The organism is Paenibacillus sp. J31P190, from assembly GCF_059692075.1.
Map to the genome: position 1 here is coordinate 1 of NZ_JCAUAS010000006.1, position 230,686 is coordinate 230,686.

General features: G+C 44.4%; 227 protein-coding genes and 1 riboswitch (1 of these 228 cut by a window edge). Of the genes, 20 read left to right on the forward strand and 207 right to left on the reverse strand.

Annotated features, from left to right (window positions below; all coding sequences use genetic code 11):
* Positions 1–524: 524 nt before the first annotated feature.
* Together AC58U0_RS13420 and AC58U0_RS13425 are read right to left on the reverse strand one after the other, a co-directional pair.
* Positions 525–2,096 carry an S-layer homology domain-containing protein gene (locus AC58U0_RS13420; protein WP_497379501.1) on the reverse strand — a complete coding sequence of 524 codons (1,572 nt, stop codon included), beginning with the start codon at positions 2,094–2,096 and terminating at the stop codon, positions 525–527.
* Positions 2,097–2,191: 95 nt separating this feature from the next.
* Entirely contained in the window at positions 2,192–3,691 is a 1,500-nt protein-coding gene (locus tag AC58U0_RS13425; RefSeq protein WP_497379502.1) for a DUF4153 domain-containing protein, read from the reverse strand.
* Positions 3,692–3,834: 143 nt separating this feature from the next.
* On the opposite strand from AC58U0_RS13425, the gene AC58U0_RS13430 reads away from it, so the two are divergent.
* Positions 3,835–5,634, forward strand: coding sequence for an ABC transporter substrate-binding protein (locus AC58U0_RS13430; protein WP_497379503.1), 1,800 nt, complete (start codon positions 3,835–3,837; stop codon positions 5,632–5,634).
* Between the two features lie 4 nt (positions 5,635–5,638).
* Here the strand turns inward: AC58U0_RS13430 and AC58U0_RS13435 are convergent, their stop codons facing one another.
* The 7 genes from AC58U0_RS13435 to AC58U0_RS13465 all read right to left on the reverse strand — a co-directional run bounded on the left by AC58U0_RS13435 (position 5,639) and on the right by AC58U0_RS13465 (position 12,409).
* Entirely contained in the window at positions 5,639–7,585 is a 1,947-nt protein-coding gene (locus AC58U0_RS13435) for an ATP-dependent DNA helicase (protein ID WP_497379504.1), read from the reverse strand.
* Positions 7,586–7,729: 144 nt separating this feature from the next.
* On the reverse strand, positions 7,730–8,608 hold the full coding sequence (locus AC58U0_RS13440; RefSeq protein ID WP_497379505.1) for a radical SAM/SPASM domain-containing protein: 879 nt from the start codon (positions 8,606–8,608) through the stop codon (positions 7,730–7,732).
* 83 nt (positions 8,609–8,691) lie between these two features.
* Positions 8,692–9,489 (reverse strand): lipid II flippase Amj family protein, encoded by a 798-nt coding sequence (locus AC58U0_RS13445; RefSeq protein ID WP_057301449.1) that lies wholly within the window; start codon positions 9,487–9,489, stop codon positions 8,692–8,694.
* The gene (locus AC58U0_RS13450) at positions 9,486–9,920 is read right to left on the reverse strand and encodes an SRPBCC domain-containing protein (protein WP_497379506.1); all 435 of its coding nucleotides are present in this window, start codon (positions 9,918–9,920) and stop codon (positions 9,486–9,488) included. Before AC58U0_RS13450 ends, AC58U0_RS13445 begins: the two co-directional genes overlap by 4 nt.
* A 37-nt stretch (positions 9,921–9,957) precedes the next feature.
* Positions 9,958–10,485 (reverse strand): DinB family protein, encoded by a 528-nt coding sequence (locus AC58U0_RS13455; RefSeq protein ID WP_497379507.1) that lies wholly within the window; start codon positions 10,483–10,485, stop codon positions 9,958–9,960.
* A gap of 457 nt (positions 10,486–10,942) precedes the next feature.
* Positions 10,943–11,614 (reverse strand): ribose-5-phosphate isomerase RpiA, encoded by a 672-nt coding sequence (rpiA, locus tag AC58U0_RS13460; RefSeq protein WP_497379707.1) that lies wholly within the window; start codon positions 11,612–11,614, stop codon positions 10,943–10,945.
* Between the two features lie 384 nt (positions 11,615–11,998).
* Positions 11,999–12,409, reverse strand: a complete 411-nt coding sequence (locus AC58U0_RS13465; protein WP_497379508.1) for a hypothetical protein — start codon at positions 12,407–12,409, stop codon at positions 11,999–12,001.
* A gap of 422 nt (positions 12,410–12,831) precedes the next feature.
* Here AC58U0_RS13465 and AC58U0_RS13470 point away from each other — a divergent pair, with 422 nt between their 5' ends.
* Complete coding sequence (locus tag AC58U0_RS13470) at positions 12,832–13,302, forward strand: hypothetical protein (RefSeq protein ID WP_497379509.1); 471 nt, start codon at positions 12,832–12,834, stop codon at positions 13,300–13,302.
* Positions 13,303–13,517: 215 nt separating this feature from the next.
* Here AC58U0_RS13470 and AC58U0_RS13475 read toward each other — a convergent pair whose 3' ends face one another.
* From AC58U0_RS13475 to AC58U0_RS13490, 4 genes are all read right to left on the reverse strand, one after another.
* Positions 13,518–15,365 carry an ABC transporter ATP-binding protein gene (locus AC58U0_RS13475; RefSeq protein WP_497379510.1) on the reverse strand — a complete coding sequence of 616 codons (1,848 nt, stop codon included), beginning with the start codon at positions 15,363–15,365 and terminating at the stop codon, positions 13,518–13,520.
* Entirely contained in the window at positions 15,362–17,128 is a 1,767-nt protein-coding gene (locus AC58U0_RS13480) for an ABC transporter ATP-binding protein (protein WP_497379511.1), read from the reverse strand. The genes AC58U0_RS13475 and AC58U0_RS13480 overlap by 4 nt, the downstream gene beginning before the upstream one ends.
* A gap of 46 nt (positions 17,129–17,174) precedes the next feature.
* Positions 17,175–18,125 (reverse strand): magnesium/cobalt transporter CorA, encoded by a 951-nt coding sequence (gene corA / locus AC58U0_RS13485; protein ID WP_497379512.1) that lies wholly within the window; start codon positions 18,123–18,125, stop codon positions 17,175–17,177.
* A 124-nt stretch (positions 18,126–18,249) separates the two neighbouring features.
* Entirely contained in the window at positions 18,250–19,692 is a 1,443-nt protein-coding gene (locus AC58U0_RS13490) for a CoA-acylating methylmalonate-semialdehyde dehydrogenase (protein WP_497379513.1), read from the reverse strand.
* A 122-nt stretch (positions 19,693–19,814) separates the two neighbouring features.
* Here AC58U0_RS13490 and AC58U0_RS13495 point away from each other — a divergent pair, with 122 nt between their 5' ends.
* Positions 19,815–21,428: a PucR family transcriptional regulator gene (locus AC58U0_RS13495; RefSeq protein WP_497379514.1), complete on the forward strand. Its 1,614-nt coding sequence runs from the start codon at positions 19,815–19,817 to the stop codon at positions 21,426–21,428.
* Here AC58U0_RS13495 and AC58U0_RS13500 read toward each other — a convergent pair.
* From AC58U0_RS13500 to AC58U0_RS13550, 11 genes are all read right to left on the reverse strand, one after another.
* On the reverse strand, positions 21,425–21,640 hold the full coding sequence (locus AC58U0_RS13500; protein WP_307545201.1) for a hypothetical protein: 216 nt from the start codon (positions 21,638–21,640) through the stop codon (positions 21,425–21,427). The genes AC58U0_RS13495 and AC58U0_RS13500 overlap by 4 nt on opposite strands.
* Positions 21,633–23,075, reverse strand: coding sequence for a dihydropyrimidinase (gene hydA / locus AC58U0_RS13505; RefSeq protein ID WP_497379515.1), 1,443 nt, complete (start codon positions 23,073–23,075; stop codon positions 21,633–21,635). The genes AC58U0_RS13500 and hydA overlap by 8 nt, the downstream gene beginning before the upstream one ends.
* 2 nt (positions 23,076–23,077) lie before the next feature.
* The gene (gene preA / locus AC58U0_RS13510) at positions 23,078–24,373 is read right to left on the reverse strand and encodes an NAD-dependent dihydropyrimidine dehydrogenase subunit PreA (RefSeq protein WP_497379516.1); all 1,296 of its coding nucleotides are present in this window, start codon (positions 24,371–24,373) and stop codon (positions 23,078–23,080) included.
* Positions 24,374–24,404: 31 nt separating this feature from the next.
* Positions 24,405–25,769 carry an NAD(P)-dependent oxidoreductase gene (locus AC58U0_RS13515; RefSeq protein WP_497379517.1) on the reverse strand — a complete coding sequence of 455 codons (1,365 nt, stop codon included), beginning with the start codon at positions 25,767–25,769 and terminating at the stop codon, positions 24,405–24,407.
* A gap of 20 nt (positions 25,770–25,789) precedes the next feature.
* Positions 25,790–26,671, reverse strand: a complete 882-nt coding sequence (locus tag AC58U0_RS13520) for a nitrilase-related carbon-nitrogen hydrolase (protein ID WP_497379518.1) — start codon at positions 26,669–26,671, stop codon at positions 25,790–25,792.
* Complete coding sequence (locus AC58U0_RS13525; protein ID WP_497379519.1) at positions 26,668–27,939, reverse strand: M20 family metallo-hydrolase; 1,272 nt, start codon at positions 27,937–27,939, stop codon at positions 26,668–26,670. The genes AC58U0_RS13520 and AC58U0_RS13525 overlap by 4 nt, the downstream gene beginning before the upstream one ends.
* Positions 27,940–27,945: 6 nt before the next feature.
* Positions 27,946–29,319 carry an aspartate aminotransferase family protein gene (locus AC58U0_RS13530; RefSeq protein ID WP_497379520.1) on the reverse strand — a complete coding sequence of 458 codons (1,374 nt, stop codon included), beginning with the start codon at positions 29,317–29,319 and terminating at the stop codon, positions 27,946–27,948.
* A gap of 80 nt (positions 29,320–29,399) precedes the next feature.
* Positions 29,400–30,473, reverse strand: coding sequence for an ABC transporter substrate-binding protein (locus tag AC58U0_RS13535; RefSeq protein ID WP_497379521.1), 1,074 nt, complete (start codon positions 30,471–30,473; stop codon positions 29,400–29,402).
* Positions 30,474–30,556: 83 nt separating this feature from the next.
* Positions 30,557–31,429: an ABC transporter permease gene (locus AC58U0_RS13540; RefSeq protein ID WP_497379522.1), complete on the reverse strand. Its 873-nt coding sequence runs from the start codon at positions 31,427–31,429 to the stop codon at positions 30,557–30,559.
* Positions 31,426–32,238: an ABC transporter permease gene (locus tag AC58U0_RS13545; RefSeq protein ID WP_497379709.1), complete on the reverse strand. Its 813-nt coding sequence runs from the start codon at positions 32,236–32,238 to the stop codon at positions 31,426–31,428. Before AC58U0_RS13545 ends, AC58U0_RS13540 begins: the two co-directional genes overlap by 4 nt.
* Positions 32,222–33,034 carry an ABC transporter ATP-binding protein gene (locus AC58U0_RS13550; protein WP_497379523.1) on the reverse strand — a complete coding sequence of 271 codons (813 nt, stop codon included), beginning with the start codon at positions 33,032–33,034 and terminating at the stop codon, positions 32,222–32,224. Before AC58U0_RS13550 ends, AC58U0_RS13545 begins: the two co-directional genes overlap by 17 nt.
* Positions 33,035–33,428: 394 nt before the next feature.
* Between AC58U0_RS13550 and AC58U0_RS13555 the strand changes: the two genes are divergently transcribed.
* A complete protein-coding gene (locus AC58U0_RS13555) occupies positions 33,429–34,055 on the forward strand; it encodes a C40 family peptidase (RefSeq protein WP_497379524.1) in 627 nt (208 codons plus the stop codon).
* Between the two features lie 62 nt (positions 34,056–34,117).
* Here the strand turns inward: AC58U0_RS13555 and AC58U0_RS13560 are convergent, their stop codons facing one another.
* From AC58U0_RS13560 to AC58U0_RS13575, 4 genes are all read right to left on the reverse strand, one after another.
* Complete coding sequence (locus AC58U0_RS13560) at positions 34,118–35,041, reverse strand: S66 peptidase family protein (RefSeq protein ID WP_497379525.1); 924 nt, start codon at positions 35,039–35,041, stop codon at positions 34,118–34,120.
* A gap of 105 nt (positions 35,042–35,146) precedes the next feature.
* A complete protein-coding gene (locus AC58U0_RS13565; protein WP_497379711.1) occupies positions 35,147–36,058 on the reverse strand; it encodes a tyrosine-type recombinase/integrase in 912 nt (303 codons plus the stop codon).
* A 149-nt stretch (positions 36,059–36,207) separates the two neighbouring features.
* On the reverse strand, positions 36,208–36,459 hold the full coding sequence (locus tag AC58U0_RS13570; RefSeq protein WP_057301470.1) for a YolD-like family protein: 252 nt from the start codon (positions 36,457–36,459) through the stop codon (positions 36,208–36,210).
* 24 nt (positions 36,460–36,483) lie between these two features.
* Entirely contained in the window at positions 36,484–36,687 is a 204-nt protein-coding gene (locus tag AC58U0_RS13575) for a YwbE family protein (protein WP_029195001.1), read from the reverse strand.
* 301 nt (positions 36,688–36,988) lie between these two features.
* Between AC58U0_RS13575 and AC58U0_RS13580 the strand changes: the two genes are divergently transcribed.
* The 3 genes from AC58U0_RS13580 to AC58U0_RS13590 all read left to right on the forward strand — a co-directional run bounded on the left by AC58U0_RS13580 (position 36,989) and on the right by AC58U0_RS13590 (position 38,799).
* Positions 36,989–37,408, forward strand: a complete 420-nt coding sequence (locus AC58U0_RS13580) for a DUF3995 domain-containing protein (protein WP_497379712.1) — start codon at positions 36,989–36,991, stop codon at positions 37,406–37,408.
* 113 nt (positions 37,409–37,521) lie between these two features.
* Complete coding sequence (locus tag AC58U0_RS13585; RefSeq protein WP_497379526.1) at positions 37,522–38,385, forward strand: helix-turn-helix transcriptional regulator; 864 nt, start codon at positions 37,522–37,524, stop codon at positions 38,383–38,385.
* A gap of 132 nt (positions 38,386–38,517) precedes the next feature.
* Positions 38,518–38,799, forward strand: coding sequence for a hypothetical protein (locus tag AC58U0_RS13590; protein ID WP_497379527.1), 282 nt, complete (start codon positions 38,518–38,520; stop codon positions 38,797–38,799).
* Positions 38,800–38,954: 155 nt separating this feature from the next.
* Here AC58U0_RS13590 and AC58U0_RS13595 read toward each other — a convergent pair whose 3' ends face one another.
* The 7 genes from AC58U0_RS13595 to sigV all read right to left on the reverse strand — a co-directional run bounded on the left by AC58U0_RS13595 (position 38,955) and on the right by sigV (position 44,406).
* On the reverse strand, positions 38,955–39,614 hold the full coding sequence (locus AC58U0_RS13595; protein WP_497379528.1) for a DUF3892 domain-containing protein: 660 nt from the start codon (positions 39,612–39,614) through the stop codon (positions 38,955–38,957).
* Between the two features lie 86 nt (positions 39,615–39,700).
* The gene (locus tag AC58U0_RS13600; protein ID WP_497379529.1) at positions 39,701–40,546 is read right to left on the reverse strand and encodes an ABC transporter permease; all 846 of its coding nucleotides are present in this window, start codon (positions 40,544–40,546) and stop codon (positions 39,701–39,703) included.
* Positions 40,530–41,333, reverse strand: a complete 804-nt coding sequence (locus AC58U0_RS13605; RefSeq protein ID WP_497379530.1) for an ABC transporter permease — start codon at positions 41,331–41,333, stop codon at positions 40,530–40,532. The genes AC58U0_RS13600 and AC58U0_RS13605 overlap by 17 nt, the downstream gene beginning before the upstream one ends.
* Complete coding sequence (locus AC58U0_RS13610) at positions 41,308–42,327, reverse strand: ABC transporter ATP-binding protein (RefSeq protein WP_497379531.1); 1,020 nt, start codon at positions 42,325–42,327, stop codon at positions 41,308–41,310. The genes AC58U0_RS13605 and AC58U0_RS13610 overlap by 26 nt, the downstream gene beginning before the upstream one ends.
* A 298-nt stretch (positions 42,328–42,625) precedes the next feature.
* Positions 42,626–42,961: a hypothetical protein gene (locus AC58U0_RS13615; RefSeq protein WP_497379532.1), complete on the reverse strand. Its 336-nt coding sequence runs from the start codon at positions 42,959–42,961 to the stop codon at positions 42,626–42,628.
* Positions 42,962–43,025: 64 nt separating this feature from the next.
* Complete coding sequence (gene rsiV, locus AC58U0_RS13620) at positions 43,026–43,901, reverse strand: anti-sigma-V factor RsiV (RefSeq protein WP_497379533.1); 876 nt, start codon at positions 43,899–43,901, stop codon at positions 43,026–43,028.
* 1 nt (position 43,902) lies between these two features.
* Positions 43,903–44,406 (reverse strand): RNA polymerase sigma factor SigV, encoded by a 504-nt coding sequence (gene sigV / locus AC58U0_RS13625; RefSeq protein WP_497379713.1) that lies wholly within the window; start codon positions 44,404–44,406, stop codon positions 43,903–43,905.
* Positions 44,407–44,611: 205 nt separating this feature from the next.
* On the opposite strand from sigV, the gene xerS reads away from it, so the two are divergent.
* Positions 44,612–45,694, forward strand: coding sequence for a tyrosine recombinase XerS (gene xerS, locus AC58U0_RS13630; RefSeq protein ID WP_497379534.1), 1,083 nt, complete (start codon positions 44,612–44,614; stop codon positions 45,692–45,694).
* 3 nt (positions 45,695–45,697) lie between these two features.
* On the opposite strand, the gene mgrA is transcribed toward xerS, so the two are convergent.
* The 9 genes from mgrA to AC58U0_RS13675 form a co-directional block, all read right to left on the reverse strand.
* Positions 45,698–46,687, reverse strand: a complete 990-nt coding sequence (mgrA, locus tag AC58U0_RS13635; RefSeq protein ID WP_497379535.1) for an L-glyceraldehyde 3-phosphate reductase — start codon at positions 46,685–46,687, stop codon at positions 45,698–45,700.
* A gap of 528 nt (positions 46,688–47,215) precedes the next feature.
* The gene (locus tag AC58U0_RS13640) at positions 47,216–48,244 is read right to left on the reverse strand and encodes a phosphotransferase (protein ID WP_497379536.1); all 1,029 of its coding nucleotides are present in this window, start codon (positions 48,242–48,244) and stop codon (positions 47,216–47,218) included.
* Between the two features lie 24 nt (positions 48,245–48,268).
* Positions 48,269–48,775 carry a hypothetical protein gene (locus AC58U0_RS13645; RefSeq protein ID WP_057301484.1) on the reverse strand — a complete coding sequence of 169 codons (507 nt, stop codon included), beginning with the start codon at positions 48,773–48,775 and terminating at the stop codon, positions 48,269–48,271.
* Between the two features lie 147 nt (positions 48,776–48,922).
* Complete coding sequence (locus AC58U0_RS13650; RefSeq protein ID WP_497379537.1) at positions 48,923–49,516, reverse strand: ribonuclease H-like YkuK family protein; 594 nt, start codon at positions 49,514–49,516, stop codon at positions 48,923–48,925.
* Positions 49,517–49,622: 106 nt separating this feature from the next.
* On the reverse strand, positions 49,623–50,576 hold the full coding sequence (locus AC58U0_RS13655; protein ID WP_497379538.1) for a C40 family peptidase: 954 nt from the start codon (positions 50,574–50,576) through the stop codon (positions 49,623–49,625).
* A gap of 165 nt (positions 50,577–50,741) precedes the next feature.
* Positions 50,742–50,829, reverse strand: a riboswitch (cyclic di-GMP riboswitch).
* 119 nt (positions 50,830–50,948) lie between these two features.
* Positions 50,949–51,242: a hypothetical protein gene (locus tag AC58U0_RS13660; RefSeq protein ID WP_497379539.1), complete on the reverse strand. Its 294-nt coding sequence runs from the start codon at positions 51,240–51,242 to the stop codon at positions 50,949–50,951.
* 70 nt (positions 51,243–51,312) lie between these two features.
* Entirely contained in the window at positions 51,313–53,616 is a 2,304-nt protein-coding gene (locus tag AC58U0_RS13665; RefSeq protein WP_497379540.1) for a thiamine pyrophosphate-dependent enzyme, read from the reverse strand.
* Between the two features lie 34 nt (positions 53,617–53,650).
* Positions 53,651–54,661, reverse strand: coding sequence for a 2-oxoacid:acceptor oxidoreductase family protein (locus tag AC58U0_RS13670; protein WP_029195292.1), 1,011 nt, complete (start codon positions 54,659–54,661; stop codon positions 53,651–53,653).
* A 113-nt stretch (positions 54,662–54,774) separates the two neighbouring features.
* Entirely contained in the window at positions 54,775–54,951 is a 177-nt protein-coding gene (locus tag AC58U0_RS13675) for a hypothetical protein (RefSeq protein WP_497379541.1), read from the reverse strand.
* A 214-nt stretch (positions 54,952–55,165) separates the two neighbouring features.
* Between AC58U0_RS13675 and AC58U0_RS13680 the strand changes: the two genes are divergently transcribed.
* Both AC58U0_RS13680 and AC58U0_RS13685 read left to right on the forward strand, forming a co-directional pair.
* A complete protein-coding gene (locus AC58U0_RS13680) occupies positions 55,166–56,413 on the forward strand; it encodes an ATP-binding protein (protein ID WP_497379542.1) in 1,248 nt (415 codons plus the stop codon).
* Between the two features lie 89 nt (positions 56,414–56,502).
* Positions 56,503–56,901, forward strand: a complete 399-nt coding sequence (locus AC58U0_RS13685; protein ID WP_057301490.1) for a hypothetical protein — start codon at positions 56,503–56,505, stop codon at positions 56,899–56,901.
* Positions 56,902–56,992: 91 nt separating this feature from the next.
* On the opposite strand, the gene AC58U0_RS13690 is transcribed toward AC58U0_RS13685, so the two are convergent.
* From AC58U0_RS13690 to AC58U0_RS14205, 104 genes are all read right to left on the reverse strand, one after another.
* Positions 56,993–57,475 (reverse strand): low molecular weight protein-tyrosine-phosphatase, encoded by a 483-nt coding sequence (locus AC58U0_RS13690; protein ID WP_497379543.1) that lies wholly within the window; start codon positions 57,473–57,475, stop codon positions 56,993–56,995.
* A complete protein-coding gene (locus AC58U0_RS13695; RefSeq protein ID WP_497379544.1) occupies positions 57,472–58,206 on the reverse strand; it encodes a phosphonate ABC transporter ATP-binding protein in 735 nt (244 codons plus the stop codon). The genes AC58U0_RS13690 and AC58U0_RS13695 overlap by 4 nt, the downstream gene beginning before the upstream one ends.
* Before the next feature lie 147 nt (positions 58,207–58,353).
* Positions 58,354–58,743: a YlbF/YmcA family competence regulator gene (locus AC58U0_RS13700; RefSeq protein ID WP_060645408.1), complete on the reverse strand. Its 390-nt coding sequence runs from the start codon at positions 58,741–58,743 to the stop codon at positions 58,354–58,356.
* A gap of 109 nt (positions 58,744–58,852) precedes the next feature.
* Positions 58,853–60,334 carry a tRNA (N6-isopentenyl adenosine(37)-C2)-methylthiotransferase MiaB gene (miaB, locus tag AC58U0_RS13705; protein WP_497379545.1) on the reverse strand — a complete coding sequence of 494 codons (1,482 nt, stop codon included), beginning with the start codon at positions 60,332–60,334 and terminating at the stop codon, positions 58,853–58,855.
* Positions 60,335–60,484: 150 nt separating this feature from the next.
* Positions 60,485–61,054, reverse strand: a complete 570-nt coding sequence (gene pduL / locus AC58U0_RS13710; RefSeq protein ID WP_497379546.1) for a phosphate propanoyltransferase — start codon at positions 61,052–61,054, stop codon at positions 60,485–60,487.
* 95 nt (positions 61,055–61,149) lie between these two features.
* Positions 61,150–62,016: a 2-oxoacid:ferredoxin oxidoreductase subunit beta gene (locus AC58U0_RS13715; protein WP_057301495.1), complete on the reverse strand. Its 867-nt coding sequence runs from the start codon at positions 62,014–62,016 to the stop codon at positions 61,150–61,152.
* A complete protein-coding gene (locus AC58U0_RS13720) occupies positions 62,004–63,752 on the reverse strand; it encodes a 2-oxoacid:acceptor oxidoreductase subunit alpha (RefSeq protein ID WP_497379547.1) in 1,749 nt (582 codons plus the stop codon). Before AC58U0_RS13720 ends, AC58U0_RS13715 begins: the two co-directional genes overlap by 13 nt.
* A 203-nt stretch (positions 63,753–63,955) precedes the next feature.
* On the reverse strand, positions 63,956–64,897 hold the full coding sequence (locus tag AC58U0_RS13725) for a dipeptidase (protein WP_497379548.1): 942 nt from the start codon (positions 64,895–64,897) through the stop codon (positions 63,956–63,958).
* Positions 64,898–65,021: 124 nt separating this feature from the next.
* The gene (locus AC58U0_RS13730) at positions 65,022–65,282 is read right to left on the reverse strand and encodes a stage V sporulation protein S (protein WP_028558349.1); all 261 of its coding nucleotides are present in this window, start codon (positions 65,280–65,282) and stop codon (positions 65,022–65,024) included.
* A 114-nt stretch (positions 65,283–65,396) separates the two neighbouring features.
* Positions 65,397–66,191: a TIGR00282 family metallophosphoesterase gene (locus AC58U0_RS13735; RefSeq protein WP_497379549.1), complete on the reverse strand. Its 795-nt coding sequence runs from the start codon at positions 66,189–66,191 to the stop codon at positions 65,397–65,399.
* A 117-nt stretch (positions 66,192–66,308) separates the two neighbouring features.
* Entirely contained in the window at positions 66,309–67,850 is a 1,542-nt protein-coding gene (gene rny / locus AC58U0_RS13740) for a ribonuclease Y (RefSeq protein WP_057301499.1), read from the reverse strand.
* 385 nt (positions 67,851–68,235) lie between these two features.
* On the reverse strand, positions 68,236–68,928 hold the full coding sequence (locus AC58U0_RS13745) for a regulatory protein RecX (protein ID WP_497379550.1): 693 nt from the start codon (positions 68,926–68,928) through the stop codon (positions 68,236–68,238).
* Between the two features lie 76 nt (positions 68,929–69,004).
* Entirely contained in the window at positions 69,005–70,048 is a 1,044-nt protein-coding gene (recA, locus tag AC58U0_RS13750; RefSeq protein ID WP_056832791.1) for a recombinase RecA, read from the reverse strand.
* A 175-nt stretch (positions 70,049–70,223) separates the two neighbouring features.
* Complete coding sequence (locus AC58U0_RS13755) at positions 70,224–71,474, reverse strand: competence/damage-inducible protein A (protein WP_497379551.1); 1,251 nt, start codon at positions 71,472–71,474, stop codon at positions 70,224–70,226.
* A gap of 164 nt (positions 71,475–71,638) precedes the next feature.
* Entirely contained in the window at positions 71,639–72,226 is a 588-nt protein-coding gene (pgsA, locus tag AC58U0_RS13760; protein ID WP_057301502.1) for a CDP-diacylglycerol--glycerol-3-phosphate 3-phosphatidyltransferase, read from the reverse strand.
* Positions 72,223–73,551, reverse strand: coding sequence for a 30S ribosomal protein S12 methylthiotransferase RimO (gene rimO / locus AC58U0_RS13765; protein WP_047672979.1), 1,329 nt, complete (start codon positions 73,549–73,551; stop codon positions 72,223–72,225). The genes pgsA and rimO overlap by 4 nt, the downstream gene beginning before the upstream one ends.
* 128 nt (positions 73,552–73,679) lie before the next feature.
* A complete protein-coding gene (locus AC58U0_RS13770; RefSeq protein WP_047672977.1) occupies positions 73,680–74,171 on the reverse strand; it encodes a YajQ family cyclic di-GMP-binding protein in 492 nt (163 codons plus the stop codon).
* 142 nt (positions 74,172–74,313) lie between these two features.
* Positions 74,314–75,195, reverse strand: coding sequence for a helix-turn-helix domain-containing protein (locus AC58U0_RS13775; protein ID WP_497379552.1), 882 nt, complete (start codon positions 75,193–75,195; stop codon positions 74,314–74,316).
* 48 nt (positions 75,196–75,243) lie between these two features.
* Positions 75,244–75,987 (reverse strand): DUF3388 domain-containing protein, encoded by a 744-nt coding sequence (locus tag AC58U0_RS13780; protein WP_373291262.1) that lies wholly within the window; start codon positions 75,985–75,987, stop codon positions 75,244–75,246.
* Positions 75,988–76,115: 128 nt separating this feature from the next.
* Positions 76,116–76,967, reverse strand: a complete 852-nt coding sequence (locus tag AC58U0_RS13785) for a hypothetical protein (protein WP_497379553.1) — start codon at positions 76,965–76,967, stop codon at positions 76,116–76,118.
* A 93-nt stretch (positions 76,968–77,060) separates the two neighbouring features.
* On the reverse strand, positions 77,061–77,312 hold the full coding sequence (locus AC58U0_RS13790) for a DUF3243 domain-containing protein (protein WP_047672971.1): 252 nt from the start codon (positions 77,310–77,312) through the stop codon (positions 77,061–77,063).
* Positions 77,313–77,408: 96 nt separating this feature from the next.
* Positions 77,409–78,164, reverse strand: a complete 756-nt coding sequence (ymfI, locus tag AC58U0_RS13795) for an elongation factor P 5-aminopentanone reductase (protein ID WP_497379554.1) — start codon at positions 78,162–78,164, stop codon at positions 77,409–77,411.
* On the reverse strand, positions 78,161–79,450 hold the full coding sequence (yfmH, locus tag AC58U0_RS13800) for an EF-P 5-aminopentanol modification-associated protein YfmH (RefSeq protein WP_497379555.1): 1,290 nt from the start codon (positions 79,448–79,450) through the stop codon (positions 78,161–78,163). Before yfmH ends, ymfI begins: the two co-directional genes overlap by 4 nt.
* 3 nt (positions 79,451–79,453) lie before the next feature.
* A complete protein-coding gene (yfmF, locus tag AC58U0_RS13805; protein WP_497379556.1) occupies positions 79,454–80,734 on the reverse strand; it encodes an EF-P 5-aminopentanol modification-associated protein YfmF in 1,281 nt (426 codons plus the stop codon).
* Between the two features lie 101 nt (positions 80,735–80,835).
* Positions 80,836–81,615 (reverse strand): spore cortex-lytic enzyme, encoded by a 780-nt coding sequence (gene sleB, locus AC58U0_RS13810; protein WP_497379557.1) that lies wholly within the window; start codon positions 81,613–81,615, stop codon positions 80,836–80,838.
* Positions 81,616–81,739: 124 nt separating this feature from the next.
* Positions 81,740–84,289 (reverse strand): DNA translocase FtsK, encoded by a 2,550-nt coding sequence (locus AC58U0_RS13815; protein ID WP_497379558.1) that lies wholly within the window; start codon positions 84,287–84,289, stop codon positions 81,740–81,742.
* A gap of 64 nt (positions 84,290–84,353) precedes the next feature.
* The gene (locus AC58U0_RS13820) at positions 84,354–84,593 is read right to left on the reverse strand and encodes a YlzJ-like family protein (protein ID WP_057301510.1); all 240 of its coding nucleotides are present in this window, start codon (positions 84,591–84,593) and stop codon (positions 84,354–84,356) included.
* Positions 84,590–85,285 carry a ClpP family protease gene (locus AC58U0_RS13825; RefSeq protein WP_497379715.1) on the reverse strand — a complete coding sequence of 232 codons (696 nt, stop codon included), beginning with the start codon at positions 85,283–85,285 and terminating at the stop codon, positions 84,590–84,592. Before AC58U0_RS13825 ends, AC58U0_RS13820 begins: the two co-directional genes overlap by 4 nt.
* A 257-nt stretch (positions 85,286–85,542) precedes the next feature.
* A complete protein-coding gene (locus AC58U0_RS13830; RefSeq protein ID WP_029195262.1) occupies positions 85,543–87,219 on the reverse strand; it encodes a ribonuclease J in 1,677 nt (558 codons plus the stop codon).
* A gap of 170 nt (positions 87,220–87,389) precedes the next feature.
* The gene (gene dapA / locus AC58U0_RS13835; RefSeq protein WP_497379560.1) at positions 87,390–88,253 is read right to left on the reverse strand and encodes a 4-hydroxy-tetrahydrodipicolinate synthase; all 864 of its coding nucleotides are present in this window, start codon (positions 88,251–88,253) and stop codon (positions 87,390–87,392) included.
* A 27-nt stretch (positions 88,254–88,280) separates the two neighbouring features.
* A complete protein-coding gene (dapG, locus tag AC58U0_RS13840) occupies positions 88,281–89,498 on the reverse strand; it encodes an aspartate kinase (RefSeq protein WP_497379562.1) in 1,218 nt (405 codons plus the stop codon).
* A 51-nt stretch (positions 89,499–89,549) separates the two neighbouring features.
* Positions 89,550–90,587, reverse strand: a complete 1,038-nt coding sequence (locus AC58U0_RS13845; protein WP_497379564.1) for an aspartate-semialdehyde dehydrogenase — start codon at positions 90,585–90,587, stop codon at positions 89,550–89,552.
* 36 nt (positions 90,588–90,623) lie between these two features.
* A complete protein-coding gene (locus AC58U0_RS13850; protein ID WP_057301515.1) occupies positions 90,624–91,217 on the reverse strand; it encodes a dipicolinate synthase subunit B in 594 nt (197 codons plus the stop codon).
* Complete coding sequence (gene dpsA, locus AC58U0_RS13855) at positions 91,214–92,113, reverse strand: dipicolinate synthase subunit DpsA (protein ID WP_497379566.1); 900 nt, start codon at positions 92,111–92,113, stop codon at positions 91,214–91,216. Before dpsA ends, AC58U0_RS13850 begins: the two co-directional genes overlap by 4 nt.
* 157 nt (positions 92,114–92,270) lie before the next feature.
* On the reverse strand, positions 92,271–92,726 hold the full coding sequence (gene dut, locus AC58U0_RS13860; RefSeq protein WP_497379567.1) for a dUTP diphosphatase: 456 nt from the start codon (positions 92,724–92,726) through the stop codon (positions 92,271–92,273).
* Positions 92,713–93,969: a M16 family metallopeptidase gene (locus tag AC58U0_RS13865; RefSeq protein ID WP_497379568.1), complete on the reverse strand. Its 1,257-nt coding sequence runs from the start codon at positions 93,967–93,969 to the stop codon at positions 92,713–92,715. The genes dut and AC58U0_RS13865 overlap by 14 nt, the downstream gene beginning before the upstream one ends.
* A 106-nt stretch (positions 93,970–94,075) precedes the next feature.
* The gene (locus AC58U0_RS13870) at positions 94,076–95,128 is read right to left on the reverse strand and encodes a polysaccharide deacetylase family protein (RefSeq protein ID WP_497379570.1); all 1,053 of its coding nucleotides are present in this window, start codon (positions 95,126–95,128) and stop codon (positions 94,076–94,078) included.
* A 153-nt stretch (positions 95,129–95,281) separates the two neighbouring features.
* Positions 95,282–97,384, reverse strand: a complete 2,103-nt coding sequence (locus AC58U0_RS13875; RefSeq protein WP_497379571.1) for a polyribonucleotide nucleotidyltransferase — start codon at positions 97,382–97,384, stop codon at positions 95,282–95,284.
* Between the two features lie 267 nt (positions 97,385–97,651).
* Positions 97,652–97,921, reverse strand: a complete 270-nt coding sequence (gene rpsO, locus AC58U0_RS13880) for a 30S ribosomal protein S15 (RefSeq protein WP_029195252.1) — start codon at positions 97,919–97,921, stop codon at positions 97,652–97,654.
* Between the two features lie 167 nt (positions 97,922–98,088).
* Positions 98,089–99,024: a bifunctional riboflavin kinase/FAD synthetase gene (locus AC58U0_RS13885; protein WP_497379572.1), complete on the reverse strand. Its 936-nt coding sequence runs from the start codon at positions 99,022–99,024 to the stop codon at positions 98,089–98,091.
* A gap of 46 nt (positions 99,025–99,070) precedes the next feature.
* Positions 99,071–99,985, reverse strand: coding sequence for a tRNA pseudouridine(55) synthase TruB (gene truB / locus AC58U0_RS13890; RefSeq protein WP_497379573.1), 915 nt, complete (start codon positions 99,983–99,985; stop codon positions 99,071–99,073).
* On the reverse strand, positions 99,982–100,983 hold the full coding sequence (locus AC58U0_RS13895; RefSeq protein ID WP_497379574.1) for a DHH family phosphoesterase: 1,002 nt from the start codon (positions 100,981–100,983) through the stop codon (positions 99,982–99,984). The genes truB and AC58U0_RS13895 overlap by 4 nt, the downstream gene beginning before the upstream one ends.
* Positions 100,980–101,339: a 30S ribosome-binding factor RbfA gene (gene rbfA / locus AC58U0_RS13900; protein ID WP_057301522.1), complete on the reverse strand. Its 360-nt coding sequence runs from the start codon at positions 101,337–101,339 to the stop codon at positions 100,980–100,982. The genes AC58U0_RS13895 and rbfA overlap by 4 nt, the downstream gene beginning before the upstream one ends.
* Positions 101,340–101,345: 6 nt before the next feature.
* A complete protein-coding gene (gene infB, locus AC58U0_RS13905) occupies positions 101,346–104,273 on the reverse strand; it encodes a translation initiation factor IF-2 (RefSeq protein WP_497379575.1) in 2,928 nt (975 codons plus the stop codon).
* On the reverse strand, positions 104,263–104,592 hold the full coding sequence (locus AC58U0_RS13910; protein ID WP_171648885.1) for a L7Ae/L30e/S12e/Gadd45 family ribosomal protein: 330 nt from the start codon (positions 104,590–104,592) through the stop codon (positions 104,263–104,265). The genes infB and AC58U0_RS13910 overlap by 11 nt, the downstream gene beginning before the upstream one ends.
* Entirely contained in the window at positions 104,582–104,896 is a 315-nt protein-coding gene (gene rnpM, locus AC58U0_RS13915; RefSeq protein WP_029195245.1) for an RNase P modulator RnpM, read from the reverse strand. Before rnpM ends, AC58U0_RS13910 begins: the two co-directional genes overlap by 11 nt.
* Before the next feature lie 29 nt (positions 104,897–104,925).
* Positions 104,926–106,023: a transcription termination factor NusA gene (gene nusA, locus AC58U0_RS13920; protein ID WP_047672911.1), complete on the reverse strand. Its 1,098-nt coding sequence runs from the start codon at positions 106,021–106,023 to the stop codon at positions 104,926–104,928.
* Positions 106,024–106,059: 36 nt separating this feature from the next.
* Entirely contained in the window at positions 106,060–106,524 is a 465-nt protein-coding gene (gene rimP / locus AC58U0_RS13925) for a ribosome maturation factor RimP (protein ID WP_497379576.1), read from the reverse strand.
* A 224-nt stretch (positions 106,525–106,748) separates the two neighbouring features.
* Positions 106,749–111,059 (reverse strand): PolC-type DNA polymerase III, encoded by a 4,311-nt coding sequence (locus AC58U0_RS13930; RefSeq protein ID WP_497379578.1) that lies wholly within the window; start codon positions 111,057–111,059, stop codon positions 106,749–106,751.
* Between the two features lie 66 nt (positions 111,060–111,125).
* Positions 111,126–112,574, reverse strand: a complete 1,449-nt coding sequence (gene proS, locus AC58U0_RS13935) for a proline--tRNA ligase (RefSeq protein ID WP_060645121.1) — start codon at positions 112,572–112,574, stop codon at positions 111,126–111,128.
* A gap of 22 nt (positions 112,575–112,596) precedes the next feature.
* Positions 112,597–113,856 (reverse strand): RIP metalloprotease RseP, encoded by a 1,260-nt coding sequence (gene rseP, locus AC58U0_RS13940; RefSeq protein ID WP_497379579.1) that lies wholly within the window; start codon positions 113,854–113,856, stop codon positions 112,597–112,599.
* Between the two features lie 268 nt (positions 113,857–114,124).
* On the reverse strand, positions 114,125–115,270 hold the full coding sequence (locus tag AC58U0_RS13945; RefSeq protein WP_497379717.1) for a 1-deoxy-D-xylulose-5-phosphate reductoisomerase: 1,146 nt from the start codon (positions 115,268–115,270) through the stop codon (positions 114,125–114,127).
* A 24-nt stretch (positions 115,271–115,294) separates the two neighbouring features.
* Positions 115,295–116,089: a phosphatidate cytidylyltransferase gene (locus AC58U0_RS13950; RefSeq protein WP_497379581.1), complete on the reverse strand. Its 795-nt coding sequence runs from the start codon at positions 116,087–116,089 to the stop codon at positions 115,295–115,297.
* A gap of 45 nt (positions 116,090–116,134) precedes the next feature.
* The gene (gene uppS / locus AC58U0_RS13955; protein WP_056832853.1) at positions 116,135–116,908 is read right to left on the reverse strand and encodes an undecaprenyl pyrophosphate synthase; all 774 of its coding nucleotides are present in this window, start codon (positions 116,906–116,908) and stop codon (positions 116,135–116,137) included.
* A gap of 64 nt (positions 116,909–116,972) precedes the next feature.
* The gene (gene frr, locus AC58U0_RS13960) at positions 116,973–117,527 is read right to left on the reverse strand and encodes a ribosome recycling factor (RefSeq protein WP_029195236.1); all 555 of its coding nucleotides are present in this window, start codon (positions 117,525–117,527) and stop codon (positions 116,973–116,975) included.
* 3 nt (positions 117,528–117,530) lie between these two features.
* A complete protein-coding gene (pyrH, locus tag AC58U0_RS13965) occupies positions 117,531–118,256 on the reverse strand; it encodes a UMP kinase (protein WP_057301530.1) in 726 nt (241 codons plus the stop codon).
* A gap of 90 nt (positions 118,257–118,346) precedes the next feature.
* Positions 118,347–118,997 carry a translation elongation factor Ts gene (tsf, locus tag AC58U0_RS13970; protein ID WP_497379582.1) on the reverse strand — a complete coding sequence of 217 codons (651 nt, stop codon included), beginning with the start codon at positions 118,995–118,997 and terminating at the stop codon, positions 118,347–118,349.
* 112 nt (positions 118,998–119,109) lie between these two features.
* A complete protein-coding gene (gene rpsB, locus AC58U0_RS13975) occupies positions 119,110–119,808 on the reverse strand; it encodes a 30S ribosomal protein S2 (RefSeq protein ID WP_029195233.1) in 699 nt (232 codons plus the stop codon).
* 251 nt (positions 119,809–120,059) lie between these two features.
* Positions 120,060–120,575, reverse strand: coding sequence for a hypothetical protein (locus tag AC58U0_RS13980; protein ID WP_497379583.1), 516 nt, complete (start codon positions 120,573–120,575; stop codon positions 120,060–120,062).
* Positions 120,568–121,191 (reverse strand): hypothetical protein, encoded by a 624-nt coding sequence (locus AC58U0_RS13985; RefSeq protein WP_497379584.1) that lies wholly within the window; start codon positions 121,189–121,191, stop codon positions 120,568–120,570. Before AC58U0_RS13985 ends, AC58U0_RS13980 begins: the two co-directional genes overlap by 8 nt.
* Positions 121,192–121,225: 34 nt before the next feature.
* On the reverse strand, positions 121,226–121,549 hold the full coding sequence (locus AC58U0_RS13990) for a hypothetical protein (RefSeq protein WP_497379585.1): 324 nt from the start codon (positions 121,547–121,549) through the stop codon (positions 121,226–121,228).
* A 19-nt stretch (positions 121,550–121,568) separates the two neighbouring features.
* A complete protein-coding gene (locus tag AC58U0_RS13995; RefSeq protein ID WP_497379586.1) occupies positions 121,569–122,978 on the reverse strand; it encodes a flagellar assembly protein A in 1,410 nt (469 codons plus the stop codon).
* A gap of 36 nt (positions 122,979–123,014) precedes the next feature.
* A complete protein-coding gene (locus AC58U0_RS14000) occupies positions 123,015–123,803 on the reverse strand; it encodes a FliA/WhiG family RNA polymerase sigma factor (protein WP_497379587.1) in 789 nt (262 codons plus the stop codon).
* Between the two features lie 19 nt (positions 123,804–123,822).
* Positions 123,823–124,260, reverse strand: a complete 438-nt coding sequence (locus tag AC58U0_RS14005; protein WP_497379588.1) for a hypothetical protein — start codon at positions 124,258–124,260, stop codon at positions 123,823–123,825.
* Positions 124,257–124,751, reverse strand: a complete 495-nt coding sequence (locus tag AC58U0_RS14010; protein WP_029195381.1) for a chemotaxis protein CheD — start codon at positions 124,749–124,751, stop codon at positions 124,257–124,259. Before AC58U0_RS14010 ends, AC58U0_RS14005 begins: the two co-directional genes overlap by 4 nt.
* The gene (locus AC58U0_RS14015; RefSeq protein ID WP_437180184.1) at positions 124,748–125,335 is read right to left on the reverse strand and encodes a chemotaxis protein CheC; all 588 of its coding nucleotides are present in this window, start codon (positions 125,333–125,335) and stop codon (positions 124,748–124,750) included. The genes AC58U0_RS14010 and AC58U0_RS14015 overlap by 4 nt, the downstream gene beginning before the upstream one ends.
* Before the next feature lie 36 nt (positions 125,336–125,371).
* Positions 125,372–125,833 carry a chemotaxis protein CheW gene (locus AC58U0_RS14020; protein ID WP_497379589.1) on the reverse strand — a complete coding sequence of 154 codons (462 nt, stop codon included), beginning with the start codon at positions 125,831–125,833 and terminating at the stop codon, positions 125,372–125,374.
* 27 nt (positions 125,834–125,860) lie between these two features.
* Complete coding sequence (locus tag AC58U0_RS14025; RefSeq protein WP_497379590.1) at positions 125,861–127,927, reverse strand: chemotaxis protein CheW; 2,067 nt, start codon at positions 127,925–127,927, stop codon at positions 125,861–125,863.
* 51 nt (positions 127,928–127,978) lie between these two features.
* Positions 127,979–129,082: a protein-glutamate methylesterase/protein-glutamine glutaminase gene (locus AC58U0_RS14030; protein WP_497379592.1), complete on the reverse strand. Its 1,104-nt coding sequence runs from the start codon at positions 129,080–129,082 to the stop codon at positions 127,979–127,981.
* A 49-nt stretch (positions 129,083–129,131) separates the two neighbouring features.
* Positions 129,132–130,001: a MinD/ParA family protein gene (locus tag AC58U0_RS14035; RefSeq protein ID WP_057301543.1), complete on the reverse strand. Its 870-nt coding sequence runs from the start codon at positions 129,999–130,001 to the stop codon at positions 129,132–129,134.
* Positions 129,998–131,296, reverse strand: a complete 1,299-nt coding sequence (gene flhF / locus AC58U0_RS14040; protein ID WP_497379593.1) for a flagellar biosynthesis GTPase FlhF — start codon at positions 131,294–131,296, stop codon at positions 129,998–130,000. The genes AC58U0_RS14035 and flhF overlap by 4 nt, the downstream gene beginning before the upstream one ends.
* Positions 131,293–133,326, reverse strand: a complete 2,034-nt coding sequence (gene flhA, locus AC58U0_RS14045; RefSeq protein WP_497379594.1) for a flagellar biosynthesis protein FlhA — start codon at positions 133,324–133,326, stop codon at positions 131,293–131,295. The genes flhF and flhA overlap by 4 nt, the downstream gene beginning before the upstream one ends.
* 21 nt (positions 133,327–133,347) lie before the next feature.
* Positions 133,348–134,442: a flagellar biosynthesis protein FlhB gene (gene flhB, locus AC58U0_RS14050; RefSeq protein ID WP_497379596.1), complete on the reverse strand. Its 1,095-nt coding sequence runs from the start codon at positions 134,440–134,442 to the stop codon at positions 133,348–133,350.
* A 10-nt stretch (positions 134,443–134,452) separates the two neighbouring features.
* Positions 134,453–135,253, reverse strand: coding sequence for a flagellar biosynthetic protein FliR (gene fliR, locus AC58U0_RS14055; RefSeq protein ID WP_057301547.1), 801 nt, complete (start codon positions 135,251–135,253; stop codon positions 134,453–134,455).
* A gap of 12 nt (positions 135,254–135,265) precedes the next feature.
* On the reverse strand, positions 135,266–135,535 hold the full coding sequence (gene fliQ / locus AC58U0_RS14060; protein ID WP_029195371.1) for a flagellar biosynthesis protein FliQ: 270 nt from the start codon (positions 135,533–135,535) through the stop codon (positions 135,266–135,268).
* A 25-nt stretch (positions 135,536–135,560) separates the two neighbouring features.
* Entirely contained in the window at positions 135,561–136,334 is a 774-nt protein-coding gene (gene fliP / locus AC58U0_RS14065; protein WP_057301548.1) for a flagellar type III secretion system pore protein FliP, read from the reverse strand.
* Positions 136,331–136,960, reverse strand: a complete 630-nt coding sequence (locus tag AC58U0_RS14070; RefSeq protein WP_497379598.1) for a flagellar biosynthetic protein FliO — start codon at positions 136,958–136,960, stop codon at positions 136,331–136,333. Before AC58U0_RS14070 ends, fliP begins: the two co-directional genes overlap by 4 nt.
* 48 nt (positions 136,961–137,008) lie before the next feature.
* Positions 137,009–137,371, reverse strand: coding sequence for a response regulator (locus AC58U0_RS14075; protein WP_029195368.1), 363 nt, complete (start codon positions 137,369–137,371; stop codon positions 137,009–137,011).
* A gap of 24 nt (positions 137,372–137,395) precedes the next feature.
* On the reverse strand, positions 137,396–138,676 hold the full coding sequence (fliY, locus tag AC58U0_RS14080; protein WP_497379599.1) for a flagellar motor switch phosphatase FliY: 1,281 nt from the start codon (positions 138,674–138,676) through the stop codon (positions 137,396–137,398).
* Complete coding sequence (gene fliM / locus AC58U0_RS14085) at positions 138,666–139,664, reverse strand: flagellar motor switch protein FliM (protein WP_171688257.1); 999 nt, start codon at positions 139,662–139,664, stop codon at positions 138,666–138,668. The genes fliY and fliM overlap by 11 nt, the downstream gene beginning before the upstream one ends.
* A gap of 35 nt (positions 139,665–139,699) precedes the next feature.
* Positions 139,700–140,185, reverse strand: coding sequence for a flagellar basal body-associated FliL family protein (locus tag AC58U0_RS14090; RefSeq protein WP_497379600.1), 486 nt, complete (start codon positions 140,183–140,185; stop codon positions 139,700–139,702).
* Positions 140,186–140,407 carry a flagellar FlbD family protein gene (locus tag AC58U0_RS14095; protein ID WP_029195364.1) on the reverse strand — a complete coding sequence of 74 codons (222 nt, stop codon included), beginning with the start codon at positions 140,405–140,407 and terminating at the stop codon, positions 140,186–140,188.
* Between the two features lie 61 nt (positions 140,408–140,468).
* A complete protein-coding gene (gene flgG, locus AC58U0_RS14100; RefSeq protein WP_497379601.1) occupies positions 140,469–141,290 on the reverse strand; it encodes a flagellar basal body rod protein FlgG in 822 nt (273 codons plus the stop codon).
* 88 nt (positions 141,291–141,378) lie between these two features.
* Complete coding sequence (locus AC58U0_RS14105; protein WP_029195362.1) at positions 141,379–141,765, reverse strand: TIGR02530 family flagellar biosynthesis protein; 387 nt, start codon at positions 141,763–141,765, stop codon at positions 141,379–141,381.
* Positions 141,762–142,205 carry a flagellar hook capping FlgD N-terminal domain-containing protein gene (locus AC58U0_RS14110; RefSeq protein ID WP_057301555.1) on the reverse strand — a complete coding sequence of 148 codons (444 nt, stop codon included), beginning with the start codon at positions 142,203–142,205 and terminating at the stop codon, positions 141,762–141,764. Before AC58U0_RS14110 ends, AC58U0_RS14105 begins: the two co-directional genes overlap by 4 nt.
* Before the next feature lie 36 nt (positions 142,206–142,241).
* Positions 142,242–143,684, reverse strand: a complete 1,443-nt coding sequence (locus AC58U0_RS14115; protein ID WP_497379602.1) for a flagellar hook-length control protein FliK — start codon at positions 143,682–143,684, stop codon at positions 142,242–142,244.
* Positions 143,685–143,716: 32 nt separating this feature from the next.
* Positions 143,717–144,625 carry a MotE family protein gene (locus tag AC58U0_RS14120; RefSeq protein ID WP_497379603.1) on the reverse strand — a complete coding sequence of 303 codons (909 nt, stop codon included), beginning with the start codon at positions 144,623–144,625 and terminating at the stop codon, positions 143,717–143,719.
* A 24-nt stretch (positions 144,626–144,649) separates the two neighbouring features.
* Positions 144,650–145,093 (reverse strand): flagellar export protein FliJ, encoded by a 444-nt coding sequence (fliJ, locus tag AC58U0_RS14125; protein ID WP_497379604.1) that lies wholly within the window; start codon positions 145,091–145,093, stop codon positions 144,650–144,652.
* 9 nt (positions 145,094–145,102) lie between these two features.
* The gene (gene fliI / locus AC58U0_RS14130) at positions 145,103–146,428 is read right to left on the reverse strand and encodes a flagellar protein export ATPase FliI (RefSeq protein ID WP_171688263.1); all 1,326 of its coding nucleotides are present in this window, start codon (positions 146,426–146,428) and stop codon (positions 145,103–145,105) included.
* Entirely contained in the window at positions 146,425–147,258 is an 834-nt protein-coding gene (locus tag AC58U0_RS14135) for a FliH/SctL family protein (RefSeq protein ID WP_497379605.1), read from the reverse strand. Before AC58U0_RS14135 ends, fliI begins: the two co-directional genes overlap by 4 nt.
* The gene (fliG, locus tag AC58U0_RS14140; protein WP_497379606.1) at positions 147,251–148,267 is read right to left on the reverse strand and encodes a flagellar motor switch protein FliG; all 1,017 of its coding nucleotides are present in this window, start codon (positions 148,265–148,267) and stop codon (positions 147,251–147,253) included. The genes AC58U0_RS14135 and fliG overlap by 8 nt, the downstream gene beginning before the upstream one ends.
* Before the next feature lie 12 nt (positions 148,268–148,279).
* On the reverse strand, positions 148,280–149,863 hold the full coding sequence (gene fliF, locus AC58U0_RS14145) for a flagellar basal-body MS-ring/collar protein FliF (RefSeq protein WP_497379607.1): 1,584 nt from the start codon (positions 149,861–149,863) through the stop codon (positions 148,280–148,282).
* Between the two features lie 43 nt (positions 149,864–149,906).
* Positions 149,907–150,179, reverse strand: a complete 273-nt coding sequence (gene fliE / locus AC58U0_RS14150) for a flagellar hook-basal body complex protein FliE (protein ID WP_497379719.1) — start codon at positions 150,177–150,179, stop codon at positions 149,907–149,909.
* Positions 150,180–150,235: 56 nt separating this feature from the next.
* Positions 150,236–150,685, reverse strand: coding sequence for a flagellar basal body rod protein FlgC (gene flgC / locus AC58U0_RS14155; protein ID WP_497379608.1), 450 nt, complete (start codon positions 150,683–150,685; stop codon positions 150,236–150,238).
* Positions 150,686–150,691: 6 nt separating this feature from the next.
* On the reverse strand, positions 150,692–151,099 hold the full coding sequence (gene flgB, locus AC58U0_RS14160; RefSeq protein ID WP_047672811.1) for a flagellar basal body rod protein FlgB: 408 nt from the start codon (positions 151,097–151,099) through the stop codon (positions 150,692–150,694).
* Between the two features lie 222 nt (positions 151,100–151,321).
* A complete protein-coding gene (gene codY, locus AC58U0_RS14165) occupies positions 151,322–152,107 on the reverse strand; it encodes a GTP-sensing pleiotropic transcriptional regulator CodY (RefSeq protein ID WP_497379609.1) in 786 nt (261 codons plus the stop codon).
* A gap of 41 nt (positions 152,108–152,148) precedes the next feature.
* Positions 152,149–153,546, reverse strand: coding sequence for an ATP-dependent protease ATPase subunit HslU (hslU, locus tag AC58U0_RS14170; RefSeq protein WP_497379610.1), 1,398 nt, complete (start codon positions 153,544–153,546; stop codon positions 152,149–152,151).
* Between the two features lie 107 nt (positions 153,547–153,653).
* The gene (gene hslV / locus AC58U0_RS14175) at positions 153,654–154,208 is read right to left on the reverse strand and encodes an ATP-dependent protease subunit HslV (RefSeq protein WP_047672807.1); all 555 of its coding nucleotides are present in this window, start codon (positions 154,206–154,208) and stop codon (positions 153,654–153,656) included.
* Between the two features lie 195 nt (positions 154,209–154,403).
* Positions 154,404–155,720, reverse strand: a complete 1,317-nt coding sequence (gene trmFO / locus AC58U0_RS14180) for an FADH(2)-oxidizing methylenetetrahydrofolate--tRNA-(uracil(54)-C(5))-methyltransferase TrmFO (protein ID WP_057301567.1) — start codon at positions 155,718–155,720, stop codon at positions 154,404–154,406.
* Positions 155,721–155,732: 12 nt separating this feature from the next.
* Complete coding sequence (topA, locus tag AC58U0_RS14185; RefSeq protein WP_497379611.1) at positions 155,733–157,835, reverse strand: type I DNA topoisomerase; 2,103 nt, start codon at positions 157,833–157,835, stop codon at positions 155,733–155,735.
* Positions 157,836–157,904: 69 nt separating this feature from the next.
* The gene (dprA, locus tag AC58U0_RS14190) at positions 157,905–158,996 is read right to left on the reverse strand and encodes a DNA-processing protein DprA (RefSeq protein WP_497379612.1); all 1,092 of its coding nucleotides are present in this window, start codon (positions 158,994–158,996) and stop codon (positions 157,905–157,907) included.
* A 115-nt stretch (positions 158,997–159,111) separates the two neighbouring features.
* Positions 159,112–160,044 (reverse strand): succinate--CoA ligase subunit alpha, encoded by a 933-nt coding sequence (gene sucD, locus AC58U0_RS14195; RefSeq protein WP_029195344.1) that lies wholly within the window; start codon positions 160,042–160,044, stop codon positions 159,112–159,114.
* Between the two features lie 51 nt (positions 160,045–160,095).
* Positions 160,096–161,256, reverse strand: coding sequence for an ADP-forming succinate--CoA ligase subunit beta (gene sucC, locus AC58U0_RS14200; protein ID WP_060645134.1), 1,161 nt, complete (start codon positions 161,254–161,256; stop codon positions 160,096–160,098).
* 284 nt (positions 161,257–161,540) lie between these two features.
* The gene (locus AC58U0_RS14205; RefSeq protein ID WP_497379613.1) at positions 161,541–161,798 is read right to left on the reverse strand and encodes a hypothetical protein; all 258 of its coding nucleotides are present in this window, start codon (positions 161,796–161,798) and stop codon (positions 161,541–161,543) included.
* Between the two features lie 200 nt (positions 161,799–161,998).
* On the opposite strand from AC58U0_RS14205, the gene AC58U0_RS14210 reads away from it, so the two are divergent.
* Positions 161,999–163,570: a YifB family Mg chelatase-like AAA ATPase gene (locus AC58U0_RS14210; protein ID WP_497379614.1), complete on the forward strand. Its 1,572-nt coding sequence runs from the start codon at positions 161,999–162,001 to the stop codon at positions 163,568–163,570.
* A gap of 89 nt (positions 163,571–163,659) precedes the next feature.
* On the opposite strand, the gene AC58U0_RS14215 is transcribed toward AC58U0_RS14210, so the two are convergent.
* The 26 genes from AC58U0_RS14215 to AC58U0_RS14340 all read right to left on the reverse strand — a co-directional run bounded on the left by AC58U0_RS14215 (position 163,660) and on the right by AC58U0_RS14340 (position 187,456).
* Entirely contained in the window at positions 163,660–164,037 is a 378-nt protein-coding gene (locus AC58U0_RS14215) for a YraN family protein (protein ID WP_497379615.1), read from the reverse strand.
* Positions 164,034–164,351 (reverse strand): EscU/YscU/HrcU family type III secretion system export apparatus switch protein, encoded by a 318-nt coding sequence (locus AC58U0_RS14220; RefSeq protein ID WP_060645137.1) that lies wholly within the window; start codon positions 164,349–164,351, stop codon positions 164,034–164,036. Before AC58U0_RS14220 ends, AC58U0_RS14215 begins: the two co-directional genes overlap by 4 nt.
* Entirely contained in the window at positions 164,348–166,192 is a 1,845-nt protein-coding gene (locus tag AC58U0_RS14225) for a TP0910 N-terminal domain-containing protein (protein ID WP_497379720.1), read from the reverse strand. Before AC58U0_RS14225 ends, AC58U0_RS14220 begins: the two co-directional genes overlap by 4 nt.
* Positions 166,193–166,267: 75 nt before the next feature.
* Positions 166,268–166,915 carry a ribonuclease HII gene (gene rnhB / locus AC58U0_RS14230; protein WP_497379616.1) on the reverse strand — a complete coding sequence of 216 codons (648 nt, stop codon included), beginning with the start codon at positions 166,913–166,915 and terminating at the stop codon, positions 166,268–166,270.
* Between the two features lie 164 nt (positions 166,916–167,079).
* Positions 167,080–167,952 carry a ribosome biogenesis GTPase YlqF gene (ylqF, locus tag AC58U0_RS14235; protein WP_497379618.1) on the reverse strand — a complete coding sequence of 291 codons (873 nt, stop codon included), beginning with the start codon at positions 167,950–167,952 and terminating at the stop codon, positions 167,080–167,082.
* Positions 167,953–167,963: 11 nt separating this feature from the next.
* A complete protein-coding gene (gene lepB / locus AC58U0_RS14240) occupies positions 167,964–168,575 on the reverse strand; it encodes a signal peptidase I (protein WP_497379619.1) in 612 nt (203 codons plus the stop codon).
* Between the two features lie 90 nt (positions 168,576–168,665).
* Positions 168,666–169,007, reverse strand: coding sequence for a 50S ribosomal protein L19 (gene rplS / locus AC58U0_RS14245; RefSeq protein WP_028558249.1), 342 nt, complete (start codon positions 169,005–169,007; stop codon positions 168,666–168,668).
* A gap of 165 nt (positions 169,008–169,172) precedes the next feature.
* Positions 169,173–169,931 (reverse strand): tRNA (guanosine(37)-N1)-methyltransferase TrmD, encoded by a 759-nt coding sequence (trmD, locus tag AC58U0_RS14250; RefSeq protein WP_497379620.1) that lies wholly within the window; start codon positions 169,929–169,931, stop codon positions 169,173–169,175.
* A complete protein-coding gene (rimM, locus tag AC58U0_RS14255; RefSeq protein ID WP_057301634.1) occupies positions 169,928–170,443 on the reverse strand; it encodes a ribosome maturation factor RimM in 516 nt (171 codons plus the stop codon). The genes trmD and rimM overlap by 4 nt, the downstream gene beginning before the upstream one ends.
* A gap of 82 nt (positions 170,444–170,525) precedes the next feature.
* Entirely contained in the window at positions 170,526–170,756 is a 231-nt protein-coding gene (locus AC58U0_RS14260; RefSeq protein ID WP_047672782.1) for a KH domain-containing protein, read from the reverse strand.
* A 26-nt stretch (positions 170,757–170,782) separates the two neighbouring features.
* A complete protein-coding gene (gene rpsP, locus AC58U0_RS14265) occupies positions 170,783–171,055 on the reverse strand; it encodes a 30S ribosomal protein S16 (protein ID WP_029195333.1) in 273 nt (90 codons plus the stop codon).
* Positions 171,056–171,090: 35 nt separating this feature from the next.
* Positions 171,091–172,449 (reverse strand): signal recognition particle protein, encoded by a 1,359-nt coding sequence (gene ffh, locus AC58U0_RS14270; protein WP_057301635.1) that lies wholly within the window; start codon positions 172,447–172,449, stop codon positions 171,091–171,093.
* A gap of 34 nt (positions 172,450–172,483) precedes the next feature.
* On the reverse strand, positions 172,484–172,834 hold the full coding sequence (locus AC58U0_RS14275) for a putative DNA-binding protein (protein WP_057301636.1): 351 nt from the start codon (positions 172,832–172,834) through the stop codon (positions 172,484–172,486).
* 168 nt (positions 172,835–173,002) lie between these two features.
* On the reverse strand, positions 173,003–173,995 hold the full coding sequence (gene ftsY / locus AC58U0_RS14280) for a signal recognition particle-docking protein FtsY (RefSeq protein ID WP_497379621.1): 993 nt from the start codon (positions 173,993–173,995) through the stop codon (positions 173,003–173,005).
* Positions 173,996–174,027: 32 nt separating this feature from the next.
* Positions 174,028–177,603 (reverse strand): chromosome segregation protein SMC, encoded by a 3,576-nt coding sequence (smc, locus tag AC58U0_RS14285; RefSeq protein WP_497379622.1) that lies wholly within the window; start codon positions 177,601–177,603, stop codon positions 174,028–174,030.
* Between the two features lie 94 nt (positions 177,604–177,697).
* The gene (gene rnc / locus AC58U0_RS14290) at positions 177,698–178,399 is read right to left on the reverse strand and encodes a ribonuclease III (protein ID WP_171688284.1); all 702 of its coding nucleotides are present in this window, start codon (positions 178,397–178,399) and stop codon (positions 177,698–177,700) included.
* A gap of 61 nt (positions 178,400–178,460) precedes the next feature.
* On the reverse strand, positions 178,461–179,696 hold the full coding sequence (gene fabF, locus AC58U0_RS14295) for a beta-ketoacyl-ACP synthase II (RefSeq protein WP_057301640.1): 1,236 nt from the start codon (positions 179,694–179,696) through the stop codon (positions 178,461–178,463).
* A gap of 94 nt (positions 179,697–179,790) precedes the next feature.
* Entirely contained in the window at positions 179,791–180,024 is a 234-nt protein-coding gene (acpP, locus tag AC58U0_RS14300; RefSeq protein WP_028558238.1) for an acyl carrier protein, read from the reverse strand.
* An 84-nt stretch (positions 180,025–180,108) separates the two neighbouring features.
* The gene (gene fabG / locus AC58U0_RS14305; protein ID WP_057301641.1) at positions 180,109–180,849 is read right to left on the reverse strand and encodes a 3-oxoacyl-[acyl-carrier-protein] reductase; all 741 of its coding nucleotides are present in this window, start codon (positions 180,847–180,849) and stop codon (positions 180,109–180,111) included.
* Complete coding sequence (gene fabD / locus AC58U0_RS14310) at positions 180,836–181,786, reverse strand: ACP S-malonyltransferase (protein ID WP_497379624.1); 951 nt, start codon at positions 181,784–181,786, stop codon at positions 180,836–180,838. Before fabD ends, fabG begins: the two co-directional genes overlap by 14 nt.
* Before the next feature lie 1,032 nt (positions 181,787–182,818).
* A complete protein-coding gene (locus AC58U0_RS14315) occupies positions 182,819–183,805 on the reverse strand; it encodes a beta-ketoacyl-ACP synthase III (protein ID WP_497379625.1) in 987 nt (328 codons plus the stop codon).
* Positions 183,802–184,806, reverse strand: coding sequence for a phosphate acyltransferase PlsX (plsX, locus tag AC58U0_RS14320; protein WP_057301645.1), 1,005 nt, complete (start codon positions 184,804–184,806; stop codon positions 183,802–183,804). The genes AC58U0_RS14315 and plsX overlap by 4 nt, the downstream gene beginning before the upstream one ends.
* On the reverse strand, positions 184,790–185,404 hold the full coding sequence (fapR, locus tag AC58U0_RS14325) for a transcription factor FapR (protein ID WP_047672754.1): 615 nt from the start codon (positions 185,402–185,404) through the stop codon (positions 184,790–184,792). The genes plsX and fapR overlap by 17 nt, the downstream gene beginning before the upstream one ends.
* A 119-nt stretch (positions 185,405–185,523) precedes the next feature.
* On the reverse strand, positions 185,524–185,697 hold the full coding sequence (rpmF, locus tag AC58U0_RS14330) for a 50S ribosomal protein L32 (protein WP_029195321.1): 174 nt from the start codon (positions 185,695–185,697) through the stop codon (positions 185,524–185,526).
* 37 nt (positions 185,698–185,734) lie between these two features.
* On the reverse strand, positions 185,735–186,241 hold the full coding sequence (locus tag AC58U0_RS14335) for a YceD family protein (RefSeq protein WP_497314213.1): 507 nt from the start codon (positions 186,239–186,241) through the stop codon (positions 185,735–185,737).
* Between the two features lie 90 nt (positions 186,242–186,331).
* Positions 186,332–187,456 (reverse strand): SepM family pheromone-processing serine protease, encoded by a 1,125-nt coding sequence (locus tag AC58U0_RS14340; RefSeq protein WP_497379627.1) that lies wholly within the window; start codon positions 187,454–187,456, stop codon positions 186,332–186,334.
* A 123-nt stretch (positions 187,457–187,579) separates the two neighbouring features.
* Between AC58U0_RS14340 and AC58U0_RS14345 the strand changes: the two genes are divergently transcribed.
* Positions 187,580–188,881: a nucleoside recognition domain-containing protein gene (locus AC58U0_RS14345; RefSeq protein WP_497379628.1), complete on the forward strand. Its 1,302-nt coding sequence runs from the start codon at positions 187,580–187,582 to the stop codon at positions 188,879–188,881.
* Between the two features lie 5 nt (positions 188,882–188,886).
* On the opposite strand, the gene coaD is transcribed toward AC58U0_RS14345, so the two are convergent.
* The 4 genes from coaD to AC58U0_RS14365 form a co-directional block, all read right to left on the reverse strand.
* Positions 188,887–189,390 carry a pantetheine-phosphate adenylyltransferase gene (coaD, locus tag AC58U0_RS14350; protein ID WP_029195317.1) on the reverse strand — a complete coding sequence of 168 codons (504 nt, stop codon included), beginning with the start codon at positions 189,388–189,390 and terminating at the stop codon, positions 188,887–188,889.
* Between the two features lie 31 nt (positions 189,391–189,421).
* The gene (gene rsmD, locus AC58U0_RS14355) at positions 189,422–189,979 is read right to left on the reverse strand and encodes a 16S rRNA (guanine(966)-N(2))-methyltransferase RsmD (RefSeq protein ID WP_497379629.1); all 558 of its coding nucleotides are present in this window, start codon (positions 189,977–189,979) and stop codon (positions 189,422–189,424) included.
* Between the two features lie 350 nt (positions 189,980–190,329).
* Entirely contained in the window at positions 190,330–192,066 is a 1,737-nt protein-coding gene (locus AC58U0_RS14360) for an AAA family ATPase (protein WP_497379630.1), read from the reverse strand.
* A gap of 78 nt (positions 192,067–192,144) precedes the next feature.
* On the reverse strand, positions 192,145–192,435 hold the full coding sequence (locus tag AC58U0_RS14365) for a hypothetical protein (RefSeq protein WP_497379631.1): 291 nt from the start codon (positions 192,433–192,435) through the stop codon (positions 192,145–192,147).
* Between the two features lie 713 nt (positions 192,436–193,148).
* Here AC58U0_RS14365 and AC58U0_RS14370 point away from each other — a divergent pair.
* Entirely contained in the window at positions 193,149–193,319 is a 171-nt protein-coding gene (locus AC58U0_RS14370) for a hypothetical protein (RefSeq protein WP_497379633.1), read from the forward strand.
* Between the two features lie 89 nt (positions 193,320–193,408).
* Here the strand turns inward: AC58U0_RS14370 and AC58U0_RS14375 are convergent, their stop codons facing one another.
* Positions 193,409–193,693 (reverse strand): hypothetical protein, encoded by a 285-nt coding sequence (locus AC58U0_RS14375; protein ID WP_047672726.1) that lies wholly within the window; start codon positions 193,691–193,693, stop codon positions 193,409–193,411.
* A 184-nt stretch (positions 193,694–193,877) separates the two neighbouring features.
* On the opposite strand from AC58U0_RS14375, the gene AC58U0_RS14380 reads away from it, so the two are divergent.
* Positions 193,878–194,372, forward strand: a complete 495-nt coding sequence (locus tag AC58U0_RS14380; RefSeq protein ID WP_497379634.1) for a GNAT family N-acetyltransferase — start codon at positions 193,878–193,880, stop codon at positions 194,370–194,372.
* A gap of 5 nt (positions 194,373–194,377) precedes the next feature.
* On the opposite strand, the gene AC58U0_RS14385 is transcribed toward AC58U0_RS14380, so the two are convergent.
* A complete protein-coding gene (locus AC58U0_RS14385; protein ID WP_497379635.1) occupies positions 194,378–195,412 on the reverse strand; it encodes a WD40/YVTN/BNR-like repeat-containing protein in 1,035 nt (344 codons plus the stop codon).
* A 215-nt stretch (positions 195,413–195,627) separates the two neighbouring features.
* Here AC58U0_RS14385 and AC58U0_RS14390 point away from each other — a divergent pair, with 215 nt between their 5' ends.
* Positions 195,628–196,662 (forward strand): polysaccharide deacetylase family protein, encoded by a 1,035-nt coding sequence (locus tag AC58U0_RS14390; protein ID WP_497379636.1) that lies wholly within the window; start codon positions 195,628–195,630, stop codon positions 196,660–196,662.
* Between the two features lie 52 nt (positions 196,663–196,714).
* Here AC58U0_RS14390 and abc-f read toward each other — a convergent pair whose 3' ends face one another.
* Positions 196,715–198,562 carry a ribosomal protection-like ABC-F family protein gene (gene abc-f / locus AC58U0_RS14395; RefSeq protein ID WP_497379637.1) on the reverse strand — a complete coding sequence of 616 codons (1,848 nt, stop codon included), beginning with the start codon at positions 198,560–198,562 and terminating at the stop codon, positions 196,715–196,717.
* Between the two features lie 387 nt (positions 198,563–198,949).
* Between abc-f and AC58U0_RS14400 the strand changes: the two genes are divergently transcribed.
* Positions 198,950–199,966: a CobW family GTP-binding protein gene (locus tag AC58U0_RS14400; protein WP_497379638.1), complete on the forward strand. Its 1,017-nt coding sequence runs from the start codon at positions 198,950–198,952 to the stop codon at positions 199,964–199,966.
* Between the two features lie 76 nt (positions 199,967–200,042).
* Here AC58U0_RS14400 and AC58U0_RS14405 read toward each other — a convergent pair whose 3' ends face one another.
* Entirely contained in the window at positions 200,043–200,501 is a 459-nt protein-coding gene (locus AC58U0_RS14405) for a Fur family transcriptional regulator (protein ID WP_497379721.1), read from the reverse strand.
* 156 nt (positions 200,502–200,657) lie between these two features.
* Between AC58U0_RS14405 and AC58U0_RS14410 the strand changes: the two genes are divergently transcribed.
* The 3 genes from AC58U0_RS14410 to AC58U0_RS14420 all read left to right on the forward strand — a co-directional run bounded on the left by AC58U0_RS14410 (position 200,658) and on the right by AC58U0_RS14420 (position 204,357).
* Positions 200,658–201,677 carry a permease gene (locus tag AC58U0_RS14410; RefSeq protein WP_497379639.1) on the forward strand — a complete coding sequence of 340 codons (1,020 nt, stop codon included), beginning with the start codon at positions 200,658–200,660 and terminating at the stop codon, positions 201,675–201,677.
* Between the two features lie 26 nt (positions 201,678–201,703).
* Entirely contained in the window at positions 201,704–202,732 is a 1,029-nt protein-coding gene (locus AC58U0_RS14415) for a TIGR03943 family putative permease subunit (RefSeq protein ID WP_497379640.1), read from the forward strand.
* A 728-nt stretch (positions 202,733–203,460) separates the two neighbouring features.
* Positions 203,461–204,357, forward strand: coding sequence for a transposase (locus tag AC58U0_RS14420; RefSeq protein WP_497379641.1), 897 nt, complete (start codon positions 203,461–203,463; stop codon positions 204,355–204,357).
* Positions 204,358–204,585: 228 nt separating this feature from the next.
* On the opposite strand, the gene AC58U0_RS14425 is transcribed toward AC58U0_RS14420, so the two are convergent.
* The 14 genes from AC58U0_RS14425 to AC58U0_RS14490 form a co-directional block, all read right to left on the reverse strand.
* Positions 204,586–205,731 carry a CobW family GTP-binding protein gene (locus AC58U0_RS14425; RefSeq protein ID WP_497379642.1) on the reverse strand — a complete coding sequence of 382 codons (1,146 nt, stop codon included), beginning with the start codon at positions 205,729–205,731 and terminating at the stop codon, positions 204,586–204,588.
* A 140-nt stretch (positions 205,732–205,871) separates the two neighbouring features.
* Complete coding sequence (locus AC58U0_RS14430; protein WP_497379643.1) at positions 205,872–206,438, reverse strand: hypothetical protein; 567 nt, start codon at positions 206,436–206,438, stop codon at positions 205,872–205,874.
* Positions 206,439–206,443: 5 nt separating this feature from the next.
* The gene (locus tag AC58U0_RS14435) at positions 206,444–207,607 is read right to left on the reverse strand and encodes a metallophosphoesterase (protein ID WP_497379644.1); all 1,164 of its coding nucleotides are present in this window, start codon (positions 207,605–207,607) and stop codon (positions 206,444–206,446) included.
* A 38-nt stretch (positions 207,608–207,645) separates the two neighbouring features.
* On the reverse strand, positions 207,646–208,326 hold the full coding sequence (locus AC58U0_RS14440; RefSeq protein ID WP_497379722.1) for an SOS response-associated peptidase: 681 nt from the start codon (positions 208,324–208,326) through the stop codon (positions 207,646–207,648).
* A 181-nt stretch (positions 208,327–208,507) separates the two neighbouring features.
* The gene (locus AC58U0_RS14445) at positions 208,508–209,011 is read right to left on the reverse strand and encodes a YhjD family protein (protein ID WP_497379645.1); all 504 of its coding nucleotides are present in this window, start codon (positions 209,009–209,011) and stop codon (positions 208,508–208,510) included.
* The gene (locus AC58U0_RS14450) at positions 209,008–210,285 is read right to left on the reverse strand and encodes a DNA polymerase IV (protein ID WP_497379646.1); all 1,278 of its coding nucleotides are present in this window, start codon (positions 210,283–210,285) and stop codon (positions 209,008–209,010) included. The genes AC58U0_RS14445 and AC58U0_RS14450 overlap by 4 nt, the downstream gene beginning before the upstream one ends.
* Positions 210,282–210,659: a YhjD family protein gene (locus tag AC58U0_RS14455; RefSeq protein ID WP_060645159.1), complete on the reverse strand. Its 378-nt coding sequence runs from the start codon at positions 210,657–210,659 to the stop codon at positions 210,282–210,284. Before AC58U0_RS14455 ends, AC58U0_RS14450 begins: the two co-directional genes overlap by 4 nt.
* A gap of 209 nt (positions 210,660–210,868) precedes the next feature.
* Positions 210,869–211,156, reverse strand: a complete 288-nt coding sequence (locus AC58U0_RS14460) for a stage VI sporulation protein F (protein WP_057303561.1) — start codon at positions 211,154–211,156, stop codon at positions 210,869–210,871.
* Positions 211,157–211,284: 128 nt separating this feature from the next.
* Positions 211,285–211,551 (reverse strand): DUF1294 domain-containing protein, encoded by a 267-nt coding sequence (locus AC58U0_RS14465; protein ID WP_029197760.1) that lies wholly within the window; start codon positions 211,549–211,551, stop codon positions 211,285–211,287.
* 95 nt (positions 211,552–211,646) lie between these two features.
* The gene (locus AC58U0_RS14470; protein ID WP_497379647.1) at positions 211,647–212,966 is read right to left on the reverse strand and encodes an alpha-L-fucosidase; all 1,320 of its coding nucleotides are present in this window, start codon (positions 212,964–212,966) and stop codon (positions 211,647–211,649) included.
* 383 nt (positions 212,967–213,349) lie between these two features.
* Positions 213,350–215,395 (reverse strand): ATP-dependent DNA helicase RecG, encoded by a 2,046-nt coding sequence (recG, locus tag AC58U0_RS14475; protein ID WP_497379648.1) that lies wholly within the window; start codon positions 215,393–215,395, stop codon positions 213,350–213,352.
* 3 nt (positions 215,396–215,398) lie between these two features.
* Positions 215,399–216,256, reverse strand: a complete 858-nt coding sequence (locus AC58U0_RS14480) for a DegV family protein (protein ID WP_497379649.1) — start codon at positions 216,254–216,256, stop codon at positions 215,399–215,401.
* Between the two features lie 35 nt (positions 216,257–216,291).
* Positions 216,292–218,025: a DAK2 domain-containing protein gene (locus AC58U0_RS14485; RefSeq protein WP_497379650.1), complete on the reverse strand. Its 1,734-nt coding sequence runs from the start codon at positions 218,023–218,025 to the stop codon at positions 216,292–216,294.
* A gap of 29 nt (positions 218,026–218,054) precedes the next feature.
* The gene (locus tag AC58U0_RS14490) at positions 218,055–218,414 is read right to left on the reverse strand and encodes an Asp23/Gls24 family envelope stress response protein (protein ID WP_057303556.1); all 360 of its coding nucleotides are present in this window, start codon (positions 218,412–218,414) and stop codon (positions 218,055–218,057) included.
* A 344-nt stretch (positions 218,415–218,758) separates the two neighbouring features.
* On the opposite strand from AC58U0_RS14490, the gene rpmB reads away from it, so the two are divergent.
* Positions 218,759–218,947, forward strand: coding sequence for a 50S ribosomal protein L28 (gene rpmB / locus AC58U0_RS14495; protein WP_029197753.1), 189 nt, complete (start codon positions 218,759–218,761; stop codon positions 218,945–218,947).
* 94 nt (positions 218,948–219,041) lie between these two features.
* Here the strand turns inward: rpmB and spoVM are convergent, their stop codons facing one another.
* The 11 genes from spoVM to priA all read right to left on the reverse strand — a co-directional run.
* Positions 219,042–219,122 carry a stage V sporulation protein SpoVM gene (gene spoVM, locus AC58U0_RS14500; protein ID WP_036634233.1) on the reverse strand — a complete coding sequence of 27 codons (81 nt, stop codon included), beginning with the start codon at positions 219,120–219,122 and terminating at the stop codon, positions 219,042–219,044.
* A gap of 346 nt (positions 219,123–219,468) precedes the next feature.
* Positions 219,469–219,714 carry a hypothetical protein gene (locus AC58U0_RS14505; RefSeq protein WP_497379651.1) on the reverse strand — a complete coding sequence of 82 codons (246 nt, stop codon included), beginning with the start codon at positions 219,712–219,714 and terminating at the stop codon, positions 219,469–219,471.
* 17 nt (positions 219,715–219,731) lie between these two features.
* Positions 219,732–220,382, reverse strand: coding sequence for a ribulose-phosphate 3-epimerase (gene rpe / locus AC58U0_RS14510; RefSeq protein ID WP_497379652.1), 651 nt, complete (start codon positions 220,380–220,382; stop codon positions 219,732–219,734).
* A 5-nt stretch (positions 220,383–220,387) separates the two neighbouring features.
* Positions 220,388–221,317 (reverse strand): ribosome small subunit-dependent GTPase A, encoded by a 930-nt coding sequence (gene rsgA, locus AC58U0_RS14515; protein WP_497379654.1) that lies wholly within the window; start codon positions 221,315–221,317, stop codon positions 220,388–220,390.
* Complete coding sequence (gene pknB, locus AC58U0_RS14520; protein ID WP_497379655.1) at positions 221,317–223,425, reverse strand: Stk1 family PASTA domain-containing Ser/Thr kinase; 2,109 nt, start codon at positions 223,423–223,425, stop codon at positions 221,317–221,319. The genes rsgA and pknB overlap by 1 nt, the downstream gene beginning before the upstream one ends.
* Positions 223,422–224,186: a Stp1/IreP family PP2C-type Ser/Thr phosphatase gene (locus AC58U0_RS14525; RefSeq protein ID WP_497379656.1), complete on the reverse strand. Its 765-nt coding sequence runs from the start codon at positions 224,184–224,186 to the stop codon at positions 223,422–223,424. The genes pknB and AC58U0_RS14525 overlap by 4 nt, the downstream gene beginning before the upstream one ends.
* A gap of 15 nt (positions 224,187–224,201) precedes the next feature.
* On the reverse strand, positions 224,202–225,269 hold the full coding sequence (rlmN, locus tag AC58U0_RS14530) for a dual-specificity RNA methyltransferase RlmN (RefSeq protein ID WP_497379657.1): 1,068 nt from the start codon (positions 225,267–225,269) through the stop codon (positions 224,202–224,204).
* Between the two features lie 348 nt (positions 225,270–225,617).
* Positions 225,618–227,075 carry a 16S rRNA (cytosine(967)-C(5))-methyltransferase RsmB gene (rsmB, locus tag AC58U0_RS14535; RefSeq protein ID WP_497379659.1) on the reverse strand — a complete coding sequence of 486 codons (1,458 nt, stop codon included), beginning with the start codon at positions 227,073–227,075 and terminating at the stop codon, positions 225,618–225,620.
* Between the two features lie 119 nt (positions 227,076–227,194).
* A complete protein-coding gene (gene fmt / locus AC58U0_RS14540) occupies positions 227,195–228,172 on the reverse strand; it encodes a methionyl-tRNA formyltransferase (RefSeq protein WP_497379661.1) in 978 nt (325 codons plus the stop codon).
* Entirely contained in the window at positions 228,169–228,651 is a 483-nt protein-coding gene (gene def / locus AC58U0_RS14545) for a peptide deformylase (RefSeq protein WP_057303549.1), read from the reverse strand. Before def ends, fmt begins: the two co-directional genes overlap by 4 nt.
* Positions 228,652–228,692: 41 nt before the next feature.
* Positions 228,693–230,686, reverse strand: the 3' portion of a protein-coding gene (priA, locus tag AC58U0_RS14550; RefSeq protein WP_497379662.1) for a primosomal protein N'. 520 nt of this gene lie beyond the right edge of the window; the window shows 1,994 of its 2,514 coding nt (coding positions 521–2,514); its start codon lies off the right edge, out of view; the stop codon is at positions 228,693–228,695.

Here is a 230,686-nt window from a genome sequence, read left to right on the forward strand (position 1 = left end):
CTGTTTATTTGGTGTGGTAACCTTAAACTTCGAGAATTTGGGGAGGTACTCCTTTTTTGCGTGCTTAAAACCCTTGCGGTAGCAAGGGTTCTAAATTATGAAATTGACTCCGTTGTACAACTATAAGCCGACGAATCCTCGTATTCCACGTGAATGTTGTAAAAAATACATCAATACCAGCCCAAATTAACTCAAAAACATAAAAAAGGGCTAAATTGTTGTACAGCGTACAACATCTTCAGCTTACCCACAAGAAATCAAGGAAATTGTTGTACACTGTACAACTTGTCTTTCTACTTCCCCATTTCGCGGAAAGCTTCGCCCTAAGAACAAATAAGCGCGAAAAACGCGCTTTCAACGAGAGTTCCTCGAGCCGAAGCTCGCCCACCGTGTCTAAGAAGTCGGAAATCGACTTCTTAGCTTACAACTCTTATCCACAAATCGGCATCTTGCATAATTTCCAATACAACAAAAAAAGCTACTTACTCTCTGTCGACAGAGAATAAGCAGCCTTTAAAAAGCAATTAGTTTACATCCACACTCACTGTAGCATGAGCAGCCTCGCTATAAATGGTAATCTTATGAGTGCTTTCGTTCAGTGGTTTGGCAGTCAGTCTCACTTCAAAGCGGGCGTTCCCATTTTCATCAAATAAATCAGTTGTTCCTAGCGAAGTGCCCGCTTTTACAATCTCGAGGTTCGGATTTTGAGGTGATACAACAGGCGTCAAGCTCTTTGAAGTGACCTCATTTTGATCAAACTGTTTTTTGATGATCGGGTTCCCATACTGGTCAAACAAATTCAATGAGATGGATGCTTTATCGCCCGCATCAATCAATCTATTTTTCATATTCGAATAGGTTATTTTGTTCGGTTCAATGAAGCTGAGAACAGGCGCGTTTCCTACTTTGAAGCTTCGAGCTGCATTAAGCTTGCTATTATTCACAAAAACGGTTACGGGTATATAATCTCTCATCTGAGAAGTATTCGCCTCTTTGATGTTAGCAATAATGACCAGGTTGCCCCACTCATCCTTTTTAAAATCTGCTGGAGCAGAACCAGCAACAATGGCCGTGAAACCCGACGTCCCAAGGGATGCCGTCTCTCCATATTGATTCATCGCTCTAACTCTAATCGTTGCTGCCGAGCTGTTCGCAATGGTTTCTTCTGGATTGATGAAGTTGATTTCGGTCACCTGCTCCGCTTGTGCTCTGAAAAAGACTTCATTTCTCGATACTGTCGATGCGTCTAGCCCAGTGATAGCAGCTGTATACTCTCCTTCACTGATCGGTGAAGATGTGAGTAAAGTAGCCCACTTGCCATCATCAGACCAAGTCACAGTTACCGGAACATTCATCGTTCCTTTGCTTAATGTAAGGCTTGCTTTTGTCTTATCTATTGTTTGATTAAACCAAACCTTCACTTTACTTGCTCCAACAGCCTGCGCGCTTACTAACGCGATTTTACCAGGTATGTATTGTTGTTTTGCTTCATAAGCACCAGTTACCAACAGTTCGCGGGTAGCAGGCATTTGACCTTCAAAAGCACCTATTGTTTCTGGGAGAAGCTTCAAGTTCAATGCAAGAGCTACGTATCCTTTTGCCCAATTGGAGACGGAGCCATCCGTTAAGGTCTTATTGCCTGCTTCTGCTTCCTTACCTAGGATTCGTACCAAGAATGTAGCAAGCTCCTCTTTTGTCACTTGACCAGCCGGGTTGTAAGCACCATTGCTGAAGCCATTCGTAATACCAGCTGATTTCAAAGCTTCAATATATGGTAATGCATAGCCAATGGCTTGATCGTATGTACTTACATCTGTAAAAGAGGAAACTCTTAAACTAGTATTAATCGGAAGATCCAAAATCATTGCCGCAACTTTAGCGAACTGTGCACGGTTCATTGGGTTCTTTAATCCGAACGTCGTTGCGGTCATGCCATCAAAAATTCCTGTGCTAATCATTGCATCGAATTTGGCTTTGGTAGAGGCGTCCAGTTGGCTCAAATCTGCGAAGTCAGATGACGTTTTTCCGAATGCGACAGATGAGAACATGGATAAAGCCATTGCAGATGTCAGTACGATAGATAGATTTTTTTTCATAACGTTTCTTCCTCCTTAGTAGCGGTTATATGTTGATAGGAATTTATACCCAGCTGCTTTGAGATCGAAACGAAATGTTTTGAAATATTTTACAATTACCGTCTTGCTTGATGCTTGGATAGATTCCAGGACGGCCATGAATAGTCTCCGGAATTTGCTTTAATGTGATCTATGGTTGCTTGTATCCTCAAATCAGGGTGCTTGGCTTGCTGTTCTTTAAGTGGCGGGATCACGTCGGTAGAGAGTCTCCCCAAATATTCAAGGTCAATGATCCCCGTTCTTTCGTACCGCTCCATGTTATTGATTACGATTCGTTGCTCGATATTCATATAATTCATCACCAGATAGGCCAGGATTGCCGTTGTGATAAAAGCTTTTGACAAGGACATCTGCTCCATCCAGATTCGGAAAAAAGCAATGATAAACAGAACACCTAAGAAAATCATGAAACCATGAACGAGTAATCTCGTTTGCGTGAAGCCATAAGCCTCTTCATACAACGAAAGCCTTCCATAAGCGGAAATGAGCATTACGATGGTGCACCCGACGAGCATCGTCAGCAATCCTTTTCGAATGGTTTCACCCATTTGACTGCTGCGACGGATCCAATGCAGGCCTGGAAACAGCAGCGAGATATTGATGATAGCGACGGCAACAAGCTCAGCAAACCCTCTTCGCGCGTACTCCGCATAGAGCACACCATTTGGTAAAAACCCATTCGCTGCTCCGAATAAATAGGAGAACTGAATGATTGCGAACAGCACGTAAACAACATTTACACACACCAACAAAGTGCCGGCTGTTATTGGATCAATCAGAAACTTTTTACTTACAGCGGCAGATTCCTCACCAATCTCTTGAGGCGTTTGGCTGACTTCGATGACTTTTGGAAAAAGAATTCCCCATAAATAGCAGAACGTGTAAAGCGTTATTCCAATCGCAAAACCGGTACGTACAATCCCCTCAGCAAACGATATTCCGTTGAACCAATGCGGGATTTCAGCCACCCATGATTGAAAAACACGATCCGCTGAAGCTAACAACCCAATAACGATGAACAATATGGGGGCTGCCAGCAAAAGACCTGCCCCAACTTTCCCCATCTTTCCCCATGCAGACTCCTTTTCGGTCTTTCTACTCGGCAGCCAAGCTTTGATCATCCCAAAAGGTACAGATAAGTAAACTATCGGCCTGCCAAAACAATGTCTAAGCAGATCCTGAAGGAACGTTGCATGATACCATGCATGCTTACTATCGCGCGATAAGACAATCGTCTGCATCGCAATGCATATGGGTAAGGCAAGCAAATTAAGCGTATGGAACAGATTGTTAGCAAACAATGTATACGTCAAAGCAATTAATACAACAGGAACTAGAAGGAACCAACCCGCTTTATTTTGTCCTTCCCACGGCTCAAAGCCGCCCAATCTTCCTTTTATGGCGTAAAAGTAAAGGCTGTAAAAGCCAAGCACACTAATCAGAACGGAGATGCCGGCGGCATGGTCAATATACATGTATTGAACCATGAAACCAAATAAACATGCGTACATAAGCATTAAACCGTATTTTCTTTGCCATGGAGCAGGATCTCTCATTGGACTTTTTCTCCTTTGTTTTACAAATGGTAAAGCAGCAAAAGCATTTGTTATTTCCTGCCCTTTATTGTAACCTGTAAAACAAGAACAAAAAGTGTAAGTTTAAATTTCATAATTTCATATTTTATTTCCGGAGGTTAAAGGTGAAAATACGCAAGCATTATTTAACACTTCGACGTTCATTTCCCCAGGACCATGAAGAGCACCCACTCGAAATAACGCTAGAAGAGCTAGCGTTACATTTGGACTGTACGCACCGCAATATGGTGCTGCTTCTCAAGCGAATGCAGCAGGAAAAGTGGCTCACTTGGCTGCCAAAAAAAGGCCGCGGTAATCGTTCAACCCTTATTTTCCATGCGCGTAAAGAAGATATGCTTCTGGAGGAAGCAAAGGAATTAGTCGCGAAACAGGATTTGCATTCTGCACTTGAACTGCTGCAAGCAGCCGAGCACGAATCAACCCTACGAGAACAATTCCAAGTTTGGTTGTCAGGGCAATTCGGCTTTCGGTCTGAAGTGCAAGGTCAGCGTCGAACGGATATTTTGCGCTTCCCGCTTACGCAAACGATTCACGCCTTAGACCCTGCAGCCATTCATTATACGGGGGAATCGCATCTCGTGAATCAGCTCTTCGATGGGCTCGTTCGGATGGATGCCAAAGGAGATCAGATCCTACCTCATCTTGCCCACGCGTGGGATGTAGATGCTTCTCGCACCTTATGGACCTTTTATCTCCGCAAAGGTGTGCAGTTTCATCATGGCCGCGAGATGCTGGCGAGCGATGTGAAATATTCACTTGAACGGCTCGGGCGCTTAGCGCCGCGTGGTCTGTATAGCTGGGCTTATGCGGGCATCATTGACATCACAACACCAAATGAAACAACAGTTTGCATTCAACTGTCTGAACGCAATGAATTATTTCTCGGATTCTTAACGACCAATCGGGCTTCTATCGTCCCAGCAGATGTGTGTGAAGCAGCCGGTGGACTGATGGATAAGTCACCCATTGGCACAGGACCTTTCCGTTTAACTGGACACGAACAAGGGATATGGATCTTGGAGGCATTCCCTGCTTATTTTCAGGGACGCGGGTTCTTGGATCGGGTCGAAGTGTGGGCATTGCCGGAGAATGAACAGACGGAATTATCAGCTGAAAAACAGCCTTTCCAAGTCATGCACAACGTACGAATTTCAGACATGGAGGCACAGCGTTGGCAGCAAGTAAGGCAATCCGGCATGACGACGAAATTCATGACCGTGAATGAATTGAAAGACGGACCGTTAAAGAATCCATTGATTCGCGAGGTACTTCACTTAGCATTGGATCAACCCTATTTGCTGGAACAGCTCTCTGGTGATGTCATTGAAGCGGCAACCAGTTTCTTCTTACAGCCAGAGCAAGATACGGATCGTTCCAATCATGTAATTAGCACGATGGGAAAGCCCATTGAAGTCGAGAAACTGCTAGCAGCTTCAGGCTACCAGAGTGACGTACTGAAGCTTGCGACCATCCCGCAATATGAGCAGGATGCGCTCCTCTTGCAGAAAATGTACGCAATGTCCGGAATCACGCTGGAAATCCTGCTCATTCCCGCTGAGGAATTCAAGGGCGAGCTGCGCATGACGGCCGATCTGCTGCTGTTTGCCGTGATGCTAGACGAGCATCGCGAGCTGCGGCTCTATGATATGTACAAGAGCATGCGGCAGCATGCTGCGCCTGATGTGCAGACCATGCTCGATGACAGCTTGCGATTGCTGCATTCCGAATCCGACCCGAAACGCAGAATGGCGCTGCTCGAGCAGTTGGAATCCCAGCTCAAGCAGCGCCACAGCCTGCTATTTCTATATCGAAAGCATCTCAAAACCGCTTACCATCCATCGATTCGCGGCATCTCCCTCGACTCGCTTGGTTGGGTGCGATTTCGCGACATTTGGTTCACATAGTAACTTATTCGCTCTTCAGTGTAACACCAGCGGGTAAAATGCGAACAATGTGCTCGCGAAGCACCACGTTATCGTGCAGTTCATCATTGAAGATGGCAATAATACCACTATCTTCGCGGGTTCTAATCAAGCGCCCGATCCCTTGTCTAAGCCTTAGCAGCATATAAGGAATATCCACCTCTTCATATGGCGAAGTTGATGCTTGACGCTTCGCATTGAAAACAGGATCTTGTGGAGGAAACGGCAGCGACCAGACAATGACGTTGGACAATGAAGGACCCGGTATATCGAGTCCTTCCCATAGGGTGACTGCAGACAACACGCTGTGTTCATCCCCCTGGAAAGAGGCAATCAAATGGCTGATTTCTTGATCCCCTTCAAACAAGAACGTCAATTCCGAACAATCCGAACGGCCTTTGATTTCCCGTTTAAACCGCTGCAATTCCTCGTGAGTTGGGAACAGAATAAGCGCTCTTCCTTCTGTTCTTTTTAACAACTGAACCGCGGATTCCATCTTTTCTTGAAACGTACCGCCAGACTCCCATTTCGGTGCGATGACTTCCATCCGTTCTGCATAATCAAAAGGTGAATTCACAGAAAATGAAAGATACTTATCAAGGCCCAAACTGTTAGCCACATAATCGAATGAACCCTCAACAGACAGTGTAGCCGATGAGAAAACGATTGGCATTTTGGAAGAAAACACATGCTCTTTCAGCACTTCTTTCACGGTTCTTGGCATGATCACAAGGCTAAGACCTGTAATGCTTTCAGTGGCCCAACAAATGAAGGTTTGATCGTTGCGGAACAATGCCAGCGCTTTCTGCATCATTTCCAAATGTTCTTCCACGATCTTAAGCTGGTAGTCGTTTAATGTGAACATTTCACCTTCAAAGACAAGCTCCTCTTCAATCTCCGATAAAATATCACTTAGACGATGGATCTCTCGCAGTAGTCGGTCGTTGATAACAATCTGCTTACGATCCGATCCAACAATCGGTTGACAGCAGCTTTCAAGTACTTCGAACATAAGTTCGCTTTGCTCAATGGCCTGATCAATACAGACGGCCAACGTCTCACGCACTTCTCCTTTTAACAAACGGATCACTAATTCCTCGAACACCATATGCTTCAGCTTGTACGTTAGTGCTTTCTGAGCAGCCGATTCCATCAGATGTCCTTCATCAAAAACAACCGTACAATGATCCGGCAGCAAAGGAAGCTGGCCTTCACGCTTTCTTCCGTCGTACGTCCATACATGTTCCATGTAGAAATCATGCGAGCAGATAATCAAATCTGCCGAACGTCGATAAGCTTCACGAGATAACGTTTGGCCGCAGCGATGGCGCTTATCACAGACGAAACAATCCTGATAAGCATCCCAACTCACCTTGTTCCATTGCTCATCATTCAGGTTTGGGTAGTTTTTACGGTCCCCATAAGCATGAAAGGTTTGCAGCGCTTCACGCGTGTGAACGAAGTCAGGAAGTCCTTCATGCAACTCTCTATATAAGCCGATATCCTCGTGTCCGAATCGTGCCTCATCAAGCTTGACGAGACATACATATTGGTCAGGCGATTTGGCAAGCCGCGCATCAATAACGAGATCCAAGTAACGCGATATTTTATCAATATCCCCACCTGGCTTGACCAATTGCTCAATCAAAGATTCATCCGCACAAGCGATGATAGCCGGTTTCTTCATGAAACGCGAGTAACATATCGCATACAATAAATAGACAAGCGTTTTCCCCGTACCCACCCCTGCTTCCGCAAAAATGGTCGATTTCTCAGCAAAAGCTCGTTCTAACTGGAACGCCATGTAAATCTGTTCGTCACGCACCTCGAAACCCGCTTCAGGTAAAACTTCATAAAATGTATCCGCAATCCAGTCAGAAACCTGCTGCATGAATGGCTGTGCGTGATCATATGCAAATGGATAACGTCCCACGTAATGTGCCCCCAACAAATAGAATTGAATCAAACTTATATTATCCCACGAAAGCTGCTTAAAAGCAAAGAATCGCTAGAAAAAGAAACGTAAGAAAAAAGCTCATTCCCCAGCACGCACGCCGCTAGAATGAGCTCTCCTATTTTACATACTAAAACGTTCGCGATATCCGCACTTTCGGCATAATTCCTCGACAACTTCACGTCTGGAAAAGCCCTCAAACAATCGGTTCGCCCTTTCACCCTCTACGATTTCGGAAAAAGGGGTTTGGTTAATATTGCCCAGATTAATGACCCCTTCCCCATCTAGACAACAAGGAATCACAGTGCCATCAACAAGAATGCCTGCTTGATTCCGCAATGCGTGACAGAAGCCCGGCCCTGCAATTTCTTCCGCTTTCAAATCCGGCCACTGGAACTCATGATCCTGATTCAGATAGACGCGATCGGCCAGTTTAACGCCTGTTCCGCGAACGAATTTCTCATCGATTTTGTAATCAAGCTCAAACTCTTTCTCGAGCAATTCCAGCACTTCACGGTTTCGCTGCCGTTCTTGGTTCGTCTGATTATCCGTATCTAAATTCCATAAACGGAATGAGATAATCACATTGGACTTGGCAACGATTTCCTTAGCAAATCGCAGGATACTCGTCACATATCCTTCCTTATCCTCAGATCCTTCGTGGCCATCAAAGCTGTGCAAGGAGAAATTCATTTGCCGCAGCGCCGGTTTATCCAGCAGCTTGTGTCTATTTTTGTTAATCAGCGTACCGTTGGTTGTGATATTGACCTTGAAGCCTTTCTCATGGCTCAAATCCAGCAGTTCGTCAATCTTCGGGTGCAGCAAAGGTTCCCCTTTGACATGCAAATAAATGTGATCCGTGTGCGGCTTAATTTGATCTAATATATTAGTAAAAGTATCGATTTTGATAAAATTAGCTTGTCGCTTCGTCTGTGGGCAGAAGGTGCAGGCCAAGTTACAAACACTTGTAATTTCGATATAAAATTTCTTGAACTTCTTCATTCTCTGGCTCCATTTCTAGCTGCGCTCCTATGATATTTGCTATTATACCAAGCAAGCCCTATGAAGGAAAGGAAATCGAACAATTAGAAAAACCATTTGACCATCCATCCAATAAAGTGAGCAGACGGAATAAGGAAAACTTGCGCTAGCAATGTGCCCAGAAATCGAGATGTCATGAGCAGCGCATAGATTTTGCCAAGCTGTCTACGCTGGGATTCGTCATGAAGTGCCTTGTCCGTGATAAGACCTAACTGCGGATCTATGAATATGGTAAGCAAAATAGTAGCAATACCGTTAATAAGTCCGGATGCTTGCGACGCTGTCGTTGCAAATTCAGGTAATAAATGCGCAGCATATAAGGAAGAAAGCACACCCACCGAATAGAAAGCTGTCACCATAATATTAATCAAAAGGAATCGTTTTGGAATCCCCAAATAACGGAATTGGCTCAGCAGCTTGACATTTGGCTTCTTCAAATATTTTTTCGTGTTCTTCAGCTGCGTCACCGTTACACTCGTAATGAGTTTCGGAATCGATCCAGCGATTTCCAGCCGGGAAATGACTCGAACACTCAGATTGATAAAAGACGGGAATAAAGCAATCGCAATCAATGTCCCAATCGAAGAGGCGAATAAACTGATTCGCAGGTATCGTTCCAAATCGAAGGTCGGTTCGATCTTAGCAAAATCAACGAAGTGCGCAGTCATTGGCGCCTGAATTAAATTCGCTGTTCGCGATACAAGGACAACAATGCCGACTAAAGAGAGTGCCACGGCAAGCTTGTTCACTCGCACCCCAGCGTATCGAATCGAGTATGACAACGTTTCCGCTGTATGGATAATCATCGTCAGAATGAAGACTAGTATGAGCGTGTTCGTCATCGTATGGACTTATCCTCATAAAGGGCGAGTAAGTCGCTGATAACCTCTTCCCAATGTGCTTTCATCTCTTCTCTTTGCTCCGCACTTTCCAGCTTCTCTTGATGGAAGCTAATCGTTGTTTTCCCTGGACTAGCGGCAGGCAGCAGACGAATTTGAAGTATTGACGTATTCGGAAAGCCATCAGGCTGCCAAGTCAGTCGAAGCTGTTCCAGCGGCTTCACCACACGAAATTCCCCTGTCGTTCCTTCTTGCGTCACGAACTTGTGTCCCTTCACAAACTGGGCCGACGCCGCATCTCCTAACCAAAGCTTTCGCCCTCTTGTTGAAGTCAGCAGCTCCCAAGCTTCCTCTTGGAAAAAGGGGAGTGTACGTCTAACACCGATTTGAAAGCCTACGGAAGCGGTCAGACCAACCGGTTTGTTGGTATTCATCTCTTCTTTCCTCCTATCGGGCTAAAATTCACCATTTTTATACCGGAAGTCGTTTTCTCATCCAACGAATCTGTCCTCGATGATTAATCTCGTCCTCAAACACGTGGTACCACATGAAATAATGGTTGGCTGGATGATTCTGCCAGAATGGATACTCCTCATACAACCAATCATCTGTCTTCGACTTGAAAACCTCATACGTTTTGCTTCGCACCTCGCTCATGATGTTGAGATAATAGTCGAGATTATTCCCCTTAATTTGGGCTCTTCCTTGATCACCAAGCTCGAGAGCTGCTCCCCATATTCTCATTTCCTCCTCGTTCAAGTCACGGTGCTCGAAAGTCTCCAACTGATAAGCAACCTCGACAGCTGCGAAGTGAAGCAGCAAAGAGCCTATGGAGTTGCTTGTTTCGTCGATTGTGTAGTCTAATTGCTCCGTTGTCAGTCCTTCCACACTTCTCAGAGTAGTACTTCTCGCGTAATTCATCATTGACATTAACCTGCTAATTTGAGGCGTATAGCCTGGGATGTCTGTGATTAAGAGTAGATTTGGTGTATCGTGCATATGTACTTTCGCTCCTTGTTTATTCGTTAGAATGATCTTATTTAGATTCGTTGTTTTGGTAGATTTCCCCTGCTTTACGTTCTTGACACCTCTCTCAAACTTCCTACAGCGTTGTTACACTAGTCTAAAAACTCTAAGGAAACTACCTCTACCAAAACAACAACAACAACTACAACAACAACAACAACAACAACAACCTCTGCAAGTTCTAAGTTCCCAGCCCCCCCGTAGGAGTATTCCTCAGAACAATATTTACTGTAAAACATGCAGTTAAATTCACTTCAGCTGCTCATTTCTCATGTATTAACTGCATTTCCTACATCAAATTCACCCGTAATTCTCTATTTGAGACTTTTGAGACGAAATTAGCTGCACATTTTGCAGATAATCCTCTCCAAAGAGCATTGAGTGCCTAATTTTGATGCACTAAATACATATAATGTGATTTCATGCCCCCTCATGGTTGGTCGATAATCATGACGCTTCCATCGTTGTATCCAATGACTAATGAACTTACCATGCGAGTAAATAAGCCATTATCAACAACACCTGGAATTAAGTTGATTTGTTTATTTAGCTCTATGGGCTCTATTATTTTTTCAAAGTTACAATCTACGATTATATTTCCATTATCCGTAATATACTCCTTATCGTTACTCATTCGTATCCTTGCATAACACCCAAGTTCCTTTAATTTATTTATTGTTAAATTTACAGCAAAGGGTACGATTTCGACAGGTAATGGAAATTGACCTAAATGTTCTACACGTTTTGATTCATCTATAATTACGAAAAACCTCTTACTATTGATTGCTAATATCTTCTCTCTGACTAATGCGCCGCCTCCTCCCTTGATTAAATTCAAGTCATTATCAACCTCATCGGCACCATCAATCGTTAAGTCTATTACATCTATTTCAGAAAAAGGCACTATAGGAATTCCTAATTTATTTGCCAATTCTTCTGAGTTTCTAGAACTCGCTACTGCCCTGATACGAAGTCCTTCCTGTATTCTTTGAGCAATTTTTTGGATTGCCCAATAGGCTGTTGATCCTGTGCCTAATCCAACTACCATACCATCTTCAATAAATTCAACAGCTTTCTCAGCTGCTAATTGTTTGGGGTTTATCATTATTTTCACTCCCTGAATTAACTTTTTTTATAACTTATTTTGCCCTCATCATATCTTAATTACAAACTTTGTCAATTGGAAAAGGAGAAGATTGCGAGAGGTTTAAATATGTATGAGAGAATTAAGACCTGGGATAAACAGCTAAAAATAAAGATTTCGTGGAAAAACAAGAAAAAAGGGCCTCTGTTCGTTGCTTTGCTGTCAACAATTAAAAGGGCTGCCAAGGAACTTCCCATTGGTAGCCCCTTATTTAATCAGAGGTATATTTCCTGTGGATTCCTGATACCCGCAAGTATCTGCCCCGCAGAGATGCAACCTAATTGAAGAAACTCAGTGCGCCTGATATTTGGTTATAGGCTGCACGGTAGTACTTACTGTTGGTTATTTTTTCTTTTTCAGTCTAAGTTTTCTGCCCAGAAAGAATTTAGCCTTAGCCTTTTTGGTGACGGGAGGGAACGGTGGGAAAACTCTGACTAATTGACGCTGCAACACATTATTATTTTCTACCGTAAACGTTGCGTTATCGATAGCAAATGTATTGACAATCAAGTTTCGGGTCGAAGGAACGGTAACCCGAATTTCATAATGGAACGGTACACCCTGTACACTGACGCTCACACTATTACTACGAGAAGCAGTAATCAAACGGTTAAATAAAGAAGCTTCGTTATCCCAGTCAATAACTTGCACCCGTATGGTCCTTGGGATTGAGTTAAGGTTTAAGATTTCAACGTGAGCAAATATAGTGGAACTGGTTTTATTAATTATGCCAGTAGAGAGAGTAACAGCCATTCTTTTCACCTCCTATTCGAAACTATCTTATGAGAGGTTTCTTTTAAGTTGACGGCAACTACCTGAGCCTAGCAAAATAAGGTGCCAGCCTTGGCCTTTGTTCTATGCAAAGCTGATGTTGCTTAATCAAACAATATCATACGCGCACAAAACACCTACATTTGTGTACATGCCCTTATAAAAAGCATTGAAATTGATGCCTATATCAACTGGAAATGATAGTTGAATAAAGGCAGCTGCCAGTCTAGAACTTTATTTTCTCGGAACACATATATGTTCGTGAAACCCTCACAAATTTACTTATATAAATAAAAAAAACAACCAGTTCGGGTCGAGGTTCTCGACATATACTAAATTTATAATTAAATCCGTAAATGGCGCAATTGGAGGGCATTACATTATTGAGAATAGGGGGAGCTGTCTTGATTAAGAAGAATCCGTACATGAAAAGGAAAATAAAAGGGAAGAAATTCATTGGGTCTGGTGTAACGCGAGTTGTATACGATTTAGGTAACGGCTATGTTATGAAGATAGCAAAATCAAAAAAAGGGATCAAATGCAACAAGAGGGAAGTAGACATGTATAAATCATCTTTGAAACCGATAAGAAAATATTTTGCGCAAATTATCGATTACGACACGGATTATCGCTGGGTAACTATGAAAAAATATGATCGGAAATTCCGAAATTCCCCAAAATATAGACGATTGCTTATGAGATTAGTAAAGAAATTTTTGGACAATGGAATCATTCCATCCAAGGGTACAGGCCAATATTATAAATCGTATGCCCTTAACCTGCGTTTAAAGAAGCACTTGCGTTTAAAGAGGAATAAACAGATCGTAGTCATTGATTATGGGGGATTTAGATTTCGTAGAAAAAAAAGCAGGTAGCGGTGATCTGGACCCTCTCTCGCTTATCTTGACAACGTATTTATTCGTTGATAAATGCTCTCGTTTTTTTTCGCTAAAGATTGTCTTAGACATGATGTAATCCCCTCCGGCGCTTACTCTATTATACAAAAAAAAGATACCCACAGCCTGAACACTTTTTAAAACTGTCCAGACTATGGGTACCAGTGTATCACTTAGGCTTCTCTATTTTTTCATTAGGTATGCCGCTCATCGCCATACCACAGTTCCCTGAACGTTGCGCTCTGCCGCAGGAGTTCCTCCGAGTTTCCTTCGGCCTCAATCCGGCCTTCCTTCATCACAATGATGTGGTCCGCCCGTGTGAGCGCCGTTTTGCGGTGGGATACGACCAGACAGGTCGCATCACTTCGACGCTTGAACATCCGCTCCCACAGCTTCTGTTCCGTCTCGACGTCGAGCGCGCTCGACAGGTCGTCGAACACATACAGCTCGGCGTCGCGCACGAGCATGCGCGCTGCAGCCGTCCGCTGCGCTTGCCCGCCGGAGAGCTTCACCCCGCGTGGGCCGATGACGGTGTCCAGCCCGCCGGGCAGCTGCGCGACGTCGAACTCCATCACCGCCGCGTGCAAAGCCATTTGCAAGCTATCGCCTTGCTCCGCTTGCCCGAGCAAAATATTGTTGCGCAGCGTATCGCTGTATAGCCGCGGCACCTGCGCGGTATAAGCGCTCCGCGGCGGTGTAAAGAATGTGCCCGGATCTTCGACGGGCACACCATTCCACGCGATCGTCCCCTCTCCCTTGGGCAGCAGCCCAAGGAGCGAGCGAACAAGCGTGGTCTTGCCCGAACCAATCGTTCCCGTAATAACGGTGAACGATCCTCTTTTCAAGCTGAAGTGAATGTCCGAGATCCCTCTGCCGGTATCAGAGTAAGCGTAGCTCAGTCCATTCACATCAAGCCGCTGCAGCGAGACCTCATCCCCGGTTTCAGGATTGAATTTTCTCTCTACCTTTACCCCACCCAGACTCTCGATCTCTCTTCCTTCCTGAGCCAAAGGGATAGTAGACACAGTAGCTTCCGCCACTTTATTCTCCACCTTCAAATGCAGCGAATTAACCATCGTAAGAACCTTGGCCGATGCCCCTTGCAAAAGAAACGTCAATCTCTCCAGCGACACACTCATCTGCTTAAAATACGTAATAAATTTGCCCACATTCGTGATAAACTGCGTAACAAAAGTTAAATAGTACACGAACAAAGCGAAGTCACCAACGGTAAACGTCCCAGCTCTCATTTTTGTTCCAGCCAGCAATAGAATGAGCCCCGTCCCCAGGTTAACCGAGTTAGAAAACACCGAATCCAGCAGCTCACCCATGAGCCGATCCTTCAGCATTGCTTTCCTACGGTTGTCACCGAAGCTGCTGAACCGAGCGATCACTCGTTTCTCCGCACCGGCGACTTGAATCGCCTGCACATTGCCGAACATTTCGCTGATCTCTCCCGTTACCTTCGAGGTGGCTTCACGGCTAGCTGCGCGATATTTCTGTAAGCGAACCGTAGCCAACTGCGCAGCCGTAATGACGAGAACGATCGGCATAAACACAAGCAGCGTCATTTGAGAATCAATCCGAATCAGGATATAGCCCGAAACAAGGGCAAAACAGGTCATTCCGAACACATCGACCGACCAGCTTGCTGCCTCTTCTGATTGATCGACATCATCTCGGAAATGGCTAATCGCTTCCCCAGGAGAAACGGGAATGGCTTGTGCTCCCGGCTGTTTTAATACATGCTCGAGCAAGTTGCGTCTAAGCAGCATCCCCATACGAAAGCGGAAGTTAACATCCGTAATAAAACCAATCACAATCAGCATAATGCGACCTAAGGCTGCAGCCATTAACAATGCGATCAGTCCCCATACACCATAACCTAACGCCGACGTACCTGTCAGAGTATCGAAAAACTCTTTCGTTATAAGTCCAGGCGCAATTGGTGCCAAATAGATAACGGTCCAAGCAATGGCGTTAACCAGATACCGTATGGGCCGGTACATAATAAGCCGCCACAAATATTGATACGTATTCATGCCAACACCTCCTCTAAGCCTGTGGCCAGTAATTGGCTGAAGCGAGAGTTCGGATCTGCGGCCAGATGCTCTCTTTTACCCGATTCCAAAACGCGCCCATTATCTAGAATAAGAATATGATCCGCTCGTTGAACGGTTGTTAGACGATGCGCAATCATGATACAGGACCGCTGCGTCAATAGCTTAGAAACCGCTTTTTCCATTCGCTGCTCTGTCAGCGGATCAAGTCTTGAAGAAGCTTCGTCCATAATCACGAGTCCGGGATTCGTTAGGAAAACCCGTGCGAAGGCTAGCAGCTGTGCTTCTCCTGCAGAAAGGCTTCCTCCTCCGGAGGCTAAACCTGTATTTAGCCCATCAGGCATCGCTTCATACCACGCTCCGAGTCCAAGTTCCTTGAGTACTTCAATAATTTGTTCGTCCGTGATCGAATCATCGTAGAAGGTTAGGTTATCTCGAATGGTCCCTTGCATAATTTCAATATTTTGCGTAACAAGAGCTACACGTTTGCGTAGATCAACTAACTTACAGCTCCGGATATCCGTACCGCCAAGCGCGATACTTCCACTTTGAGGATCGTAAAAGCGAAGCAGCAACCTTGCCATTGTTGACTTTCCACTCCCCGTGCGGCCAAGGAGTCCTAGAACTTCACCTGGCTTCAGAGTCAGATTTAACCCCTCAATTGTAGGCTGATCCCCATCGTAACTAAACGTGATATCACGGAATTCAACACTAAGCGGTCCTTCAGGTAACGGTGCTCCAGTCCCATCCTTAATCTCAGACTGGATAGCGAACAGCTCGCGTATACGTGAGATACTGGCATCTGCCTTTTGCAAATCTTCCATTTGCGTACGAATCTTCTCAATCGGCTTGGCTAATAATTCCGTATAGAAGAAAATCAGGTACACAGTACCTAGAGAAATATGCTGGGTGTGCCACAGATAAGCGCTAATACCAAACGCCATGGCGTTGCCAAGCGCAAAAACGAAAATAGACATGTTCCACATCGCACAGAAACCGAGAAAGGCTTTCACCCGAAGCGGCAGCATTTTTCTAAGCATGGTATAGAAGCGATTCATAACGAACCCGACTGCGCCATTGGCGCGAATATCTTCTGTTCCTTCCAAATGCTCTCCAATAAAGCCATAAAACTCTGCGTTCGCCTGCCGCCAACCCGCCCAGACTGGAACAGCAAATTTACGGATCCACTGAATCATAAAGACCGCAAAAACGACGAAAAAGGCCATCCCCGCGCCAATCAACCAATTTTCCCGAAGCAACAAAATAATAATGCCAGCCATTAAGAGCAGATTACCCAATAAATGAATGATCATGCTCGAGAAGAAATTGGCCAGTGCATTCACATCCCCATCTACACGTTCGATGAGCGAGCCTGATGTATGTGATTTATGAAATGACATATCCAGTGATAAACAATGAGCGGCAAGATCCACTCGCAGCTTATTCGTTGTTTTCCACCCTACATTTTCACTAAAATAGGTAGCTATGACGGAAACCAGCTGCTGAACAAGCGCAAAGCCAATAAACATAATCGCGGCTGTAATCAGTGGCTGCATCGCCCCTTGCGTTTGAGCGGTATCGATAAAATAGCGAATAATTTGCGGGTTGATGAGCTGAAGACCAATAGATGCGAATAAGAGCATCGTCAAGACAATGAGCGTACCCTTTTGCGGGAACAAATATCGGCTAAGCAGCTCCGCATATTGCCCCATCGTGTTTTGCTTTTTTTGTTTATGCTTCATCATAGAAGCGTCCTCCGATAATAATTAATGACATTAATATTTAATGCTGCTAATCAAACCATTTCTTATTTTTGAATAGCAAATACATACCGAAACCAATGCCGAACATGATAAATAGAACAATAAAATAACCCCAACGCCAAGTAAGCTCCGGCATATTTTGAAAATTCATTCCGTATATACCAGCTATGAATGTTAAAGGCATGAAAATTGTCGTAATCACCGTTAAAGTCTTCATAATCGTATTCATACGATAGGAATTTATGGAAACATAACTATCCCGTATATCCGCAGTTAAATCTCGATTGGAGTCAATAATTTCCGAGAGCTTAAGCAGATGGTCGTAGATGTCTGTAAAATAGACGACATGTTCTTTAAGACCTTCAATTTTTTCGGTATTAATAACTCGATAGAGCAGATCCCTCATAGGAACAATTGTCTTTCGAATCTTTAATAACTTAGCTCTTATTTCAAATATTTCGTTCATTAAGATGTGAACAGGAACACTTTTACCTCTTACTTCGATTTCATCTAACTGATCTTCGATTTGATATAGACTAGGGAAATATTCATCTACCAGCTTATCTATAATTAAATAGGCCGTGTATACAATACCTTTCTCAACAAACTTTTGTTGTTCTGCCATCCGATGCCAGGCTTCATCAATTTCCTTAGACGGTGAATAATGAAAGGTAACAATGAAGTTAGTGCCCCAGAACAGGTCCACCTCTTCCGCAGCTAACGTTTCAGGATGCAAAGCATGAAGGACAAAAAAATGAGTTTCATCATAATGATCTAGTTTAGGACGCTGTAGATAATGATAGCAATCTTCTATAGCCAGCGGATGAAATTGAAAGTGCTTTTGTAAGAGTAAAGCTTCCTCCTTGGAAGGCGCATTGAAATCTACCCAGTATCGATCTATATTTGAATGTTTAAGATCATCTAATGAGGATACATGGATAATCTCCTGTTCTTCGTTAACAGCCAATATTCTAATCACTTGTGTCTCCTCCTTAATTCCCTATTCATTAACCTACATCAACGATTAAAGCTTGTCCATACACAACGTCAAAAAAGCCGCAATCGATCGCGGCCCTCATTCCCCTATTCTTTTAAAACTTATTTTAAAAATAACGTGATGTAATCATCTTTTTCTTCGTATAAAACTCTACACCATCTTTGCCATTGGCATGCAAATCACCATAGAATGAGTCTTTCCAGCCCGAGAATGGGAAAAAGGCCATCGGAGCCGGTACGCCAACGTTCACGCCTAGCATCCCAGCTTCTACTTCTTCTCGAAATTTGCGTATGGCTCTGGCATTTTCCGTATAGATGACGGCCGAATTACCGAACCGCGATTGATTCACAAGCCGCAGTGCTTCGTCCAAATCCTCAGCTCGGAATAGGGATAAAACCGGGCCAAATATTTCCTCTTTCGCGATCGTCATATGCGGTTTCACATGATCAAATACCGTAGCTCCAAGGAAAAATCCTTCAGCCGAACAAGCCTCCGCATTTCTTCCATCTAATAAAAGCTCCGCTCCCTCCTCTATCCCTTTGTCAATAAAGGCTTCAATCCTGGTGCGCTGTTCGCTTCGTATGATCGGTGTGAGTGTTACTTCTTCTTTCATGCCATTGCCAATTACCATATTACCTGCTGCTTGATGAAGCTTATTTACGAAATTCTCCCCATCCCCAACAACCACAACAGACGAGCAAGCCATACATCTCTCCCCCGCGCTTCCAAAAGAAGACATGATAATATTCTCAACCGATTTTTCAACATGGGCATCGGGCATCACGATATGATAGTTCTTAGCCCCTGCTAGCGCTTGCACACGTTTACCTGCTGAAGATGCTTTCTCATAAACATATCTCGCAACCGGTTGCGAGCCTACGAAGGAGATAGCTTTCACGGCGGGCATCGTTGTCAGCGCATTCACCACATCATGTGCACCATGGACGATATTCAGCACTCCATCAGGGAGCCCCGCCTCCTGAAATAATGACGCTAATTTCATGGCAGTCAGCGGCGTTCGTTCTGATGGTTTTAACACGAACGTGTTTCCACAAGCAATGGCTAAGGGAAACATCCAGCATGGTACCATCATCGGAAAATTAAAGGGTGTTATTCCCCCAACCACGCCAAGCGGAACTCGAAATAACTCGGAATCCATATCGGTGGATATATTAGCCAATGTCAATCCCATCATATGCGAAGGCGTTCCAGCTGCAAATTCTACGCATTCGATCCCACGGAGCACCTCACCTAACGCTTCTTTATAGCTTTTACCGTTCTCAGACGTAATGAGCTCTGCAATTTCTTGTTCATGTTCCTGCAATAACTGCCAGAAGTGAAACAATACTCTTGCTCGTTTGGGTACAGGTGTTCTGCTCCATGATTCAAAGGCCGTTTGTGCCGCTAGGACAGCCGCTTCAACATCTTTGGATGAAGAAAGCGGTACACGAGCAATGATATCCCCTGTTGCCGGATTAATCACATCACTCACTGAACCGTTTTCTGAATCGATCCAAACACCCTGCACGAAATTTTGTAAGAGTTTCATATTCGTTCATCTCCTGGTAGGAAGAATTTTTCCCAAAAGTCTCTGGACACATTGTATAATAGGTGAAATTACAATTTTGCTATGTTACGTCAACTTTCCTCACATGAAGGTGGTGAACTCGCTTGGTACAGACACTTTTACAATTAACAGTGAAAGATATTTTGCAGAGGCCGCTATTTCACAAAGCAGAAGCCATCGCAAGTGAGGAAGCTTTGAATCGAAAGGTACGTTGGGTACATATCATGGAAGTGACCCAAGTCGGCCATCTTCTCAATGGGAACGAGCTTATTCTAAGCACAGGCATTGGTTGGCATGATAACGAGGAGCTAAGTCTTTCCTTTTTGCAGCAGTTGATCGACAGTGGTGCTTCAGGATTATGTATCGAGCTCGGCACATATACGAAACAGCCGCTTGAACGGATGAAGAAGCTTGCCATCCAAGAGAACTTTCCACTTATCTTTTTCCACGAAGAAGTACGATATATCGACATCACGCAGGATTTACACACCTACTTCATCCATCAGCATCACAAAATGGTGTCAGACCTGGAATCCCTCTCCACCCAGCTGAATCAGTTACTCCTCTCGGGGAAAGGATTGCAAGCCCTCTTAAAGCTGCTGCATCAAACAACTCACTCACAAGTCGCCTTCTTTCCTTTCGGCGCGGAGGCGCAGTTCGTCCCTACCATGCCGAAAACGAAGGCCGATGCCTTTTATGAGAAATGGATTTATGGCGAGATCTTTCAACTTCCTAATGCCAAAAACAAACTGGCCCATCGCCCTATTTTAGCCTTGGAACATTTGTTCGCAGACTTACTTTTATATGCCGATCAAGAACTCAGTGAATTTCAAACCCTCGCCTTAGACAGGTTCGCAACGGCCATTGCACAAGAAATGATGCGCACGAAATATATGGAGGAGAAAACGCGGTACAAACAGAATCTCTGGGTCACTGATTGGCTGAACGGTAAACATACAGGGCAAGAAATTCGCGATTATATGTTCTCCATCAAACCCTCCATGAAGCTGAGCCAAACCATTGTCTGTCTATTTGACATCGTCCCAACAGCCGAAATTTCCAAGGACTACGAAGACCTCCTTTTACAAAAGCAGATGATTGCCCGCGCCCTATTCGAAGCTGAAGGTTTCTATCTCATGCCAACCGTCATACAGGATCAAATCGTATTCATCCTACTTGACCAATTGCCTGCCATTCCATGCAATGAACGAATCTCCAGGGCCATACAAAGACTTCAAAAATCAGAGGCTAATCAAGAAACACTCTTGTTCTCCCCTTGGTTCGGTATCGGGAAAACATTAAGTGACCCAACTCGCGTTAAGGAAAGCTATGAGACCGCTCAAGAAACGATTGAGATACAGAAAGATACCGGTATGCTTACAAGTCCTTTCTACCATGAGCAGCATGTGAACAAAGTGATACTAAAAATGAAACATACCGGTCAGCTGGAGTCATTCATTGATGAATATCTCGGAAAAATAATTCATTATGATCGGGAGAAAAATGGACAGCTTCTGAAGACATTGAGAGCTTATTTAGCGCTATGCGGATCCAAACAAGATACTGCCAAGGAACTGTTTATCGTCCGGCAAACCCTGTACCATCGTCTGGACAAAATAGCAGCGCAGCTTGGTGAAGATTACATGCATCCACACAAGAGGATTGCCATTGAACTGGCCCTACACGGCTACGAATACATGCATGGCGCGATCGTTTAAGCTTGCGTTTGTTCTTGTTTAAGGAGCAGGGATACATAATACTTCCTAGCATTTGCTGTTGTTAGATGCAGATTCGCCGTTTCACCGCCGGGATGTTCGAGATCGAGCCACGCTCCCTCCAGATCTTCCTTCACCCCGACGATTTTGAATTTCTGAGCCACGAAGTCATCCAATTTCTGCTTTTCTAGCTTAAATTGTGCAAACTCAGACATGTGTGGCTCCCCCTTTGCTAGCTTCTTCTTTCTTCGCTATTTCATTGCGTGAAGCTGCATGATATGTGCCTCGTTTCACGAATTGCCCGGCACCTGCGGTGCCTACGAATTGTTTATTCCGGATGACGTATTCGCCTCGAGACAATACAGTGACAGGCTCTCCAGAGATCAGAATGCCTTCAAATGGATTGTAATCCACATTCATATGGTGGGTTTCAGCTGAGATCGTTCGTGTCACACTCGGATCAAAGATAACAATATCCGCATCGCATCCTACTGCGATGGTCCCCTTCTTGGGAAATAAGCCAAAAAGCTTCGCAATTCGCGTAGACACGATATCTACGAACTGATTCAGCGTGATCCGACCCTTCACTACGCCTTCTGAATATAGGATGGAGAATCGATCCTCAATGCAAGGTCCTCCATTCGGGATTTTGCTAAAATCGCCTAGTCCCAAGTCTTTTTGCCCATTGAAATTAAATGAACAGTGATCAGATCCTAGCGTCTGTAGCTGTCCATTTTTCAAAGCGGTCCACAGAGCCTCTTGGTGATGCTGCGGTCGCAGCGGAGGCGACCATACGTATTTTGCCCCTTCGAAATTCGGCTTTTCCAAGTAGGTCTGATCCAGCATCAAGTACTGCGGGCACGTTTCCCCCCAGATATCAACGCCTTGATTCCGCGCTTCGGCAATCTGCTGAACGGCTTCTTCGCACGTCACATGAACGACATAAAGCTGAGAATCAGCCAATGCAGTAAGCTTAGCCGCACGCCCTGTCGCTTCTCCTTCAATTAACGATGGACGCGTTAATGCATGGTAAATCGGATCTGTATTTCCCGCTTCCAACGCTTCTTTAATCAAATAGTCAATCACATCGCCGTTCTCTGCGTGTACCATGACAAGAGCTCCGTGCCGCTTTGCCTCGAGCAGTGTCCGATACAGCGTGCCGTCGTCGGCTTGAAACACATTTTTATACGCCATAAACACTTTGAGTGAGGTGATCCCCTCTTCGTGAATCATTTTCGGCAGCTCTGCCAGTACCTCATCGTTGATTTCCGCAATCATTAAATGAAATCCATAGTCGATGACGGCTTTGCCAGCGGCTTTTTGATGCCAAGTTTGAACAGACTGACTCAGCGGTTTTCCTTTGTTCGTTAAACAAAAATCAATGATCGTTGTCGTCCCACCGAAAGCGGCCGCTCTCGTGCCTGTTTCGAAATCATCGGCTGTAACCGTGCCGCCAAAAGGCATGTCAAGATGGGTATGCGGATCAATACCGCCAGGGAACACGTAATGACCTGCGGCATCTACAATTTCTGCCCCTTCCTTGGAGAGGTTCAAACCTATTTGCGTAATGATCCCGTTCTCGATAAGGACGTCCGCTTGGTACTGGTCAACAGCCGTCACGATCGTTCCGTTCTTAATGAGCTTTGACATGGTTACACAGCCTCCTTCTTGGTGGTATCTTTGCCTTCTGACAGCTTAGCGACGGCCTCCTGCCTTTCGTTCCAAGTCATTGGCGCTTCTGTTCCTGATACCTCAATCATAGAAATAGCACCATCAACGGGACAAACAATCGCGCATAAGTTACATCCTACACAATCTTCTTCACGTACTTGCAAATAGGACTGACCCTGATCATCGGTTAACATATCAATGCATTGATGAGACGTATCCTCACAAGCAATATGGCATTTGTTGCAGTTGATACAGGTATCCGTGTCAATTCTCGCCACGACCGCATAATTCAAATCCAAGTTCCCCCAATCGGAGTAACGCGGAACGGATTTCCCGATCAATTCGGTGACGCTGGCGAGACCTTTTTCATCCAAATAGTTGTTCAAACCATCGATCATATCCTCCACAATGCGGAAACCATGGTGCATCGCCGCCGTACAAACTTGAACGCCTGTCGCGCCCATCAGCATGAACTCAACGGCATCTCGCCAATTGGAAATACCGCCAATGCCAGAAATAGGTACGCCAACCTCTGGATTTCGCGCACAATCAGCAACCATATGGAGGGCAATGGGTTTAACTGCCGGACCGCAATATCCGCCGTGAGAGCCCTTGCCCCCGACATGAGGAATCGTGTTCCACGAATCGATATCCACGCCAGCTAGTGAGTTGATCGTATTGATCAACGAAATCGCATCCGCTCCGCCTCGAACCGCCGCCTTAGCGGTGCTCGTAATATCTGTGATGTTCGGCGTCAGCTTCACGATGACAGGCGTCGTCGCCGCTTCCTTCACCCACATCGTCTGCGCCTCCACGAGATCCGGCTGCTGCCCCGAAGCAGCACCCATGCCGCGTTCAGCCATGCCGTGCGGGCAGCCAAAGTTCAGCTCCAAGCCGTCGACACCGACAGCTTCGACCTTTTTTACAATCTCATGCCATTTCTCTCGGTTCGGCTCAACCATCAGGGATACGACAATCGTATGATTCGGAAAACGCTTCTTCGTCTCATAAATCTCTTTAAGATTAACCTCTAACGGTCGGTCCGTGATGAGTTCAATATTATTGAAGCCTGCAACGCGTTGTCCGTTGAAATGAATGGCTGCAAAGCGCGAAGATGTATTAATGATGGGATCGCCAAGTGTTTTCCAAACCGCTCCACCCCACCCCGCTTCGAAAGCGCGTTGAACTTGATAACCCGTGTTGGTCGGTGGCGCCGATGCTAACCAGAACGGATTAGGTGACGCTATACCTGCTAGATTTATGCGTAAATCAGCCATTTGAATCCCTCCCGATCCATTTAGAAAGTCATTAAGCCGAAGCATTTTCCCTTTTCACCAGTTGATTATAAATAGCATAAGCCGTTTGTTTGCCTTGCTGGGCCGCCGATACAACCATCGCTTCTCCCTGTCCTTCTCCGAAAATGACGTCACCCGCTGCATACACCTTGGGATTGGAAGTTTGACCTGTTGACGGATCAACTGTAACGGTTCCTCGTGTATGTGCAAGTTCGAATTGATTAATGAGGGAAACATGCCTCGTCTGCCCAATTGCCTTAATAACGGCATCTACCTCCAGGACAAATTCTGAGCCTTCAATGGGAATCGGACGTTTGCGCCCCGCATCTACTTCCACTAGTTCCATGCGCAGGCATTCTAATGCTGCGACATTCCCATTCGCATCCCCGATGATCCGTTTTGGAGCCGTAAGCCACTGAAACGCAACGCCATCCTGCTTAGCGAAATCATATTCAAAATCATACGCCGTCATCTCTTCCTGCGTACGCCGATACACAATTTGCACCTTTTCAGCTCCTAGCCTTACTGAGCACGTTGCCGCATCTATTGCTGTATTCCCCGCTCCTATGACTGCTACCCGTTTCCCAACGAGGGATGTATCCAACTCCTGTTCTGTCTTCGTAGATTCCACATATTCGATGGCATCGTACACGCCTTTTAAAGCTTCGCCTTCAATACCCAGCATCGGAACCTTTGACATTCCCACAGCCAGAACAACGGCATCATAGTCGCCCAGTAAATCTGTGCTGCTTATATCTATCCCTACTCGCGTATTCATATGGAATTCCACACCTAACTGCTTAACCTGCTCGACTTCCCATAGTGAAATCTCCTGGGGCAGCCGAAACGAGACGATCCCATAGGTATCTAACCCTCCAGCCCGCTCCTTCGCCTCAAACACCGTAACCTTGAACCCGAAGCGGGCAAGCTCCCGAGCTGCCGATAAACCAGCAGGCCCGCCACCAATCACAGCAACCGACTTCCCATTACTTGTCCCGGCCTTGAACAATATTTGTTCATTCTTAATAGCCCAATCCGTCGCATAGCGCTGTAAGTTGCCAATTAGGATAGGCTTGGACGAATGATTGAGTACACAAGCTCCTTCACAAAGCTCCTCTGTGGGACATACCCTTGAGCAAGAGGCCCCTACCGGATTCGCTTCCATAATTGTACGTGCGGAACCTTTGAGATTGCCGGAAGCAATCTTTTTGATAAAAGAAGGAATATCAATCCCCGTTGGACAGGCACGAATGCAAGGAGCATCATAACAAAATAAGCAGCGGTTCGATTCCTCGATCGCCTCTTTCGGCTTCATGCCAGATTTGACCTCCGCGAAATTGCGTTTCAAATCGGTTAAGGAAATAAATGTTGAACTCATCTTCGCTCCCCCTCCCATGCTTATAAGCTTACAATTTGATCATAGGTTTCAGGCCTGCGATCCCGATAAAATTGCCAAACATTGCGGACTTCACGGATTAACTCTTTGTCCATTTCGCCGATGACCACTTCATCTTGATCCCGACTTCCGATGGAAACAATCGAACCGCGCGGATCCACCAAGTAAGATTGACCATAGAATTCTCCCATGTTCCACGGAGCTTCGAGACCAACACGATTAATGGCACCGACATAATACCCATTGGCCACGGCATGCGCTGGCTGCTCGAGCTTCCAGAGATACTCCGACGTCCCCGCTACTGTAGCGGAAGGATTGAACACAATCTCTGCTCCGCCAAGTCCGAGAGCCCTTGCTCCTTCAGGGAAATGGCGATCGTAACAGATATAAACCCCAACCTTAGCAAACGCTGTATCGAACACGGGGTAGCCCAGATTACCTGGTTTAAAATAATACTTCTCCCAGAACCCGCAAGAACCGCCGCCTGCCGCCACGTGCGGAATGTGGTGTTTTCGGTATTTGCCTAAATAGGTACCATCCGCATCAATCACAGCAGCCGTATTGTAGTAGGAAGCGATGCCTTCTCTCTCATAAATAGGGAGAATGATGACAACACCAAGCTCCTTCGCCAATTCCTGAAAGAGCATCGTCGTTGACCCTTTCGGTATTTCCTCTGCGGCATCGTACCACCTCGTTGTTTGCTCTGCGCAGAAATAAGGGCTGTAGAATATTTCTTGCAAAGAAATGATTTGCGCGCCTTGCTGCGCCGCTTTACGAACCAACGCGATATGCTTTTGTATCGCTGCTTCTTTGTGCTTGGCCACAGCCTCATCGCCATGCACATCATGCGAGGCTTGAATGAGGCCAATTTTCACTTTGCTCATGGCTGGAAGCCCCCCTTTTCCGTGGCGATCCGTCGTGCGGTACGGTATAAAAGCTCTGTGCCCAGCGTAATGTCCTCTGGACTAGCATATTCTTTGGGATTGTGACTGATGCCTTCGAGGCATCGAACGAAAATCATCCCATAGTCACACACATAGGACATGGTTAGCGAATCATGGAAAGGTCCGCTCATCAGCTCTGGCGGGGTCAACCCCATCAGAGCTGCTTCCTGATGCAGGCTTTGCTTGATCCAGTTCGCGCAGTAGCGGGGTTCACTGTTCGTATCTTCGCGAATCGTATACGTGAGACCATGCTCGCGCGACACGTTCTCGATCACGCTGAGCAGCTCCGCTTCTACCGCATTGCGACGCCGTAAATCAATGTCCCGCAAGTCAATGGTGAAGGATACCTTCTCCGGGATGATATTGCGGGAATCCGGAAACACCGTAAGGGAGCCTACCGTTCCGACGGTCGGAGCACCTGGCTCCTGCCGCACTAACTCATTGAGCGCCACAATGATTTTGGCACAGCCTAGAAGCGCGTCTTGGCGCATAGACATCGGCACTGAACCAGCGTGCCCAGCGAAGCCGATCATCTCCACGGTGAGCCATAATGGACCTGAGATTCCGCTGACGATACCAATCGGAGCATCGAGTGACTCCAGTACTGGACCTTGCTCGATATGCAGCTCCAGAAAAGCGCCAATTCGACCTTCTTGGAACACATAGCTCTCGAATTCAGCTGGGTCGCACCCGAACTGAACCAAAGCTTCTCTGCGTGTAACACCATTTTTATCCGTACGCTCCAACTCATTTGCTTCAAGCTTTCCGGTCATTCCACGAACGCCGAAAAGCCCTTTGTTGAAGCGGCAGCCCTCTTCATCGCAGAATGCCACAACTTCAATATTACATGCTGGCGTTATCCCTTCCTCCACCAGCGTTTGGACCACTTCGATCGCACCAAGTACACCTATCGCGCCATCAAATCTACCGCCATAAGGCTGTGAATCCACATGAGAGCCTAGCATGAGAACCGGTGCATTCGGATTACTTCCCTTAAGTACCCCAATTAAGTTGGCGAATGGATCGATGGAAGCTTCCATCCCAGCTTCTTGCATCCAGCTTTTCACAAGCTCTAAGCCTTCACGATCTTCTTTGGACAAGGCCAGTCTGCATACACCTGTTTCGCCAATTTTCCCGATTTGAGCGAGCTCCTGAATTCGCTGTTGCAGTCGTGAAGCGTTAATTTGTATCTGCGGTGCTTTAGGCAATACCTATCATCCTTTCTCCTGATTGGCATCAAACACAGCAAGCAAGGTCTCGATGATAAAAGCCACATCCTCATCTGTTGAAGATAAGGGCGGACTTAGCGTGAGAATGTTTGCAAATCCAGGCACTGTATCCCCGTTCCTTCCTATAAGCAGACCCTTTTGCTTGCATCCAACTATGATCTTCGTCACGCGGTCAGCAGTTGCCGGAAGCTTCGACACTTGATCTTCTACGAGCTCGATACCCATCGCTGATCCGAAAATACGTATCTCGCCAACATGCGGATGGTCAAGCAAAGGTTCTAATTGAGTTTTAAATGTGTTTCCGATATGAGCAGAGCGCGTAACCAGATTTTCTTTTTCCAAGATCTCCATATTTTTCAACGCAACAACGCAAGAGACTGGATTACCCCCGAACGTATTGATATGTCTTAAATGGCTCGTCGCTTCTTTAACTTTGAACGATTCATACAATTCAGCCGATACAGCGGTTGCAGAAAGCGGCGAGTACGCACTGGTCAAGCCTTTGGCCATCGTCACGATGTCGGGTCTCACCCCATAGTTCAGATGACCGAATTTCTCGCCGGATCGACCGAATCCGCAGATCACTTCATCGACAATGAGCAGCACATCATACTTGTCACAAATGCTGCGCACCATGGGCAGGTACTCGTCCGGAGGAACAATCATCCCGCCTCCCGTAATCACGGGCTCCACGATTACGCCTGCAACAGAATCTGCTCCCTCCCAAACAATGGCATCCTCGATGGCTTTGGCGCATTGAAAACTACATGACCCCTTCGTCTGGCCAAATGGACAGCGATAACAATAAGGCGGCGGCACATGCTGAAAGCCCACACCGAGCGGTTCATATTTCAGCTTACGCTGTGCTTGCCCTGTTGCACCCAATGCCCCCATTGAATTGCCATGATATGCGCGATGCCGAGAGATGAACTTATGTTTGGATGGCTTCCCGTTCTGATGATGATATTGGCGAGCAATCTTGAAGGCCACTTCGTTGGCATCCGACCCTGAATTTGAGTAAAAAATCCGATACTCACCATCCAGCCACTCATTCAATTTCGCCGCTAATTCAATGGCGGGTATATGGGACTGGACGAGCGTAGCATAAGCGATTTTCATCATTTGCTCAGCGGCCGCTTCCGCAATTTCTTTTCTACCGTGACCCACATTCACACACCATAATCCGGACATGCCATCCAAATAACGATTCCCATCCACATCCGTAACCCAGCTTCCCTCACCAGAAGCAAGTATCATCGGATTTTCGTTATGTGCAGACATGTGATGCCACACATATTTGCGATCCTTTTCAAGCAGCTCCTCCTTTGTCAGCAGATCACTAACCTCGTTAGCGCTCATAAGCCAAGCTCCCCTCTCCTGATGATGTAAAGAAGGATCGCAGACTACAGTCATCCACGATCCGCCTACCCTCCGAAAATTCACTTGCCCTGTAAAATCGTTTTATCAATAGCCGCTGTCAAATCGGCCGGTTTCTTAATCAAGCCATATTTCAGCGCAATGTCCGCTGTCCGTGTCACTGATTCACCTACAAATGAACCGACTTGTTCATTTTTAAATCCATCCGGCTTCACAAGCTTTGCCATTTCCTTCAGCATTGTCGTTTGATGCTGTTTGGTTGTACTTCCTGCCGTTACACTTTTCATCACAATATCAACGACTTCGTCCTGATGCTCAATCGCGTAATTCCAGCCTTTCATGGTTGCTCTCACGGCTTTAACGGCGAGATCGTGGTTCTTATCGACCCAGTCCTTCTTCGCAATAAGCGTATCCTCCAGCATCGCAACACCGGCATCATCAAAGTTAAACACATTCAATTCTGTCTCTTTCACACCGCTCTCAAGCACAACATAGTACTCGTTATAAATCGTTGCTGTCGCTACATCCAACTGATCCCCAAAGAATTGATCCATTGTGAAACCTTGTTTGACCAATTGAATGTCTTTCTTCGGGTCAAGCCCGTTCTTCTCCATAAAAGCAAGCACTTGGAACTGTTGGCTGCCCATCCATGTCCCGACCTTTTTGTCCTTCATTTTGGCTGGCGCATCGATACCGGTCGATTTTTTGGATAATAAACGGTACGAACTCTTCTGTGTCACTTGCGCCAACGAGACAAGAGGTAATCCATTGTCACGGTTGACTAACAAAGAGTCAAAGCTCGATACGCCAATATCGACAGCGCCATTCACAACTTGCTGCTCGATGATGACATCCGGTCCGCCCGGCACAATTTCGACATCTATTCCTTCATCCTTGTAAAAGCCTTTCTCTTTAGCGGCATAGATTCCGGCGAACTGTGCTTGCGGCACCCATTTCAACTGAATTTTGACCTTCTTGAGCGGCTCTGCCGAAGGGGACTTGGTTGCACCTGCTGCGGTAGATGCAGCTGGCGTTGTGGTTGCAGATTTTTCGGAAGCACAAGCTGAGATGATAACTAAAACCATGACCATACTAAACATCAAAGCCAATTTGCCAGTAAGGATCCTCTTTTTCAATCGAACCAATCCTCTCCTATTTATTTCTATGTATGTAAAGATGGTGTCATCCCTTGATGCTCATGTTAAATATTCTTTTTCATCTAGCGATTGGAAATTGACCACGGTATAAAGCGTTTCTCTAGAAGTTGAATGATCGTAAATAAAACAATTCCCAGGATAGCTGCGATAACAATACAAGCCCAAGCTAAGGGCATATTAGCCAGTCGGATTTGGTCCGAAAGCAAGTAGCCTAATCCACGCGATGCAATGAAAAACTCCCCCACGATCGCACCGATGATACTCGTTGACATGTTGATTTTAAGGGCTGAGAATATCGATGGTAAGGCTTTGGGTAATCTTAGTTTGAGAAAAAGCTGTCTTCTGCTAGCCGCATACGAAGTCATTAACTCTAGGTAGGACAGCTCAATGGAACGCAGCCCTTTGTAGGTGCTGACCGCCATGGTAGCCATCGTCATGACCGAGACGATACCCATTCGTGAAGCGACGCCGTCTCCCAACCAATTATTCATGATTGGTGCAAGAGCTACAATCGGCACCGCATTGAGCGAGGCCATGATCGAGATCGCACCGGCTCCTGCTTGTGGCCGAAAGGAAGCCGCGACTGCAGCAAGCCAGCCAAGCAGCGACCCAACGAGAAAGCCGCCGATGATTTCAACCCCCGTGTACAGCGTGTAAATGAGGAGGATATCGCCATTCTCGCGCATGGCTATGATGATATCCGAAGGAATAGGCAGCTGATAGCGTTCTAAGCTGAATAAGGTGTGTATCCCTCTGAATTGCCAAAGCAGCAAGAATACGAGACCGAATAGATACGGAAATAACTTCATTGGCTGTGTGAACATAGACTTGTAACCTGTTCGTACTTTTCCAATGGAAGCTCGGGTTGGTTCCTCCAAACTCGTTAGCGTCGTCACTGCAGCTTGTTGGTCTTTGCTTAAAATGACCTCTTTCATGCGCCTCCCCTCCTGCTTTCGCGGAAATCAGGCTGCCACGGTGTCAGCCATCTTTCTAAGAGAACTAGTAGTAGAAAGGTTGTAAAGCCAATGGCAATCGAGACAAGCACCGTGCACCAGAACATGTATACTTGTGCAGCTCCGTAATATAGAGAGCTAACCATTAGCACGCCGATTCCATCGGGAGCCCCCATTAGCTCAACGATGATGGAAGCTGTGATCGCCAGCGGAGCTGAGATCTTGAGTCCGGCGAACAGTCCCGGCAGCGCGGATGGCACCTTGAGCTTCAAGTAGCTGTGCCAGGTTGAAGCAGCTAAGGAGCGCATAAGCTCCAGCTGCTCAGGCTGCACACTGCGCAGCCCGCGAAGAGAGTTAATGGTGACAGGGAAAAATGTCACATAACCTGCCATAACGATCCGCGAAAGACTCGGATCATGGAGGATGCCGTACAGGATCGGCGCAAGACCGATGATGGGCACCATTTGAGAAGCGACCATGTAGGGAGTTAGCGTGTGTTCAACCGTTTTGGAGAGGCTCATGGTAATGGCTAAGGCAGCGCCGAAAATAGCACCAATCAGGAAGCCAGTCATCGCATTGCCGAACGTTGTGAAACCCTGCTTGATGAGGGTGGGAAGATTGTCTTGTAAGGAGGTAATCACCTTATGCAAATAAGGCAGTTTGGAGTCGGGTTGTGAGACTTGAATCACGTTATGGATCAGCCAAGCGAACACTTCCCAGAGAAGGAGTAATGCCGCTATCCAACAAGCAATAACAGCAGCTTGATGCCATTGTCTATCCAATTTGATCATCAAGGGCATCACTCTCCTCGTAGAAGCAATTTCGAATGGAAGCGGTCAAAGCATGGAAACGTTCCGATTCTCGGGCTTGCAAAGTACGATCCTCTCCCAAATCGACGCGGTGAACGGAGTGTACGCGACCAGGATTTGCAGATAATACAATGATTCGATTGGATAAAAATACAGCTTCCGGAATACTATGAGTCACGAAAACGATCGTCTTATTCGTCTTTCTTTTAATTTCAAGCAGTTCGAATTGCAGTTTCTCCTTTGTGAATTCATCAAGCGCCGAGAAGGGTTCATCCATAAACAAAATAGGCGGATCCAACGATAATGCACGTGCAATAGCCACTCTTTGCTGCATGCCGCCACTTAGCTGCCAAGGGTAATAATCTTTAAATTTCGTCAAACCTACGGTTTCAAGCAGCTGATCGACCATACTTCTATACTCCGCACGATTACGCCCCATTACCTCTAAGGGAAGCTCCACATTTTCGCGTACGGTTCGCCACTCGAACAGCGTGGGATTCTGAAACACAATGCCGAATTTCCTGCGCAAACGCACTTCCCGCGGATGCTCCTTTTGAATTATAATTTGCCCGCTTGAGGGTTGAAGCAGGTCAGCCATCAGCCGCAGCAGTGTTGATTTGCCACAGCCTGAAGGCCCAAGTAAGGATACGAATTCATTCTGGGCTACATCGAACGAGATGTCTTGGAGTACAGTCACTTGCTTTCCTTTTTTCCCAAACACCATGCAGACGCCATCCACCAATATTTCCACTTTCTGCTGGGAAAGATCTGAATTCATTGTATCCCTCCTCATTTGAACTCTGTTATTACGTTATATAAATGTAATATATATTCACTGTATATGTTATATTATATTACTTCTATGACGATTTACATTATACAAAGTGTTCCAAAATAAATCTCTGCATTTGACATAGTGTAAAACAACTACTAAAACAACCACGTAGCATTGCTATCATCTAGATGCCCCTACTCCATTTTTTTATCATACAGGGGAAGAAAGTTGTAAATTATGAGACTTCCTAAACGATTATATACATAATGTATGTTATGTAAACAAATAGAACGAAAATTGACCCGCCTCACGTTTATCCATATTTTGCTCATATTCTCTATTTATTCATTCTGATAAAATGTTTAGGTAACTACATATAACATCTAGGAGGAAATTCATGAGAAAGTTTATTCTTTCAACCGCAATGGCGACAAGTCTCTTATTCAGCGGAATCGCAAATGCGGCACCTTTGAATCAATACGTAGCTACGGATACTGACACTTTCTGGTCCATCTCACAGAAGTTCAATGTTCCATTAGCTGATCTCATCGCAAATAATCCAAATGTTAATCAGCAAAATATCTACGCAGGTGTTGTAATTAATCTTCCAGTTAAGGCTTCTATTAAACAAAGCTGGGAAGTAAAAGCAGATGCCATCATTGCAACTGGAATGAAGCAGCTTGGAACGCCATATGTATTTGGCGGCAATACACCATATGTTGCTTTTGATTGCTCAGGCTTTGTACAATATGCGTTTAATCAAAACGGATTTAACCTTCTTCATTCATCAGCATTGCAGAGTCAATTAGGAACACCAGTAGATAAAAGCGACCTGCGTAAAGGTGACCTTGTATTTCTACAAGGAACTTATACGGCCGGGGTTTCCCATGTAGGTATCTATCTTGGAAATAACAAAATTCTTCAAGCAGGAACGATGGGAACAAGGGAAGTAAAGATTAGCACTTTATTTGGTACTCCCTACTATGATGCTCATTATTGGGGAGCACGTCGTTTAATTAACTAGTATGAGAAAAAAGCCGGTTTTTAACGGCTTTTTTTTCGTTCTAGACAAGTTGTAAACGTGCTCTAGGCTTTTACCGTGGGTTCAAGTACTGTAAGCCTATTATTGTAAGTATCAAGGTTTACATTCGCTCCAATGGGGATTGCTGCTTTATAAAGGCCATGAGCTGTACTTACATTGGTCATGAGAGGTTTTCCTAAAGGAGCAATCACATCCGTTATTAAGTCATTATAAGTCGTAGAATAAGATATGGTGCAATTCGTGCATTGTCCCATCACCACACCGATGCAATCATGAATTTTCCTTGCCATGATCAGACGAGTCAAATATCGGTAAATGACATTCGTTGCTTCGTGCGTCTCTTCTATTACCAGTATTTTTCCAACCGTATTAATTTCGTATGGAGTGCCAAGTGTATCGACAAATGAAGTGAGATTCCCCCCTACGATTGGACCTCGAACATTTCCTGCATTCAGGCTTGTCTGCAGCATGCCGGGTGGATTCTGAATCACTCTTGGACTACTGAGGGTTGATGTAGCCGAATAAAATTGGTTGAAGTTATACGTTGGTGTGCTCGTGCTAAAGTCAATTAACAATAGACTTTGAAAAGTAATTAAATCGGAAAATTGGTACAAGACATTTAATAAAATCGTGATATCACTGTATCCTGTTACGATCTTAGGATTATTTTTAATAATCGTATAATTGAGGTATGGCAAAATATCTTTGACCCCCGTACCTCCTCTTGTAGGTAATATCATCTTCACACTGCGATTTTCAAACATACTCATAAGGTCTTCAGCACGTTGTTGCGCTGTTGAAGCAACTATGCCTCCATAAGCATACACATATTTACCCACTACTACATTGAATCCCATATTTTCAATTGTTTTAATTCTTTCATCAATGATTGTTGCGTCAAGCGGACTTCCTAAAGTAACAATTCCGATGGTATCACCCCTTTGTAAAATGGGGGGCTTTATAGCCATAAATATGCCTCCTACCAAAGAGAACTTATTCAAAATTTGGATCCACTTTGTAATCTCTCTGTTGCCTTATATGCCCCACTGGAACTAATTATTACAACTCCCGTTCTATACCCCCATCCCTACTGGAATAAATGCTGAAACACGGTTCATTGCATCCTGCTTTTGTTTATCTCCAACATGGGTGTAAATCTGTGTGGTCTGAATGCTCGCATGTCCAAGTAATTCCTGCAGAGTTCGGATATCTGTCCCTGCCAAAACCTGCATCGTGGCAAACGTATGGCGAAGCTTATGACTTGAGATCGACTTCCCTTGTAGTTCAGCATACTGCTGCTTAAGCACTTCGAAATGCTTCTCCGCAATCGTTTGAATCATACGAACACTAATTCGCCGACCAAATTGAGAAACAAAAAAAGGCTGCTCCACCGAGCTCCTTGTATTCATTCGTTCTATTAATGCTTTATTCAGAACTTTAACCAGTTCAGCAGGAAGAGGAATGACACGCCACTTCCGCCCTTTGCCAAATACCTGCAGCGTATTCGTTGAACGATTGAAATCAGAGATATTGAGTCGATGCAGCTCACTTACACGTAAACCCGCATAACTCATCAATAGAAACATGGCCACATTCCGAATCTGATACTTCCCCTCGATCGATTGCAAAAACACAGCAAGCAGCTGCTCGCTGAGAAACGTGGGAATTTGGTTTTTCTCGACCTTCGATTTTTTCACGTTAAGTGAAGGGTTGCTCTGCACAATTTGAAGCTCGATCAACGCCGCGAAAAAAGTCCGAATCGAAGATAAATAGCGATTACGCGCGGCATCCCCTGCCCCGCCCTGTCGCATTTTCGTCAAAAAGCGCATGATATCAATTGCCTCAATCGTTGGTAAAGATTTCTCGATATTTGAAAGGAATAACCTTACATCCCCTAAGTAAGCTTGTTGTGTTCGTTTCGTAAAGCCCTGATCTTTCATCCATGAGTCAAATAGCTCCAAATACTCATCATCATACTCATACACTTGTCCCAATCCTTTTCACTCCGTCCGTTACAATCTAAGTTGCGTTAAATATAGATTTAGTGCAATTTTTTTGACAGAAAAAAACGGTCAATTAAGGCATATCCTCTGTAAAGAACAGCAGAATAAACTTATTAACCGTTTTCCCGGTCTTAATCCCGCGGGTATTCGACTTTCATAATGTCCATGAAAGGTACTTTGTCAATTTCACCATTCACTTCCATATGTACTCTACCGGTCCGAGAATCCATTGTCGCTATGAGCCCGCGAACACGTTCTTCACGCCCCCAGACCGTCAGAACAATCTCGGAGTTCTCCTGCTTCGCTTCGGACAGTTGATTACCGATTTCTTCTAATACAAATTCATCCCGCGTTGGTCTTTTTGCTACTTTTGCTTTCGCCATCTCACGTTCCCCCTGGATTATAAATCACCTTGCCGGCGATAATATTTCTTTGACACGTCCAACCTGTCCATCTGCAAGTCTTACTTTAATCCCATGAGGATGGGTAGGTGAATTGGTTAATAGATCTTTGACTATTCCACGCGTTAACTTCCCGCTGCGTTGATCTTGCTTCAAAACAATGTTCACTTCAATACCTGGAATCACATCTTTACGATTTTGTCCATTCATGCTGTGTAAGTCGCCTGCTTTCTTTCAATTGTGTGCTTTATTATAACATAGTTTCCCCCCATTCCCCACCAAGTTGCGTACATTTGTAACCCCTTTACAACGGCTACTAAATCAATACGAGTAATCTACAAAATAAATATTATTAATAACATTAATATTTAATGAGATTAATTCATATAAAAACAACAATTAAACGTGATATTTCTATCATTTCGTGCTTTTTCCTATTGAAAAGAGCTTATTTCAGTTAAAATAATGATATGGATGGCATTCATTTCCGAGAGGTTGTGATTCAAGGATGATGATAAGTGGAATTTCTATTTTGTTGTTACTTTGTCTCGGAGGCTTACATGTGTACTGGGCATTTGGCGGTCAATGGGGAAGCAGAGTCGTTATTCCTGCTACAAGCGGCATAGGAGAAATGACGTTTAAACCTGGCAAAATAGCTACCTTAATCGTAGCCATTCTCTTGTTTAGCAGTGCACTGCTACTGGCTATTCAAGGGCGCTTACTTCCAGCCCTCCCTTCATTTCCATGGGTTAAATGGGGGTGTTGGCTTTGCGTCTTCGTATTTGGACTCCGAGCAATTGGGGATTTCAAGTATGTGGGCTTATTTAAGAGGGTCAAACAGACTCGATTCGCAAAATATGATACTTTATTGTTCACACCGCTTTGCTTATGGCTTTGCTTCACCTTTTATTACACGCTCATTTACAGCTAATTCACCCACTTCAGAACATTACTTTTTTTCATAATGAACATGATTAGATTAAACCATGCTACGTCAAATATTTTCTAAGATACCATGGCGCTTACACGGAGGGAATACACGATATGCCAAGATTCATGGACTATATGATCAGTCCTTATCCGCTTCGGATCATTTCATTGCCCATTGATTCCAGTAAATTAAAGCTGCAATCCTTGATTATTCTCGCTGTTGGTCATCTCCCAGGCCGTATATCATTTCGAGCTCACGCTAAATTTACCAAGTGGGCCATTGTCTATATTGCTGGTGGAAAGGGCTCCTATCAAGTCGATGACGGCGCCATTCAACACATTGAAAGCGGCAGTCTGTTCTTCCTTCGACCTGGAGCTGTTTATAATTACGGACCTGATGCAGATGGCTATTGGGACGAGTACTACTTCACATTCGAGGGAACCCGTATTGCGGAATGGCTTAGTAGTTGGCTTACACAAGTCGATTCAGCGAAGCAGGTTGGGCATGAAGATGCCGCCCAGCACAATCGGATCGAACGCATTTTTATCCTTATGGAAAGCGGTATACCCGATAATATCGACCGTGCTGCTTTGCTGCTTGAATCCTTGCTTTTTGAATTTATTCTGAAAGCTCAAGTACCGGCAGAAACGACAAAAACACAGCAATTGATCGATCTCATGGCCGATCTCGGTGATTCGTTGTTCCAGCCTTTTGACGCGGCGGTTATCGCAAAACGCCACCATATCTCGCTTTCTACGCTCCGGAGGATCGTAAGCGAATATACCGGCTACCCACTTGGAGCCTATATTCACCGTTTGAAAATGGCCGCAGCGAAAAACATTCTGCTGAATTCAGACGATACCGTAAAGGAGATCGCAGATTCACTTGGTTATAAAGATGTTTTTTACTTCTCACGGTTATTTAAGAAATACGTCGGTGTCTCCCCCCTTATTTATCGAAACAATATGCAGCTCTAAATTTGTTTACATAATTAATATTAAGTAAATAATTTTTTTGAATAAAATAATCGTGTCGTCCTAGTACGACTTGTCATATGGCAGCATATGATAAAGTAGAAAGAAAATCTTCCTACGGGGAGGTGAAACTAAATGACACTTACACTTACGGGTTGGATGCTCTATTCGATGTGGGTAGTTTTGGGTTTTATGGGGCTTAGCTTTTTACTAGGCTTATATAAAGCACTCAAAGCTGGCAGCTTCTCCAGCACTCTGATTCTGACTTATCTGCAAGATATGCTGTTCTATGTTTTCCCTTTATTTTTAATTTCCAACATGTTGTCCCTTGATCCAACAGGCTTCGTATTATTAGTTGCTTATTACGTCGGCGCACTTGGACTTGTTCTCAAGTATTTGACAAATCTTAAAAAATAAAATGTATCCGCATTCAAAGAATGCTATTATATGAGCTCATTAGAACGCTAGAGCAAAAAGGCCGCCGACTTGTAACGGTGGCTTTTTCATTTGGAGCACCTATTCATAATAAAAGCAGTTTGCACCCTTGGGGCAAACTGCTTCAGATCATCTTTTTAAAACCGTGGTAGATTAGATAAATTGTTGCTTGGATCGCCATCCGGATAAGATCTGAGCGTCTTTTGACCTTCACGATTCCTGCCCGTATTCACATCTTCAATCAAGCCTGCTTCTGTCATGGCAATGGCATTAGCAATATCAACTACCCTGCCATCTTGGAATTGAACCGCACTGATGCCGCCATCTCCATAATGGACGGATTGAATAATAGCTTTATTAGGGTCTATCGTGTGTGGACCTGCACCATACTGCGTTCCATCCCGCATAAAAGTGCCATATTGGGTTGGTTGGCCATTCGCACCATAGCCGGTATATCCCCCTTGAAAGCCTACATTTCTCGCATCTGCATGGTTAATTCCCGTGTTACGCTGACCATATTCGGCATTCATGTTGCCTGATGAACCTGGAACTGGCATTCCACCTTGGGAAGTCTGAGTTCCATTGTTACGAGCTTGGGGAATAAATGACTGCTGCCCGCTTTGACCAGCTTGTTGGTACGTTTGTGTTGGAATCGGTTGACCATTCCATGCAAAATTTCCATTATGGGTTGGTTCGACCGCATTGCTGTAATTTTGAGAAGGTTCAAGCTGTGTATTCGTCGTACCGTACGGTTGATTCTGCATCATCGGTTGTTGTCCACGTCGGCGTCGCGCCATAGATATCAGCTCCTTTGTTAATTCTATAAAGCGGCTTCCACCTATAGCATGCGTCACCGATATGCAGCTTATCCCTTTTAACCCAATTAACGCCGAAGCCCCATCATATTGCCAGAGGCGTATCGCCGGAGTCCTGTGTAGAACAAATAAATGCCTCCCAAGCAAAGCAAGCCAGTCACAGCTATGGCACCTGATATAAAAGGAATGTCTGCCTGACGTAACAACCCAATGGGTAAGTGACTGATGAACCCTGCAGGCAACACAGTAAACAGTACGATTTTGCCCAACCCTCGAAATATGCTCGTTGGATACGTGGTGAATGTCAGGAGCCCATTATATAGCTGAAAACTCAGCCCATCTGAACTCCCTAACCAGAACGCAGGACAGTTTACAATAATCGTGAAAAACAAGAAAATCAGCGTCGATAACAGCATCGCTAAACCAAATTTGATGAACCCTATCATTGATTTATCTCCAAATGCTACGTAAATAATAAGTGCGAATAAGACGTCCCCAATTGCACTTACCGACATGCGGCTGATGAGAACATGAAGAAGCACTGGCTTAGGCTGCGTTAAATAAATATCAAGCTGTCCGGTTGCGATCAGATTCGATATTCGCATAGCGTTACCGAAAAACGTAGCCATAACGCCAAAGCCGCCAGCTGCCACAGCCCATAACATCATCACATCCTGTAGCTCCCATCCATTCAATACAGGAAAACGGCCAAAATAAAGTCCCCAGAACACAATCCACACCACATTATTGATAATCATCATTCCGGCCGTAAGAAAGAAGCTCATCCGAAACTCCATGGCGCCAGCAAGATTAAGTTTCCAGCATTGCCAGACGAATTGAAGTAAACGCCTGAATTTACCTGGCTGATCAAATTCACTAATGGGTGTCAATTTGCAGCTATCCACCATTAACATTGAGCTTTTTCACTCCTTTTCTATAGACCAATGAGACAATTATGCCGATGAGAACAACCCATAACAGCTGTGTGCCGATCATGATTGGCAGTTGACCTGCATCAAAGGTCACTGTTGTCTTGGCCGGGATGTAGACAATAGCTTGAAACGGCAGCCATCGTCCTATCCGCTGCAGCATGTCGGGAAATAACTCTAGAGGCATTAACATGCCGCCTATCGTGAATAAAAATTTATTGTATACGAATTCCAAACCGCGTGTCTCCTCCACCCAGAAAGAGCTTAGCGCTAAAACCATATTCAGCATGAAATTTACCGTGAAACCGAATAATGCCACAATGGGCAACCATAGCAAGCCATAACCAAAATCAGGCAGTCCCATAATAAGTAAACCTAATAAACCGCCAAGCGCCGCGTTGACTAGAAACCGAATCGCTGCTTCGCTCATATACTCAACATAGTGAAAGGCGACAAAATTGACAGGACGGACAAATTTGAACACGATATCCCCGCTTTTCACTTCTTCCTCTACGCGTGAGCAGAGACTAGGACTAGCGAGGATCATCGATTCCGTAATAACGAGATACCACATGATTTGCTTGAAGCTGAAGCCTGCAATGGTTTCCGTTCCCTCGCCACGAAACGTTGTCTGCCATAGTTGAAGAAAAATATAAAGAATCAACAACAGAAACAACGAGCGGATTAGAAAATCGGCCACATAAGCAAGTTGATTGCGAAGTGTGATTTTGCCGATAAAGGCATATTTAACCGATTTTCTCCAGTTGTTCATGTCCTTTCTCCTCCTTACCGAAGTTCCCGTACATACGTGTAATGATGTCCTCCATCGGTGGATCTTCAACCGTAACGTCAATGATGCGGTGCTCAGCCATGATCTGGGATAGCGCTGCTTCAATCGTAGTTTGACCCATATCAACAGAAAGTGAAATTCTAACACCGCTTCGTTCTAGTACCTTCACCCCGACAATTTCTAAGGTATCCGGCTCCTCTCCCAGTACAAGGCGGACTGTTTTTTGTGTCAAAAACTGCTGCTTCATAACCTCGACACGGTCATCGAAGACAATCCGGCCATGATTAATAACAATCGCCCGGTCACATAGCCTCTCAATATCACCAGCATCATGTGACGTTAGAAAAACAGTGGTTCCTTCTTCACGTTTTAACTCTAGAATAAGCTCGCGTATTCGCTGTTTAACGACAACGTCTAGCCCAATCGTTGGTTCGTCAAGGAACAGCACCTGTGGGCGGTGCATCAAGGAAGCAGCGATCTCACAGCGCATCCTTTCGCCTAGCGAGAGCTTCCTCACTGCCGTATGCAGATAGGGGCCAAGTTCGAATCTCTCAATGAGATCATCACGCCGGCGTACATACTCACTGCGCCGCAGTTCGTAAATACGGCTCATTAACTCGAAGGTATCGATAGGAGGCAAATGATACCAAAGCTGCGACTTTTGCCCGAAGACAGAGCCTACTCGATAGCTCAGCTTCGTCCTCTCCTTCCATGGACAGCAGCCTAGAACTTCAGCCTGACCTGTTGTAGGATGAAGGATGCCTGTCAGCATCTTAATCGTCGTGGATTTCCCGGCACCATTCGGTCCGAGAAAGGCAAGCGTTTCCCCCTGATCCACGGAGAACGTTATGTCCTCTACGGCTGATTTGTCTACATACTCCGGCTTTAACAGTGCCCGAACACTCGCCATAAAGCCTTCTTCTTTTTTCTTGAGTTGAAAGGATTTCCCCAATTGTTCCACACGGATCGATGCCATCTCTATTCCCTCCACTTTTTATATCGGTAAAGCAAAAAAGACCTCAGTCCGTTTCGCCTAAACAGGCGGAACTTTCCGAAGGTCTTTTATCCCTTACGGTGTAACACGTCATGTATCCGTGTCGGCTTCGCTCGGTTCGCCACCTTGGTAGGTTCGGATCCCTAGAAGCCCTTCCGTTTATTTTCCACATATTAACACATGATGTCATGTACAGACAACACTTTTTTTGCGACCCATCCAAGCAAAAAAAGCCTGTTGCAGGTGCACAGACTTTTTACGCTAACTCACAGACATTACGTTATTGGGATTGATGAGATTGCGAAGATTGTTGAGAGTCCTGAGGTTGTTTGGATTGTTGAGAATGCTGAGTTTGTTTGGATTGTTGCGATTGCTGCGATTCTTGTGTCGTTTGTAATTCTTGTTTTAAATCTTCCGTCTTTTGCTGGGCCTGCTGGATTTGTCCCTGAAGATCTTGCAGCTGTTGTTCTGCTTCGGACAGTGCAGCTTCAGTCGCCTGTGAATAAATCTCCTGAGCAACTTGCAGAGTTTGTTCAGCAGCTTGCTCAGCTTTTTGGGCAGCTTCTTTTATTTGCTCAAAGCCTTGTTGATTTTGTTGCGGCGTTTGTTGTTGCATAGAGATACCCCCAGCTGAATTTTTCATACCCGATTAATTTTAGTAAATGTTCCTTTTTTTATTCCTAATGAATATATTCGCCTTCCATCGTCAAAACATCAGACAGCACAGGAGTTGGAATGATAAACTCGACAACGCCCATATAACCGGGAGACACCTCGTATTTTTGGAAAGAGACAACGAGTTGACCATTCGTATTGATGTAGTAGTTTTGATCTTTCGTGATGGTTTTGAAGTAGAAATTCACCTCGTTAGAAACACCCTCAACCCAATAAATCTTCTGCGGATCCCGCTTCATCTGCTCCTTCATTTGTTCCTTAATATTTTCACTAATAATATGGATATAGTCATCATTTTTAAATAAACTTGGCAAAGTGATCAGCAATTGTTTCTTTTTGTCGATTGTGTCGTATTTAAATGTTGTTGAGGAGGATCCGACTGTATTTACCACGTATCTTCCAACGGAAAGGATGTGATCGTTATCGGTTTTAATGACATAACCGCTATCAACACCTAAATGACCGCCGCCATTTTGCTTCAAACTTTCCATTTCAGAGATGAAATCCGTATATAACTTCTTGCCTTCTTCCAGATATTTATTATTCAGAGTATCTTCTAACGTTTTATTATCCAAATTCGTGATTACAGGTACTTCTAGATTAGCTTTAAAGGTTCCATCATTGAACTTATATTCTCTAAAAGTTAACACCTTCACAAGGTCGCCAACGAGAGGCACCTCAGATAAAGCCTGGGCTAAAGTAGAATTAGTATTGATACCTGCGACAAATAAAATAGCCGCCGCTGCTACTGCAAATCCCCATTTAACATTGCTTTTTCTTTTCTTATTTTGCTTAATAGCTTGGTTTACGATAAAATCCAGTTCTTTTGGAATCGGAATATCCATATAGTGTTGTTTCATTTGTTCCATTTTCTCATTCATTTTAGTTGACCTCCTCTAGCTTATCATCAATCATTTTTATCCGGAGTAATCGGAGGGCTTGATACAATCGCGTCTTAATCGTACTGCTGTTTTCTTGTAAAACCTCGGCGATTTCATCAATCTTCATATCCTCAAAAAATCTTAGTACGATCACACTTCGATAGATTGCGGGCAAATCATCCAGTGCCCTTTCCAGATCAATATTGGTGTAGGTATCTTCACTGCCCTGAGCATACGATTCCATCGTGTTTTCATCAACGACTTGAATTTTCTTATGCTTCCTCAAGAAATCCAATGAAGTATTTACAACAATCCTGTAAAACCAACTCTTTATGGATGCGGTATCTTTCAGAGAGCTAGCTGAAGCAAAAGCCTTATGTATGGCGTCCTGAACGACATCGAGGGCATCTTCCGAATTTTTCACGTAACTGTAAGCTAATCGATAGACATTTTCTTTATGTTCCGTAATACATGCAATCAGTAATTTTTCTAACTTGCCATTCATCGTCATGAGATTAAAAGACGCTCCTTTTTCTACGCGCGCATAAGATTTGGTCTTGTATGAGCTAGGACGTGCGAGTGCGTAGAATAGTTTGGTACACTACATAATAGCACAGGGTCGTATGCTCCGAATCGACCTTCTTCTACCAATTTCCCTCACCCACTGCTATACTAACAGCAAGAAGAAGCTAGTGAGGTGACATTTACCTATGAACATCATTAAAGTCAAAGATCGCCTTGAATTAGAAAAAAGAATCCCTACCATGCCATGGTATATTGAGAAATTCATCAATTATAAGCTGCCTGACCTCTCTCCATCCTCTTTACTTGAGTATGTGCGTGATTACGAAATCTTTCTATCCTGGCTGTTGGCCGAAGGATTAAGTTCTGCTCCCTCTATGAACCAAGTTCCTCTGGAGGACTTGGAGAAATTACATATGGATAGCGTTGACAACTTTCGCATGTTCCTAGCTACTCGTAAAGTTCAGGCTAATGTGAAAACGACGATTAACCGTAAGCTTTCCGCTTTGCGTTCCTTATTCCATTATTTAAGCCAAATTGCCGAGGATGATAATTTCTACCCGCTTCTGAAGCGCAATGTGATGGCCAAAGTGGAGATCAAACGATCGCATAGGCCCAAGGACAGTGCCGCTAAGCTCGAGGGCAAGCTGCTTCAAGAAGAGGAAATAGTTGAGTTTATTGCGTATGTGCAGCATGGCTATGAGCACGATGTAGCTACCAATAAGCAAGCTCTCTACTCCTATGAGCTGAACAAAATAAGAGATACCTGCATCATTACACTCATACTAAATTCGGGGCTCCGTGTATCCGAAGTATTCAATCTAAACGTCGATGATATTGACCTTAAGAAGAAGCTTACCTACGTATATCGCAAAGGTAAGAATGATGACACGTTCAAAACTCCCGTATACTTCCGAAATGAAGCTATTCAAGCTCTAACGGACTATATCACCATCCGCTCAACTCGCTATAAGCCGCTCAAAAAGGAAAAAGCCCTCTTCCTTGCCATCGCTAATGGCAAAAAAGAGGGCGAACGTATGACGAAACGGGCTATCCAAGAACTCGTTATCAAGTACGCTAAGCGCTTCGGCAAGCCCTACTTGTCGGTTCATAAGCTGCGGCACTCGTTCGCCACAGATTATTACTTACAGAATGACTTGTACAAAACTCAAGAGCAGCTCGGACATGCCTCCCCTGAAACAACGCAAATCTATGCGCATCTCACCGATAAAACAATGTCCGAAGCGATTGATAAACGGCTGGAATCCTGAAGGTTACTTCAGGATTTTTTCAATTTTAGCCAATTCTTCTGGCGTGAATGCTAAGTTTTTAAGCGCAGCTACGTTCTCTTCAATTTGAGACACACGACTAGCACCAATCAACGCTGACGTTACTCGCTCGCCGCGGAGAACCCAAGCTAGCGACATTTGCGCCAAGCTTTGGCCGCGACTGCTCGCTATCTCATTGAGTTGATTAATTTGAGCAAGTTTCTCTTCCGTAATATCTTTCGTGTTCAGGAATTGACTCTTCCCACCCGCGCGAGAATCACTTGGCACCCCACTCACGTACTTGTTCGTCAGCAAGCCTTGAGCAAGCGGGCAAAACGCGATGCTGCCTACGCCATACTCATCCAGCACATCCTGCAGGCCATTCTCAATCCAACGATTCAGCATGCTGTAGGAAGGTTGATGAATCAGCAGCGGTGTACCCAGACCTTTCAGAATGGTTACCGCTTCCTTCGTTTGCTCTGCTGTATAATTGGATAGACCTATGTATAACGCTTTACCTTGGCGAACAATTAAATCCAGTGCAGCCATTGTCTCTTCGAATGGCGTATTCGGATCCGGTCTGTGTGAATAGAAAATATCTACGTATTCTAATCCCATTCTTTTCAAACTTTGATCCAAGCTGGATACTAGATATTTCTTGGAGCCCCACTCTCCATAAGGACCTTCCCACATGTGGTAACCAGCCTTAGTTGAGATGATCAACTCATCGCGGTACGCGGCCAAGTCGCTTTTCAACACCTTACCGAACATTTCCTCAGCTGACCCTGGTGGCGGCCCGTAGTTATTAGCCAAATCAAAATGGGTAATCCCTAAATCAAAAGAGCGAAGCAGCATAGCCCTTCCATTCTCATGGAGATCTAATCCACCGAAATTGTGCCACAATCCTAATGAAATAGCCGGGAGCTTAAGCCCTGATTTACCTGTACGATTATATTTCATTTCTGCATAACGCGTTGAGCTTGCTTGATAGACCATTGTTGTCCTCCTAAATGTTTTCGTAGAAAACTTACTTCGTAAGCATCCACCAAAGTTTCACCAGTAACTGGCTTCTTAAGTACTAGTATAGGTTAACTGAAGCAACAAAAAAAGAACTGAAAAAAACGTGTCTTACTTACCTCAAGGTTAGTTATGCATTTATTTTACCAACAATCAGAAATAAAACTGCCGAATCTCTTCGACAGTTTTTTCAAATTTATTTACATTTGCCACAACCACAATGACAGTTACGTTTTGATTTGTGAGCCATTTTTGCTTTTGATTTCACTGCGGGCTTTGCGCTTCCGCGTAATCCACCACACCGCAGACAATCCGCAATACATTGATTGCGCCCAACTACAAATAATCGATTACACACATTACGACAAAACCTACCACAGTTAGGCGCAGCGAGAACATTCCCCAGATAAACACCTTTAGGCATACCTAAACACCACCTTTTCAATTGGTGCTATATGGTATTCCAACTAGCGAACTATCGCTTGTACGATTACCCCCATCTTCATGCTATTTGAGCAAAGTATGCACAAGCTCCGAGCCATTCATTTGCAGCCACTTCGTTTTGTCAAACGTGTTATGAATAATATCAACGAGTACGCCTTGAGCATCCACACCATCCAAGTATCTCCCCAAAAAATGGATAAATACATCCAACCGTCGAAGCTCGATTAGAAGAGGCAGCAGCGCAATTTCTTCCTCTCGTAAATCAATCGATTGGCCATACCCCTTATAAAAGGCTGTACAATTACGTCGCAGTTCTTCTGTAGGTAGAGTGGGATCGATTAGATCTGATAAGCAGACAGCCAGCTCCATCACTCGAACATCTCTAGTTACGAACTCAAAATCGAGTACGGCCGTAATATGTCCATCGGCATTAACCAGCATATTAGATCCATTGATATCACCATGAACGAGTTGATGTGGAAGCTTTCTAAGATTAGGAATAGCCTTATAAAAAGCAGCAAATCGTCCAAATATATAGGAAAGCTCATCGCTCTGCATCCTGAATGGTTCTAGTGGATGAAGACAGAACTTTTGAATCGCATCTGGCGTGCAGCGAGGATGGATATGTTCAATTTCATAATAAGGTGGGTAGACAGGTTCAAGTTCCATGGAAATCGCAGCCAGAGCAGATGACAGGTTTCCGACAGCTTCTCCGAATTGCAGCAGTTGCTGCGTATTCCCCCAAGTGGGGTTGCAGCCATCTGTGTACGTAAATAAGGCAGCCAATTTGCCTTCCCTAGCGTCTAATCGGACAACAGTCCCCCCAGTTGGGAGCTCCACTGGCACAGGTACACGAAATGGAAGTTTATCTTTTTCTTTATCTAGAGCCAATAGAACACTATGCTCGAACATAATTTTGTCCATGTCACGATGAGTTTCGTACAATCGAAGAACATAAGAAGTACCTTCCACGTCTACGAACCGAGTTGTATTATTCATACCTCCCGCGCCAACACGCATGGACCATGTTTGAGTAGGAAACCAGTAGGTTGGCAGTGAGGTTAATTGCTCCTCTTGATCTTTGACACGCATAATTGCATTCCTCAACTCCTCTTCCTAAACCTGATTGTCACCTTCTACCGCAAATTCAAAATCCTCAACGTCATAAGCTTCAACTGGAATCCCCGCTTGAACCATACGTTCAATGAAATCTAACTGGTCAGTTAACAGAGCAGCCTGTTCTTTGATCGCTGTCAGAATTAATTCGGTTTCAATGGGGTCGAAATTGTCCCCATACTCCTCATTGTCAATCGCATATACAACCACCAAGGTGACATGCTCATTTATTGGTAAAGGAGGGCTTTTCCGCCAAGGAACAGTTAATGCTTTTTCAATTTTTTTCTTATTAAAAGATTCCTCGAAGAAAGCAATCAGCTCACCAATCATTTGCTTCACGAAGCCATCGTCTTCTTCCTCTAACATGATCGGCTCACTGCCTGTCTGAAGCTCGTATAACTCCTGAATGCTGGTATAAGGTATCACATAAGTAACAGGCTGTTCTGGCAGCATTAACTGACCATGCACAGCTAGCATAACGGCTTCGATAATAAAAGTTTTGCTCATCTTGTTCTCCCCTTTCTCTCTAACCTTATAGAAGCATTATTTCGCTAAGAAGCTGAGGAATCCTCTTTTCGATACCTTCTCAACCAAACAAAACCGTCAGTTCCTATGATCGAGGAGACCACATCGAACTAACGGTTTCTATATCTCTTATAGGATGCCATCGATGACCTCACGATTCTCATAAATTGGCTGATACGGCTTCTTCGAAAAACGGTTGGCATAAGCCGAAGCTACATAACAATCCGGTTTAATAACAGGAACCATGCCGACGGATTCCACTCTCCTTACCATCTCTTGGACGAATTTAGCCGTCCGGTTCTTATTCTCATCGTCACCTGCATCGATATGAATAAACATATCAAAGGAAGCACCTTGATACAGATGTGGAAGAAGGATGTTTTCCATATCCTGTCGCTTAGACTCATCAAAATACATCGCAATCTCTTCACTCAGAGCAGTTTCCATCGAAAGTTTTTCTCTAATCGAATGCAGGGCCCGATGAACGATGACTTGACGATAACACGCCCACGCTCCTTTTCCTAACCGCTGGATAACTACACCAGTAATGAATTTCGTATGACCTTGGTGTACCTGACAATCCGTACCAATAATAAATTTGTAGGTTGCTACGGGGTCGTGACGCATGAAATGGAGAATGCGCTCGTGTACGGTATCTAGGTTTAATCCTCTTTCCGTTGTGTTCCGAAATTCCAGTGGATGGGTCGTCGTCAAAGGTTTCAAAGATAAGGTTCTTCCTTTCTTCTTAGAATGAGGAAGAAGCGGATGCTGAAGCTGCATCCGCCCCTATCTATAGTATATGGCAAATTTCCTCTGATCGAACCATCACTTAGCGTAAAACACGGCCGCCGTACAAAAATCGATTTTCCCATTGCTTCCCAGCGATCGTATCCATACGAACACCGCCGGATTCGATCGAATACGTATGCAGCATATTCCCATTTCCTAAATATAGTCCAACATGCGTGATCGGTTCTGTAAGAACGTTTACGTTATCATAATCTGATGCTTTACTCCCTTTGTAGCTGCTGAAGAACATCAGATCTCCACGTTTCAAGCTTGTCCACTCCTTACTAACAGGACCTAACGATTTAACATAGTTGCCTTGTGCTTGTGAATCGCTAGGTACGGATAATCGTAGAGCATCCCAGAACATCGTTTGAATGAAATCCGAGCAATCGAAGGTCGTGGTATCGTTGCGTTCCGAACCAAATTCATAAGGAGTGCCTAAGTAAACTTTACCAGCTGCAATAACGGCTTCAATTTCTTCGGCGAGAGGCAGATTGGGTTTGATGACGGAGAAATCAGTGCTTATGTATTTACTATTTGTGCTTATATAACCGCTAATTCCATTGGCATCTTGGATTTGGTACCAACTATCGTTGACTTTTTCTTTAACAAGGACGTCTTCCCCTTTACTAAGCATCCGAATAACCTTGGAGCCGGGTTCGGAAGCTGGAAGTGTGCGAAAGTTTACGCCATAAATGATTTCCGCATTGCTAATTATTTTTATGTATTTGCTATTCGTCGAAACATAACCGCTTACACCCTGCGCATCTTTGATTTTATACCAATTCGTCGTTGCAAAGTCCGTGACGGTGACAATTTCGTTTGTTTTCAATAAACGTATAACATTACTTGAAGTACTAGCTTGATCTCTGAAACTTACCCCCGAAACAATTTGGGCCTTCGTCGTTATCCCCTCATCTGCCTGAATAGCTGCCGGGACTACAAGAGTAAGCGCTAAAACTAGCATACCAAGAACTATCGTCCATTTTCTCATCGTCATACCTCCATAGGTTGATATCGCTCTAGCTGTATTTGAGTTACGTAAAAACCGAACTGACGAAATGGATACTTTGAACCTGACACCTCCTCTTCATCGTAAAAAGGATGACCCGTATGCCTCAACTGGGTCATCCTCTTCTTGTAGAAGGGTCCCATCGCATTCGACAGCTGGCTAGCACTCTGCCTTAGGCACGAGAGCCCCTGTAGCTTTGCGTCCCAAGCTTTCGCTCGGTTTGCCATTTCGTTGTGATGTTAATTTTTTCATTCGCATCCTTATTATAGTTTGAGCGGGTCCTTCACGAATATAGGCGAAAGGTTGCGTTTGTTGTCGAAATCATAGTGGCTGGGTACCTATTGACGCTATGGTTTATTTTTCCGGTTTACGGACTTCCGGTTTTCGTGTAAGAGGCCAAAACACTTGCAAATTAGGGTCATTTTTCAACTTCACATTGCAGAGCTTCATTTCCCCTTCCTCAAGCTCAGTCACATGCCAAGCATCCGTCTCCATTCCCCCAATGCTGTGTAGAAAAGCAGGAAACTGCTGCTCAGCCTCTTCTAAATCCGGCCAAAATTTAACGCCATAATAGGCTAAACCGTAGTGATTGACTTGTGTACATGTGAAAATCTGTTGCGATATTTTGTGCTGCAGTACATAGGGCATCTTTCATTCCTCCGATAAAAAGGCACGTTCACCATCATGGTGAATGTGCCTTCATTTTTATGATGACGACTTATAAATAAGCATTCTCATGCTTAGCTTTTAACATATTCCAACGACGTTCAACTTCCGTTTCGAACGATTTCAGGGAACCCTCATATTCAGGCTTCGTCATATGCTTCGTTTTCCCCATCGTCTTGAGCCAATCCGACAGTGGAATCTTCTTGCTCTTATCCTCCGGATTATACGTGATGGACGTAACCCCGTGCTCTACTTCATAGAGCGGGAAGAAGCAGGAATCTACCGCAGCTCCGACGATATTGGAGCCTTCCTGGTCATCCGACAACCAGTTGAGTGGACAAGCAATGAGAATTTTCCCATATACCAATCCTTCATTTTGGGCGTACCATTGTGCTTTCGCGGCTTTCTTCACAAGATCCTGCGGATACGCTTCCGACCCCGTAAATACATACGGAATATGGGTAGCAGCCATAATTTGGGCTGTATCCTTGTGATGGAACACTTTACCACCCTGATGCTTCCCAACGTTCGAAGTCGATGTGCGATGACCCATTGGCGTCGAGTAAGACAACTGCGCACCTGTATTCATGTATCCCTCGTTATCGTACTCGAGGATAATCATTTTATGATTGCGCAAAGCCGCTCCGATCGCCGGCCCCATCCCAATATCCATTCCGCCGTCACCAGTGATCATCACGAAGGTGAAATCGTCCTTCAAACCCAAATGGTCGAGTTCGCCACGACGCTTGCGCTCCCAGAACATCTCCACAACGCCTGAGAGGGTCGCTGCACCGTTCTGGAACAGATTATGAATATACGTCGCTTTGTGAGCCGAATACGGATAACCTGTCGTTACAACCATGGCACAGCCTGTATGGAAGATCGAGACAATATCGCCTTCAATCCCCTTGAAAAATAGCTCCAAGCCAGAGAAAATGCCGCAGCCTGGACATGCGCCATGCCCCGGAGCAATACGCTTCGGTTTCTTCGTTAATGCTCGTAAAGGCGGGATACGAACATTCAGCTTACCCGTGTTCTCATCCGGCGTTACCGTGATGAGTCCCGTCTTCAAATCCTCATACTTCATCGGCGTCAACACCCGCTTCGGCGCTTTCGAAGGATCACCTGGCGTGTGGCCATAGTAATCGAAGGGAACCTCCACCTTGCCGCTTTGTACAGCGTCAATGGCAAATTGGAACAAATTATGCCCGTCTTCGGCATAAAAGTCCTTGCCACCTAAGCCGTAGATTCGGCTTATGACAAGCGTATCTCTGTTCCCATGTGTGAACAGCGCCGCTTTAATTTCGTTGACCATATTGCCGCCATGGCCGCCATAGGAATCCGCGCGATCGCCAACGGTGATCGCCTTCACATTCTGCAAAGCTTCAGCGATCTGCTTTGCTGGGAATGGACGGATGATATTCGGCGCGATCGATCCGGCTTTTATGCCCTTCTCGCGGAGCTGGTCAACAACGTCTTTGATGATTTCGGAAGCCGAATTCATCAAGAACACGGCAACTTCCGCGTCCTCCATCCGATATAGCTCAAGAATCGGATAATCACGGCCTGTCAGCTCAGCGTATTCCTGCCGGATGCGGTCATAAACACCTTCAGCGTTATACATGGCCATGGACTGCTGGTAGCAGTTATTAATATAATCCGGCTCATTCATATAAGGACCTACGGTAATCGGATTATTACGATCTAGCGTATCCGGGAAGCCCTGTGGCTTCTCTCCAATGAAAGCATGCACATCCTCACGATGCGCGAACGTTTGCACTCTGCGCTTTTGGTGGGACGTAAAATATCCGTCCGAAGCAACCAAAACCGGCAAACGAACTTCCGGATCTTCAGCCAGCTTTAAAGCTATGATATTCATGTCATAGACCGCTTGAGGGTCCCGACACATCACAATCGGCCATCCCGTATTTAAAGCATAGTACAAGTCAGAGTGATCCCCATGAATATTTAGCGGTCCGGATACGGAGCGGCATACCAAATTCATCACCATGGGAAAGCGTGTCCCGGATTGTACCGGCATTTGTTCCAACATATACAAATAACCGTTGGCGCTTGTCGCGTTAAATACGCGGCCGCCAGCAGTTGAAGCGCCATAACATATGCCTGCCGAACCATGTTCACCGTCTGCCGGAATGAGCACGATGTCATGCTGTCCATTGGACTTCATAAGATCTAGAAATTGGGCAACCTCCGTAGATGGAGATATTGGAAAATATCCCATAACATGATAATTAATTTGATGAGCCGCATATGCCGCCATCTCGTTACCTGATTCATATACAATGCGCTGTTCGACCTTGGCTTGCCCTAATTCCTTCTTGATATCAATGGACATGCGAGTAGTTCCACCCTTCTCCCATAAATACTCTCTAAGAGTTTACAGCTAGATTGAATCGATGCGGCATGCGATTTAAATCCGCATAACCATCTTCTTCCCGCTCATTAGTGAGCGCTTCGGTCGGACAAGCCTGTACACATTTAAGGCAGCCTTTGCAATATTGATAGTCGATCCCCTGTAAGAACATTTGAGGCCGCCCCTTCTTGTCGGGGAGTTCATCCCAAACGAAACAGAAATCCGGACAAACATTATCGCAGGAAGCACAGTGAATACATTTATCTTCATGGAAATGCGGCATCATTCCCGCACGTGAAATGCTTAAATCTTTCAGAATACTGTTCCCAGGGTTCGTTATGACACCACCAATGGACTGCGTTTCATAGCCAAGCACTGGCGTATCGAAACGCACGAAATCGGGCATCGTCTCTCCTTCTGGAAGCGCATACGTTTGGAACTTAACTTCATTGTAACCGCGGTCAAAAGTTCGTAAGGCAGGTGCAACTGCAAGCGGATATTTCTTTTCCAACGATTTACGAATAACGCCTCTCATGACATCTGGATCAAGGAAATCACACAACCGGAACAGCGCGCCAAGCATCGCCATGTTCACACGGTTCTTCTCCTCAAGTGAGATTCCAATTGCATCGATAACGGCAATGGTACCGCCCCGGAGCTTCATCTTTTCCTTCAACTCATCCGGTGTTTTTGTCGAATTCACAAGTACTGTACTATCTTCGTAGATGCCACTGATAACGTTTACAGTTTTGGAGAGTGATTCGTGAAAAACACCGACAACATGCGGTCGTTCGACCGGTGAAGTATCCCGAATTCTCGTATCCATGTCACAAAACCTTATATGTGCTTTCACTGCCGATCCTTTCTTCTCTGAACCATAGGAAGAAAAGCTAACTCCGTTCAAACCCACCCCAACGACTCCCGCTTCCGCCAGCATCTTACCTGCTAGATTTGCGCCGAGTCCACCGATGGATTCCAGTCTAATCTCAAAAAAACCGAGATCGTTCAATTTAGGTAAAGTTACCATGCCAGGTCTCCTTTCAAAAATGAACTGCATAAAGAATGAATAGTATGAATAGTAAATCTACTCTCATTGTAACAAGAAATCTCTGGTAATCAACCTTTTTTTGAAGGGTTCATTTATAGCAAATAATCGATTATGAGGCCGCACCCTCCTAAATAGTAACTTTTCGGCCCTGAATTCTCATCTTGAGTAGAATTATCTTTCTCGGCTTCCTCACAATCCTCACATACGTCCACATAATCATCATCAATCGGATTAAAGACAACACCGCAAACCTGTGAGCACGCTCGCATCCTCATCTCTCCTTGTTTGACAACCAACCCAGATTGTAAACGCTTGCATCTTCGTGTTCCTTTATTATACAGCGGTTTATAGGAATAACACCATAAGTCTTTATCAAATCTTTAGCATTCGAAATGCCCCAATTCTCTTGATAAGGTCAGTTTATGTGAGATAATGTAGAAATAATAAAGATACTGTCGGACAGCGGAAAGGATGGCATTTCATATGCTCCATTCAATCATTTCCAATGAACTACATGGTCTCTTCTACATCATGAGTGCTATATTAATCCATCTAGTTCTTACCCCTATTTTCATTTACAAAGAATATCAGCGTAGATTTCTATTCGCAATTGTTTTAATCGTACTCATCTTTTTGTACTGGAAATTTGAAGACATTGATCCCTTAATTTATTCCCTCCATTTGTTTCCAATCAGCTTGATTGCAGTAATTCTGTTTGTCGGATTTATCCCAGCTTTTATTACCTGGACCTTATTTAACATAGGCTGTATGGTCGTCCTGAATTACTACTGGCAACCCGCTCTAATCAGCAGTGCTGTTTTACTATTAGGTGGATTTCTCATCAGAAATACTACAAATCAACCTACACTTAAGATGAAATTAACTTATGCAACGAGTATGCTGCTCGTGTACGAAGTATTGTATGCTCTTATGATGCTGTACATACAATCTCCTATTACTTTGTATGCTGCATACACCGTAATTTTTTCCTTTTTCTGTCTATGGATGATTACATACTTACAATTTTTCGTGAAAAAACATGAGGTTCACAAACAGAGACTTGTCGCATTGGAAAAGGATCGAATGCTCGGACAGTTCGCTGCCACCATTTCTCATGAAATACGTAATCCTCTCACATCAACAAGGGGCTTCCTACAGTTGCTGGACCAGAAAGAGCTATCCTTCAACGATCACAAACGTTATGTCGACCTTGCGTTGTCGGGTGTGGATCAAGCGAATGCCATCCTGGGTGATTACTTAAACTATGCCAAGCCGTCATCTAACTTACAGGAACAATTAGAACTCAAAGAAGAGATAGAAGCTATGCTGCGTTTCATCACGCCATTTGCTGCAGATCACCAGGTTGCTATCCATATTAGTCATGAAAATGAAGATCCCCTATACATCCTAGGAGAATCCAAAAAGCTGCGCCAATGTTTGATGAATCTTGTTAAGAATGCGATTGAGTCCATGCCTAATGGCGGTAAAATTTCATTAAGCACCTGTAAACTGCCTAATGCCGTACAAATTTCTATTTCTGATACTGGTGTCGGAATGAGTAAACAGCAATTAAATTCGCTCGGTATGCCCTTCTATACAACCAAAGAACAAGGGACTGGACTTGGGCTCGTCGTGGTCATGAGTATTATCAAAATGATGAACGGAAAAATCTCTTTCTCCAGTCATTTAAACCAAGGCACGCAATGCTCCATTTTATTTCAGCAAAAGTGAGCATCCAACGCTCTCCATTAACAACCTTGATGATCTGTGCTATTCTGTTAAGACAAGCAATCACCATGATTGGTTAGGAGGGCTTTACTATGAATTCAGATTTCATTCCGATAAAATCACTTGAGGGCGACTTGAAAATGTCGCATAAGAAGAGGGATTTCGGTCTTACCGTCTCATCCAAAGAGCTGATCCTTCACAAACCTCACATTAATTATTATTTCAAGTTGGAACATATAATTAGCATTATTCCATACGATCATTCTGCTCTCAAAGCCGTCACCTTCGTAAACTTGCGATCAGCTAATCGAGAATTCACCCATGCAGCTCCCGGTTCTGATTACTTCCGCATTTATGTCCAAGCAGCTACCGTCCATAACCGCAGCGGGCTGTTCGAAATTGGGCCAACCGATATCATCATTCCCATCCATCCGAGTATGCTCAAAGCCATATCTGAATATATGCAGCGCATCGGAATAACGATATTTTAGACCTCCTCCACAACAAAAAAGCAAAGGTGAAAAGAAAAGAATCTTTTCTCGCCCTTGCTTTTTTCATTTCATAAGAGATCATTTACAGATTTTACAAATTCTCTTTCTCGACAATAAAGGCTAGTAAGCGTTCGCAGCTCTCCTCTACCATCTCATACACCTCTTGAAAGTTACCCGTGTAATAAGGGTCTGGAACATCTTTATCGGTGCGATCAGGTGCAAAATCTAGCAATTTATAAATGGCAGCTCGTTTCTCACCTTCTACTAACGCAGGCGCAAACGTTGCCAGATTCGTTACATTACTCTGATCCATCGCGATGATATATGTATATTGTACAAAGTCATCGGACCTAACTTGCCTTGCTATTAGACCCTCATGATTAATCTGATACTGATCTAATATATCCCTAGTTCCTTGATGTGGCGGATGTCCAATGTGCCAATCTCCGGTTCCGGCAGAATCAATAGCAATTACAGCATCTAAACCCGCTTTTTTAACCTGATGACGAAAAACGGCTTCTGCCATGGGAGAACGGCATATATTTCCTAAGCAAACGAATAAGACCTGGATCATACTTCACCAAAGATGAGCTTTTTTTCACGCATGGTGAGTGACCTAGCCGGGATATCCAGCACAATTTTACCTTCAGAAAGTCCCCAAATACGCGTGGCATATCTCTCCGCTAGTTCAACTTGGTGCAGCGTAGCAATGACGCTCATATTTCGATCTTTGCAAAGCGATTTCAAATCCTGCAAGATATATTCCGTTGATTTAGGATCAAGGCCAGATACAGGTTCATCGGCGACAAGTACCTTTGGTCCAAGTATTAGCGCTTTAGCAATAGCAACACGCTGCTGCTCGCCGCCGCTTAGTTGACCAACTTTCTTCTCACCCTTATCAAGCAACCCCACTTTTTCTAAATAATCCATGCTGTCCACGTGCTCATCTCTTGAAGTCATGCCAGTCAAAATACGCAAAGGTGTTTGATAGACGCGGCCCATCATGACATTCTTGACAGCGCTTTTATTTCGATTCAAAGCAGGCTTTTCTTCAAGAAATGCGAAATCTCTACCTAATTTGAAGCGTTCGAATGGACCTGGCTTCGATATATCAATGGAGTTATAGATCAGCTGACCGCTTGTCCATTTCTCTTGATGACTGATGCAGCGCAGTAACGTGGTTTTCCCGCTACCACTGCCACCAATAACCGCAATGAATTCGCCTTCATCAACTTGAAAGCTCACTTGTGAAAGTACCTGATTGTCCGGAGGATATACTTTACTTAAATTACGAACTGTAAGCATGACAATGTCTCCTTCGAGTAAGTCTTCTTCCGTCTTTCTGATAGAAAGACTCATTTCATAAGTTGCACTTTTGGGAAAAAATCGCCACTCATTTCAAGCGGTAAGCCTGAGTAGAGGGCGATTTTCTATTTCCCAAAGGATGTTATCTTAATCGCAAGATGTTGGAGCTTCCGCCGTGCCTGCTTCTACATTAATTTTATCCGAAATCGTGTCACGAATGACCGACATAACTAGCTGCAATAAATAGTTGATATCATCTTGAGTTTGCTTGAATTCATTCACAATCGGAATCTCATCTAATTGATCCTGCAGTACTTCAATCTCATTCTCAATTTTCTCAATCATTTTAGCATTTTGGAAAGTCTCGAAAGCAACGACTTCCTTCTGTTTCTTTTTGATCGCACTAATTAGAACCTGGATATCAGGATTCGTAGCGATTTGCTTCTCAGCCTTTTGATAAAACTGTACCTCATTCGAAGTCGTTAACAATTCAGCCAATTCCTTGGCTTTGGTTAAAATATCTTCGCGTACGATCATTTCCGTATTTGTAAACTCCTCTACTTTAAAAGCATGAGGCTGATTATCGTTATGATTATGATCACATTGGGACACTTCTAAACACGCTCCTATCTATTTCACCATCAAATTAAATGGATATTTTCATGGGTTTGTTTACAATTTCACCCTTCAAAATCCAAGTTTGTGCATGCGTGACTTCCACTTCAACCATTTGACCAATTAAAGATTTATCACCAGTAAAATGAATCAATTTATTCGTCCGAGTGCGACCAGCTAGTACATCAGCGTTATTTTTACTTTCGCCTTCAACTAGTACTTCAACGGTCTGCCCTAACAATCTCTCATTACTCGCTTTACTGTGTTTATTTACTAACTCATTCAAGCGATAAAGACGTTGTTTCTTCACTTCCATCGGTACATTGTCTTCCATATCGGCAGCAGGCGTACCTTCTCGCGGTGAATAAATAAATGTAAACGCGAAATCGAAGCCTACCTCCTCATAAAGAGACATGGTCTCATCGAACTGTTCATCTGTTTCGCCAGGAAAACCAACAATAATATCTGTTGTCAGAACGACATCGGGCATCGTTTCTTTAATTTTACCGGCCAGCTGTAAATAATGATCTCTGGAATATTTTCTGCTCATTCTTTTCAGAACCTCGGTATTACCCGATTGAACTGGCAAATGAATATGTTCTACAAGATTACCGCGTTTACCTAGTACTTCAATCAAGCGATCATCAAAATCTCTTGGATGCGAAGTAGTAAAGCGAATACGCGGTACATCAATTTTACGAATATCGTCCATCAAATCAGCGAATGAATACGTAATATCCTCAAAATCTTTACCATAGGCATTGACATTCTGTCCAAGCAGCGTAATTTCCTGAAACCCTTGACGAGCCAAGTCTCTAACCTCAGCAAGCACGTCTTGTGGTCTTCGACTTCTCTCTTTACCCCGCGTATAAGGGACTATACAGTATGTACAGAACTTATCGCAGCCGAACATGATGTTCACCCAAGCACGGATTCCTTCACGTTTTTTCGGTAAATTCTCAACGATATCACCTTCTTTGGACCATACCTCAACGACCATTTCCTTATTATAGAAGGCATCCTTCAATAAAGTCGGAAGTCGATGAATATTGTGCGTTCCGAATATCAAATCTACAAAAGCATGCTTTTGCATAATTCGATTCACGACTGCTTCTTCCTGCGACATACAACCACAAACACCAAGAACCAGGCCTGGTTTCTGTGCTTTCAGTGCCTTTAAATGGCCCAGCTCACCGAACACCTTATCTTCGGCATTCTCCCGAATCGCACAAGTGTTGAGCAGAATAACATCTGCTTGGTACTTGTCCTCTGTCGTTTGATAGCCCATTTGCTCGAGTAAACCTTTCATTACTTCTGTATCATGCTCATTCATCTGACATCCGTAAGTGCGAATCAAATAATATTTATCTTTGCCGAACTCCTGCATGTCCTCAGGAATGGTGAAGTCATAGTGTACGGCGATCTCTTCTTTTCCGCGCTTCTTTGCATCTGTCAGTGAAGGAGGCTGAAAATATTGGGAATAATCCTTGTCGGATTTCACTTGGTTAGCCACTTTCTTTCCTCCTGAGAGTTTTCGTAGAAAACTTACTTCGTAAGCATTAACTGAGTTTTGCTGTTAAACTGACGCAACTTTTATTATAGCATCACATGCCTACATAGTACAAAAAGAAATTAGCATATGTATGAATATTTACATACAGAACTAATCTATTAGTTCTGCGAAATCGCCAGTTTTCACACCAGCAGCATTCCCCTCATCCGTGTCAATGTGCATATCTAATGCATAGTTATCAGATACACGCGCAATGACATTTTCGAGAATCAATGGGCGTTCTCCATTCACTCTGACACGCAGAAGCTGTTTATCTTGAATGCCCCATTTCTTTGCATCCGAAGTATGGAAGTGAATATGTCTAGCCGCGACTATTACACCTTGCTCCAGATCTACTTCCCCCTTTGGACCAATGACACGAAGCCCAGGAGTTTGCTCAATGTGTCCGGATTCACGTACCGGCGGATTTATCCCTAAAGAAAAAGCATCCGTTCGCGATACTTCGATTTGTGTACTTGGACGTGCGGGTCCAAGAATACGTACCTTTTCGATCTTTCCTTTGGGTCCAACAATCGTTACCGTTTCTTGAGCCGCAAATTGACCGGGTTGTGAGAGATCCTTAAACGTCGTCAATTCATATCCTTGACCAAATAAAATGTCGATATGAACTGGAGATAGATGTATGTGTCTAGCTGAAACCCCTACCGGAACTGTTTTCATAGTACCCATCCTTTAACTTTTATAATAGTAGCCAGTATTGCCGCTCAGCAAAAAAGGCATACGGAAAATCTCCATATGCCCTCAAGGTGTAACTATTATTTGAATTCAGTAAGCATTTTGCTGAAATCAGCTTCTGAAAGCTTAAGGTCTTGTTTCGAAAGTCCTTCTTTAGCAAAGCTTGGAATGGAATCTTCATAGCTCTTTTTCTCTTTGTTTTGATAGATAATACCCGTCAACATGGAGTTTGTTTCCATGATTTTGGTCATTGCCATCACACGGTTTGTATAATCATAGTCAGGAATTTCATCCAGATCCACGATGTTTTCTTTGAACCAGTCATACGTATTTACTTTATTGAAAGTTACGCATGGGCTAAATACGTTAATCAAAGAGAAGCCTTTGTGATTCAAACCAGCTTCGATAACAGCCGTTAACTGTTTCAAGTTACTGGAGAACGATTGTGCTACGAAAGAAGCACCGGCTGCCATCGCAACTTCTAAAGGTGAAATCGCAGACTCAATTGTACCTGATGGAACGCTTTTCGTTTTGAAACCTTCAGCACTACGTGGGGATGCTTGACCTTTCGTCAAACCGTAGATTTGGTTATCCATAACGATATAAGTTACATCAATATTACGACGAATCGCATGTACAGTATGTCCCATACCAATTGCGAAGCCGTCGCCGTCACCGCCTGAAGCGATAACTGTCAAATCGCGGTTAGCCATTTTCACACCTTGTGCGATTGGCAAAGATCTACCGTGAATACCGTGGAAACCATAAGCATTGATGTAACCAGAGATACGACCGGAACAGCCGATACCAGATACGATTGCTAAACCTTCAGGCTCTAAACCAACATTAGCTGCAGCACGCTGAATGGCCGCTTGTACGGAGAAGTCTCCGCAACCTGGACACCAGTTAGGCTTTACATTGTTACGGAAGTCTTTTAATGTTGCCATGCTAAAGTCAACTCCTTACATTTTTGTTCAATTTCCGCTGGCAAGAACGGGTTACCATTGTATTTAAGAACGTTTTTAATTTTATCTGCATGACCAACATGCAGTTTAATTTGATCTGCTAATTGTCCAGTTGCGTTGTTTTCAACAACGATAACTGTTTTTGCTTTTTCAACAAGAGGTCTCAACTGCTCTGCAGGGAACGGATGAATCAAACGCACTGTAGCGTGATTTGTCTTAATTCCTTCCAGTTCAACGCGGCTTCTCGCTTCATCGATCGTTCCACCAGTGGAACCCATTCCGATAATCAGAAGATCTGGATTCTCATGAGGTGCGTCGAATTTAATGGCATCCGTTACTTGAATGTGTTTCAATTTCTCAAGACGCTTATCCATCATACGTTGACGGTTTTCAGTGCTTTCCGAAGGACGACCTGTTTGGTCATGCTCAACACCTGTAACATGATGAATACCATTTTTCACGCCAGGAACCACACGCGGTGAAACACCGTTTTCCGTGAACTCATAACGTTTGAACAATTGATTTGCTTCTTGTTCAGGAACATCTGATACTAGTGCTCCGCGGTCAATCACAATGCGGTTGTAATCTAGCATCTCTGCTGATTGTTTACCCAAGGAGAGTTGCAGATCCGTCATCAAAATGACCGGAACTTGATATTTCTCAGCAAGGTTGAAAGCTTCAATCGTATCATAGAAGCACTCTTCAATCGTGCTTGGGGAAAGAACGATTTTCGGGATTTCACCGTGTGTACCGTATACCATCGCATTCAAATCGGATTGTTCTTGTTTTGTCGGAAGACCCGTACTTGGACCACCACGTTGTGTATCTACGATAACAACAGGCGTTTCAGTCATACCCGCCAGACCAATGGCTTCCATCATCAAAGATAGACCAGGACCTGCAGAAGCAGTAAGTGCACGAGCACCTGCGTAGTTTGCACCGATAGCCATTGTACATGCTGCAATTTCATCTTCGGTTTGGATAACAGTTCCACCCAATTTAGGAAGTGCTTTTTGCAAGTATTCCATAACTTCAGATGCTGGTGTAATTGGGTAAGCTGGCATAAAGCGGCAACCTGCAGCTACAGCTCCAAGAGCGATGGCATCGTTACCGATCATGAACAATTTTTGATTGCCGTCAGCTGGTTCCAATTGGAAGTCAGCAATAGGTCCACCGGCTAATTCTAGTACGGATTCTGCACCTTTACGAACAGCTTCAATATTTTTTTCTACAACAGCTGCGCCTTTACGGCCAAATTCTTCTTCAACAGCTTTATTAAACACGTCAAGCGGCAAACCGAGCAATGCCCAAGAAGCGCCTGAAGCGGCCATGTTCTTAAATAGGGAAGTTCCTAGTTCTTCTGCAATCGCAGTAATTGGAACTGGAAACAAACGTGCTTTAATTCCTTCAGGTAAAACGGGGTTAAACTTTGCATCTGCAACAATAACACCGTTATCACGAAGTTCGTGTGCGTTAAAATCGATACTTTCTTGGTCGAAAGCGACCAGAATGTCCAAATCGTCTGAAATTGCGCGAATCGGTTTAGTGCTGATGCGAATCTTGTTATTTGTATGTCCCCCCTTAATCCGTGAAGAGAAATGACGGTACCCATACAAATAGTAACCGAGACGGTTCAATGCAGTAGAGAAAATGCGGTCTGTACTTTCGACCCCTTCACCCTGCTGACCTCCGATTTTCCAAGATAACTGACTAATCACCGTACGTCCACTCCTTTTGATTGTAGCTGCATGAAGACCTAAAAAAGCTGATTTGTGTAATTTAAGATGACGCTATAAAAATTTTCTTTCACTGTCATCCAAATTCTATGCCTTTACAGAGTAAATTGCAAGGGGTTTAAACGATTCTAAAACATAGAGTTTTTAGATCGAATCCATATCAATATTAGAATGATTCCCAACTTTCATCTCGGAAGATTGGTGAGCATGAATTTCCGCCAATTTCCATAGAGGAATGCCTCCACTTGTGTTTCCTTATAGTTTTTACATAAAGCTTCTATTATATTTCCGTATTGACCGACATGCCTCAAACCTTTCATCCATTGCTCAATCCCATCAAAATCCGATCCGAAGCCAATATGCCCTTCCCCACCCAATGAACAAACATGATCAATATGCTTTAGCAGTGTCGTAATGGGAACAGCTAAATTAGTGCTATCTACAAAATAAGGAACGAACGTAATCCCGATCAGCCCTTGACACTGGATGATAGCTTTGATTTGTTCATCTGATAAATTTCTTGGATGAGGACAAACTTTTTGAGCATTCGAATGGGATGCAATGAATGGTTTAGCATATACCTCAACCAATTCCCAGAACGCCGTTACTGATAAATGTGATACATCTGCTATTATACCCATAGTTTCTAATTCTTTTAACATCAGCTTGCCTTTTCTTGTAAAACCACTTTTACGCGGCTCCATAACACCATCTGCTGCCCAATTTGCATAGTTCCAAGTCAAACCAATACTTCTAACACCAAGGTGGTGAAGAATCCTTAAATGTGTCATATTACCAGCTATTGCATCTAAACCTTCAAGAGTAAGAATAGCTCCAATCTGTTCCCCCGCTTCAACCGTTCGCCAGTCTTCTACATTCTGAATAAATTTCATTCCTGGATGACGAATAATTTTTCGATGAAATAAATCAACCATTTGCAAAATATGATCGAATGTAGGCTGCTGAATGGAGTCCGATAAGTAGATGGCAAAGCACTGAACTTTTACTCCCGCTTGCTTAAGTCTTGGATAACTAACATCCAACTCTTGTTCTTCCTTATCGAAATCCAGCTTAGGGTTCATATATAATTTCGTAAGCGCATCGCAGTGACCATCCATTATTCTCATCCTAGCAGCCTCCTATACACCATCTTCTAAACAACACAAAAACCCCTAAGCAGAGGTTTGATAGGAATTGTGAAAAACCTGTCTACTAGGTAAACAGGCTAGTTATTTAGTATGGTACGGTTTATTACCTTGGCTCTACAATAAGTTTAATGGCCGTCCGATCTTCCCCGTCAATCACGATGTCTGTGAAGGCTGGTACACAAATTAAGTCAACTCCACTGGGCGCGACAAATCCTCTTGCGATAGCTACTGCTTTGATGGCTTGGTTTAAGGCGCCTGCACCTATAGCTTGGAGCTCAGCAGCTCCACGCTCACGCAAAACACCTGCCAATGCACCTGCTACGGAGTTTGGATTGGACTTTGCTGAAACTTTTAATACATCCATGAATAGTACCTCCTCGGGAATGATGGATAGATTCCATTACCCATCATATTCTCAAGGTTTCACAAACATGCTATCGTATCCAATTTAAATGTTCGCAAAATTTGGAATTATCTGCTAATCCATGAAAACTTGATCTTCATCATAACGGATAAGGTTAATTCCTTTTGCCAAACCTGTCTGATCGTTCAATTCAATTACAACAGCATGGAAATGCCATTTGCCTTCATCCGTTACGAATCGAACTGGAAGCTGTGTTTTGAACTTTTGCAGTACAGCATTACGTTCAACGCCTAGAATACCATCACGCGGCCCTACCATCCCTACATCGGTTACATAAGCTGTTCCTTGCGGCAAAACACGGTTATCATTCGTTTGTACATGTGTATGAGTACCGACAACTGCTGACACTTTACCATCCAAATGCCAACCCATTGCAATTTTCTCAGAGGTTGCTTCCGCATGGAAATCGACAAATACAAATTTATGTTTCTTCTTATCCGCTTCAAGAATTTCGTCCACTTTACGAAATGGGCAATCAATCGGCGGTAAGAATGTGCGTCCTTGCAAATTAATAATCAGTAATTCCTGATCCTTGACCTTAATGATCGTATGTCCTCTACCCGGTGTTCCAGGAGGAAAGTTAGCGGGTCGAACCATCTTCTCGTCACGATCAATGAAATCAAAAATCTCTTTCTGGTCCCATGTATGATTACCCATCGTCAGAGCCTGAATGCCCATCTCATAGATTTCTTTAGCAATAGCCGATGTAATACCTTTCCCTGCAGCAGCATTCTCACCATTAGCAATGAACACTGCGTGAGGATGAGCTTGTTTTAATCTAGGCATAATATTTTTTAACGCTTTTCTTCCAACAGATCCTACAATATCTCCAATAAATACTATTTTCATAACAAATTATAGCTCCTTTATAAACACTAGATGCAAAGGCGAGCAATTGATGATTTCAATGACCAGCCTGAAAATAAGGAAAAGTGGCTATAATAGCCACTTTTCGCATTTGGTATCTTATTTAGCGTATTCAACAGCCCTTGTTTCACGAATGACCGTAACCTTAATATGTCCTGGATAATCGAGTTCACTCTCGATTTTCTTCGTAATATCGCGGGCTAGACGGAACGCCTCGGTATCATCCACTTTCTCCGGCTGAACCATTACGCGTACTTCGCGACCTGCTTGAATGGCGTATGATTTCTCAACACCTTCGAAGGATTCCGAAATTTCTTCAAGCTTCTCCAGACGTTTAATATACGTTTCAAGCGTCTCTCTGCGTGCTCCAGGTCTTGCTGCGGATAAAGCATCTGCAGCTCCTACTAACATCGCAATAACAGAGGTTGCTTCCACGTCACCGTGATGCGAAGCAATACTATTAATAACGACTGGATGCTCCTTATACTTTTTACCAATCTCAACACCGATTTCCACATGAGATCCTTCAACCTCGTGGTCTAGCGCCTTACCGATGTCATGAAGCAGCCCGGCACGTTTCGCCAAAGTTACGTCTACCCCGAGCTCCCCGGCCATCAGACCAGCCAGATAAGCTACTTCCATGGAATGTTTCAACACGTTTTGACCGTAACTTGTTCTGAATTTCAAACGACCCAAAATTTTGATCAAGTCAGGATGCAATCCGTGTACACCAACCTCAAACGTGGCTTGCTCCCCATATTCGCGGATACGTTCGTCCACTTCTTTACGGGATTTCTCAACCATCTCTTCTATGCGTGCTGGATGAATACGTCCATCAGCAACAAGCTTTTCTAAAGATGTACGAGCAATTTCGCGTCGGATTGGATCAAATCCTGATAAAATAACTGCTTCTGGCGTATCATCAATAATAAGGTCGATACCCGTCAATGTTTCCAGTGCGCGAATATTACGTCCTTCACGTCCGATGATGCGGCCTTTCATTTCTTCATTTGGCAATGATACAACTGAAACGGTTGTTTCAGCAACGTGATCTGCAGCACAACGTTGAATGGCGAGCGTGATGATTTCACGGGCTTTCTTATCGCCTTCTTCTTTGGCCTGCTGTTCGATTTCTTTAATAAGCTGTGCGGTTTCGTGACGAACTTCCTGTTCTACATTTGTAAGAATGATACTCTTAGCTTCATCCATTGTAAGCCCAGAAATTCGCTCTAACTCCGAAACTTGGCTTTTATAAAGCTGATCAATTTGTGATTGCGTATCCTCGATCCGCTTCTCTTTGTTGGCAACTTGCTCTTCTTTACGCTCGAGAGATTCTAATTTTTTATCCAGCGATTCCTCTTTTTGCAACAATCGTCTTTCTTGTCGTTGAATTTCATTTCGACGTTCACGAATGTCTTTTTCAGCTTCGGACCTCAGTTTATGCACTTCGTCCTTTGCTTCCAGAACCGTTTCTTTTTTCAGTGCTTCTGCTTCCTTCTTTGCAGATTCTCTAATCTGTTCAGCGGCTGTTTCAGCACTGGAAATTTTCGCTTCTGCAAGAGATTTACGGATAAAATAACCAATCCCTAAGCATGCAGCTCCAACAATGAGAATGATCGCGATCCAGATGAATGGCATCATCTTGTTCACCTCCTCGTTGGTTTCTCCAAGGTGTTAGCCTGGGATTCCCTTCGGTTTTTTAATCCGATTTTTAATTGTTTGACTAGTCATACATACCCTACTTATTAAGAGCATGGCTTTTAAATGAATGCGCACCGTGCGTTAGAGGCACTATAGTGCTAATAATCCATAATCAACAGTGTAAAAATTGGCGGTTTCTACATCTGTCCCCTCAAAATCAATGAATTAAGTATGATTTTGAATACATTATGAAAATATACACTGTTATTTTATCTTTTGTCGAAGAAGCTTGTCAAGCGAATGTCCCTGAGATGACAGAATAAGTATTTCTAGTACCTAAACAACACTTAATGTCATTAACTAACTTAACATATAATTAATGACATTAACAATCAAAGTGGTCATCTGAGATTTCAAATTCCTCCTCACTCGATTCACTGCTTAATACCGCCAAAACCTTGTTAACAACAGAGCCCGTATAACCTCTCCGCATTAGAAAAGCTCCTGTCTTTCTTTTACGATCCAGTGTCTTGCCTGAGGTTTGCTTCCATTTCGTTTGGCCCAACTTCATTGCCCCTGTATACTCATCTTCGGGATTGATAGTCTCCATAGCATTTTTAACTAATTCTTTATCAATGCCTCTTTGTTGTAGCTCCTGTCGAATGAGATTACGACCTTTTCGTTGCGAAATAATGCGATTATCTGTCCACATTTTCGCAAATTCCTCATCATTGATATAATTTTGCTGGACTAGCTTCTCACATGCCCATGCAATAATAGGCACTTCGAATCCTTTTTCTTTCAGCTTACGTTTTACTTCACTTAATGAATGAGGTCGTCTGCCTATCATGCTTATTGCCTTTATATAGGCCATATTCTGTTCCTCATCAAGTGTTATACTTTCGATTTCTTTGAGATGTATGGTTTCCCCTTTATTTAACCGATGCTTGATTAAAATATCTTCATGAACGGAGAATGCGTATTCTTCATTTAGAAATATATTGTATCGATGCTTCCCACGCTTCTGTTTCTCAACCTTGGTGATGATTAACAAAGGTTGTTGCTCTTCACTATTCAAAACTAACCAACTCCTTCAATGAAGAAAAGCACCTTAACACAAGGTTTAAGGTGCTTTCATGTATGATCATTTAAACTTATTCGAAATCTGGTTCTAACTCATCATCTTCCTCGTCAACATTAAGAGGGATTGCTTTGATTAAATTACTGTTCTCTCGAATCCGTAATTCAATCGTTTCCGAGATACTTTTGTTATCTTTCAAAAACTGCTTCGAATTCTCACGGCCTTGACCAAGACGCTCGCCTTCATACGAATACCAAGCTCCGCTTTTATTAACGATATCCATCTCTGTTCCGATATCAATAATACTGCCTTCGCGTGAAATTCCTTCACCGTACATAATATCCACTTCCGCTTGTTTGAACGGTGGAGCTACTTTATTCTTAACGACTTTAATTCGTGTGCGGTTACCAACCATATCATTACCTTGCTTGATCGTTTCCACACGACGAACATCTAGCCGAACGGATGAATAGAACTTAAGTGCACGGCCACCAGGTGTTGTCTCTGGGTTACCGAACATGACGCCAACTTTTTCACGCAATTGGTTAATGAAAATCGCGATAACCTTGGACTTGTTGATCGCACCAGACAGCTTACGAAGTGCTTGGGACATCAAACGAGCCTGCAGACCCACGTGAGAATCACCCATGTCGCCTTCAATCTCTGCTTTAGGCACTAATGCCGCTACAGAGTCAATAACAATAATATCTACAGCACCACTTCGCACTAGTGCTTCAGCGATCTCAAGTGCTTGTTCACCGGTATCCGGCTGAGAGAGTAGAAGCTCATCTATATTAATACCAAGCTTGCTTGCATAAGAAGGATCCAATGCGTGCTCCGCATCGATAAAAGCTGCTTGTCCACCATTCTTCTGTACTTCTGCGATAGCATGCAGAGCTACCGTAGTTTTACCAGAAGACTCGGGTCCATATACTTCAATAATTCTTCCGCGTGGAAATCCACCTATTCCAAGAGCGATATCAAGCGCAAGAGAGCCGGATGAAATCGTTTCAACTTGCATATGTGTAGATTCTCCAAGCTTCATAATGGAGCCTTTTCCGAACTGTTTCTCAATTTGACGTAAAGCATTATCAAGTGCTGCGCGACGATCTGACAAAACACTCACTTCCTTCTTCTATCATTATAGGTATATGATAACTTGTTTTCAGGTGTTTGCCAAGCATTTTTTCGAACATACATTCGACTTTTTAGCGAACAAACAAAAAACCGCAACAAAGTTATCGCTTTGTTACGGTTCTTCCGTTAACACTTAGTTTCATTATATGCGAACTCTAGCTATCTTTCAACTGTTTCCATAAATGATAGAGTGCGGTTTTGGCCGCTCTATGCTTGATGGACTCCCGATTACCAGATAGCTGCAGAGTAATAACCCTTGTTGCTACGTCTTTTTGAGCAAAACCTATATAAACAAGCCCTACTGGCTTGCCTTCAGACGGACTTGGACCCGCTACACCCGTAACTGATAGTCCAAAGACACTTCCGGTCACAGTAATCAATTGCTCCGCTAAGAGGGTCGCTGTCTCGCTGCTAACAGCACCTGGGGAACCCTCCCCTTCCAGCACATCCATTGGAACGCCGAGCAGCTTATGCTTCAAGGCATTAGAATAACAAATAATCCCTCCCAGAAAAGATTGGGAACTCCCCGGCACTGCAGTAATCAAATCACTTAGCATGCCGCCTGTGCAGCTTTCGGCCACAGCAAGTGTCTGTTTCTTCTCGCCAAGCAATTGCAGCACAATCGTTTCGATGGGAACATCTTGGTCGGCATAGAGATGCTCTCCTAATCGCTTTCTAATCTCTAGTTCAGTCGCTTGAAGATTCCGTTCACCTTCCAAAGGTGTCTGTGCACGTGTTGTTAAGCGAATCGTCACTTCGCTTTCTTTGGCATATGGAGCGATCGTTGGGTCCGTTTGAGCTTGGATAAGATCAAGTAATTGATGCTCCAAATTAGATTCACCGATGCCGGCAAATTTAAGCATTTTGGAATATAGCGGAATCTCATTAGTCATCCGTGCACGCAGCCAAGGGGCCGCATACTTGGCGAACATAGGCTTCATTTCTTTGGGCGGGCCAGGCAGCAGAATGAAATGTGTCCCTTCGTATGTAAATGCATTACCAACTGCAAGTCCTGTTTCGTTATGTAAAGGATCACTTCCCTCTATCATCATCGCTTGTCGTCTATTGCTTTCCACCATATGGATCCCGCGTGACTGGAACATATCCGTGATTATTTTCATAGAGGGCTCATGCAAAATCAATTCACGGCCAACAAACGCAGCAAGCACATCTTTCGTCAAATCATCCTGCGTAGGTCCAAGACCTCCTGTACAAATAACCACGTCAGCCCTTGAAGCGGCTAATTTGAAGCTATCTAGCAACCTCTGTTCATTGTCACCAACGACAGTTTGGAAATACATATCTACGCCAAGCGCAGCACATTCTCTGGAGAGAAATTGAGCATTTGTATTTACAATTTGGCCTAGTAAAAGTTCCGTTCCAACTGCGATTATCTCAGCTTTCATTTCGAATTCCCTCCTTAAAATGAGAAAACCTCTACCCTCGGCCATTCAAAGATGAGTGACCTCATATTGGGATTTTGGTCTCCAACCAAAGATCCCTGATGCGGCGAGACTTTGGTCTACGACCAAAGATCCCTAATGTGGTAGAAAAAACACAATAGGTTGCCCTATTGCGCTTTTTCTGAAAAATCTATGACATGCTTATTTTTTACAAAGTACTCTACACCTGAATACACGGTAATAATTGCTGCTACCCAACTAGCTATAACATCAAAAGGAAAGTGCAGAAACGTAAAAGGAAAATTATTGATAAGTAGTGCAATGATGGCTGTAATCTGAGCTGCCGTCTTCGCTTTTCCCCATTTGCTAGCTGCCATCACGGTGCCTTCCAATAGAGCAATTTGGCGAAGTCCTGTGACAGCCCACTCTCTACTGATAATGACAATGACAATCCAAGCATCTACTTTGCCCATTTCCACTAATGAGACGAGCACAGCCGTAACAAGCAGCTTATCCGCTAAAGGATCAAGCAGCTTGCCCAAGTTAGTTACAAGATTACGTTTTCTGGCAATGTAACCATCTAAACTATCTGTACTCGCTGCAATAATGAAAATTAAAGCAGCAATAATTTGATTATACGTTATGCTAAATTCCTCTATCCGTATATGAGGGAATTTCACCTTAATCAACAGAAAAAACATGATAATAGGTACTAATAAAATCCTCGCCACGGTGATGCGGTTAGCTAGGTTCATGCAATTACCTCCCCAGATAAGTCAAACTCATAAGAGTGGGTAATGCGAACTTTAGCTAGTTCACCTATGTTAAGCTTCGCATTCGACACGAATACTTCTCCATCAATCTCAGGAGCATCAAATTGGGAACGCCCAATATATACATCACTTCTACCATCGTATCTTTCGATCAGCACGTCAATTTCCTGCCCGATGCGGCGTCCGCCACGCAGATTCGAGATTTCACGCTGAATTTCCATAATCGCGTTCGCGCGGTACTCTTTTACATCATCAGGAACTTGGTCCGGTAAACGAGCTGCTGGCGTATCATCTTCCTTGGAATAGGCAAAAACACCAAGACGGTCAAACTGAACATCGCGAACAAATTGTTTCAAGTTCTCAAAATCTTGTTCAGTTTCGCCTGGGAAACCTACGATTAGTGATGTGCGTAGGGCTACATCAGGAATCGCTTCACGAATTTTACGAACCAGTTCACGCGTATCCTTCTGACGGCCAGGTCTGCGCATCCGTTTGAGGATAGAATCTTCACTGTGTTGAAGCGGCATATCGATGTACTTACATACCTTCGGATTAGATGCCATGACAGCAATCAATTCATCACTAAAGAATCCAGGGTATGCATAGTGCAGCCGTACCCATTCGATGCCTTCGACTTCACTCACTTTATTCAGCAAGGTCGGCAGCATGAAACCATCATATAGATCTGTTCCATAATTCGTGGAATCCTGAGCGATTAGACTAATTTCTTTAACACCCTGTGCAGCAAGATTGGCTACTTCCGCAACGATGGACTCCATGCTTCTGCTTTTGAAGCTTCCACGCATAATTGGAATACTGCAGAATGTACAAGCGTTATCACAGCCTTCAGCAATTTTCACATAGGCTGTATATCGTGGAGTAGTCATGAGTCTTGGCAGGTCCGCATCATAATTAAACACCGGATTCCCAACAAGAACCGGTTTCTTTCCGCGAAGCGCTTCATCTACGATATGGTTGATTTTATCGAAATCTCCGGTACCTACGATGCCATCAATCTCTGGCATTTCTTCCATCAACTGCTTTTTGTAGCGTTGCGTAAGACATCCTGAGACGATTAGCGCCTTGAGATTCGCTGTTTGCTTTAGTTCTGCCATATCCAAAATTGTATTAACGGATTCTTCTTTCGCTGCATCAATGAACCCGCAAGTGTTCACGATAATGACAGTAGCATCTTCCTTGTTATCAACAAGCTGAAAACCACGGCCATGAATTAATCCTGACATAATCTCGGAATCGACCAAATTCTTTTCGCATCCGAGAGTAACTACTTTAACCTTTTCTGTCATGAAAGAAACAACCTCCAATAGTCCTAAAAAACACTCCCTACCAGTATAATACAAGCCCTATAGGGTGTCAAAATGTAAAAACCCCCTATATGTAGGGGGGGACACTCCAAAGAACATCGTATGTATGCCTATTTCAAGTTTACAAATTGTAAATCAAGAGGAATTTCTGCCTTACGCAAGAGCGCAATAACGGCTTGTAAATCATCTCGACTCTTCCCGGTTACCCGGATTTGGTCACCTTGGATTTGCGTCTTAACTTTAAGCTTGGAGTCACGAATAAGAATGTTTATTTTTTTCGAGTTCTCCTGATCGACACCTTGTTTCATGCTAATTTTCTGCCTTACGGTGGAACCAGCAGCTGGTTCTACTTTACTGTACTCGAGATTCTTAATCGAGATACCGCGTTTGGTCATCTTGGCGTGCATAATATCAAGGACATTCTGAAGCTTAAACTCATCATCTGAGGTGACAACAAGCTGGTCCTTATCCAATTTAATGCTGCTTTTACTACCTTTAAAGTCAAAGCGGGTAAGGATCTCTTTTTCCGCCTGCTGTATGGCGTTGTTTAGTTCCTGCATATCCACCTTGGATACGATATCAAACGAACATTCTGAACTCATCTTAGACAAAACATCCTTTCCATCAAATTACAATAGCATTATAGCAAGAAGCCGTAAAAAAAGAAACATCCCAAGCCTCTTCGGCCTAGGATATCTCTTGGCATTTTTAATTACCCGGGAAAGCGCAGGAAACGTCAAAAAGCTAGTTTTTTTGCAAATTGAGCTGTACCCTCTTGGGGTTTGGTGTATCCCCGACAGGAACGATCGTACCATTCACAGTAAGCTCCAAAGCACTGGCTGCACCTACATTTAAATACGCAGAACCAGTTAAATCAAAAGAGTCCGTGTCACCAGCTTTGTAAAGCTTCTGTCTAAGCATTTCTTTACCGCCTGCCTCTGTAAGAGAATCCACACGAATCCAACAGGAACCTGTTATTTTCATTTGAATATTAAGATTGGAAGCACCGGTTATCGTGTAATTATCTACACCTTTCTCGCTGCTGCTAAACTTAACCTGAACAGATGGCGTTGGTGTCGGCGCCGGTGTTGGAGTTGGAGTCGCAAGAGGCGCCACTTTACCGTCACTGGACGCATTCATTGTCGTACTTGGAGCAGTGCCAGTCGTTGGATTCGTCGAATCTGTGATTCTCGGAGATTGCGTTTGGGAAGGATTTTGATCTGCTGGCGTTCCCTTATAATTCTTGTATGTATAATAGTATACGATACCGAATATAAGCAAAATGAAACAGACAAACATCGTACCCGAAGCCCAGCGGCTCAATTTTTCGGTATTACGGACACTCGTTCTATTTTTACGAATCGTTTCAACAACTGGTTTCTCTACAGCTGGGGAGGGATTCGTCGTTTGGTACATGCCCAGAACTTCTGCAGGGTCAAGTCCCACCGCTTCAGCGTAGCTTTTAATAAAGGCACGTACATAGAAGCTTCCTGGCAGAACCTTGTAGTTTCCTTCCTCAATCGCTTCCAAGTAACGTTTACGAATTTTCGTAACTTCTTGTAGATCATCAAGCGAGATCTTTTTTTCCTGGCGTGTTTTACGTAAAATGTATCCTAGATCAGACATATGGTCACCTCCCCGCAGAATCTTCTTTAATTAATGACGTTACAGACACTAAAAAGGTTCGGACGTATACGTAAATGAATCATAATTGATTTCTTCATCTGGGCTATTTCGCAGTTCAATAATATAATCGAAGTGATTATATGTGTATTCCGACTCCCGAATAAATATATCCGGATGCTCGATAACCTTGGTAGAAGGCATACCCATAATATCCTGCAAAAGGCTGTAATGTTTCTCATTGGAACGTATAGTGGAAACGATACCATCAATAATATATACATTATTTGGAGTCATTTCATCTTCCGACAGTTGACTGCGCACGGTTTGTCTGAGTAACGTAGAGGAAACGAAAGTCCAACGTTTGTTTGCGCATACACTTCCTGCAATAATCGACTCCGTTTTACCAACTCGCGGCATTCCACGAAGGCCAACAACTTGGTTCCCTTCTCTCTTGAAAATCTCGCCAAGGAAGTCAACTAATAGCCCCAATTCATCACGAGTAAAACGGAAAGTTTTGCGATCATCCGAATCGCGCTCAATATACCGACCATGACGGACAGCCAAAATATCAACAAGCTTTGGGGGTCTAAGAGCGGTAATAGTAATATTATCTACTTTTCTTAACATTTTACCCATTAAGTCAATTTTTTCTTCATCATTGGTTTGTAGAAGCATACCGCGTGTTCGATCTTCTACCCCATTTATAGTCACAATATTAATATCCAGCATCCCCATCAAGGAAGCTATATCCCCTAATAAGCCGGGACGGTTTTTGTGAATTTTGTACTCCATATACCATTCTTTAACGTCCAATCTTTCCACCTCATCGCCATATCTGTCTCGAACAAGTCGACACCTATTCAAGTAATTTCTACAATTTCCGTCAATGTCCTTCTTTTATCGCGCGAAAATACTCAAATTTATTTCATTTTTAGTTCTTTAAGCTCTTGTTCGTTGTAAATCGTTCCGCCCTTTTTCCAAGAGTTGGTTTTCATCATAGCGAGACGATTGTCCAAAATTTGAGCCCAGTTAAGTTCAGCGGACACGGCTCCTGAAATATCCACAACCGATACTCCGATAGACTTAGCTTTCTGTACTTGTGCCTCATCTACTGGTGTATAGAAAATAATCGTGCTGGAGTGATGCTGCCTCGTTTGGAAGGATAACTGCTGAAACCACTGTTCATTATTATCCAGCAAAACAATATGGTCCGCTTCCTCCGAAGGTGCCCAAGCAGAAGGAATGGGACGATCACTTCGAGTCACCCATTCCACGACAACATTTTGTGCTAATAGATCTTGGATCCATTTATTTTTTAAGGTCTCAATCTGAAGAGAATCAATTTGCAAGAACGAAGCTTGATCATTTACCTGACTTGTGATCCCTTTGGCATCAAGCTGACTTTGTAATAAAGTCCATTTACCCATCGAAAGTCCTTGTCCTATCACTCCATTAGCAGAAGGAAACAATTCATTACCAATGACATATATGTAATCATATTTGCTTGCTTTCAACTTTGCTATAACGCTTTCATCCAATTGATTCAAATCCTTGATCCAATCGAAGGCTATAAAATTCGCATCTCTCCACTGCTGAAGCGCATTCCCTACCGACTGCTTCGCAGTCGCAGACATACTAGCTCCTGTCAGCATTAGCACAGATAATTTATTATCCAATAACTCCTGCTTAATGGCTGGAATTCCACGATTCCCACACCCCGTTAAAATAAAAGATAAGAGCAATAAAGTAAGCACAAAACGTTTGATTACCATGAAGTTACAATTCCTTTCATCCTTATAAAGCGTGCAAAAGCCTCCGAAAGAGGAGGCTTTCACATAGTACCCTATTGAATTGTAAAACGGTTATTAACCTTTGTCTACTAATTTTACCATGAGGCGGGCAATTGTGAGCTTTTCTTGCTCATCCCCTGCATCCCACAGCTCTTTAAGCACTCGCTCTTGTTCATTTTCAGGATCCACTTTATTAGCCAGAAATTCACCGATTTGAAAAGCGAGCTTAGAAATGGTTTCCTCACTCATCCCCGCATGTCCAGCCTGACTCACACGCTCAGCCAAAAACTCTTTCCACTTATCAAATACCTTAAGTACAGTAGCCATTGTAAGAAGCCTCCTTTGAGTTATGAGAAATGGTCATTACATACGTAATATTCGCTTCCCAGCTCAAAATTATGCGCGAGACTTCTTACTCTGTACTCAGGTTAACCATCCACCATTTGGACTTATGATTTGACCCGTAATATAACCGGATTCAGGCAGTGCTAGAAAGTATACAAGCGAAGCAACTTCATCAGGCAAAGCAAAACGGCCTACCGGAATTTCATTGGCGATCGCTTCCCGCTCCTCAGGTTGAAATCCTGCCATCATTTCGGTATGTACCGCACCGGGCGCTACGGCATTCACCGTCACACCAGAAGGAGCCAGCTCCTTCGCTAACGCCTTCGTAAAGGCATTCAACCCACCTTTAGCTGTTGAGTATACAACCTCACAGGAGGCACCTGAGATGCCCCATATGGAGGATACGTTAATAATACGGCCATACTTTTGTTTAACCATGGCAGTCATGAATGTTTGGGTACAAAGAAAGGCCCCTTTAAGATTCACATTCATCACCAGGTCCCAGTCTTCTTCGCTTACATCAGAAAGCATACTAAAGTGAGAAATCCCCGCATTGTTCACGATAATATCAGGGACCATGTCTCTTTGTTCCAGCTTTTCTTGCATCTTATTGATTTGCTCACGAGATTTTACATCCGCAGATACGGTTAACACCTTGGCGCCATGCTTCATGCAAGATCTGGCTACTTCATTAGCAGCTTCATGTGACTCACGGTAGTGAATAACGACATTCATGCCTACCGCGGCAAAACGCTCAGCAATGGCTGCACCAATTCCCCGGCTAGCTCCTGTAATAAGAACCGTTTGTTCACTGAATGGCTTATGGAACGTCACGATGGCTTACGACTTTGAACAATCGAGATAGCAAGTCTGCTCCAATCAAAATGCTCCCGGAATCGACGGTTTACATCTTCAAGTGTAATTTGCTCGTAAACAGGCAGTATATCGAATAAATCAATGTCTTTGAAACGGTATTTAGTAAATTCATTCGCTATGGATTCCGGTGAGTTCATCATCCGTAGGAAATTACCAATTTTCTTCTTACGACTCCGCTCAAAGGTGACTTCATCGAGTCCAGAATCCTTACGTTTCTCGACCTCTTCGCGTATGCGTGCTACAAGTTGGTCCGGATCTTTGGTATCTCCGCCAAGAATGGAGAAAGCATATCCCTCACTGCAATTATATTCATGACCAAAATTATCAGAAATCAATTGTTCATCATATAGCGCCTGATAAATATCAGAGCTTGAACTGAACAAAACATCCAACATTAATTTCGTCGTCAATTCTCTAGCTAGCAAGTCTTTCCCACTTACAGAAGGTGCAGGCTCCTTGAATCCGATTAAACATTTTGGCATGGAAACAGGCAGTAATGTTTCTCTGCGCGCTTCCTTCACTTCTAATGGTTCCTCCGGGAAAAATCGTTGGATATGACCTTGAGGTGGAAACGTTTTGGCTGCTTGATTCCCTTTAACTAACGAAATAACCTCTTCTGGATCTACGCCTCCAACGACAAACAAGCTCATATTGCTGGGGTGATAGAATGTATTGTAGCACTCATACAAGGTTTCTTTTGAGATTTCGGCAATGGACTCTACTGTACCAGCGATATCAATATGGATGGGGTGCTTCGCATATAAAGATTCAATTAATCCATAATAGCTTCTCCAATCCGCATTATCCTCGTACATTTTGATCTCTTGACCGATAATGCCTTTTTCCTTTTCTACATTTTCATCTGTAAAATAAGGATTTTGCACAAAATTAATTAATGTCGTTAAATTTGTTAAATAGTGATCTGTAGATGAAAATAAATACGCTGTACGATCAAAGCTTGTAAAAGCGTTAGCCGAAGCGCCGTTTGATGCGAAAGTAGCGAATATATCACCTTCAGGCTCTTCAAACATTTTATGCTCTAGAAAATGAGCAATGCCATCCGGAACTTGAACTGCCTCTTTCCCTTCAACTTGAAAAAAGTTATCAACAGATCCGAATTGCGTCGTAAACGTCGCATAGGTTTTCTGGAAACCATCTTTGGGTAGAACAAATACATTTAGCCCATTATCAAGCTTCTCGTGATAAATGGTTTCACCCAGGTGTGGATAAGGAATAACCTGCATCTTCTACTCTCCCTTCTGGTCCCGCAAAAAGTATATCGTATCCAGTTGAACACGTTTGGCAGCTTCTGCAATTGCCGCAATATCTACCTGCTCTACAGATTCAATCAAACCTGAAACCGTACGTTCTTTTCCAGATAAAATAGCATTAAAGTCAAATGAAATTAATTCGAATGCGGAATCCTGAATTTCGCGCAGTTGATTGGCAATCATGGCTCGGGTTTGATTCCATTCAATATCACTGATCTCACCTTGCTCCATGGCAGTCAGCTGCTTACGAATGATATCAACCGCTTTCTCATAATTCGCCATTTCAATCCCCGATTGAATTGTCAGAATGCCTTTGTGACCATCAAACCGAGACGAGGCATAGTAGGCCAGACTCGCTTTCTCGCGAACATTCGTAAACAATTTGGAGTGTGGGTAACCTCCCAGAACGCCATTATACATAAGAGCTACTGGGTACTGCTCATCTCGATACGAAATATTTGTACGCAATCCCATGTTCAATTTCCCTTGATTAACATCCAGGCGTTCAACGATTGTTTTGACATCTCCTGTTGCCCCCCGCGGAGCAGATGTTACATATCCGACATCCTCCTTACGTTCAATGGAGAATGCCTGCTTTACAATTTCCTCTACTTCAGAAAGAGTCGTATTCCCGACGACATAAATATCGATAGGTGCCGTTTGAAGCCAGTGTTTATATTGTTCGTACAGGCGCTCGGCATTGATAGGGTCCAAATCATCGATTTTACCCAATGGGTGAAGCCGATAAGGATCATCACTGCACATTTCTTCGATACAACGTTCAGCCGCATAACGAATTTTATCATTAATGACTGATTCTATGCGCTTCTGAAGCGTCTGCTTCTCAGCATCGACATATTTGTTACGAAAATGTCCCTCTTCGAGCGCTGGCTTTGTCAAGGTTTCTCCAACGAATTCAAGTCCCTGTTTTAATAAAGATTGTGCTGATTTCACGAATCGGTCATTGATGATATCCATACGCAGCTGAACAATTTGGTAATCGCCCCGTTTGTAAATATCAAAACCGAATCCTGCACCATATAAATCATCTAAATATTCTCGAAATTGCTTCGTTTCTGGGCGTAATTCCGTTCCTCTACGAAGTACAAATGGTGTTAATGCGGTACTCGTGACCGTTTCTTCCTCTAGAGGACGGCCTATGTACACTGAAATGGCAAACGTTTTAAACCGATCTGTCGGCAGCACATGTAAACGTATATGATTCCATGTAGTGCGCTCAAATTGTATATGCTTCAAAGGTCGGTCTCCCTTCTTTATCGGTGATATAAATCCATTATATTCCTATACGAAGAGGAGAAGCAACCAACGCTGGTTCCTTCTCCTTGTCCATGTCTAAATTATTTACAGAAAATATGCTTCCCAATATTTTTCACTTGCGGCCTGCTCCAAATCCATTTGGATGTCGCCGTTACCGGGTTGAAATAATAGATACAACCACCCGTAGGATCCCATCCATTCAGCGCATCTTTTACAGCTTTTTTCGTCGATTCGTTTGGTGTTAGCCAAATTTGGCCATCTGCTACGGCTGTGAAAGCGCCAGGCTGAAAGATAACACCAGAAACCGTATTAGGAAAACTTGCCGACTTCACACGATTTAATATAACAGCTGCTACGGCTACTTGACCAATATAAGGTTCTCCCCGAGCCTCTCCATGCACTGCATTCGCCATCAGATTAATATCCTGCTCAGATAAGCCTAGGTTATTAGATGGCAGCAAATTGGCTGGCTTTTGATTTGAAGTTGCCGTTTCTTTGCCAGCGCTTCCCTGACCTGCTGTAGTTGGTGCTGTAGGCTTCCAATTCTTCGTGGCTTCCCAAAGTTTAAGCTTGGTCTTGGGACCTACAACGCCATCTACTTTCATCCCAAACTCACCTTGGAATCGCTTCACTGCCAATAAAGTTTTATACCCATAATCTCCGTCTATGCTGCCGCTATAGAAACCAATGAACTTCAATCTACCTTGCAGCTCGTTGACGTCAGCTCCAGTTGCTCCATAACGCACTTCATTTTTACTAAACGTTTCTTCTGCAGGTGGATTGAACTTCCCTTTCAACTGAAAAGCGACAACTAGTACGAAAACAATACAAAATGTAAGTACAATTAATCGTTTATTCATTCCCCTTCTCAACCTCACTTTTCAAATTACAGCCTTTTCTTGCTTATTATGAGAAAGGAGCTCACTGTTTATGCAAAAAAAACACTCTCCTGAGGAGAGTGCTCGTCCAATCGTATATTTAAATCTAGGAGCTGATTCGATTATGATGGTATTGTTCAATCGACATCAGCACTTCTCGAGGCTTACTGCCTTCGTACGGGCCGACGACCCCTTTGGCTTCCATCGAGTCAACCAGCCTTGCCGCACGTGTATAACCGACTCTCATACGTCGCTGCAGCAAGGAAACAGAGGCTTGCTTGGCTTCCAATACAATTTGAACAGCCTGATCGTACAGCTCATCTTCAAATTCATTTTGCTGCTCCGGCATTTCTTCAACATGCGGGACCATTTCTTCTTGGTAATTCGCCTGCTCCTGCGTGCGTACAAAGCCAACCACATGTTCAACCTCTTGGTCAGATAAAAAAGCACCCTGGATACGAACAGGTTTGGACGCGCCTACTGGCAAATAAAGCATGTCTCCTCGGCCTAATAGTTTCTCTGCGCCGACCATATCTAAAATGGTACGTGAGTCTACTTGAGACGAAACACCAAACGCGATACGCGATGGAATATTCGCTTTAATCACGCCCGTAATAACATCAACGGATGGCCGTTGTGTAGCAATAATCAAATGAATACCCGCTGCGCGTGCCATTTGAGCAAGTCGGGTGATTGAATCTTCCACATCATTAGCAGCAACCATCATTAAATCGGCTAACTCGTCCACGATGACCACGTAATATGGCAGAGGAACAGCCGTTCCGCTTTCTGTCAACATCGCGTTGTAGCCCTCAATATTTCGCGTTCCGCTTTTCGAGAATAGTTCATAACGCTTTTCCATCTCAACGACGACTTTCTTAAGTGCTAACGAAGCTCGTCGAGGATCAGTTACAACTGGTGCCAGTAGATGTGGAATCCCATTGTAGACATTCAATTCAACCATCTTCGGATCGATCATAAGAAACTTCACTTCATTAGGCTTTGCTTTATACAAAATGCTCGTAATAATTCCATTAATACAGACGGATTTACCTGAACCGGTGGCTCCAGCTACAAGTAAGTGAGGCATTCTTGCCAAATTTCCGACGATTGGTTGTCCAGAAATATCACGCCCAAGTACAACCGATAGCCGCGAGCTGGATTCTTGAAAAGCGGATGTTTCCATGACTTCACGCATGGTTACGATCGAAACCTCCAGATTCGGCACCTCGATGCCGATCGCAGCTTTACCAGGAATCGGCGCTTCCATCCTAATATCCTTCGCAGCAAGCGCCAACGCGATATCATCGGTCAAGGAGACGATTCGGCTGACCTTAACACCCACGTCAGGCTGTATCTCATAGCGTGTCACGGCAGGGCCTCTGACGACCTCCAGCACCTTTGCACGAACGCCAAAGCTCTCTAAGGTGGCTTCGAGCTTCCTTGCATTCGCTTTATAGTCTGCCATCTCGCTGCCTTTGCCAACAGCAGGTTTTGCTAATAAATCAAGTGAAGGCATTTCATATGGCCGTGTCTGCACAATCGGCACATTCTCCTGAAATTCTAACGTAACTGGCTCTTCATCCGTTTCAACAGCCCCTGCTCCCTGTACTTTAGAGGCCGGTGCTGTAGAGGAAGACGCAGGATGCTTGACTGCCTGCTGTGCTTCTTGAAAAACCTGCTCTTGAAAATCACGAATAATAGGTGTGATTGGTTGATCTGTGGATGGTGAATCTGATTCAGCAGCCTGCTTGGCGCTTGACTTATAAAGAACTTGCTCGGTTTCATCTGCTGCATCTAAATCATTTAATTCATCAGCATCTGAATTATTCTCGACTGCAGCCTTTTTCCGACTTTCCTTATTAGGACGAAGCAGCTCCATAAAAAGTGGTGTTTTCTTCGCTCGCTTAACAGGCTGGAAAACCTCCTCATCGAATTCATCATCAACAGGAACATAAGAGGATTTCTTCGCCTTAGTTGCACTAGCACCCGCGGAGACTGTTTGGGGCTGACGTGTTTCGCGATCCTGCAGCCACTCTTTCATTCTATCTTTAAAATTTTGGCCAACATTACTAAATCGACCCTTCACGATATTGCCAACGTCCACGTAAGAAATCCCTGTTGCCAGGATAAAGCCCATGACAAATAGCGCATATTGGATTAATCGAGCGCCCAAATAATCGAACAGAAAGTAAAGGACACTGTATAGCATTGCGCCTATCATGCCGCCACCAATGCCATATTCCAGTGCCGATTTGCCTGCTTCTGTTGGATGCAGACCATCTAACATGGCATTCCATGTCGACGCTATGACTTTACCAGACGTGAAACCGCCATCAGGATACAATTGAGCGAACAAATCAATATGATTTTTTATTAGTAGTCCAAGAATGAACAGCAGTATGCCAGCTTTCTTGGGCGTAACCATCTGTGGCCATGCTCTCTTGATCATCGCATATAAGGCCACATATATGAAAATCAGCGGTATAAGTGAATACCACGTTCCCACAAAAAATCGAAAAAGGTAAATCAACGAATTCCCGACATGCCCTTGATGAGCAAGTGCAATGACCGAGAAGATTAGAATGAGAATACCATATAACTCGAATAACAAGCTTGTTTTTAGAGCCTTACCTTTTTTCTTGCGTTTCGCCACGCTTGCCACCCCCAAGTCCACATTATACCATATTTGACTTGGGGGATGATACAGGAAGGTCAAGCTAGAAAGTTAAAGTTGCCTCTGCTACAGGACTATATGAAATAATAGTTCCAGGGGCATATTGATTATTCAAATAATCCTGAGGATTACAGCTAAAGAGCCTGACAATTCGTGCCTGAAAGCCACTAATCGGTTCAATTTGCATTTTGACTCCACCCTGATCGATTTCGATAAATTTCGGTTCATAAGTCTCCATGCCTTCAAAAATAACATCCATAGGTATAACGGAGTAATGTATCATTGTACGATGCCTCCGTTCGCTGCTGATTTCTTAATTTCTATACGCTGATTAAGCTCTCGGATTGCATCACCAATACCGCCAACTTGATCTATTAAGCCATATTTAACGGCATCTATACCAATAACCGTCGTCCCAATATCTCTTGTTAACTCTCCGGTTTTAAACATTAACTCTTTAAACTTTTCTTCTGTTACATTTGAGTGCTTCGTAACAAAACGCACAACACGTTCCTGCATTTTATCCAAATATTCAAATGTTTGTGGAACTCCAATAATTAAACCATTTAATCGAATAGGGTGAATCGTCATCGTTGCCGTTTCGGCAATAATCGAGTAGTCCGCTGATACTGCAATGGGAACACCAATGCTGTGCCCGCCACCTAGTACCAAAGCAATGGAAGGCTTCGATAGTGTAGCTACCATCTCTGCTATAGCAAGTCCTGCTTCTACATCTCCCCCTACCGTATTTAAAATAATCATAACGCCTTCAATCTTTGGATTCTGTTCTGCGGCGACTAATTGCGGAATTAGATGCTCATATTTGGTCGTTTTATTCTGGGGAGGGAGAACAATATGTCCTTCCACTTGTCCAATAATGGTAAGGCAGAAAATATTAGATTCGCCAGAAAGCGTATTAGTTTGACCTAACTGTTGAATGTTTTCGAGGACTGCGTTTTTCTTACCTTCTTCCATTTCCGGTTCTTGTTGTTTCGGTCCTGTGGGTGCTGCCACTGAAAATCCCCCTTTGAGTTTTGCTTTTGCAAAAACAGCTTTGTAAGCTTGAACTGTATTGTGCTAGCAAACTTTGCATGTACTGTTCATAATCTCCCATAGTATGAATAAATTTGCGTACTTTCATGCATTCGCACCCTACGAACACATGAAAAAAAGCTCCCTCCAGTAATGGAGAGAGCTTTACTATTGCATAGGTTCAAGTGACTTGTTCGAGCCTAGACTTCCATGATAATAGGAAGGATCATCGGTCTTCTTCTGGTTTGTTCATATAAAAAGCGTCCGAGAACATCTTTCACGTTTGTTTTTAAAGATGCCCACTCATTTACATTTTCATTCATTAATTTCGTTAACGTATTCGTTACGATACGATTGGCTTCTTCCAAGAGACCCTCAGATTCACGTACATACACAAATCCGCGAGAAATAATATCTGGTCCAGATAAAATTTTGCCATCTTGTTTGCTGAGAGTAACTACGACCACTAGGATTCCGTCCTGAGACAGTAATTTACGGTCACGCAACACAATGTTGCCTACATCTCCAACACCCAGTCCATCAATCAGAATGTTGCCGCTTTGAACTTTAGATCCTTTGCGAGCAACACCATTTTGAATTTCTACCGTGTCACCGATATCGCACATGAATATATCTTCTTTAGGAATGCCGACAGACTCGGCTAGGATGCCATGTTGACGCAGCATGCGATATTCGCCATGAATCGGAATAAAGTACTTAGGCTTCATAAGATTGAGCATTAACTTCAATTCTTCTTGACTACCATGACCAGATACGTGTACGCCAGTAACAGAACCTGGACCGTAAATCACATTAGCGCCAATACGGAATAACTCATCTACGGTACGGCCTACATAACGCTCATTCCCCGGAATTGGAGTTGCCGCAATAATGACCGTATCACCAGGTAAAATATCAATTTTACGATGGGTTGAACGTGCCATTCTTGTAAGAGCAGACATTGGCTCTCCTTGGCTACCTGTAGAAAGAATGACAACGCGATCAGCGGCAAGCTTGTTAACTTCCTCCGGCTCAATTAACATGCCATCTGGAATGTGCAAGTACCCTAACTCGCTGGCAATCGAAACCACGTTAACCATACTGCGACCGATTACCGTTACTTTGCGATTTGTTGCTGCGGCTGCATCAAACACCTGTTGAACACGGTGAATATTGGATGCAAACGTCGCAATAACAACTCTTTGCTTAGCTTTACGGAACACTTCTTCAATTTCAACCCCAACACTGCGCTCAGACCCTGTGTAACCAGGACGTTCTGCATTTGTGCTGTCGGAAAGCAAGGCAAGTACGCCTTTCTTCCCAATCTCTGCCATACGATGCAAGTCCGCATATTGATCATTTACAGGAGTTTGATCGAACTTAAAGTCTCCTGTATGAACAACAACACCTTCTGGTGTATCTAAAGCGACACCCACAGAATCAGGAATACTATGATTGGTTTTGAAGAAAGAGGCAGTAAGAACACCTAAGGAAAGAACGGATTCCGAATTAATGAGGATCCGGTTCGTAGTACCGAGTAAATTTGCTTCCTTCAGCTTTGCTTCGATAAGTCCCATTGTAAGCTTAGTTGCATAAAGTGGAACGTTAAGATGCTTAAGCACATAAGGTAAGCCGCCAATATGATCTTCGTGGCCGTGAGTGATGATAATGCCGCGTACTTTATCCCGATTCTCCGTTAGGTATCCAATGTCTGGAATGACGATGTCGATTCCAAGCATGTCCTCCTCTGGAAATTTCAAACCACTATCAATGACGATGATATCGTTCGCATACTGAACGCAATACATATTTTTTCCGATTTCGCCCACGCCGCCAAGAGCGAAGATCAAAAGTTTATCAATATTTTTTTTGGACAAGAATATACCTCCTTCTTAGATTGGACGACGAATTTTAAATGAAAAAACCGAACTAGTCACTTGCAACCATTATACATGAAAAAAAACAACAAATACAAGTTAATACCGATTACTTTAGATTCCCCAAAAAAAGAAAACCGATGCCGGAAGCACCGATTCATTAGGCGTTATCATACAAAAAGTGATTGAATGAATTGTCCTTCTTGCTCGGATACACGAACTAACGGAAGTCTTACGCCTCCAGTTTGAATGCCTTTCAGTGCGAGAGCATGCTTAATTGGTGCAGGGCTCGGTACACGGAAAATGCCAGTAAAAACAGGATGCAGCTTACGATGTAGTTCTGCCGCTTGCTGAATGTTACCTTCTAAATAATACTTTATCATAGATTGCATTTCTTTTCCAATCACATGACTAGCAACACTAATAATTCCCTGACATCCTACCGCTAGAGCAGGCAGTGCACTGCTGTCATCCCCGCTGTACACAAGGAAATTAGGAGCTGCATCATTAAGTATACGTGTTAATTGATCCGTGTTAGCGCAATCTTTGGTAGCCACGATATTCGGAATTTGGGATAGACGAATTGTTGTCTCTGCATCCAAATTCACACCTGTGCGTCCCGGTACATTATAAAGCATAATTGATACCTGAACAGAATCAGCCACTGCTTTAAAATGCTGGTACAACCCTTCCTGGGAAGGGCGGTTATAATAAGGAGCTACGATCAGTAAGGCATCGACTCCAAGTTTCTCCACTTTTCGGGAAAATTCTACAGTGTCCAGAGTGTCATAACTTCCTGTCCCTGCAATAATTTTACAGCGCCCCCTGGCATAACGAACCGATAGCTCAATAAGCTTCAACTTCTCATCGTCTGTCAATGTTGGTGCCTCACCAGTCGTGCCACAAATAACAAGGCTATCCGACTGCTGCTCTTCGATCAAATAGTTAATTAATGGTTCCACTTGCTCCCAGTTCACTTGTAAGTTCTCATCAAACGGAGTCACCATAGCTGTAATTACTCTTCCGAAATCCAAAAGTTATACCTCCTCAATCTCACATTGTCACTTATACAAATTGAACTTATGATGTAGTGCCCTAACAGATTTAATCATATCAACACCATGGACAAGTACCCAAATCGTTGTATTTGAATCGGCTGATTGAAGGATACGTATGTCCTCTACCGTTAATGCCTCAACAATTTGCGCCATAATACCTGGCACTCCGTTCATACCGCCGCCGATCACCGAAACTTTCGCACATCCACTTACAGCCTTAGGATCATAACCTTGACCTCTGAGCAATTTGAGAGCGCGTTCCGCTTCATGATCGAATACCGTATAAACAACTCCCGATGGATTGACGTTAATAAAGTCAACACTAATCTGATGCAGCGCCATCGTTTTAAATACACGAAGCTGAAGATCGAATTGACCTTCAACTGCAGCAACATGAATTTGAGTGATGTTCGTAAAATGAGCAATTCCCGTAACGAATCGATCCTTCACTTGACTCATATCTGTGGGGATACTGTCTGACGCTGTAACCAACGTTCCTTCTTCTTTGGAAAACGTAGATCGCACGCGAATCGGAATATTGGCCTGCATGGCTACTTCTACCGCGCGTGGATGTATAACCTTTGCACCATTATGTGCCATATTGCAGATTTCAGCGAAGCTTACGCGAACCAGCGGTTTAGCATCCTCAACAATCCGTGGATCCGCTGTCAATATCCCGTTGACATCCGTGAAAATATCTACAATTTCAGCTTTTAGGGCAGCCCCAAGAGCAGTCGCCGAAGTATCACTACCCCCGCGCCCTAATGTTGTTAGTTCGTCTTGACTTGTTTTACCTTGAAATCCGGTAACAATGACAACCATATCTTGCTCCAACAATTCCAGGATCCGGTTTGGCTGCATAGCTACTATCTGGGCATTACCGTGAACATCATTCGTAAGAATACCAGCTTGCCCACCTGTCAAAACCGTAGATCGAATACCTGTTGCTTGTAACAAGCTGCACAAATGTACCGCAGAAATTAACTCTCCGCAGCCCATTAACATATCGAGTTCCCGCGCTGGCACCCCCTCCCCGTTCTTTCGAACGAGGTCTAAGAGCGTATCAGTCGCATAGGGTTCTCCTTTTCTTCCCATCGCGGATACAACAACAACCAATTTATAATGATTGATAAGTGCGTCTTGAATGTGTCCAATAACGTGTTCTCTGGCATCAGCGGTGGAAAGTGAAGTGCCCCCAAATTTTTGTACAAGGATTCGCATGAGTTTCCCCCATATTCACTGCATGATGATTAACGCAGTCATACTTGCTGATTATTGTTCTATAGCAATATATTCAGCAATTTGTACAGCATTCCATGCAGCGCCTTTTAGCAGGTTGTCAGAAACAATCCACATATTTAGCGCTTTCGGATTGCTCAAATCACGGCGTACACGACCAACGAAAGTTTCCAGTTTACCTGCTGCATCTGTAGCAAGCGGATATTGCTGCTCAGCCGGATTGTCAACAAGAACAATACCAGGAGCATTAGCAAGTAACGTTTTCACTTCTTCTACGTCGAAATCTTCTTTTAATTCAACATAGACAGACTCAGAATGTCCATAAACAACTGGAATACGAACGCATGTAGCTGTAACTTCAATGGACTCATCGCCCATAATCTTTTTCGTTTCAAGAATCATTTTCATTTCTTCATTCGTAAAACCATTATCGAGGAATTTATCAATTTGCGGAATCGCATTGAAGGCGATTTGATGTTTCACTGGCAAAGAACCGACTGGTAAAATATCCGGATTCGCATCATTTCCTTCAAGCACTTCTTTCGATTGTCTCAACATTTCGTTAATTGCTTTAGCACCAGCTCCAGAAACAGCTTGGTACGTTGACACGATAATACGGGAAATCCCATAACGATCATATAGTGGCTTGAGTGCAGCTACCATTTGAATTGTAGAACAATTCGGATTTGCAATAATACCTTTGTGTTCGTTAATTTTCTCGACATTTACCTCAGGCACCACAAGTGGTGTTTCAGGATCCATGCGGTATGCACTTGTATTGTCGATACAGATCGTACCCGCCTTAACCGCGTGAGGAGCTAATGCCTTCGTAACGTCGCCACCAGCGCTAAATAAAGCAATTTCAACGCCTTGAAAACTTTCCGGCGTCGCTTCTTGAACGGTTACTTCTTGACCTTTGAAAGAAAGCTTTACGCCCGCTGAACGAGCGGAAGAAAGTAGTTTCAATTCCTTGATGGGGAAATTCCGTTCTTCTAGTAGTCGTATAATCTGTTCTCCTACTGCACCTGTAGCGCCTACGACTGCAACGTTAAAAAGCTTCTGGTTCGACATGAGCTGGACTCTCCCCTTCAAGATGTTGTATATGAATTAGTATTGAAATCTCTCAATAATCATGGGCTGCAATTGCTTACCTTCAAGAGCAGCTTCACAGGCTTCCATAATCAAGTCCATCCGAGCTACCAACGAATTTGGCTTAGCTCCAGGTGCATCTTGACCATAGGGCACAAAATAAATATTTTTGGTAATGAGAAGCTTAGCGATATTCATCGCGTTCAAACCCAGCCCATCATTAGTCGAAATCGCTAAAACTAGCGGCCGCAAATTTCTCATTTGCGCTTTTGCAGCCATAAGTACTGGACTCTCTGTCATCGCGTTTGCTAGCTTACTAGTCGTGTTCCCTGTGCATGGTGCAATAACCATCACATCAAGCAGCTTGGATGGACCTAGAGGCTCAGCGGCTACAATAGTAGATATAATCTCGTTTCCGGTTATATCCTTTATTTGTTGCTGCCAGTCTGCTGAATTGCCGAAACGTGTGTCGGTGGTCATGACTGTATTCGATACAATCGGAATGACCCGAGCACCCGCATCTACAAATCTCTTAATCTGAGGCATGACTTCTTCCAACGTACAGTGAGAACCAGTTAATGCATATCCGACTGTTTTCCCTTGCCAATTCATTCCACATCGCTCCTGTCTTTGAAGTCTTCCACGATCAGCTGACTGAGTGTGTTTGCCATGATGCGGCCAGCTGTTTTGGGGGCGACGATGCCAGGTAAACCGGGCGCTAGCAACGCTTTGATGCCTCTTTTCTCGGCAAATCGGAAGTCCGTTCCACCGGGTTTAGAAGCCAAATCGATGATGAGCGCGCGATGTGGGATATTAGTAATAACTTGCGCTGTGACTATCATAGTCGGAATTGTGTTAAAAAGCAAGTCAATATTCCCCACTTCCGGGTACAGATCCTTTGTATAAAAAGGCTGAAAACCCATCTCCCACGCCCTTGCAAAATGCTCCGGTTTCCTCACGCCAACCTTCACGGTTGCCCCTAATCCCTGCAAAGTTTTGGCCATTGTAAAACCTGTACGACCAAAACCTAAAACCATGCTAACTGAACCGTGGATCGTAATATCAGTGTTCTGGATCGCCATCATTAGCGCTCCCTCGGCTGTCGGAATGGAGTTATAAATCGCGATATCATCACGCTCGAATAACTCCACTACCTCAATCCCATGTGCAGCACAAAGCTTTTTCAGAAAGCTTTTGGCCATTCCTGTATACACTTTGGCATGCTTTGGCAGTGAAGAAATAAGATCATCCGTAAGCCTCATCTCTTCACTCGAAAATATAGATTCCACTTGTCCCGAATCATCCGTACCTACAGCTGGTAAAATAAGTACATCAACGGTCTGAAACAGCAGGGGATCGAGTCTAGCATTGGATACACCGCTAAATTGCCTCCCTAGATTGTCAAAGCCGATTAATGTCACCGTAGCATCAAGTTCAGTAAATTTCTGAATTACTTCAAGCTGCCGAGCGTCTCCACCCATAATAGCAACCGAAATCCCAGTGAGCATTCTCGCTTACACCCCTTCCTCGGTCCGTTTCGATACGTTATAGTATGCGTTCGCCTAAGGATGGGTGACTTTCCGTGCTCAGTTCCTTGGAAAACAAAAAGCCCCCCTTCAATTAGAAGGGAGGCTGATGTTTATGCTTACATATGTAGCAGATCTATTACCGTCCTGTGTGGCCGAAACCACCTGATCCTCGCTCTGTCTCCGTTAATTCCGAAACCTCACCCAGCTGAATCTGCGGCACAAGCTGGAAAACCATCTGCGCAATTCGCTCATTCCGTTGAATGGTGAACGGCTCCTGCCCATGGTTAATCAGCAGCACTTTCACTTCTCCGCGGTAGTCGGCATCAATCGTTCCCGGCGAATTTAGCGTTGTGATGCCATGCTTGTAGGCAAGCCCGCTCCGCGGTCGGATCTGAGCTTCAAGCTCTGGCGGCATACTGAGTGCAAAGCCTGTAGGGATGAGTTGACGCTCACCAGGACCAAGCACTACCGGCTCGCTCACTGCGGCATGAAGATCGAAGCCGCTAGCAGCTGCGGACATTTTCTGAGGTAGGAGGATATCCTCCTGTCCGGATACCCGTTTAATTTGGACATCAAAGTTATTGAGAGACAAGCTGATCCCTCCTGAAGCCCTTAATGACATCATCCGAATTCCCCACCATTGACAGAGCAAAAGGTGCCCGGAATAGTGTTTTCGTCAATTGACGAATGTCATCCATCTGAACGCTTTCAATTCGCTCAATCATTTCGTCGAGACTGTAATGCTTACCAGTCATAAGCTCATTTTTCCCGAATCGGTTCATACGGCTGCTGGTACTCTCCAAACTAAGGATCAAGCTGCCTTTCAACTGCTCCTTGCCTTTCTTGAGTTCAGAATCCGTCATTCCGTTCACAGCTATATCATGCAGCAGTTCCATTGTCACTTTGAGCACTTCTTCCGTTTGTTTCGGTGCTGTGCCAGTATAAATCGTGAACATGCCGCTGTCGATATGCGAGGAGTGATAGGAATAGACGGAATAAGCAAGCCCGCGTTTCTCCCGAATCTCCTGGAACAATCTAGAACTCATTCCACCTCCAATGGCGTTATTGAGCAGTACCATCGGATATAAATTCTCTTCTTGAAGTGAAAGACCTGGGAGCGATAGACAGATGTGATTTTGTTCCGTTTTTTTCGAATGGAAAATCAATTCTCCAAGGAAATCCGGTGCATTATAACTTGTTTCCACACCCGTTTGAGCGAATTCACCGAAATGCTTCTCAATAAGCTCGCGCACACTATCGTCAATATTGCCAGCTATACTAAGAACCGTATTTTCCGTATTATAATATTGCTTCATATAGTTACGAAGATCTTCGGATTTCATTTTCGATAAATTGTCTTGGGTTCCAAGGATCGTATAGCCCAGCGGATGTGAGCCATAAGAAGCTTTGGCCAATAAATCATGAACCAAATCATCCGGTGTATCTTCATACATAGAGATCTCTTCATATATGACGTTCTTCTCTTTTTCTAACTCACTCTCATCAAATGCAGAATGGAAAAACATGTCCGAAAGCATATCCATAGCAAGAGGCAAATGATCATCGAGAACCTTTGCATAATAGCATGTATACTCTTTGGAGGTGAATGCATTCACATTTCCACCAATTCCATCAAATATCTCCGCGATATCTTTGGCTGAATGGCGCTCTGTCCCCTTGAACAACATGTGTTCAATAAAATGCGAAATGCCGTTATTATCTTGAGACTCATTACGCGAGCCCGTCTTCACCCAAATCCCGAACGTTACCGATCGAAACGTAGGAATTTGTTCCATGACGACTCTCAAGCCATTATGTAAGCGATATTTGATCACCAAGGTTCCTCCTCGAATTGTAGCACCTAAAGTCCTTTTCCCCAATTATACTTACTCAGTCTAACAAAAATGTGCCAACGACTCAACTTTCCAGCTGATTCATCAATTATTTCACGATTTGACCCGCTTCAGCAACACGTTTAGAGGATAAAAGCTCAGAAACAGTGCCAATCGTCAATCCTTTATTTTTAATGATACGGATCATTCCTTGCAATGCTTCCTTGGATGAAGTCGTTGGATGCATCAAAATAAGTGAACCTGGCTCGACGCTTGACGATAACCGTTGAAGGATTCGTTCAGACCCTGGATTTTTCCAATCTATCGTATCGAAAGTCCACAGTACAGTTTGCAAATTGAATTCCGAAGCTACTTGAACCGTTTCTTGATTAAAATAACCCGAGGGAGGCGCAAAAAGCATGTTCTTCACACCAAGCTGCTGCTTCAACAGATCCTCTGTTTTAGAAATTTCCTCAACAGCTTTGCTGCGCGTTATACTTCTCATATCCTTGTGCGAATAAGCGTGATTAGATATTTCATGCCCTTCGCTTTGGATCTTTTTGGCCATTTCCACGTTCTTCTTCAACCACGAGCCATCCAGAAAGAAAGTCGCATGTACATTTTCATTGCGCAAAGTCTCAAGCATACTAGGTAAGTTCTCATTTCCCCAAGCAACATTGATCATGAAAGACGCCATTGGCTTCTTGGGGTTTCCTTTATATATCGGATTAGGACCGAGATCGTTTAATTGAATACTAGGCTGCACTTCTTTCATTACATAATTTATTTTATTCGGCGTTAATTGATGCTCTGCTAGCTTGAGCGTTTCCTCAACATCGACTTCCAATCCGTTGTAACCGGGAACAGCTTTCCAAACAGGATCAAGTTTGGCATTGATAGGGGGAATTTTTCGTTTTTCTGCTTCTTTCATAATCGTTTCTAGTAAATTGCTTTGCTTTAACTTCTTTTGTTCGGTTGAATTCAAAGTCGCAGAGGCAAAGACCGGAAGTGCTTCTTCGTCCAACCAATTGGAGTCTGCTAGATACGAAATTCGGTTATTCTTCACTGCATTAATGTAAGTTCCTACGCTAGGGATTGCATCCAATGTAAGCAGAACCATAGCAAAAAAACTTCCAAGCAGAAGCCATTTTTTGTGGAGCATACACAGATCCCCCTTCCTTATGTCCTGATTTTATGCAGGAAGGGACAAGAGTAGAACGAGGCATGTCCAGTATATCTAAACAGCAAAAAAGAGACAGATTGATCTGACTCTTTATCCAAAACTATTTAAAAGGGACTTCACAAGTCACGCGGCTTAGGTTTGAGCCTGGACTTGCGAAGTTAATGTCGCTTTACGAGAAAGATTAACTCTTCCTTGTTGGTCAATCTCAGTTACTTTAACGGTGATTTGATCGCCAATGTTCACTACGTCTTCCACTTTCGCTACTCGCTCTGTGGAGATCTGTGAAATATGAACTAAACCTTCTTTACCAGGCAAAATTTCTACGAATGCTCCGAATTTCTCAACGCGTTTTACGGTTCCTAGGTAAGTTTCACCCACTATAACCTCGCGAACGATGCCTTCGATAATAGAACGTGCTTTTTCGTTCATCTCTTGATTGGATGAAGCGATGAATACACGGCCATCTTGTTCGATATCAATTTTCACGCCGGTTTCCTCAATAATTTTATTGATGATTTTACCGCCTGCACCAATAACATCACGGATTTTGTCCGGGTTGATGTTCATCGTAAGAATCTTAGGCGCGTATTTGGAAAGAGTCTTCTTAGGCTCTGAAATACGAGATACCATTTTACCTAAAATGTGCAAACGGCCTTCTTTGGCTTGCTGCAAAGATTGCTGTAGAATGCTGCGATCAATTCCATCGATTTTGATATCCATTTGCAGGGCTGTAATTCCTTCAGCGGTTCCGGCAACTTTAAAGTCCATATCACCAAGATGATCTTCCATACCCTGAATATCGGATAAAATGGAGAAGTGATCTCCGTCTTTGATCAGACCCATCGCAATACCAGCAACCGGTGCTTTAATCGGAACACCAGCATCCATAAGAGCAAGTGTACTTGCACAAATACTAGCTTGGGATGTTGAACCGTTCGATTCCAATACTTCAGATACGAGACGAATTGTGTAAGGGAATTCAACTTCATTAGGGATGATTGGCTCAAGGGCTCTCTCCCCTAATGCACCATGTCCAATTTCACGACGACCTGGTGGACGAAGCGGTCTTGCTTCCCCAACGGAAAACGGAGGGAAATTGTAGTGATGCATGAAACGTTTGGTTTCAGTAAGATCCAAGCCATCCAATATTTGAACATCGCCTAAAGCGCCTAATGTACAGATACTTAGTGCTTGTGTTTGTCCACGTGTGAATAAGCCTGAACCGTGAGTACGCGGTAACAAATCAATATCACAATCAATTGGACGAATCTCTTCTGGTTTACGTCCATCTGGTCTCACTTTATCATGTGTGATCAAACGACGTACTTCTTCTTTAACGATATCATAAAGTGTTTCTTTCACATCACCTAGTAAACCAGGAGTTTCTGCATACAAGGCTGTAAAATGTTCCACAGCTTCAGCATTCACAACATCGATTGCTTCTTGTCTAGCATGCTTCTCAGGAATTTTAATCGCATCAACTAATCTAGCTTGAGCAAATTCGCGAACAGCACGATTTACCTCGGCATCAACCGTATGAAGTTTAACCTCCATTTTCGGTTTACCTGCTTGTTCAACCAATTCTTCAATCACCGCAACAATCTTACGGATCTCATCGTGTCCGAACATGATAGCTTCGAGCACAACTTCCTCTGAAACTTCATTTGCGCCTGCTTCTACCATCATAATCGCATCTTTGGTGCCGGCAACCGTTAAGTGAAGATCACTTTTCTCTGCTGTCTCACCCGTTGGATTAATAACGAATTGCCCATCTACTCGTCCAACAATCACGCCACCAACAGGCCCATTGAAAGGAACATCAGAGATTGCAAGTGCAGCAGAAGTACCAATCATTGCTGCCATTTCTGGCGGACACTCTTGGTCTACGCTCATTACAATAGAAACGATTTGCACGTCATTACGGAAGCCTTCAGGGAAAAGAGGGCGAATCGGACGATCCGTTAAACGGCTCGCAAGGATCGCTTTCTCACTTGGACGTCCTTCACGTTTAATAAAACCACCTGGAATTTTACCAACGGAATACAATCTTTCTTCATAATTAACCGTTAACGGAAAGAAATCCAGATCTTTCGGTCCGCTTGAAGCTGTTACTGTACTCAACACAACCGTATCGCCATAACGGACAGTTACAGCTGCATTGGCTTGTTTGGCCAATCTGCCCGTTTCAAGAATGAACGGTTTACCGCCAAGTTCCATTTGTACCCTTTTCTCCATAACATCCTCCTAAGGAATTGTTCTATTCAATTCATATGTGTTTGATAAACATGCACAGAAAGTAAGGTTCAGAAACCTTTTATATTATGCTCCATATGTACTCAAAAATTGCCTAACGTTGGAGCCATCCACTATTTCTGCGTAATGTCTAGTATTTCCTTCTTTTTCCGTTTTAAAAATACAAGAAAAAGCAACCTCGTTGCCTTTCTTCGCCAAAGCTTTATCAAGCCCAGCAAAGGAGCAACAGGTTGCTTCTCATTGTCGGTTTTATCGACGCAAACCAAGCTTTTCGATCAAAGCACTGTAACGGCTCACATCTTTGTTCTTCACATATGCTAGCAGCTTACGGCGTTGACCAACCATTTTGAGCAAACCACGACGGGAATGATGATCTTTCTTGTGAGTCCGCAGATGATTTGTCAGGTTGACAATGTTTTCTGTAAGGATTGCTACTTGTACCTCAGGTGAACCCGTATCGGTATCATGTACCTTGTGAGTTTGAATCAGTTGTGTTTTACGCTCTTGAGTTAATGCCATGATTGTTCATCTCCTAAATTCTATTGTATCCCCGATAGCCCAGAAATCGCCGATGATAGCGTATGTCCAAGCTAAGGTTCATGCCAGAAGGTATACATCCTTTTGGCAACGTTATTCAGTATATCATAATCGCACAGTAGAAGTAAATGCTTGTTTCAACTGAAACGTTATAATTTGCTCTTAGCTGATTCGACGTCAAGTTTAATTTGAGTTACCAAATCGTCTAGGGAGGAGAATTTCCGCTCTGGTCGTAGGAAAGCTATTAGCTCAACATTCATACGCTCTCCATAAATTTGTTCGGAAAAATCAAATAAATGAGCTTCGAATGAGGGCTTCAATTCTCCAGTTGTAAAGGTAGGCTTTACACCAATATTCATAACCCCATTATAGGTTTCCCCTTTAACAGAAGCTTTAATCGCATAAACACCATTGGTAGGGATGACGTAAGACTCATCCAGTTGAATATTAGCTGTAGGAAAGCCAAGTGTTCTCCCACGCTTCTCTCCATCCACAACGATGCCGCTTATACTATAGGGACGCCCAAGAAGTCTAGTAACTGTGTCTATGTCCCCTTGCTGTAATGATTCACGAATGAGTGTACTGCTAACTTTTTCGCCATCCATATGAAAGGGTCTCACCACTTCTACAGAAAATTTCCCGTGACTCAACTCACAGAGCGAATCCGGGGTACCTTTACCTTGAAAGCCAAACGTAAAATCAAAACCACATATGACACTTTCAACACCAAGTCGATCCAATACTTGATCCACGAAATGTTCCGGGGATAACCGCATTAAAGAGGCATCAAAGGTAACAATGTAGGCATGATTCACACCCAGCGATTCAAACATCTTCATTTTCTTACTCATCGGAGTTATTAGATCCAAATATTTATCTTGACCCATTACTGCTCGAGGATGTGGATGAAAGGTCATGATTGACGCCTTCAGCCCAAGGTTCTTAGCCGTGCGAAGGGCACGTCCAATGACTTCCTGATGTCCCAAATGTACACCATCGAAATCACCAATTGCCACTACTTGCTCTCCCACTATTAGGTCCAAATCATCCATATTAATGGGGTATGATATTGGAATTATGCGCATAAATTCATTTCACCTACCCATTTCAACCTGTCCCGTGACGTTATAATTAGAGGAAAACTTTGGCAGGGATCAGGACTTGACTATCACTGTTCCATTCATACAAACCAAGAAAACGTTCATCAGGCGAATAAGCCCTGAAAATGGTTTGTGATGCATCAGCATGAGCCGTCCGATTCGCAGTCATAGCAATTTTCTTCCCCTGTAATGCATGTACAGCTTCCCCGGCAGATAGTTCAATGAATGGGATATGTGAAATCGCCTGATCCATAGGAATCATATGCGCCTGCAGTAATCCTTGAACCTTCATTTGTTCAATCTGTTCAAATGTTAAGCACTGCTCTTGGCGAATACTGCCAGTCGATGTACGAATTAAACTTTTCATCACCGCCGGATATCCGAGAGCCTTGCCAATATCCACACACAAGGTTCTTATATAGGTTCCTTTGGAGCAAGAAGCACGAAATTGAATCTCTGGATGTTTTTGCTGTAGGTCCATATGAAGAATATCTAGCTTATGAATCGTCACTTTACGTGACTTTCGCTCTACTTCCTTGCCTTCACGGGCTAATTCATAGAGTCGTTTCCCATCAATCTTCACTGCAGAGAACATCGGTGGAACCTGTTCGATTTCTCCGACAAAAGAATGAAGAACCTCACGTACTCTCATTTCATCCAAAGTCACTTGTGAAACTTCTTCCAACACAGTACCCGTCATATCCTCCGTATCGGTTGAAAGACCGATTCGAAGAACAGCTTCATACTCCTTAGGCAGATCCTGAATGTACTCAACCATTCGAGTTGCTCTACCTATACATAATGGCAAAACCCCGGTTACTTGCGGGTCGAGCGTTCCCGTGTGGCCGATGCGTTTGATCCCAAGGATACCTCTAACCTTGGCAACAACATCATGAGAAGTGAAGCCCGCTGGTTTCCATACAGGCAAAATGCCTTCTAACGTCATATGAGTTCGTTCCCTACTTCCTGAACCATTTTGGCTACTGCTTCCTCTAGCGTACCTTGGATTGTACAGCCTGAAGCACGAACATGGCCGCCACCGCCAAGTGATTGCGCAATCGCAGCAACGTCAACAAGTCCTGATGAGCGGAGACTTACTTTAATGACACCGACTGCTTTCTCTTTAAATAGCATGCCCACTTCCACGCCTTCCACATTACGCGGATAATTGACAAGCCCATCCAGATCGTCACTTGATGCACCTGTTAACTCCAAATCTGCCAGAGAAACAGCGAGCCAGGCTAATTTACGATCATTTGCAAATGAAAGTGTAGATAAAGCTCTCTGCAGAAGTACTATTTGCGAATAGGTGACTCTTTCCAACACTTGCTCAGCTATGACAGAGCCCTGAACACCCAGTGATAACAGTGTTGCTCCAATTTGCATAACCTCAGGCGAGGTATTCGAATACCGAAAACCACCTGTGTCTGTCAGCAAGCCCGTGTAAATGCAATCACCAAACTCCAAACTCGGTACAAGTTTCATATGTATGGCTAAATCATACAAAATTTGAACGGTTGCAGCGGCATCATGTTTAATCAAATGGCACGAACCAAATCTATCGTTCGTTGGATGGTGATCAACATTGAGCAGCCGTGCTTGGTCATCAAAAAGAGTGCTGATCCTACCCATTCTGGAGAAATCAGCACAATCTACACTTATGATGGTTTGATAAAGTCTATCAGGAACTTCTTTGCCATAATCAAGTACTTGATCACTTCCCCATAAATAGGAAAATTTAGAGGGCATAGCGCCCTCATTGATCATTGTAAAGGATTTTCCCAGTTGTTTAAGAATCCAACCGGTTGCATACGTAGAACTGGCGGCATCCCCATCCGGTTGGATGTGAGATACCACCAGGAAATCATCATGCTGCTCGATAAACGTAGCTGCTGCTGCCAGCTGCTGGCTGTATTCGGTGGCATGGTTCATTCCACTGCTCATACGCTTGAATTTCCTTCCTGATTAAGCTTGTGCAATAAGTTATCGATATGACTCCCATAATCAATAGAAGCATCGAACTTAAATTGCAGCTCTGGAATTTTACGTAAACGAATTCGTTTGCCTAATTCCGAACGAATATATCCAGAACCTACAGAAAGCGCCTTAAGCGTTGCAGCTTTCTCTTCTTCTGTGCCCATTACGCTAAGAAAAACGCGAGCTAAGGATAAATCGTTCGTTACTTCTACACCAGTTACGGTCAAGAAACCAATGCGCGGATCTTTCAATTCGGACTGAACGATCTGGCTTAATTCTTTCTTGATTTGTTCGCCAACTCGACCTACACGAACTCTAGCCATTTGTCATCACCTCTCAACGGACTCCATGATGAAGGCTTCAATAATGTCGCCCTCTTTAATATCATGATAACGCTCAAGAGATATACCACATTCATAACCTTGTGCCACTTCTTTTTGGTCATCCTTGAATCGTTTCAGGGAGTCAATTTTACCTTCGTGCACGACAATACCGCTGCGGATCAAGCGTGTTTGTGCATTACGAGCAATTTTGCCTGAGATAATCATACATCCAGCAATTGTACCTGAGCCCGTAATTTTGAACACATTACGTACTTCTGCTTGACCAAGTACAACTTCTTTAAAGATAGGATCCAACATGCCCTTCATAGCTTGCTCGATTTCTTCAATTACGTTGTAGATAATGTTATGCAGACGGATATCAACTTTCTCTTGATCTGCTGTTGCTTTCGCTGCAGGTTCAGGACGAACGTTGAAACCGATAATAATCGCGTTAGATGCAGAAGCCAGAATAATATCAGACTCCGTAACAGCACCAACACCGTTGTGAAGAATTTTGACGCGAACGCCTTCCACTTCGATCTTCTCAAGGGAGCTTTTCAGGGCTTCAACAGAACCTTGAACGTCACCTTTGATGATTACATTCAGCTCTTTGATTTCGCCGTCTTTAATGTGTTTAAAGAGGTCATCCAACGTAACGCGTGAATTCGCCGTCATCTCGGATTGTCGTAGTGCAATGGAACGACGATCTGCAATGTCTCTTGCCTTACGCTCATCTTCATAAGCAAGGAATGGATCTCCAGCTTGTGGTACTTCTGTAAGACCTGTGATTTCAACTGGTGTTGAAGGACCCGCTTCTTTCAAACGTTTACCTTTATCATTCACCATCGCTCTCACGCGGCCGAAGCACACGCCAGCTACGAAGCTATCTCCGACTTTCAAAGTACCATGTTGAATCAGGATTCTGGCAACTGGACCACGACCTTTATCCAACTCGGCTTCGATTACAGTCGCTCTAGCACGTTTGTTCGGGTTAGCCTTATACTCTTGAACTTCCGCAACAAGCAGAATCATCTCAAGTAGATTTTCAAGTCCAATCCGTTGTTTTGCGGAAATTTCGCAGAAAATCGTATCTCCGCCCCACTCTTCCGGAACCAACTCATAAGCAGTAAGTGCTTGTTTGATTTGATCTGGATTTGCGCCTTCTTTATCAATCTTGTTAACTGCTACAATGATCGGAACACCTGCCGCTTTAGCATGGTTAATAGCTTCAACGGTTTGTGGCATTACGCCGTCATCAGCAGCAACAACGATAATTGTAATATCGGTTACTTGTGCACCGCGGGCACGCATGGTTGTAAAAGCTTCGTGACCAGGCGTATCCAAGAAAGTGATTTTCTTTTGGTTAACTTCAACTTGGTAAGCACCGATGTGCTGCGTAATACCGCCTGCTTCACCCTCGGTTACACTGGTTTTACGAATAGCATCAAGTAAAGTCGTTTTACCATGATCGACGTGACCCATGATCGTAACAACTGGTGGACGCTCAATCAGATCAGCCTCATCGTCAATTTCTTCGAAAGTCTCGAAATTGTCTTCTTCGACTTTAATCTTAATTTCAACCTCAACACCAAACTCGGATGCAATCAATTGAATGGCTTCCAAATCAAGCTCTTGGTTGATTGTTGCCATTGTACCCAAGAACAAAAGCTTCTTAATTACTTCAGAAGCATCTTTGTGAAGTAATTTCGCTGTTTCACCAACGGTCATACTGCCACGAACGATGATTTTCTTAGGTGTGTTGTCAATTTTTTCTTTTTTAACAGTTTCCTGTTGGTATCTGCCTCTATTGTTACCGCGTTGATTGCCTCTGTTTTGTCCACCAGGCCCGCGATTTCCGCCGGAACGGTTATCATCGAAACGCTTAGGTGTTGGTTTTGATTTCTTAGTTGTAATTACACCCGCTTTTGCTGCTGCATCATCCAATTCAGCTGCTGTTGCTCCTACGTGGAACTGCGGCTTTGCTTCTTGAATGACAGGTCTTCCGCTTTGATTATTGTTGCGGTTATCAAACGGTTTAGACTGACGGTTTGGACCAGCACTGCGGTTCGGGCCTGCATTTTGCGGACGGCCGCTATTCGCGCTTTGTCCACCACCAGCTCCCGGTCCACCAGTCCCCTGACTTGGACGGGATCCTGCATAGTTACTATTACTGCGAGGAGCTCCGCCTTGGCCTTGACCTTGGCTGTAGCCTTGACCGCCGCTTGGACGTTGGCTATTGTAGCCGCCAGTGGAACCACTAGGACGCTGTCCACCTGGATTGGAACCTTGATAACCCGTACGTTGCCCACCTTGGCTAGAGCCTTGGCCACTTGGACGCTGTCCACCTGGATTGGAACCTTGATAGCCCGTACGTTGTCCACCTTGGCTAGAGCCTTGGCCGCTAGGACGCTGCCCACCTGGATTGGAACCTTGATAACCTGTACGTTGTCCACCTTGGCCTTGACTGTTTGGACGTTGTCCGCCTTGCGATGATCCTTGACCACTTGGTCGTTGATCGCGTCCTTGTTGTGCTGGACGACTAGCCGTATTAGGCGTAGATTGTCCTTGAGGTGCTGTTACTGCACCATTGGTAGTCGTGCTGTTCGTTGGTTCTGAAGCAACTGGCTTCGAAGCCGGTGTTGCTGCACCTTTATTCTCTTGTGCTGGAGCCTGCGTTGCAGGATTCTGATTCGTCGTAGATGAACTCACATTTCCTCCGTCCGTAGCTGCTCGTTTGGCAGCCGCATTGGCTTTAATATCACGAAAAAACTTTTCTACACTGCTCACTGCGTCATTTTCCATTACACTCATATGATTGTTAACAGGAATATTCAGACGTTTGAGGATGGTAATAATTTCTTTGCTGCTCATATTGAGTTGCTTTGCGTATTCGTAAACGCGAGTCTTATCTTTATTGTCTTGTTTATTGGTCAATATGTTTCACCTCCGCAGGATTATCTTGACTCTTCTGCAGCATCTGCGCGAAGCCTCCGTCCAATACACCTATGGTGACACGCATTTCTTTCCCAATGCTGCGGCCCAATTCATACTTCGTACCTATTTCCATGAGTTTAATCCCATAGAATTGGCATTTGTCTTGAAATTTCTTACGTGTATTAGCGGATGCATCCTCCGCCATAATGACAAGTTTGGCTTCTCCCGAGCGAATCGCTTTAAACACACCCTCATCACCGGTAACTAGCTTCCCTGCCCGCATCGCCAAACCCAATTGGGATAGAAATTTAGGATTCATCTTCAGACTCCTCCTCTTTAGAAGAGAGGAACTCATCTTCAACACGAATGAAATCTTGCTCCAATTGGTCATAAATATCGGCACCAACGGCATGCTTAAGGGCTCTATCCAGGGCTTTACTTTTCTTCGCCAATTTAAAACAAGAAACTTTACCGCACAGGTAGGCACCGCGCCCAGATTTTTTCCCTTTAAGATCTATGAGAATTTCATCTTCAGGCGTTTTGACGATGCGGATCAAGTCCCTCTTCGGCATCATTTCCTGGCAGGCCACGCATTTTCTCAGAGGGATTTTTCTCTGCTTCATTCCGATCACCCCTTGCTCCAAACAAAAACTTAATCGACACTCACAGAATCTTGATGCATTTCTTCGGAATAAGTTTTCACTCGGCCATATTCTTGTTCGGCTTGTGTTTCACTTTTGATGTCTATTTTCCAACCTGTCAATTTGGCAGCAAGACGAGCATTTTGCCCTTTGATTCCAATAGCCAGAGAAAGCTGATAGTCAGGTACAATGACACGCGCCATTTTTTCATTTTCATGAATTTGCACTTCAAGCACTTTGGAAGGGCTAAGCGCATTGGCTACGTATTCTTCCACGCTTTCCATCCAACGTACGATGTCTATTTTCTCGCCGCGCAGTTCGCTTACAATCGTTTGAACACGTAATCCTTTAGGTCCTACACAGGATCCTACTGGATCAACTTCAGCGTTGCGGGAATGAACAGCAATTTTGGATCGGAAACCGGCTTCACGCGCAACCGAACGAATCTCGACCACACCATCAAAGATCTCAGGCACTTCCAGTTCAAAAAGACGCTTCAACAGCCCTGGATGTGTTCTTGATAAAATGATTTGCGGTCCTTTCGTAGTATTTTCCACTTTCGTGATATACGCCTTTATCCGATCGCCTTGTTTGAACTTATCAGTAGGCATCAATTCAGTCAAAGGCAGCACAGCCTCAACTTTACCCAAGTCCACATAAATGTTACGTTGATCTTGGCGTTGAAGGATACCTGTAACGATATCTTCTTCTTTGTCGATAAAAGCATTATAAATCAAGCCACGCTCGGCTTCACGAATACGCTGAGTCACCACTTGTTTGGCAGTTTGAGCAGCAATACGTCCGAAATCACGAGGAGTCACTTCAATTTCAACGATATCTTCCAATTGGTAATTCGGATTAATTTCACGAGAAGCGTGGAGTGAAATTTCCAATCTTGGATCTAATACTTCCTCAGTTACGGTTTTACGGGCATATACCTTAATGAGGCCAGTATGGCGATTGATATCAACTCGCACGTTCTGTGCGGTGTTGAAATTACGTTTATAACTTGAAATCATCGCTGCTTCAATTGCATCGATAAGTAACTCCTTTGAGATACCTTTCTCACGTTCAATTTCCGACAGCGCTTCGATAAAATCCGTGTTCATTTGAACTGAGTCCCCCCTTTCAATAAGTAACGGTCACTAAAAAACGATAGCTAGACGAGCGCTTGCTACTTTAGCGAACGGGATAATAATTTTCTTTTTGCCAATTTCAATAACGAGTTCTTCCTCGTCAAAGGAAAGCAGCAAACCTTCAAATTCCTTGGAACCGTCTATCGGTTCATAGGTGGTAACAAATACATGACTATTCACAGCCTTGTGATAATCTTGTGTCTTCTTAAGCGGACGTTCCGCGCCTGGTGAAGAAACTTCCAAGAAATAGGCATCAGCAATGGGATCTTTTTCATCCAATTGAACACTTAAGTATTCACTGATGCGGCCGCAATCATCTATATCAATTCCGCCTTCCTTGTCTGCATAGACACGAAGGAACCAATTGCTGCCTTCTTTGACATATTCAATATCCACGAGTTCAAATCCATTTTGTTCCATGAAATCCTTCAGCATGTCCTCAATGACGGATTTGATTTGCGCTTGTGTAGCCACAGATAAATGTACCTCCTAAATTGACTTTCCTTTATCGTATTCCGAAAAGTCCTATATCAAAATGTAAAGAGTGGGTTTCCCCACTCTTTAATCACAAGATGATATCCTCATTATTGCCAATAAAAATTATACCATAACCAATCTTTGCATTACAATAGCAAACTTGTTAATCATTTTCACTTGACAGCTAAAAGTTTTTCTTTAGAAAAACTCACTTCGAAAGCTTAGAATAAGGACAATTGATTCGATTCAGGCAATCCGCGGAAGCATCCCATCGCGCTGAGCATCTCAATAACCGTCTTTGAGGCTTTGGATCGATTCTGGAAATCTTCGATGGAGAGGAAGTCTCCCTCCTCTTTGGCAGCAGCAATATTTTTGGCTGCGTTATCTCCGATACCTGACATTGCCGCAAATGGCGGGATAAGTGACGTACCATCGATAATAAACCGCGTTGCATCCGAACGATAGATATCAATCGGTTTGAAACTGAAGCCACGGGACGTCATTTCGAGTGACATTTCCAAAATGGAAACCATCGCTTTCTCCTTCGGTAGCGCCTGGAAGCCTTTCTCTTCAATCTCAATCAATTTTTTAAGAATGGCATCATATCCTTGGCAAAGAAGCTCTAGATCAAAGTCAGCTGCACGAACACTAAAATAAGTCGCATAGTAGGCAATCGGATGATAAACCTTAAAGTAAGCTGTACGAACAGCAGAGATAACGTAAGCAGCAGCATGCGCCTTTGGAAACATATATTCAATCCGTTCACAAGATTCAATATACCAAGCTGGCACATTACAGCGTTTCATCTCATCTTTCCATTCATCTGTAAGCCCCTTACCTTTACGAACACTCTCGGTAATTTTGAAAGCAAGACCTGCATCCATTCCTGCCTTATAAATCAAGAAGAGCATGATATCATCCCGACAACCAATAACCGTCTTAATGTTGCATATCCCTTTTTTAATTAACTCCTGTGCATTACCAAGCCAAACACCCGTTCCATGTGACAATCCGGAAATTTGCAGTAAATCGGCAAAGGAACTTGGCTGTGTTTCCTGAAGCATCTGACGAACGAACTTGGTTCCCATTTCCGGAACACCATAAGTAGCTACTGGGGATCGAATTTGATCTGGTCTGACTCCAATCGCTTCTGTCGAATTGAAAATGCTCATCGCTTTCGGATCATTCATAGGTATGGTCGTTGGATCAACACCCGTTAAATCTTGCAGCATCCGCATCATCGTCGGGTCGTCGTGTCCGAGAATATCAAGTTTCAGCAAATTGGCGTCAAAGGCATGATAATCAAAATGGGTTGTTTTCCATTCCGAATTCTTATCATCTGCTGGATATTGTACGGGTGTGATATCATCAACTTCCATATAATCCGGTACAACCACAATACCGCCGGGATGCTGACCTGTACTTCTCTTCACACCTGTACAGCCCGCAGCTAGTCGGCTAATCTCAGCACCGCGCCATTTCTGGCCTTGCTCTTCTTCATACTTCTTAACGAATCCGAATGCCGTCTTCTCGGCGACAGTACCGATAGTACCCGCACGGAATACGTTCTTCTCACCAAAAATTTCTTTCGTAAAATTATGCGCAATCGGTTGATAAACACCAGAGAAGTTCAAATCAATATCGGGAACCTTGTCCCCTTTAAAGCCTAGAAACGTCTCGAACGGAATGTCGTGACCGTCACCTTTTAAATTCCCCCCGCAATTCGGGCAAACTTTGTTCGGAAGATCGAATCCACTCGGAACACTCCCGTCCAGGAACCACTCACTATGCTGACAAGATACGCATATATAATGAGGAGGCAGCGGATTAACCTCTGAAATACCTAACATCATCGCAACGACGGAAGAACCAACGGAACCCCTTGAACCTACGAGATAACCATCCGCATTCGACTTTTTCACAAGACGTTCGGAAATCAAATAGTTGGCAGAGAAACCGAACTTAATAATCGGAACAAGCTCTTTCTCAAGCCTGGCTATAATGACTTCCGGAAGTTCATCTCCATACATAGCCTTCGCAGTATTATAACAAGTCGTCCGAATTTCTTCGTCTGCTCCTTCGATGATGGGTGTGAACAGCTTATCCGGGAATAGTTCAATGACTTCGAACCGATCTGCTAGATCATTCGTACTGCGCACGACAACTTCAAGTGCTTTTTCTTCACCAAGAAACTTGAATTCTTCCAGCATCTCTTTGGTCGTACGGAAGTGAGCATCCGGTTTTTTCATGGCTTTCAGTGGACTAAAGCCGGTAATTCCATTAATGGCAATATCTCTGCATACTTTCTCACGGGGATTCAGATAATGCGCATTCCCTGTAGCAATAACCGGTTTGCCGGTCTTATAACCAATTTCACAAACACGTCGTACAGCATTCTCTAAATCTTCGACACTCCCCACGAGACCCTTCTCTACCAGATGCATGTTATAGCTCACTGGTTGAATCTCGAGAATGTCATAGAACTCGGCCACTTGCTCGGATTCTTCGATTGATTTATTTAGAACGGCTTCAAAGAATTCCCCTTTTTCACAGCCGGAGGTAATAAGAAGACCTTCTCTGTGCTCTACTAGAACACTTTTGGGAATCGTTGCGGAGCGCTGTAAATACGTTGTATGGGATAAGGATATAAGTTTGAATAAGTTCTTTTTCCCAACGGCATTTAGCGCGTAAACACAACAATGGAAAGGGCGCTGATTAGACAAATCTTTTCCTACATAATCATTCAATTTAGCAAGATTCGTTATTTGTCGATCATTAGCCTCGTTAATTAAATGATACAAAACAAAACCTAAGGCAATAGAGTCATCAATCGCTCGGTGATGGTTGTCCAAGCCTACTTTAAATTTATCCGACAAGGTATTCAAACGATGGTTCTTCATTGATGGGAATAAAAATCTAGCAAGCTCAAGGGTATCCAGTACGGAGTTCGTAACCTCCGGCAATCCCATACGCTTCAAATTCGCTTGAAGGAAACCCATATCAAATCGTGCATTATGGGCTACGAGAACGCAATCACCGACAAACTCAATAAACTTAGGAAGCTCCTCTTCGATATCAGGCGCATCTTTTACCATATCATCGTTAATGTTCGTCAATTGTTGAATGTTATAAGGAATTTTCTCGTGAGGATTAATGAACGTTGCAAACCGCTCAATTTCTTTACCGTCCTGCATTTTAACACCAGCAAGCTCGATAATTCGGTTATTGGTAACAGAAAGCCCCGTTGTCTCTACGTCGAATATCACATATGTGGCTTGCTTCAGATCCATATCTCTACCATTCAACACAATAGGAACAGAGTCATTCACAACGTTTGCTTCCACACCATAAATCACTTTAATCCCGTGCTTTTTGGCTGCTTTTCCTGCATCAGGGAAACATTGAATGTTACTATGATCAGTAACCGCTATGGCTTTATGTCCCCATTTAGCGGCCATTTTCACATATTGATCAATAGGAGTTAAAGCATCCATAGTACTCATGGTCGTGTGCAAATGAAACTCAACGCGCTTCTCAGCTGCATCGTCCATCCGATCCCTAGGTGCCATAACTTCATACAAATCATTCGGAATCATGACAAGTTCAGGAATTTGCATGAAACGATCATACTCGACCTTGCCTCGCGCTCTAATCCATGTTCCATTCGCAAGCAAGCTCATAATTTTCACATCATCTTTGGTTTTCGCAAATACCTTCATCGCCAAAGAATCGGTAAAATCAGTCAGGTTAAATGTATATAACGTGTTCCCGTTTCTCAATTCCTTGACGTCTAGTCCAAATACGGTGCCCTGAACTGCCACTTTCTTCTCTTCTTCTTGAATGTCCTTGATTGGCGTCGGTACCTCTTTGATATCAATGCCCATGACAAGCTTGAGATCCGTATCTGGTAATGAAGATGCTTCTTCTTCCATGTCGATAGACATCATGATCTCTTGGGTAAAAGTCTTCTCTCCTTGCTCGCGCTGCTTCGCAAATTTCTCGTACTCAGCTTCGATCTCGGTAGAATCACTAACCGCATACTTTACGTTTAATTCTGTTTGAAAAAAGTTATGAAAAAAGTTCCGTATGAACATATCTACATTTTTCTTTTTAGCAAGTTCAAGTCCAATCTGATCTAGCATGATGAGAGTTAGCGTGTGACCTTGTACCTCAACCCTTGCTTTTGACATCCAACCATTAATCGATGCTACTTCACGCTGCAGCCATTCCATAAACAGGCTCCAGTATTCATCTACCAAAGCCGCTGGTTCTGATTGCTCAAATTTCCAAATAAAACGAATCTTCGCAATTTGAGCAAACTTCTCTTGGATCATTTTACAAAATGAACGGTAAGTGTTTTGAGGCACTATTTCATTTTTCACCAAATAAAAGGTCCACTCGCGATTCTTGCGACTAATTTCTACTTGCTCGATGTAGCCTTCCGCAAAAAATGACCGCACGATATCGGCTGGAATCTCGGCTTGCTGCATCAAAAGCTCAAAGCGATTCCGTTTATCAGCCAAATTACTCATGAACAGCCTCCCCATAAAAATACGAAGGGCAATGGAATTGTTGCTTCCATTTGCCCTTGATTGTAATTAATAACTTCGGCCAAAAACGACCGTATGTTTAGCAGCATCGCCGCAAACCAGACATGTTGATTTCGTTTCTGAAGGATTGAAAGGAATATTTCGGCTTGTTGCCCCCGTCTCTTCCTTAACTTGATCCTCACAAACGTTAGACCCGCACCAGCCGGCCAAAGCAAATCCGCGTTTGGTCTCTAGGAATGATTTGAACTCATCAATAGAATCTACCGCAATGTAATGCTCGTCACGGAACTGCTTCGCTTTATCATACATCTGCTGATGAATCTCAGCAAGTAAATTTTGAACTTCCTGAACGAAGTCTGCTTGCTGAACGGTTTTCTTCTCCCCGCTTACGCGAGAAACGAGAACAACTTGTCCATTTTCCATGTCACGAGGACCTAATTCAACACGGATAGGTACACCGCGCATTTCATATTCATTAAATTTCCAACCCGGGCTTTGGTCAGCTCGGTCATCCACTTTAACTCGGACGCCTGCTTTCTTCAGCTCTGCAAACAATTCGTCAACACGCCCAATAACTTGTTCCCGTGTTTTTGGAGGACCAATTGGAATCATGATGACTTGTGTAGGGGCTACTTTAGGAGGCAATACCAACCCACGATCATCGCCATGAGCCATGATAAGTGCACCAATGAGTCGAGTACTAACACCCCATGAAGTCGTATGGGCAAATTGATGCTGATTCTCACGGTCCAAGAACTTGATATCGAAAGCGACCGCAAAATTTGTACCCAGATAGTGAGAGGTGCCAGCTTGCACCGCTTTCCCGTCTTTCATCATTGCCTCGATAGAGAATGTATCGACAGCACCCGCGAATTTCTCAGAAGGAGTCTTCTGCCCAACAATGACAGGGATTGCTAAGAAATCTTCCGCAAATTCGCGGTATACTTCCAGCATCTGCATCGTTTCACGGCGAGCATCCTGCTCGTCTTCATGAGCCGTATGACCTTCCTGCCACAGGAACTCCGTAGTACGAAGGAAAGGCAGTGTCCGCTTCTCCCATCGTACTACGTTAGCCCATTGATTAATCAAAAGCGGAAGATCGCGATAGGAGTTGATCCATTCTGAATACATGTGACCAATCATCGTTTCCGAAGTTGGACGAATAGCTAGTCGCTCTTCGAGCTTCTCTCCACCTGCTTCAGTGACCCAAGGAAGCTCTGGATTAAAGCCTTCCACGTGTTCTTTTTCCTTCTGGAAAAAACTTTCTGGAATAAATAAAGGGAAATAGGCGTTCCGGTGACCCGTTTCTTTGAATTTGCTATCGAGTTCACGTTGAATGTTTTCCCATATTTCATAGCCGTCCGGTTTAAATACGATACATCCGCGCACTGGCGAATAGCTCATCAAATCAGCTTTCTTGATTACGTCTATGTACCAACGGGAGAAATCCTCTCCCTGTGGTGTAATCTCTTTAACAAACTGTTTATCGTTTGACATAAACCCTCCTACAATATTAGGACTATCCCTTAATTAATCTTAAAATATCATTGTAAGTAACTGCCACCATGAGAAGCATCAGCAATGCAAAACCAACAAAATGAACCATACTTTCTCGATTCGGATCAATTGGCTTCCCGCGTAATGCCTCTAGACCCATAAATAGAAGTCGACTTCCATCTAAAGCTGGAATAGGCAGGAGATTAAATATACCTAGATACAAGCTCAATGTTGCTGCCCATGAGATTAAGTAAGTAATTCCCATTTTGGCAAACTCAGCTGATACTTGAGCTGTACGGACAGGTCCGCCTAGATCATCAAGTTTAAACTGCAGCATTACAAGCTTCTGTAAACCAGTCACAATGCCAATTGTTGTTCCAACAACTTGTTCGTAAGTGCCAGTTAACACTTCACTAAAAGTTGCACTTCTACGATCCCCTGAAATGACTACACCGAGCTTACCAGCCCCTGCTTCCATTTCTGGTGTAACTTGAAGTGTAATAGGATTACCTGAACGATCCACAACCCAGGTCATCGGCTTTCCTGCAGATGATTGAATCGAGGTGACAAGCTTCTCGCGGTCATCACCAATCGGCTGATTATCAATTGATATAATGATATCCCCTTTGTGGAGACCAGATTTCTCACCTGCCTTACCTGCAAGCACAGAATCTAGTTTGACGTTCGTAAATACGCCCGACATAATAACAACGATAAAGAACAACACAATTGCGAGTATGAAGTTCATCACAGGCCCCATCACAATGGCAATTGCTCTCTGGCCAACTGTTTTCGAACCAAACTGACGATCATATGGAGCAATCTGTGTTTCTGTCCCTTTGGTCACCATCATCGCTTGTGGATCAATGGGATAAGTAACTCTTTCTCCGTCGACATCAAGTGATACTTGAAGCGATCTCTCTAAATCAATTTGTTCCACGACACCAATGATCACATTCGAGCGTCGATCTAGTTGATCAAGATAAAGAGATGACACTTGATCTTGTTTATTTAATTTAACGGCAACCGTTTGTCCAGGGTTCACTTGGACAATTTCCGGGTCTTCCCCTGCCATGCGAACAAATCCACCAATTGGCAGAATACGCAAGGTATATCGAGTTTCCCCTTTTTTATATGAGAAAATTTTGGGTCCAAAACCGATTGCAAATTCCCGAACTAAGATGCCTGCACGTTTCGCAAAGTAAAAATGACCCCATTCATGAATCGTAACGAGAACGAAAAACAACAAAATAACCTTCAATCCAACTTCTATGGCTGACAAGTCGTATTTCCTCCTTCGAGTTTTCTTCAGAAAACTTACCTATGTTTGCAAAAACCATAACGTTTTCGTTTGAAAACCTGCCTTTTAAGCATCCACTTATGGACAGCATGTTCTTAGATTACCATTATTGAACTGCTGAATACAAGCTATGCTCTTTTAGCACAGTATACGAGCTGGGAGATTGAATTAGACTTTACTTTATAAAGCGCCTAGGTGATAGATTGAAAAAAGAGCCGAGCCAACCTCGCTGACCTAAGCTCTCATGAAATTAAAAAACGATGGATGATGCAAAGGCTCTTGCCCAAATATCCTGCTCATGTATGACTTCTAAATGAGGGTTTGAATGGGATTCGTGTTTCTGCAAAACAACTTCGATGATCTGTTCAATTTGCAAGAACTTAATCTCACCTTTGAGGAAGCGTGCAACAGCTATTTCGTTCGCTGCATTAAAAACAGTAGGTGTAGTACCTCCCTGTTTGCCGCTCTCAAAGGCCATACGTAAACACGGATACCGATTGAAATCCATTTCACGGAAATGAAGCTTTCCGATGGAAGCCAAATCTAGTCGATTGGTCGGCGTCGGATATCTGTCTGGATAAGTTAATGCGTATTGGATTGGAACTCGCATATCCGGATTACCAAGTTGAGCAATAACACTATTATCAACAAACTCTACAAAGGAATGAATGACACTTTCAGGATGAATGAGGACATCTATTTGGTCATAGGAGAGATCAAATAACCAATGAGCCTCAATGACCTCAAGACCTTTATTGACCATCGTCGCGGAATCAATCGTAATCTTGGCTCCCATCGACCAATTCGGATGTTGGAGGGCTTGTTCGACCGTTACTCCCTCTAACTCTTCACGCGATCGATCGCGAAAGGAACCACCAGAAGCAGTAAGCGTTATTCTCGAAATTTGTGAGCGATTCTCACCATTCAAACATTGAAATATAGCCGAATGCTCACTATCAATAGGCAGTAAAGACACACCTTTTCGACGAATAGCATCCTTTACAATATGGCCTGCACTCACTAACGTCTCTTTATTTGCAAGACCAATGTGTTTGCCGGCTTCAATCGCGGCCATTGTAGGCTTAAGTCCCTGACTCCCTACCAAAGCTGTTACAACCAGTTCTGCATCTGTTGATGCGGCAACTTCCATTAATCCCTCTTCACCATATAACACCTTGGTCGATGAAGAAACATTCTTGGAAACTTCGTCGGCTAGCTCCTTGGTCGCTATGGATACTACTTTTGGGTGAAACTTTTTCACCTGTTCAATCAATAATTGACTATTATAACCGCCAGATAATGCTTCAATTTGAAATTTATCAGGGGCATGCTGGGCAATATCTAAGGTTTGTGTACCAATAGACCCTGTTGAACCCAGAATGGCAATCCGTTTCATCATATTCCACCTCGCCTATGACTATTAGTGAGTAAGAATTCCCAGCCAATGAATAAATGGAAATACGATAAGCCAACTATCCATACGATCGAGTACACCACCATGCCCGGGAAGTAAGGTTCCCGTATCTTTAATACCTTTTACTCGTTTATAAGCCGACTGTATTAAGTCTCCTATTTGTCCAACAACAGCAATCACAAAGCCAAGCACCAATGCCTTGCCAAATCCCAGTAAATCCGGTGCATACCAGGCGAACGCAAGTGCGGCAATCATCGAAATAACGACGCCACCAACGGCTCCCTCAATTGACTTCTTAGGACTGATTTGAGGCCATAGAAGATGTTTTCCTAGCTTCGATCCGACAAAATAAGCTCCTGAATCCGAAGCCCAAATACATACAAACACAACGATTGACCAAAATAAGCCATGCTCCATTAAGCGTGCAGCAATCATATAATTGAATCCAAAACCTATGTAAATGACACCAAGTAAAATAACAGAAACCTGATCGATTGTAATCGTATTTTTTGAAGCAACTGTAATGAAAAGCAAGACAAACATAGTCAGCCAAATCATGGCGGTCGAAGAAACGGGAAGGGAACCACCAAAAGCCTCCCACGGCACCGTTAAGTATAACAAAGAGATTAAACCAATAGCCGCTGTTAATCTATACTTCGTGTAGCCATTCATTTGCATATACTCACGATAGCCGATAATTGACAATAACACGATTAACCCAGCGTACCAATAACCACCCAATACTAATAACGTAATGAAAACGAGCCCGGCAATGACTCCCGTGATGATCCTTTGCTTCAAGTTGAATCCTCCTAGATGAACACGCGCCGGAAGCATACGAAGTGATTAGATACCTCCGTATCTTCTCCCGCGGCGCTGATATTCTGCAATTGCTTGCATAAATAATGATTCCGTGAATTCCGGCCAGTATGCCTCCGTAAACCAAAGCTCCGAATATGCTAATTGCCAAAGAAGAAAGTTGCTAAGTCTAAGCTCACCACTTGTTCGAATTAACAAATCTGGGTCTGGTAAATCCGAAGTTAACATATAGGAAGAAAAACTTGCCTCATCCAAATCTTCTATTTGTAGTTTGCCATTTTGAACATCACGAATCATATCCTGAACACCAGCAATCATTTCTTTACGTCCACCATAATTTAAGGCAAAGTTCAGAATGAGTCCTGTATTATCTTTCGTCCGTTCGATAGCTCCCTCAATCGCTTTGAGTGTGTAATCAGGTAAGCCTTCTTTCCAACCCGTCATTCGGATACGAACATTGTTTTCGATCAGCTCTTCAATTTCTAAAGGAAAAAATTCTTGAGGAAGTTTCATCAGAAATTCGACTTCTTCCTTCGGTCTTTTCCAATTTTCCGTTGAAAAAGCATACATTGTTAACACTTTAACACCGATCTCATTTGCAGCCATCGTAATTTTCTTAACATTTTTCATCCCGGAATGATGCCCTGCTACACGAGGCAAGCCTCTTTGCTTAGCCCAACGACCGTTCCCGTCCATAATGATAGCGACATGTGCTGGCACTTTATCTAATTCGATAGCTGGTATAGCTGAAGAAACAGACTTACCATTAATTCCTAACCATTTCTTAATTAGCTTGAGCACAGTTGTTCCTCCCAACTAGGGAAAGATGAAAAACCCCCAGCGAATACCCGGGGGCATATCTATCTTATACTTCCATGATTTCTTTTTCTTTAGCAGCCAAAACTTTCTCAACTTCAGCTACGAATTTATCCGTAAACTTTTGGATATCCTCTTGATGTTTACGGGACTCATCTTCAGATATCCCTGCTTTTTCTAACTTTTTAATCTCATCGTTGGCATCACGACGGATGTTACGAATAGCGATCTTGGCTTCCTCGCCAAATTTCTTCGTCATTTTCACTAGATCACTACGACGCTCTTCTGTTAAAGCAGGAATAACAATTCGAATAACCAATCCGTCGTTAGATGGCGTTAAACCTAAGTCAGACTTCATAATCGCTTTCTCAATCGATGTCATCGAACTTTTGTCCCATGGTTGAATGAGTAAAGTACGTGAATCAGGTGTTGTTAAATTCGCAAGTTGATTCACTGGTGTCATCGCTCCGTAATATTCCACTTGGATGCGATCTAATAAAGATGGCGTAGCACGTCCTGCACGAAGAGAAGTTAAATCTCTTCTTAATGCGCCAATTGCTTTATCCATCCGATCTTCTGCATTCTTTTTTACTGATTGTGGCATGGTTTAGACACTCCCTTTAACTGTAGTCCCAATTTTCTCGCCAAGGACCACTCGTTTGATATTCCCTTTTTCTGTGATATTGAACACCACTAACGGGATGTTGTTATCCATACAAAGGGAAGATGCGGTGGAATCCATGACACCAAGATTGTTACTGATAACTTCCATATAAGTTAACGTCTCGAATTTCTTCGCTGTTGGATCTTTGAATGGATCTGCTGAATATACGCCATCCACTTTATTTTTGGCCATAAGAATAACTTCTGCTTCAATTTCAGCTGCTCTTAAAGCCGCTGTAGTATCTGTTGAGAAGTATGGATTCCCTGTACCTGCCGCGAAGATAACAACTCTCCCTTTTTCAAGGTGACGCATTGCTCTTCTACGGATGTATGGTTCAGCCACTTGCTGCATAGTAATAGAAGATTGAACTCTTGTAGGTACATCCAGATTCTCCAATGCATCCTGCAGAGCCAATGAATTCATGACAGTTGCAAGCATACCCATGTAATCTGCTGTCGCACGATCCATCCCCTTCTCACTGCCTGCAATACCGCGCCAAATGTTTCCACCGCCTACAACGATAGCGACTTCTACACTTAATTCCACAACATCCTTTACCTGTTGGGCAATGGAAGTAATCACTTCCGAATCAATGCCATAACCCTGCTGTCCTGCCAAAGCTTCGCCGCTCAATTTTAGCACTATTCTTTTATAAAAAGGTTGACCCAACTTGTATAACCTCCGTTTCAATGCTTGAACAGATCTCTTATTGGCTAAAAAAGAAGGAACACCAAGTGTTCCATCTTTTTTAAATGCCTATTATAGTTTAACTTGGGACATAACTTCTTCCGCAAAGTTCTCTTGTTTTTTCTCAAGACCTTCACCAAGGCCGAAACGTACGAAACGACGAATGGAGATGTTCTCGCCGATTGCTGCGACTTTTTCATTCAATAATTGGTCGATTGTTTTGTCTGGATCTTTAACGAATTGCTGCTCCATTAAGCAGAACTCTTCGTAGTATTTGCCAATACGGCCTTCAACCATTTTATCAATGATTTTCTCTGGTTTGCCTTCATTCAAAGCTTGGTTGCGAAGAATTTCTTTTTCTTTCTCCAAAGCTTCTGTTGGCACTTCTTCACGACGTACATAAGTTGGGTTTGCTGCTGCGATATGCATTGCGATATCTCTGCAGAAAGTACGGAATTGCTCTGTTTTACCAACGAAGTCAGTTTCACAGTTGATCTCAACAAGTACGCCAACTTTACCGCCAGCGTGGATGTAAGATTCTACTGCGCCTTCTGTAGCAACGCGACCTGCTTTGTTAGCTGCTGCAGAAAGACCTTTCTCGCGAAGCAATTCGCCTGCTTTGGTGATATCACCGTTTGCTTCTTCAAGCGCTTTCTTACAATCCAACATTCCTGCGCCTGTTTTTTCACGTAACTCTTTCACTTGTGCTGCTGTAACTGCCATTGAAAGAAACCTCCCGATAGTTGTTATTGGTATGTAATACCGTTGATTCTTTAAAAAAAGGGTGGTGACAGGCTGTTACACCTTCCAACCACCCTTTTCACAATCCTATAGATTAAGCTGTTGTTTGCTCGCCTTGGTGTGCTTCGATAACTGCATCAGCAATTTTTGCTGTTAATAATTTAACGGCACGAATCGCATCATCGTTACCTGGAATCACGTAATCAATTTCGTCCGGATCGCAGTTTGTATCAACGATACCAACGATTGGGATACCCAATTTGCGAGCTTCCGCAACAGCAATACGCTCTTTGCGTGGGTCGATAATGAAAAGTGCGCTAGGCAGACCTTTCATGTTCTTGATTCCGCCCAAGAATTTCTCAAGACGATCTTTCTCTTTACGGAGAATGATAACTTCTTTCTTAGGAAGAACTTCGAAAGTACCGTCCTCTTCCCATCTTTCAAGAGTTTTCAAACGGTCAATACGTTTTTGAATTGTTTGGAAGTTTGTTAGTGTACCACCCAACCAACGTTGGTTGATGAAGTACATTCCGCAACGTTCTGCTTCTTCAGCAACGGAATCTTGTGCTTGTTTTTTCGTTCCTACGAAAAGAATCGTACCATTATCTTCAGAAACGGATTTAACAAAGTTGTAAGCTTCTTCAACTTTTTTAACCGTTTTTTGTAGATCGATAATGTAAATACCGTTTCTTTCTGTAAAGATGTATTTGTCCATTTTCGGGTTCCAACGACGTGTTTGGTGACCGAAATGTACGCCAGCTTCTAAAAGCTGTTTCATGGAGATAACTGCCATCCCCAATCCCTCCTCTAAAATGGTTTATTTGGTATCCGCCGCCTGTCGCATCTTTGCATAAAACTTACCGAAGTAAGCACCATTATGCAAATTGACGGGCGTGAGTTTTTAACACCGTGAATAAATATACCACAACTGAAATGCCTATGCAACCCTTTATCATGATAGACATTTTGCCCTACAAATGGCATGTATATGTATAGAAACAACAAAAACAGACCTCCATATTAAAGATCCATTTGTCGGACTATCTATTGAACTGTAATTAAATTGGCCACGACTTTGGGTATATCCGTAACACCTTCAAAAACATGGTAACCGATTTGAATTTTGGTGCTGCCACCTTGTTTATCAAGCTCCGTAATGAAAGCTTTACGATCCGAAATAATGCCGGATTTGACGAGAAGTTCACTGACAGCTGTTGCATCAAGATTTGGCTGTACATAAATAATTATTTTCGGAGCAACTTCTGGTGTATTTGCTTTGGGCTGTTCCTGAGGTTTAGCTGCTGTCAACTTGTCTGTTTCCTCTTTTACCTTTTTCAATACTGCTGCATCAAACTCCGTTTGCGTAAAAACTTTTGTGTTCTTATCGAATACTTGGTAGTACTTCGCAGCTTCGACTTTTAACTTCTGAGGATCCATTTCATCCAATGTAAGGCCCGTTTGACTAGGTGCACTAGCCCGTACAGACATAATTTGCAGAAGTAAAGCTCCTACAATAATTCCAGTCCCAATTCCAAAAACATACGACCTATTCTTAAACACGGGCCCTCTCCTCCTGTCTGGATAATTGAAGGATTAGACTGACCTCGCCTTTATTCATGCCTAGCTTCTTAGCAATCGCTTCGACGCCTTTTCCTTGATCATGCAATGAAAATAGTTCACTGTATCTGCTCTTCATACTCAATCCAGTGTAGGTAGGTTCGTCTACTACGGATTGTTCTTTAGAAGATGCAATAAGTTCAGAAGATGTGACTTGAACAAAATGAGCTGGATTAGTCATAGGTATTCCCGAAAACACAGCATGCTGATCATCAGATAACACGTCAGTTACCGCATTTGTTCCTTGATTCATTTGATGATTGACATGCACTTTCGTTAATTCCTGCGACAGTTCATGCTTTTGCTTTTCCAATGATTCCAGTCTGCCAGCAAGCTTAGCAAGCTCTTTCTCGTAATCTTGTTTCGTTTCGGAGAACAGATTGAGCAGCGTTTGATTTTGTTCATCCATCTCAGCAGCGAAATGCTCGATGGTTTCCTCGATCTCTTGGACTACGTTGTTCTTTGTGGACGCAGACGCTTGCTCCTTAGGCAGGAAACGTGCATAAACAATCAAAACAAGTCCTAAAAGTACGACATACATCCACGGCTGCATAGCCATTGGGTTCACCTTTTTCTATATGAGAGATAACTAGTTATAAGGATAAATCAATATGATGCCCTTTATACGGATGATCTGGCTGATAGCTGCCTTCAGATGATGCGGAAACTGTTTTGCCTTTGTTCCTTGCCTTACCCTTGTTAGACTGCTGACGCTGGTCGCCATGATCCTTGATATCTGTACGAACACTCTCTTCAAGCTTGCTGCTGCGATGGCGATCCTTCTCCGTTGTTTGAGCAGCTTGATTCTCCAAGACCGTTTCGTCCTGCCGCGGTTTCTGCATAAGCTGATTTTGACGGATGCCCGCTTCATCGTTTTTGTGTACAGCGAACTGTAAATCGATGGCTTTAAAACTCATCGCTTACCCTCTCCTTCACTTACACATAGGCACTCATAGAAATATCGCCTTCACTTAAACGGAACGTCATACGGTTTGTTGGATCCTTGATAAATTTCGTATACCGGCCAATGACAATCTTCGTTCCCCCGTAAATAGTAGATAATACTTCTACTTTCGCTTTGTCGGAGTCTTCTAACGATTTCTCAATCTCAAGTATACGTTCTTTAATGGTATTTTGCTCTTCTAACGCTTGCTTTTTCGTATGAGTCAACTTGATTCGCATGGCCACTTTATCCGGACCTAGTTGACCTGCTGCAGCTAATTGATTTAATAACGTAAGCGCTTTATCCGTTTTATCCATATTTTCCATGTATACTTTCAATTGGTTGCGTAGATCAATCATTTCATTACGAAGCTCTGGTAGAACGCCAACTTCAACAACTGTAGCCGTTGACATCGAATTCCCTATCGTCCTCGCAGTAACACGCTCCCCGGCTTGTATGGTGCCTCCAACAATGAGTCCTTTGGAACCGCTACAATTTACAGCCTTGCCTGCTCTAATCGTTGAATGCATAATACTCTGAGAAACCGTTAATTCTCCACTAACTTCAACAACAGCATCTTGAATGAAAGAACTTTTTACATTCTTTCCAGCTTTGACATGTGCTTTATTCTGCCCAACAATGCCTGCACTAATATCAATTGAACCTTCAGCTTCAAGCTCTGCGGCTTCCACGCCACCAGTGACACGAATATCTCCTGCTGCACGGATTTTAAAACCAGGAAGAACATTTCCACGAATAACCACTGTACCAATAAAATCAATATTCCCAATATTATAATCAACATTTCCATTTACTTCATAGACAGGAAACACATTAATTTTGTCACGATCTGTTCTTACCACCATGCCATCAATTGTAGAATAAAGGCCCATTTGTTCAGCGTCTGTTACCACATTCTTACCTAATTTAAATCTAGCTTCTTTCCCTGCTTTAGTAAAAAGGGTCTCGCCTGTAACCGCTCTTCCCGGTGTGCCTTCCGTTGCCAGAAAACGCTGTCCGATAAGCTGCCCTTTTCTAACATTATGAAGGGATACAACTTCTTTATAATTTACCCTGCCGTCGTCCAGCTCCAGCGGTTTTTTTTCATCCTCATCAAAATCAAAAATAAATTTAATATAGCCGCTTTGGCCTTCTATTGCCTTGGTCCCCGTTGCAATTGCAACTTTTTGATGATAAAAAGGTTTCGGATTTGCAGCTATTTGAGCAAGTAAAGGTCGATTTAAACCGTGAACGATGTGATTCGTTTGAACTAACTCTTCCAATTGTCCTGCCGTTACTTGAAAATCGTCATCAGCATTGTTAATTAACAAATAAGCTGTTAATTTGTCATCCGAGATGGAAATACTAATGTAAAAATCCAAAGGCATGTTCCTCTCAAGCATAGACAAACCACCTTTCATTACCTTCTGATTGTATGTTTATGTATCTTGAAATAATTGCGTCTTAAATCGACCTAGTACGCCTTTAAGTCGAAGAATTGCTTTTGAATGTAATTGGGAAATACGAGAAGGAGACAAGCACATAACCTCAGCAATTTCACTTAAGGAGAGCTCTTCGAAATAGAATAACGAGACAACCGTTCTCTCTTTCTCTGTTAATCGTTCAATAGCCTTGGCCAATGACTCCTTCAAATAAAACTCATTAACTTGAAACTCCGGGTTCTTGGCTTTTTCGTCGACAAGTAATGAAATACGCGTTTCCGAATCTTCCTCTCGGATGGGATCATCAATCGAACAAACGGTTGTAATCGAAATATCCTGAAGCATCTGCTGAAAATCTTGCTCACTAATTTGTAAATAGTCGCTGATCTCAGCATCCGTAACGGAACGTAGATACTGCTGCTCTAGCTTCTGGTAAGCATCTTCGACCTTCTTGGCCTTTTCTCTCACAGATCGAGGAACCCAATCCCCTTGCCGAAGTCCATCAATAATAGAACCACGAATTCTCCAAGAAGCATAGGTCTCGAATTGTAGTCCCCGTGAATAGTCAAATTTCTCCACAGCATCGATAAGGCCCATCACACCAAAGCTCGATAGATCCTCTCTCGAAACACTTTTGGGAAGTCCTATTGCCATACGTCCGGAAACATAATCGACTAAGGGCAAGTAACTCTCGATAAGCGACTGCTTAGCGGGAACCAAGCCCTGCTCCTTCCATTGCTTCCATAGCTCGATGTTAACTAGTTGTGATTGCTTTTGCTCGATCATGATCTATGTTTCACCATCCTTAGTCTTCAGACATTCGCCTTAAGGCACCCGCCAGTTGTTCAGGGTCCAAATTATTCTTGGTGACTAGCTTAGGTGGATTCAGTGGTGAAAATTGCATTTCGTTAGATAGTAAAGAGTTATTACTGCCCAGGTTAGCCTTCATCATCTCGCGTGTTTCCTCATCCTCATCAGGTGTAGTCAAATCCAATGATTGACCAACGGATGATTCTGTTGCGGAATTCGCATAAGATGCTCCGCCTGCAGCATGTTCAGCTCCTATCATTACACCCAACACCCATCTAAAACCAAATGTCAGAACGAATAAAATAAGAAAGCTGTATGCACTTTTAAGACAAGTAGAAAGAAATAAATTATTGCCGATCGATAAGGCAAATGTAAATAAGCCCGCCAATGATGCTACGATGACATTAATTCGAATGGTTCCAATCATCATCAAATTTCCTTTACTCCTAATTGGACACTTCGAATAACCAGGATGCCGGTTTCACTATGAAATTCTATTGTTCGACCGTAATTAGCCCCGGTATCCTCAGCACGAATCGGAATTTTGTATTTATTCAACATTTCTTTACAAGATTCTACATTTCTTGGACCAATTCTCATCGTATCATTATTTCCTGCAAATGCAAACATTTGAGCACCGCCAGCAAGCTTAGCTTCCAGCCTATTCACAGTAGCTCCTAGCTTTTCCATTCTGGAGATTAACTCAGGAATAGCCGTATCCGCGTATTTAGCAATATTCAGCGAACCTTCACGAGCTATCTCGGAGGAAGGCAGCATCACATGAGCCATACCTGCCACTTTTACGCGGCTATCATATAAGGTGACACCCACACACGAACCCAGCCCCGTTGTCTTCAATACACCTGTCTGGTGAGCAACATTCAGGTCAGCCATTCCTACTTTAATTAAATTATCTAACGTCATGGAGACTCTACCCCTAATGCCGAAAATATTTTACCAAACGATTCCGGATCAGGAATTAAGAAGAAATGCCCTTGTACTTCATTTTCCCCTTCCATAAATTTGGTATCAATGAGAAGGGCTTGATCTCCCATTTGGCCAAATTGCAATAATCCATAGCTTAAGATGGCACCAGCCATGTCAATGGCTAACGCAGGGACAGTAGGCTGCATATTCAAATTCGTAAAATCAGCAAGAGAAGATAAATAAGAACCGGCTAGAATATTCCCTATTTCATTCAGAGCAGATAATTCCAGTTCTGAATACTCTTCCTGATTTTCGATATTTAGCCCAATCAAATCCCTAAGCATATTTTTGGCAGCATCTAAATCAAGGATAAAAAACATATTTCCAGGTGCGTCACCATCCACTCGCAAGAAGATAGCAAGAACCACCGTCTCTGCACCGCCAACACTTTCGCAGATTTCTTCGAAAGGAAGCATTCTTACCTTTGGAACAAGCATATCAATCGGCTTATCCAGCAAAGTAGATAGGGCAGTAGCTGCATGCCCTGCACCTATGTTACCTACTTCCTTGAGAACGTCCATTTGAAAATCCTCTAAACGACTAAACACATCCACAAGCTATTCCTCTACTCTTTCTAACTGTTGAATTTCATCACGATCCAAGACTTGCTCTAAATTCAGCAAAACAAGTAATCTTTGTTCACCGACACGCGCGATACCATCCAGATACTTGGCTTTGATACCACCCACAATTTCTGGTGGATTATCAATATTGTCTGTGTCCAGATCAATAACATCATTCGCAGAATCTACGATAAGACCAACTTCAAAGTCACCTGCAGATACGATGATAATACGAGTAGCATCTGAATTAGCTTGCTCTTCAAGTCCGAACCTTGAGCGAAGATCGATAATAGGAATAACAACACCGCGAAGATTAATAACGCCTTTAATAAATGCGGGTGCTTTAGGTACGCGAGTCATTGGCTGCATTCTTTCGATCGTTCTAACTTTCTCAACTTCCACGCCGTACTCTTCCGTTCCAAGTGCGAAGACGATTACCTTTTTCTCTTCTCCCATTGTGAAAACCTCCCTAAAAGTATGTAATTATTTAATCAATGCATTCGGATCAATGATCAATGCAACTTGTCCATCTCCTAGAATCGTTGCACCGGATATTGCAAATAGACCGGATAAATATTTACCTAAAGTCTTGAGAACAATTTCTTGCTGACCAATAAATTCGTCTACCATCAAAGCAACTTGTTTGTCCCCTTTGCGTACAACAACAATCTCAGTCTCTTCCTCAAGATCCTCGTTGAAATCAGGTACATTAAACAATGTACTGAGCGATACAAGAGGAATAACCGTATTACGATACTCCACCATTTTGTTCCCGTGAATGTTTCGAATCTGTTGCTTCTGAATCGCTGAAGTTTCAACAATGGATGACAACGGTATCGCATATTTTTCGCTGCCAAGACGCACAAGCATGGCGGAAATAATAGACAGTGTCAGTGGTAATTGGACAGAGAACTTACTTCCAAAACCTGGTTTGGAATCAACTTGGACATGTCCGCCCAACATTTGAATCTTCGTCTTCACAACATCTAGACCTACGCCTCGTCCAGAAATATCAGAAATTTTCTCAGCCGTACTAAAACCAGATGCGAACAATAAGTTGTATACTTCCAAATCACTTAACTTCGCTGCTTGTTCAGCTGTTACAAGGGCATTCTTGAGTGCAGTCTTCAATACTTTTTCTCTATAAATCCCTCTACCATCTTCTTCAATTTCTATAAAGACATGATTGCCGCTATGGAAAGCACGCAACTGAATGGTACCTTGCTCACTTTTGCCAGCAGCCAGTCGATCGCTGATTGACTCAATACCATGATCCACAGCATTACGAAGCAAATGTACAAGCGGATCACCAATTTCATCAATGACGGTCCGATCTAATTCCGTTTCTGCACCAGTTATGACCAGATCTACTTTCTTGTCTAGCGATTTAGCCAAATCCCTTATCATCCGTGGGAAACGATTAAATACCGAATCTACTGGTACCATGCGGAGCTTCAATACAATATTTTGCAAATCACTGCTAACCCTTGACATATGCTCAACTGTTTCAGTCAGATCATTACGTTTAACCTCGCTAGCAAGTTGTTCTAAACGTACTCGATCAATTAATAGTTCGCTGAACAGATTCATGAGCGCATCTAAGCGCTCAATATCAACACGAATGGTACGACTTGCAACAGGAGCCCCACCTGCTGCTGGTTTAGCTGCAGCTGCAACAGGCTCAACATTATGTATGGCTTCACCAGATACAGCTGGTGCAATCGCTTCTGCAACTGCTGCAGCTATTTCTTGTCTTGCCGCCTCAACTTCAGTTCTTGGACGGGATAATTCGGCTAGTGATTCTGAATCAACTGTGATAATGACGGCTGATTGGATTTCGGAAACGTTCAAAATTTCTTTCTCTAACGTTACTTGATCAACCTTAGAAATAAAATAAAGCGAGAAGGAACGATCAAATTTCTCTTGTTCGATTTCTTGTACGGATGGCGTCGCTTTTACGATTTCGCCCATTCTCTCCAGTGCATCGAACACCATGTATGCCCTTGCTGCCTTAAGTACACAATTCTCATTAACACTTACTTCGATATAGAAAACAAGGAATCCCGAGTCAATCGATTGTTGAAGAATAGAAAATTGAAACTCATCAACTTCGATACCTTTTGCTGGTTCCTTCGCAGCTGTCACAGCCGGAGCTTGTGCGGTTCTATAGTCACCTGTCACGATGGAACGAAGAGCAACGACGATTGGTGAAACATCCGCTTTTCCTGTACCACCTTGAATAATATCTTCGACCATAGATTCCAATGAATCAAGACTTTTGAAAATGCAGTCAAAAATGAATGGGTTCATTTCAATTTTACTGTTACGTACCAAGTCCAACACATTTTCCATCTCGTGCGTTAGGGCAGCGATATCTTCAAAGCCCATTGTTGCGGACATCCCTTTCAACGTATGAGCAGAGCGGAAAATGTTATGAACAATACTAATATCCTGGGGATTGCTTTCTAAACTAAGTAAGTTCTCATTCAAAGATTGCAAATGCTCTTTCGATTCATCGATAAACATGGATAAATATTGACTAAGTTCCAAAACCACACACCTCCAATAGAATCATTATGTAACCTGTTTACTAAATTTCATTTAATTAAGTACGCATTGAGCTAATCGACTTGCAATATCCTGCTGTGGCAAAACATGCATCGCAGCTTGGATCTCTACAGCAGCTCTTGGCATCCCGTATACGACACAAGTTTCTTCGCACTCGGCAATGGTTGTTGATACGCCGGATTGCTTTAATGAGAGCATACCTTTAGCTCCATCGCTCCCCATGCCGGTCATCAAGACGATGTGCCGCTTCAACTCACTCATTCCAAGCAAGGACTCAAACATGACATCCACCGAAGGGCGGTGGCCAGAACGAGGTTCTTCTTTGGTCAAGCGAATTTTGTACGTTTTGTCCGTATCCTTGTAGATGACCATATGCCATCCTCCCGGTGCTACATAAGCTGTTGCCGTTTGGAGCACATCCCCTTCCGCAGCCTCGACTACTTGTATCTGAGAAATGTCATTCAGACGTTGGGCTAATGATTTGGTGAAATTAGGCGGCATATGTTGAACAATTAAGATCGGCGCAGGAAAACCTGCTGGAATATGAGAGATCACCTGATGTAAAGCGCGAGGCCCTCCAGTTGAAGTACCAATAGCTACTAGATGATCGAAATGCGTTGAACCAGGCTTTGCAGCAAGTTTAGTATCGGGTGCTTTTATCGAACTGGCATTACTCTTGGCTATTAACGGTTGAATAACCCGCGGAGGCACAGGCTGCTGCTGTACCGGCCGTAACTTAGTTCGAACTGCCATATGCAGCTTCTCGTGTAGAAGTTGTTTTACTTTATATAGGTCAAGGGATATGGAGCCTGACGGCTTTCGAATAAAGTCGACGGCTCCCCACTCGAGTGCTTTAATCGTTTCAGATGCACCCTCTTGGGTTAAGGAACTTAACATAATGACGGGTGTTGGTTGTTCGGTCATGATTCGCTGTAAAGCATCCAAACCGTTCATTATTGGCATTTCCACATCCATCGTAATGGCATCGGGGCGCAATAGCTTCACTTGTTCAATAGCTTCTTGACCATTTTTTGCTGTTCCTATGACTTTGTACTGAGGATTATCTGAGATCAAATCGCTTATAATTTTTCGCATAAAGACGGAGTCGTCTACGACAAGAATGTTATATGGTGCCAAGCTGCTTCCCTCCCTCTTATGTGCATATTCGACACGATTTGCGAAAATCCTATTTTAAAAGTTTCATCATTTTATTTAAAAAGCCTTTGACACCGGAAGTAGGTGTGTCGATTACTCGATAACCATTAAGATAATTATCGACTAATAATTGAAGACTTCGTGATGCGGCCGAATTCGGAAAAGCAACAGTAAAAGGTATTTGCTTTTTAACCGCCTTAGATACAGCTGCGTCATCGTCAACGAATCCTAATGTAGGGATCTGGATATCCAGAAATTGTTTTGCGACTAAAGAAATTTTATCAGCCGTGTGCTTGCCTTCCTTTGCATCGGTTACTCGGTTAATTACTAGTTTAAAAGAAACGTCATGTCCCATTGAGTTAACCATTTTAATAATGGCATATGCATCTGTTATGGAAGTAGGCTCAGGCGTTGTGACAACAAAAGCTTCTTCAGCGGCGAGAATAAACTTCAACGTTTCTTTGGACAATCCGGCCCCTGTGTCAAAAATAATAAAATCAACATACCCGTTAAGCTGCATGACTTGCTCGGCAAAGTAGTTCAATTCATCATCGGTTAAGCGAAGTAAATCGTTAAACCCAGATCCACCTGCTATAAAATCTAAATCATTGTAGCCTTTCTGGATAATTTCCCAGATCGTTTTTTCCTTTTTCAACAAGTGATACAAATTGTATTTGGAGGAAATCCCCATCAGCACATCAATGTTGGCAAGCCCAATATCTGCATCAAAGACAAGTACCTTATAACCTTGGGACTGAAGCGTTAAAGCAAAGTTTAGCGTAAAATTTGATTTACCTACGCCTCCCTTTCCGCTAGTCACGGTAATAATCCTGGTTGCTTTTGTGCCTTTTTCATTCTGTATTTGTACCAGGTTCCGCAACCCTTCTGCTTGATCCTTCATGCTCTAGGTTCCTCCAATAACAAATCAATGATTTGCCACTCATTCATTTCCGTAATATCATCGGGTACGCTTTGACCGTTTGTAACATACGAAAGCTGCAGTGAGAACTCGTGAACAACATTTAAAATCGCACCGTAGGAGTCTGTTTCATCCATTTTGGTGAATAATACTTTGTCTAGCTTAAACTTATTAAAATTGTTCGTAATCGCTCTCATGTCCCGATACTTCGTTGTTAAGCTCAGTACTAGAATAGTCTCACTATTTCCTTGTGTCTTTAACAAAGAGTTAAGCTCCGAAACATACATTTCATTTCGAAAATTGCGTCCAGCCGTATCCATGAAAATGACATCACATTCTTCAAGATTATGAAATGCTTTCGCTAAATCCTGCGGTGAGAAAACAACTTCAAGGGGTACATTCAAGATTGTTCCATATGTTTTCAACTGTTCAATTGCCGCAATTCGATACGTGTCTGAAGTAATAAATCCAACCTTACGTTGATACTTCAACACTTGCTCTGCTGCTAGCTTGGCAATGGTTGTCGTTTTTCCAACTCCTGTTGGGCCTACGAAATGTACAACGCGTGTTTGTGGTGAAATTTGTTTGCTTCGATTGGACTGAAGCACCTGCCCTAGCTTGGATCGCACCACTTGAAGAGCTGACTCATCTGTTACAGGCTCATCTGCAAGCTGAAAATCGGCCACAGCTTCATCCATAATTTGACGAACTAACGTAGGATCTACTTCTTGGTCAAATAAACGTTGTTCGATCTTCTGTAAAGGTTCAGGGAGATTTGACACCTCGGATGCATGAGTAAGCTTTCTCATCATTTCCTTCATTTGTTTGAGCTCCTCCATGAGGTGCTCATCTTTGAGAATGACTCTATTAGGTGCATTTACCGAAACGGGAGAGTAAGACTGCTGCGAAGCAAAACTCTGTTGCGTCTCAACACCTGCGCTAACGGTAACTGGTTCTTTTTGGATTGAAACAGGAGCAATCACATCTGGGACTTCAGGAAAATCAGATAGATGCGATTGAGCTCTCGCAGGTTGAACTTGACTCATGACTTTCTGCTGTTGAGGCTGAGGTGTAAACCGCTGAGCGGCCCCTCCTGAATTCGTGTTTGCTCCATCAATTGCAGCGATAACTTCAATCTTTTTCTTACCGAATAGACCAAGAAAACCACCGGTGCGAATTTCCTTGGTATTGAGGATTACCGCATCCTTACCTAAATCCGTGCGAATTTTTTGCAAAGCGTCTGGCATGGAATCGACAACGTATCTTTTTACTCTCATAAATTGACTACCCCCATACTCTGAATTTCAACGCTAGGCTCTAATTCGCTGTAGGATAATACAGGAATATCTTGCAAAGTTCTCTCAAGCAATTGTCTTAAATACATCCGAATCGTTGGTGAAGTTAAAATTACGGGTTGTTGTCCGGATTGAATTAATTTAGTAACTTGCTCACTGACACGATGATAAATAATTTGTGAAGAGGATGGGTCAAGGGCTAAGTAGCTTCCTTGATCTGATTGCTGAACAGAGTCGGCAATTTTCTTTTCCACAGATGGACCAACTGTAATCACTTTTAGGGAATCACCTAAAGAAGTAAACTGCTGAGTAATTTGTCTCGATAATGATTGTCTAACATATTCAGTCAATATCTCAGGATCTTTTGTATAAGAACCATAATCAGCAAGAGTTTCCAAAATCGTTACCAAGTCACGTACAGAAATTTTCTCACGCAGTAACTTAGCCAATACCTTCTGAACGTCCCCCACTGATAACACAGAAGGAATAAGATCATCAACAAGTGCTGGATACGACTCGCGAACATTATCGATAAGTGCTTTAGTTTCTTGACGACCTAGAAGTTCATGTGTATGTTTCTTAATAATTTCGGTTAAATGTGTAGCCACTACGGAAGGAGGATCAACGACTGTGTAGCCAGATAACTCCGCTCTTTCTTTGGTCACTTCATCTATCCATATAGCAGGCAATCCAAAGGCAGGCTCAGTCGTTTCTATACCTGCTATTGAATCATCATCAATACCAGGACTCATGGCTAGGTAGTGATTAAGAAGTAGTTCGCCGCGTGCAACCGTATTGCCTTTTATTTTGATGATATACTCATTCGGTCGTAATTGAATATTGTCACGGATGCGAATAACGGGTACGACAACCCCAAGCTCAAGCGCACATTGTCGGCGAATCAAGATAATCCGATCTAGCAAATCTCCGCCTTGTTGAGTATCAGCAAGAGGAATTAAACCATAACCGAACTCAAACTCAATGGGATCGACTTGTAACAAGGAAATGACACTTTCAGGACTCCGCACTTCCTCGATTTGCTGCTCCTCCACCAATTGTTCTTCTTTGATCGCTTCGCGCTCCAAATTCTTTTGCATTTTAAAAGCTGCGAAAATTAGCAATCCGGCAATCGGAAACGTAGTGAACCAGTGAATTGGTGTGAATAAACCAAGCACCATGAGGGTACCAGCAACAATATAAAGAAGCTTCGGTTGTGCAGTTAATTGTTTCGTTATATCGTGACCTAAATTACCTTCAGATGATGCGCGTGTTACGATAATACCAGCAGCAGTTGAAATTAACAGGGCTGGAATTTGACTAACGAGTCCATCACCAATGGTTAATATCGAGAAGGTTTCAAGTGCCTGAGAAAAAGACATTCCTTTCATCGTCATCCCAATAATAAAGCCACCAATCAAATTAATGACGAGGATGATGATGCCGGCAATGGCATCCCCTTTCACAAACTTACTTGCACCATCCATAGCTCCGTAGAAATCAGCTTCTCGTTCAATCTTTTGTCTACGTTCACGAGCCTGGACCTCGTTGATTAAGCCTGCATTCAAATCTGCGTCAATACTCATTTGTTTTCCCGGCATCGCATCGAGAGTAAATCTCGCTGCAACCTCGGCAACGCGCTCAGAACCTTTGGTAATTACGATGAATTGTACCAAGACAAGGATGAGAAACACGACGAATCCCACGACGATATTGCCTTGAGCAACGAAAGAACCAAAAGTTCTGACCACGTCGCCTGCTTCTGCATGCGACAAAATGTTCCGCGTAGTTGAGACGTTTAACGCCAACCGAAACAATGTCGTAATCAGTAGTAAAGAAGGGAAGATGGAGAACTGAAGAGCTTCTTTTGTATTCATAGCAACCAAAATAATCATTAAGGCAATCGATATATTAATAATTAAAAGAAAGTCCAGCAAAGGGATTGGAACCGGTACAATCATCATTAATACAATACCGATAATGCCTATAAGAACCAATAAATCTTTGATCTTCATCTGATTGTACCCCCCTCCTCATTAGTTCGTTTTGCCCTTCACTTTATATACATAAGCCAATACTTCTGCGACAGCCTGGAACAGCTCAGCCGGAATCGAGTCACCAATTTCCACCTGTGCAAAGATCGCTCGAGCAAGCGGTTTATTTTCCATCGTCATAATACCGTTTTTCTTCGCAACTTCTTTAATCTTTAAAGCAACATAATCCGCGCCCTTAGCAATAACTGTCGGGGCTTGCATATTGTTCGAATCATATTTCAAAGCAACTGCAAAGTGGGTTGGATTGGTAATAATAACATCAGCTTTGGGGACTTCCTGCATCATGCGCTGCATGGCCATCTGGCGCTGCTTTGCGCGAATCTTTCCTTTGATAAGTGGATCCCCTTCACTCTTCTTATACTCATCCTTAATATCCTGTTTGGACATTTTGAGACTTTTCTCGTACTCATACTTTTGATATATGAAATCAAAAATGGCAAGGACAATTAAAATCGCTCCAATTTTGATCCCTAGTTTTAGGGTGACCGAGGCAATAAATGAAAATGTACTCTCCAATGGAGCATGGCCAAGTCCTAGCAGTTTAGCTTTTTCCCCTATTAATGTCGTGTACACGACATAACCGATAATTAACATCTTCATTGTTGACTTAAGAAAATCCATCACGGTTCGCAGCGAAAAAATTCGCTTGAAGCCCTCGATCGGATTGATCTTGTTAAACTTCATCATCAGGGGATCGCCAATAAACATAAAACCAATTTGTGCATAATTTCCAATAAAAGCAACTAAAACAACAAGGATAAAGATAGGAGCTAAAATGATTAACCCTTGTTGGACTAAATCCACGAATAATACCTGAACGTTTGCGGCTGTGATGTCCATCGTCAGTTGATTCTCATACACGTTTCGAAAGATGTTTACAATCTTCTCTTTCATATAACCACCGAACATGAGGAACGATAGAAATGAAAAGAGTAAAATAAATGCCGCGGGTAAGTCCATACTCTTCGCAACTTGACCCTTCTTACGAGCGTCCTGCCTCTTCTTTGCTGTAGCAGATTCCGTCTTTTCCCCAGCAAACCATTGTAAATCGAGCTTCAATCGTAATGTTTGGGACACGGCTTACCTCCTACTTAGGTGATGGTTGCTGTGTGCCGCTAATCAGTTGAAGCAACTTCTCCATGTAATCAAAAATGGTTGCAAATAAATTTTGAAATTGAGATATTAATTCTGGGAAAATAATGACCAGCAGAAAAAAGCCAAGGATCATTTTCAAAGGTGCGCCTATAACGAAAATATTGAATTGCGGAGCAACCCTTGTTAAGAGTCCTAACCCTAAATCTGTCAAAAAAAGGGCTGCTATGATAGGAGCAGCGAGTTGAAACGAGAGATAAAACATTTTGGAAAGCGATTGAAACAAGAAATTCGAAATTTGTCCATCATAGATGCGGGTGAACAGTTGATTGTCCAGCGGTATCCAACGGTAGCTGTCAATAATCGCTCTGATCAAATAATGGTGCCCATCAAAAGAAAGAAAAAGCAGCACGGCGATCATATATTTAAGGTTACCTAACATTGGGCTTGAAGCCCCCGTTAGAGGATCAATCACACTCGCCATACTGAAGCCGATTTGCATATCCATAAAAGAGCCGGCTGTCTGGACAACCGTAAAAAAGATATAGGCCAGAAAACCAAGTAAAACGCCAACAAGCATTTCACGAATGATCAATAGAATGTATTCACCATCCATGGGAATGGGCTTATCCAACCCCATAGTCGCAAAAATGATTAACGAGATGAATACGGAAAGTCCGATTTTGAACATCATTGGAACATTTCTTGAAGAAAGAATTGGGACTACGACAAAGAACGATGTAATTCGACAAAAAATAAGCAGAAAGATAGGGATAACTTGGAAAAAGTATGTCATTTCGCTCACAACCTATCCAACGAATTTGTAAAGGTTGTTGAGTAAATTAAAAGTAAAGTCAACCAATGTATTCATGATCCAAGGTCCAAATATTAAAATAGACAGCAGAACCGCCACAATTTTGGGAACAAACGCCAAGGTTTGTTCTTGAATCTGCGTTGTTGCTTGAAAAATACTTATGATCAGACCAACGACAAGCCCTATAATAAGCATGGGTGCACTTGCTTTAAGCACAGTATAAACAGCCTCACCAGCAATCCGTATTACAAATTCCGAGCCCATTTAGAAACCTCCGATATCTTGATCCTTAACCATAGCTTAGGAGTAATGATCTCACCACAAGATACCAACCATCTACAAGTATGAAAAGTAGAATTTTAAAAGGGAGTGAAATCATAACAGGCGGTAACATCATCATTCCCATTGCCATTAAGGTACTGGATACAACCATATCTATGACCAGAAACGGGATAAAAATCATGAATCCCATCTGGAAAGCTGATTTCAGTTCACTTATTGCGTATGCCGGGACTAATGAAGTAATCGGTATATCTTCTACGCCTGTAGGTGCCTTAGCTTTGGTATAGTCTAAGAACAACTTTAGATCCTTCTGACGTGTATGTTTGAACATAAACTTCTTCATTGGTAAGGACGCTTTCTCAAAAGCCTGGGTCTGATTAATTTCACCCTTCAGATAAGGCTGCAAAGCTGTCTGGTTAACCTCTCCCAAAGTAGGAGACATAATAAAAAAGGTTAAAAACAGAGCTAGTCCGATTAAAACCTGATTAGGCGGCATCTGCTGGGTTCCAAGGGATGTTCGAACGAATCCAAGCACGATGACAATTCTTGTGAAACTAGTCATTAAAATAAGAAACGATGGTGCAAGACTTAATACGGTTAATAGGAGCAATAAGGTAACTGTGTTAGAAGATCCACCGGCAGCGCCACTAGTCCCAATATTCACATTTAACCCAGGGATCGGATTGTTTGGATCTGTTTCAGCAGCCGAAGCTGTCAGCGATAAGAGGAACACTGAAATCATAACAATCAGAAGCGTAAGAACTAATTTATTTCTTTTCATTCATCATTCAACCGATCTGTTTGTTTTTGATCAGAAAGCCATTCGTGAGCATCTTTATTACGGTTTGATACTCGCTGCAGCCTATCGTGAAATACTTGTTGAAAGGATGAAGTAATTTCTACTTCTTCCTCGATCTCTTTCTTTCTAACAGGAAGTTTGCTTATCCACTTACTTATTGCACCAAAGCCCACGCGATCATCCTCTGAAGAAGTAAGCAATTCCGAGATATACGCAACTTCATCGGCGTCATTGATCTTATCCAACAACTGAATGTTCTCACCGACGCCAACCACGAAGAGCGAATGACCAATTTCAACAATTTGAATCGATTTATTTTGTCCGAGGGGAACTCCACCTAAAGAACGAATTGAGTTCCCGAACATAGTACCTTTGTTTTTCTTAGCTATGTACTTCATAAGCACAAAGAATAAGAGAATAATTAATACAAGAAAGAAAATGACCTTAACAATCATGCCAAACGAATTAAATGAGTCAGTAGTCGGAAAATCCGATGTTGGAAGACCTTGTCCTGGCTCTGTTTCAGCAAAGCTAATGGATTTGGTATATAACATTGCGACTACACTTAATATGGCAGTAATCAGTCGTTTCGATTGGAGTCTTCTCATAGTCACAACCCTTTCGGTTTATGTAAGACTCAACCGAACGTTGACGGTTTAACCCAGAGTCTTTTTAATCGCTTCGATAACACGGTCTGCCTGAAATGGTTTAACAATAAAGTCTTTTGCCCCTGCTTGAATGGCATCAATAACCATAGCTTGCTGCCCCATCGCGGAACACATAATGACCTTTGCAGTAGGTTCAATTTTTTTGATTTCTTTCAATGCTTGAATGCCGTCCATCTCAGGCATCGTAATATCCATTGTAATTAAATCTGGTTTCAATTCTTTGTACTTTTCGATGGCTTGAGCACCATCATTCGCTTCTCCACAAACCTCGTAACCATTTTTAGATAAAATATCACGAATCATCATTCTCATAAATGCAGCATCATCAACAATTAGAATACGGTTAGCCATGAGTAAAATCCCCCTAAATTTAAATTATTGTAACTTTTGAATTCGTTCCCACTGGTTAACAATGTCTGTAACACGAACCCCAAAGTTTTCATCGATGACGACAACTTCGCCTTTGGCAATCAACTTGTTATTTACTAAGATATCAACAGGCTCACCTGCCAGCTTATCCAATTCAATAATCGATCCCTGGGAAAGTTCTAAGATGTCTTTAATCACCTTGTGCGTTCTGCCTAATTCTACTGTTACCTTAAGAGGTATATCTAGTAGTAAATTAAGGTTTGTATCATCAGCCTGCGCCATTGAACCCGATTGTAAATTCCCGAATTGTACGGGTTGAACATTCACATTCCGATTGGGCATCCCACCATAAGCTGCCGGAGGCTGCTGATACATGGGTTGCTGTGGCGGGTACATGGGTTGCTGTGGCGGATACATCGGCTGTCCCATTGGTGGCTGTTGATACATCGGTTGTTCATACACTGGCTGCTGTTGTTGGTACATAGGCTGCTCGTACATAGGACTAGGAGCGGCTGGAGGCGGTATATGAGCTTCCTGTGCAGGTACTGGTGACGGAGTCGGTGCTTGAGCCGCTGGTGCAGCCTCCATTGAAGAGTCAGAATCACCACCCATGAGAATCGATACCATTTCTTTGGCGAAAGGAACAGGTAATAATTGCATGATGTTAGAATCAATAAGATCGCCAATGGCTAGTCGGAACGATATCTTTATAAATACGTCCTCGTCGGGTAGTTTTCCTTCTCCTTTCGACAAATTTAATATGTCGATTCCTGGAGGCGAGATATTGACAAATCGATTAAAGATGGTAGACATGGACGTAGCAGAAGATCCCATCATCTGATTCATGGCTTCTTGTACAGCACTGATATGAATTTCACTAAGATTTTCATCACCGCCAGTACCATCACCGCCCATCATTAAATCAGCAATGACCTGGGCATCACGTGTTTTAATGACAAGCAGATTAATACCATCAAAACCATCAACATAATTCACATGAACCGCTACATGAGGTCTTGGAAACTGCTCTTCCAATTCTTCTTTACCGATAATAGAAACCTTAGGTGTCGTAATGTCTACTTTCTTTCCAAGCAATGTCGAAAGCGCTGTGGCTGCACTACCGAAAGTGATATTACCAATTTCACCAAGTGCATCCTGTTCTAGGGGAGATAAATAGTCTTCAACTTTAGGAGGCCCGTTAAAAGAAGAGGCTGAACTATCGTCCGATGACTGTCTCAACAAAGCATCGATCTCTTCCTGGGACAAATAATCTCTGTTATTCGTCATAATCTTCTTCTCCTTCGTTTACGATTTCTGTAATTTGTACAGCCATCTTCCCTTTTAAGGTACCGGGGCTTCCGAGATATTTCAGCTTCTCGCCCACTTTGACTTGAAGCGAATCTTCGACGGATTTATGCAGCGGGATTACATCGCCGGGCACTAAGCCAAGGAAATCGCGTATTGAAATTTCGGACGATCCCAATTCTGCAATGAGAGGCAGCTTGGTTTTTTCCAAGCGCGATTGAAGTGCTTCCACTTCTTCAGGTGCTCTCGTCTTCTTCTGGGAGACAAACCAGTGATGCACAGAAAGTCGAGGCATAATCGGTTCAATAACCACATGAGGGATACACAAGTTGATCATCCCTGTTGTATCACCGATTTTGGTACTTAGCGATATTAACGCAATGGTTTCATTAGGTGAAACAATCTGCATGAACTGCGGATTTGTTTCAAGGGCCTCTAAACGAGGTTGAATATCAATGACAGTCTTCCATGCCTCTTGTAAACTATCGAATGCTCTGCTAAAAATACGTTCCATCACAATCGTTTCAATCTCAGTTAAAGCATTAATTTTGGTTGGGGTCGTACCCGCACCGCCCAACAAACGATCCAACATAGCAAATGCGACATTGGGATGAACCTCAAGCACCATTCGACCCTCTAAAGGCTCCGCTTCAAAGATGTTCAAAATGGTCATTTTCGGGATCGAACGAATAAATTCGTCGTAGGGCAGTTGTTCAACCTGGACTACACTAATCTGTACGAACGTACGGAGCTGAGCTGAAAAATATGTTGTTAAAAATCGTGCAAAGTTTTCGTGAATCCGGGTTAAGCTACGAATATGATCCTTTGAGAAACGTACCGCTCTCTTAAAGTCATAGGCCCTTACCTTCTTCTGCGTTTCCTCTTTTTTAAGTTCATCCGCATCCATTTCGCCTGAGGACAAAGCAGCTAGCAAGGCATCGATCTCATTTTGCGACAGAACATCAACCATTCGAGTCACCTCCTTTAAGCAAAATCAAAAGCGAGTTATTGAAGTACTTTATCGGTTATCCATATTTGCTTAATTTTACCCTCATGTAACAGCGGATTTAATTTGTTCATTAACGTAGAGATTAAACTGTCGGAACCCTTGCTTCCTTCAATTTGATCTTTTGTCAAATCTCCAAGCGCTTGTACGATTGTTCCTTTAACCGCTGAGTCCAGCAAACTATCAAATTCTGCCTTACCTTTTGAATTTTCTAATTCAAAAGCGAAGCTGATTTTAATGAAGTTCTGACTGCCAGACAAATTCGTCAAAATATCTTTAATAATTGCAGTGTTAGCCTTTTTAGCTTCCGCAGAAGGCGCTTTCGTTGGCTTCACGCTTGCAACAGCTTCCTGAGCTTGAACCGCAGGGTCTTTGGATCGATTATTTTTCTCCATAAAGTTCCACAATACGAAGGCAGCCGTCAAAATCAGAGTAATTGCAATTAGAATGGAGACAATGAGTATGAAAATTTTGTTCTTAAACACTTACGAACCCTCCGCATCCCTGGACTTTATTGTCGCTCGCACTGAGCCAATCTCCTGCATGTAGGTCCGCACTAAGCTTACCACAACCTCTGCCTTTTCGAGTACTGTGATTTTCTTACCTGTAGTCAACGTGATCATAGTGTCTGGAGTCTCTTCAATAAGTTCGATCAGTATGGCGTTCAGGATAATGGCTTTACCGTTTAAACGAGTGAGAGAAATCATGTTTCTCCTCCTGTATCAGGATAAGGGGAGACTAGCTCCCCTCTTTCACATCAACTTAAAATTAATGTTTAAGATTAACGACTTCTTGAAGTACTTCATCCGATGTCGTGATAATCCGAGAATTCGCTTGGAAACCACGCTGAGCGATAATCATTTCGGTGAATTCACCTGTTAAGTCAACGTTCGACATTTCCAGTTGTCCTGAGATCAGTGTCCCTGTTCCCGTTTCTGGATTGCCTGGTGCCCCAACTTCAATTGCACCTTCTGGATTCGCATTGGCTGTCATTCGATACAAATTCCCACCAATTTTCTCAAGACCTGCAGGGTTAATGACTTTAACGACGCCAACTTTCTGACCTGTAGCAACCGTTGCTCCTGTCGTGTTAACACCAATGATATCGCCGTTTTGTGCAATCGAGAATGAAACAATGTCATCAGGAAGCACAATTGGACCGGCACCATCAGCACCCATAACATGAAGTCCTTCCGCATTTACCAGGTTTCTGGTTGGATCTAAAGTAAAGTTACCTGCTCTTGTCAAGTAAGGTGCATCCACCTGCTCGGTAGTACCTACTGCAAAGAATCCATCCCCGTTAACACGCAAATCAGTAGGGACATTCGTTGTCATTGCACTTCCAGCCGTATGTACAGTATCAATGGCAGCTAAACTTACACCTAAACCTACTTGCTGAGCATTCACACCACCGCGGTTCTCATCAGCAGCACTAACACCAGCAACGGTTTGACTAAGGATATCTTTGAACATAACACGGCTGCCTTTGAATCCGATGGTATTTACGTTTGCGATATTATTGCCGATAACATCTAATTTCGTTTGAAAACCACGCATACCTGAAACGCCTGAGTACAAAGATCTTAACATCTAATAGGCCTCCTAATCGGATATAAATATAATGAGCTGCTTCAATCGCTCCACAGCTCCAGGCTTCCTGCACGGTCGAGCCTGATGGTTAAGAAATAATAATGGCACTATCTATTTGTGTAAAAACATGTTCATTCATTGCATTTCCATCAAGCGCCGTCACAACAGTTCGGTTAGGAACATTAACAATTAAAGCATTTCCACCTAAAATCATAAGAGCATCCTTAGCACCTTTAGCAGCAGCCTTGTCGATTGCTTGGTTCAGCTTATCCAATTGCTCTGGCTTTAATTGAATGTCTCTCTCTTTCAGTCTAACCTCTGCATGATGACTGAAACGAACAAATTGCTCCTGAAGAAGTTTCTGGAAAGTTGGAATACCGGAATTGGATGCCGGTTGCTGTACAGGTGTTCGTCTCGTAGACGCTGGAGAAACCGCATTAGGATAAAGCTGCCCTATGGATATTCTCTCTGTCATTTGGTTTCTCCGACATTCTCAATTTTCTTGAGCTTGTCAAGAGAAATTTCCTCTCCCTTCACATTGGCATATTGATTTCCGTCTTTGAATGTAATGGAATCAATAACACCAGACTTTTCAACAGATGCTCCAGATGAGTCGATATCCGTCCATGTGATCGATTTCCCAATCAAGCCTGAAACAAAACCAAGAGATTGACGCATTAGCTTCATTTCACCAGCCATATTGGTCAGTTGCTCTACGGATGTGAATTGCGCCATTTGTGCAATGAACTCTTTATCTTGTAAAGGTTGCGTCGGATCTTGATTTTGAAGTTGTGTAATCAAGATTTTAAGGAAATCATCTTTGCCTAACGTATTGTTGTCTTTCTCTTTCGATTTTGCTTTATTTCCGGTATTGATCAAATCGGTAACATTACCTGATATCGGGGTTGTAGCCACACTTTCACCTCCAGCTGAATCACATAGATTGCTTTTTTAGGCAATAACATCGAAGGAGTTACCATTTACTGCAGTTCGTACTTGAGCTACATTTTCTATTTCTTGAGTAAAGTCAATTGAATCTTCATCATAGTTTCCTGAAGCATTTTTACTTTGACGCTGAGATTGACTAAATGTTTGCTGCTGACGTTGATCTTGAAACATACTGGATTGCATGTTTTGATTTTGAGTAACCTCAAGCTTCTCAACTTGCAAACCTTGTGTTTGAAGAGCTTGTCGTAACTGCGGAAGTTGACTTTCCAGCATCTGCTTACCAGCTAAGGAATCTGCAGCAAATTGAGCTATCAGTTGTCCATCCTGCATCGATATTCTTACATCAATATGACCGAGATTTTTAGGAAATAAAGATAGTTTAGCTTCAGAAAAACCGCCAGCCATCGTTATCTTCAAGTTCTTCAACACATGCTCTGTCATTTCTTCTGTAAAATTTGCCGCATCGATTGTTGCTGTTGGCGTTTTATCAACTGGAATAGCAGCTTGTTGCGCTTTCTGCAAATCACCGATCGTAACGATGTTATTCGTTGCTGGAGCTTCTTCAGTCGGTAAATCAACGAGGGCTGCAAAAGATTCTTCGGACGCTGTAGTAGACTCGACAACTGGTGCGTGAAGTACATTCTTGATTGCTAAAAGCTCAAGCTTTGACTTTGATGGTTGCACTAGGGTAAATGAATCTCCATCAGTTTTCTGCTCAACACCTAACTTATTTGCCTTTTTAACATGACTTGCTCTGTTAACAGATGTGGTATCACTCTTACTTTCTTCTACCAAACCTTCAGTAGCCTTGAGTGATTTCGTTGCTGCTTCGGTTATTGATGTTGGTCCCTTCAATGTCGCCATTAACTCTGGAAGCAAAGGCTCAATCGTGCTAAGTAAGTCCTGGTTCAAAAACTTCAAAATAGGATTGTCAGGCTGCTGTTTAGTCAAAGTAGTCAGTGTAAGCAAAGTATTCTGGGCTTGTAAGTTTAATGTATCAGCTGGCTGAAGATTCAACCCATTCGGTAGTGTGAAAGCCGCGTTAGATTGTGCATCACCAAGTGTGCTTAACAATTGCTGAGCATCTTCGAACCACTTCTTCACGTTCTGATCTTGTAATAATTGTTCAGCTAGCTTAGGGTTGCTGTTCATTGCCTCCAAAAGCATTTCTGGTAGAGGTTGATCTCCCTTTCCTTGCTCGACCTGCTGTACAACAGCGCCTTGAAGGGGCAAAACCAAGCTTTGAAGCATTTGAAGCAGCATGTTCAGAGAAAGAGCTGGATCGGAAGCATTTGCATCACCAGAAGCATTATCTTGAACAATTTGACCATCTAATACTTGATTAAAAGAAGTATCCTTGGTAGCCGTTTCAGTCGTACTTGCTTTACCTGTTGCTGTTGAAGCAGCATTGTTTCCAGCAGGTACTGTTGGCATTTGTACGTCCATTTTTTTCACCTCCCTTCGTGAAATCAATGACATTACTGAACAAGTTTAGCTGAAATTGAAGCTGCGATTTCTTTATTTGCGTCTGATAATGATGACATTACTTTAGAACGAGAAGCATTATCCATCCCACTGAGAATAGCTAACACTTTATCAGGGTTAGATTTATTCATTTCCAGAAGGACGTTGGAAGCACTTTTCGGTGTCATGTTGGCAAAAGTTTGCCCTAAATCTGTTTTGCTTACGGATGTTGTGGTCTTCGTCGCTCCATTAGTTGCCAATCTCTCTTGCAAGGCAGCAATTTGTTTATCGCGCACAGGAACAACATCCTTAACTCCAATGGAAGCCTCAGCCGCTTTAGTCGGGGTCATCTTTTCTAGAATCGCACCACGACTATCTGCTTTCATCATTGAAAACACAAGAACCATTTCTTTAGGTGTCAAAGCTTCAATGATAGGGGCAGCTTTACTTGGATTCATTTTTGCATACATATTCGCAAGTTGAGTAATTTGATTATTGTATTCTTCTTCGGTTTGCGTTTTATTCTTCAGCTTCTCTTCCAAATCAGTTAACTTCGCCTGAGCATCTTTCAGTGAAAGATCCTTCTGCTCGGTTGTCGAATCGGCTTTTTGCAAAGCTGTTTGAAGTTCAGCAATTCTTGCGTTTAGCTGCGTAATCTCTTCATCTTTCATCTTGTTGCTTTGCTCAAAAGTCGGTGCTTTACCATCACTCGTCACTACTGCTTTTTCTTTGGGAGCAGGGACGATTGTTCCAATGACTGGTGTATTGTGCAGCGCCTTCTGAATACTGCTCTTGATATCATAATCAAAAATTGACAACAGCACGAAGAGCAAAACTGCCGTAAACACAAAGGGGATGACAAACCATATCAGAAATCGTTCCAGTGCACTATAAGATGCACCCTCTATGCTTGTATCGGCCATCTCCTCTTCCCTCCTTTGCCTTCCTCAATACGTTAGTCGTCTGAAACGGTTAGTAGCCATCTCATCTAGAGCTTCTTGCTCTTTTTTGGCGACAAAAGATTGAAATTGGTTGTATGCCTTCTCTCTTGCCTTCGACCAAACTTTCTCATCAATCATTCTTTCCGAAAGATGTTCCTGCTTTTTGAGCACGACATGCTGTGCTTGCTGCACATCCAAATGCTTGCGTGCGATTTGCTGATCAACATGATTCATGTAGTTTTGCATCAACAGCATCTTGGAAATGGATACCGAACTGCTAGATACACTAGCCATTTCGTTATGGAGGCTATCTTTTTGCTCAAACAACCCATGCAAGCTCGTCTCTTCGTTCCTTAGTTGCCCCATTGCCTCAGACAATATCCACTCTGCCTGTGTTCGTTCATTGTTTTTCAAATCGACAATTTGCTGGAAAGAATAACGAAAATTCATTCAGGAGCCTCATCCCTTATAAAATTCATGAATCAAACGTTCTTGAGCTTCTTCAAATGTTAACTTTTCAGACGTTTTTTGCTTCGTGAAATCCCATATTGCCTCGATATTATCCATAGCGATATCAATATTTGGGTTAGAACCTTTTTGGTATGCCCCTATATTGATAAGATCTTCCGAATCTTTATATATAGAAAGAAGTCGCTTCAATTGATCAGCTGCTTCCATGTGTTCAGTAGGAACAATTTCTTTCATGACTCGGCTTACACTGGATAAAACATCGATGGCTGGGTAATGACCCTTATTAGCAATGCTGCGATTAAGTACAATATGACCATCCAAAATACCTCGCACAGCATCAGCGATAGGCTCATTCATGTCGTCCCCATCTACAAGTACAGTATAAAAAGCGGTAATGGAGCCCTTTGGTCCCGTACCTGAACGCTCTAGAAGCCGCGGAAGCATTGCAAAAACCGAAGGCGTATAACCGCGTGTGGCTGGAGGTTCTCCAACGGCAAGCCCGACTTCACGCTGCGCCATAGCAAAGCGAGTGACTGAATCCATCATCATCATGACATTTAAGCCGCGATCTCGAAAATACTCAGCAATGCTAGTTGCAATCATCGCACCTTTGATTCTAATCAAAGCGGGTTGATCTGAAGTTGCAACAATCACAACGGATCTAGCAAGTCCTTCAGGACCTAAATCTCTTTCAATAAAGTCTAGAACCTCTCTACCACGCTCGCCAATAAGAGCAATTACGTTGACATCAGCGGATGTATTACGTGCAATCATCCCCATCAACGTACTTTTACCTACACCAGAACCTGCGAAAATACCGACACGCTGTCCCTTGCCAATTGTTAATAATCCATCTATACAGCGAACACCAACCGAAATTGGATTCAGAACACGTGGACGTGTAAGCGGGTTCCCGGGCACATTATTCGTTGAATATTGCGCCATTCTAGACGGGAGGAATGAACCATCTAAGGGTTGTCCCAAACCGTCTAAAACTTTACCAAGCAGCTCATGGCCAACTTGGACAGTAAGCGGCTTTCCGGTACCTACGACATCGCATCCAGGACCAATTGCATCCAAATCACCGAGTGGCATCAGAACTACTTTGTTGCTGCGAAATCCAACGACTTCAGCTTTTAGCGGCTTGTTTGACTTGTGCGGATATATGTAGCAAAGATCGCCAATGCTCACATCAGGACCTTCTGACTCAACTGTCAGCCCAATTACCTGCGTTACTTTACCGTTCACTCGAATTGGATCAATCGTATGCAGATGCTCCTTGTATTTATCAGCATTTGGCAGCTTGCTGCTCATAACTCGGACACCTCACTTTGAGTTGCCAATTGTCTTAGCGCCGACTTAATCTCTTTTAACTGAGTGTCAATTCTGGCATCAATGCTTCCAAATGAGGAACGTATCACACAACCACGGTCTTGTACTGTAGAGTCCGGGATAATTTGTAATTCAGCTTGTGAATCAATGGAAGTTAGTAACTCTTCGCGTGCATCTTGGATATACGCAAACTGTGAAGGTGCTACACAAAGCGCGATAATTCCTTTTTCTCTTCTACGTGAAAGTACCATCTGAATTATTTCAATAACCCATTCTGGATTTAAAGTTAATTGGCGCCCAATCACTTTCTCAGCAATGGAAGTACTAAGTTCAATTAAGAAAGGTTCTGATTCTTGAATGATTTGCTGCTTAAGCTTGTAAGCTTGTTCCAAAATGGCTCGAGCCTCTGATAACATCTCACCGTGTTCTTGGCGGAGATTTTCTTCGGCTTGAACAATCCCTTGTTCGTAACCCTCATCAAATCCTGATTGTCTGGAAAGCGCGATGTGCTCTTCATCTTCAGCACGGCGGCTCTCCCACCAACTCGTTATTTCTGCGTGAGTTTGTTCTCGAAGCGCTGCGCACTCCTGCATAGCCTGGTCGATTTGTTCGTGGGCAAAAGCCTCAGCATCCTGAAGGATCTGCTCCTTCATACTTGTAGCTTCTGTCAGTTCTTGCTGCTGTTCAGGAGTCAATTGATTTGCATCATCTGTTAACATACCAGCACGTAATAATTCAAGTGGTGAAATCGTTTCTACTATTTTCTTATCATCTAACGGAAAATAAGCAAATGATTTAATGACATTAGACAATAATATCATCTCCTCCACCACGTGCGATGATGATTTCACCAGATTCTTCTAAGCGGCGAATCGTTGCAACAATCCGGGTTTGAGCTTCTTCAACATCACGTAAACGTACGGGTCCCATAAATTCCATTTCTTCCTTAAAGGTATCCGCCATACGTTTGGACATATTCTTGAACAAGGCATCGCGAACTTCTTCGCTTGCAACTTTAAGGGCAAGCTGTAAATCCGCATTCTCAATGTCGCGAATAATTCGTTGAATGGAACGATTGTCGATATTGACGATATCTTCGAAGACAAACATCCGTTTCTTAATTTCTTCCGCAAGTTCCGGATCCTGAATTTCGAGAGAATCGAGAATAGTACGCTCTGTACCCCGATCGACACCATTCAGAATTTGAACGATGGAAGCAATACCACCTGCATTTGTGTAATCCTGAGTCACAGTTGACGATAGTTTTTGTTCAAGAACGCGTTCAACCTGGCTAATGACTTCAGGTGAGGTACTATCCATGAGTGCAATACGCTTAGCAACATCAGCTTGCTTTTCCTGTGGTAGTGATGACAAGATGATCGAAGCTTGATCTGCTTGCAAATACGACAATACCAAAGCGATTGTCTGAGAATTCTCATTTTGAATGAAGTTAAGGATTTGTGCAGGATCTGCTTTTCTTGCAAAATCAAAAGGTCTCACTTGCAGAGTTGCTGTCAACCTATTGATGATATCAAGCGCTTTTTGTGATCCCAATGCCTTTTCCAAAATATCCTTGGCGTAAGCAATACCACCTTGAGAAATAAACTCTTGAGCTAAACAGATTTGATGAAATTCAGATAAAATAGATTCTTTTTCATAAGAATCTACTTTTCTAACATTCGCAATCTCTAGCGTTAACTGCTCGATTTCTTCTTCTCGCAAATGCTTAAATATTTGAGCAGACACCTCAGGGCCTAAACTGATCAAAAGAATGGCTGCCTTTTGTCGTCCGGTTAACCCTTGCAGAGCAGCTTTGGCCATACAAGTGCACCTCTATTCGTCTACTAACCAAGTACGAAGCAAATTAACAAAGTCCTCTGGTCGCTTTTTGGCAAGAGTCTCTAACTGCTTGCGTACTTGATTGTCATTAGTAACATTTTCGATATCAATCGTTGGAAGCTCTGCTTTACCTGCCGCTATATTCATTTCTTGTTCCAATTGTTGCTGCGCAGCTTTTCTTCGTTTTCTAATTGCGAACCCTGCAATTAATCCAATTGCAAGCGCCGCTAGAGCTAAACCTGCATACGTTAAGTACGTTGTTGTTTTCGATGCGAGTGTGTCCGCTGGTCTTGCAAAAGAATGTGCGAATACCGTAACTTTTTTCTGTAAATCTGCGTCTGTATATGTAACCTTATTATCGGCTAATGCAGTTCTTACGATGTTTACTAGTGCACTTTGCACTGCAGCCTTGGTCTCAGCTGTCAATGAGTTGGGATCATCTTTAATCGGAGGCTCAATCCCCACATTAATACTTAAGTCTTTTACAACATAAGGCGTAGAAATAATATCGTTCGTAATTCGGTTGACTTCATAATTGACAGTCTTATTATTTTTTTCTGAATTAGACTTGCCTGAGCTGGCAGCCCCCGGATAGCCTGGAACATCTGTAGTACCTGTACCAGGTACACCGCCTGTATCAGCACCATTGTTCTGATACGATTCACTTGCTTCCTGCAGGGAAATCTCCAACCCTTTTTGATCCACCTGATTCGGAGCGCTGACAAGCTGCTCTTTGCTTTTCTTTTGGTCAAAATTCATTGTTGAGAATACACTTACATTCACTTTGTCACGGCCAAACATCGTACCCAGCATCGTATTGATATTCTTCTGTAAATCATTTCGGAACTGGTTATTAATATCCGCTTGACTAGTGACTAAACTCGTGGATGACGTACCGCCCACCTTCGAAGATACAAGACTCTGTCCATACTGGTCTGAGATCGTAATATTCTCTAGTGGGAGATTTTTAACACTGTGCGATACTAAATTATAAATCGTATCAACCTTTGCTTGATCTAAGGTATAGCCCTGCTTCGTTTGCACGACTACAGATGCCGTTGCTTTTTCTTGCTGTTGCTGTAAGAAAGGTCCTTCTTCTGGAAGAGAGATGAGAACTTTGGAACTGGCGATTGCTTGATTAGCGTTAATCAACTGTTGAAGCTCGCCTTGTATTGCGTTCAAGTATTTCACTTTGAATTCGTTGTCTGTAATGCCAAATGAACTGCTGTTGCTAAACGCACCAAAGCCTAAAGAGCCGTTTTTATTTAAACCTTGGGACTCAACACCAAGCTTTACATTTGCTACTTCGCTTGTTGGTACTTCGATACTTTTACCATCAGCACTAAGATGATACGGTATCTTTGCGGTATCTAGATAGGACTTGATGGCTGAAGCATCACTTGGCTGCAATTCCGTAAATGCGAGTGAATACTCCGTTTTTGATAAATTAATACTTATAATTGCAGCAGTAAGAATCAGTAGGACAACCGTTGCTATAAAAGTGATTTTGGTAGTTCTACTATAACGATTCCAATATTGCTTCACCTTTTCCCAGTACTGGAGCAGGTTCTCGTTCACTCTGTCACCTCATCGAACCAAAATTTAGCAGCATCTAAGTCAATCACAGCTGCATTCTCATCATTTCTTGGTAAGCTTCAAGGACTTTGTTTCTGACTTGTACAGTCAACTCAAGTCCAAGCGATGCTTTCTCAGAAGCTATTGTCAGTTGATGAACATCGGAAAGCTCACCTTTGATGAAACTCTGATTCAAGTTGTCCACTTGCTGTTGTTGCGTGTTTAAGTTTGATATGGCGTCATTCAGGAACGAACCGAATCTTTTACCAAGATCAGCAGCCCCTTCACCGGAGTTATCCTTTGGTTGAATGGAACTCATGATGTTTAGTGGACTGTAACTTATTTTGTCAATCATGATGCAACCTCCTGTACTGGTTATCTACCAATCTCCAAAGCTTTGGTTATCATTGATTTACTTGCATTAAGGGCGGTTACGTTCGCTTCATAAGATCTAGTCGCAGAGATCATATCGACCATTTCTTTAAGCACATCGACATTGGGCATATAAACGAATCCATTCGCATCCGCATCTGGATGAGTTGGGTTATATACTTGCTTCAAAGGTGACTTATCTTCAAAAATTTTATTCACCCGCACACCTTCACCAGTACCATCGGCCATAGCTGATTTAAGCGACTGTGCAAAGCTTGGCTGCGACTTCGTTTCAAAAGCAACTAACTTCCTTGTATAGGGAACCCATTTCCCATCTATGAACTTAGCACGTGTTGTATCCGCATTCGCTATATTAGAAGAGACAACATCCATTCTTAATCGCTGAGCAGTCAGTGCCGAAGAGCTGATGTCAAATCCATTGGTTAACCTCATTGGTTATTACTTCCCTCCTAAGACTGTGCGCATTTTTTTGAATTCGCTATTCATTTGTTGAATCATTGCATTGTATTTAAGTTGGTTTTTGGCCATTAACGACATTTCGTAATCCATATCGACATTGTTCATATTGTTGTTAATCGCTGTCGATTCATCTGTTTTTATTTCTGAATTTGGCAGATTTGTGGATTTTCCTATTAAGAAATGCCTAGGGTCTGTCCGATAACCTTCTATAGAGGGTGTTGATGAATTCATCTGACCTTGTAAAAGTTCTTCGAACACGACATCCGAACGCTTAAAGAAGGGTGTATCCGCATTGGCTACGTTGTTTGCTACAACCTTTTGTCTTAGAGTCGATGCATCCAGCGATCGCTCCATCAAGTTCCAACTTGGTTTGTCTATCAAAGACATTATGTTACCCCCGTCTATAGAATATTCGACTTATACTTCAACATTGTATTTATCGATTCCTTCTTATTTCGACATTATTTTCATAAAATAATTTGAAATGGTCCTTATTGTAGAAATATGTAAAACATTCGGTAACCTTTCCTATCATCTAAGAAATTACGATAACTTACAATAAGAAAAAAGCCCTATCTTTTACAAGACAGGGCTTTTCTATGTGTTTATCTAGAGTTTCGTTTTTAATTGCTCGATACTTTGTATTAATTGCTCATTTAAAATACGGATATAAGTGCCCTTCATACCAAGCGAACGAGTTTCAATAACTCCGGCACTTTCAAGTTTGCGAAGTGCGTTAACAATAACAGAACGAGTAATGCCTACCCGATCAGCAATTTTACTCGCTACCAATAGACCTTCCTTACCATCTAATTCTTCAAAAATGTGTTCCACAGCTTCCATTTCACTGAAAGATAAGGAACCTATCGCAACTTGAACGACAGCTTTACTTCTAGCTTCTTCCTCAATTTCTTCCGCACGTTCTCTTAATATTTCCATTGCAATAACGGTAGATCCATATTCAGCCAGAACTAAATCATCATCAATGAAAGTTCCTTCACTGCGACTTAATATGAGCGTTCCCAAACGATAGCCCCCGCCAATAATTGGCACTAAAGTTGTATGCGTGTATGGAAACATGTCTTTCATTTGCTCCGTGTAATAGAAATACGGACTGTCTGGTTCTGCTGTTGATGATGTTTCCTCAATCTTCAGAAGCAGATTGTTCGACTCCAACGGAAACCTGAGTTCAATTAATATGGTCTGATTCATTTCCGGTGAAACAGGATCATTCGTTACTGCATAACCTAAAATTTTGCCTTTGCGGCTGACGACGTAGATATTCGCAATAACAATATCACGCAGCACTTCGGCCATATCCATAAAGCTAACTGCGTTGCCAGCTTCTTTTTGCAGCAAGCGATTTAGCCTTCTTGTTTTATTTAATAAACTCATTTAACTGCCTCCTACTTACTTAACCATGCGATAGTTCTTTATTATAAGATATATTGACTTAAATCTCGGTTTTGTACAATATCACTGAGTTTCTCACGAACATATTCCGGGTTAATAACAATGGACTCCAATGTAATCTCAGGCGCTTCGAAGGATAAATCCTCCAGCAATTTTTCTAAAATGGTGTGTAATCGCCGAGCACCAATATTCTCAGTATTCTGATTAACTTCAACCGCGATACGAGCAATTTCATAAATAGCTTCGTCCGCAAACTCAACCGTTATACCTTCCGTTTGCAACAATGCTGTATATTGTTTTGTTAAAGCATTTTTGGGTTCTTTTAAAATAGAAACAAAGTCTTCCAAGGTCAAGTTACTTAATTCCACTCGAATTGGAAACCTTCCCTGAAGCTCTGGAATTAAATCAGAAGGCTTAGCAATATGGAAAGCACCTGCACCAATAAATAAGACATAATCCGTCTTCACGGGCCCATATTTAGTTACAACCGTAGATCCCTCTACAATCGGTAAAATGTCTCGCTGAACACCTTCCCGAGAGATGTCGGGTCCGCTTCCGCCGCGGCTATTACTAGCGATCTTATCGATTTCATCAATAAAAATAATACCCGATTGTTCCGCGCGAGTTATAGATTCCTGGATCACTTCATCCATGTCAATCAATCTTTGCGCTTCTTCTTGAGCTAACACTTTCCTTGCTTCCTTAACAAGCAGCTTACGTTTCTTCATTTTCTTCGGGAGAAGATTGCCGAACATCTCCTGCATATTCATGCCAGCTTGTTCATTGCCCTGACCAGCCAGCATATCCATCATCGATGGCGAAGAGTCTTCCACTTCGATTTCTACAACTTCATTCTCTAATTTACCATTAGTCAATTGCTCAGCGATTTGAGCCCTTTTTGCGGCAAGTGAAGGGTCTGGAGCACTTTCTTCTTGATCCGGTTGGTTCTGCCCACCAAATAGCATCTCAAGAGGATTACGCTGTGTTTTGGAACGCGCAGGACTTGGCGCCAGCAAGTTAACTAGACGCTCGTTAGCGAGCTTCTCCGCTCGGTCTTTCACCTTTTCCATCCGCTCAGCCTTAACCATACGAACGGAAGTTTCGATCAAATCACGTACCATTGACTCCACATCGCGACCAACATAGCCGACTTCTGTGAATTTGGTGGCCTCTATCTTAATGAATGGTGCGCCAACCAACTTAGCTAGTCTGCGCGCAATTTCAGTCTTTCCAACGCCGGTAGGCCCGATCATGAGTATATTCTTCGGAACAATTTCATCCCGCATAGCCTCATCTACGAGATTTCTCCGATAACGGTTTCGCAGAGCAATAGCAACTGATTTCTTCGCTTTTTTCTGACCTACTATGTATCGATCCAATTCTTGGACAATTTGTTTAGGTGTAAGGGAGCTGTTTGCCATTTTGTACCCTCCTAAAAGTTTTGCTTTAGCAAAACTAACATCGTAAGCGTAAACTGAGTTTTCCGTAGGAAAACTTGCATCGTAAGCATTAACTTTTCAATCGTTAACTATTCAATTTCTTCCACAATAATATTATGATTCGTAAACACACATATTTCAGCTGCAGTTGTTAGGGCAGCATGGGCTATTTCCTTTGCACTTAGCGACGACGCATGGCGATGCAACGCTCTTCCAGCAGCTAATGCAAAGCTGCCACCAGACCCAATAGCCAAAATACCGTCATCAGGCTCAATAACTTCACCATTTCCCGAGAGCAACAGTAAACCAGTTGAATCCATAACGATCATCATGGCTTCAAGCCGTCGCAGGACGCGATCCTGACGCCAGTCTTTCGTAAGTTCTACCGCAGCACGCTGCAAATTACCATGGTGCTCTTCTAGCTTGCCTTCGAATTTCTCAAAAAGTGTAATCGCATCGGCAACAGAACCAGCAAAACCAGCGATGACTTTCCCTCTATGTAAACGCCGAACTTTTTTGGCCGTGCTTTTCATAATCATGCTGTTGCCAAATGTCACTTGCCCATCTCCAGCAATAGCTCCCTTACCTTGATGACGAATGGCAAAGATTGTTGTCGCATGAAACGTAGCTTGATTAGGATCCATCTCTTCTCACCTCTCAAATGGAATCATACACCATGAAAGTTACTCTATACGTTGGTTTCGGTCTCATAAATGAGATAAACCTCTAGCGAGGTCAATTCGAGAAATGACCGCATCTAGAGGTAAATGTATGAGGAAACGAATGAAAAATGCTACAAAACATAATTATAGTAACATAGCAAAGAGTCCAATTACAACCTACTCCGCAAATGTTTTCTTAAAATTCTGAATACTCTCTAAAGCTCGATTAGCCAGCTTCTCGTATTTCTCTTTTTTGTTACGAATTCGTTCGGGTAATTGTGGAAGCAAACCAAAATTAGCATTCATCGGCTGAAAATGTTTAAAGTCAGCTGTCGTGATGTAATGTGCCATACTCCCAAGAGTCGTTTCCTCCGGAACAACCAAACAAGGCTGCCCTTTAGCTAAACGCCCCGCATTCATTCCTGCTATCAGACCGGAAGCCGCAGATTCCACATATCCTTCTACACCCGTCATTTGACCTGCAAAAAACAGATTTTCACGACGTTTAAATTGATAAGTAGGTTCAAGAAGCTTCGGAGAGTTAATAAACGTGTTACGATGCATAACACCATAGCGTACGAACTCCGCTTGCTCTAACCCTGGAATCAAAGATAATACCCGTTTCTGCTCTCCCCATTTCAAATGGGTTTGGAAGCCGACTAAGTTATACAAGGTTCCCGCTGCATTATCTTGACGGAGTTGAACGACAGCATGCGGCATCTTACCTGTATGTGGGTTTATTAAACCGACTGGTTTCATTGGCCCGAACAGTACCGTTTGTCTACCGCGTTTCGCCATGACTTCTAAGGGCATACACCCTTCGAAATAAATTTCTTTCTCGAATTCCTTCAGCTCAGCAACCTCTGCAGTTATTAAAGCTTCATAGAAAACATTAAACTCTTCTTCTGTCATAGGACAGTTAAGGTAAGCTGCTTCTCCTTTGTCATAACGGGAAGCCAAATACACCTTATTCATATCAATGGAGTCCTTCTCCACGATCGGAGCTGCTGCATCATAAAAGTACAAGTACTCCTCGCCCATAAGCTCTTTGAGGCCAGCAGAAAGTGCTGGTGATGTCAATGGACCTGATGCAACGACTGTTATGCCTTCAGGCAAGGTTTGAACTTCCTCATTGCGAACTTCTATGAGCGGATGGTTGCGAAGCGTCGTTGTAACTGCTTGAGAGAACCCATCGCGGTCAACAGCTAACGCGCCTCCTGCCGGTACAGCATGCTCATCTGCACAAGATAGAATGAGCGAATCCATTCGTCTCATTTCTTCTTTCAGTACTCCGACAGCGTTGGTAAGACCATTCGAACGTAGTGAGTTACTACAGACTAGTTCAGCAAATTGATCTGTTATATGTGCTGGAGTTTTACGGACATTACGCATTTCGTATAAAGTAACAGGCACACCCTGACGAGCAATTTGCCAGGCGGCTTCACTTCCAGCCAATCCTGCACCGATGACTGTTACTCTTTGATATTCTGGCAAAATCAGACACCTCTAATCTTTCATATCATCTGAATTATCGTCACTAACTTCTTCTTTATGATCACACACGGTACATTGAATATTCACGCCATTCTTGCTTCTTTTCTCGATCATCATCGAGCTGCATACAGGACATGGCTTATTGACCGGTTTATCCCATGAGACAAAGTCACAGGTTGGATACTGATCGCAACCATAGAAAACTCGCCCCTTTTTGCTCCTGCGTTCGACAATTTTCCCAGTGTGACAAGTAGGACAAGTAACACCAATATCTTTAATGATCGGTTTCGTATTGCGACAATCAGGGAATCCTGAACATGCCAGAAACTTACCGAAACGCCCCATTTTATAAACAAGATGTTTACCGCATTTCTCGCAAATCTCATCCGAAATTTCATCCTGGATTTCGATTTCCTTCATTTCCTCTTCAGCGAAAATTAGCCGCTTTTCAAAGGAGGTGTAGAATGTATCCAGAACTCGAACCCAGTCCTCTTTTCCCTCTTCGACAAAGTCTAGCTCCTCTTCCATATGAGCCGTGAACTCGATATCGAGAATTTCAGGAAAAAACTCCTGCATCAATTGAATAACTAATTCACCAAGCTCCGTAGGTACGAATTTCTTCTCTTCGATTGCAACATAGCCACGTTTCTGAATCGTCTCAAGAGTCGGTGCATACGTACTCGGACGACCAATGCCCATTTCCTCTAAAGCCCTAACTAAACGCGCTTCTGTATACCTTGGAGGCGGTTGAGTAAAGTGCTGCTTCGGATCCACGCTTTGCTTTTGCAAAGAATCACCCTTAGTCAGAGGCGGCAGCAATTTGTCCTCTTCTGTCGTTCCGTCATCATTGCTCTCGACATAAACTTTCATAAATCCTGCAAACTTCATCTTAGATCCATTCGCTCTAAATACAGTTTCTCCAGCAGTTAAATCAATGGTCATTGTATCCAAGACGGCTGAAGCCATTTGACTAGCTACGAAACGATCCCATACCAGCTTGTACAGACGATATTGATCTTTACTTAAAAATGCCTTCATTTGATCAGGTTCTCGAAGCACAGATGTAGGCCGAATACCTTCATGCGCGTCTTGGGCATTCGCATTTTTCTTCGTGTATTGGCGCGGTGTCTCTGGGTAGAAGGCTGGGCCATATTTATTAAAGATAAAATCTTTGGCTTCCTCTTGGGCAACCGGCGAAATACGGGTTGAATCGGTACGCATATAGGTAATCAAACCAACCGTACCTTCTTTTCCTAAATCTATTCCTTCATATAATTGCTGTGCGACAGACATTGTCTTTGATGCACGGAAATTAAGTTTTCTCGCCGCTTCCTGCTGCATAGAGCTTGTAATGAAAGGAGGAGAAGGATTACGCTGACGTTCTTTCTCTTTCACTTCTTTCACTGTAAAAGCATCACTGCCCATCGCGGTTAAAATCAGATCGACATCCTCTTGCGAATGCAGTTCCTTTTTCTCACCGTTAATGCTGTGATACTTTGCTTCGAACACGGTTTTACCAGCGTCCAAGACAACGGTAATCGACCAATATTCTTCTGGTTCGAAGGCTTTGATCTCATTCTCTCTGTCTTGTATCAATTTAACTGCTACCGACTGTACACGCCCTGCAGATAATCCCTTTTTTACTTTTTTCCAAAGTAAAGGACTGATTTTATAACCAACAAGTCGATCCAAAATGCGCCGAGCTTGCTGAGCGTTAACGAGATCTTGATTAATTCGACGCGGTGTTTTGAAGGCATCCTTTACTGCATCCTTCGTTATTTCGTTAAATACAACACGGCAGAGCTCTTCGGGACCTACATCCAAATAATGAGCTAAGTGCCAGGCAATCGCTTCACCCTCACGATCCGGATCCGCCGCCAGATATATTTTTTTTACTTTTTTACTCGCGTCTTTTAATTCTTTAAGTATAGAACCTTTACCGCGGATTGTTATGTATTTAGGCTCAAAGTTACGATCCACTTCTACGCCAATTTGGCTTTTCGGAAGGTCGCGAATATGACCCATCGAGGCTTTTACGATAAATTTACTTCCCAAATATTTGCCAATGGTTTTGGCTTTTGCTGGTGACTCAACTATGACTAAAGAATCCGCCATGGATCGTCCTTCCTCCCCTCTTGGTTTCAAGGTAAAGTCTATTGGCGAGAAGAAAAGCTTCGTATTAGCCTATGCTAGTATGTAAGTAGAACCCGGAAGCTGTTTAATCGCCTTTTTCATTACCAAAGATAACAGAACTGCATGCAAATGTCCAAACGTAAATTGACTGTCCTCCAACAAAGCATCAATGGAGACGGGCTCATTCGACAACTTTCGAACGATTTCGCCCTCCTCATCTGTAAGCGAAAATGTCGGCAAAGGCTTCTTCATGGCCCCCTGGTCTTCAGCGCTTAACATATGTTTATAATCTTCTACAATCTCCTCAACACGGGTAACCAGTTTAGCACCATCCTTTAGAAGCTTGTGGACACCACTACTTTGATTTGAGTCAATAGGACCAGGAACGGCGAATACATCTCTTGATTCATCCACCGCAAACTCAACTGTAATCAGTGATCCGCTATCTTCTGCTGCTTCCACAACCATAACTCCTAATGTCAATCCTGCTATGATACGATTCCTCTGCGGAAACATACCTGGTCTCATGCCCGTGCCAATGGGATATTCAGAAATGATGGCACCCTCTTGTTCTATATTTCGATATAATAATGCATTCTCACGCGGATAAATTTGATTAATCGCACATCCAAGAACAGCTACCGTTTTGGATTTACCTTGCAATGCGCCAATATGAGCCTTGCTGTCAATCCCTCTAGCCAATCCGCTTACGATACCGAATCCTGCTCTTGAAAGGGCAGCTGCCCATTCCTCAGCAATCTTCTTTCCATAAAGCGTAGGGGTACGTGTTCCTACTATACCAAGGAGACGCCCATTCAATAATGAGACATTTCCTTTTACATATAACACCCAGGGAGGCTGCGCAATTTCTTTTAGAATCGAAGGGTAGTCCTCATCCAAAAGCGTGAGAATTTGAATGGATTGCTTCTTATATAATTGTAGCTTTTGCTCAATAAAAGCCGGTGTAAAACGCGTGGCAATTTGTTCAGCAATGGAAGTCCGTATACCTTTAGAGGCAATTGCTGCAGCTGAAAGCTCAAACAACACATGCAGATCAGGAAAGCGACTTAGAAGCTGAAGAATGGTTTTCCAACCAACGCCCTCGAGCTCGTGAAGGCCAAACAAAATGAAACGATTATCCATAAGTATATACACTCCCTTCTCGAATAACAAATAATTGCAAAGCCAAGAAAAACAAAAAACCTCCCAAATCCCTGAATCAGGGAGATGGAAGGTTGCTTACCTTCGTTAGAAGAAACTATTTTTTTGTGATGACTTTATCCAACATGCCTTTTTCTTCAAGCACGCTTACAAGTGTGGAACCCATTTCGGATGGTGTTGCCGCTACGCGGATACCACATCTTTCCATAGTTGCAACTTTCTCAGCTGCTGTTCCTTTACCACCGGAAATAATTGCGCCCGCATGACCCATACGTTTTCCTGGAGGAGCTGTTTTACCACCGATAAAGCCTACAACTGGCTTCGTCATGTTCGCAGCAACCCATTCAGCCGCTTCTTCTTCTGCCGTACCGCCGATTTCACCAATCATGATGACAGCATACGTATCAGGATCATCGTTAAAACGTTTAAGGATATCGATGAACTCGGAGCCTTTAACAGGGTCTCCACCGATACCTACAGCAGAGGATTGTCCAATGCCGCGCGTTGTCAATTGGTGAACTGCCTCGTAAGTTAATGTCCCGGAACGGGAAACTACACCTACGTGACCTGGCGTATGAATGTAACCCGGCATAATACCGATTTTGCACTCGCCTGGTGTAATTACTCCCGGACAGTTAGGCCCGATTAGAACGGTTTTCTTGCCTTCCAGGTAACGTTTCACGTTAACCATATCAAGAACAGGAATACCTTCTGTGATACAGATAACCAGATCAAGTTCAGCCTCGATAGCTTCAATGATTGACTCTGCAGCAAAAGCTGGTGGTACATAGATAACGGATGCCGTAGCACCAGTTGCATTTTTAGCTTCGATAACGGTGTTGAAAACTGGAAGTTGAACAAGCTCACCGTTTTCCAATGTGATATCTACTTTTGTTCCGCCTTTACCTGGGGTTACGCCACCAACCATTTGTGTGCCGTATTCCAGACCGCCTTTGGTATGAAACAAACCCGTAGCGCCGGTAATCCCTTGAGTAATGACTTTTGTATGTTTGTTAACCAAAATACTCATGATCTTTTGTTCACATCCCCTATATTATTTGAAACCGCTCGGGTTTAATTATTATTTAACTAATGCAACGATTTTTTGTGCGCCATCTGCCATGGAGTCAGCAGCAACAATGTTCAAGCCGGATTCGTTAAGAATCTTTTTGCCAAGTTCAACGTTTGTTCCTTCAAGACGAACAACAAGCGGACGGGAAAGTCCAAGCTCTCTGGCAGCAGCTACTACACCTTCAGCAATTACATCACAACGCATAATGCCACCGAAGATGTTAACGAAAATCCCTTTAACTTGCTCATCGGACAAAATGATTTTGAAAGCTTCGGTTACTTTCTCTTTCGTAGCACCGCCCCCTACGTCTAGGAAGTTAGCTGGGTCTCCGCCGTAGTGCTTGATAATGTCCATAGTGGCCATAGCAAGTCCAGCACCGTTAACCATACAACCGATATTACCATCAAGAGCAATGTAGCTCAGGTCAAATTTAGAAGCTTGAATTTCTTTCGCATCTTCTTCTTCAAGATCACGAAGTTCAACGATATCTTTGTGACGGAAAAGAGCGTTGGAATCAAAGTTCAATTTAGCATCAAGAGCCATAACGTCGCCAGAACCAGTAACAACTAGTGGGTTGATTTCGGCAATGGACGCGTCTTTCTCTACGAATGCTTTATAAAGAGCTAGCATGAATTTAACCGCTTTGTTAACAAGCTCGTTAGGAATGTTGATGGAGTAAGCAAGTCTGCGGGCTTGGAAAGCTTGTAGACCAATCGCAGGATCCACAACTTCTTTGAAGATTTTCTCAGGAGAATGCTCAGCAACCTCTTCAATCTCCGTACCGCCCTCTTCAGATGCCATCAAAACGACGCTGCCTGTAGCACGGTCAACAACAACACCAACATAATATTCTTTCTTAATGTCACAGCCTTCTTCGATCAAAAGACGTTTAACTTCTTTGCCTTCAGGACCTGTTTGGTGAGTGACAAGAACTTTACCCAGAATTTCGCTAGCATATGTACGAACTTCATCGAGGCTTTTGGCTACCTTAACGCCGCCAGCTTTCCCGCGACCTCCGGCATGAATTTGCGCCTTAACTACAACGACGGATGTTCCGAGTTCTTTCGCTGCTTCAACAGCTTCGTCAACGGTAAAAGCAACTTTTCCGTTAGGAACGTTGACTCCGTACTGTCTCAGGACTTCTTTGCCTTGATACTCATGGATATTCATTTCCTAAAATCCTCCTATCAGTATGGACTTTCTAAACGTGCTATACATGGAAAAAGTGTAATTTCCTATTTGTGTAGTGCACGAAATAAATCTTGCTGCCGGAATTAGTATCACACTTCTTCACAAGCCCTAACCATTGTATCACTAATTTTCGACAGTTTCCTTATTTTTTTCGTTAATGCGTTCAAACTTTCCTTTCAGGCTGAAAAACTTTAGCTATCACTTTCAACATAAAAAAAGACGCATTTTCAATAAGCTGAAAAATACGTCTAGTTTCGACTTTTTTAATAGAGCGGCGTTGTTGGTGTATTCATCCGCGGTTCACGCTCCGCCTGTTTAATGAAGCGAAGCTCATTACCCGTGAAACTGCACACCAAGCATTGAATCGTAGGTTCTGGCTCTGGTATTGCGTTAGGATCCTTGAATTCCGTAATATTTCCTGATAAAGCATCCTTCAAAAACGACTGAGAGTAACTAGTGATTACACTGAACTTGATTCGATTAGAACGACAATTGGGACAAAAATACGGTTTCTCCTGCATATCATCACCTCTAGTTCCAGTATGTGCAAGCCGTGCATTTTTAAAACGTACGCGGTGATCATTTCCGGATTGCGTATTTTTACCATTATCGTATACAATTAGGATAAAGTATAAAACGGATCAATAAGGAAGCACCTTTTATCCCACTTTATGACAGCTCGAAACGGCTGCGTAACTATAGAGAGGAAGGTGTTTTTTTCATGTATGGCAAAGTCATGAGCGCTTGCTTGCAGGGAATAGAAGGACAAACGATCGAAGTAGAGGTTGATATCTCAAGTGGCTTACCCCAAATTAACTTGGTTGGTCTCCCCGATTCGGCTATTCGAGAATCCGTTGAAAGAGTGCGCTCCTCCATCAAAAATTGTGGGTACACATTTCCCATGGATCGGATTACGGTCAATCTCGCACCAGCAGATTTACGTAAAGAAGGCTCATCTTTTGATTTAGCCATTGCTGTAGGAATTCTGATTACAACCGGTCAAGTGCCAATAGACAGCTTTCTGCACACTTTGTTTCTAGGCGAACTTGCTTTGGATGGTTCTCTTCGCCCCATTCCGGGTGTTCTTTCTATGGCGCATGCCGCTAAAAAGCTAGGGATTAAACGCGTCTGCCTTCCCCTCGCGAATGCTCCTGAAGCTGCTTTAATAGAAGGTATTGAGGTGTGCGCGATAACTAACCTTTCTGATTTCAAGTCATGGAACAAGCAATCTCAATATAAATATATATTTAATGGCATTAATTATGAATGCGGTGAAGTTTCGACAATTTCTGCCGAAGAACAGAACTTTGTCGAGGATTATGCCGATGTCAACGGACAGCACCAAGTGAAGCGTGCCATGATGATCGCTGCGGCCGGGATGCATAATATTCTTTTAATCGGTCCTCCCGGAACGGGCAAAACGATGCTTGTGAAGCGCATGCCCTCGATTTTGCCGCCTATGTCTGACAAAGAAGCTTTAGAAGTCACGAAGATATACAGTGCCTCAGGAAAGCTTACTGATCGCTCATCTCTCATGCGAACAAGATCTTTTAGAGCCCCGCATCATACGATTTCAGCCGCCGGACTTGTCGGAGGCGGAACAATACCCAAACCTGGAGAAGTTAGCTTATCTCATCGCGGCATTCTTTTTCTAGATGAACTGCCTGAATTCACGAGAACTGCCCTCGAAGTACTTAGACAGCCGCTCGAGGACCGTCATGTTACAATAGCAAGAGCAAGAGCGGTTTACACATTCCCCTCTCACTTTATATTGGCTGCCGCCATGAATCCATGTCCTTGCGGGTATTATGGAGCCGAAACTGAAGCTAATGCTTGCATTTGCAGTCCAGCAAAAATTGTTCATTATCGCTCTAAAATATCAGGCCCTCTACTTGATCGCATCGATCTTCATGTCGAAGTACCTAAACCAAGTTACACACAACTCAAGGAACGAACCAATCACTTGTCTTCAAAAGAAATGCTAATGCAAGTTATGCGCGCACATCAAAGACAACAACAACGCTATGCAGGATCTGGCATCCAATACAATAATGAATTGAGCGGTAAGCGGATGAGACAGATTTGTCATCTAACACCAGAAGGTGATCAACTGCTTAGTGCCTCTTTTGAAGCTTTGGGACTTAGTGCAAGAGCCCATGATCGCATCCTGAGGCTGGCCCTGACCATCGCTGATCTTGAGGAGTGTGACAGCATCCAGCCACAGCATCTGGCAGAGGCGATCCAATATCGTAATCTGGATAAAAAGCAGCGTATTGAAGAGATTGAAATCTGAAGTACAGCACACCCACGTTCAGCAATCTATTTATGTTATTACTCAAAAAAAAGAGCCTTTTGACTCGTTGTCTTCTCGACAAGCGATACTCAAAACGCCCCTTGTATGTGTTCAATATGAGGTGCTGCTCCATCCACGGATAGTTCTACAGTGATCACATCAAATTGAATGGACTGTTCATATTTTTGAAATCGATGCAAGTAAAATTGTGCCGTCTCTTTGACTTTCAACTGCTTGCGATAATCGACGGATTCTTTGGCTGAGCCAAAACGCCCTGAAGGGCGCCTTGTTCTGACCTCAACAAAAATTAACTTATTGGCTTTCTCTGCAATAATATCAAGCTCGCCAGTACGACAGCGCCAATTACGTTCCACAATTCGGTAATCACGCTCACAAAGAAACACTTCAGCCAACTCTTCGCCAAGCTTCCCCAACTGCTTCCGGTCATCTTTACGAAGTTTCGTCATCCATTATTCCTCGACGATCTCATTCGGTTATCTGAACGATAGATAAAACTTAATACCTCAGCGACCAATTGATACAGTTCCGGGGGGATTTCTTGATCCAACTCCAGCTTAGACAGCACTTCAACCAATGAGGAATCCTCTTGAATGGGTATCCCATTCTCCTTGGCTTTCTGAAGAATGGCTTCGGCCATATGCCCTTTCCCTTTCGCAATGAGGGTTGGGGCTTTCTGGGCTTCAGGTGAGTAGCGTAACGCTACAGCCTTCTTAAGAGGAGTCGGTTGCGACTCCTCGGATGCATTCCTATGCTTAGTCATGCTCGGAAATCCACCCCTTTGTAGGCTTTTGGCTGATAGAGCGCTCGAAGATCTACTCTACCATCAGATGGCCCTTGTTTGGAAGCTTCATTCTCCACAACAGGCGGCAGCGGATATGGCGAGCATTTTAATGAGATAAATTGATAACCCGCTTTATTCATGGCTGCTGTTATTTCTTCTTTGGACTCCTCCATTAAAGGAGCTAATGCTGGATGATCATTGTGGATGTTCAACGAAACGATTTTATTAACGACGTGCACATCGAGCAAAGTATTGCCCATTACTTTCATTTGCAGGTCGAACAGTAATCGACAATTGCTCGCGTCTACTTCCCCGCGCTTTCCTTTGCGGGATTGGATGTGAATGGCGGCAGATTGCTGGCCAGTGCCATCCATGAAGGGGACAAACAATGTCATATGGGCAAACATAGAGCTCTTGTCGCCAGTCAACATGAGCTGTTGCCCTGTAATTTGCCCAATGGCTTGCTGCGCCGCCTCTTTGAGCGGCGCTGGCGTGTCATCAGAGGCTGTAAGCTGCAGCAGCAGACTCTTCAGTGTATCAGCAGCAGGCTTGACGGAGTCGTCCTGCTGGGATGCCGTGGCGATCAGATTAGGCAGCAGATCGTCAGTGTTGTTGCGCCCCCGTAGGATAGCGTCTGCGCGCTCATCTAGCTTCGCCGCTAGATGAGACTCGTGCTCTACGCCTACGGCTTTGAGCATGCGGCTGATCCAGTTTGGCTCTGGATCAGCCTCTGGCACGCCTGCCGCAGCGCTGCGCTGCTGCGCCTCTGTTGCCGCCGCCTTCTGCTTCGCAGGCGGCTCTGGTTGTACCTGCGAACCCGCCGCGGGCGGTTCGCCTTTTGCAGGCTCAGCGCTGTGCGACTGAGCCTTTGGCGAGGCCGCCCCCGCTGTGCGGGCGGCCTGCGGCCCCGCCGCCGGCTGCGCCGAGTCGGCGGAAGCGGTCTCCGCGCGCGGCGCCGCCGCCGCGGGAAGCTCCGCGCCCGCAGCAGCAGCGGGCGGAGCCGTAATGGCAGCGGCCCCAGGCGCGCTGCCGGAGGAAACCACAGGCGGCGCCCCTGCGGGAGCCGCCTTAGCACTACCGCCAGCCTGCGGAGCAGCTGGCGCAGCAGCCACTTCCGCGGCCGACGCCTCCTGCGGCCGCGCAGGCCACGTAGCTGCGGCGGAAGCACGCAGCTCCTTGAGCAGCGTTACCACCTGCTTAGCGGTATCCGCCGCCGGGTGTGCTGGATCTTGCTCAAGCAAAGCAGTGGCCTGCTGCTCTAGCTGCTCCAGCACCTTACCAACAGGTGGCCCTGTGGTAACCTGTCTCAAAGCTCCCACAGTCGCCTCTGTAAGCGGCAATCCCTTTTTAAAGGCAAGTACAGCTACCTGTGCCCATTCATCCTTATTAACTCCCTCAGGCACGCTGCGCATTACAGCCTCAAAAGCTTTCACATTCTCCTTTGATACTGGAACGCCTTCCTGCTGCATCTGCTGTACCATTTGACGATTTCCAGCCGTATCTTTAATCGTGAATGCCTTTAACAGCTCACTGAGCGAATCATCTGCAATTTGTACATCTGACGCCGTTAGTGGCTTGAGCAGGATTTGACCCCCACTAGATTCCGGCTGCACTTGCAGCATCGTAACATCCCCTTGCTTAAGGGGAGTTTCCAATTTGGCCCGCACCTGCACACCGCCAATATTAATCAATGCTTCTTGGTCACTTAGCAACTGAAGCACGACACCTTTAACAATTTGTCCTACTTTTAATTCAAGCACCTTACTTTCAGATGCTGTTAAATCACCGACTAAACTGCGAATTAAACCACTAATATTCATGGCGCTCACCTCAAATCTTCCTAAACACTTATGTATATTATCGGCGGCTAGTTGCCTTTTCGTTACAATAAGAAGTTACATGAGATCTAATTCCAACTGTTCAGACTCGAGCACAATCTCTTTCTCTTCCAATTGCGCCATCACTTTACGTATAAATAATTTCCGATGCAGCGGTGTAGGACCATAGCGCAAAAGCATTTCTCTATGGTGCTTTGTTGCATATCCTTTATGTATAGCAAGTCCGTATTCGGGAAACTGCTCATCCCAATCCACACACATACGATCTCGAGTAACCTTCGCAATAATCGATGCGGCCGCAATAGATTGACTAAGTGCATCTCCATGAATGATCGCGGATTGTTGTATGTCCACATCAATGTTCTCCGCATCCACAAGAAGAAAATCAGGTGCTATGTTTAACTGCTCCACTGCTTGCTTCATAGCAAGCCTGGCCGCCTGTTTTATATTGATCGCTTCAATTCTACCCACGTCCACAATGCCTACACCAACAGCTAAAGCCTCAGTCATGATCTGATCATAGAAGATATCTCGCTTCTTTTCTGAAAGTTTTTTGGAGTCGTCCACACCCTCCAGTACATATCCCGTCGGAAGTATAACCGCAGCCGCGACTACATCCCCAAATAAACAGCCTCTGCCCACCTCATCAATACCCGCGATTAGAGTAAAACCTTGCTCCCAAAGTTGTTTTTCATGCTCTAACAATGGCTTTCGCCCCTTTCCATCTCCTCATTATAAAGGATTGGTGTTTAATCAAGCCACACCCATTTTTTTCACATTCTCCTAGTAAAAAAGAAAAAGCCACCCCCCGACCCGCTTGATCAGCTGAGTCCAAAAGTGACCGTTTCCTTCATTAATAACTAACCTAACTACCCTTTATCTAAGGGCTTCTCCAAAGAAATGCGTCCCATCTTGCCTGCCCTAAGCTCACGAATAATGATTAAAGAGGCTTTGTCCAAATCCACTCTGCCCCCGCTCACAATCGCTCCACGCTTACGACCGATAGCTTCCATGACTTTGACCATTTCTTGTATGTCGTCCAAATCCTCAGGAAGATCTTGAACCCCAAATCGTTCTTGAATACCAGCCCCATAATTCTGAACCATGTATTTAACGATAAAGAGTGCAATCTCATCTAAATGCAGCAGCTCTTCTTTAATGGCGCCCGTTGCTGCCAATCTCATTCCAACCATTTGGTCTTCGAATTTTGGCCACAAAATACCTGGTGTATCGAGCAAGTCCATTTCGGTTCCAACTTTAATCCATTGCTGCCCCTTCGTAACACCAGGCTTATCTCCAGTTGCTGCAATCTTCTTACCTGCCAGCTGATTAATCAGCGTCGATTTTCCAACGTTCGGGATACCTACAATGAGCGCCCTTACGGCACGGGGATTAATCCCTTTGCTAAGCTGCCGTTCAATTTTATGTGCCCAAAGCTGCTTAACACGCGGCAAAATTTCTTTGACGTGCGTTCCGGTTGCTGCATCAATCGGCAATGCTGGCAGGCCCTGATCAGCAAAATACTTAACCCAATCTGCCGTTACCTGCGGATCTGCCAGGTCATTCTTATTGAGTAGTACCAATCGCGGTTTATCTTTCAAAATCTCATCAACCATCGGGTTCCGACTGGAGAGCGGTATGCGGGCATCCAAGAGCTCGATCACAACATCAATCAGCTTAAGCTTTTCTTCAATCTGTCTTCGAGCCTTGGTCATGTGACCGGGAAACCATTGAATGGTCATTCTTCTTCACCTCAAAAATGTATGAAACTAATTTTGCTCACTGGCCAAAAAATGACTTCCGCACGGCCTACAATTTTGTTGTAAGGTATGAAGCCAATCGCTCGGCTGTCTTTGGAGTTACCACGGTTATCTCCCATTGCGAATATTTCACCATCTGGCACTTTTTTCTCTTGAAAATCTGATAACGTATTATAGGCATGTCCTTCTTTTTTCGCCTGCTCAATCGCATCCTTGATATAAGGCTGATCAATCTCTTGACCATTAATGAACACTTTGTCACCCGTAACCTTTACGGTCTCACCTGGAAGAGCAATTACCCGTTTAATGTAATCCTTACCTTCCGGTGCATGGAAAACAATAACTTCTCCGCGTTTGGGTGAGCGAATATCATAAACAATTTTATTGACGATGAGTCGTTCACCTGTTTGAAAGTTCGGACGCATGGAATCTCCATCTACAATAAAAGGAGAGAACAAGAACCAACGAATGATAATCACGAGCACACCCGCGATCACTAACGCTTTAATCCATTCCCATGTTTCGCTTTTCGCTGTTTTAACGGGAGTCGTTTCTGTCGTTTTATCCGGCTCTATGTAAGGCTGTTCTTGATTATTGTGTTCCATCACTGATTGCCTCTTTTCCAGTTTTGGTTTATATCTATTATGTACCATGAAAATGAAAAGGAGACTTGCCTGAACAAGCCCCCCGTTTTCTTATCGAATTTCTTTAATTCTTGCTGCTTTACCACGAAGACCACGCAGATAATAAAGTTTCGCACGACGAACTTTACCACGGCGAGCCACTTCAATCTTGTCAATCTTCGGAGAATGGAATGGGAAAGTTCTTTCCACACCCACACCGTAAGAAATTTTACGAACTGTAAACGTTTCGCTGATTCCACCGCCGTGGCGTTTAATAACAACACCTTCGAACAGCTGAATACGCTCACGTGTACCCTCGATAACTTTTACGTGTACTTTAAGTGTGTCTCCTGGACGGAAATTAGGAATATCCGTACGGAGTTGCTCTTTCGTAATCTCTTGAATAAGATTCATAGTTGACTCCCTCCTTCCACACAGGTGTTCATTCCGCTTATTGGCATAGTCGTTCTTAGTTGTTATGCGTAGAGGACCACCAGACTCGAACTGTTGAAAAATTCACAACAGAATATATATTATCATAGACAGGAAAGAAATTCAATAGAGAAGTTTTTGGGGGACTTACTCCTCTTGTTTCCGACCGTTCCATTCAACCACCCAAGCTTTTTCCTCTTTGGATAGTTCTCTTCCTTCAAGCAAATCAGGACGGCGTTCTAGTGTTCGGAACAGAGACTCCTTGCGGCGCCAACGCTTCACATTTTCATGATGCCCTGATAACAGCATCTCCGGAACGTCCCAGTCTCTAAACTTAGCAGGCCTCGTATAGTGGGGATACTCCAGCAAGCCTGTGGAAAACGAATCTGTCACCGCTGACATCTCATTGCCGAGCACTCCAGGCAGCAACCTCACGACGCTGTCTATAACGACCATAGCGGGTAACTCGCCGCCAGTTAATACATAATCACCGATGGACAGCTCATCCGTCACTAGATATTGCCTAATGCGCTCATCATAGCCTTCATAATGACCACAAATAAACACGAGATGCTGTTCATTAGACAGCTCCTCCGCTTTCTTTTGCGTGAACGTCTCCCCTTGTGGACACATGAGAATCACTCGCGGCTTCACCGGGTCTTGTCCATCTTCTTGATGTATGGGCAGATTCTCAACAGCAGCAAATATCGGCTCTGGCTTAAGAACCATCCCTCCACCTCCACCATAAGGGTAATCATCCACCGTATTGTGTTTATTATTGGAATAATCTCGAAAATTAACCGTGTTGAGAGCAACAATTCCTTTGTCACGCGCTTTCCCTAAAATGCTGGACGAAAACACGCCATCGAACATTTCCGGAAATAAGGTCAATACATCGATTCTCATTCCATTAATCCTTCCATCAGATGAATACGAATCGTTTTGTTGGCAATATCCACATCGAGTATCACATCATCGATGACTGGAAGCAGCAACTGTTTGCCTTTCGGCAAAGAAACAACCCATACGTCATTAGCTCCCGGTGTCAACACCTCAGAAACAAGCCCTAACTCCTGGCCTTCTTCCGTAACCACCTTACAGCCAATGATCTCGTGGTAATAATATTCTCCCTCTTCAAGAGGCTGTTGATCCTTAGCTTCAATCTTGAGAAGCGAGCCTTTGAATTTCTCAACTTCATTAATATTAGAAAATTGGTCAAACTGCAAGATAAACATATTTTTATGTAAGCGGGAGGTTTGCACCGTCACCGGCGTTTGCTTATTTTGAGAATCTACAATAATCAATGCGTTTCCTTTATCAAAACGCTCGGGAAAATCAGTTTCCGGAACCACTTTTAGTTCTCCACGAATACCATGGCTATTCACAATTCGACCAACTGTCACAAGTTTTTCGCTCATATGCGCTTGCCCAACCTCCACATTAATTTACCTTCAAAACCATACAAGAAAAAGGTTAGGAACTAAATCCTAACCTAGTTTCTTATGAAACGATTTCAACGGCTACCCGTTTCGTCTCTTTCACTGCTGCCGACGTGACAACTGTGCGGAGCGACTTTGCAATCTTGCCTTGCTTACCAATCACTTTACCGACATCGTCGGGGTGGACAGAAAGCCTGTACTCGATCTTGTCATCTTTCTCCACCACAGCGACACGTACTTCTTCCGGATGATCGACAAGAGCCTTAGCAATAACGGTGATAAGATCCTTCATGAACCCACCCTCCGAAAGATAACAGATTACTTCTGTAATTTCAGCTCGTGAAACTTAGTCATCAGACCTGCTTTTGAGAACAGGCTGCGAACTGTATCGGACGGTTGAGCGCCAGTTTGAAGCCATTTCAGCGCTTTCTCCTCATCAAGAGTTACAGCTGCTGGTTCAGCAATTGGGTTATAAGTACCGATTTCTTCGATAAAACGACCATCACGCGGGGAACGGGAATCCGAAACCACCACACGGTAAAAAGGAGCTTTATGAGCGCCTACACGTTTAAGACGAATACGTACTGCCATGAAAAATCACCTCCTACTTAGAATAAAATGCTTATTTAAAAGGGGAATTTAAATCCCTTGCCTAGCTTCTTCATTCCTTTGGCACCTTTAGGTCCCATCATGCCGGAAAATTGCTTCATCATTTTGCGCATATCGTCAAACTGCTTGATGAAACGGTTGACCTCTTGCACCGAGTTGCCGCTGCCCTGAGCAATCCGTTTACGACGGTTCGCATTGAGAAGTTCCGGCTTGCGTTTCTCTTCGGTGGTCATCGACTTCACGATAGCTTCAACACGTGCCATTTGTTTGTCGTCAACCTTCATATCTTTCATGCCCTTGATCTTATTAGCTCCTGGCAGCATTTCAAGAATTTGATCCAGTGGTCCCATCTTCTTCACTTGCTCCATTTGATCAAGGAAATCCTCGAAGGTGAATTCGGCGTTGCGCATTTTGCGCTCCATCTCTTTCGCCTTGTCCATGTCGATACCGGCTTGCGCCTTCTCAATCAAGGAAAGCATATCGCCCATACCAAGTATTCTTGAGGCCATACGATCAGGGAAGAATGGTTCTAGAGCATCCATTTTCTCGCCGCTAGCCACGAACTTAATTGGGCAACCTGTAACAGCTTTAACTGATAATGCCGCGCCACCGCGGGTATCGCCATCCAGCTTGGTCAGTACAACACCCGTAAGTTCAAGCTGTTGATGGAAGCTTTCTGCAACATTGACTGCATCCTGCCCGGTCATCGCATCGACAACGAGCAAGATTTCATCCGGTTCAACAGCAGTTCGAACATTTTTCAGCTCGTCCATCAGATTTTCATCAATGTGCAAACGACCAGCGGTATCGATAATGACGTAATCATTACCGTTATCTTTGGCATGCTGAAGTCCTGCTTTAGCAATATCAACAGGATTCACTTGATCCCCAAGTGAAAATACCGGAACATTGAGCTGTTCTCCAAGAACCTGCAGCTGTTTGATCGCAGCAGGACGATAAATGTCACAAGCTACAAGAAGCGGTCTATGGTTTTGTTTAAGGAGCATTTTCGCTAGCTTACCAGAGGTTGTTGTCTTACCTGCCCCTTGCAAGCCTGCCATCATGATGATCGTTGGCGGTCGATTCGAACGAACTAACTTACTTTGTGTACCGCCCATAAGTGCTGTTAGCTCTTTGTTCACGATATCGATTACGACCATGCCTGGTGTGAAGGATTTCAATACTTCTTGTCCGATGGATTGTTCCTTCACTTTAGCAATAAAGTCTTTGACTACTTTAAAGTTAACGTCCGCTTCAAGCAGCGCCAATCGTACTTCGCGAAGCGCTTCGCCTACATCTTCTTCCGTCAGCTTACCTTTGCTTCTCAGCTTACCGAAAACGTTCTGTAACCGGCTTGCCAATCCTTCAAATGCCATGCGCTTCACCTCCTGCTTCTGAACTTTCTATGTTTTAATCGATCCCTACTATTGTATCAAAAAGCTCCGTCGTTTTCCTCTTTAGCTCTGGTTCGCAAACTTCAAGCACCTGAACCAATTCCGCACGCAGCTTCATGCGTTGTTCGTGCTTATGTACCAGTTGCAATTTGCTTTCATAATCCTGAAGAGTTGACTCTGCACGTTTAATATGTTCATAAACCGCCTGGCGGCTTATTTCAAAATTCTCAGCGATTTCTCCGAGTGAGTAATCATCATGAAAATAAAGTTGGAGGAACGTTCTTTGTTTATCGGTCAACAGCGGTTCATAGAAATCAAATAGCAAGTTAACGCGATTCGTTTTCTCAAGCATTTGATCGATAGACATGTTCCACCTCCGTAAAGGTTGCACACTTGACAGCAGCACAACAGAACCTATCATACTGAATTCCAAGATGAATGTCAAGCATTTGACCTTGTCAGTTAAAGAACAAAAAAATCCTCCTCTAACCGACTAACGGCTGAGGAGAATTTTTCACGCAACAAGAAGCATTTATTAAGCATTCTCTTCCTTTTGCTCGCCGATCCATTTGCCAAAGAGGGCATGAACGAATTGCTCGGAATCAAAAGGCTGAAGATCATCCATTTTCTCACCGAGTCCAACGAACTTCACAGGAAGTGATAACTCTTGACGGATCGCAACAACGATACCGCCTTTGGCCGTACCGTCAAGCTTGGAAAGCACCAACCCCGTAAGACCTGTTTTGTCACCGAAAAGCTTGGCTTGGCTGAGTGCATTTTGTCCCGTCGTAGCATCTAAAACGAGAATAACCTCGTGAGGAGCATCTGGAACTTCGCGCTGGATAACGCGATAGATCTTATTCAATTCCTCCATCAGATTCACTTTATTTTGCAAACGACCTGCTGTATCGCACAATAAGATGTCTACACCACGCGTTTTCGCTGCCTGCACCGCATCAAACATGACGGCGGCAGGATCGGAGCCTGAATGCTGTTTAATCACATCCACACCCACACGCTCGCCCCAAGTTTCCAACTGCTCAATTGCACCTGCACGAAATGTATCTCCTGCAGCCATTAACACTTTTTTTCCTTGAGATTTAAACATGTGTGCCATTTTACCGATTGTCGTTGTCTTCCCAACGCCATTCACACCAACAAACAAAATGACGGATAATCCATTTGGATTTAACTTCAGTCCTGCATCAGCGTCACCTTTTAATAGTTCAATCAACTTTTCGGATAGGATCGGTTGCAGCTCCGCGGGATCTTCAATTTTGCGTTTTTTTACTTCAGCACGAAGCTGATCGATTAGCTTAAGCACTGTATTCACACCTACATCAGCGCCAATTAGAATTTCTTCAAGCTCCTCATAAAAATCTTCATCTATCTTCTTGCGGCGGCTAAATAAATCATCCACACGATCGACGAAGGCGTCTCTCGTTTTCGTAAGTCCTTCTTTGAACTTATTCGTGACCGCTTCGGCCTTGTTGGAAATACTTTCCTTTAATCGTTTAAAAAAGCTCATGGTTCCTCCTAATAAAATAACATTCAACCTAATTATGATGCGGACATTGCGGCTTCTTCATCCTCTAAACGAACGGAAACGAGCTTGGAAACACCGCCCTCTTGCATCGTTACCCCATACAGCACATCCGCTTCCTCCATCGTCCCCTTACGGTGCGTAACCACGATAAATTGCGTCATTTCAGAGAACTCACGCAAGTATTCGGCAAAACGAGATACGTTCGCTTCATCCAAAGCAGCTTCTACCTCATCTAGTACGCAGAATGGAACCGGTTTAACGCGGATGATCGAGAACAGCAGCGCAATCGCTGTGAGAGCGCGCTCTCCACCGGAAAGAAGTTGAAGATTTTGGAGCTTTTTGCCAGGCGGTTGTGCAACGATCTCAATACCTGTATCCAGCATATTCTCCGGCTCAGACAGAATCAAATCCGCACGGCCGCCGCCAAACAATTTAGCAAATACAACGCCAAAGTGCGAGCGAATCGCATCAAAGGTGGTCTTAAATCGTTTGGACATTTCTTGATCCATTTCACGGATGACCTGATAAAGCGTTGTTTTCGCTTCGATCAAATCGTTTTTCTGGGAGTCTAAAAATTCATAGCGCTCAGAAACCCGCGCATATTCTTCAATAGCACCGAGGTTCACATCACCAAGCGAAGCGATTTCGCGTTTAAGTTCACGCACTTTGCCCTGTGTACCTTGGATATCTTCAGGAACTGGATAGCGCTCTTTTGCTAACTCATAGCTAAGCTCATATTCTTCCCCTAGCTTCTTCAACAGGTTTTCTAGCTCAACATCCAATCGAGTCACACGAACTTCAGTTTGATGCAAACTCTCTTCAACCTGTTTCAGCTGAATACGTTGCGTCCGGGTCTCATTCTCTTCTTGCTCGAGCTTATGTAACCAATCCGTTCGCTCAGCACGTTTGAAATCAATGTTTTCTGAGCATTGCTGCTTCCTGATTTTGAGATCATTAAGTAATTCAACTTGTAGTACAGTCTCTTGATCAAGCGCTGCCATATCTTGCTCCAATTGCTTAAGGAGACCGCGGTTCATTTCCATTTCCCGCTCAGCTTCGCCGAGATCCTGCTGCAGTCGTCGCTGCTGATCTTGGAGTGACTGTTTCTCTTGCGAAATGGAGGCCACCTTGACTTTCAAATCCGTCAACTGGCTTTGCAGTTCTTCCTTCTCCGACTCACTCGCTTTACGGGAGTGCTCGGCATCGCGAATCGCTTGCTGTAAGGAAGCTTCTTCTTCCTGCAGTTCAGCCAGCGCTGCTTCGGACTCGACTTTCTTCCGTCCAAGATCGGCCTGCTCTTGAAGCAGCGAACCTCGATCTTGACTATCCAGCGCTAGTTGTTCTTCAACCGTGCGGCTTTCAGACTCAAGTGGATTCAATTCTGCTCGAATTTGCTGCTCGGTGATACGTTTTTGTTCACCCTGCTGACGGAGCTGTTCAATCGTCATCATATCATCCGTAATCTCGCGCTTCATCACGCTGGATTGGCTGCGCAAACCGCTGAGCTGCTGCTCAGAAGTTTTGATCTCCTGATCCAGCTCCTCAATTTGACGTTGACGCCCAAGCAGATTCGTTGATTTCTTCTGCAAGCTTCCGCCTGTCATCGAACCGCCAGGGTTCACGACGTCACCTTCCAGCGTCACAACCCGATAGCGATACTGTGCTTTAGCAGCAATATGATTCGCATCTTCTAGACTCTGTGCTACAACAACGTTCCCAAGCAGGCTTGAGAAGATGTTCTGGTAGGTGGACTCAAATGAGACAAGATCAACAGCAAGGCCGACAAAACCTTTAGAAGATTTCAAAGAACTAAGCTCATTGTCAGAAATCGAGCGTCCGCGTATAACATTCATAGGCAGGAACGTAGCTCGTCCCATTTGACGGCGCTTCAAGAAGGCAATAGCTTCACGCCCATCCGCTTCGGTCTCGACAACGATATTTTGCAAGGCGCCGCCGAGCGCTGTCTCAATCGCAATCTCAACGTCTGCAGGCACCTTAACAAGCTCGGCTACGGCCCCGCGAATACCACGCAAATCCTTACGGCTCTTCGCTTTAAGAACTTCTTTAACACCCTGCATGAAGCCATCGTAATCGTTGGCCATCTCTTTCATCGTGTCGCGGCGGGAAGTCAACGCATCTAGTTTCTGCTCCCATTTACGGACCATGCCTTGTGCTTCATCGAGCAACCCTTGCTTACTTTTCAAGCTTTGGGTTAACTGCACATACCTTTGTCGTTCATTCTCAATTTCACTAACCGTTTGTTCCAATTTAGCCGTCAACTCTTGCTTACGGATCGAAATCTTCTCTCGTTGTTCCGCCCACTTCTGACGTTCTTCATCAAGCCTTTCCAAACGGCGACCGATACTTTCCGTTTGCTGCTCAGCGTAACGTATCTCGTTCCTCGCCTGAGCCATTCGGTTCAGTGTTTCCAGCAATTCGCCCTTCAACTGATCTTCAGGCGAGGAGCTGATACCGCCGTTAACCCCAAGTAACCGTTGTTCTTCCGCGGTCAGCTTCGCTTGAAACTCAAATAGCTGGGCGCCAATTTGAATGATTTTCTCACGCTGCTGGCTCAGCTCATCTTCTTTATCTATTTTACGCTGCTCTTGCAGAGCGATAGTAGTGCTTAGCTGCTGATGATTAGCCACGTAATTCTTATTACGCTCTTTGAGCACTTCGCCATGCCCTTCGCACTTCTCGAAATCTTCACTTAGTTGGAGTAAACTTTCTTGAAGCTTTTCCAGCTCCTCCTCTAACCTGCGAGTTTCCCATCGATGCTTCTCCAAGTGCGCATCATGTTGATTTACGATTGTCGAAAGCTCTGTTTGTTCCTTGACTAGCTTCTCTAGCAGCTGCTTCGAATCATTCCATGAAATGTAAATCTGATCAATCTGATGTACATACATAGCAATCTCACTGCTTTTGAGCGTCTCCCGAAGCTCTTTGTAACGAATCGCCTTCTCAGACTGCTCGCGAAGCGGTTCGATTTGATCCTCAAGCTCAGAAACCAAGTCGTGAATCCGCAGCAAATTTTGCTCGGTGTCACTCAATTTCTTCTCAGCTTCACGTTTACGCGATTTATATTTAACAATCCCCGAAGCTTCTTCAAAGATCCCTCGACGATCTTCGGATTTCGTACTTAGAATTTCTTCAATACGACCTTGTCCAATAATGGAATAAGCTTCTTTCCCTATCCCTGTGTCCATGAACAATTCCGTTATATCTTTCAGGCGGCAGGGCTGCTTATTAATTAAATACTCACTTTCCCCACTGCGATGCACTCTACGAGTAACCGTCACTTCATTGAAGTCTAGTGGAAGCGATTGCGACGTATTATCAAGCGTCAGCGAGACTTCCCCATAATTGACTGCACGGCGCGCATCACTGCCTGCAAAAATAACATCTTCCATTTTACCGCCACGCAAGGACTTCGCACTTTGCTCACCTAACACCCAGCGGATACCGTCCGAAATATTGCTTTTTCCACTGCCGTTAGGACCTACAACTGCGGTAATACCGCGTACAAATTCCAGTTCCGTACGGTCTGCGAAAGACTTAAACCCGGATAATTCAATCCGTTTCAAAAACATGGTCTCACCTCAGAAATTATTGTAACATATCCCTTATAAAAATAAGAGAAAAAAACAAAAAGGCGGCCGCAGCCGCCCCTTTAAGCCATATGCATTACCGCTGAACGGTCACATTCAATTTCGACAAGGCCCCAGCAGCAGCCTGCTGTTCCGCTTCTTTCTTGGAACGTCCTGCTCCGGTTCCCAGAAGGTCGGCATCCATGTGCACTTCAGCTACAAACTCACGTTCATGAGCTGGCCCTCGTTCATTCACAATGCGGTATTCCAATGAACCCATGTTGTGATGTTGAGTATGCTCCTGCAATAGAGTTTTGTAATCAATAATCAGCAGCTTACCTTCACTGGAGATTTTTGCGAAAACGTGCTTTTTGAGAAAACCTTTTACGATATCCAAGCCTTGATCAAGGTATAAAGCTCCAACAAAGGACTCGAAAACGTCGGCAAGGAGCGCCGGGCGAGAACGCCCTCCAGTTAACTCCTCTCCTTTACCGAGTAATACAAAAGCACCGAAATCCAAATCTTCAGCGAACGTAACGAGTGACGGCTCACAAACGATAGACGCCCTGAGCTTCGTCAATTCACCTTCTGAACGCCCTGGATAAGAATCATATAAGAATTCCGAAACCGTTAGTTCAAGGACAGCATCCCCAAGAAACTCCAGACGCTCGTTATCTTTATGCCCAGCAATACGGTGCTCATTGACATAAGAAGAATGGGTAAAAGCTTGCTGAAGCAGCTCTTTTTTCCGAAATGTAATCCCTATTCGCTGCTGCAGTTCTTTAATATCACGGTTCATTGCCTTTATTCACCACCCAGAGAGAATGATATTCCGTTATCTTTCTTCGTAGGAAGGCAAATTATGCTTCAAACCTTTTCAAGATAATCGTTGCATTATGTCCACCAAATCCAAATGAGTTCGACATCGCAATGTCTACCTTTGCTTCACGAGCTGTGTTTGGCACATAATCCAAATCACACTCAGGGTCTTGGTTGACCAAATTGATTGTTGGTGCAATCAAGCTATTAGAAATGGTTAAACCACAGATAACAGCTTCTACACCGCCTGCAGCGCCAAGTAAATGGCCCGTCATTGATTTCGTCGAGCTGACAGCTACTTTGTAGGCGTGTTCGCCTAAAGCTTTCTTAATAGCCGTAGTTTCTGACCTATCTCCTACTGACGTAGAAGTTCCATGAGCATTGATGTAAGAAATTGACTCTGGGCTAATGCCTGCGTCTTTAATCGCTTTGACCATACAACGTGCTGCCCCGTCCGGATCTGGATCTGTCATGTGATAAGCATCACCGCTCATCCCATAACCAATCACTTCGGCATAAATGCGTGCCCCACGCTTCTGAGCATGTTCGAGCGATTCCAAAATCATCACGCCAGCTCCTTCGCCCATGACAAAACCATCGCGGTCTGTATCAAACGGGCGGCTAGCCAAGTGAGGCTCTTCATTACGAGTTGACATGGCACGCAAAGCACAAAAGCCAGCTACACCAATCGGTGTAATCGTTGCCTCAGCACCGCCGCAAATCATTACGTCGGCATCACCACGTTGAATCATTTTGAACGAATCACCGATGGAGTGAGTACCTGTTGCACAGGCAGTTACAGCCGTGGAGTTCGGTCCTTTTGCCCCAGTAATCATTGAAACTTGTCCAGACGCCATATTCGCAATCATCATCGGAATAAAGAAGGGAGATACGCGTTTCGGCCCCTTCTCCAAAAGAATTCTATGCTGTTCTTCCCACGTATTCAAACCGCCAATTCCTGATCCGACCGATACGCCCACACGTTCAGGATCCGTATCTTCCTTCACATTCAAGTTCGCGTCTTTTAGCGCATTAATCGCACCAGCTACAGCGAATTGAACGAAACGGTCCATCCGACGTGAATCTTTACGATCTACATAATTCTCAATATTAAAATCTTTAACCTCAGCAGCAATACGAGTCGGATACTCGCTTACATCAAAATTCTCGATCAAGCTGATTCCGGATTTACCAGAAGTCAGATTGCCCCAAAACGTTTCTAAATCTTGACCAAGGGCAGTAACTACGCCCATACCTGTAATTACAACTCTGTTCATTTGTACCACCTTCTATGTAGTAGAGCATCATTTTTTATTGTTTGAAAATGGAGAGAAAGTCCCGTCTTGATTAGAAACGGGACTCGGTAGACTATTACGTATGAGATTTTATGTAATTCGTAACTTCTCCTACAGTCGTAATCTTCTCGGCATCTTCATCGGAAATTTCTAAATCGAACTCATCTTCTAATTCCATTACTAATTCAACTACATCGAGAGAATCAGCACCTAGATCTTCTTTGAAAGATGCTTCGAGGGTGACTTCAGCTTCATCAACCCCTAGACGATCGACAACAATTCGTTTAACACGATCCAATACGTCGGACATCCGGTTCACCTCCTCTTTGGTATTATACGAGAATCTCTGACAGATTGCCAGTAGTCAATTTTGAGATTCTCTTTCTGGTAAAACTTACATGTACATGCCGCCATCCACATGGAGTGTTTGGCCTGTCATGTAGGACGCATCGTCCGATGCTAGGAAGCGAACAACCTTTGCAATTTCCTCAGGTTGGCCAAGGCGCTCCAGTGGAATTTGCTTCAACATTTGCTCTCGCATCTCGGATGACAACTTGTCCGTCATATCGGTTTCAATGAAACCTGGCGCTACAGCATTCACCGTAATGCCTCGAGAAGATAGTTCTCTCGCAGTCGCTTTGGTTAAGCCAATAACGCCTGCTTTTGCTGCTACATAGTTGGCCTGACCCGGGTTACCGAGCACACCCACTACAGAAGATATATTAATAATTCGACCGAAACGCTGTTTCATCATCGGGCGGGTAACGGCTTTTACACAGTTAAACACACCTTTGAGATTCGTAGCGATGACTTGATCGAACTCTTCTTCCTTCATCCGCATGATTAAATTGTCTCTTGTTATGCCAGCATTATTCACAAGAATATCAATTTTACCAAAAGTTTCTAGCGTTTGCTTCACTAAATCATCAGCTTCTTGAAAACTGCTTACGTCGGCACGCAGCTTAATCGCTTTACGTCCCATCGCTTCAATCTGCTCAACAACTTCTCCAGCAGCGGCTTCACTTCCTGCATAGTTCACAACAACATCAGCCCCATGTTCAGCCAAATGTAAAGCAATCGCTCGGCCAATACCTCGAGATGCCCCTGTTACCAGTGCTACCTTACCCGTTAACATGATTGTGTACCTCCTGCATATACTTCTCCAAAGCTTCTAGGCTGCCGATTGACACGGTCTTCACCGTTTTGTCTACCTTTTTAATCAGACCGGCGAGAACCGTTCCCGAGCCAAGCTCAATAAACGTATCGACGCCTTGGCCTATCAGATAAACAATGGTGTCCTCCCACAATACTGGAGAGTACACTTGCTCAACAAGCAGCCCGCGGATATCGCCAGGCTGCGTGACAGGACGAGCCGTTACGTTGGCCACAACGGGCACGGCTGCATCACTCATCTCGATCGACGCGAGCACCTCTGCGAGGCGCTGCGAGGCTGGTTTCATGAGTGAAGAGTGAAAAGGCCCGCTCACTTCGAGCGGTATGGCACGCTTCGCTCCGGCTTCTTTACAGCGTTCTACAACCGCTGCAACACCTTCTTTACTGCCCGAGACGACGATCTGTCCCGGGCAGTTCACATTGGCGAGCTCCACGACGGAGCCGCCGCTTGTGATAGCCGCGCATAGCTCCGCAAGCGCTTCGCGCTCGGCTCCCAGCACGGCTGCCATCGCACCCAGGCCGCCAGGGACGGCCTGTTCCATGAACTCGCCGCGGGCCCGCACCGTGCGGACCGCGTCTTCAAACGCGAGCACGCCCGCCGCGACCAGCGCGCTGTATTCACCGAGACTATGTCCGGCGACATAGTCTGGCTTAATGCCCGCAGCCTTGAACGCTTCCAAACAAGCGATGCTTGTTGTCAGCAGTGCAGGCTGCGTGTGATAGGTGATCTTCAATTGGTCCTCTGGACCTTGGAAGATCAGATCAGATAACGAAAAGCCTAGCGCTTCGTTAGCGCGCTCAAAATATGCTCTAGCAGCAGGATGATTCGTGTATAAATCTTGTCCCATACCCACGGACTGCGAGCCTTGACCAGGAAATACAAAAGCTATTTTACCCATACGAGAAAAGGATCCCCTTCCACGATAATTTTCAGTAATTAAATATAAAGCTTTACTTAAAATTCCATTTTTTCGACGGACGACCTTTTTTTCCATCCCCCTTATTGACACTATCCCCTTAGCTCAGTTCCTCAGTTCCTCAGTTCCTCAGTTCCTCAGTTCCTCAGTTCCTCAGTTCCTCAGTTCCTCAGTTCCTCAGTTCTTCAGTTCTTCAGTTCTTCAGTTCTTCAGTTCTTCAATTCTTCAGTTCCTCAGTTCTTTAATTCTTCAATTCTTCAATTCTTCAATTCTTCAGTAACTCTAACAGTCTCCACCCAAATTATTTACTCAGACTGCCAAAGCATCACCAGAAAACTTTTATCAGTCGAAACTTACAGTCAGTCGTGCAGTTTCCAGCGTAACCCTTAGGTTCAGCGAAAAAGAAGAAAAGAGAGGTTTTTTTGCTTCACTGAGCCTCAGGGATAGTGTCAATAGCATCACTTGGAAAACTTTTATCAGTCGCAAAACTTACAGTCAATCGTGTGTTTTTCCCGCGTAACCATCGGGTTCGCTAGAAAATAAGAAAAGAATTGTCTTTTTCTAGACACCAGAGCCTTAGGGATAGCGCCAATAAGCTTTACACGGAAAACTCTTATCAACTGAAAGTTTTGCAGTCAACCGCACAAATTTCCTGCGTAACCATCGGGTTCAGAGGAAAAGAAAAAAATAGTCTTTTTCTAGGACCTGAGCCTAAGGGATAGCACCAATAGCTTCATACGGAAAACTCTTATCAGCTGAAAGTTTTGCAGTCAAACGTGCAATTTTCCTGCGTAACCATCGGGTTCAGTGCAAAATAAGAAAAGAATGGCCCTTCTCTAGACACCTGAGCCTTAGGGATAGCGCCAATAGCCTCATCGGAAAACTAATCTCAGCTGTAAGACTTACAATCGATCGTGTACTTTATCCAGCGTAACCCCGGGCTCAGTGGAAAAGAGAAAAGAATGGTCTCTTTCTAAACACCTGAGCCTTGGGGATAGTGCAGGCAGTAACGAACTACCAAACCAAAGCAGCTGCGCCCCAAGTAAGACCGCCGCCGAAGCCGACTAGTACAAGACGATCGCCTTCATTCAATCTTCCCTGCTCAACCGCTTCAGCGAGAGCTACTGGGATAGAGGCCGCGGACATATTGCCGTACTTGTCTAGGTTGATCATGCATTTGTCATCTGTCAGTTCTAGACGATTTAAAGATGCTTGAATGATTCTCATATTCGCTTGGTGCGGTACGAGCAGATCGATGTCTGTTTTTTCCCAGCCTGCTTTGCGCAGCGCTTCATCAGCGGCATTGCCCATGATCCGGACGGCAAATTTGAAGACTTCAGCTCCGGCCATGTAGATGTAGTGCAAACGTTGGTCAATGGAGGTTTGCGAGGAAGGATTACGCGACCCGCCACCTTCAATTTTTAGAAGCGGACCTCCTGTACCGTCAGCACCCAACTCAAACGATTTGAAACCTCTATGTTCAGGCACTTCCCCAATAACAACGGCTCCAGCGCCATCGCCAAAAAGAATGCATGTGTTTCGGTCTGTATAGTCAGTAATTTTGGATAAGCAATCAGCGCCAATGATAAGTGCGTGTTTATATGTACCTGTGGCAATGAAGTTAGAGGCATTAGCTAGCCCATATACAAAGCCTGAACAAGCTGCTGACAAGTCAAAAGCTGCTGCTTTTTTGGCTCCCAGCTTCTCTTGGAGAATACATGCCGTTGAAGGGAATGCCATATCAGGTGTAATCGTTGCTACTATAATCAAATCAAGTTGGTCTGCCGTAATCCCTGCATTAGTCAGAGCAATCAGTGCGGCTTCATAACAAAGATCAGACGTAGCTTGTCCTTCGGAGGCTATTCTTCTTTCACGTATACCCGTTCTGGTCACGATCCACTCATCATTCGTTTCGACCATGGTTTCCAATTCTTGATTTGTTAAAATTCGTTCTGGTACATATTTACCCGTTCCGAGTACCCCAACTGGTATTAAATTCATGTTGTTATATCTCTCTTCCCGTGGCTAATTTCGGCAGATATCGTGCCAACCAAATCATTTTGCAAGGCAATTCTCGCTTGACGAACTGCATTCTTAATAGCATTCGCATCGGAGGAGCCATGGCTTTTTAGGACTAATCCATCAATACCCAAAAACGGGGCCGCCCCATGTTCATTATAATCCAACTTTTTGCGGAATTGTGTAAGTCCTGGTTTCAAGACAGCCGCTGCAAGTTTAGTAAAAATGGTTTTGGTGAACTCTTGTTTCAGTGCTGAGAAAATGGTAGACGCAGCGCCTTCCAATGATTTCAGCATAATATTCCCAGCGAATCCATCGCACACGATGACGTCGCATTTGGCACGAAGCACTTGAGAAGATTCGACATTCCCCACAAAATGAATAGGGGCTTGTTCCATTAAAGGATATGCCGTTTTCGTTAATTCATTCCCTTTGGTCGCTTCTGTACCGACATTCAGCAGGCCCACACGAGGCTTGGCAATACCGTGAACTTTGGAGCGATAAATACTGCCCATAATGGCGTATTGAATCAGCTGTTCGGCTGTTGCATCCATATTTGCTCCCAGATCGAGCGCAAGAACTCCGTTTCCATCCATAGTTGGAATCATGGGTGCTAGTGCCGGACGCTCGATCCCTGGAATTCTTCCTACGACTAGCAATCCAGTCGTCATCAAAGCACCTGTATTTCCTGCAGAAATCATGGCTTCTGCTTCCTTCTCACGTACCAGCCTTCCTGCTACCACCATGGAAGCGTCTTTTTTGCGACGAACAGCCTTAACAGGCTCATCCTCTGCTTCAATGACTTCTTCCGTGTGATGGATAGTTAAGTTCGCTGGCCTTTCTGTGAGATGCGCTTCAATCGCGGCGCTGTTACCGACCAGAATGATATGTACATCCTTCCATTCTTTGGCCGCTGCGAGTGCACCTTCGACTACGATTTTAGGAGCATTGTCGCCACCCATTGCATCAATCGCGATTCGCATGCAGCTTGTCCTCCCTATCTAGATGTTGCTCTTTCTTCGAATGAAAGATCACAAAGTTGCCTCGAAAAACCGTTTCATCGCCAACATATGAAAACACCTCGACTCTTGCTTTCCCTTTGGAAACGGAACGCACATAGGCTTTGGCGATACATTTCTCTCCGAGCTTTACAGAACGAATAAAACGTATGTCTGCAGAAGCTGTTAAAGCTATGGGATCGTCGATGACGGCAACCGCCAGGGAGTTCGCTTGCGAGAAAATATGATGTCCTCTTGCAATTTTGGTTCTTGAGAAAACATGATCTTCTTTAATTTCAAAAATCGAGATACCGCTTTGATCCAGCTGTAAATCAATCACTTCTCCAATAATTTCATCAATTGGCAGTGAGCGTACATGATCATACGTTTTGACCGCCATATGCTTCATTCGTTCCCGCAGCTCAGGAATGCCGAGCTCCAACCGATCCAAGCGGACGGTTTGGATACTGACCTGAAACGTTCGCATCAGTTCCTCGTCTGTCATAAAAGGATTAGCTTCAATGGCTTGAAGCAATTGCTGCTGCCTTTGTCGTTTAGGAAGGCGTTCGATGGCGAGCACCACCTTATCTCGTGAGATCTCATCTTATTACCAGATACTAAACTGTAGTATATTAAATTTATAGCCAAAAAGAAAGCAAAAAAAATAGCACCTCACACTAGGATGAAGTACTATGTCCAATCTTATGCTTTTACGATCTCTCTACCTTTGTAAGTTCCGCAAGACTTGCACACACGGTGTGCTAGCTTCAGTTCTCCACATTGTTCACATTTCACCATGCCTGGAACTTCCAATTTAAAGTGAGTACGGCGCTTGTCGCGACGAGTTTTGGACGTTCTTCTTTGAGGTACTGCCATATTCAAAACACCTCCTTATACGAATTTCAATGATGCCTTATTCTTTGTTAAAAAAGTCCGCGAGACCTGCAAGCCTAGGATCAATCTTCTCCTGCTTACAGCCGCAATCGCGTTGATTGCGATTCTCTCCGCACACAGGACAGAGACCTTTGCACGCTTCGTCACAAAGTGGTATGTACGGTAAACCGACCACTACATTTTCTACAACGTAAGGCTCCAAATCGACTTTATCTCCAACCACTAAATGAATATCCTCGTCTAGATCTGGATCTTCTTCTTCTGGTTTTTGCATGAAGACTTCCTCAAAAGGAAGTTCGATTGTTTGGTTAGTGTGCGATAAGCATCGTGAACAAATTAACTCCAAGTCTAGCGTTAACGTACCGTTAACTTTTGCTGCTCCATCTTCATACACGGCTTGAAGATCAACGTGTACGGGACCATGACCAAGGATATCTTGACGTCCTTCAAACGGATCGGTCAAGGCCAATTCTTCGGTCATATGAACCTGCCCTTTAAGAGATAGCTCTCTAAAACGAATTTGCATGTGTTTTTCACCCCAAACAAACAAAGATTATTATATCCAGTTTGAATGCCTTTTGTCAATTTAAATTATATTATTTTTACTAGATCTAGCTTATTTCGGAGGCAATGCTGCTAGAAATTTGAGTGCTTCTTCCATTGTGCCGATTTCGACAATTTTCATTTTGGTCTTAATTTGATTGGCTCTCTCGACAGCTGCTGTGTAATTCTCGATTTTGGTACCATCTTTATAAGTAACATCTTTTGGTGCAAAGAAATAATCGGCCTTTTCCCGATCCGCGGCAATGATCTTATGCTGAATACCGCCAATTGGACCTACAGTGCCGTCGCTTTCAATCGTTCCTGTCCCCGCAATGCGATAACCCTTGGTAATATCATTTGGCACTAGTTGATTGTAAATCTCTAAGGAGAACATTAATCCCGCCGAAGGACCGCCAATCTCACCAGCCTTAATGGATACTTGTTGATCCTCCTGGTCCGCTTTTACAGCCTGCATATCCGCTGGTACAACGCCAATACCTGCCCGCGGTTCGCCTTGCTCGCCTTCCTGCTTAGGAAGAGCACCAAGCGTCAGCGTAGCTTGCTGTTCGACTTTTTTCCTCGAATACGTGATAGAAATTGTATCCCCCGCTTTTTTACCTTTAAGTGAGTCCAGTAAATCTTGCGCGACCTTCACTTCTTTATCTCCAGCTTTTAAAAGCACATCTCCTGGTTTGAGAACCTTTTCTCCCGATAGGCCAGGCAACGTCTGGAGTACCATAACCCCTTCATGATTGATATGAAAGGGGATTTTGGCTTGCTTATAGGCCGCTTGAAGAGCACTTGCTTGGGATGTCAACATAACATACTCTTGGCGCTGTGAATACTCTTGTTCCGACTCACCTTTACGCAAAACACTCGTTTTGGGCTGAATCTCTTCATACGGATGTACGAGTCCAATTAAATAATTGACCATGTTGGCATCGGCAACTCGTACTGTGGTTAACATCAGCGTCCCTTTTTCGTCATCAGAGCCTTTGGGGATCGTCACCATCGGTTTAATTTCTTCCGCAGTCCCTGGCATGAATATAAAAAATGGAAGTCTTACAAAAAACAACAAATAAACAATGACAACTCCGACAATCGCGGATATTAAATAGCGCCTAGTCGCCGATCTTTTCGGATATCGATACGAATCATTCGACCATGTACGAATCGTACTCTCTTCTTCGTTCTCCATGCAGGTTCCCCTTCCTGATGCCTTATACAAGTAGATGTCTCTTGCCTTACCTCCAAGCGAAAGCTTGGTCTAAACCCGCATGCTCTAGCGTACAATTGAAGCATGTTTAAAGGACGAGGTGATATGATGCAGCCCAAGAATGTAAGATCCAACTCCAAACTCACAACGCTGGTACTGGGGTCTTTGGCTGCCCTTGTAGTCGTGTCTGTCATTTTATTCCCGGACAAGGCATTTCAGTCTTCGCTCGAGGGACTTACAATTTGGTGGAAGCTTGTATTTCCGGCACTCATGCCTTTTCTCATTATGACCGAGCTGTTAATCGGTTTTGGTGTTATTCAAGGAGTAGGCATTCTTTTAGAGCCGCTGACGAGGATTGTATTCCGCCTTCCCGGTGTAAGTGGGTGGGCGCTAGCTTCAGGTCTTATAGTAGGATTTCCTACCGGAGCCAAAATTACAGCTACTCTGAGGGAAAAAAACCTCATCTCCCAAACAGAAACAGAACGATTAACGGCACTGTCCCATTTGTGCAGCCCCTTATTCCTAATTATGGTCGTAGGCGTCGGCTTTCTGCACAGCGCAAAGCTGGGCTTCATACTTGCGGTCGTCCATTATGCCTCCGCTATTTTAACAGGCTTCCTGATGAGAAATTCCAAAAAAGCACTGCAGCCTTTAGCTGATTCCGAAGAACTCCAAATAGCCACCTTGCGGCCTAATAATCAATCATCCGCTTCCGTCTTGAAACTCTCCTTATCAACGATGCGCCAAGCTTATTTACACGATGGACGTCCGTTCGGTAAGCTCCTAGGGGATTCGGTAACCTCTTCTGTGCAAACTTTAATGCTAATTGGCGGTTATATGATGATCTTTTCCGTACTGATTAATGTAGTTAACATAACTCATCTTACGGATGTATTTCGACCCGTCACACACTATTTACTTGCTTTTATGAATGTCCACACCGATACCACTCCTCAGTGGCTCAAGGGGATTCTGGAAATTCATCTGGGCGCTTATGCTTTTAGCCAAGCACAAGGCCTCTCCTTACTTCCGCAAATGGCGCTCCTAAGCGCTTTTCTTGGCTGGGGAGGCTTGTCTGCCCACGCGCAAGTAGCAGGCTTTCATCAAAAAACAGATGCTCGTTATCTGTTCTTCTTTCAGTCCCGTGCTCTTCACGCTGTACTTGCGTTGGTAGTAACTGTTCTGCTTTGGAAGCCGCTGCAGCTGCTTTTGTTGGATTCTGAGCCTAGCTTTCTATGGTTAGACAAAACCAAAAGCGAATATCCTACGGCTGCCTTTCCACTGAACGGCGAATCGGCATGGGGCCTGTGGGGACCTATGCTGACGCAGTTCCTTCTATTATTCACTTTGATGATGATAATTTCAACGGTCCTGAGAACTTTCAAAAAGAAAACTATTGATTCGTAATTCCATTAGATTCGAGGGAATTTCTTCTTCAACGCTTCTTCCACCTCAGCCGGAACTAGATCTTCCACTGGCCCGTGAAACTTAGCAATCTCCTTCACAATACTTGAGCTCAAGTACGAAAACTGAGGTTTCGAAGTCATAAAGAAAGTTTCTACATCTGGATTCAGCTTGTGATTCGTAGAAGCCATCTGCAATTCATACTCAAAGTCTGAGACCGCTCGAAGTCCACGAACAATTAGACGCACATTGCGAGCTTTCATATAATTAACCATTAAATCTCTAAAACCATCCACCTCTACATTCGGCAGATCCTTGGTCACCTTCCTAATGAGCTCCATCCGTTCTTCCAATGTGAATAGAGGATTCTTGGAAGTGTTATTCAGTACAGCTACAATCAACTTATCAAACACTTTTGCCGCTCTATGTATAATGTCAAGATGGCCGTGTGTAACAGGATCAAAACTGCCTGGATAAACGGCAACTGTAATACCGTGTTCTTGCCTCATCATGCTGTTCATCTCCTTAAAAACTTGCTCATATTTATTCTGCTGATCCTTTGTAAATCGTGACAGCGGTATCTCCGTAGTCGGATCTTCGCTGCTGCTTAAATCCTCCGATGGTATCTTCGAGAACATCCTTAGCATCGTGTTCCACAACTATCGTGGCATTCAATGAAACGATCGACTGCTCTTCCATCGTACTTATCAGCTCCGCGATAAATTTCATTTTGTACGGAGGATCGAGGAAAACGAGTTCAAATTGCTGCTCCCGCTTCGCTAATGCTTTCAATGCACGAGCAGCATCCGTTCGGTAGATCTCAGCTTGGTCCTTGAGACCTGCGGTTACTAAATTATGCCCAATCGTGTCGATGCTTTTCTTCTCGATATCTATGAAGACAGCCTTAGCCATCCCGCGGCTGAGCGCTTCAATCCCGAGTCCGCCTGTACCTGCGAATAGATCAAGTACCTGACCTCCATCAAAATAAGGACCAATCATACTGAAGATCGCTTCTTTCACTTTATCCGTTGTTGGCCGCGTGCTGGTACCGGGTACAGCTTTTAACGGCCTGCCTTTGGCGGTGCCTGAAATCACTCTCATCTTACGTATTTCCCTTCTAGCTGGCTCATTCTTTTGCTATCGTACCACAAGCTCTAATCGGACACAAAAAATTTATCCCCGTGATGTATAAATTTCCCGTAAAACGGTCATCCTTGAACTATCGACATCAGAGAATGTCGTAGACAACCGCGGAGAAGACTTACGTTTCCCCATAAGTTCTTCGTCCGGTTTCTCCTCTCCCATGAGGCGATCGCGCAAGCGGTCGCCGTTATTATTTTATAACACAGATTGCTAAAAACCCTTATTTTTCTATAAGGGTTTATTTCTGTACGCTTCTTATTAGATAGTGTTATTCAGCTGTACTAAAAAGAAAAAGATAAATCGAAAGTTTATTCGGAATCCTTCGTTTCGTTGGCGTCCTCCTCCGGCCGCTGTTCCTGAGCAACTTGTGCCAGGGAATCGATAACCGCCTGGGGTTTTACCTCAATTGCCTCTGGCCGACTACGGCCATACAGCCGTACATAGATCTGCTCAATCTCCTCGCCGGTTAGATCGCCTTGCTTTAGCAGCTCCGATGCAATGGCGTGGACGAAGTCGACGTGTTCCCTTACTAATTTCTTTACTTGGAGCATCTGATCCTTCAGAAGCTCGTTAATCTTTGGCCGAAGTGCCTTAAGTGCATCAGCCCGAGAACCCGTCGCAAGCCAACTGAAAAGCTCATCGCCCATACCGACCATACCAAGGTAGGCGCCGGCCATTTCTGTAGCTTGCTGCAGGTCGGAGGTGACACCGTTTAATTTCTTCCCTAAGAACACCTCTTCCACTGCCCGGGCTGCCAGACAGACTTGAATCTCCGCTAATATCTCACTATCGCTTCGGTTATACCGTTCATGCGTCGGCTTGGTGGCAGCGAGACCGAGCGCGCCGCCCCGGCGGATGATTGTCACTTTCCAGACCCGGTCGTGAGGCTTCAATAGGTACTGGGCCACTGCATGACCGGCCTCATGGTAGGCGACATTCCGCTTCTCGTCGTCTCTCATGGAGCGGAGCGGCTGTTTGAGTCCCCACTCATAGGTTTCCATGGCAGCACGGAAGTCCTCGTAACTGGCTTCCTGGGCTCCCCGTTGGTGGGCGATAACAAGCGATTCGTTGACAATATGTTTGATCTGCGCAGGGCTGTAACCGACCGTATCGAGCGCTGCAGCTTCCGGAGTTAGCGTTGAGTCCCGCTTCACCTTCCGGAGATAGTATTGGAAGACATCCACCCGACCATCATAGTCGGGGGTATCGACCCAGAGCTGCCTGTCGAAGCGGCCAGGCCGGAGCAGTGCAGGGTCGAGTACATCGGGCAGGTTGGTCGCAGCGACTGTCAGCACCGCCGGCCGCTCTGCTTTCTTGCGACGCAGCCCCAGCGACCGAAGCATCTTGGAAATCTTGGAGTTGTCGATGTTCGGCGGGTCCATCTGTAAGAGCAGCTCGTTTAGCAGGCCAGAGCCGCCGCCCATGCCGAACATTCCTCCTGCTGCTCCTGCTCCCGCCTGGCGACTCATCCCGATCGCGTCAATCTCGTCGATAAAGATGATGCAGGCGCCGTACACAGTCGCCAGCTTCCGAGTCTTCTTGTAGAGGCCCATTACCTTCAAGTTGCCGACGCCGAAGAACATGTTTTGAAAGCTGGGAGCCGAGGCATAAGCAAAAGGCACCTGCGCTTCGTTAGCGATCACCTGAGCCAGGTAGGACTTACCAGTGCCAGGAGGACCGCAAAGCAGCAAGCCTCTGATCGCCTCACCACCCATTTCCTTGAACTCCTTTACGCCTTTCAGCAGGGTGACGATCCGTTTGGCATTCTCGACGATTTCGGGGTTGCCCCGGTAGTCCTCCCAAGTGGCCCCAGTCTCTCCAGGCAGAATCCAATACGTGCGTCCACGAGCTAGGAACCAGAAAAGTGCTACGAACTGGACAATCATGAACATGATGGCAAAGAGCAGCTGCATCACAATACCGATAATAGTCAATGCGATATTCCAAGATGTCGGTCCTCCTGCCCATAACAGCATGCCGGTTAAGACGAGCGCTGCGACCCATAGGATGAATGTTCGCCACTTGATCCACTGATATCTCTTCATGGACTCACTTCCTTTAAGACGGTTTGTATTATTCTATGAAAACCATAGGCCTCCCATGAAGGAAGGCCACAGTCTTATTTATTGAAATTTTCTTTTAATGTCCAATACATACTTGAGAATTGCAGCGATACCTCCAACGAAATAAAAAATAACAAGAGTCCACCCCGTTGGATCTGTTGGAATCAAGGATAAAACAATCTCTAATGGCAGGACAATATATAGGACATCTTTTAAATAACCTAATACAAAAGTTGGGTCAAACGAGCCTTTCCAAAATGATTGGAAAAAGGCGACTAGAAAATCAATGATCATTAATCCAAATATCGCCCACATCGTGTACATCATCCAGTCTGCAAGTGTAAATGTCATTTATCATCACCACCTTCCTACATACTATGCTAGGAATGTTGACATGATACAGCTTTTCCTTAATCTGCAGATTTGTTTTAAATGGAGCTCGGCGCCACATCAAAACGATTAAATGAAAAAAAAGCCGCTAAGTGCGGCTTTTTTTATTTAGAACCAGTAAATTCTATGCCATTTTTTCTTATTGATATATCTATAAATGTTTTATTCTTCTTTGTTGTCCCACTATTACTAAGCGTCATATTGATAGTGTGATCTTCTTTTTCCCAATCCGCCCTTATAAACATATCACCACTTGTAATTCCATTGTAAATGATTTCATTACCTGCATCCTTACTCTTTCCTTTTAATTGAGCACGGATCGTCTCGCTTGCTTTTCACTCGTAAATACAGATCCTTCAGAATTAGGTTTGCCGTAGGCTAGTCCTAGTTCTTTTCTTATTTCTGAGTAATACTCAAATGACGATTCCTTATCAGTAATCCTATAGGCAATCCGCCACAGTTTCCCATCTTTAAAGTGAAAATATACAGTTGAAGTAAATCGAATATAAAAATTTCAACAATCTATCCATACATAGTCTCCTTCATTATTATACTCCTAAATGATTTTCAAAACCTTGTATTCCCTCTTACACACCTCATGTGATATGATAGAAACAAGAACATACATTCTGTTTATTTCGCATTCATCTTACAGTCAGAAAAGAAGGTATCCTATGCAAGATCACACAATTTTTGAACGTTTGCGCAACAAATATGCGGATGAAGACAGGGCCAAGCTGGTCATGCTGCAATTAAGAACGTTAATGGAGAAGAAGAAAAAGAAGAAATGGTATCAAAAATGGAAGACGCCGACAAAAACGCACCCATCGAGTTGGAACGAATAACAGGCATGATTTTAAATTGTAAAAAATCAGGAATATAAATAGAAGCTTTCCTTTCGTAGTAGAAACTACTGAGGAGAGCTTCTTCGCCTTTAGTTGCTTCTTTTTCGTGAATAATACAATACACCGAGATAATGCGCTCCTGTAAATAGGGTGAGAATTCCAAAGAATAGCAGGAACCCTCCTTCACGATCACGGAAGAAAAATTGCAGAACAAAAAGCGCAAGTGATATTTCGCTCCAGAGAAGTGTTCTTCTTTTGAGCTGGGTCAGATCCGCAGTAGATCTGCTTATTTTGCGAAGATTCATGAATGTAAGACCAGCGAGTACGATTACGCCAATGACGATCACGAGAATGTAGCTTGAATTGCCCGACATGTGACTCCCCCTATTTCCGATGGCTCAACTTTATCTTTTATGAATAGTAAGACAATATATCTAAGATACATGGAATATGGTTAGTTGTCTATTTCGAATTGTCCTTTTTAAAAAGGATTTCAGCTTCTTCCGTGGAACATATTTGGAATGTGTTGTCTAAATCTCACAGCGAGGAGCTTACACCATGTCTACCTTATCATTTAAAAAATTAGAAGAGTCTGATATTCCCCTTCTGATGGATATTTACAATCATTTTGTCATGCATACGACTGTTTCTTTTCACACAGACCCTGTAGAGATCTCAGAATTTACGGAGAGTGTTATTCATCCAAACCCGCGTTACCAAACTTATGTGATAACTTGGGACGGGAGCCTTCAAGGATATGTGCAAGTCATGCCGCATAAGAAAAAGCAAGCCTATGATACCACCGGGGAAGTGACGATCTATTTGCATCCAGAATGCACGGGCAAAGGATTGGGCTCGGCAGCCATTCAGTACATAGAAACGGTCGCCAAAGAGCGCGGCTTCCACGCTCTGATCTCTACAATTTGCGCGGATAATAAACCTAGTATTCATATGTTTACGAAAAATGGCTATACACAGTGCGCACATTTCCGTGAGGTTGGCTTTAAATGGGGCCAATTTCTCGATATTGTTACCTATCAGAAAATCATATAAGAGGTTTATGGCGTTAGCAATCGCCAGTTCATCCCTCCGTCTGTCGTTCGCCACAAATCCCTAGCATCCAAAAGCCAGCCACTAGTCGCTGTAGGAAAACTTAATTGTAAACTCGCAGCCAGCGGCTGGAATGTGCTAGGAAATTCGTGTTGGTTCCACGTTTTGCCTCCATCAAATGTCCGAAGGAATTGCCATGTTTTCTCATTATTTTGAGGATTCGTATGCAAGAGTATGAACCCATTTTTTGAATCAGTAAAAGAAATGGCCTGCGGCGTAAGAAAACTCGGCAGCCTGCCTGTTTCTTGCCATGTCTCCCCGTCTGTCATATGATACAGCATCGATACTTCTTTATCCTTCTTACTGGGCCCAATAAACCAACCCTCAATGGCTGAACGGAACGTAAACACGCCCTTCTCTTCTATTGGCATTGAGATGCGGCTTGATGCGGACCAAGTCAAACCCCCATCTTGTGTGCGAAGGAGCATCATGACTTTACCACTCTGGAACGCAATCAACCCTCGATGTCGGTCAAAAAAGCGAAAAAACGGCTCTTCTCCCCTAGTCTCTAATCCAGGTAAGTCCTGCGCGATTACCTCCCATGTTTGACCACCGTCTAAGGTTAATCGAAGTTCTGATTTTTCATCAGACGATTCACCGGCAAGCAGCCAACCCGTTAGAGAATCAAAAAAAGAAATCGCGCTCGGCATGATCGTTTGAGGCAATCTACTCAGAGCCCGCCAGGTTATTCCACCGTCGCTGGATTTCAAGAATTGAAGATCGCGGCTGCCCGAAGCGACACCATATCCATGAAGCTCATCCACGAATGAAATTGCTTTGGTTGGTGTTAAGTGTATAGGTTGAACTTGATCTTGAATGCCAATTTTTTCACCTGCAACGACGGAAAAATCATTGTCATTTTTTTGAGTTCGAGAAGTCATTAGATTCGGAGACGGAGTTGAGGCTTCCTCATGAAAGCAACCTGCACACAGCAGAAAAACCAGCAGTACAACTAATTTGTTGTTGCTTATCAAGGCTTTCATGAACTCAATCCTCTCCTTTCTTGCTGCAAGTACTGCTTGGGTATATGTAAAGACGGTCCATGATCCAAAATAGTTCATGTCAATTAGCTGCGGCTACAACGTACGGGATATTTCTTGCAGGGTATTGTGTCTATTGATACCGTTATTTTCACTGGATAGGATGTCCCTTCTTAACAAAAGCTAGAGCATATTCATAATGCTCGGAGGGGATTGCCATGACCAAATGGCTTTGGTCCATCGCCATCGCAGGCTTGCTAGCGACAGGCTGCGGTGTGTCAAAAAATAAGTCTTATTACGATCAACGCTCTACACAAAATTCTCATGTAGAAGAACAAGATTTAACAACAGATTCTAGTGCCAGCAACGACGAAATTGATACTGAGCCACTTGCAAGTCCGAGGAGCATGAATAGTCCACTCTCTGCTGGAACACCCACGTCTTCAGCTCAACCAGAAGCAACACCTGCTGCTTTAACACCCAAACCTTCACCCAAACCTAGCCCAAAAAAAGCAGCAGTGCATCCAGAATCTTCTAAGAAACCTTCTGTTCCTGTTCAAAAAAATCAAGGCCAAGTTAGAATTTCTCAGAAAAAGCTTACACTCTCTCAACTGGTCGTAAAATATCCCGATACCTTCAAGGTACGCGGCTCTGCTCAGGAAAAGAAAATAGCGTTAACCTTTGATGACGGGCCTGACACCCGATTTACGCCAAAAGTGCTTGATGCGCTTAAAGCGAGCCAAGTCAAAGCAACCTTTTTCGTACTTGGTTCTCAAGCTAACGCCCACCCGGATATGATTAGGCGGATTGTCAAAGAAGGCCATATTATTGGGAATCATTCCTACAGTCATGCGAACCTGCCGAAGCTGACGGTGGACAAATTCCAGAGTCAGATTATGAGCACAGAGAGTGTGCTGCAAGGCTTGATCGGCTATGCACCTAAGCTAATCCGCCCGCCGTATGGCGCGATTAACGAAGAGCAGGTCAGATGGATCGCTGACCACCATTATTTGATCGTGAACTGGAATGTCGATTCCCTTGACTGGAAATCGCTGAACTCCGATCAGGTGCTGAATAATATCATGCAGCAAACGAAGCCTGGTTCTATCATCCTTCAGCACTCCGGAGGTGCTGACAGTCAGGATTTGTCGGGTACGGTACAGGCTATCGGACCGTTGATTAGTAAGCTCAAAGCAGCTGGTTACACGTTTGTAACCGTACCTGAGCTGCTTCACGTCGCAAAAAGCAAATAAACCGGAAAGCGCATCCTGAGGTGCGCACCCGGCTTATTCTTTTTACACGCGCTTATTCTTGCAGCTCCGAGAGCCTCGTCTTGATGTCTCGGATGATCTGAATCTGCGCAGGGGCGTTCTCGGGGCTCCACGCCCCCTCACTCATGAGCTGCGCCAGCGTTAGCTCCAGCTGGCGTCGTTCGTTGGCTCGCGCTAGCAGCTCCGGCGAGCTCTCACTCGCCAAACTCGCCTCCGCATACTCATCGTAAGTGCCGGAGAAAGCGATTGGGCTGCGCTCCGCGCTCAGCCACAATAGCTTTGTCGCCAGCTTATGAATGAAGAAGCGGTCGTGCGAGACGATGACCATGGCGCCGGGATAGCGAAGCAGCGCCTGTTCAATCCTTTCCCGCGAATCAATATCCAAGTAATTCGTCGGCTCATCCAGCACCAACAAGTTCGCGCCACTGAAGTAAAGCTTGAGGAAGGCGAGCCTGCAGCGCTCGCCCATGCTTAAATCACCGATGCGCTTGCGCACCTCATCGCCGGAGAAGAGGAAGCAGCCTAGAATCGTGCGGGCTTGGGTCTGCGTCATGGCAGACAGCGCCAGCAAGCTGTCCAGTAGTGTCTCGCCGTCGTCGAGATGTTCGAGCTCTTGCGAGAAGTAGCCGATCGACGTCTGCGGGTGCTGCCGCACCTTGCCGGCAGCGGGCTGCAGTTCACCGACGAGCAGCTTTAGCAGCGTCGTTTTGCCTGAGCCATTGGGGCCGAGCACGGCCAAACGGTCCCCGCGGTCCACGCTGAGGCTCAACTCAGCGAACAACTCGCGTTCGCCGTATCGGAACGCGGCCCGCTCCAGGCTCACAAGCGAGCGTGAAGCGAAGTCGCTCGCGCTCAACTTCACCTTCAGGTGCGCCGCTTCCCGCGGCTTCTCCACGCGGTCCCCCTCCAGGCGCTCCAACTCCTTCATCTTCGCGTTCATCCGCGAGACATGCGTGCCGGCTCGCGCCTGAAAGTACCCGCGCTGTATCGGCACTTCAGCTACCCGGGCGTTTTTCTCGCCCTGATGGAACCACTGCCGATACGTGCGAATGCTCTCCTCCAGCTGCTCCCGCAGAAGCTGCTGCTTGCGGTAGAGCTGCTCCTGCGTACGCAGCTCTAGTTCTTTTTGGCGGGTATATTCCGTATACCCGCCCCGGTATTTTCGGCTGCCTGTAGGCGTCAGCTCGACCAGGCAAGTCGCCACACGATCCATGAAATGGCGATCGTGGGAAACGAATACGACGGTGCCCGGATAGGCTCGAAGCCACACTTCGAGCCATTCGAGCGACGCCGCGTCGAGGTGGTTGGTCGGCTCGTCGAGCAGCAGCAGCTGCGGCTCGCGCACCATCAGACGCGCCAACTGGGCGCGCGTCTTCTGCCCGCCGCTCAGCAGGCCGAGAGGCTGATCCCACAGCTCACGGCCGAGGCCGAGCTGCAACAGCTTGCGCTCCACTTGGGTTTCCCAGTGGTAGCCATCCAGCCCCATGTATCGCTCTGCTGCCTCCTGATAGTCGGCTAGCAGACTCTCCATGCAAGGAGCAGCCGCGTCCTGCATCCGCGCCTCCAGCTCCTTCAAGCGGCGCTTCGCAGCGCAGTGCTCTGGGCAGCCTTCCTCGACATAGGCGTGTGTAGACACCGCCTCATCAGCCTCCGTCTGCTGCCCCATCCATCCCCACTGATCGAGCGGCAGCCTGCGTTCCACGCTGCCTTTATCCAGCTCCAGTGTGCCGGCCAACAGACGAAGCAGCGTCGTCTTTCCTATGCCATTGCGTCCATAGATCGCGATCCGCTCCCCTGCATTCACTTCCAACTGCACTTGTTCAAAAAGTGGTTTCCCCGCAAATTCCTTCATCACATTCATTGCTTTTATTAGTAAAGTCATAGACTCATTTCCTCCTTAAATTCAAATACAAAAAACCGCAAGCAATCGCCTACGGTCAGGAAGAACAAGTCATGATTTTTGTATGCAAAGAACAGCAACCCCCGAAAGAGTCAGCCCCTTTAGACATACGTATCCCACTCGCTCTACCTGCACAATCGTAGAGTCTGCCTATCAAACGAACATTTTCGTTTTAGCAGAAAAAGTTAGGCTACATACTTCATCGTCAAAGGGTACCTCCGAGTTCTTCAAGTTGGCTTTATTATAACATAGTCTCCTAAGCACTAAAGGGAGAAAATTAGTATAACCATCTTGCGGCCTGCCCTTTTTTATACTACAATTCAATTCGTAATAATTACTTTTTAATCCCATGACGAAGGAGTCCTTGTTTTGAGCAAAGTTCCCGTTATCGTACTGAGTGGATTTCTAGGCAGCGGCAAAACAACACTGCTCATCCGCATGCTTCAAGAAGCTGCCTCCTTTAACCTGAGCCCGGCTGTTCTTATGAATGAGCTTGGGAAACAAGATGTAGACGGCCATCTCCTCCAAAAAGCCTCACCTGATGTTAACATGGCCAAACTGCTCGATGGCTGCATCTGCTGTAGCAAGAAAAGTGATATTAGTGATTCCATTAAACAACTTTTAGTACGCAAGCCTGACGTCATTCTCATTGAATTAACCGGTGTAGCCAACCCAGAGGAAATCGTCGATGCATTGACGGAGCCAGCACTACTTCCTCATGTGAAACTGCATAAAGTCATCACCATACTTGACGCCGAAAACGTGCTTGAATATAACAGTATTTTCGCCTCGGACCGAGAGCTTGTCCATACACTTCGCAGACAGATGGAAGTTGCGGATCTTCTTATTCTGAACAAAATCGACTTAATTACTGATAAACAACAGAGATCCATCGAAAAAACAATTCGCAAATTCAATGAACGCTCCTTATTACTTCCAACTGCACATAGTCAATTTGATCTAGAGCTTATCTTCGGCACTCTCAGTCCACAAGGATTACAATCCACCGTCTCGCCCAGTTTCAACAAAAAGTTTCAAGTTAAAGCTATTAAACCTGCACAGCCGCCAAGCGAGACATCCAAAAATACCCCATCGTTCTCACGTATTCAGACCATTACAATCCCCATGGATGATGACCTTGCCGTGTCTCAGCGCTTTGTGGAACGTTATTTAGCAAAATGGGGCTCCCTACTACTTCGCGCGAAAGGTTATTTGATTATTGGCGCTAAGCACGAATCCTTTGTTATGCAATTCGCAGGCAAACGCACGAACTGGCAGCAGACCAATTTCCAAGGAACGCCTTATCTCGTCCTCATAGGAATGGACCTGGATGCGAAAACTCTCGAAGATGACTGGCAAAAGCGATTAACAGAATTTCAACTATAAAAACAATGCATATACAAAAAAAAGCAGTTCCGCTGAGTTCACCTCAAGCAGACTGCTTTTACTTTCCTCGACTTTTTTAGTGCAGCTCTGAAGAGGTAGGGATGCCCGACTTACAATCTGAGCAATATCCAAATATCTCAAAACGATGGCTTTGAATTTCAAAACTTTCCGGCAAATCCTTCACAAGCTTCATCGGACAGAACTCGAAGGTGACCGTCTTTTCACAACTGATACAGATCATATGGTGATGATGATGGGACAAACAACTCGCCTTGAATTTCAAGCCATCCGCCAAGTGAAACTGCTCCAGAACACCCATCTCACTCAACAATCGAAGATTACGGTAGACAGTATCGAAACTCACACCAGGATATTTAACTTTCATGTATTCATAAACGTCTTTTGGTGACAAATAACTTCCGGATTCAGCGAATAACGTTGCTAAGCTCCTGCGCTGCTCAGTAATTCTCCATCCTTGCTGAGCCATAGCCCTTAGCATCTCGTCAATCGTATGCGTATGAGTGCCCACTTGCATTACCCCTCTGTCGTAAATTGTTCTATTAACATAGTGCAGCAAATGGACCTCTTGCGTCAAGTAGATGAACATCTCGTCTTTAACAAAGTTGTCCTATTCCCCTTTCATTCATCATAGGTTACAATAGTAATAATTATGATTAAGGAGCCTTCATCAATGCCTACTACTGTGTTTCGAGCGAGCATGCATGTTATATTCGCCATCTGCTTCCTTTTAATTGTGCTTATCTTTCTAAACAATGACATGCCTACACTTTCTCTGCTAACGACCGAACGCATTCAAACTTTCAAAACCTTGTTTATCAGCATCCTATTAGAAGCTATTCCCTTTATTTTACTAGGTGTATTGCTTTCATCCTTGCTCCAAACGTTCGTATCCGAGCAAACCATACGTCGCTTCATTCCCAAGAACCCTATTCTCGGCATCCTGTTCGCCTGTGTTTTAGGCATTCTATTCCCAATGTGTGAATGCGGCATGATTCCTGTCGTTCGAAGACTAATACTCAAAGGAATGCCCGTCTATATCGCAGTCGTTTTCATTGTAACCGGACCTATCATTAACCCTATTGTATTCGCGGCTACCTTCATGGCTTTCCGAAATCATCCCGCTATCGCCTATTCCCGCATGGGGCTGGCTTTTGCCGTTGCCATAATAATCGGACTCATCCTCTACCGCTTTATCAAAAGTAATCCGCTTCGTATAAGCCGCGCCAACTTTTCCAGTGAAGAAGCGTTGGAGGGGCATCAGCACCAGGGTGGTGGAATATCCAGTAAATTAAATACATTTTTCGTTCATGCTTCTGATGAGTTTTTCGAAATGGGCAAATATCTCGTCTTTGGCTCCCTGCTCACCGCACTGATTCAAGTTTTTATGCAGCGCGAAAGCCTGCTTGCCATTGGTCAGGGCCCTATCAGTTCCCACTTGTTTATGATGGGCTTCGCCTATATTCTTTCTCTATGTTCCACATCAGACGCTTTTGTCGCTTCATCTTTTCAAACATCATTTACGTCTGGTTCACTGCTTACTTTCTTGGTTCTCGGGCCTATGCTTGATTTCAAAAGCACACTTATGATGCTTTCCGTTTTCAAATCAAAATTCGTACTCCTGCTTTCGGCATTAATTCTTATCACCGTGCTGGGTTGTTCACTGCTTTTGGAACGCTTTTCTTACTTTTAAAGTCATACAATCTAGGAGGAATTGACATGAGCGAAGTCCGATTAATTAGCTTCCATTATTTCTTTCGTACGTTAATTTTGCTTGGTTTTTCCAGCTACATCGTAATCCTCACCAAGACAGATGCCCTTCAATACTACATAGCTCCGCGTATGATGATTTATGTCAAAATCGCTTCCGTTATCCTTTACATCATTGCCTGCTTTCAAGGCTATATGGCACTGCGTGCTTACTGGGGCAAACCCGTTGCCTGCGAATGTGAACAACCAGTTTCTCGCTCAACCTTTCGCAATACAGTTGCTTACGGACTGCTGATTCTGCCGTTGTTAATCGGCTTTCTGCTGCCTAATACAGCATTAAGTAGTGCTATGGTAGCTGCCAAAGGGATGAATCTCTCTGCTGCTAAATCTAGTATAGCCAAACAAAATACAGACCTGATCACAGACAATAGCGCCTCAACAGGTGTGAATACGTCCAACCAGTCAACTGCGGCTGCTCCAAGTCCCACAACAGTTCCACCTGTGAACAATAGCTCAGCTATCAGACCTGTTCCTGCTTCTGGTATTGAGACTCCAACAATCGCTAAATCCGATACCGAGCTCCAAAAGATGTTCCACGCTGATAACGAGTGGGATGAAGATTTTTCCAAAATCGGCATGATCCTCTACAAAAAAGACACCATCGTCGTAAAGCCAGAAATTTATATGGAAATCCTTTCGTCCATTGACCTTTTCAAAAACAACTTCATAGGTAAAAAAATCGAACTCACCGGCTTCGTCTACCGCGAAGAGAACATGTCAAAAAGCCAATTCGTCGTCGGACGCTTTGCTGTAAGCTGCTGTTCCGCTGATGCTACCCCTTACGGAGTCATGATTGACTTCCCGACCGCTCAAAGCTACCCCAAAGACATGTGGGTCAAAGTCACAGGCACCATCCAAAACGGCAGTTACAACGGAAACGACATCTTCACCATAAAAGCAACCCAAATCGAAAAAACCGCAACCCCCGAATCACCGTATATATACCCAAACTTCGAACCGCTCAAAGAGCTCAACTAGTCAGCACAACTAACGATAACCAAACCAAAAAACCGTCAGGACCACTCTTCATGATCCTTGACGGTTTTTCTTCATCTTGCTGCTTTTCAATTAAAATTCAATAGCTCCAGTTCCATCATGTTCTTAATTCTAATTTTTTTATTGTTCTTTATTTATCCAAATGCATTCAGTCATAGCTCACACTCTACTCCTCATTCCTCATTCCTCACTTCTCACTTATTACTTTTACTTCTTACCTTATACCTTACCCTTCATGAATATTCCATAAAAAGGAAATATCCTTGCCTATAAATCAACTTCAAACTCGTATATAGACACTATCCCCATCACTCATTATGTTTATATATCCACCGAATTCTTTGTCCTAAATCGCTGCTCAGATCCGATCGAATTTATGAATCTCATACTTTAAAATATTATTTTAATCACGGATTTTTTAAAAATGAGTCTTACCACGAACCAAAATCCTCCTATTGATCATATACCCAAACCCATAAGATTAAACGCTCTTTGCTGAGGCTTTCATTTAATCTCCAGACTAACCTCCATAATCCCCAGTACCCGTTTTCAGCCTACCTTATGACTAATTGTTACTGTCCTAAATTGCTATACCTTAAATATTTGCAAAAATAAAAGAAAAGTATGAATTAGAGTTGATATACGAACGAATATTCGATATAATAAAATAAGAACAAATGTTCTAATGTTTCTCGGATAGAGGTGTCATAATGGAGACGAACAATCATTTACCAAGCACCCTAGAGCAGTTTCAGCAGCAATTCCCCACTGAGAAAGCCTGTATAGATTACTTTTTTTCGACGAAATGGCCCTCCGGTTTTTCTTGTCCTCACTGTGGGTATTCGCATGCTTACCTAACTAGTACACGCCGACTCCCTCTTTATGAATGCCTTCAATGCCATCACCAAACATCCCTTACAGCTGGAACTATAATGGCAGGCAGTCGCACGCCTTTACATAAATGGCTTACAGCAATTTTTCTGATATCGCGTACGGAACAGGGCACAAATGCTGTCGCGCTCTCCAAGATTATTAGTGTCACCTACAAAACAGCCTGGCTCATCCTCCACAAAATTCGTCACGCCATAAGTACAGCAGACCAAGGCACATTACTCTCGGGTATCGTCCAAGTAAACTCAGCCGTCTATGGAAAGCCGTATAATCCTTACTTCCGCAACCATCCGCAGGAACACTATCTTCTAGCAGGCTCCTCCCTTAACAGTCAGGGCGAACCTTCCTATATCAAACTCAAACTTGTTCCCAAAATACATGTAAAAGAAAGGCTTTTTCAACGCTCCGCAACATTGGATTTCACCCAACAACATATCGAATCACATATAAGCAGCATCGAATTTATTACTGGACGCTTTAGTTCCAAAAGATTTCGCGTTCTCCTTGCATTCGCTGCACAGGCTGGTAAATCTATTAACAACACTTTCCATGGCATTGGCCAAAAGCATCTACAACAGTACCTAGATGAGTTTTGCTACAAGATAAACCTAACTTTACACGAAGCCCCCATCTTTCTGCATTTGACCCACTTATGTACAGCACCTCATGCCAAATCAAGCTTTTTCAATCCCAAAAATACGCCCATGTGCGCTTAATTTTCTTAAATTGTTTAATTTACTAGTGATCATAGTGGTTCCCCTGTTAGAGGAGAGGCATGCCCCACGTACCAAGTAATGCTAATCACTCCACTCCCCCTGCTATCTGAGCCAAAGGGATAGTGGCTACAGTGGCCGCTTAGGCCATATCCAACCCGTGTGTTACTATACTATATAAAAAAAAGAATCCTCAGCTAGATCGCTGGGACTCTGTTCGCATTGAATTACTTATTTTGCAGCTATTTCGGAAAGGGATTCCAGTTTGAGCAATTCTGATCGGACTGCGTCTTTAGAGAAATTCTCTCCTATAAACACGGCAACGTCCGGCACATCGCCTTTGGGAGTGATTTTGACGAAATCCATTTCTCTGTAGGCGTATTGGAATAAGAACCGGCTGGAGGTATCGGAAAAACTGAGAATCCCTTTAGCACGGTAGACCTCTTGTGGTAGCTTACTAACAAATTCTTCGAATGCGTTGCTATCAACTGCCCGCTCAAAAAAGTACGTATACGCCATCACATGATTGTGAGAATGATGATGGTGACTTTCATGCGCGTGTTCATGGTCATGATGCAGATTATCGTGAGATTCATGCGGCTCATGATCCTCAGACGAATGGGTGGCGTTGTGGACGTCATGATCATGGTTGGCGTCATGTTGATCTTCACGATGGTCTTCATAATGATGGTCGGCTTTGTGCTGCACGTTATTATAAGTATCATTATGATTTGAGTTAAGGTGCTGTTTCTGACCTTGCTCTTCTTCCAGCATTTCGATGAGTCTCATATCGATTTGGCTAAAGACGGTGTAGTGTACAGATGCATATGGATTCCACTCGCGTACAAGAACATCTACTTCCTGAAGCGCCGCTTCCTGTAGCAGGTCTGCCTTGTTCAGTAAAAGTAAGTTCGCGCAACGGATTTGTTCCTGCATAAGCCGGTAGGTCTTGCCTCGACTTGTCCGACTTAGCTCCAGAAGTTGCGGTCCATCTACTACGGTGATGACGGCTTTGAGCTCTACCGGAAGTATAAGCGAAGCATCTGTTACTTCATCGATGATTTCCATTGGATTAGCGATACCTGTCGATTCTATGAAAATCAGGTCAGGCTGCTCCTCAGTTACAAGTTCCTTGAGCGCCGTCGCAAGATCACCTCGGCTCGAACAACAAATGCAGCCCCCCAGCAGCTCGGACATCGGGACTTCATTGGCAATTAACTGCCCATCCAGATTAACTTCACCAATCTCGTTCATGATAACCGCGGGCTTACGTCCCGCTTCGGTAAAATGATCAATCGCCTTCGTTAATAAGGTGGTTTTACCGCTTCCGAGAAAGCCGGATAGTACATACACGGTAACTCTTTTGTGTGCTGCCATACTCAATTCTACCTCCGCCAAGCAGTATGATAGCAAATGCTTCTAACCTGCTCATAATTGATTCCTCTTCTATTATTCGTAATCATTACCTTTAAGTCAAGAGGATATAACATTTCCGTTGACTTGGGCATGTTGATTCTTTAATTATGTTCTGTTATTTCAAAGGACTCTTGCTTAACTTCGAATTTAGTAAATAGGATCGGCCATTTCCCAACTAGCTGGACAAGAAAGGGAAATAGCTTGACCCACAACAGGCTGTTTACCCGATCGGCTGGCTTGAGTGGAAGCTCGAGTCGATCGTAGAGGATTGTCGCAGCTTCTTCGACAAGTGCTAGCGCCGGGTCCGTGGGAGCAGTTGCGTTGACTGCTTCCAAACACGGAAGATAGTGCTGACTGATGGATTCCGATAAGTGATGCTCAGATAAGTTATCTGAACCCATCACTTCACCCATCCCTAAGCTGACGAGACGCGCAACGTCTGCATCGAAAGCATGGGGAATGCAGTAAATCTCCAACGCTAAAGCTGCTATATATATCTCCCTTAATAATTCGTCTTCTTTAGACTCGGATAATATGGGCTCTTTTAGGTAGGCCGCAACGACCGGTTTAATTGTGTCCCAACTATTTTCTATGCTTTTCATTGTAAACTGCATCATTGCTGCAGCTAGTTCTATGGGTGTAATTTGTTTTCTGTCTGCCTCTTGCATGCTGCTTAACCCTCTTCTCTCTCGTTACTTTTAAAATGAATGGTGAGTTCAATTATTTCTGACCGACTGCCTAGACGAATGGGTGGTCCCCACGTACCAAAACCTGAGGAAACGATAGCATGAAGGTTGCCTTTTCGCAAGTAGCCCCAATCTAGCTCAAAGAGCCTTCTTGTTATAAGGTGATTAGGCGCCATTTGGCCTCTATGTGTATGACCTGAAAGCATCACATCCGCACCAGCATCGGCTGCTTTGTCTAGGTGGTAGGGTTGATGGTCCATCACGATTATAGGTTGTCTGAGATCCGCGCCCTCCAGCAATGCAGCCAGCGCCTTACGTCCATCTGGCGTTCGCTCGGCCGCTTTGTCTTTTCTACCAACAATGTAAAGCCGTTCCTTGATATGAACGGTTTCGTCCATGAGTACACGAATGCCGATCTGCTTCATTTGTTCCACGAAGGCAGGAATATGTCCGCCAATGTATTCGTGATTACCGAGCACAGCATAAATCCCTAGTGGAGCCTGGAGTTCTCGCATTGTTTTACCCATATTGTAGCGGATAAATGGCTTAATATCATCGTCTATGACATCCCCCGGCAAAAGAATCAAGTCTGGTTTCAAACCATTGACTTGCTCTACAAGCTTACGCAGATGACGGTTCCCGACAATTGAACCCAGATGGATGTCGGAGGCTACCGCGATGCGAAGCTGCTCCCAGTCTCCCGCTCTTTTGGGAACCGTAATGTCATATCTGCGTATAACAGGGCTCCGTGCATTATATGAACCACGAATCATAGCAACGAGTATGATCCCTACATTTATCCAACCGAGAATCGGAACGTATGTATTTGAAGGAACGGATGCCAGATGGAACACGCCTATCGCCAAATCAGTCAACGGCAGCAGTAGAATACCAAATTGCATGATGGCAAACCAGTAGGAGCCGATAATTTTCAGTAGTCGGGACACGCCGGCAGGCACCACCCGCGAGCTTACCCATGCTAATAAATACGATAAGGCAACAATCCAGAAGACAATCCAATATAGCCAAGGATGAAACCAAGAACCTAGTTGGTCCGATAGAAAGACCCGGCCGTGCCACCCTATGTAGCCATTCACACCAAACACAATAACGAATATGAGTGTGATGCTTATTGCCATGCGTGTTTTCATGTCGTTAACTCTCCCATTCTGTTCTTACAATTCTGCCTCTACAGGAGGAGGCTTAACGGCTCTATACATATCTCATCGTCGTTACGCACATTACCCACCCGGCTCGACACTGGGTATGCAAACATTTGGTCAGTCGGATACGGTTGCAATAATGGTCGTAGCGTATCGGTGTTTGTGATGCCGCGATCCAACCAGACCGCCTCCATCTCCCTCGGCAAAATGACCGGCATACGCTCATGAATATCCGCCATCAGTTCGTTCGCTTCCGTTGTAATGACAGTGCAGGTAGAAATGCGCGTGCCATCTGGAGATGTCCATGTGTCGTACAGCCCTGCCATACTAAAGATGCCTCTGCTGCGCAGCATAATACGCATCGGCTGCTTGTGTTTGCCCGTCCCTTTCCAGTCGTAGAAGGAGTCTGCCGGAATCAGGCAGCGCTTACGCTCAAACGGCTTGCGGAAGGCAGGCTTGTCCGCGAGTGTCTCAGCTCGTGCATTGAGCATCTGGTAGCCTAGCTTCTCGTCCTTCGCCCACTCAGGAACGAGCCCCCAACGCAGCTCGCCAAGCTTATTCTTTTCCCCGTCATGGACGATAGCCATAACTTGCTGTCCAGGTGCTACATTATATTTGGGGCTGTATCTTCCAGGATATTTGTAATAAATATCATAATGCAGCATAAGCTCCTCTAACGTCACGGTGATCGTATAGCGTCCGCACATCTGTCCCCATCTTCTCCTTTGCATGGTTCTCCCACATAAGAAATAACTCTATTAGTTGCTGAAACACTCTTCCTCCATTATGAGAAAAAGAATTACTCACGTCAATTCGCGAAAGCCCGAGGAAGATTTCTCCATCGGGCTTCTAGTCTTCGTCTTACTATTGTCCTGAGCTTCTCTCGTTCTACGTTTTCTGTTCATCAACTTTCGGAGCATTATACACAATTGCTACCAGATGGTCAATGTACCGTGCTGTTCGCACGCTAATTTCAGCACGCATGTAATCTTTAGCTATGATAAGCGCATCTTCATGCCCACGACATACATAGCGATAGTGAATGGCGCGGTCATTCTTTTCCTCTTCAAATAATTGAATGCTTCGCTGCATCATCTTGGTTTTAATTTCGCTTAAGTCGGTTTGTATATTCGCAGCAAGCGCATGAGCGACTCGGGCATAAAGCATTCGGAGCGTTTCGGAGGATCTCTCGATTTCACCGGCTTTTTTCTTGATCATCCCGTGCATGAGCGGCAGCAAGACATAATCTCGCATAATCCCAATGTCTTCCGCTGTGGGACGGTTGGCCGGAGCAGGTCTATCACTGCGTTGGTTTTGAAAAGCCTCTCGATGCTGCGGCAGCATCATCCTGCTGGATTCCCACAGGCCGTTTTTTTCCAATTTTTTGCTCATTTATAATGCCCTCCGATTTTGAGCGCCCTGTTCTGCGCTTGGCCGGCTGTTGTGAGCGAGGAAGCACGAACAATCGCCGCGTTGCCGAATCGGTCTTTGATACTGTCCGTCACTTTCTCAAGCGCTCGCGCCTTGATCTGATCCTCGAAGAGGGTAAGCTGATAAGTGTCATCATCTACTAACTGGCTCAGCATGACACCGGCGCGACGCACCGGCATGGTGTCCCAGAACTTGTAGAAAAGCTTTTTCACAGCTTGAAACACCGTACTTGTATGATTCGTAGGATCAGGCATCTTCATTTGACGCGAAAAGCCTGTCGGGGCGTCGAAAGGACTGCACATACAGCTTACAGTAACAATTGAAGCCATATAGCCTTTGCGCCTACAGTCGCGGCACACCTCTTCCGTAAGCTCGAGCAGGATGGTATCTACTTCAGAGGAGTCCGCATAATCCCTCGGCAATGTCATCATATGGCCTACGGACTTCGGAGGCGTATCAAACGTACCGGGCGTGACCGGACTATCATCGAGCCCATTCGCTGTTCGCCACATCACTTCGGCGTGAATGTCCGACTGCTTGCCGAAGCGTGCGCGAAATTTGTTCTTGAGCTGCGGCAGCGGCGTTTTTGCCACGTGGCCGATCGTATACATACCCAGCTTGGCAAAATGCGCGGTCATCCGCGAACCGACGCCAAACATTTTACTTACAGGCTGCTCCCACAAGTATTTCTCCACGTCTGATGGGTGCAGCGTGAATATGCCACTTTCATTCTTTTTAGCCCAAATATCGGTCGCAATCTTCGCTAGTATTTTATTAGAACTAATCCCTATGCGAACCTTTACCCCCGTTTGACTGAGCACCTTTAGCTGAATGGTTTTCGCAATCGTGATCGGATCACCGAACATAGATAAACTCGCCGTAACATCAAGGAACTGCTCATCAATACTGAAAATTTCAACAAGATCGGTAAACTCTTCGTAAATCTTGGTAATCTGCAGCGAAACATCAATGTAATGCTGCATGTGTGGACGCATCACGATCAGCTCAGGACACTTCTTAAGCGCTTCGCCCAACCGTTCGGCTGTGGATACGCCGTATTTCTTGGCCACGGGGCAGGCGGCTAGAATGATACCCGATCTCAGAGCAGGGTCTCCTGCAACAGCAACCGGTTTATCCTCCAAGCCCGGATGACCCGCTTTCTCCACACTGGCATAGAAGCTCTGACAATCCGCTAGGAAGATCGTTCGTTCCCCGCCGTAGCGATCTTTGCTCACCGCAATCCCCCCCGCATATTCATGAGCGTGGTCATAAGCTCAGCCTTGACCAAGCTGCGAAGCATCGTGAAATGATGAATGTAGCCTCGGACTTTGTACTCTACGTTAATGCCTAAGGCATTCATTTCGGTATGGATAACTTTAATATCTCGTTTCTTCATCTGGCTCTTAATACTTTGTAATTCCGGATAAATAGCCATTTCAACCTCTCTGAGATAAAAAAGAATATGATTGTACACGATTTTATCCTTATAAACCTTGAGCTCCTCCATGTCCCTTGCTAGCATATCGAGCAAAATGGGCAGCAGCGTGTATTCCTTAATAATTTGAACATCCTCTTCTGTCTCAATTCTTGAACTTGAACTAACTTTCATATTCCCACCACCATATGCGAACATATATTCGTGTTACTTATTATATACCGAACACGTATTCGTTATGCAAGTGAATTTTTTTGGAAACAAAAAAGGGCCCTTTTCATCAAGGAACCCCGTTTGGGAAACGTTAGTCTGTTTAAGTAATCGATGCCAGCCATGCAAAAGGCTAACGGGCATCGACCTTGCTGGTGGCGCTTTCTGTTCGCTTATCGAAACATGGACCATAGTTTAATCAAGTGAAAGGCATTGTTTGGATCAATCTTTTGGGCTAGGATAAACTCGAGAATTTGGTTTGTTTGGCTCCCGCTCAGCTTCTCGCCGAGAATGCCGGCAGCAAGCCCTATTAGGCGCGTAACCTTTGTATAATCTTGCAAATCAGCCTTCGTAACGCCCTGCAGCAGCATCTTCATGCGTTCCTTGATTTCCGGATTTTTCATCTTGAACTTTACGCGCTCCACGAGCGCAGGATCGATGCCATAATGCTGGTAACTCAATGTTCGCACCTCCGATACCTGTCATGTTCCTATCTTATGAGTGAAAACGCGCAAACTTGACTCATGGCTTTGTATAAAAAAAGAAAACAGCCGCCGCTGCCGGTGACTGTTTGTCTATTTAAGCCATGCTACATATAAATCGCTATCAGAATAACGCATATACAATTTAGCGCAACAAGCAGCGGTATGCCAATGACGAATGAGGTATGTTTTGTCTTATGGCGCCAAACCCGCATACCAAGCCACCCGCCAATCCCGCCACCGAGGGCAGCCAATATAAAAAGACGTTTTTCAGGCACTCTACGCCCGCCTTTTTTGGCTTGTCCCTTGTCGTGTCCCATTTCTATGAACGTAACGATATTCATCAGCAGTAAATAACAGAGGAAATAAGTCAAAGTTCCATACACCTTCGTTTCCAAAAAAATAGTAAGACTCTACTATCATCTTAAAAGCGAATGCGGACACGGTCAAATGTTAATTTATTTCCTTCTTAGAGTAACTCCAACTCCACGACCGTAGCTCTTTGATCCGGCAGCGGATAGCTGGAGTGCTCAGGTCTAGCGAAACTAATGAACGCATCGTCCGGATACTGGGCGGCATTCCAAGGACGGCTTAGGAAGAGCTCGGAACCGTCAGATAGCAACCTTGCTTTCTTCACCTTACCAGCCAACCCGTTTAAGTTAATAGGGCCTACGCTTTCCTCAAACAAGTGGGCATACAGCAGATTACCCTTTTGGGTATACCTGCCCCACTCCGGTTTCGGTAAGTAGGCTTGCCCGCAGCCGTAGATGCTGTCCCCATTTTTCTGAACCCAATCGCCGATCTCTGCCAAAATGTCGAGCGACTCCTTCGGAATCTCGCCGAGCGCATTCGGACCCACATTCAAAAGCAGATTCCCATTTTTGCTAACGCACTCTACCAACTTCCGAATAAGGGTAGTGGAAGATTTATATTGGAAATCTTGAGCTGCGTACCCCCAGTTATTATTCAGCGTGATACAAGCTTCCCATGGAAGTGAATTTCCCTCGTCATCTGTCACGCCTTGCGGCGGAATGATCTGTTCCGGTGAAGCAAAGTCACCCGAATAGCTGAGCGGATTTTTAGTGAAAATAGTTCCGCCTTCTTCACCGCTTGCGTCCAATCGGTTGTCTACGATGATAAGTGGCTGCAGAGATCGAATCATCGCCATCAGCTCGGTTGCTTTCCATGTCTCCCCCTTCATGCGATCGTAAGAGAAGTCAAACCACATCACATCCAACTTACCATAGTTCGTCAGCAACTCTCTTACTTGCCCATGCATATACTGAAGGTACCGATCGAACGTCTCCGGATTTCTTGTATAGCTCTCATTATCCCGCATCGGATGAATGCGATCCCCATAAGCCGGATAATCCTCATGATGCCAATCGATTAACGAATAATAGAGCCCTACCTTTAAGCCTTCCGCCCGAAACGCTTCAATAAATTCGCGAACCAAATCTCGCCCGGCCCGTGTATTCGTTGACTTATACTCAGTGAGAGCGCTATCAAATAAACAAAACCCGTCATGATGCTTCGCTGTCAATACCGCATATTTCATACCCGCTTGTTTCGCCGCACGCGCCCACGCCTTAGGATCATAACGGACAGGATCGAATTCATCAAAATACGTTTGATAGTCCTCTACCGAGATACGCTCGACGCTGCGCACCCATTCTCCTCTAGCTGGAATGGCATACAGCCCCCAATGAATAAACATACCGAATCGATCCTGCAGAAACCACTGCGTACGCTCTGTACGTTCTTGAATAATCGGATGATTGCTTGTCATCAGCTACACACCTTTCGAATTAAATGCGTGTTTAAAAAGTCCACTTTCAGAACCGAGAAGGCCCTCCCGAAGTCCGGAGAAGGAGGAACGGAGCGAGATGTGAGTACCGGACTTCCCGGTTTCGTTCAAGATTCGATACCGAGATGCTTCCAGGAATGACTTCGTTATCAAAGTGGGCTTTTTAAACAATCTCTTTAAACTTCACAACTTTAGTCTACCAAGCCTGTGCTGTAATAGACAGGTACAAAACTAACCTTAATCAGGATATAATTAACATTCTCAGGTGTGGTAAAGGATAAAATAGTACAAAAACGCTAGGATCAGCGACTGACAGTGTCATCAGTCCATCCTAGCGTTTTTGATTATTTTAGTTATAAGTCTGATTAGTCCAACACTTCGCTGTCAAAAATATGAGAGCGCTGCAAGTAGGCCCTCAGCGGCATGAATGAGGCGCCCGTCCAGAAGGACGAGTCACCGACAAGCTCAGCCGCATCATCGCGCGCCTGCTCCATGACTTCAAAGTCCGCCATCATATCGGCGATCCGGAACTCCGGCAGCCCGCTCTGCTTCGTACCGAAGAAGTCCCCCGGCCCGCGCAGCTCTAGATCGCGCCGGGCAATCTCGAAGCCGTCGGTCGTTTCGGTCATCGCCTTCATGCGCTCCTTGCCGACCTCCGTCTTCGGGTCGGCGATGAGCACACAGAAGGACTGGTGCTCGCCGCGGCCCACCCGCCCGCGCAGCTGATGCAGCTGCGACAGGCCGAAGCGGTCGGCGTCGTAGATCACCATCAGCGTGGCGTTCGGCACGTCCACGCCAACCTCGATCACCGTGGTCGACACGAGCGCCTCCACGGTGCCTTCCTTGAATGCGCGCATGATCGCTTCCTTCTCCTGCGCGCTCATTCGCCCGTGCAGCAGGCCGATCCGCATGTGCGGAAAATGCTGCTGCAGCTGAATGTGGACGTCGATGGCATTCTGCACGTCCAGCTTGTCCGACTCTTCGATGAGCGGACAAATGATATAGGCCTGCCGCCCTGCGGCAACCTCGCGTTGAATGAAGCCGAGCACACGCTCCAGCATCGCATGCTGAACCGCGTACGTCTTGATCGGCTTACGCCCCTTCGGCAGCTCACGCAGCGTCGAAACGTCCATGTCGCCGAAGGCCGTAATCGCCAGCGTGCGCGGAATCGGCGTCGCCGTCATCGTCAGCACGTCGGGGTTCATGCCCTTGCGCCGCAAGATGCTGCGCTGGTTCACCCCGAAGCGGTGCTGCTCGTCCGTCACGACAAGCCCTAGCTGGCGGAAGTAGACGTCCTCCTGGATAAGGGCATGCGTGCCGACCAGCACGTCGATCATGCCCATCTGCAAGGAGGCCAGCAGATCCCGCCGCTGGCGATCGGTAGAGCTGCCTGTCAGCAGCGCAACCTGCAGCCCGTAGGGCTCGAACAGGCCGCTCAGCGAGCGCATATGCTGCTCAGCCAGAATCTCCGTCGGCACCATCAGCGCGCCTTGGTAGCCAGCCTTTACCGTCGCGTAGAGGCCTATGGCCGCGACGATCGTCTTCCCCGCACCGACATCGCCTTGCAGCAGTCGGTTCATGGCGTACGGCTCCTGCATATCGTGCAGGATCTCGCCTACGACCTTCTTCTGCGACTCCGTCAGCTGGAAGGGGAGCGCGCGCACGAAGGCGCGGACAGCAGGCAAGTCCACCTGCTGCTGGAGCCCGTCCGCACGGCTGCGCGTCACAGCGCGGTAAGCCTGCAGCTTGAGCTGGAATAGGAACAGCTCCTCATAGACCATGCGCCTGCGCGCCTGCTTGCCTTCCTCCACGCCGCTCGGCGTGTGGATGACCGCTAGCGCCCTGCTGCGCGGCATAAACCCATACCTGCCGGTAATACCAGCCGGCAGCACTTCACTGATCATGGCGCTGTACTGCGTCAGCGCCTGCTGAATGACCTTACGCATCCACTTCTGCGTAACAGAGCCTACAACCGAATACACCGGCTGTATAGTGCCGGTATTGGAATCGCCTTGTCCGGGAAACTCCGAATCGGACACGCTCATTTGCCTGCGCTTGCCGTCCCATTTGCCGGTGAGTATAATCTCCTGCTGCGGCCGCAAGCGGTCCTTCAAGAAGTGGCGGTTAAACCACACCGCCGTCAGCAGGAACTCATCGACCATCACCTTGCAGGATAGTCGGGATTTGCCGCTGTAGCGCTGCAGCACCGGCTCTCCGATGATATACCCCTTCACAGTGACGCGGTCGCCGTCCTTCACACTAGCTAAATCACGCACCGTGTAATCCTCATACCGGAATGGCACATATTCCAGTAAATCCATAACCGTAAAAATGCCCATGGAGTTGAGCTCAAGTGCCTTCTGAGCGCCCACTCCATGGACTTCGCGTACTTCAAATTGATTCAAATCCATATTTTACACCGTACTCGCGAACGCTGCGATGGTGCCTGGTCCAGCGTGTGCGCCAATAACAGGCCCCAGTGTAATGTAGTCCACATGCTCCACAACAAATTGCTGCATGATGGCTGCGCGCAGCTGCTCCGCACCTTCCAAATTGTTTGCATGAGCAATGTGTAAACTGCGGATTGTCTTACCGGGTACATCCGCCGCCAACAGCTCAAGTATTCGCGCAACCGCTTTTTTGTGACCGCGAACCTTATCAATCGCAGCCACTTCGCCCGCTCGATCCAGAGAAAGAATGGGCTTTATGTTTAGCAAAGAACCGAAAAGAGCAGATGCTTTGCCGATTCTTCCGCCTTTTTGCAAAAATTCTAGCGTATCTACGAGGAAGTATATGTAAAAGTTCTCTCTCATCGTTCGTACAAGCTCTAAAATCTCATCGACACTTTGCCCCGACTTAGCTGCTCTGGCAGCAGCTACAGCAAGAGCGCCAATCCCATAGGAAGCCGAGCAGGAATCGAACACATGAACCTTGCCTGACGAGTCCTCCAGCATCGTGGAAGCCAGCAGCGCTGACTGGTACGTTCCGCTCAGCACTGATGCCAAATGAATCGAGATAACCTCCGTATCCGGCTTTTCAAGCAAGCTCTGATACAGGTCCAGAAACTCAGCAGGAGACGGCTGTGACGTTCGGGGAAAGTGAGGTGACGAGGCCAGCTTCGGATAAAACTCCTCAGACTGCAGCGTCACCGTATCTAAATATTCTTCATCTCCAAAATGGATCTTGAGAGGCACCATCTCGATGTTAAGTTCTTGTCTGAGTGCCAAAGGTATGTCGGCCGTGCTGTCCGTTACGATACGAATGTTTGTCAACAGGGCTCACTCCATTTCACGAATTTACTCCACTGCTATTCAACGGAAAACAGGTACGCATACAAAGGCTGTCCGCCAGGATGGAGCTCAATTTCTATTTCGGGATAAGCCGCTTGAATGAACGCCTCTAGCTCCTGCGTCTCTGCATCGACCGCATCTTCTCCAGTGAGGATAGTGACAATTTCACTGCTTTCTTCAATCATTTCCTCCAGCAGCTTCTTACAAGCATCCAGGAGACTCGGCTGTGAAGATACAATGCGCCCATCTTGAATGCCAATAAAATGGCCCTGTTTGATGTCAATACCGTCCATGTTCGTATCGCGTACAGCGTAAGTAACTTGGCCCGATTTTACACGTCGAAGCGATTCACTCATGGCCTCCGTATTTGTTTTGGCATCCGCCTTCTCTTGGAACGCCAGAATGGCTGCAAGACCCTGCGGAATCGATTTAGATGGAATCACAATCAGTGTTTTGTTGTCTACCAGTTGGGTGGCTTGCTGCGCAGCCAAAATAATATTGGAATTGTTGGGCAGCACATAAATGGTGTCTGCGTCAATACTGTTAACCGCATTCACAATATCCTCAGTGCTTGGGTTCATCGTCTGACCACCAGACAGTACGACATCGACGCCTACGCTAGATAAAATATCGGTAATGCCATCACCTAGAGCAACTGCAACGAAACCATACGGCTTGCTTGGCGTTACAGCTGTGGCCGTGGTAGAAACAGGAGCTTCGTACCCTTCGGTCATATCTTCCAATATATGTGAATGCTGATCGCGCATATTTTCAATTTTGATACGGCTCAGAGCACCGTAATTCATGGCTTGGTTCATCACTTCCCCCGGGTATTCGGCGTGAATATGAACCTTCACTAACTCGTCATCGGCTACAACCAGCAGCGAATCCCCCAACTTGCTCAGTTGATCACGGAACGTGCCTTCATCGAAAACAAGTCCTTTGACCTTGCCTGGAGCAATCGTCAGCATAAATTCTGTGCAGTATCCGAATTCGATGTCTTCCGTGGCCAAATGTGCCTGTGCGGGAAGATGTGCGTGCACTTCCTTCGCTAGGTTCATGCCGGGAACGAGTGAAACCGAACCAAGTGTTGTATCCATCGTAGCATAGTCATCGTTCACTTGAACCAGACCGCCGCTTAACGCCGCTACAAAGCCTTCATAGACACATACAAGCCCTTGTCCGCCTGCATCTACCACACCGACCTGTTTGAGCACAGCAAGCTGCTCAGGCGTTCTAGCGAGGGCTTCCTTCGCTTTGCCCAGAACCTCCTGCATGAGATCAAGCAGGTCGCTTCCACGTCGATACTGTGTGGCGTGCTTAGCTGCTTCTTTCGATACCGTCAAAATTGTTCCTTCCACCGGCTTCACAACAGCTTTGTAAGCTGTCTCTACGCCTTGCTGCAGAGCGCCCGCGAATTGCTGTACATTTACATGCTCAAGATCATGCACATGCTTCGCGAAACCGCGAAACAGCTGTGACAAAATAACCCCTGAGTTACCTCTTGCGCCCATCAGTAAACCTTTGGACAATGCATCAGCTGCTTTCCCAATATGGGAGGATGGCTTCTTTTTAAGTTCCTCACAACCCGCAGTGAGTGTCAAATTCATGTTGGTGCCGGTATCTCCGTCGGGTACAGGAAAAACGTTCAATCCATTAACCTTATCTACATTTCTGCGAAGGTTATCCGCACCCGCCAAGACCATGGCAGTGAAGTCATTTCCATTTATTGAAATAAAGCGCTTACTCAAAGTGATTCCCCTTCCTGGTTATCGGGCTTTTACTTGGCTACACGAACGCCTTGAACAAAAATGTTCACATCGTCCACATGAAGCCCTACTACGTCATTCAAAATATATTTGACTTTCGTTTGGACATTACCTGCGACTACGGATATTTTCGTTCCATAGCTGACAATAATATAAAGATCAATTTCGAGTCGCCCGTTTTCATGGCGGACTTCGACGCCGCGGCTTAAATTGTCCCGGCCTAGCAATTCAGCTATTCCGTCTTTCAGTTGCTTTCTCGTTGCCATGCCAACAAGTCCATAACAATCTAACGCAGCGGATCCCGCCAGTGTTGAAATCACTTCATTGGTAATATACACTTTTCCGTACTCGGTTGTGAGTTCAATTGGCATTATCTAACAACTCCTTCAAGTTTCGCTTTAGCAAGACTAACTTTGTAAGCATTCCCTTTCCTGTTTTGCTTTAGCAAATTCGACTTTATAAGTCAATTTCTATGTACTTGGAATGTGGGCTAATCTTCATTGTACTATAACATACTGAATAAATAAACGGCAAAAGTGCAGGTAATTCGTTGACTAGGCTCCTTTTGCTATGCTATTATATTTAAGTGTGTTTTTGCTGGTTATATTTTGAATCGCAACAAACCTAACAATGTCTAAAATTATGGAAAGCTGTCATGTCAAGCTTAGGCTTGCCACCCAGGCTGCTTTGTATACTGCCCAAGGAGGTGTCAAACATGTCCCGCAAATGTTTCATTACAGGTAAAAGTCCTTCTTCAGGAAATCACGTGTCCCACGCTAACAATAAAAACAAGCGTACTTGGGGAGTTAACGTTCAAAAGGTTCGCATCCTCGTTGATGGCAAACCAAAACGGGTTTACGTAAGTACTCGTGCGTTGAAATCCGGAAAAGTGGCTCGCGTTTAATTTGTAGCTGCGCATATTCTTATGTGAAAGACAAAAAGCACCTTATCGGTGCTTTTTTTGCATTTCTGGGGAAATGGAGTAAGTATGTGTTAGCCTAGTTTTTACTAAACGTATTAAGTACGGCTTTCACGAATCCACCCAAAAATCTTGGTAGTTTGATTGTGTAGAACTTCATTCTCTACCCCTCCTTAGAGTTTTCGTCAGAAAACAGACTTCATGAGCATTCGCTTAGAGTTTTCGTGAGATAAACCTCTACCGAGGTCTTACGAAGATGAGCGACCGCGCTTAGAGGAAGGCAGAAAACTGACTTCATGAGCACAGACTTCAAGTTTTCAGAAGAAACTTACGTCGTAAGCATATGCTTCACAAGTTGCATGACTGCTCCTTAGCATCGTTACAACAGTATATGCCCGGACCGTGAAAAAGTGCCTTCTATTTTTACTTTCTCCCACAATTCGCTCGCTTCCAGAAAACAAAAAAAGCTACAAGAGCGCTTCACTCTTGTAACTATATGTATGCGGCTATGGGGCAGTTATGCCCAGTTGCGTGTAAAGCGCATAAATTAAACTGAAAATAAAATAGAAGAGAACAGCAATAACGATGAACCAAATACGAAACCCAATCTGCTCAAACCGACGGAAAAATCGCATCCCTACATACAAGGCGCCAAGCGAGAATATATACTTCGAGACATCATGTATATTTGAGAAACACGCCAAGAGGATTGCACAAAGCAGACTGTACACCAATAACCAGAGAAATCTCATCGTCCTTCGTTCCCCCTCTACCCGCGTATTCGCCTGATAGCCTCGGCACGATCGGACTGCCCGAACACAGCATTACCGGCAACCAACACATTGGCTCCAGCCTCCACCACCTGGCGAGCCGTCACCTCGTTAATACCGCCGTCCACCTCAATATGAAGCCCGTCCAATCCCTTAGCATTCGCTTGCTCACGCAGTGCGCGAATTTTGCTCAGCATGCCAGGAATGAAAGCCTGTCCGCCGAATCCAGGATTGACCGTCATTATAAGCACAAGATCCAACTGCTCATCGAGTACATGCTCAATTAGTGAAATCGGGGTTGCAGGATTCAGCACAACCCCCGCTTTGACCCCGCTTTGCTTAATAAGATGAAGCGTCCGATGCAGATGCGTACAAGCCTCTACATGGACGGATATCAAATCGGCACCCGCTTTTACAAAATCAGGTATATAGCGATCTGGCTGCTCAATCATCAAATGAACATCAAGCGGCAGCTTGGTCACTGGGCGTATCGCTTCAACAACAAGTGGACCAATTGTGATATTGGGTACGAAATGGCCGTCCATGACATCCACATGGATCCAGTCGGCTCCGCCAAGCTCCGCATCCTTAATCTCTTCCCCAAGTTTAGCGAAGTTGGCTGATAAAATAGAAGGTGCTACGTATACCATCCGTCCTAATACCTCCTCTTCCGATCCTTGATTTCAGTTAAAAACAGCAAGTAATGATCATAACGAGAAGCTGCAATCGTCCCCTCGGCTACCGCATCACGAACCTTGCAATCCGGCTCATGCAGATGCAAGCAGCCTCTAAACCTACAGCCCTCCGCTATCGCGGCAAACTCCTTAAAGCAGCTGCTAAGGCCCTCCGCTTCGACTTCCATAAAGTCTAACTGGCTGAACCCCGGCGTATCGGCTACAAGGCCGCCATTCGTGAGCGGCATCAGCTCAACATGACGTGTTGTATGCTTTCCTCTGCCTAATCTCTGAGAAATGGCATTCGTCTCCAGATTAAGACCACTAATCATCGCGTTAAGCAAGGAAGACTTACCCACACCAGATTGTCCAGCAAAAACACTGACGGCTCCGTCCAAATGATGCAGAATCGCTTCCACACCTTCCTGCAGCTTAGAACTCGTCTTCACTACCGTATAACCGATTCCCTCATAGAGCTTCGTAATCAGCTCCAACTCAGCAACCGTCATTTCTTTGGGAACGGAAGATTCATCATCTTCTGTTAATAAATCACTTTTCGTGAAACATAACAAAACATCAATGCCCGTATTTTCAATATGGACCAGAAATTTATCTAACAACTGCAAATTGAGAACAGGCTCTGTCACCGAAAAAACGAGCACAACCACGTTTACATTGGCGATTGGAGGTCGTATGAGCTCCGAAGTGCGTGGAAGGATTTCCGTAACGGTCCCTTCCCCATTCTCCGTTTCCGCGTACATAACGCGATCTCCTACAAGGGGGGTTATGTTTCTGTTTTTGAAAACGCCTCTTCCGCGGCAAGTAACCGTCTTGGCTTCACGGAGATCGGCCTCCTCAGGCAACACGTAATAATAGCCGCTCAGCGCTTTTACGATATATCCTTGCGGCATTACGGTGTGCCTCCAGCAGGTGGTTTAGCGACAGTGCCGCCTGTTTGCCCATTTCCAGTGCCGCCAACCGGAATAGCCGGTCCATTGCTTTGCTGTTTAGGCGTTGGCGATGGTGACGTGGAAGGACTAGGTGATACTGTTTTTCCATTTTTTTGATCCAAGTAGTCTTGATAGGTGCGAGTAATGGAGTTGACCAAGTTATCTCCTTCTTTAATCAAGATGACAGCTTTCTTATCTGGAGAAACAATGACTTTGACATCCATATTCTGAGGCTTCGATACTTTTTCTGTTTTGTACTCGAAGTTCTCATACTGGGCATCGCTTACGACAATTTTGAATTCGGAATCTTTGCCCTCCGTCGTTGGTTTAACAGCAATACTTACCGTAAGCTGTCCGGCATCCTCCGGCAATCCGTCGCTAATGATCAAAGAAATCTCAGAGCCAACGGATACATCCTGGTTTTTTTCAAAAGGAAACTGTTTAACAACCTTCCCTTTCGCGACTTTGTAGCTTTTCTCACGAGTAACGCCATTCACAGGGAGCTTAAGATTCAGCTTTGTGAGTTGGGCCTTAGCTTCTGCTTCCGTCATTCCGACGAGATCCGGCATTTTGAACGTTTCTTTGGCTTTGCTGACGGTAAATGCAATTACCGCTTTGTCGAGCTCAAACTCTTCGCCAGCCAGAGGGGATTGCTTCAAAATCAAATCTGGAGCACCATCATTCGTCTCTTGTGTAATCGTAATCTGCTCATCCTTGATGCCGAGGGCTTGCAGCTTCAGCTTAACATCCTTAAATGGTTGCCCTGCATAATTTTCCATCTTGATTTTGGGCGTACCCTTACTAACATACAGCGTCACTTTGGTGCCCACATTCATTCTCATCCCCGTAGGATCTTGACGAATGACAATGTCTTTAGCCAGCTTGCTCTCCAAATCATATTCAACCGTGGAGCTGAGTCTAACCGCCGTCAATTCAGCTTGAGCTTGAATCAACGGTTTGCCTGCCACATTGGGAACCTCGACGGTTTCAATCGCAAACATCCCTTTCACGTACCCGACCATATACCACATAGCGCCGAGCACCATTAACAGAACGACGATCCAAATTAACGGCTTAATCCACCCTTTCCCTTTGGAAGGAGCAGGTTCTTCCCGCCAAGCAGGTTTCTCGGGCTCATCATCATCCTCGAACTGTCCGAGTTGGTCGGCGCGAATCGCAGGCATCACTAAGGTACGCTCTTCATCCATCCCATCCGCATCCCAGAAAGCTACCTTCGCTTCATTCCGGCGATCCGGATTCAAACAGGTATCGAGATCTGCCATCATTAGCTTCGCTGACTGGTAGCGTTCTTCAGGCTTTTTGCGCATGGCTCTCAAAATAATGTTTTCCACGCTTTGCGGAATGAGAGGATTCACTTTACGCGGTTCTTCCACATCTTCCTGCAAATGCTTCAAAGCTACAGAAATCGGGCTCTCACCGAGAAAAGGCAGCCGAGCTGTCAGCATTTGATACATCACGATACCCAAAGAATACAAATCGGATTTCTCCCCTGTATTCGTCCCTTTGGCATGTTCCGGTGAGAAATAGTGCACAGAACCGACAACTGATCCGGTTTGCGTTATGGTGGAAGACGTGGCAGCCCGTGCGATACCGAAATCCGTCACTTTAACACGGCCGTTTTTGCCGATCAAAATATTGTGCGGTTTGATATCCCGATGAATGATTTCATTATGGTGGGCGTGATCGAGGGCATCTGCAATCTGACTCGCGTAGTGAACCGCATCTTCGACCTGCAGCGGTGCTCTCTCTTTGATGACATCATTCAAGGTCGTGCCTTCTATGTATTCCATCACAATATAATGCACGTCTTCTTCTTGTCCGACGTCATAAATACTGACGACATTAGGATGAGAAAGTGAAGCGGCTGCTTGAGCTTCTCTACGGAAACGACGAATGAATTCTTCATCGTGCACATACTGCTGGCGCAGTACTTTCACAGCCACTTTACGATTTAATAATAGATCATGCCCTTTGTAGACTAAAGCCATGCCGCCTCCGCCAATGCGATCTAAGATTTCATAGCGGCCTCCAAGCTTTCTACCGATCAATTCCCATCACCCCTTTTTTCGTCCGAATCATGATCGTGCGCAAGTAAAACGACCGTCACATTATCGTCTCCACCTTCATCAAGCGCGCTTTGAATCAACTGTTCCGCTGCATCTTCCATACGTTCATGTGAGTTGACAATTCGTAAAATGTCGCCGGAATCCACCAATCCGCTTAAACCATCCGTACAGATCAGAACGATATCACCCGGACGCCACGCGTACTCATAGAGATCCACCTCTACGCCCGGCTCTGTGCCGAGTGCGCGAGTAATCCAGTTACGTCTAGGGTGATGATCGGCCTCTTCGATGGTAATCTGCCCGTTCTTGACAAGCTCATACACCAAAGAATGATCTTCCGTTAGTTGTGTGATCGATTCATCGGTGATCTTGTAAGCGCGACTGTCACCGATATGTCCAATAATAAGAAGCTCTTGCGAAGCAATAATGGCAACAACCGTCGTGCCCATACCATGATAACTTTCTTGGCCTGAGGCGAATTCATAAATTTTCTCATTTGCCTTTTCAATGGCTTCCTTCAGCACTTGCTTACAAGCTTCCACAGACATTCCCCAATGGATCGATTGCAGCTGATCTGCAATCATTTCGATGGCCATTTGGCTGGCGATATCACCAGCTTGATGTCCCCCCATGCCATCAGCCACAATAGCCAAAGATAGGCCATTGAGATCATGATGGATGGCGGCTCGGTCCTCATTCACTAAACGGACTTTGCCAATATCGGTACGGCTTACCATCTTCATCCGGATTTCACCTCATTACTTGTTCTCCATATGCTTCGCGCGCAGTTGTCCGCAGGCAGCAGCAATGTCACTACCTTGTTCACGACGTATGGTGGCATTAATTTTGCCCTTCTCAAGAATACGCTGGAAAGTGAAAATATCATCCCTAGGCGTACGTTTGAAATCCCGTTCGGCCACGAAATTCACAGGAATCAGGTTCACGTGGCTAAGCGGCATATCCTTCAGCACTTGCGCTAGTTCCTCTGCATGTTCAGGCTGGTCATTTACTTCCCCCATAAGGGCATATTCAAACGTAATTCGTCTGCCGGTTTTGGCAATGTAATATTTACAAGCTTCAATTAAATCTACGAATGGGAATCTACGATTGACAGGCATCAGCTTGGATCTGAGCGAATCATTCGGCGCATGAATAGATATCGCCAGATTGACTTGCAAATTCTCATCGGCGAACTTATAAATGTTCGGCACAATACCACTCGTCGAAACCGTGATATGGCGCTGTCCGATGTTCAGACCTTTGGGGTGAATCATGACACGAAGGAAATTCATGGTCGCTTCATAATTTTCAAAAGGCTCGCCAATACCCATAATCACGATGGAAGAGATTCGCTCCTCTGTCTCATCCAGCAATTTCTGAGCTTTAACAACTTGGGCCACAATCTCACCCGGTCTCAAATCCCGCTTCAAGCCGCCCAACGTAGATGCACAAAATGTACAACCTACTCGGCACCCTACCTGCGTTGTTACGCAAATACTGTTGCCGTAGTTGTGCTTCATGACAACTGTTTCAATGGCATTCTTATCTTCCAATTCAAATAAAAACTTGACCGTACCGTCCTGCGACTGATACTTGGCAATTTCGGAAAGCGTAACGAACTCAAACTGATCCTTCAGTTTGTCACGCAGCGACTTCGGCAAGTTCGACATTTCATCGAAGCTGAATACCCGCTTAATATAAAGCCAATCGAAAATTTGCCCGGCACGAAAAGAAGACTCGCCGTTCTCTTTCACCCAGCTTTGCCATTCATCCCAATTCAAATCATATACAAACGGTTTATCTTTCTCATAAGGCTTATTTCCCACATTTATCACAACCTGTTGTTATTTGTCCTGATTTTTTGCTAATCGTATGTTATTTTATCACAAAGCGGGAACGAACACACGTCCCCGTGGTCAGCAGCTGCGGACGATAGGGCATTTACGTGGCCGAATAACCGTCAACACCAACCTAGACCACCCAAGCATTACCTGCAAAAAGTGCAGCTAAATCGAATACTTAGCCCTTTTTGAGGAAATTAACTGTAAAAAGTGCAGTTGAATCAGACTTAATTTACTCTGAGATTAGGTCATTTTTGCTGTACAAAATGCAGTTTGCACCCAAGTAAATACAGTTAAACCAAAAGAACCGTTGCGCAGCATGCGCGCGACAAGCTATACACGTTTGCGCAGCCGTGCGATGAAGAACCCGTCGGAATGGAACTGCTGTGGCAGGATTTGCACCATACCGGCTGCGGCAGCCGCAGGGTCAATACTTGCGAAAACATCCGCCGGCAGCGGCGCTAGCTCGAACTCGCTATGCTCGGCGAGGAAGCGCTCAACCATGCCCGCGTTCTCCGCATGCTCAATCGTGCACGTGCTGTAGACCAGCACGCCGCCCGGCTTGAGCAGCCTATGCACTTTGCTCAGAATAGCATGCTGCAGCTCGCTAATCGCGTCGATCTCCGCCTCCTGCTTCGCCCACTTCAGGTCAGGCTTGCGGCGAATGACCCCAAGGCCCGAGCAGGGCGCATCGAGCAGGATGCGGTCAAATGACTCCGCCGCAAAATGTTCGTCCAGCATCGCAGCATCCATCACCAGCGTCTGGATCGACGTCAGTCCCAGACGCTCCGCTTGATCTGCGATCAGCTTCTGCTTGTGCTCGTGCAGATCACAAGCCCAGATCTTGCCCACATCGTCCATTTTCTCGGCGATGTGCGCGGTCTTGCCGCCAGGGGCGGCGCAGCAGTCCAGCACTGTCATGCCTGGACGCGGATCTAGAGCTTCGGCGACGAGCATCGAGCTCTCGTCTTGAATCGAGAAGTCCCCATGCTGGAAGCCGGGTACTAACGCCATGTTCCCGGCCCCCTGCACAAGGATGCCGGCCGGGGCCAGCTCTGACGCTTCCGCGCTGAGGCCGCTGCCTTGGAGCTGCTCCAGCAGCTCCAAGCGACTGCGGCGCCTCGCGTTCGCGCGAATGCTGACGTGCGGCGGCTCATTGTTCGCCGCACAGATCTGTTCCGTCAGCTCGGCACCCAGCTGACGGATCCATCGGCGCACGAGCCATTCCGGATGGGAATGGCTCAGCGCGATGCGCTTCACGTCGCCGAGCGCAGCCGGCAGCGTGAGCTCAGCTTTGCTGCGGATGACTGCGCGCAGCACGCCGTTGACCATGCCCGAGATGCCTTGGTGGCCTCGGCGCTTCGCGATATTGACCGCTTCGCTCACGACCGCATGGTCGGGGATGCGGTCCAAATAATGCAGCTGATAGAAGCTCAGCCGCAGCAAGCATCTCACCCAGGGCTCGAGCTTCGCGAGCCCCTTGCTGACGAAACGCTCCAAAAAGAAATCGATCGTATTTTTCCGTCCGATGGTCCCATAAACAAGCTCCGTTGCAAGTCCAGCATCGGCACGTTCGAGGGCATGCTTTTGCAATACCTGATTCAGCAGCAAATTGCTGTACGATTGATTTTCTTCAACCCGAATCAACACATCCAGCGCCGCATCACGGGCAGAATGCTTAACAGCGCTGCTCTTCGCAGCGCCTGAGGATGATTTTGGAGCAGAGGGCTTGCCGGCCCCCTGCGGTTTTATTAGTCCGTTTTGCGGACGATTTGGTTTTTGCGTTGACAAATCGAATACCTCATTTTTAAGTTGAATAGAAAGTATACGGTGTATACTTTAGCTTCGCATCAACCTTGACAAACGCGTTCGCCCCAAAGGGACGACGAAGTCGTTTATCCATGGTTGCTTTAGTTACTGTGTCCGAATACCGTACCAGCAGGGATTTGCACACCTCGTACGAACTCTGACACGGGCATCGCCTTTTTGCCTGAAGGTTGGATCTCAGTCAACCACAGCGTACCTTCACCCGTCATCACTTCAATGCCCTGCTCACTACTGCCAAGTACAGTTCCAGGAACAGGTGCGTCTCCGCTGATTTCGGAGAAGCTTCGGCTTCTTGGCTCCGAAGAACTTTTCGGATTCGCGCTAGCCCACACTTTCATAACTTCCCCGTTCCAGAGCGTGTAAGCGCCGGGGAAAGGGTTTAAGCCGCGCACTTGATTCCAAAGCTGGGCGGCAGAACGCGACCAATCGATCAACTCGTCCTCCCTGCGGATATTCGGAGAATAAATGGCATCTGCCTCATTTTGTGCAACCGCTTGAATACGTCCTGCCAATAAATCAGGCAATGTACGCTTAAGTAGATCAGCACCGGCAATACTTAGCTTTTCAAATAATGAACCCGTCGTATCCGTATCTTCGATCGGAAGCTCCACCTTTGAAATCATATCGCCGGTATCAAGACCTACGGCCATGTACATAATCGTCACGCCAGTTACGGCTTCACCACGAATAACAGCGTGATGAATCGGCGCTCCGCCTCGGTATTTGGGCAGCAGCGAAGCATGGATGTTAATACACCCGTACTGCGGCAAGTCCAAAACCGCTTTAGGCAAGATCTGTCCGTAAGCGGCTGTCACAATCAAATCCGGTTTTAATTGTCTCAAAAGCTCAACCGAGTCCGCTTGACGCAATTTCTCCGGCTGAAGCACCGGAATCCCATGCTTTTCGGCTTCCACCTTAACCGGAGGCGGCGTCAGAACGCGCTTGCGTCCTTTCGGCCGGTCCGGCTGTGTGACAACCGTCGTCACGTTATAGCCTTCCTCCAAGAGCAGACGCAAGGAGGGTACTGCGAAATCCGGCGTGCCCATGAAAATAATGTTCACTCGGAATCTTCCTCTTCTTCAGCCGTATACGTTTTGGTTGCAAGATCCGTAAACAGAACACCGTTCAAGTGATCAATTTCATGGAAAATGCAGCGAGCCAGCAAATCCGTACCCGTCACTTCAATCGGATTTCCATCACGATCTTGACCTTTGGCCGTAACATGGAGCGGCCGAAGTACATCGCCGCGAAGTCCGGGAATACTTAAGCAGCCTTCCGGCCCCAATTGTTCACCGCTGGAAGTGACTACCTCAGGATTGACCATTTCAATCAATCCGCCGTGTTCTTCTCCGCAATCCATGACGATAACGCGTTTAAGAATACCGATTTGCGGGGCAGCAAGACCCACGCCCTCCGCTTCATACATCGTGTCTGCCATATCATTCAGAAGTTTATGCAGATTGGAATTAAATTTTGTAACCGTGACGGCTTTCTCACGAAGCACTGGATCTGGATCTTTAACAATAATACGAATAGCCATAATGTGCACCTACCTTTGAAGTCTTCTCTATTTGGGGTTCATTACATCAAATATTGCGGGTCAACATCCACGCTAATCAGCAGCTTTTCTTTCGCTGAGCGCTCTTCAAACCAAGCCACTGCTTTAGCAACGATCTCTGCAGCCTGATCTTCCCCCCGATATTTTACCACGCATTGGAATCGATATCTATCTTTGATTCGTGAAATCGGCGATGCAACAGGTCCTAACACGTCCATTTGAAAAGATTGATCTGCGGGCAACGTGTTCGTAAATAAATCAACCTGCTGGGCCCGATACGTATGGGCAATCTCTTTCAATCTCGTTACAAAAGCCTCCGCAGAACGTACCAAGAGCGGAACCTGCTCATGCGAAAAAGTAACCAGAATCAACCGCTGATAAGGCGGATAGCCTAAATTTGCACGTATATCAAGCTCATGGTTCGCAAAAGCGATATAATCGTGCTTGCTTGCATATTGCACACTATAATGTTCGGGCGTGTATGTCTGGACGAACACTTCCCCTTGCTTTTCATGACGACCCGCCCGGCCTGCAACCTGTGTTAACAACTGGAAAGTCCGCTCCGCTGAACGGAAATCCGGCAGATTAAGCACCGTATCCGCTGCGATAACCCCCACTAAGGTCACGTCGGGAAAATCCAGCCCTTTGGCTACCATCTGCGTGCCAAGCAGCACATCCGCCTGCTTCTCGCGAAACATCGTCAGCCATTTTTCATGTGAACCTTTCTCCGTCGTGGTATCGACATCCATGCGGATGACCCGAATCCCGGGGAAAATCTTACTAAGCTCCTCTTCAACACGCTGTGTTCCTGTACCAAAATGACGAATATGCTCCGACTGGCAGCTAGGACACTGCGTAACCTCTCGCTCCGCATAGCCGCAATAATGACAACGCAGCATGCGCGAGCTTTGATGATAGGTAAGTGAAATATCACAATGCGGACATTGCGAGACGAAACCGCATGTACGGCACATAACGAACGTCGCATATCCGCGCCGATTCAGCAGTAAAACAATCTGTTCTTTCTTTTGTAACCGATCTTCGATCGCTTTATACAAGGAACGGCTGAACATAGAGCGATTTCCATTTTTTAGCTCCTCACGCATATCGACAATAGCTACTGGGGGCATTGGTCGGCTGGCCACGCGTTCCCGCATCGTCAACAACCGAAAGGGAGGTTTCTCCCTGTCGCGGCGTCGCCTTGTCTTCTCTATACTTTCAAGAGAGGGAGTTGCAGAACCGAGCACAACGACGGCGTTTTGCTGCTTTGCTCTTTGAACCGCCACATCGCGGGTGTGATATTTAGGGCTCTCCTCCTGCTTATAAGAAGATTCGTGCTCTTCATCAATGATAATAAGACCAATTCTCGTAAAAGGAGCAAAAATCGCCGAACGAGCGCCGATTACAACCTTCACTTGCTTGCGCATAATTTTACGCCATTCGTCATACCGCTCGCCATTCGATAACCGACTGTGCAGGACGGCGACCAAATCGCCAAACCGCCCTTTAAATCGTTCTACCATTTGTGGCGTCAGAGATATTTCAGGAACAAGTACAATCGCTTCTTTATCCATGTCCAAGCACTGCTGAATGGATTGTAAATACACTTCGGTTTTACCGCTACCCGTAACCCCATGCAGCAGAAATACCTCATTCCGTTCTTCCGCTACAGCATCCCGAATTTCCGCGAAGACACTGCTCTGCTCTTCCGTTAAGGGAAGCGGCTTCGTCCGCGTGAAAGCCCGACCCGCATAGGGGTCGCGCATGACTTCGACCTCGCGCAGTTCAATCCACCCGCGATCCGCCAAGCTTTTGACTGTGCTAGCGCCGACCTCCACTGTTTCCATCAGCTCCGTAAGCCGAATCGCGTGTGGATGCTCCATCAAGTAACGCAGCACATCCTGCTGTTTGTTAGCTCTGGCGGGTAGCTCGGCCAAAGCCTCTTCCAATCCACTGCCTCCAACTGGAGGGAAAACGGTCAATGCTTTCTTGGTATTCATTCGGTCTTTGACCACTT

Coding starts and splice junctions, on each gene's coding strand:
- AC58U0_RS13420 (WP_497379501.1), bottom strand. CDS start 2,096: ATGAAAAAAAATCTATCTATCGTACTGACATCTGCAATGGCTTTATCC.
- AC58U0_RS13425 (WP_497379502.1), bottom strand. CDS start 3,691: ATGAGAGATCCTGCTCCATGGCAAAGAAAATACGGTTTAATGCTTATG.
- AC58U0_RS13440 (WP_497379505.1), bottom strand. CDS start 8,608: ATGAAGAAGTTCAAGAAATTTTATATCGAAATTACAAGTGTTTGTAAC.
- AC58U0_RS13445 (WP_057301449.1), bottom strand. CDS start 9,489: ATGACGAACACGCTCATACTAGTCTTCATTCTGACGATGATTATCCAT.
- AC58U0_RS13450 (WP_497379506.1), bottom strand. CDS start 9,920: ATGAATACCAACAAACCGGTTGGTCTGACCGCTTCCGTAGGCTTTCAA.
- AC58U0_RS13455 (WP_497379507.1), bottom strand. CDS start 10,485: ATGCACGATACACCAAATCTACTCTTAATCACAGACATCCCAGGCTAT.
- AC58U0_RS13465 (WP_497379508.1), bottom strand. CDS start 12,409: ATGGCTGTTACTCTCTCTACTGGCATAATTAATAAAACCAGTTCCACT.
- AC58U0_RS13475 (WP_497379510.1), bottom strand. CDS start 15,365: ATGAATACGTATCAATATTTGTGGCGGCTTATTATGTACCGGCCCATA.
- AC58U0_RS13480 (WP_497379511.1), bottom strand. CDS start 17,128: ATGATGAAGCATAAACAAAAAAAGCAAAACACGATGGGGCAATATGCG.
- AC58U0_RS13490 (WP_497379513.1), bottom strand. CDS start 19,692: ATGAAACTCTTACAAAATTTCGTGCAGGGTGTTTGGATCGATTCAGAA.
- AC58U0_RS13500 (WP_307545201.1), bottom strand. CDS start 21,640: ATGTCTGAGTTTGCACAATTTAAGCTAGAAAAGCAGAAATTGGATGAC.
- hydA (WP_497379515.1), bottom strand. CDS start 23,075: ATGTCAAAGCTCATTAAGAACGGAACGATCGTGACGGCTGTTGACCAG.
- preA (WP_497379516.1), bottom strand. CDS start 24,373: ATGGCTGATTTACGCATAAATCTAGCAGGTATAGCGTCACCTAATCCG.
- AC58U0_RS13515 (WP_497379517.1), bottom strand. CDS start 25,769: ATGAGTTCAACATTTATTTCCTTAACCGATTTGAAACGCAATTTCGCG.
- AC58U0_RS13520 (WP_497379518.1), bottom strand. CDS start 26,671: ATGAGCAAAGTGAAAATTGGCCTCATTCAAGCCTCGCATGATGTGCAT.
- AC58U0_RS13530 (WP_497379520.1), bottom strand. CDS start 29,319: ATGAGCGCTAACGAGGTTAGTGATCTGCTGACAAAGGAGGAGCTGCTT.
- AC58U0_RS13540 (WP_497379522.1), bottom strand. CDS start 31,429: ATGAAAGAGGTCATTTTAAGCAAAGACCAACAAGCTGCAGTGACGACG.
- AC58U0_RS13545 (WP_497379709.1), bottom strand. CDS start 32,238: ATGATCAAATTGGATAGACAATGGCATCAAGCTGCTGTTATTGCTTGT.
- AC58U0_RS13550 (WP_497379523.1), bottom strand. CDS start 33,034: ATGAATTCAGATCTTTCCCAGCAGAAAGTGGAAATATTGGTGGATGGC.
- AC58U0_RS13555 (WP_497379524.1), top strand. CDS start 33,429: ATGAGAAAGTTTATTCTTTCAACCGCAATGGCGACAAGTCTCTTATTC.
- AC58U0_RS13560 (WP_497379525.1), bottom strand. CDS start 35,041: ATGGCTATAAAGCCCCCCATTTTACAAAGGGGTGATACCATCGGAATT.
- AC58U0_RS13570 (WP_057301470.1), bottom strand. CDS start 36,459: ATGGCGAAAGCAAAAGTAGCAAAAAGACCAACGCGGGATGAATTTGTA.
- AC58U0_RS13575 (WP_029195001.1), bottom strand. CDS start 36,687: ATGAATGGACAAAATCGTAAAGATGTGATTCCAGGTATTGAAGTGAAC.
- AC58U0_RS13580 (WP_497379712.1), top strand. CDS start 36,989: ATGATAAGTGGAATTTCTATTTTGTTGTTACTTTGTCTCGGAGGCTTA.
- AC58U0_RS13585 (WP_497379526.1), top strand. CDS start 37,522: ATGCCAAGATTCATGGACTATATGATCAGTCCTTATCCGCTTCGGATC.
- AC58U0_RS13590 (WP_497379527.1), top strand. CDS start 38,518: ATGACACTTACACTTACGGGTTGGATGCTCTATTCGATGTGGGTAGTT.
- AC58U0_RS13595 (WP_497379528.1), bottom strand. CDS start 39,614: ATGGCGCGACGCCGACGTGGACAACAACCGATGATGCAGAATCAACCG.
- AC58U0_RS13600 (WP_497379529.1), bottom strand. CDS start 40,546: ATGTTAATGGTGGATAGCTGCAAATTGACACCCATTAGTGAATTTGAT.
- AC58U0_RS13605 (WP_497379530.1), bottom strand. CDS start 41,333: ATGAACAACTGGAGAAAATCGGTTAAATATGCCTTTATCGGCAAAATC.
- AC58U0_RS13610 (WP_497379531.1), bottom strand. CDS start 42,327: ATGGCATCGATCCGTGTGGAACAATTGGGGAAATCCTTTCAACTCAAG.
- AC58U0_RS13615 (WP_497379532.1), bottom strand. CDS start 42,961: ATGCAACAACAAACGCCGCAACAAAATCAACAAGGCTTTGAGCAAATA.
- rsiV (WP_497379533.1), bottom strand. CDS start 43,901: ATGAATGAGAAAATGGAACAAATGAAACAACACTATATGGATATTCCG.
- sigV (WP_497379713.1), bottom strand. CDS start 44,406: ATGAATGGCAAGTTAGAAAAATTACTGATTGCATGTATTACGGAACAT.
- xerS (WP_497379534.1), top strand. CDS start 44,612: ATGAACATCATTAAAGTCAAAGATCGCCTTGAATTAGAAAAAAGAATC.
- mgrA (WP_497379535.1), bottom strand. CDS start 46,687: ATGGTCTATCAAGCAAGCTCAACGCGTTATGCAGAAATGAAATATAAT.
- AC58U0_RS13640 (WP_497379536.1), bottom strand. CDS start 48,244: ATGCGTGTCAAAGATCAAGAGGAGCAATTAACCTCACTGCCAACCTAC.
- AC58U0_RS13645 (WP_057301484.1), bottom strand. CDS start 48,775: ATGAGCAAAACTTTTATTATCGAAGCCGTTATGCTAGCTGTGCATGGT.
- AC58U0_RS13655 (WP_497379538.1), bottom strand. CDS start 50,576: ATGAGAAAATGGACGATAGTTCTTGGTATGCTAGTTTTAGCGCTTACT.
- AC58U0_RS13660 (WP_497379539.1), bottom strand. CDS start 51,242: ATGCCCTATGTACTGCAGCACAAAATATCGCAACAGATTTTCACATGT.
- AC58U0_RS13665 (WP_497379540.1), bottom strand. CDS start 53,616: ATGTCCATTGATATCAAGAAGGAATTAGGGCAAGCCAAGGTCGAACAG.
- AC58U0_RS13670 (WP_029195292.1), bottom strand. CDS start 54,661: ATGGTAACTTTACCTAAATTGAACGATCTCGGTTTTTTTGAGATTAGA.
- AC58U0_RS13675 (WP_497379541.1), bottom strand. CDS start 54,951: ATGCGAGCGTGCTCACAGGTTTGCGGTGTTGTCTTTAATCCGATTGAT.
- AC58U0_RS13680 (WP_497379542.1), top strand. CDS start 55,166: ATGCTCCATTCAATCATTTCCAATGAACTACATGGTCTCTTCTACATC.
- AC58U0_RS13685 (WP_057301490.1), top strand. CDS start 56,503: ATGAATTCAGATTTCATTCCGATAAAATCACTTGAGGGCGACTTGAAA.
- AC58U0_RS13690 (WP_497379543.1), bottom strand. CDS start 57,475: ATGATCCAGGTCTTATTCGTTTGCTTAGGAAATATATGCCGTTCTCCC.
- AC58U0_RS13695 (WP_497379544.1), bottom strand. CDS start 58,206: ATGCTTACAGTTCGTAATTTAAGTAAAGTATATCCTCCGGACAATCAG.
- AC58U0_RS13700 (WP_060645408.1), bottom strand. CDS start 58,743: ATGATCGTACGCGAAGATATTTTAACCAAAGCCAAGGAATTGGCTGAA.
- pduL (WP_497379546.1), bottom strand. CDS start 61,054: ATGAAAACAGTTCCGGTAGGGGTTTCAGCTAGACACATACATCTATCT.
- AC58U0_RS13715 (WP_057301495.1), bottom strand. CDS start 62,016: ATGGCAACATTAAAAGACTTCCGTAACAATGTAAAGCCTAACTGGTGT.
- AC58U0_RS13725 (WP_497379548.1), bottom strand. CDS start 64,897: ATGAGAATAATGGATGGTCACTGCGATGCGCTTACGAAATTATATATG.
- AC58U0_RS13730 (WP_028558349.1), bottom strand. CDS start 65,282: ATGGATGTATTAAAAGTTTCAGCAAAGTCCAATCCAAACTCCGTAGCA.
- AC58U0_RS13735 (WP_497379549.1), bottom strand. CDS start 66,191: ATGAAAATAGTATTTATTGGAGATATTGTAGGATCTGTTGGAAGAAAA.
- rny (WP_057301499.1), bottom strand. CDS start 67,850: ATGATGCCATTCATCTGGATCGCGATCATTCTCATTGTTGGAGCTGCA.
- AC58U0_RS13755 (WP_497379551.1), bottom strand. CDS start 71,474: ATGAAAGCTGAGATAATCGCAGTTGGAACGGAACTTTTACTAGGCCAA.
- pgsA (WP_057301502.1), bottom strand. CDS start 72,226: ATGAACCTAGCTAACCGCATCACCGTGGCGAGGATTTTATTAGTACCT.
- rimO (WP_047672979.1), bottom strand. CDS start 73,551: ATGACAGAAAAGGTTAAAGTAGTTACTCTCGGATGCGAAAAGAATTTG.
- AC58U0_RS13770 (WP_047672977.1), bottom strand. CDS start 74,171: ATGAGTTCAGAATGTTCGTTTGATATCGTATCCAAGGTGGATATGCAG.
- AC58U0_RS13775 (WP_497379552.1), bottom strand. CDS start 75,195: ATGTCTGATCTAGGATACATTTTACGTAAAACACGCCAGGAAAAAAAG.
- AC58U0_RS13780 (WP_373291262.1), bottom strand. CDS start 75,987: ATGGAGTACAAAATTCACAAAAACCGTCCCGGCTTATTAGGGGATATA.
- AC58U0_RS13785 (WP_497379553.1), bottom strand. CDS start 76,967: ATGGTAATCAAACGTTTTGTGCTTACTTTATTGCTCTTATCTTTTATT.
- AC58U0_RS13790 (WP_047672971.1), bottom strand. CDS start 77,312: ATGGCTACTGTACTTAAGGTATTTGATAAGTGGAAAGAGTTTTTGGCT.
- yfmH (WP_497379555.1), bottom strand. CDS start 79,450: ATGCAGGTTATTCCTTATCCACACCTGGGTGAAACCATTTATCACGAG.
- sleB (WP_497379557.1), bottom strand. CDS start 81,615: ATGAATAAACGATTAATTGTACTTACATTTTGTATTGTTTTCGTACTA.
- AC58U0_RS13820 (WP_057301510.1), bottom strand. CDS start 84,593: ATGATACATTACTCCGTTATACCTATGGATGTTATTTTTGAAGGCATG.
- AC58U0_RS13825 (WP_497379715.1), bottom strand. CDS start 85,285: ATGGAAGAAGGTAAGAAAAACGCAGTCCTCGAAAACATTCAACAGTTA.
- dapG (WP_497379562.1), bottom strand. CDS start 89,498: ATGCGAATCCTTGTACAAAAATTTGGGGGCACTTCACTTTCCACCGCT.
- AC58U0_RS13845 (WP_497379564.1), bottom strand. CDS start 90,587: ATGTCGAACCAGAAGCTTTTTAACGTTGCAGTCGTAGGCGCTACAGGT.
- AC58U0_RS13850 (WP_057301515.1), bottom strand. CDS start 91,217: ATGAATTGGCAAGGGAAAACAGTCGGATATGCATTAACTGGTTCTCAC.
- dpsA (WP_497379566.1), bottom strand. CDS start 92,113: ATGCTCACTGGGATTTCGGTTGCTATTATGGGTGGAGACGCTCGGCAG.
- AC58U0_RS13870 (WP_497379570.1), bottom strand. CDS start 95,128: ATGCTCCACAAAAAATGGCTTCTGCTTGGAAGTTTTTTTGCTATGGTT.
- AC58U0_RS13875 (WP_497379571.1), bottom strand. CDS start 97,384: ATGGAGAAAAGGGTACAAATGGAACTTGGCGGTAAACCGTTCATTCTT.
- rpsO (WP_029195252.1), bottom strand. CDS start 97,921: ATGGCATTAACTCAAGAGCGTAAAACACAACTGATTCAAACTCACAAG.
- AC58U0_RS13885 (WP_497379572.1), bottom strand. CDS start 99,024: ATGCGCATAATTCCAATATCATACCCCATTAATATGGATGATTTGGAC.
- truB (WP_497379573.1), bottom strand. CDS start 99,985: ATGACGTTAGAAGGCATTTTGCCTGTATGGAAACCAGCGGGCTTCACT.
- AC58U0_RS13895 (WP_497379574.1), bottom strand. CDS start 100,983: ATGAGCAGTGGAATGAACCATGCCACCGAATACAGCCAGCAGCTGGCA.
- rbfA (WP_057301522.1), bottom strand. CDS start 101,339: ATGGCTAGAGTTCGTGTAGGTCGAGTTGGCGAACAAATCAAGAAAGAA.
- AC58U0_RS13910 (WP_171648885.1), bottom strand. CDS start 104,592: ATGAATCCTAAATTTCTATCCCAATTGGGTTTGGCGATGCGGGCAGGG.
- rnpM (WP_029195245.1), bottom strand. CDS start 104,896: ATGAAGCAGAGAAAAATCCCTCTGAGAAAATGCGTGGCCTGCCAGGAA.
- nusA (WP_047672911.1), bottom strand. CDS start 106,023: ATGAACACGGATTTTATCGAAGCGCTGTCGGAAATTGAACGTGAGAAA.
- AC58U0_RS13930 (WP_497379578.1), bottom strand. CDS start 111,059: ATGAGTAATTTGGCTGATAAACGGAATCGCTTTGAGCTTTTGATGCAG.
- proS (WP_060645121.1), bottom strand. CDS start 112,574: ATGTCAAACGATAAACAGTTTGTTAAAGAGATTACACCACAGGGAGAG.
- AC58U0_RS13945 (WP_497379717.1), bottom strand. CDS start 115,270: ATGAAACGGATTGCCATTCTGGGTTCAACAGGGTCTATTGGTACACAA.
- frr (WP_029195236.1), bottom strand. CDS start 117,527: ATGCCACAATCAGTAAAAAAGAATGCAGAAGATCGGATGGATAAAGCA.
- tsf (WP_497379582.1), bottom strand. CDS start 118,997: ATGGCAGTTACAGCAGCACAAGTGAAAGAGTTACGTGAAAAAACAGGC.
- rpsB (WP_029195233.1), bottom strand. CDS start 119,808: ATGGCAGTTATCTCCATGAAACAGCTTTTAGAAGCTGGCGTACATTTC.
- AC58U0_RS13985 (WP_497379584.1), bottom strand. CDS start 121,191: ATGGCTATGCAGCCGTGGATGTATGTCGTACTTTTAGGACTTGTTTTG.
- AC58U0_RS13990 (WP_497379585.1), bottom strand. CDS start 121,549: ATGAGTTTTAAAGCCATCGATTTACAGTTCGCTGTACACAAAAACGAT.
- AC58U0_RS13995 (WP_497379586.1), bottom strand. CDS start 122,978: ATGCTTGAGAGGAACATGCCTTTGGATTTTTACATTAGTATTTCCATC.
- AC58U0_RS14000 (WP_497379587.1), bottom strand. CDS start 123,803: ATGATCGAGCAAAAGCAATCACAACTAGTTAACATCGAGCTATGGAAG.
- AC58U0_RS14010 (WP_029195381.1), bottom strand. CDS start 124,751: ATGACGTTAGATAATTTAATTAAAGTAGGAATGGCTGACCTGAATGTT.
- AC58U0_RS14015 (WP_437180184.1), bottom strand. CDS start 125,335: ATGGACGTTCTCAAGGAAGTAGGTAACATAGGTGCAGGGCATGCAGCT.
- AC58U0_RS14020 (WP_497379589.1), bottom strand. CDS start 125,833: ATGGGAGAAGAGAAAAAGGTAATCGTCTTCGCACTTGGAACGGAAGAG.
- AC58U0_RS14035 (WP_057301543.1), bottom strand. CDS start 130,001: ATGAAGGATCAAGCAGAAGGGTTGCGGAACCTGGTACAAATACAGAAT.
- flhF (WP_497379593.1), bottom strand. CDS start 131,296: ATGAGAGTAAAAAGATACGTTGTCGATTCCATGCCAGACGCTTTGCAA.
- flhA (WP_497379594.1), bottom strand. CDS start 133,326: ATGAAGATCAAAGATTTATTGGTTCTTATAGGCATTATCGGTATTGTA.
- fliR (WP_057301547.1), bottom strand. CDS start 135,253: ATGACATACTTTTTCCAAGTTATCCCTATCTTTCTGCTTATTTTTTGT.
- fliQ (WP_029195371.1), bottom strand. CDS start 135,535: ATGGGCTCGGAATTTGTAATACGGATTGCTGGTGAGGCTGTTTATACT.
- fliP (WP_057301548.1), bottom strand. CDS start 136,334: ATGAAAAGAAATAAATTAGTTCTTACGCTTCTGATTGTTATGATTTCA.
- AC58U0_RS14070 (WP_497379598.1), bottom strand. CDS start 136,960: ATGAGAAGACTCCAATCGAAACGACTGATTACTGCCATATTAAGTGTA.
- AC58U0_RS14075 (WP_029195368.1), bottom strand. CDS start 137,371: ATGGCTAACCGTATTCTAATTGTTGATGATGCTGCATTTATGAGAATG.
- fliY (WP_497379599.1), bottom strand. CDS start 138,676: ATGACGAATAACAGAGATTATTTGTCCCAGGAAGAGATCGATGCTTTG.
- fliM (WP_171688257.1), bottom strand. CDS start 139,664: ATGGTTGATGTTCTGTCGCAAAATGAGATCGATGCCTTGCTAGCTGCT.
- AC58U0_RS14095 (WP_029195364.1), bottom strand. CDS start 140,407: ATGATTTCTCTCACTCGTTTAAACGGTAAAGCCATTATCCTGAACGCC.
- flgG (WP_497379601.1), bottom strand. CDS start 141,290: ATGTTAAGATCTTTGTACTCAGGCGTTTCAGGTATGCGTGGTTTTCAA.
- AC58U0_RS14105 (WP_029195362.1), bottom strand. CDS start 141,765: ATGACAGAGAGAATATCCATAGGGCAGCTTTATCCTAATGCGGTTTCT.
- AC58U0_RS14115 (WP_497379602.1), bottom strand. CDS start 143,684: ATGGACGTACAAATGCCAACAGTACCTGCTGGAAACAATGCTGCTTCA.
- AC58U0_RS14120 (WP_497379603.1), bottom strand. CDS start 144,625: ATGGCCGATACAAGCATAGAGGGTGCATCTTATAGTGCACTGGAACGA.
- fliJ (WP_497379604.1), bottom strand. CDS start 145,093: ATGAATTTTCGTTATTCTTTCCAGCAAATTGTCGATTTGAAAAACAAT.
- fliI (WP_171688263.1), bottom strand. CDS start 146,428: ATGAGCAGCAAGCTGCCAAATGCTGATAAATACAAGGAGCATCTGCAT.
- fliG (WP_497379606.1), bottom strand. CDS start 148,267: ATGGCCAAAGCTGCTCTGCAAGGGTTAACCGGACGACAAAAGGCAGCC.
- fliE (WP_497379719.1), bottom strand. CDS start 150,179: ATGAGTTCCATTCAACCAAAGGATAACTCCGGTGAAGGGGCTGCTGAT.
- flgC (WP_497379608.1), bottom strand. CDS start 150,685: ATGAGGTTAACCAATGGATTTGACATCAGCTCTTCGGCACTGACTGCT.
- flgB (WP_047672811.1), bottom strand. CDS start 151,099: ATGTCTTTGATAGACAAACCAAGTTGGAACTTGATGGAGCGATCGCTG.
- codY (WP_497379609.1), bottom strand. CDS start 152,107: ATGAGTTTATTAAATAAAACAAGAAGGCTAAATCGCTTGCTGCAAAAA.
- hslU (WP_497379610.1), bottom strand. CDS start 153,546: ATGGCAAACAGCTCCCTTACACCTAAACAAATTGTCCAAGAATTGGAT.
- hslV (WP_047672807.1), bottom strand. CDS start 154,208: ATGGATCCTAATCAAGCTACGTTTCATGCGACAACAATCTTTGCCATT.
- topA (WP_497379611.1), bottom strand. CDS start 157,835: ATGGCGGATTCTTTAGTCATAGTTGAGTCACCAGCAAAAGCCAAAACC.
- dprA (WP_497379612.1), bottom strand. CDS start 158,996: ATGGATAATCGTTTCATTTTGTTTGGCCTTCACGAGCTCGAGGGCGTT.
- sucD (WP_029195344.1), bottom strand. CDS start 160,044: ATGAGTATTTTGGTTAACAAACATACAAAAGTCATTACTCAAGGGATT.
- sucC (WP_060645134.1), bottom strand. CDS start 161,256: ATGAATATCCATGAGTATCAAGGCAAAGAAGTCCTGAGACAGTACGGA.
- AC58U0_RS14205 (WP_497379613.1), bottom strand. CDS start 161,798: ATGCAGGAGAAACCGTATTTTTGTCCCAATTGTCGTTCTAATCGAATC.
- AC58U0_RS14210 (WP_497379614.1), top strand. CDS start 161,999: ATGTATGGCAAAGTCATGAGCGCTTGCTTGCAGGGAATAGAAGGACAA.
- AC58U0_RS14215 (WP_497379615.1), bottom strand. CDS start 164,037: ATGACGAAACTTCGTAAAGATGACCGGAAGCAGTTGGGGAAGCTTGGC.
- AC58U0_RS14220 (WP_060645137.1), bottom strand. CDS start 164,351: ATGACTAAGCATAGGAATGCATCCGAGGAGTCGCAACCGACTCCTCTT.
- AC58U0_RS14225 (WP_497379720.1), bottom strand. CDS start 166,192: ATGAATATTAGTGGTTTAATTCGCAGTTTAGTCGGTGATTTAACAGCA.
- ylqF (WP_497379618.1), bottom strand. CDS start 167,952: ATGACCATTCAATGGTTTCCCGGTCACATGACCAAGGCTCGAAGACAG.
- lepB (WP_497379619.1), bottom strand. CDS start 168,575: ATGGAACACAATAATCAAGAACAGCCTTACATAGAGCCGGATAAAACG.
- rplS (WP_028558249.1), bottom strand. CDS start 169,007: ATGAATCTTATTCAAGAGATTACGAAAGAGCAACTCCGTACGGATATT.
- trmD (WP_497379620.1), bottom strand. CDS start 169,931: ATGAGAATCGATGTATTGACCTTATTTCCGGAAATGTTCGATGGCGTG.
- rimM (WP_057301634.1), bottom strand. CDS start 170,443: ATGAGCGAAAAACTTGTGACAGTTGGTCGAATTGTGAATAGCCATGGT.
- AC58U0_RS14260 (WP_047672782.1), bottom strand. CDS start 170,756: ATGAAGGATCTTATCACCGTTATTGCTAAGGCTCTTGTCGATCATCCG.
- rpsP (WP_029195333.1), bottom strand. CDS start 171,055: ATGGCAGTACGTATTCGTCTTAAACGTGTAGGCGCTCATAAAGCTCCT.
- ffh (WP_057301635.1), bottom strand. CDS start 172,449: ATGGCATTTGAAGGATTGGCAAGCCGGTTACAGAACGTTTTCGGTAAG.
- AC58U0_RS14275 (WP_057301636.1), bottom strand. CDS start 172,834: ATGTCTATCGATCAAATGCTTGAGAAAACGAATCGCGTTAACTTGCTA.
- ftsY (WP_497379621.1), bottom strand. CDS start 173,995: ATGAGCTTTTTTAAACGATTAAAGGAAAGTATTTCCAACAAGGCCGAA.
- smc (WP_497379622.1), bottom strand. CDS start 177,603: ATGTTTTTGAAACGGATTGAATTATCCGGGTTTAAGTCTTTCGCAGAC.
- rnc (WP_171688284.1), bottom strand. CDS start 178,399: ATGAACCGTGATATTAAAGAACTGCAGCAGCGAATAGGGATTACATTT.
- fabF (WP_057301640.1), bottom strand. CDS start 179,696: ATGAACAGAGTTGTAATTACAGGTATGGGCGTAGTTACTGCCCTTGGT.
- acpP (WP_028558238.1), bottom strand. CDS start 180,024: ATGTCCGACGTATTGGATCGTGTTAAACGAATTGTTGTCGATCGTCTA.
- fabG (WP_057301641.1), bottom strand. CDS start 180,849: ATGTTAACGGGTAAGGTAGCACTGGTAACAGGGGCATCTCGAGGTATT.
- fabD (WP_497379624.1), bottom strand. CDS start 181,786: ATGGGTAAAATAGCTTTTGTATTTCCTGGTCAAGGCTCGCAGTCCGTG.
- AC58U0_RS14315 (WP_497379625.1), bottom strand. CDS start 183,805: ATGAATTTAATACCAGTTGGGGTACTCGGAACGGGTAAATATGTACCA.
- plsX (WP_057301645.1), bottom strand. CDS start 184,806: ATGCGAATCGCGATTGATGCAATGGGTGGCGACAATGCTCCTAAAATC.
- rpmF (WP_029195321.1), bottom strand. CDS start 185,697: ATGGCAGTACCTCAAAGAAGAACGTCCAAAACTCGTCGCGACAAGCGC.
- AC58U0_RS14335 (WP_497314213.1), bottom strand. CDS start 186,241: ATGCAAATTCGTTTTAGAGAGCTATCTCTTAAAGGGCAGGTTCATATG.
- AC58U0_RS14340 (WP_497379627.1), bottom strand. CDS start 187,456: ATGGAGAACGAAGAAGAGAGTACGATTCGTACATGGTCGAATGATTCG.
- AC58U0_RS14345 (WP_497379628.1), top strand. CDS start 187,580: ATGATGCAGCCCAAGAATGTAAGATCCAACTCCAAACTCACAACGCTG.
- coaD (WP_029195317.1), bottom strand. CDS start 189,390: ATGATGAGGCAAGAACACGGTATTACAGTTGCCGTTTATCCAGGCAGT.
- rsmD (WP_497379629.1), bottom strand. CDS start 189,979: ATGAGAGTGATTTCAGGCACCGCCAAAGGCAGGCCGTTAAAAGCTGTA.
- AC58U0_RS14360 (WP_497379630.1), bottom strand. CDS start 192,066: ATGAAGAGATATCAGTGGATCAAGTGGCGAACATTCATCCTATGGGTC.
- AC58U0_RS14365 (WP_497379631.1), bottom strand. CDS start 192,435: ATGACATTTACACTTGCAGACTGGATGATGTACACGATGTGGGCGATA.
- AC58U0_RS14370 (WP_497379633.1), top strand. CDS start 193,149: ATGCAAGATCACACAATTTTTGAACGTTTGCGCAACAAATATGCGGAT.
- AC58U0_RS14375 (WP_047672726.1), bottom strand. CDS start 193,693: ATGTCGGGCAATTCAAGCTACATTCTCGTGATCGTCATTGGCGTAATC.
- AC58U0_RS14380 (WP_497379634.1), top strand. CDS start 193,878: ATGTCTACCTTATCATTTAAAAAATTAGAAGAGTCTGATATTCCCCTT.
- AC58U0_RS14385 (WP_497379635.1), bottom strand. CDS start 195,412: ATGAAAGCCTTGATAAGCAACAACAAATTAGTTGTACTGCTGGTTTTT.
- AC58U0_RS14390 (WP_497379636.1), top strand. CDS start 195,628: ATGACCAAATGGCTTTGGTCCATCGCCATCGCAGGCTTGCTAGCGACA.
- abc-f (WP_497379637.1), bottom strand. CDS start 198,562: ATGACTTTACTAATAAAAGCAATGAATGTGATGAAGGAATTTGCGGGG.
- AC58U0_RS14405 (WP_497379721.1), bottom strand. CDS start 200,501: ATGCAAGTGGGCACTCATACGCATACGATTGACGAGATGCTAAGGGCT.
- AC58U0_RS14410 (WP_497379639.1), top strand. CDS start 200,658: ATGCCTACTACTGTGTTTCGAGCGAGCATGCATGTTATATTCGCCATC.
- AC58U0_RS14415 (WP_497379640.1), top strand. CDS start 201,704: ATGAGCGAAGTCCGATTAATTAGCTTCCATTATTTCTTTCGTACGTTA.
- AC58U0_RS14420 (WP_497379641.1), top strand. CDS start 203,461: ATGGAGACGAACAATCATTTACCAAGCACCCTAGAGCAGTTTCAGCAG.
- AC58U0_RS14425 (WP_497379642.1), bottom strand. CDS start 205,731: ATGGCAGCACACAAAAGAGTTACCGTGTATGTACTATCCGGCTTTCTC.
- AC58U0_RS14430 (WP_497379643.1), bottom strand. CDS start 206,438: ATGCAAGAGGCAGACAGAAAACAAATTACACCCATAGAACTAGCTGCA.
- AC58U0_RS14435 (WP_497379644.1), bottom strand. CDS start 207,607: ATGAAAACACGCATGGCAATAAGCATCACACTCATATTCGTTATTGTG.
- AC58U0_RS14440 (WP_497379722.1), bottom strand. CDS start 208,326: ATGTGCGGACGCTATACGATCACCGTGACGTTAGAGGAGCTTATGCTG.
- AC58U0_RS14445 (WP_497379645.1), bottom strand. CDS start 209,011: ATGAGCAAAAAATTGGAAAAAAACGGCCTGTGGGAATCCAGCAGGATG.
- AC58U0_RS14455 (WP_060645159.1), bottom strand. CDS start 210,659: ATGAAAGTTAGTTCAAGTTCAAGAATTGAGACAGAAGAGGATGTTCAA.
- AC58U0_RS14470 (WP_497379647.1), bottom strand. CDS start 212,966: ATGACAAGCAATCATCCGATTATTCAAGAACGTACAGAGCGTACGCAG.
- recG (WP_497379648.1), bottom strand. CDS start 215,395: ATGGATTTGAATCAATTTGAAGTACGCGAAGTCCATGGAGTGGGCGCT.
- AC58U0_RS14490 (WP_057303556.1), bottom strand. CDS start 218,414: ATGCCAATTGAACTCACAACCGAGTACGGAAAAGTGTATATTACCAAT.
- rpmB (WP_029197753.1), top strand. CDS start 218,759: ATGTCCCGCAAATGTTTCATTACAGGTAAAAGTCCTTCTTCAGGAAAT.
- spoVM (WP_036634233.1), bottom strand. CDS start 219,122: ATGAAGTTCTACACAATCAAACTACCAAGATTTTTGGGTGGATTCGTG.
- AC58U0_RS14505 (WP_497379651.1), bottom strand. CDS start 219,714: ATGAGATTTCTCTGGTTATTGGTGTACAGTCTGCTTTGTGCAATCCTC.
- rpe (WP_497379652.1), bottom strand. CDS start 220,382: ATGGTATACGTAGCACCTTCTATTTTATCAGCCAACTTCGCTAAACTT.
- rsgA (WP_497379654.1), bottom strand. CDS start 221,317: ATGCCGCAAGGATATATCGTAAAAGCGCTGAGCGGCTATTATTACGTG.
- AC58U0_RS14525 (WP_497379656.1), bottom strand. CDS start 224,186: ATGAAGATGGTAAGCCGTACCGATATTGGCAAAGTCCGTTTAGTGAAT.
- def (WP_057303549.1), bottom strand. CDS start 228,651: ATGGCTATTCGTATTATTGTTAAAGATCCAGATCCAGTGCTTCGTGAG.